Annotated in this window: 231 protein-coding genes, 2 pseudogenes and 2 other annotated features (2 of these 235 only partly in view); of the genes and pseudogenes, 208 read left to right on the top strand and 25 right to left on the bottom strand. The window is 41.1% G+C overall.

Going from position 1 to position 230,686, the window contains the following annotated elements:
* From BS1321_RS05185 to BS1321_RS05170, 4 genes are all read left to right on the top strand, one after another.
* Nucleotides 1–199 carry the 3' portion of an SLC13 family permease gene (locus BS1321_RS05185; protein WP_069981668.1) on the top strand. 1,658 nt of this gene lie to the left of the window's left edge, so the window shows 199 of its 1,857 coding nt (coding positions 1,659–1,857); its start codon lies beyond the left edge, outside the window; it ends in the stop codon at nt 197–199.
* A 199-nt stretch (nt 200–398) separates the two neighbouring features.
* A complete protein-coding gene (locus tag BS1321_RS05180) occupies nt 399–1,604 on the top strand; it encodes an EAL domain-containing protein (RefSeq protein ID WP_063232006.1) in 1,206 nt (401 codons plus the stop codon).
* Nucleotides 1,605–1,678: 74 nt separating this feature from the next.
* Entirely contained in the window at nt 1,679–1,906 is a 228-nt protein-coding gene (locus BS1321_RS05175; protein ID WP_063232005.1) for a hypothetical protein, read from the top strand.
* 183 nt (nt 1,907–2,089) lie between these two features.
* Entirely contained in the window at nt 2,090–2,575 is a 486-nt protein-coding gene (locus BS1321_RS05170; RefSeq protein ID WP_063232004.1) for a DUF3993 domain-containing protein, read from the top strand.
* Nucleotides 2,576–2,667: 92 nt separating this feature from the next.
* On the opposite strand, the gene BS1321_RS05165 is transcribed toward BS1321_RS05170, so the two are convergent.
* Both BS1321_RS05165 and BS1321_RS05160 read right to left on the bottom strand, forming a co-directional pair.
* Entirely contained in the window at nt 2,668–2,901 is a 234-nt protein-coding gene (locus tag BS1321_RS05165; protein WP_063232003.1) for a glutaredoxin family protein, read from the bottom strand.
* Between the two features lie 95 nt (nt 2,902–2,996).
* Entirely contained in the window at nt 2,997–3,956 is a 960-nt protein-coding gene (locus BS1321_RS05160) for an MBL fold metallo-hydrolase (RefSeq protein ID WP_063232002.1), read from the bottom strand.
* A gap of 183 nt (nt 3,957–4,139) precedes the next feature.
* Between BS1321_RS05160 and BS1321_RS05155 the strand changes: the two genes are divergently transcribed.
* The 4 genes from BS1321_RS05155 (at nt 4,140) to BS1321_RS05140 (ending at nt 6,845) form a co-directional block, all read left to right on the top strand.
* On the top strand, nt 4,140–4,379 hold the full coding sequence (locus BS1321_RS05155; protein WP_034314086.1) for a YkuJ family protein: 240 nt from the start codon (nt 4,140–4,142) through the stop codon (nt 4,377–4,379).
* A 119-nt stretch (nt 4,380–4,498) separates the two neighbouring features.
* Complete coding sequence (locus BS1321_RS27785) at nt 4,499–4,645, top strand: hypothetical protein (RefSeq protein ID WP_094246583.1); 147 nt, start codon at nt 4,499–4,501, stop codon at nt 4,643–4,645.
* Between the two features lie 120 nt (nt 4,646–4,765).
* Nucleotides 4,766–5,206 carry a cyclic-di-AMP-binding protein CbpB gene (cbpB, locus tag BS1321_RS05145; protein ID WP_063232001.1) on the top strand — a complete coding sequence of 147 codons (441 nt, stop codon included), beginning with the start codon at nt 4,766–4,768 and terminating at the stop codon, nt 5,204–5,206.
* A gap of 118 nt (nt 5,207–5,324) precedes the next feature.
* The gene (locus BS1321_RS05140) at nt 5,325–6,845 is read left to right on the top strand and encodes an MDR family MFS transporter (protein ID WP_063232000.1); all 1,521 of its coding nucleotides are present in this window, start codon (nt 5,325–5,327) and stop codon (nt 6,843–6,845) included.
* A 37-nt stretch (nt 6,846–6,882) separates the two neighbouring features.
* Here BS1321_RS05140 and BS1321_RS05135 read toward each other — a convergent pair.
* A pseudogene (locus BS1321_RS05135) lies at nt 6,883–7,566 on the bottom strand (sulfite exporter TauE/SafE family protein).
* Between the two features lie 167 nt (nt 7,567–7,733).
* On the opposite strand from BS1321_RS05135, the gene BS1321_RS05130 reads away from it, so the two are divergent.
* The 4 genes from BS1321_RS05130 (at nt 7,734) to BS1321_RS05115 (ending at nt 11,374) form a co-directional block, all read left to right on the top strand.
* Nucleotides 7,734–8,618 carry a transcriptional regulator CcpC gene (locus BS1321_RS05130; RefSeq protein WP_063231999.1) on the top strand — a complete coding sequence of 295 codons (885 nt, stop codon included), beginning with the start codon at nt 7,734–7,736 and terminating at the stop codon, nt 8,616–8,618.
* Between the two features lie 124 nt (nt 8,619–8,742).
* Nucleotides 8,743–9,453: a 2,3,4,5-tetrahydropyridine-2,6-dicarboxylate N-acetyltransferase gene (gene dapD, locus BS1321_RS05125; RefSeq protein ID WP_063231998.1), complete on the top strand. Its 711-nt coding sequence runs from the start codon at nt 8,743–8,745 to the stop codon at nt 9,451–9,453.
* Nucleotides 9,454–9,528: 75 nt separating this feature from the next.
* Nucleotides 9,529–10,653, top strand: coding sequence for an N-acetyldiaminopimelate deacetylase (locus tag BS1321_RS05120; protein ID WP_081112832.1), 1,125 nt, complete (start codon nt 9,529–9,531; stop codon nt 10,651–10,653).
* Nucleotides 10,654–10,714: 61 nt separating this feature from the next.
* On the top strand, nt 10,715–11,374 hold the full coding sequence (locus BS1321_RS05115) for a potassium channel family protein (protein WP_063231996.1): 660 nt from the start codon (nt 10,715–10,717) through the stop codon (nt 11,372–11,374).
* An 80-nt stretch (nt 11,375–11,454) separates the two neighbouring features.
* On the opposite strand, the gene rnjA is transcribed toward BS1321_RS05115, so the two are convergent.
* Nucleotides 11,455–13,125: a ribonuclease J1 gene (rnjA, locus tag BS1321_RS05110; protein ID WP_063231995.1), complete on the bottom strand. Its 1,671-nt coding sequence runs from the start codon at nt 13,123–13,125 to the stop codon at nt 11,455–11,457.
* Between the two features lie 3 nt (nt 13,126–13,128).
* On the bottom strand, nt 13,129–13,338 hold the full coding sequence (locus BS1321_RS05105) for a DNA-dependent RNA polymerase subunit epsilon (RefSeq protein ID WP_063231994.1): 210 nt from the start codon (nt 13,336–13,338) through the stop codon (nt 13,129–13,131).
* Nucleotides 13,339–14,226: 888 nt separating this feature from the next.
* On the opposite strand from BS1321_RS05105, the gene BS1321_RS05100 reads away from it, so the two are divergent.
* A complete protein-coding gene (locus tag BS1321_RS05100) occupies nt 14,227–14,994 on the top strand; it encodes a Cof-type HAD-IIB family hydrolase (RefSeq protein WP_232522769.1) in 768 nt (255 codons plus the stop codon).
* Between the two features lie 47 nt (nt 14,995–15,041).
* Here BS1321_RS05100 and def (BS1321_RS05095) read toward each other — a convergent pair whose 3' ends face one another.
* On the bottom strand, nt 15,042–15,596 hold the full coding sequence (gene def, locus BS1321_RS05095; RefSeq protein ID WP_063231992.1) for a peptide deformylase: 555 nt from the start codon (nt 15,594–15,596) through the stop codon (nt 15,042–15,044).
* A 239-nt stretch (nt 15,597–15,835) separates the two neighbouring features.
* Entirely contained in the window at nt 15,836–15,991 is a 156-nt protein-coding gene (locus BS1321_RS05090; protein ID WP_063231991.1) for a YjcZ family sporulation protein, read from the bottom strand.
* A gap of 212 nt (nt 15,992–16,203) precedes the next feature.
* Here BS1321_RS05090 and BS1321_RS05085 point away from each other — a divergent pair, with 212 nt between their 5' ends.
* From BS1321_RS05085 to BS1321_RS05055, 6 genes are all read left to right on the top strand, one after another.
* Nucleotides 16,204–16,866 carry a YkyA family protein gene (locus BS1321_RS05085; protein ID WP_063231990.1) on the top strand — a complete coding sequence of 221 codons (663 nt, stop codon included), beginning with the start codon at nt 16,204–16,206 and terminating at the stop codon, nt 16,864–16,866.
* Between the two features lie 634 nt (nt 16,867–17,500).
* Nucleotides 17,501–18,625, top strand: a complete 1,125-nt coding sequence (pdhA, locus tag BS1321_RS05080; protein WP_063231989.1) for a pyruvate dehydrogenase (acetyl-transferring) E1 component subunit alpha — start codon at nt 17,501–17,503, stop codon at nt 18,623–18,625.
* A 3-nt stretch (nt 18,626–18,628) separates the two neighbouring features.
* Complete coding sequence (locus BS1321_RS05075; protein WP_061462266.1) at nt 18,629–19,606, top strand: alpha-ketoacid dehydrogenase subunit beta; 978 nt, start codon at nt 18,629–18,631, stop codon at nt 19,604–19,606.
* A gap of 121 nt (nt 19,607–19,727) precedes the next feature.
* The gene (locus BS1321_RS05070; RefSeq protein ID WP_063231988.1) at nt 19,728–21,086 is read left to right on the top strand and encodes a dihydrolipoamide acetyltransferase family protein; all 1,359 of its coding nucleotides are present in this window, start codon (nt 19,728–19,730) and stop codon (nt 21,084–21,086) included.
* Between the two features lie 3 nt (nt 21,087–21,089).
* Nucleotides 21,090–22,502, top strand: coding sequence for a dihydrolipoyl dehydrogenase (gene lpdA, locus BS1321_RS05065; protein ID WP_063231987.1), 1,413 nt, complete (start codon nt 21,090–21,092; stop codon nt 22,500–22,502).
* Nucleotides 22,503–23,070: 568 nt separating this feature from the next.
* Nucleotides 23,071–23,898, top strand: a complete 828-nt coding sequence (locus tag BS1321_RS05055; RefSeq protein ID WP_063231985.1) for a polysaccharide deacetylase family protein — start codon at nt 23,071–23,073, stop codon at nt 23,896–23,898.
* A 25-nt stretch (nt 23,899–23,923) separates the two neighbouring features.
* Here BS1321_RS05055 and BS1321_RS05050 read toward each other — a convergent pair whose 3' ends face one another.
* Nucleotides 23,924–24,358, bottom strand: a complete 435-nt coding sequence (locus BS1321_RS05050) for a DUF1885 family protein (protein ID WP_063231984.1) — start codon at nt 24,356–24,358, stop codon at nt 23,924–23,926.
* Between the two features lie 372 nt (nt 24,359–24,730).
* Between BS1321_RS05050 and BS1321_RS05045 the strand changes: the two genes are divergently transcribed.
* Entirely contained in the window at nt 24,731–24,856 is a 126-nt protein-coding gene (locus BS1321_RS05045) for a GapA-binding peptide SR1P (RefSeq protein ID WP_072272684.1), read from the top strand.
* A 179-nt stretch (nt 24,857–25,035) separates the two neighbouring features.
* Here BS1321_RS05045 and BS1321_RS05040 read toward each other — a convergent pair whose 3' ends face one another.
* Nucleotides 25,036–26,493 carry an aminotransferase class I/II-fold pyridoxal phosphate-dependent enzyme gene (locus BS1321_RS05040; protein ID WP_063231983.1) on the bottom strand — a complete coding sequence of 486 codons (1,458 nt, stop codon included), beginning with the start codon at nt 26,491–26,493 and terminating at the stop codon, nt 25,036–25,038.
* 416 nt (nt 26,494–26,909) lie between these two features.
* On the opposite strand from BS1321_RS05040, the gene BS1321_RS05035 reads away from it, so the two are divergent.
* From BS1321_RS05035 to trpA, 9 genes are all read left to right on the top strand, one after another.
* Nucleotides 26,910–27,869 carry an NAD(P)H-dependent flavin oxidoreductase gene (locus tag BS1321_RS05035; RefSeq protein WP_063231982.1) on the top strand — a complete coding sequence of 320 codons (960 nt, stop codon included), beginning with the start codon at nt 26,910–26,912 and terminating at the stop codon, nt 27,867–27,869.
* Nucleotides 27,870–27,926: 57 nt separating this feature from the next.
* Entirely contained in the window at nt 27,927–28,202 is a 276-nt protein-coding gene (locus tag BS1321_RS05030; protein WP_063231981.1) for a UPF0223 family protein, read from the top strand.
* A 69-nt stretch (nt 28,203–28,271) separates the two neighbouring features.
* Nucleotides 28,272–28,502: a binding site (T-box leader), on the top strand.
* A 35-nt stretch (nt 28,503–28,537) separates the two neighbouring features.
* Nucleotides 28,538–28,775: a binding site (T-box leader), on the top strand.
* A 171-nt stretch (nt 28,776–28,946) separates the two neighbouring features.
* Nucleotides 28,947–30,341, top strand: a complete 1,395-nt coding sequence (gene trpE / locus BS1321_RS05025; RefSeq protein ID WP_063231980.1) for an anthranilate synthase component I — start codon at nt 28,947–28,949, stop codon at nt 30,339–30,341.
* Complete coding sequence (locus tag BS1321_RS27780) at nt 30,338–30,943, top strand: anthranilate synthase component II (protein WP_063231979.1); 606 nt, start codon at nt 30,338–30,340, stop codon at nt 30,941–30,943. The genes trpE and BS1321_RS27780 overlap by 4 nt, the downstream gene beginning before the upstream one ends.
* 27 nt (nt 30,944–30,970) lie before the next feature.
* A complete protein-coding gene (trpD, locus tag BS1321_RS27775) occupies nt 30,971–31,993 on the top strand; it encodes an anthranilate phosphoribosyltransferase (RefSeq protein WP_063231978.1) in 1,023 nt (340 codons plus the stop codon).
* Nucleotides 31,993–32,769: an indole-3-glycerol phosphate synthase TrpC gene (gene trpC, locus BS1321_RS27770; protein ID WP_063231977.1), complete on the top strand. Its 777-nt coding sequence runs from the start codon at nt 31,993–31,995 to the stop codon at nt 32,767–32,769. Before trpD ends, trpC begins: the two co-directional genes overlap by 1 nt.
* A gap of 10 nt (nt 32,770–32,779) precedes the next feature.
* Complete coding sequence (locus tag BS1321_RS27765) at nt 32,780–33,394, top strand: phosphoribosylanthranilate isomerase (RefSeq protein WP_063231976.1); 615 nt, start codon at nt 32,780–32,782, stop codon at nt 33,392–33,394.
* A 4-nt stretch (nt 33,395–33,398) separates the two neighbouring features.
* The gene (trpB, locus tag BS1321_RS05010) at nt 33,399–34,604 is read left to right on the top strand and encodes a tryptophan synthase subunit beta (RefSeq protein ID WP_063231975.1); all 1,206 of its coding nucleotides are present in this window, start codon (nt 33,399–33,401) and stop codon (nt 34,602–34,604) included.
* Nucleotides 34,597–35,376 carry a tryptophan synthase subunit alpha gene (trpA, locus tag BS1321_RS05005; protein ID WP_063231974.1) on the top strand — a complete coding sequence of 260 codons (780 nt, stop codon included), beginning with the start codon at nt 34,597–34,599 and terminating at the stop codon, nt 35,374–35,376. The genes trpB and trpA overlap by 8 nt, the downstream gene beginning before the upstream one ends.
* 89 nt (nt 35,377–35,465) lie before the next feature.
* Here trpA and BS1321_RS05000 read toward each other — a convergent pair whose 3' ends face one another.
* Nucleotides 35,466–36,086, bottom strand: a complete 621-nt coding sequence (locus tag BS1321_RS05000; protein ID WP_063231973.1) for a DUF1054 domain-containing protein — start codon at nt 36,084–36,086, stop codon at nt 35,466–35,468.
* A 194-nt stretch (nt 36,087–36,280) separates the two neighbouring features.
* On the opposite strand from BS1321_RS05000, the gene BS1321_RS04995 reads away from it, so the two are divergent.
* Both BS1321_RS04995 and BS1321_RS04990 read left to right on the top strand, forming a co-directional pair.
* On the top strand, nt 36,281–36,478 hold the full coding sequence (locus BS1321_RS04995; RefSeq protein WP_063231972.1) for a hypothetical protein: 198 nt from the start codon (nt 36,281–36,283) through the stop codon (nt 36,476–36,478).
* Nucleotides 36,479–36,887: 409 nt separating this feature from the next.
* Nucleotides 36,888–37,691 carry an inositol monophosphatase family protein gene (locus BS1321_RS04990; protein WP_063231971.1) on the top strand — a complete coding sequence of 268 codons (804 nt, stop codon included), beginning with the start codon at nt 36,888–36,890 and terminating at the stop codon, nt 37,689–37,691.
* 111 nt (nt 37,692–37,802) lie between these two features.
* Here the strand turns inward: BS1321_RS04990 and BS1321_RS04985 are convergent, their stop codons facing one another.
* Entirely contained in the window at nt 37,803–37,985 is a 183-nt protein-coding gene (locus BS1321_RS04985) for a YlaF family protein (protein ID WP_034314013.1), read from the bottom strand.
* 124 nt (nt 37,986–38,109) lie between these two features.
* On the opposite strand from BS1321_RS04985, the gene typA reads away from it, so the two are divergent.
* Genes typA through BS1321_RS04970 form a run of 3 tightly spaced genes read left to right on the top strand, consistent with a single transcriptional unit; the run spans nt 38,110 to nt 40,577 of the window.
* Nucleotides 38,110–39,957 (top strand): translational GTPase TypA, encoded by a 1,848-nt coding sequence (gene typA, locus BS1321_RS04980; protein WP_063231970.1) that lies wholly within the window; start codon nt 38,110–38,112, stop codon nt 39,955–39,957.
* Between the two features lie 22 nt (nt 39,958–39,979).
* Nucleotides 39,980–40,288, top strand: a complete 309-nt coding sequence (locus BS1321_RS04975) for a YlaH-like family protein (protein ID WP_034314008.1) — start codon at nt 39,980–39,982, stop codon at nt 40,286–40,288.
* Nucleotides 40,289–40,292: 4 nt separating this feature from the next.
* A complete protein-coding gene (locus tag BS1321_RS04970; RefSeq protein WP_063231969.1) occupies nt 40,293–40,577 on the top strand; it encodes a hypothetical protein in 285 nt (94 codons plus the stop codon).
* 35 nt (nt 40,578–40,612) lie between these two features.
* Here the strand turns inward: BS1321_RS04970 and BS1321_RS04965 are convergent, their stop codons facing one another.
* The 3 genes from BS1321_RS04965 to BS1321_RS04955 form a co-directional block, all read right to left on the bottom strand.
* On the bottom strand, nt 40,613–41,044 hold the full coding sequence (locus BS1321_RS04965) for a hypothetical protein (RefSeq protein WP_081112825.1): 432 nt from the start codon (nt 41,042–41,044) through the stop codon (nt 40,613–40,615).
* Nucleotides 41,028–41,228: a YlaI family protein gene (locus BS1321_RS04960; protein WP_081112824.1), complete on the bottom strand. Its 201-nt coding sequence runs from the start codon at nt 41,226–41,228 to the stop codon at nt 41,028–41,030. Before BS1321_RS04960 ends, BS1321_RS04965 begins: the two co-directional genes overlap by 17 nt.
* A 159-nt stretch (nt 41,229–41,387) precedes the next feature.
* Nucleotides 41,388–41,987: a YhcN/YlaJ family sporulation lipoprotein gene (locus tag BS1321_RS04955; RefSeq protein ID WP_081112823.1), complete on the bottom strand. Its 600-nt coding sequence runs from the start codon at nt 41,985–41,987 to the stop codon at nt 41,388–41,390.
* 266 nt (nt 41,988–42,253) lie between these two features.
* On the opposite strand from BS1321_RS04955, the gene BS1321_RS04950 reads away from it, so the two are divergent.
* Nucleotides 42,254–43,585 carry a PhoH family protein gene (locus BS1321_RS04950; protein WP_063231968.1) on the top strand — a complete coding sequence of 444 codons (1,332 nt, stop codon included), beginning with the start codon at nt 42,254–42,256 and terminating at the stop codon, nt 43,583–43,585.
* Nucleotides 43,586–43,649: 64 nt separating this feature from the next.
* On the opposite strand, the gene BS1321_RS04945 is transcribed toward BS1321_RS04950, so the two are convergent.
* Nucleotides 43,650–44,153 (bottom strand): hypothetical protein, encoded by a 504-nt coding sequence (locus tag BS1321_RS04945; protein WP_063231967.1) that lies wholly within the window; start codon nt 44,151–44,153, stop codon nt 43,650–43,652.
* Between the two features lie 221 nt (nt 44,154–44,374).
* Between BS1321_RS04945 and BS1321_RS04940 the strand changes: the two genes are divergently transcribed.
* Nucleotides 44,375–44,656 carry an Fpa/YlaN family protein gene (locus tag BS1321_RS04940; protein ID WP_034313996.1) on the top strand — a complete coding sequence of 94 codons (282 nt, stop codon included), beginning with the start codon at nt 44,375–44,377 and terminating at the stop codon, nt 44,654–44,656.
* A 611-nt stretch (nt 44,657–45,267) separates the two neighbouring features.
* Nucleotides 45,268–48,705: a pyruvate carboxylase gene (gene pyc, locus BS1321_RS04935; protein WP_063231966.1), complete on the top strand. Its 3,438-nt coding sequence runs from the start codon at nt 45,268–45,270 to the stop codon at nt 48,703–48,705.
* A gap of 192 nt (nt 48,706–48,897) precedes the next feature.
* Here pyc and BS1321_RS04930 read toward each other — a convergent pair whose 3' ends face one another.
* Nucleotides 48,898–49,884, bottom strand: coding sequence for a COX15/CtaA family protein (locus BS1321_RS04930; RefSeq protein ID WP_063231965.1), 987 nt, complete (start codon nt 49,882–49,884; stop codon nt 48,898–48,900).
* Between the two features lie 601 nt (nt 49,885–50,485).
* Here BS1321_RS04930 and cyoE point away from each other — a divergent pair.
* The 7 genes from cyoE to BS1321_RS04895 all read left to right on the top strand — a co-directional run bounded on the left by cyoE (nt 50,486) and on the right by BS1321_RS04895 (nt 57,338).
* A complete protein-coding gene (gene cyoE, locus BS1321_RS04925; protein WP_063231964.1) occupies nt 50,486–51,424 on the top strand; it encodes a heme o synthase in 939 nt (312 codons plus the stop codon).
* A gap of 253 nt (nt 51,425–51,677) precedes the next feature.
* A complete protein-coding gene (coxB, locus tag BS1321_RS04920; protein WP_063231963.1) occupies nt 51,678–52,760 on the top strand; it encodes a cytochrome c oxidase subunit II in 1,083 nt (360 codons plus the stop codon).
* A 24-nt stretch (nt 52,761–52,784) separates the two neighbouring features.
* On the top strand, nt 52,785–54,656 hold the full coding sequence (gene ctaD, locus BS1321_RS04915) for a cytochrome c oxidase subunit I (RefSeq protein WP_063231962.1): 1,872 nt from the start codon (nt 52,785–52,787) through the stop codon (nt 54,654–54,656).
* Complete coding sequence (locus BS1321_RS04910; RefSeq protein ID WP_063231961.1) at nt 54,656–55,285, top strand: cytochrome (ubi)quinol oxidase subunit III; 630 nt, start codon at nt 54,656–54,658, stop codon at nt 55,283–55,285. The genes ctaD and BS1321_RS04910 overlap by 1 nt, the downstream gene beginning before the upstream one ends.
* Before the next feature lie 3 nt (nt 55,286–55,288).
* Nucleotides 55,289–55,624 (top strand): cytochrome c oxidase subunit IVB, encoded by a 336-nt coding sequence (ctaF, locus tag BS1321_RS04905; protein WP_048684534.1) that lies wholly within the window; start codon nt 55,289–55,291, stop codon nt 55,622–55,624.
* Between the two features lie 134 nt (nt 55,625–55,758).
* On the top strand, nt 55,759–56,670 hold the full coding sequence (ctaG, locus tag BS1321_RS04900) for a cytochrome c oxidase assembly factor CtaG (protein WP_311631842.1): 912 nt from the start codon (nt 55,759–55,761) through the stop codon (nt 56,668–56,670).
* A gap of 206 nt (nt 56,671–56,876) precedes the next feature.
* Nucleotides 56,877–57,338 (top strand): DUF420 domain-containing protein, encoded by a 462-nt coding sequence (locus tag BS1321_RS04895; protein WP_063231959.1) that lies wholly within the window; start codon nt 56,877–56,879, stop codon nt 57,336–57,338.
* Nucleotides 57,339–57,451: 113 nt separating this feature from the next.
* Here the strand turns inward: BS1321_RS04895 and BS1321_RS04890 are convergent, their stop codons facing one another.
* Nucleotides 57,452–57,814, bottom strand: a complete 363-nt coding sequence (locus tag BS1321_RS04890) for a YugN family protein (RefSeq protein ID WP_063231958.1) — start codon at nt 57,812–57,814, stop codon at nt 57,452–57,454.
* A gap of 345 nt (nt 57,815–58,159) precedes the next feature.
* Between BS1321_RS04890 and BS1321_RS04885 the strand changes: the two genes are divergently transcribed.
* Nucleotides 58,160–59,194, top strand: a complete 1,035-nt coding sequence (locus BS1321_RS04885; protein ID WP_230160898.1) for a CAP domain-containing protein — start codon at nt 58,160–58,162, stop codon at nt 59,192–59,194.
* A 377-nt stretch (nt 59,195–59,571) separates the two neighbouring features.
* On the opposite strand, the gene BS1321_RS27330 is transcribed toward BS1321_RS04885, so the two are convergent.
* Nucleotides 59,572–59,724 (bottom strand): hypothetical protein, encoded by a 153-nt coding sequence (locus tag BS1321_RS27330; protein ID WP_155726440.1) that lies wholly within the window; start codon nt 59,722–59,724, stop codon nt 59,572–59,574.
* Between the two features lie 130 nt (nt 59,725–59,854).
* On the opposite strand from BS1321_RS27330, the gene BS1321_RS04880 reads away from it, so the two are divergent.
* Genes BS1321_RS04880 through BS1321_RS04865 form a run of 4 tightly spaced genes read left to right on the top strand, consistent with a single transcriptional unit; the run spans nt 59,855 to nt 61,537 of the window.
* Nucleotides 59,855–60,286, top strand: a complete 432-nt coding sequence (locus BS1321_RS04880; protein WP_063231957.1) for a YlbD family protein — start codon at nt 59,855–59,857, stop codon at nt 60,284–60,286.
* 12 nt (nt 60,287–60,298) lie between these two features.
* Nucleotides 60,299–60,541: a YlbE-like family protein gene (locus tag BS1321_RS04875; RefSeq protein ID WP_063231956.1), complete on the top strand. Its 243-nt coding sequence runs from the start codon at nt 60,299–60,301 to the stop codon at nt 60,539–60,541.
* A 60-nt stretch (nt 60,542–60,601) separates the two neighbouring features.
* On the top strand, nt 60,602–61,027 hold the full coding sequence (locus BS1321_RS04870) for a hypothetical protein (RefSeq protein ID WP_063231955.1): 426 nt from the start codon (nt 60,602–60,604) through the stop codon (nt 61,025–61,027).
* A 60-nt stretch (nt 61,028–61,087) separates the two neighbouring features.
* The gene (locus BS1321_RS04865; protein WP_063232132.1) at nt 61,088–61,537 is read left to right on the top strand and encodes a YlbF/YmcA family competence regulator; all 450 of its coding nucleotides are present in this window, start codon (nt 61,088–61,090) and stop codon (nt 61,535–61,537) included.
* Nucleotides 61,538–61,742: 205 nt separating this feature from the next.
* Here the strand turns inward: BS1321_RS04865 and BS1321_RS04860 are convergent, their stop codons facing one another.
* Complete coding sequence (locus BS1321_RS04860) at nt 61,743–62,066, bottom strand: hypothetical protein (RefSeq protein ID WP_063231954.1); 324 nt, start codon at nt 62,064–62,066, stop codon at nt 61,743–61,745.
* A 138-nt stretch (nt 62,067–62,204) separates the two neighbouring features.
* On the opposite strand from BS1321_RS04860, the gene BS1321_RS04855 reads away from it, so the two are divergent.
* Entirely contained in the window at nt 62,205–62,480 is a 276-nt protein-coding gene (locus BS1321_RS04855) for a YlbG family protein (RefSeq protein WP_048684554.1), read from the top strand.
* 54 nt (nt 62,481–62,534) lie between these two features.
* On the opposite strand, the gene BS1321_RS04850 is transcribed toward BS1321_RS04855, so the two are convergent.
* The gene (locus BS1321_RS04850; protein ID WP_063231953.1) at nt 62,535–62,924 is read right to left on the bottom strand and encodes a DUF7147 family protein; all 390 of its coding nucleotides are present in this window, start codon (nt 62,922–62,924) and stop codon (nt 62,535–62,537) included.
* A 471-nt stretch (nt 62,925–63,395) separates the two neighbouring features.
* On the opposite strand from BS1321_RS04850, the gene rsmD reads away from it, so the two are divergent.
* Together rsmD and coaD are read left to right on the top strand one after the other, a co-directional pair.
* Nucleotides 63,396–63,971, top strand: a complete 576-nt coding sequence (gene rsmD / locus BS1321_RS04840; RefSeq protein ID WP_063231951.1) for a 16S rRNA (guanine(966)-N(2))-methyltransferase RsmD — start codon at nt 63,396–63,398, stop codon at nt 63,969–63,971.
* A complete protein-coding gene (gene coaD, locus BS1321_RS04835) occupies nt 63,972–64,463 on the top strand; it encodes a pantetheine-phosphate adenylyltransferase (RefSeq protein WP_034313942.1) in 492 nt (163 codons plus the stop codon).
* A gap of 40 nt (nt 64,464–64,503) precedes the next feature.
* Here coaD and ylbJ read toward each other — a convergent pair whose 3' ends face one another.
* A complete protein-coding gene (ylbJ, locus tag BS1321_RS04830) occupies nt 64,504–65,721 on the bottom strand; it encodes a sporulation integral membrane protein YlbJ (RefSeq protein WP_063231950.1) in 1,218 nt (405 codons plus the stop codon).
* A 310-nt stretch (nt 65,722–66,031) separates the two neighbouring features.
* Between ylbJ and BS1321_RS04825 the strand changes: the two genes are divergently transcribed.
* Nucleotides 66,032–66,829: a patatin-like phospholipase family protein gene (locus BS1321_RS04825; protein WP_063231949.1), complete on the top strand. Its 798-nt coding sequence runs from the start codon at nt 66,032–66,034 to the stop codon at nt 66,827–66,829.
* Nucleotides 66,819–67,844 carry a SepM family pheromone-processing serine protease gene (locus BS1321_RS04820; RefSeq protein WP_063231948.1) on the top strand — a complete coding sequence of 342 codons (1,026 nt, stop codon included), beginning with the start codon at nt 66,819–66,821 and terminating at the stop codon, nt 67,842–67,844. The genes BS1321_RS04825 and BS1321_RS04820 overlap by 11 nt, the downstream gene beginning before the upstream one ends.
* A 91-nt stretch (nt 67,845–67,935) precedes the next feature.
* Here BS1321_RS04820 and BS1321_RS04815 read toward each other — a convergent pair whose 3' ends face one another.
* Entirely contained in the window at nt 67,936–69,141 is a 1,206-nt protein-coding gene (locus tag BS1321_RS04815; RefSeq protein WP_063231947.1) for a nucleotidyltransferase, read from the bottom strand.
* 219 nt (nt 69,142–69,360) lie between these two features.
* Between BS1321_RS04815 and BS1321_RS04810 the strand changes: the two genes are divergently transcribed.
* From BS1321_RS04810 to BS1321_RS04795, 4 genes are all read left to right on the top strand, one after another.
* The gene (locus BS1321_RS04810; RefSeq protein ID WP_048684570.1) at nt 69,361–69,882 is read left to right on the top strand and encodes a YceD family protein; all 522 of its coding nucleotides are present in this window, start codon (nt 69,361–69,363) and stop codon (nt 69,880–69,882) included.
* Between the two features lie 65 nt (nt 69,883–69,947).
* Complete coding sequence (gene rpmF / locus BS1321_RS04805) at nt 69,948–70,121, top strand: 50S ribosomal protein L32 (RefSeq protein WP_034313929.1); 174 nt, start codon at nt 69,948–69,950, stop codon at nt 70,119–70,121.
* Nucleotides 70,122–70,270: 149 nt separating this feature from the next.
* Nucleotides 70,271–71,035, top strand: a complete 765-nt coding sequence (locus BS1321_RS04800) for an enoyl-CoA hydratase/isomerase family protein (RefSeq protein ID WP_063231946.1) — start codon at nt 70,271–70,273, stop codon at nt 71,033–71,035.
* Between the two features lie 78 nt (nt 71,036–71,113).
* The gene (locus BS1321_RS04795; RefSeq protein ID WP_063231945.1) at nt 71,114–71,734 is read left to right on the top strand and encodes an RsfA family transcriptional regulator; all 621 of its coding nucleotides are present in this window, start codon (nt 71,114–71,116) and stop codon (nt 71,732–71,734) included.
* A 44-nt stretch (nt 71,735–71,778) separates the two neighbouring features.
* Here BS1321_RS04795 and BS1321_RS04790 read toward each other — a convergent pair whose 3' ends face one another.
* The gene (locus tag BS1321_RS04790; protein WP_063231944.1) at nt 71,779–72,267 is read right to left on the bottom strand and encodes an N-acetyltransferase; all 489 of its coding nucleotides are present in this window, start codon (nt 72,265–72,267) and stop codon (nt 71,779–71,781) included.
* A gap of 464 nt (nt 72,268–72,731) precedes the next feature.
* Here BS1321_RS04790 and BS1321_RS04785 point away from each other — a divergent pair, with 464 nt between their 5' ends.
* The 42 genes from BS1321_RS04785 (at nt 72,732) to pyrE (ending at nt 118,221) form a co-directional block, all read left to right on the top strand.
* Nucleotides 72,732–73,616 (top strand): 2-dehydropantoate 2-reductase, encoded by an 885-nt coding sequence (locus BS1321_RS04785; protein ID WP_063231943.1) that lies wholly within the window; start codon nt 72,732–72,734, stop codon nt 73,614–73,616.
* Between the two features lie 4 nt (nt 73,617–73,620).
* Nucleotides 73,621–74,013: a DUF3397 domain-containing protein gene (locus BS1321_RS04780; protein WP_063231942.1), complete on the top strand. Its 393-nt coding sequence runs from the start codon at nt 73,621–73,623 to the stop codon at nt 74,011–74,013.
* A gap of 109 nt (nt 74,014–74,122) precedes the next feature.
* Complete coding sequence (gene bshC, locus BS1321_RS04775) at nt 74,123–75,751, top strand: bacillithiol biosynthesis cysteine-adding enzyme BshC (protein WP_063231941.1); 1,629 nt, start codon at nt 74,123–74,125, stop codon at nt 75,749–75,751.
* A 342-nt stretch (nt 75,752–76,093) separates the two neighbouring features.
* Nucleotides 76,094–76,525 (top strand): division/cell wall cluster transcriptional repressor MraZ, encoded by a 432-nt coding sequence (gene mraZ / locus BS1321_RS04770; protein WP_034313914.1) that lies wholly within the window; start codon nt 76,094–76,096, stop codon nt 76,523–76,525.
* 52 nt (nt 76,526–76,577) lie between these two features.
* Nucleotides 76,578–77,510, top strand: a complete 933-nt coding sequence (gene rsmH, locus BS1321_RS04765; protein WP_063231940.1) for a 16S rRNA (cytosine(1402)-N(4))-methyltransferase RsmH — start codon at nt 76,578–76,580, stop codon at nt 77,508–77,510.
* A 32-nt stretch (nt 77,511–77,542) separates the two neighbouring features.
* Nucleotides 77,543–77,899, top strand: coding sequence for a cell division protein FtsL (gene ftsL, locus BS1321_RS04760; protein WP_063231939.1), 357 nt, complete (start codon nt 77,543–77,545; stop codon nt 77,897–77,899).
* Between the two features lie 2 nt (nt 77,900–77,901).
* On the top strand, nt 77,902–80,058 hold the full coding sequence (locus BS1321_RS04755; protein ID WP_063231938.1) for a penicillin-binding protein: 2,157 nt from the start codon (nt 77,902–77,904) through the stop codon (nt 80,056–80,058).
* Nucleotides 80,059–80,170: 112 nt separating this feature from the next.
* A complete protein-coding gene (locus tag BS1321_RS04750; RefSeq protein ID WP_063231937.1) occupies nt 80,171–82,093 on the top strand; it encodes a stage V sporulation protein D in 1,923 nt (640 codons plus the stop codon).
* 158 nt (nt 82,094–82,251) lie between these two features.
* The gene (locus tag BS1321_RS04745) at nt 82,252–83,724 is read left to right on the top strand and encodes a UDP-N-acetylmuramoyl-L-alanyl-D-glutamate--2,6-diaminopimelate ligase (RefSeq protein ID WP_063231936.1); all 1,473 of its coding nucleotides are present in this window, start codon (nt 82,252–82,254) and stop codon (nt 83,722–83,724) included.
* 89 nt (nt 83,725–83,813) lie between these two features.
* Entirely contained in the window at nt 83,814–84,791 is a 978-nt protein-coding gene (gene mraY / locus BS1321_RS04740; RefSeq protein WP_034313901.1) for a phospho-N-acetylmuramoyl-pentapeptide-transferase, read from the top strand.
* Complete coding sequence (murD, locus tag BS1321_RS04735; protein WP_063231935.1) at nt 84,792–86,144, top strand: UDP-N-acetylmuramoyl-L-alanine--D-glutamate ligase; 1,353 nt, start codon at nt 84,792–84,794, stop codon at nt 86,142–86,144.
* A gap of 159 nt (nt 86,145–86,303) precedes the next feature.
* A complete protein-coding gene (gene spoVE / locus BS1321_RS04730; protein ID WP_094246579.1) occupies nt 86,304–87,404 on the top strand; it encodes a stage V sporulation protein E in 1,101 nt (366 codons plus the stop codon).
* Between the two features lie 354 nt (nt 87,405–87,758).
* Nucleotides 87,759–88,667 (top strand): UDP-N-acetylmuramate dehydrogenase, encoded by a 909-nt coding sequence (gene murB / locus BS1321_RS04725; RefSeq protein ID WP_063231933.1) that lies wholly within the window; start codon nt 87,759–87,761, stop codon nt 88,665–88,667.
* A 131-nt stretch (nt 88,668–88,798) separates the two neighbouring features.
* Nucleotides 88,799–89,581, top strand: coding sequence for a cell division protein FtsQ/DivIB (locus BS1321_RS04720; protein ID WP_063231932.1), 783 nt, complete (start codon nt 88,799–88,801; stop codon nt 89,579–89,581).
* Nucleotides 89,568–90,260, top strand: coding sequence for a DUF881 domain-containing protein (locus BS1321_RS04715; RefSeq protein ID WP_081112822.1), 693 nt, complete (start codon nt 89,568–89,570; stop codon nt 90,258–90,260). The genes BS1321_RS04720 and BS1321_RS04715 overlap by 14 nt, the downstream gene beginning before the upstream one ends.
* Before the next feature lie 42 nt (nt 90,261–90,302).
* Entirely contained in the window at nt 90,303–91,013 is a 711-nt protein-coding gene (locus tag BS1321_RS04710; RefSeq protein WP_063231930.1) for a DUF881 domain-containing protein, read from the top strand.
* Nucleotides 91,013–91,378 carry a small basic family protein gene (locus BS1321_RS04705; RefSeq protein WP_063231929.1) on the top strand — a complete coding sequence of 122 codons (366 nt, stop codon included), beginning with the start codon at nt 91,013–91,015 and terminating at the stop codon, nt 91,376–91,378. Before BS1321_RS04710 ends, BS1321_RS04705 begins: the two co-directional genes overlap by 1 nt.
* A gap of 263 nt (nt 91,379–91,641) precedes the next feature.
* Nucleotides 91,642–92,940: a cell division protein FtsA gene (gene ftsA / locus BS1321_RS04700; protein ID WP_063231928.1), complete on the top strand. Its 1,299-nt coding sequence runs from the start codon at nt 91,642–91,644 to the stop codon at nt 92,938–92,940.
* A gap of 44 nt (nt 92,941–92,984) precedes the next feature.
* Nucleotides 92,985–94,142, top strand: coding sequence for a cell division protein FtsZ (ftsZ, locus tag BS1321_RS04695; RefSeq protein WP_063231927.1), 1,158 nt, complete (start codon nt 92,985–92,987; stop codon nt 94,140–94,142).
* Nucleotides 94,143–94,604: 462 nt separating this feature from the next.
* Nucleotides 94,605–95,531, top strand: coding sequence for a sigma-E processing peptidase SpoIIGA (gene spoIIGA, locus BS1321_RS04690; protein ID WP_063231926.1), 927 nt, complete (start codon nt 94,605–94,607; stop codon nt 95,529–95,531).
* A 58-nt stretch (nt 95,532–95,589) separates the two neighbouring features.
* Complete coding sequence (gene sigE, locus BS1321_RS04685) at nt 95,590–96,309, top strand: RNA polymerase sporulation sigma factor SigE (protein ID WP_034313874.1); 720 nt, start codon at nt 95,590–95,592, stop codon at nt 96,307–96,309.
* A 150-nt stretch (nt 96,310–96,459) separates the two neighbouring features.
* Nucleotides 96,460–97,239 carry an RNA polymerase sporulation sigma factor SigG gene (gene sigG, locus BS1321_RS04680; protein WP_034313871.1) on the top strand — a complete coding sequence of 260 codons (780 nt, stop codon included), beginning with the start codon at nt 96,460–96,462 and terminating at the stop codon, nt 97,237–97,239.
* Nucleotides 97,240–97,470: 231 nt separating this feature from the next.
* Nucleotides 97,471–97,740 (top strand): YlmC/YmxH family sporulation protein, encoded by a 270-nt coding sequence (locus tag BS1321_RS04675; protein ID WP_063231925.1) that lies wholly within the window; start codon nt 97,471–97,473, stop codon nt 97,738–97,740.
* 55 nt (nt 97,741–97,795) lie between these two features.
* Nucleotides 97,796–98,623 (top strand): peptidoglycan editing factor PgeF, encoded by an 828-nt coding sequence (gene pgeF, locus BS1321_RS04670; protein WP_063231924.1) that lies wholly within the window; start codon nt 97,796–97,798, stop codon nt 98,621–98,623.
* A 2-nt stretch (nt 98,624–98,625) separates the two neighbouring features.
* Entirely contained in the window at nt 98,626–99,297 is a 672-nt protein-coding gene (locus BS1321_RS04665; protein WP_063231923.1) for a YggS family pyridoxal phosphate-dependent enzyme, read from the top strand.
* Nucleotides 99,298–99,318: 21 nt separating this feature from the next.
* Nucleotides 99,319–99,783, top strand: a complete 465-nt coding sequence (locus BS1321_RS04660; RefSeq protein ID WP_063231922.1) for a cell division protein SepF — start codon at nt 99,319–99,321, stop codon at nt 99,781–99,783.
* A gap of 6 nt (nt 99,784–99,789) precedes the next feature.
* Nucleotides 99,790–100,056: a YggT family protein gene (locus BS1321_RS04655; protein ID WP_053345253.1), complete on the top strand. Its 267-nt coding sequence runs from the start codon at nt 99,790–99,792 to the stop codon at nt 100,054–100,056.
* Nucleotides 100,057–100,189: 133 nt separating this feature from the next.
* Nucleotides 100,190–100,963 carry a YlmH family RNA-binding protein gene (locus BS1321_RS04650; protein ID WP_063231921.1) on the top strand — a complete coding sequence of 258 codons (774 nt, stop codon included), beginning with the start codon at nt 100,190–100,192 and terminating at the stop codon, nt 100,961–100,963.
* Nucleotides 100,964–101,048: 85 nt separating this feature from the next.
* The gene (locus BS1321_RS04645) at nt 101,049–101,564 is read left to right on the top strand and encodes a DivIVA domain-containing protein (protein ID WP_034313857.1); all 516 of its coding nucleotides are present in this window, start codon (nt 101,049–101,051) and stop codon (nt 101,562–101,564) included.
* 394 nt (nt 101,565–101,958) lie between these two features.
* Nucleotides 101,959–104,727: an isoleucine--tRNA ligase gene (ileS, locus tag BS1321_RS04640; protein WP_063231920.1), complete on the top strand. Its 2,769-nt coding sequence runs from the start codon at nt 101,959–101,961 to the stop codon at nt 104,725–104,727.
* A 207-nt stretch (nt 104,728–104,934) separates the two neighbouring features.
* Entirely contained in the window at nt 104,935–105,405 is a 471-nt protein-coding gene (gene lspA, locus BS1321_RS04635) for a signal peptidase II (RefSeq protein WP_063231919.1), read from the top strand.
* Entirely contained in the window at nt 105,398–106,315 is a 918-nt protein-coding gene (locus BS1321_RS04630; protein ID WP_063231918.1) for an RluA family pseudouridine synthase, read from the top strand. Before lspA ends, BS1321_RS04630 begins: the two co-directional genes overlap by 8 nt.
* A 196-nt stretch (nt 106,316–106,511) precedes the next feature.
* Entirely contained in the window at nt 106,512–107,054 is a 543-nt protein-coding gene (pyrR, locus tag BS1321_RS04625; protein ID WP_063232131.1) for a bifunctional pyr operon transcriptional regulator/uracil phosphoribosyltransferase PyrR, read from the top strand.
* Between the two features lie 176 nt (nt 107,055–107,230).
* Complete coding sequence (locus BS1321_RS04620; protein ID WP_063231917.1) at nt 107,231–108,520, top strand: solute carrier family 23 protein; 1,290 nt, start codon at nt 107,231–107,233, stop codon at nt 108,518–108,520.
* Nucleotides 108,521–108,717: 197 nt separating this feature from the next.
* A complete protein-coding gene (locus BS1321_RS04615) occupies nt 108,718–109,653 on the top strand; it encodes an aspartate carbamoyltransferase catalytic subunit (protein WP_063232130.1) in 936 nt (311 codons plus the stop codon).
* Nucleotides 109,616–110,902: a dihydroorotase gene (locus BS1321_RS04610; protein ID WP_063231916.1), complete on the top strand. Its 1,287-nt coding sequence runs from the start codon at nt 109,616–109,618 to the stop codon at nt 110,900–110,902. Before BS1321_RS04615 ends, BS1321_RS04610 begins: the two co-directional genes overlap by 38 nt.
* On the top strand, nt 110,899–112,005 hold the full coding sequence (locus tag BS1321_RS04605; RefSeq protein ID WP_063231915.1) for a carbamoyl phosphate synthase small subunit: 1,107 nt from the start codon (nt 110,899–110,901) through the stop codon (nt 112,003–112,005). Before BS1321_RS04610 ends, BS1321_RS04605 begins: the two co-directional genes overlap by 4 nt.
* Nucleotides 111,984–115,190 carry a carbamoyl-phosphate synthase large subunit gene (gene carB / locus BS1321_RS04600; RefSeq protein ID WP_063231914.1) on the top strand — a complete coding sequence of 1,069 codons (3,207 nt, stop codon included), beginning with the start codon at nt 111,984–111,986 and terminating at the stop codon, nt 115,188–115,190. Before BS1321_RS04605 ends, carB begins: the two co-directional genes overlap by 22 nt.
* The gene (locus tag BS1321_RS04595; protein WP_063231913.1) at nt 115,187–115,966 is read left to right on the top strand and encodes a dihydroorotate dehydrogenase electron transfer subunit; all 780 of its coding nucleotides are present in this window, start codon (nt 115,187–115,189) and stop codon (nt 115,964–115,966) included. Before carB ends, BS1321_RS04595 begins: the two co-directional genes overlap by 4 nt.
* On the top strand, nt 115,963–116,904 hold the full coding sequence (locus BS1321_RS04590) for a dihydroorotate dehydrogenase (RefSeq protein ID WP_063231912.1): 942 nt from the start codon (nt 115,963–115,965) through the stop codon (nt 116,902–116,904). The genes BS1321_RS04595 and BS1321_RS04590 overlap by 4 nt, the downstream gene beginning before the upstream one ends.
* Entirely contained in the window at nt 116,876–117,592 is a 717-nt protein-coding gene (gene pyrF / locus BS1321_RS04585) for an orotidine-5'-phosphate decarboxylase (RefSeq protein ID WP_063231911.1), read from the top strand. Before BS1321_RS04590 ends, pyrF begins: the two co-directional genes overlap by 29 nt.
* Nucleotides 117,586–118,221, top strand: a complete 636-nt coding sequence (gene pyrE, locus BS1321_RS04580; RefSeq protein WP_063231910.1) for an orotate phosphoribosyltransferase — start codon at nt 117,586–117,588, stop codon at nt 118,219–118,221. The genes pyrF and pyrE overlap by 7 nt, the downstream gene beginning before the upstream one ends.
* Nucleotides 118,222–118,274: 53 nt before the next feature.
* On the opposite strand, the gene BS1321_RS04575 is transcribed toward pyrE, so the two are convergent.
* Nucleotides 118,275–119,996, bottom strand: coding sequence for an Rqc2 family fibronectin-binding protein (locus BS1321_RS04575; protein ID WP_063231909.1), 1,722 nt, complete (start codon nt 119,994–119,996; stop codon nt 118,275–118,277).
* Between the two features lie 423 nt (nt 119,997–120,419).
* Here BS1321_RS04575 and BS1321_RS04570 point away from each other — a divergent pair, with 423 nt between their 5' ends.
* From BS1321_RS04570 to spoVM, 17 genes are all read left to right on the top strand, one after another.
* Entirely contained in the window at nt 120,420–123,098 is a 2,679-nt protein-coding gene (locus tag BS1321_RS04570; RefSeq protein ID WP_063232129.1) for a calcium-translocating P-type ATPase, SERCA-type, read from the top strand.
* A 155-nt stretch (nt 123,099–123,253) separates the two neighbouring features.
* The gene (locus tag BS1321_RS04565; RefSeq protein WP_063231908.1) at nt 123,254–124,129 is read left to right on the top strand and encodes a YicC/YloC family endoribonuclease; all 876 of its coding nucleotides are present in this window, start codon (nt 123,254–123,256) and stop codon (nt 124,127–124,129) included.
* Nucleotides 124,130–124,182: 53 nt separating this feature from the next.
* Nucleotides 124,183–124,446: an extracellular matrix/biofilm regulator RemA gene (gene remA / locus BS1321_RS04560; protein WP_034313813.1), complete on the top strand. Its 264-nt coding sequence runs from the start codon at nt 124,183–124,185 to the stop codon at nt 124,444–124,446.
* Between the two features lie 10 nt (nt 124,447–124,456).
* Nucleotides 124,457–125,071 (top strand): guanylate kinase, encoded by a 615-nt coding sequence (gmk, locus tag BS1321_RS04555; RefSeq protein WP_034313809.1) that lies wholly within the window; start codon nt 124,457–124,459, stop codon nt 125,069–125,071.
* A gap of 3 nt (nt 125,072–125,074) precedes the next feature.
* Entirely contained in the window at nt 125,075–125,281 is a 207-nt protein-coding gene (gene rpoZ, locus BS1321_RS04550; protein WP_063231907.1) for a DNA-directed RNA polymerase subunit omega, read from the top strand.
* Between the two features lie 263 nt (nt 125,282–125,544).
* Nucleotides 125,545–126,753 carry a bifunctional phosphopantothenoylcysteine decarboxylase/phosphopantothenate--cysteine ligase CoaBC gene (gene coaBC, locus BS1321_RS04540; RefSeq protein ID WP_063231905.1) on the top strand — a complete coding sequence of 403 codons (1,209 nt, stop codon included), beginning with the start codon at nt 125,545–125,547 and terminating at the stop codon, nt 126,751–126,753.
* A 6-nt stretch (nt 126,754–126,759) separates the two neighbouring features.
* Complete coding sequence (gene priA / locus BS1321_RS04535) at nt 126,760–129,171, top strand: primosomal protein N' (protein ID WP_063231904.1); 2,412 nt, start codon at nt 126,760–126,762, stop codon at nt 129,169–129,171.
* 95 nt (nt 129,172–129,266) lie between these two features.
* Entirely contained in the window at nt 129,267–129,752 is a 486-nt protein-coding gene (gene def, locus BS1321_RS04530; RefSeq protein ID WP_063231903.1) for a peptide deformylase, read from the top strand.
* Nucleotides 129,749–130,708, top strand: a complete 960-nt coding sequence (gene fmt / locus BS1321_RS04525; RefSeq protein ID WP_063231902.1) for a methionyl-tRNA formyltransferase — start codon at nt 129,749–129,751, stop codon at nt 130,706–130,708. The genes def (BS1321_RS04530) and fmt overlap by 4 nt, the downstream gene beginning before the upstream one ends.
* Nucleotides 130,695–132,047, top strand: a complete 1,353-nt coding sequence (rsmB, locus tag BS1321_RS04520) for a 16S rRNA (cytosine(967)-C(5))-methyltransferase RsmB (RefSeq protein ID WP_063231901.1) — start codon at nt 130,695–130,697, stop codon at nt 132,045–132,047. Before fmt ends, rsmB begins: the two co-directional genes overlap by 14 nt.
* On the top strand, nt 132,047–133,141 hold the full coding sequence (gene rlmN, locus BS1321_RS04515) for a dual-specificity RNA methyltransferase RlmN (protein ID WP_063231900.1): 1,095 nt from the start codon (nt 132,047–132,049) through the stop codon (nt 133,139–133,141). Before rsmB ends, rlmN begins: the two co-directional genes overlap by 1 nt.
* 4 nt (nt 133,142–133,145) lie before the next feature.
* A complete protein-coding gene (locus BS1321_RS04510) occupies nt 133,146–133,895 on the top strand; it encodes a Stp1/IreP family PP2C-type Ser/Thr phosphatase (RefSeq protein ID WP_063231899.1) in 750 nt (249 codons plus the stop codon).
* Between the two features lie 5 nt (nt 133,896–133,900).
* Nucleotides 133,901–135,934, top strand: coding sequence for a Stk1 family PASTA domain-containing Ser/Thr kinase (pknB, locus tag BS1321_RS04505; RefSeq protein WP_063231898.1), 2,034 nt, complete (start codon nt 133,901–133,903; stop codon nt 135,932–135,934).
* Between the two features lie 23 nt (nt 135,935–135,957).
* Nucleotides 135,958–136,839 carry a ribosome small subunit-dependent GTPase A gene (gene rsgA, locus BS1321_RS04500; RefSeq protein WP_063231897.1) on the top strand — a complete coding sequence of 294 codons (882 nt, stop codon included), beginning with the start codon at nt 135,958–135,960 and terminating at the stop codon, nt 136,837–136,839.
* Nucleotide 136,840: 1 nt separating this feature from the next.
* On the top strand, nt 136,841–137,488 hold the full coding sequence (rpe, locus tag BS1321_RS04495) for a ribulose-phosphate 3-epimerase (protein WP_063231896.1): 648 nt from the start codon (nt 136,841–136,843) through the stop codon (nt 137,486–137,488).
* 81 nt (nt 137,489–137,569) lie between these two features.
* On the top strand, nt 137,570–138,223 hold the full coding sequence (locus BS1321_RS04490; protein ID WP_063231895.1) for a thiamine diphosphokinase: 654 nt from the start codon (nt 137,570–137,572) through the stop codon (nt 138,221–138,223).
* A gap of 121 nt (nt 138,224–138,344) precedes the next feature.
* Complete coding sequence (spoVM, locus tag BS1321_RS04485; RefSeq protein ID WP_034313769.1) at nt 138,345–138,425, top strand: stage V sporulation protein SpoVM; 81 nt, start codon at nt 138,345–138,347, stop codon at nt 138,423–138,425.
* A gap of 190 nt (nt 138,426–138,615) precedes the next feature.
* Here the strand turns inward: spoVM and rpmB are convergent, their stop codons facing one another.
* Complete coding sequence (rpmB, locus tag BS1321_RS04480; protein ID WP_034313767.1) at nt 138,616–138,804, bottom strand: 50S ribosomal protein L28; 189 nt, start codon at nt 138,802–138,804, stop codon at nt 138,616–138,618.
* A 254-nt stretch (nt 138,805–139,058) separates the two neighbouring features.
* On the opposite strand from rpmB, the gene BS1321_RS04475 reads away from it, so the two are divergent.
* The 91 genes and pseudogenes from BS1321_RS04475 to BS1321_RS04025 all read left to right on the top strand — a co-directional run.
* Nucleotides 139,059–139,421 carry an Asp23/Gls24 family envelope stress response protein gene (locus BS1321_RS04475; protein ID WP_048684651.1) on the top strand — a complete coding sequence of 121 codons (363 nt, stop codon included), beginning with the start codon at nt 139,059–139,061 and terminating at the stop codon, nt 139,419–139,421.
* 18 nt (nt 139,422–139,439) lie between these two features.
* Nucleotides 139,440–141,110, top strand: a complete 1,671-nt coding sequence (locus tag BS1321_RS04470; protein ID WP_063231894.1) for a DAK2 domain-containing protein — start codon at nt 139,440–139,442, stop codon at nt 141,108–141,110.
* 209 nt (nt 141,111–141,319) lie between these two features.
* Nucleotides 141,320–141,982, top strand: a complete 663-nt coding sequence (sdaAB, locus tag BS1321_RS04465) for an L-serine ammonia-lyase, iron-sulfur-dependent subunit beta (RefSeq protein WP_063231893.1) — start codon at nt 141,320–141,322, stop codon at nt 141,980–141,982.
* Nucleotides 141,983–142,019: 37 nt separating this feature from the next.
* Complete coding sequence (sdaAA, locus tag BS1321_RS04460) at nt 142,020–142,904, top strand: L-serine ammonia-lyase, iron-sulfur-dependent, subunit alpha (protein ID WP_048684931.1); 885 nt, start codon at nt 142,020–142,022, stop codon at nt 142,902–142,904.
* Entirely contained in the window at nt 142,901–144,952 is a 2,052-nt protein-coding gene (gene recG, locus BS1321_RS04455) for an ATP-dependent DNA helicase RecG (protein WP_063231892.1), read from the top strand. The genes sdaAA and recG overlap by 4 nt, the downstream gene beginning before the upstream one ends.
* 117 nt (nt 144,953–145,069) lie before the next feature.
* Nucleotides 145,070–145,627: a transcription factor FapR gene (fapR, locus tag BS1321_RS04450; RefSeq protein WP_034313744.1), complete on the top strand. Its 558-nt coding sequence runs from the start codon at nt 145,070–145,072 to the stop codon at nt 145,625–145,627.
* 24 nt (nt 145,628–145,651) lie between these two features.
* On the top strand, nt 145,652–146,638 hold the full coding sequence (gene plsX, locus BS1321_RS04445) for a phosphate acyltransferase PlsX (protein WP_063231891.1): 987 nt from the start codon (nt 145,652–145,654) through the stop codon (nt 146,636–146,638).
* Between the two features lie 27 nt (nt 146,639–146,665).
* Nucleotides 146,666–147,613, top strand: coding sequence for an ACP S-malonyltransferase (fabD, locus tag BS1321_RS04440; RefSeq protein ID WP_063231890.1), 948 nt, complete (start codon nt 146,666–146,668; stop codon nt 147,611–147,613).
* On the top strand, nt 147,610–148,353 hold the full coding sequence (gene fabG / locus BS1321_RS04435; RefSeq protein ID WP_063231889.1) for a 3-oxoacyl-[acyl-carrier-protein] reductase: 744 nt from the start codon (nt 147,610–147,612) through the stop codon (nt 148,351–148,353). Before fabD ends, fabG begins: the two co-directional genes overlap by 4 nt.
* A 57-nt stretch (nt 148,354–148,410) precedes the next feature.
* Nucleotides 148,411–148,644: an acyl carrier protein gene (locus BS1321_RS04430; RefSeq protein WP_034313729.1), complete on the top strand. Its 234-nt coding sequence runs from the start codon at nt 148,411–148,413 to the stop codon at nt 148,642–148,644.
* Nucleotides 148,645–148,906: 262 nt separating this feature from the next.
* A complete protein-coding gene (rnc, locus tag BS1321_RS04425; RefSeq protein ID WP_063231888.1) occupies nt 148,907–149,647 on the top strand; it encodes a ribonuclease III in 741 nt (246 codons plus the stop codon).
* Nucleotides 149,648–149,671: 24 nt separating this feature from the next.
* A complete protein-coding gene (smc, locus tag BS1321_RS04420) occupies nt 149,672–153,235 on the top strand; it encodes a chromosome segregation protein SMC (RefSeq protein WP_063231887.1) in 3,564 nt (1,187 codons plus the stop codon).
* A 27-nt stretch (nt 153,236–153,262) separates the two neighbouring features.
* Nucleotides 153,263–154,279, top strand: coding sequence for a signal recognition particle-docking protein FtsY (gene ftsY / locus BS1321_RS04415; RefSeq protein WP_063231886.1), 1,017 nt, complete (start codon nt 153,263–153,265; stop codon nt 154,277–154,279).
* A gap of 255 nt (nt 154,280–154,534) precedes the next feature.
* Nucleotides 154,535–154,867 carry a putative DNA-binding protein gene (locus tag BS1321_RS04410; protein ID WP_061462382.1) on the top strand — a complete coding sequence of 111 codons (333 nt, stop codon included), beginning with the start codon at nt 154,535–154,537 and terminating at the stop codon, nt 154,865–154,867.
* A gap of 11 nt (nt 154,868–154,878) precedes the next feature.
* Nucleotides 154,879–156,219 (top strand): signal recognition particle protein, encoded by a 1,341-nt coding sequence (ffh, locus tag BS1321_RS04405; protein ID WP_063231885.1) that lies wholly within the window; start codon nt 154,879–154,881, stop codon nt 156,217–156,219.
* Between the two features lie 153 nt (nt 156,220–156,372).
* Nucleotides 156,373–156,645 (top strand): 30S ribosomal protein S16, encoded by a 273-nt coding sequence (rpsP, locus tag BS1321_RS04400; RefSeq protein ID WP_034313715.1) that lies wholly within the window; start codon nt 156,373–156,375, stop codon nt 156,643–156,645.
* Nucleotides 156,646–156,658: 13 nt separating this feature from the next.
* Entirely contained in the window at nt 156,659–156,889 is a 231-nt protein-coding gene (locus BS1321_RS04395; protein WP_048684915.1) for a KH domain-containing protein, read from the top strand.
* A gap of 221 nt (nt 156,890–157,110) precedes the next feature.
* Nucleotides 157,111–157,497: a YlqD family protein gene (locus BS1321_RS04390; RefSeq protein WP_034313711.1), complete on the top strand. Its 387-nt coding sequence runs from the start codon at nt 157,111–157,113 to the stop codon at nt 157,495–157,497.
* 10 nt (nt 157,498–157,507) lie between these two features.
* Complete coding sequence (rimM, locus tag BS1321_RS04385; RefSeq protein ID WP_063231884.1) at nt 157,508–158,026, top strand: ribosome maturation factor RimM; 519 nt, start codon at nt 157,508–157,510, stop codon at nt 158,024–158,026.
* Complete coding sequence (trmD, locus tag BS1321_RS04380; RefSeq protein ID WP_063231883.1) at nt 158,026–158,760, top strand: tRNA (guanosine(37)-N1)-methyltransferase TrmD; 735 nt, start codon at nt 158,026–158,028, stop codon at nt 158,758–158,760. The genes rimM and trmD overlap by 1 nt, the downstream gene beginning before the upstream one ends.
* 130 nt (nt 158,761–158,890) lie before the next feature.
* Nucleotides 158,891–159,238, top strand: a complete 348-nt coding sequence (rplS, locus tag BS1321_RS04375; protein WP_034313702.1) for a 50S ribosomal protein L19 — start codon at nt 158,891–158,893, stop codon at nt 159,236–159,238.
* Nucleotides 159,239–159,455: 217 nt separating this feature from the next.
* Nucleotides 159,456–160,016: a signal peptidase I gene (gene lepB / locus BS1321_RS04370; RefSeq protein WP_063231882.1), complete on the top strand. Its 561-nt coding sequence runs from the start codon at nt 159,456–159,458 to the stop codon at nt 160,014–160,016.
* Between the two features lie 17 nt (nt 160,017–160,033).
* The gene (gene ylqF / locus BS1321_RS04365) at nt 160,034–160,906 is read left to right on the top strand and encodes a ribosome biogenesis GTPase YlqF (protein WP_063231881.1); all 873 of its coding nucleotides are present in this window, start codon (nt 160,034–160,036) and stop codon (nt 160,904–160,906) included.
* 155 nt (nt 160,907–161,061) lie between these two features.
* Nucleotides 161,062–161,844 (top strand): ribonuclease HII, encoded by a 783-nt coding sequence (locus BS1321_RS04360; RefSeq protein ID WP_230160187.1) that lies wholly within the window; start codon nt 161,062–161,064, stop codon nt 161,842–161,844.
* A 12-nt stretch (nt 161,845–161,856) separates the two neighbouring features.
* Nucleotides 161,857–163,776 carry a hypothetical protein gene (locus tag BS1321_RS04355; protein WP_063231880.1) on the top strand — a complete coding sequence of 640 codons (1,920 nt, stop codon included), beginning with the start codon at nt 161,857–161,859 and terminating at the stop codon, nt 163,774–163,776.
* Nucleotides 163,773–164,045: an EscU/YscU/HrcU family type III secretion system export apparatus switch protein gene (locus BS1321_RS04350; protein ID WP_063231879.1), complete on the top strand. Its 273-nt coding sequence runs from the start codon at nt 163,773–163,775 to the stop codon at nt 164,043–164,045. The genes BS1321_RS04355 and BS1321_RS04350 overlap by 4 nt, the downstream gene beginning before the upstream one ends.
* A gap of 491 nt (nt 164,046–164,536) precedes the next feature.
* Nucleotides 164,537–165,697 (top strand): ADP-forming succinate--CoA ligase subunit beta, encoded by a 1,161-nt coding sequence (gene sucC / locus BS1321_RS04345; RefSeq protein WP_061462395.1) that lies wholly within the window; start codon nt 164,537–164,539, stop codon nt 165,695–165,697.
* Between the two features lie 18 nt (nt 165,698–165,715).
* A complete protein-coding gene (gene sucD / locus BS1321_RS04340; protein WP_063231878.1) occupies nt 165,716–166,618 on the top strand; it encodes a succinate--CoA ligase subunit alpha in 903 nt (300 codons plus the stop codon).
* Nucleotides 166,619–166,736: 118 nt separating this feature from the next.
* On the top strand, nt 166,737–167,603 hold the full coding sequence (gene dprA / locus BS1321_RS04335; RefSeq protein ID WP_063231877.1) for a DNA-processing protein DprA: 867 nt from the start codon (nt 166,737–166,739) through the stop codon (nt 167,601–167,603).
* A gap of 263 nt (nt 167,604–167,866) precedes the next feature.
* A complete protein-coding gene (gene topA, locus BS1321_RS04330; RefSeq protein ID WP_063231876.1) occupies nt 167,867–169,942 on the top strand; it encodes a type I DNA topoisomerase in 2,076 nt (691 codons plus the stop codon).
* A 427-nt stretch (nt 169,943–170,369) separates the two neighbouring features.
* Nucleotides 170,370–171,677 carry an FADH(2)-oxidizing methylenetetrahydrofolate--tRNA-(uracil(54)-C(5))-methyltransferase TrmFO gene (gene trmFO / locus BS1321_RS04325; RefSeq protein ID WP_063231875.1) on the top strand — a complete coding sequence of 436 codons (1,308 nt, stop codon included), beginning with the start codon at nt 170,370–170,372 and terminating at the stop codon, nt 171,675–171,677.
* A gap of 59 nt (nt 171,678–171,736) precedes the next feature.
* Complete coding sequence (xerC, locus tag BS1321_RS04320) at nt 171,737–172,639, top strand: tyrosine recombinase XerC (RefSeq protein WP_063231874.1); 903 nt, start codon at nt 171,737–171,739, stop codon at nt 172,637–172,639.
* Between the two features lie 20 nt (nt 172,640–172,659).
* Nucleotides 172,660–173,187 carry an HslVU peptidase proteolytic subunit gene (gene hslV, locus BS1321_RS04315; RefSeq protein ID WP_048684874.1) on the top strand — a complete coding sequence of 176 codons (528 nt, stop codon included), beginning with the start codon at nt 172,660–172,662 and terminating at the stop codon, nt 173,185–173,187.
* Nucleotides 173,188–173,199: 12 nt separating this feature from the next.
* Entirely contained in the window at nt 173,200–174,609 is a 1,410-nt protein-coding gene (gene hslU / locus BS1321_RS04310) for an ATP-dependent protease ATPase subunit HslU (protein WP_063231873.1), read from the top strand.
* A 108-nt stretch (nt 174,610–174,717) separates the two neighbouring features.
* Nucleotides 174,718–175,497 carry a GTP-sensing pleiotropic transcriptional regulator CodY gene (gene codY / locus BS1321_RS04305; protein ID WP_057278408.1) on the top strand — a complete coding sequence of 260 codons (780 nt, stop codon included), beginning with the start codon at nt 174,718–174,720 and terminating at the stop codon, nt 175,495–175,497.
* 766 nt (nt 175,498–176,263) lie between these two features.
* On the top strand, nt 176,264–176,659 hold the full coding sequence (flgB, locus tag BS1321_RS04300) for a flagellar basal body rod protein FlgB (protein ID WP_063231872.1): 396 nt from the start codon (nt 176,264–176,266) through the stop codon (nt 176,657–176,659).
* On the top strand, nt 176,659–177,117 hold the full coding sequence (flgC, locus tag BS1321_RS04295) for a flagellar basal body rod protein FlgC (protein ID WP_063231871.1): 459 nt from the start codon (nt 176,659–176,661) through the stop codon (nt 177,115–177,117). The genes flgB and flgC overlap by 1 nt, the downstream gene beginning before the upstream one ends.
* Before the next feature lie 23 nt (nt 177,118–177,140).
* Nucleotides 177,141–177,449 (top strand): flagellar hook-basal body complex protein FliE, encoded by a 309-nt coding sequence (gene fliE, locus BS1321_RS04290; RefSeq protein WP_063231870.1) that lies wholly within the window; start codon nt 177,141–177,143, stop codon nt 177,447–177,449.
* Nucleotides 177,450–177,542: 93 nt separating this feature from the next.
* The gene (fliF, locus tag BS1321_RS04285; RefSeq protein WP_063231869.1) at nt 177,543–179,138 is read left to right on the top strand and encodes a flagellar basal-body MS-ring/collar protein FliF; all 1,596 of its coding nucleotides are present in this window, start codon (nt 177,543–177,545) and stop codon (nt 179,136–179,138) included.
* A 13-nt stretch (nt 179,139–179,151) separates the two neighbouring features.
* Nucleotides 179,152–180,171, top strand: a complete 1,020-nt coding sequence (gene fliG, locus BS1321_RS04280) for a flagellar motor switch protein FliG (RefSeq protein WP_063231868.1) — start codon at nt 179,152–179,154, stop codon at nt 180,169–180,171.
* Nucleotides 180,164–180,934, top strand: a complete 771-nt coding sequence (gene fliH / locus BS1321_RS04275; RefSeq protein WP_063231867.1) for a flagellar assembly protein FliH — start codon at nt 180,164–180,166, stop codon at nt 180,932–180,934. Before fliG ends, fliH begins: the two co-directional genes overlap by 8 nt.
* Nucleotides 180,931–182,250: a flagellar protein export ATPase FliI gene (gene fliI / locus BS1321_RS04270; RefSeq protein ID WP_063231866.1), complete on the top strand. Its 1,320-nt coding sequence runs from the start codon at nt 180,931–180,933 to the stop codon at nt 182,248–182,250. The genes fliH and fliI overlap by 4 nt, the downstream gene beginning before the upstream one ends.
* 2 nt (nt 182,251–182,252) lie before the next feature.
* Nucleotides 182,253–182,699 carry a flagellar export protein FliJ gene (gene fliJ / locus BS1321_RS04265; protein ID WP_063231865.1) on the top strand — a complete coding sequence of 149 codons (447 nt, stop codon included), beginning with the start codon at nt 182,253–182,255 and terminating at the stop codon, nt 182,697–182,699.
* A 4-nt stretch (nt 182,700–182,703) separates the two neighbouring features.
* Nucleotides 182,704–183,321, top strand: coding sequence for a MotE family protein (locus BS1321_RS04260; RefSeq protein ID WP_063231864.1), 618 nt, complete (start codon nt 182,704–182,706; stop codon nt 183,319–183,321).
* A 25-nt stretch (nt 183,322–183,346) separates the two neighbouring features.
* Entirely contained in the window at nt 183,347–184,654 is a 1,308-nt protein-coding gene (locus BS1321_RS04255) for a flagellar hook-length control protein FliK (RefSeq protein ID WP_063231863.1), read from the top strand.
* Nucleotides 184,655–184,662: 8 nt separating this feature from the next.
* Nucleotides 184,663–185,298, top strand: coding sequence for a flagellar hook assembly protein FlgD (flgD, locus tag BS1321_RS04250; RefSeq protein ID WP_063231862.1), 636 nt, complete (start codon nt 184,663–184,665; stop codon nt 185,296–185,298).
* Between the two features lie 11 nt (nt 185,299–185,309).
* On the top strand, nt 185,310–185,696 hold the full coding sequence (locus BS1321_RS04245; protein ID WP_063231861.1) for a TIGR02530 family flagellar biosynthesis protein: 387 nt from the start codon (nt 185,310–185,312) through the stop codon (nt 185,694–185,696).
* 72 nt (nt 185,697–185,768) lie between these two features.
* Entirely contained in the window at nt 185,769–187,034 is a 1,266-nt protein-coding gene (locus BS1321_RS04240; protein WP_063231860.1) for a flagellar hook protein FlgE, read from the top strand.
* A gap of 49 nt (nt 187,035–187,083) precedes the next feature.
* Complete coding sequence (locus BS1321_RS04235; RefSeq protein WP_063232127.1) at nt 187,084–187,299, top strand: flagellar FlbD family protein; 216 nt, start codon at nt 187,084–187,086, stop codon at nt 187,297–187,299.
* Nucleotides 187,296–187,724, top strand: a complete 429-nt coding sequence (gene fliL, locus BS1321_RS04230) for a flagellar basal body-associated protein FliL (RefSeq protein WP_063231859.1) — start codon at nt 187,296–187,298, stop codon at nt 187,722–187,724. The genes BS1321_RS04235 and fliL overlap by 4 nt, the downstream gene beginning before the upstream one ends.
* 51 nt (nt 187,725–187,775) lie before the next feature.
* The gene (gene fliM, locus BS1321_RS04225; protein WP_063231858.1) at nt 187,776–188,774 is read left to right on the top strand and encodes a flagellar motor switch protein FliM; all 999 of its coding nucleotides are present in this window, start codon (nt 187,776–187,778) and stop codon (nt 188,772–188,774) included.
* A complete protein-coding gene (fliY, locus tag BS1321_RS04220) occupies nt 188,764–189,981 on the top strand; it encodes a flagellar motor switch phosphatase FliY (RefSeq protein ID WP_063231857.1) in 1,218 nt (405 codons plus the stop codon). Before fliM ends, fliY begins: the two co-directional genes overlap by 11 nt.
* Before the next feature lie 18 nt (nt 189,982–189,999).
* Nucleotides 190,000–190,362 (top strand): chemotaxis protein CheY, encoded by a 363-nt coding sequence (locus tag BS1321_RS04215; RefSeq protein ID WP_063231856.1) that lies wholly within the window; start codon nt 190,000–190,002, stop codon nt 190,360–190,362.
* Nucleotides 190,363–190,377: 15 nt separating this feature from the next.
* Nucleotides 190,378–191,037 carry a flagellar biosynthetic protein FliO gene (locus tag BS1321_RS04210; RefSeq protein ID WP_063231855.1) on the top strand — a complete coding sequence of 220 codons (660 nt, stop codon included), beginning with the start codon at nt 190,378–190,380 and terminating at the stop codon, nt 191,035–191,037.
* Entirely contained in the window at nt 191,034–191,699 is a 666-nt protein-coding gene (gene fliP, locus BS1321_RS04205; RefSeq protein WP_063231854.1) for a flagellar type III secretion system pore protein FliP, read from the top strand. Before BS1321_RS04210 ends, fliP begins: the two co-directional genes overlap by 4 nt.
* 14 nt (nt 191,700–191,713) lie before the next feature.
* A complete protein-coding gene (fliQ, locus tag BS1321_RS04200) occupies nt 191,714–191,983 on the top strand; it encodes a flagellar biosynthesis protein FliQ (RefSeq protein WP_063231853.1) in 270 nt (89 codons plus the stop codon).
* A 3-nt stretch (nt 191,984–191,986) separates the two neighbouring features.
* Nucleotides 191,987–192,763 carry a flagellar biosynthetic protein FliR gene (gene fliR, locus BS1321_RS04195; protein ID WP_063231852.1) on the top strand — a complete coding sequence of 259 codons (777 nt, stop codon included), beginning with the start codon at nt 191,987–191,989 and terminating at the stop codon, nt 192,761–192,763.
* 1 nt (nt 192,764) lies between these two features.
* Nucleotides 192,765–193,847: a flagellar biosynthesis protein FlhB gene (flhB, locus tag BS1321_RS04190; protein WP_063231851.1), complete on the top strand. Its 1,083-nt coding sequence runs from the start codon at nt 192,765–192,767 to the stop codon at nt 193,845–193,847.
* Between the two features lie 40 nt (nt 193,848–193,887).
* Nucleotides 193,888–195,924 (top strand): flagellar biosynthesis protein FlhA, encoded by a 2,037-nt coding sequence (gene flhA, locus BS1321_RS04185; RefSeq protein WP_063231850.1) that lies wholly within the window; start codon nt 193,888–193,890, stop codon nt 195,922–195,924.
* Complete coding sequence (gene flhF, locus BS1321_RS04180) at nt 195,921–197,078, top strand: flagellar biosynthesis GTPase FlhF (RefSeq protein WP_063231849.1); 1,158 nt, start codon at nt 195,921–195,923, stop codon at nt 197,076–197,078. The genes flhA and flhF overlap by 4 nt, the downstream gene beginning before the upstream one ends.
* Complete coding sequence (locus BS1321_RS04175; protein WP_063231848.1) at nt 197,062–197,928, top strand: MinD/ParA family protein; 867 nt, start codon at nt 197,062–197,064, stop codon at nt 197,926–197,928. The genes flhF and BS1321_RS04175 overlap by 17 nt, the downstream gene beginning before the upstream one ends.
* Nucleotides 197,929–197,938: 10 nt before the next feature.
* Nucleotides 197,939–199,050 (top strand): annotated as a pseudogene (locus BS1321_RS04170) (protein-glutamate methylesterase/protein-glutamine glutaminase).
* Between the two features lie 6 nt (nt 199,051–199,056).
* Nucleotides 199,057–201,099 carry a chemotaxis protein CheA gene (locus BS1321_RS04165; protein WP_063231847.1) on the top strand — a complete coding sequence of 681 codons (2,043 nt, stop codon included), beginning with the start codon at nt 199,057–199,059 and terminating at the stop codon, nt 201,097–201,099.
* 106 nt (nt 201,100–201,205) lie between these two features.
* Nucleotides 201,206–201,661 carry a chemotaxis protein CheW gene (locus BS1321_RS04160; protein WP_063231846.1) on the top strand — a complete coding sequence of 152 codons (456 nt, stop codon included), beginning with the start codon at nt 201,206–201,208 and terminating at the stop codon, nt 201,659–201,661.
* A 4-nt stretch (nt 201,662–201,665) separates the two neighbouring features.
* Nucleotides 201,666–202,292 (top strand): chemotaxis protein CheC, encoded by a 627-nt coding sequence (locus tag BS1321_RS04155; protein WP_063231845.1) that lies wholly within the window; start codon nt 201,666–201,668, stop codon nt 202,290–202,292.
* Nucleotides 202,293–202,336: 44 nt separating this feature from the next.
* The gene (locus tag BS1321_RS04150; protein WP_063232126.1) at nt 202,337–202,792 is read left to right on the top strand and encodes a chemotaxis protein CheD; all 456 of its coding nucleotides are present in this window, start codon (nt 202,337–202,339) and stop codon (nt 202,790–202,792) included.
* 126 nt (nt 202,793–202,918) lie between these two features.
* Nucleotides 202,919–203,683, top strand: a complete 765-nt coding sequence (locus BS1321_RS04145; RefSeq protein ID WP_063231844.1) for a FliA/WhiG family RNA polymerase sigma factor — start codon at nt 202,919–202,921, stop codon at nt 203,681–203,683.
* Nucleotides 203,684–203,941: 258 nt separating this feature from the next.
* Nucleotides 203,942–204,580 carry a hypothetical protein gene (locus BS1321_RS04140; protein ID WP_063231843.1) on the top strand — a complete coding sequence of 213 codons (639 nt, stop codon included), beginning with the start codon at nt 203,942–203,944 and terminating at the stop codon, nt 204,578–204,580.
* A 154-nt stretch (nt 204,581–204,734) separates the two neighbouring features.
* Entirely contained in the window at nt 204,735–205,448 is a 714-nt protein-coding gene (gene rpsB / locus BS1321_RS04135; protein ID WP_053345349.1) for a 30S ribosomal protein S2, read from the top strand.
* A 308-nt stretch (nt 205,449–205,756) separates the two neighbouring features.
* The gene (gene tsf, locus BS1321_RS04130; RefSeq protein WP_063231842.1) at nt 205,757–206,641 is read left to right on the top strand and encodes a translation elongation factor Ts; all 885 of its coding nucleotides are present in this window, start codon (nt 205,757–205,759) and stop codon (nt 206,639–206,641) included.
* 125 nt (nt 206,642–206,766) lie between these two features.
* A complete protein-coding gene (gene pyrH / locus BS1321_RS04125) occupies nt 206,767–207,489 on the top strand; it encodes a UMP kinase (protein WP_057913387.1) in 723 nt (240 codons plus the stop codon).
* A 3-nt stretch (nt 207,490–207,492) separates the two neighbouring features.
* Entirely contained in the window at nt 207,493–208,050 is a 558-nt protein-coding gene (gene frr / locus BS1321_RS04120) for a ribosome recycling factor (protein ID WP_034313637.1), read from the top strand.
* A 399-nt stretch (nt 208,051–208,449) separates the two neighbouring features.
* Nucleotides 208,450–209,223, top strand: coding sequence for an undecaprenyl pyrophosphate synthase (locus BS1321_RS04115; protein ID WP_063231841.1), 774 nt, complete (start codon nt 208,450–208,452; stop codon nt 209,221–209,223).
* A 25-nt stretch (nt 209,224–209,248) separates the two neighbouring features.
* A complete protein-coding gene (locus BS1321_RS04110; RefSeq protein ID WP_063232125.1) occupies nt 209,249–210,046 on the top strand; it encodes a phosphatidate cytidylyltransferase in 798 nt (265 codons plus the stop codon).
* Between the two features lie 43 nt (nt 210,047–210,089).
* Entirely contained in the window at nt 210,090–211,250 is a 1,161-nt protein-coding gene (dxr, locus tag BS1321_RS04105) for a 1-deoxy-D-xylulose-5-phosphate reductoisomerase (RefSeq protein WP_063231840.1), read from the top strand.
* Nucleotides 211,251–211,257: 7 nt separating this feature from the next.
* Complete coding sequence (rseP, locus tag BS1321_RS04100; RefSeq protein ID WP_063231839.1) at nt 211,258–212,526, top strand: RIP metalloprotease RseP; 1,269 nt, start codon at nt 211,258–211,260, stop codon at nt 212,524–212,526.
* 267 nt (nt 212,527–212,793) lie between these two features.
* Nucleotides 212,794–214,494, top strand: coding sequence for a proline--tRNA ligase (locus BS1321_RS04095; RefSeq protein ID WP_063231838.1), 1,701 nt, complete (start codon nt 212,794–212,796; stop codon nt 214,492–214,494).
* 164 nt (nt 214,495–214,658) lie between these two features.
* Nucleotides 214,659–218,981 carry a PolC-type DNA polymerase III gene (locus BS1321_RS04090; protein WP_063231837.1) on the top strand — a complete coding sequence of 1,441 codons (4,323 nt, stop codon included), beginning with the start codon at nt 214,659–214,661 and terminating at the stop codon, nt 218,979–218,981.
* A 193-nt stretch (nt 218,982–219,174) separates the two neighbouring features.
* Nucleotides 219,175–219,648 carry a ribosome maturation factor RimP gene (gene rimP / locus BS1321_RS04085; protein ID WP_063231836.1) on the top strand — a complete coding sequence of 158 codons (474 nt, stop codon included), beginning with the start codon at nt 219,175–219,177 and terminating at the stop codon, nt 219,646–219,648.
* Nucleotides 219,649–219,691: 43 nt separating this feature from the next.
* The gene (gene nusA, locus BS1321_RS04080; RefSeq protein ID WP_063231835.1) at nt 219,692–220,822 is read left to right on the top strand and encodes a transcription termination factor NusA; all 1,131 of its coding nucleotides are present in this window, start codon (nt 219,692–219,694) and stop codon (nt 220,820–220,822) included.
* Nucleotides 220,823–220,838: 16 nt separating this feature from the next.
* Nucleotides 220,839–221,114, top strand: coding sequence for an RNase P modulator RnpM (rnpM, locus tag BS1321_RS04075; RefSeq protein ID WP_061462443.1), 276 nt, complete (start codon nt 220,839–220,841; stop codon nt 221,112–221,114).
* Between the two features lie 4 nt (nt 221,115–221,118).
* On the top strand, nt 221,119–221,424 hold the full coding sequence (locus BS1321_RS04070) for a YlxQ family RNA-binding protein (RefSeq protein WP_061144653.1): 306 nt from the start codon (nt 221,119–221,121) through the stop codon (nt 221,422–221,424).
* Between the two features lie 19 nt (nt 221,425–221,443).
* On the top strand, nt 221,444–223,600 hold the full coding sequence (gene infB / locus BS1321_RS04065; RefSeq protein WP_063231834.1) for a translation initiation factor IF-2: 2,157 nt from the start codon (nt 221,444–221,446) through the stop codon (nt 223,598–223,600).
* A complete protein-coding gene (locus BS1321_RS04060; protein WP_057913375.1) occupies nt 223,597–223,878 on the top strand; it encodes a DUF503 domain-containing protein in 282 nt (93 codons plus the stop codon). The genes infB and BS1321_RS04060 overlap by 4 nt, the downstream gene beginning before the upstream one ends.
* A 17-nt stretch (nt 223,879–223,895) precedes the next feature.
* On the top strand, nt 223,896–224,264 hold the full coding sequence (gene rbfA / locus BS1321_RS04055) for a 30S ribosome-binding factor RbfA (RefSeq protein WP_034313607.1): 369 nt from the start codon (nt 223,896–223,898) through the stop codon (nt 224,262–224,264).
* A gap of 170 nt (nt 224,265–224,434) precedes the next feature.
* Nucleotides 224,435–225,355 (top strand): tRNA pseudouridine(55) synthase TruB, encoded by a 921-nt coding sequence (gene truB / locus BS1321_RS04050; RefSeq protein ID WP_063231833.1) that lies wholly within the window; start codon nt 224,435–224,437, stop codon nt 225,353–225,355.
* Between the two features lie 33 nt (nt 225,356–225,388).
* On the top strand, nt 225,389–226,339 hold the full coding sequence (gene ribF / locus BS1321_RS04045) for a bifunctional riboflavin kinase/FAD synthetase (protein WP_063231832.1): 951 nt from the start codon (nt 225,389–225,391) through the stop codon (nt 226,337–226,339).
* Nucleotides 226,340–226,474: 135 nt separating this feature from the next.
* Complete coding sequence (gene rpsO, locus BS1321_RS04040; RefSeq protein WP_053345367.1) at nt 226,475–226,744, top strand: 30S ribosomal protein S15; 270 nt, start codon at nt 226,475–226,477, stop codon at nt 226,742–226,744.
* A gap of 319 nt (nt 226,745–227,063) precedes the next feature.
* Nucleotides 227,064–229,181, top strand: a complete 2,118-nt coding sequence (gene pnp, locus BS1321_RS04035; RefSeq protein ID WP_063231831.1) for a polyribonucleotide nucleotidyltransferase — start codon at nt 227,064–227,066, stop codon at nt 229,179–229,181.
* A gap of 156 nt (nt 229,182–229,337) precedes the next feature.
* Entirely contained in the window at nt 229,338–230,297 is a 960-nt protein-coding gene (locus BS1321_RS04030) for a polysaccharide deacetylase family protein (RefSeq protein ID WP_063231830.1), read from the top strand.
* A 46-nt stretch (nt 230,298–230,343) separates the two neighbouring features.
* Nucleotides 230,344–230,686, top strand: the 5' portion of a protein-coding gene (locus tag BS1321_RS04025; protein ID WP_063231829.1) for a M16 family metallopeptidase. It continues 884 nt past the right edge of the window; the window shows 343 of its 1,227 coding nt (coding positions 1–343); it begins with the start codon at nt 230,344–230,346; its stop codon lies beyond the right edge, outside the window.

The raw sequence follows: 230,686 nt of genomic DNA, 5'->3' as shown, positions 1-230,686 counted from the left end.
CGATCCTCTTCCTGTGTTTCTATGCCTTGCAGTTGCTGGCAGTTTGGCGTTATCCACTCCAAGGGTTGCCACTACCAATGCGCTTGTCATGACGGCGGGTGATTACAAGCATAAAGATTTTATCATGATTGGGATATCCATACAGATTTTCATTGGCGTTATCATGGTGATCACGATACCATGGTTCTTCCCTTTTTGATAAGACATAAGGCATTGTTCCATTTTTGGACAATGCCTTTTCAATGTGTTTCTTTTCAATTGGATAGGGTGAATGGGAAATTTAATGTTCTGAAAAAAGAGTTATGTAGTAGTAATTAAAATTATTTATTATCAATGACAGAAACTAATGGTATAATTTTGGCATATTGGTGTTTTCGTAATTAGGGGGAAGATGCATCATGGATACAGAAAAGATATTAAAGAACTTAGACAGGGTGACACCATTCTTTCAACCGATTTTCAGTGCAGATCAACATCAGGTAATCGGGTATGAAATTCTAGGGCGCTATGAGGAACAATCTGAATATAAAAGCCTTGGCCCTTTTTTTCACGATTCTGCAGTGCCGGAAGAGTATAGGGTGGAAGTAGATAATTATGTACTTGAAATTGCCTTGGAAAGAATAAAAGACTATGGTGAAGATTTTCTTATCTTTATCAACAGAGATCCTAATCTGCTTATGCTGGATCATGGCGAAGAATTCATGGAGATTTTACATCGTCATTTTCAACCGGAGGAAATGCACCGGATCGTGCTGGAATTATCAGACACGATCAGTCCGGAAAACTTAGATCCTTTGCAGCATGTGCTTGCTTACTTTAAAACATATGGGATTAAGATAGCTTTAGATCATTTAGGACAAGATACGCAATTGGACCGAATCGCACAGATTTCTCCGAATATTTTAAAAGTTAACTTGGACCAGCTTCGCATTTCAGGTGGAGATGCTTATCAGGTCATCCTGTTTTCTCTAAGCATGCTTGCACGAAAAATCGGCGCCAATTTACTATTTGAGAACATTGAGTCCGAATACCAGCTTCGCTTTGCATGGAAGAATGGGGGACGATATTATCAAGGGTATTTTTTGGCGAAACCGGAAGGCGAATTCATTAATAAAGATTTACTTCGTGAAAAATTCCATCAAGAATGTCAGTCTTTCATTTCTTTAGAGACCAAGAAGCTTGAAGCCGTTTATCAAAAGACTTTGCAATTCAACGAGAATATGCAAAACTTCTTAAAACAGCAAAAGCGGGCCAGCTCCCATGAAGAGTTTCTCGGAGTTTTGGCGAAAAAATTGGATTCCATATGTTTTCGGCTTTATATTTGTGATGAAGAGGGGTATCAAAAATCTCCTAATATCCTCCATAAGGACGGGCAATGGTTAGTTCAACCCAGTTATATGAATAAAAATTGGAGCTGGAGACCTTATTTCCTCGAAAATATCGTAAAGATGCGTAACGAGAAAAAAGGAAGACTATCCGATTTATACAGTGATATCGAAACGGGAGAAACCATTCGGACCTTTTCATATCCGCTGAATAATAAGGAATACATTTTCTGTGATCTTTCTTATAGTTATTTATATGAAAATGAAGCACTATTATAAAAAACGATTCATGAATATAATCGCTTTAAATGTGTAACGATAAGCAGAAATGATGCGCTTGGAGGAGACATATTTTGAGCACGTACATCTGGATTCTAATCATAATCGTTACAATCATGGCGTTATATCTACTCTTTTATACTTATTCTGTAGCAAGGGCACAGAAAGTGAAAGCCAGATATGATTCGACTATCGATGATTCAGTTAAAGAACATCCTTATTTAAAGAACCCGATATTCATTTCTCTTTTTGTTGGGACGATTTTGGTTGCTGGTTTTATTTTTTACTATGCTTTTCGATAATTGTGAGAAGGAGATTTCAATTTCATGAAATCTTCTTTTTTATTGTGAATAATGGGCACTGGTATTAAAGGTCTCACATGAGAATGTGATTTTGTAGTTTGGCTTTGATCTTGACGGGTATTGAATGACATAGGCAAAAATCCGAATCATTAGGAGAAATTCTATAACTAGGAGATGATTGTAATGAGTAAATATTTAGTTGCATGTCTTGCCAGTGTCCTTCTATTTTTAAGTGGAGGGTTCACTGCTTCAGCGGAGGGCTTACATAGAGAGGAAGTTCTATCTTTAGTACAAGATGCCATGAAGAATCAAGGTTCGATCAGTGAGGAAGTAAGTACTAAGGAAGCGATTGAAGGAAAGTTGGATAAACATTTCACAGGTGAATTCATCGAGAAGTTTGTCCAAGCGAATGTAGTGAAAGTCGATGGCGGTTATACCGCATTTGGATCAGATTTCGCTCCATATTATATCCCTTTTTTCAGTTACGACAAGAATACGGAAATTGTATATGGGAAAAACGGTGATTTCATTTATGTTCAGGAGGAATTCCAGGACACAGGGGACGGACCTGCATCGATGGAAAAACATGTTGAATCAGTTATTTTGAAAAAGGATAATGACGTTTGGAAGGTAATGGATGTAAAGTATGAAAGTGAAAAAATGAAATAAGGAATTTTAAAGTAAAATCCTTCAAAGTTGAAAAGTATGGAGGCGGAAATGAAAAAGTCCAGAGAAGGTCACAGTCTTCTCTGGACTTTTTGTTATATATTTAGTTCTCTCTTTATTTCGTCCAATTCAAAACCAATAATGGCTTTACCGTCGATGACGACAGTTGGTGTGGAATAGGCGCCATATTTATTAGTTAGTTCTTTACGTGCATGTCCATCTGCTTTAATATTTTTTTCTTTGTATACGACATTATTATCATCAAAGAACATTTTCATGATTTTGCAGGGAGGGCAATCAGGTTGGGTATAGAGCGTAACGTCTTTCATTTCATTCCTCCATGTATGCTTTAAGTAAGGTTTACTTTTTCATTATAGAGAATGCTAAGTCATTTGAATAGGGATAAACCTTAAGGATCCTCGTTCTACCGATCTTTTTCCTGTTTTACCAGATAGTCTATCAATCCCATGGAACAAACGTTCAGGTCCATGGCAATGATATCAAAAACAGGATGATCAGCGGTGATTCCTTTTTCGCCTAAATGAACAGTGACTTCCGTGAAAATATTTTTACTGGTCGCTGCCACTTGTTCCTCAAAGCTAGCATATTCCCTATATGCCGATTTGGCAGTCTTCACAAATTTAGGCAGCCAGTAATGAAGTTGTTTATATACTTCCTTAGGATTTTCCGATACCCCGTAATGGCCAAAATATATACGTTCGACGCCGATGCTTTCATACAATTCCGCTGCAGCAAGCATAGCATCGGGATTAAATTGATTTGGCGATGTGGACGGTAAGTAAAATTCCAAACCTTCTTCATCGAGTTCACGATAATAGATGCCTACGGTGTCACCTGAAAACATCCCTTTTGAAACCGAATCGTAAATGCTTAAATGATGGTTTGCGTGTCCTGGTGTGTCATAAAAGGTCAACTTGGAATTTTCACTTATTTTTAGGGATTCCCTATCATGTTTAGTCAGCATTCTTTCTAATGGAATAGGTAATATCGGATCGAAAAGCTTGTTGAAATCTTCACCATAGACTGCTTTAGCCCCAGCGATCAAACGTGTTGGGTCTTCTAGATGGCGTGCACCTTTTGGGTGGACGATAACTTTGGCATTCGGACAATGCTGTAAAAAAAGTCCAGCTCCACCTGCATGGTCCAAATGAATATGGGTAAGAATGATATATGTAATATCTTCGAGGGCGATTCCCAAATATTCGAGCCCCTTCATTAAATGGGGGATGGAAGGGCTGGCGGAAGTTTCGACTAAGGTGATGTCTTCATCGACAATTACATATGTTCCTGTACGATTTCTTCTATCCAAATCAAAACCATCAATCAATGAAATGCGATAACCAAGCTCACTAATGTTTTGCAACAGAATCTACCCCCAGAAAAATTTTCATGTACAAAATCCATTCCTTATTTTATTCTGTTAATAGTGTCATGTAAAGAATGAAGTTTTAAATTATTCTGAATTTATTTCAGCGTGGCTACTGGATAGAAAAGTATGGTATAGTGAAACCTATCGAAAAGGTTTTATTCAGAAAGGAGAGGGAGTATGTCTCAATTACAGGGCATCCTTACCAGATTGAAAAGTCTTCAAGAGCAAGCGAAGGAATCTGAATCTGCTCAACGTTTTTTTGAAATAGATGGTGTGAAAAAGTGCCAGGTTACATATTTCAGCAAAACTGAAATGTTCGAGCTTGAAGTATACAGTGATAAAGGGAAATCATCAAAATATCAATTCGATAATATTGATATGATTACCATTGAAATCTTTGATCTTCTTCAATCTTAAAAAATCACAAAAAGCCGCCTTCCTTTGGAAGCGGCTTTTTTATTGTGAATGAATTCGGTCAATTTTTACTTGAATGAAGTAGTGATTTTTACGACATCTTAATAATTGGAGGGATGTAAATGAAAAATCCAATGGTAATTTGCCCGGAATGCGGTGAGGAAAGGGAAATGGAAAATGTATTAACGGCACAATCCAACCAAAATGTGATTTATCAATGCCCGGAATGCGGTTTTAAACAGGTTAACATCAAAACTAGTAAGGGCTAAGGGTCTCTTGCGAATCCCGCCGTTTGGGATTTTATTGGTCTAGGAATGAGCCTTTTCTGCTTACATATGTTAAACTATAGAAAGAGCTGTATATAAAAACATATGGTAAGGGGTTTTAAAATGATCGGTACTCATGATGGGGATTTATTGGAATCCAGCGTTAAAGACTTAATGATTTCTTCTGAACGCGTGGCCCACGTGCAGGTAACCAATAACTTAGAACATGCACTATTGGTATTAACAAAGAGCGGTTATACGGCCATTCCTGTGTTAGATCCGATGTATAAACTGCATGGTTTAATTAGCACACCAGTCATTCTTGATTCAATCTTGGGACTGGAACGAATTGAATTTGATAATCTTGAGAATAAAAAAGTTTCCGAAATAATGAATATAGAAATACCTCGCCTGCATATTGAAGATACATTGACCAAGGGTGTGGAATTGTTGATTGACCATCCGTTTGTCTGTGTAGAGAATGACGAACATGTATTTGAAGGTATCTTAACGAGAAGGGCAATCTTGAAAAAAGTATTTAAACAAAATACGCCTGATAAATAAGTAAGGCTTAAAATGAAGTTAACCTCAAGACTCGCCAGTTGGCGAGTTTTCTTGTTTTTTTACATATTTGATCCAGCTAGTAGTAAAGTCTATAAACAGTTGGGTCTATTAGGAGAGGATGCGAAAATTGGGTCAAACAGTGGATGGAGCAAAAGTGCAGAATAAAAAATTAAAACGTCCCTTTATATTGGCTGCCATCATGTTGGCTATGTTTATGAATGCTATTGAAGGAACGATCGTTTCGACGGCAATGCCAGCCATTGTAAGTGATTTAGGTGGTTTTTCACTTTACAGCTGGGTGTTTTCAGGTTATTTGTTAATGAACGCCGTAACGGTCTTGATATATGGAAAGCTATCGGATATTCTCGGGAGAAAACCTGTCTTATTATTTGGAATCGTTGTCTTTTTAATTGGCTCCCTTCTTTGCGGTTTTGCCAATTCTATGACGGAACTCATCATATATCGCTTTGTACAAGGTTTTGGGGCGGGGGCTGTAGCTCCTGTAGCTTCGACGATTGTTGGTGATATCTATAAAAATGAAGAGAGGGCACGCGTTCAAGGGTATCTATCGAGCGTTTGGGGAATTTCAGCGGTCATGGGGCCAGCTTTGGGCGGCTTGCTCGTTGAGTCCCTGACTTGGAAGCTTGTCTTCTGGGTTAATGTTCCTTTGGGCTTGCTATCTTTTATTGGGATTTGGTTTTTCCTTCATGAAAATATCGAAAAGAAAAAACGTGATATCGATTACCTAGGTGCAACGCTATTGACATTATCCATATCCACTCTAATGGTGATACTCGTAGAAGGAGGGGTGAAATGGTCATGGGCTTCAGCTCCGGTCATATCCTTGGCATTAGTGGCCATCATCACCTTTATCTTATTCATCCTTCAGGAAAAGAAAGCAGCCGAACCGATGATGCCATTTGAAATCTGGCAGGAGCGTTCCATTCTGATTGCGAACCTTGTATCCCTGACGACAGGGGTGATGATGATTGGTTTATCAAGTTTCCTGCCCACATTCGTTCAGGGCGTGATGGAGCGCTCGCCTACGGTAGCTGGTTTTACATTGACAGCCATGTCAATTGGCTGGCCGATCGCATCAATGGTCTCAGGCAGGTTATTGATGAAAATAGGATTCAAATCAACCTCCCTCCTTGGAGGGTGTTCATTAATCCTTGGGAGTTTGATCCTAGTATGGATGAAGCCGGAAGCTGGGCCCCTTATTGCAGCCATGGGATCCTTTTTTGTCGGTGTAGGCATGGGTTTGACTTCTACCTCATTCATTGTCGTCATTCAAAAAAACGTCAGCTGGGAACGAAGGGGTATTGCGACAGCTTCCAATATGTTCATGCGTAATTTAGGAAATACTGTAGGTGCTGCATTACTTGGGGGAATCATGAATATGAGACTTCAAGCCTATTTGAACGATCATGCGCCAGCCGGATCGGGAGTGACGATAGATACGGCAAATAAACTGTTGAACAGTGAAGAACGCATGTCTCTTCCTGAAAATGTGGTAAAGGTTTTACAGGAAGGACTTACATTGTCTTTACAGACGATTTATCTCATTGTTCTAGGCTTCGCTGTAATCAGCTTCCTGTTACTTACGAGACTAAGAAAGAATAAGAATAAGAATGCATAAAAAAGGCAGACTCTTTAAATGGAGTTTGCCTTTGTATTTAAGGAAACGCAACTCTGATGACCAATTGAATCAATAATGCGATCGTGACCGCATGTAAAATTAATTTCAACTGTCGAGTGGAGATTTTTTGAGCCACACGCAAGGCCAGTTGTGATCCGATAAGGGACCCGATCGTGTAATAAATGGCAATCCCCCATGCAATGTTACCGGCGATGAAATAGGTAATGAATGCAGCTGTACAGCTAATGAAAGTTTGGAATCTAGTAAAGGCCAGGGATTGAAGGTAGGTGGCACCATTTCTTAAAAAGGTATACATGAGCATGGTTGCCTGTCCCGGTCCGAACATTCCGTCATAGACACTGATTCCGAATAGGGATGGATAAACTTTTTTTTGGAGATGCCAATCCGATTCATCGGAAGGTTTTCGTTTTTTAATGAAATTCATGATCAAAGCGACAGTCAAAAGACAGATGGCTAACAAATTCATTGCCTTTTCAGAGAATGAATTAGCAAGCAGACCACCACATAAGCCACCGAAAAGGGCAAATGGGATTAACTGGAGGGCATCCTTCAATTTAAGCTGTTTTTATTTGAATAAAATATAAAAACTGGAAAAAGAAGAAACCATGTTGGAAAATTTGACTGAACCAATTACCTGGTGGATGGGTAAACCTATCAAAAGAAGGGATGGCATGCCGATAAGACCGCCGCTCCCAGCCAATGTGCCGACAAAGGATGCTGCAAAACTGATGACAAGCAATAAAATGATCGTCAAAGGATATTCACTCCTTTTCTTTTCTCTTGTATTATAAGCCGACTTTGTTGATAATAAAAATTAAATAAATTAAATCATCATGATAAGAATTAATTATCAAGAGGTTGGTGTGTATGTCATTTTCAGAATTTCATTTATTATCCGTGCTTGCTCAGGAAATGAATATGAGAAAAGCAGCTGAGAGGTTGTTCGTTTCCCAGCCGGCTTTATCCCAGCGTTTACAATCAATAGAAAAGGATTGGGGCTCGAAACTGTTTCTGCGTTCACAAAAAGGGCTGTCACTGACACCTGCAGGTGAAGCGGTAATTCGTTTGGCCAATGAGGTTATAGAAAAAGAGGAAAAGGTCAGGGAAAGTATTCAAGCTATGGACCATGAAGTATATGGCACTTTGAAAATAGCCTGTGCCTCGATTGTCGGTCAAAACTGGTTGCCGCAAGTATTGAAAAAGTTCGTCCAAAAATATCCGTATGCCAAAATTTCCTTAATCACTGGCTGGAGCAGTGAGATTTTAAAGTCTTTGTATGAAGGACAAGTACATATTGGCATCATAAGGGGAGCCCCGGATTGGAAAGGGGTAAAACAGCATTTATTTACAGATATGCTTTATTTGGTGGATACTGAAATGAAGGAACTGAATCAAGTGTTCGAAACGGACCGGCCATTCATTCAGTTTAAAAGCGATTCGAATTATTATCAGGAAATTCAGGACTGGTGGCATCGGCAATTTAAAACGACACCAAAAAACACCATAGTCGTGGATCAAATCGAAACATGCAAACAAATGGTGTTTAATGGTATAGGATATGCGATCCTGCCAGCCATCACTTTACATGATAAAGATACGAATGTTTTTAAAATCCCTCTTTTGGATGGGCATAACCACTCAATCGAACGAGATACATGGCTTTGCGGCTATGAATCTGCCTTTCAGTTAAAGCAAGTCCAGGCATTCACGGAAGTGGTAAAAGAGCATATTCGTGACCAAGGAATGTTATAGGTCCGCTGACGAAAATGTCAATAGGGGAGAATAATATATAAGAGTGACATTCAACTTGTCTTGCCGGCAGTTGTCTGGTAAATTTAAAACGAGTAATGATACATATTTAGGAGGTTTATCCGGAATGAATAAAATGGATGCAAACGAAATTATTTCTTTTATCTCAAATAGTAAAAAATCTACACCTGTAAAGGTATATGTCAAAGGCAATTTAGAAGGCATGGATTTTGGTCCAGCTTCTAAAACATTCATAACAGGAAATACAGGTGTTATATTCGGTGAGTGGTCTGAAGTCGAAGAAGCAATCAAGGCAGCAGGAACAAAAATCGAGGATTATGTAGTTGAAAATGATCGCCGTAACTCTGCCATTCCTTTGTTGGACCTAAAAGGCATCAAAGCCCGTATCGAGCCTGGCGCAATAATCCGTGACCAAGTATCCATTGGAGACAACGCAGTCATCATGATGGGTGCATCAATCAATATTGGTTCTGTTATCGGTGAAGGCACAATGATCGACATGAACGCAATACTGGGCGGACGTGCAACAGTGGGTAAAAACTGTCACGTAGGTGCAGGTGCTGTTTTAGCAGGTGTCATCGAGCCGCCTTCCGCACAACCGGTCATTTTAGAAGATGATGTTTTAATCGGAGCCAATGCGGTCGTACTAGAAGGTGTGAAAATCGGTCAAGGCTCAGTTGTGGCGGCTGGTGCAGTTGTAACGAAAGACGTTCCTCCTTACTCTGTGGCTGCTGGTATCCCGGCACGGGTCATTAAACAAATTGACGAAAAAACAAAATCAAAAACAGAAATCATGCAAGAACTTCGTCAACTTTAATTTCTTTAGTGAATATTGCCTGAAGCGTGGATAAATATATCCACGCTTTCTGTATAGGGAGGAAATAATGTGAAAATAAATCCTTTTGCCGAGATTCGGCGTGATTTGCATCAAATACCGGAGATAGGATTCAAAGAATTCAAGACGCAGCAATACCTACTGAATTACATAACGAATCTGGCCCAAGAGCGGATGGAAATAGAAACTTGGCGGACTGGGATATTCGTGAAAGTGAAGGGAATGAACCCGCGAAAAACAATTGGCTACCGGGCCGACATAGACGGTCTGCCGATAAAAGAGGAAACCGGATTGCCGTTCGCTTCCAACCACGAGGAATATATGCATGCCTGCGGTCATGATTTTCATATGAGCATAGGTTTGGGATTATTGACATATTTCACCGAAAATCCGATCGATGATGACTTGCTATTCATTTTCCAGCCTGCAGAAGAGGGTCCTGGCGGAGCTGAACCAATGCTTAAATCGGAAACCATGAAAAAATGGAAGCCGGATATGATTCTTGCTTTACATATTGCTCCAGAGTATCCAGTTGGGACGATTGCCGTTAAAGAAGGGCTTCTATTTGCCAATACATCTGAATTATTCATCGATTTGAGGGGGAAAGGAGGGCATGCAGCCTATCCGCACGAAACAAATGACATGGTAATTGCTGCCTGCGCGCTTGTAGGGCAGCTGCAAACAATCGTTTCCAGGAATGTCAATCCACTTGATTCTGCTGTCATTACAGTAGGGAAGATTACTGGAGGCACCGTTCAAAATATTATTGCGGAGACAGCGCGGTTAGAAGGCACAATACGCACTCTTAACCCCGAATCGATGGTAAAGGTCAAGTCAAGAATAAAAGCGCTTGTGGATGGTATACAAGTGGGATATGAGTGCTTGGCTGAAATCGACTATGGCGCGATGTATCACCAGGTGTATAATGAAGAACGGTTGACCCGGGAATTCATGGAATTTACAGAGAAGTCAACTGCTGTTCATTTGCATCAATGTACTGAAGCGATGACTGGTGAAGATTTTGGTTATATGTTAAAGGAGATTCCAGGATTCATGTTCTGGCTGGGGGTTTCATCGGAATACGGATTGCACCACGCTAAGTTAAGTCCGGATGAAACTGCGATTGAACTCGCGATCAATCACTTAAAGGACTATATAACGTTTAAAGGAAGCGAAGCGTAAAAATGCTTTTCAGGACAGAACATGCTCTAAAGAGAGAACGAATGACGTTGGAGGGCTTATTGTGAAAAAAGAATTTGCGGTGATTGGACTTGGCCGTTTTGGCGGCAGCATAGTCAAGACATTAGCTGAAGAAGGATTAGGGGTTCTGGCTATCGATGCTGACGAAGATCGAGTGAATGAATTTGCCAGGATAGCTTCACATGCCGTAGTAGGGGATACGACGGATGAAAATGTACTGAGAAACATAGGAATTCGTAATTTTGATCACGTCATTGTAGCGATTGGCGAGAATATTCAAGCTAGTATATTGACGACCCTCATGCTTAAGGAATTGGGTGTCGGAAATGTAACTGTTAAAGCGCAAAATGATTATCATGAGAAGGTTCTTCGAAAAATCGGGGCCGACTTTGTCGTGCACCCCGAACGAGATATGGGGAGAAGGATTGCCCATAATATCGTCTCCAATAACATTCTTGATTATTTAGAGCTTTCTGATGAACACTCCATCGTCGAAATTGTTGCAAGCCAAAAGATGAATGGAAACTCGATATTTGACCTTGATATCCGTGCTCACTATGGACTGAATATCGTCGCGATCAAAAGAGGTAACGAAATAAATGTCTCTCCACAGGCGAGCGATTTAATTCATAAAGGTGATATATTGATCGTCATCGGCGCGGATTCGGACATCAATCGCTTTGAAAAGAAAATTGTGGAATAAGCAAGGGCTGCTCAATATCGGGCAGCACGCACTTTTCATCCACAAAAAAGCCCAGCCATCAATGGCTGGGCTTCTATTATTTATTGAACTTCCATGATGATCGGTAAGATCATTGGACGGCGTTTAGTTTTTTCATATAGGAATGGAGATAAAGTGTCTGTAATTTCATTTTTAATTTCAGACCATTGTGTAGTTTTGCGATCCATCACCTTATTTAAATGCTTAGTGATCAAGGATTGAGCATCGCTGATCAGGTCTCCTGATTCTCTCATATAAACAAATCCGCGTGAGATGATGTCAGGACCGGATGCAATTTTGAATTCCTTCATATTGATGCTGACAACGACAACGACAAGACCTTCCTCGGAAAGAATCCGTCGATCACGGAGAACGATATTACCGATATCCCCGATGCCGCTTCCATCGATATAAACCGAACCTGAAGGGATTTTACCGGCGATTTGTGCTGTGTTTTCACTTAAGGAAAGAACTTCACCATTATCCATGATAAAGCAATTTTCTTCCGGAACACCGCAATCGACTGCATGGCGGGCATGTAGTTTTTGCATACGGTATTCACCATGGATTGGCATGAAGAATTTTGGTTTTATCAAACGAAGCATTAGTTTTTGTTCCTGCTGTCCGCCATGTCCTGATGTATGAATGTCATTCAAAGGACCTGAAATGACGTCAGCTCCTGCACGATATAATTGATTGATCGTTCTGGAAACGCTGATTGTGTTACCTGGGATAGGTGAAGATGAAAATACTACAGTATCACCAGGAATGATTTGAATTTGACGGTGAGTGCCATTCGCTATGCGCGAGAGGGCTGCCATTGGTTCACCTTGGCTACCTGTACAAAGGATGGTTACTTTATTCGCAGGCATACGATTCAATTGCTGTACATCAATAAATGTATCTTTAGGCGCTACGATATAACCAAGATCTTGTCCAATTGATATGGCTGAATCCATGCTTCGGCCAAAAACGGCTATTTTACGGCCGTTAGCCACGGCTGCTTCTACAACTTGCTGAAGGCGATGGATGTTCGATGCAAACGTTGCAAAAATAATCCGGCCGTCAACCTTACGGAAAATGTCATGAATGGTATCGCCGACACGGCTTTCGGACATAGTAAAGTTCTGCACTTCACTATTTGTGCTATCCGAGAGTAAGCACAATACACCTTCTTTACCGATTTCAGCCATTTTGGTCAGGTTTGCAGGCTCGCCCACTGGTGTGAAGTCGAATTTGAAATCCCCAGTATGGACAATTTGTCCAGGTGGCGTTTTTACAACGATTCCATAAGAGTCAGGAATACTGTGAGTTGTGCGGAAGAAAGAGACGGACGTTTTCCGGAACTTGATCACTTCATCTTCACTGATTTCAATCATGGTTGTCTGACGTAATAGGCCGTGTTCTTCCAATTTATTACGAAGCAGTCCAAGTGCCAGCTTCCCGCCGTATACAGGGACATTCACTTTTCTAAGTAAATAAGGAATCCCGCCAATATGGTCTTCATGGCCATGGGTAATGAAGACACCTTTAATTTTATCTACATTTTTCTCTAAATAGCTGTAATCTGGAATCACATAGTCAATACCGAGAAGTTCATCTTCAGGAAATTTAATTCCAGCATCAATGATGATGATTTCATCTTGAAACTGAACAGCATATGTGTTCTTACCGATTTCGCCTAAACCGCCCAGGGCGAATACAGCTGTTTGATCGTTTTTTACAAATTTCATAAATTATAGCTCCAATACTTTGTAATCTTCATTTTGTTTTTCATATTCTAAATATGCTCCGGTTACGGGTAGTACGATTTCTACGTTATAAGGTTCTTTTTTCAATTTTAAACGGACGTCACGAACGGATTCACCTTCGATAAACATTGTTTTAGTATTCTCCCTAATTGGAACCTCTGATATGGTTACTTGATAGTATACCTTAAAAACCATTTTAATCTCTCCTCACTTGTTTGCATTGCTTTTTTCATTATATATAAAAACAACAATTTTTTCATGTTTTTCAACATCATGTAAAAATAAACCCAGCTCCGCCATAAAAACGGAAGGGGTTTGATGAATTAAATATACCAATGTCTAAAAGTATATAAAAAAATAGATGGTCGATTCTGGTATCAATCCAATTGTAGCTTCCTCTATCTTATATCCTATCCGTTTTTGCCATGTGTAAAACTTAAATCATGGGATCTTTTTTTCGTAAACGATTTCTTTCTAAATTAATACAGTACCACTGTGTACATCGTTTCATGAAAACACGACGACTCATATTTTTGATTGAAATATGTATTCACCTGACCATATAAAAGCCAAGATAGAAAGAATGCTTAACAAGAACTTTACAACAAGGAAGAAGCCCTCCGCAAGTTTTTGAAGGGCTGTCCGAAAAAAATTCGCATATGGATGACGGCCAAGGCAGGAATGAGTGGCAAATCATGCGATAGATTTTTTTCTTAAAAGATCATTCCACTGTTTAACAAGCTTTTTACGAAGCTTTTTTAACATGGCGATCACGCTCCCTTAGTTATTATTGTATAGGATTATTCAATAATGTAAATACGTCTTTACAGGTACTTGGCCCATTTTTGAAAAAAAAGGCTCATTCAAACAAGCAACCGGGATTTTAGAGGCAGGAAGGATGGGAGAAGTGTAATCTGGAAAGCCTGAGTTGTTTTCTATTAAGAATAGTATATGCTCATTCCTGAATAAAAAACGTAACTTTGAGTTGAATCCGATTGAGTTACTTGACTTATCTTGATGACAATTATTAAATGGGTACATATTAAAAAAGGAAAAAATGAATGAATTGGAAGTGAATCGTTAGTGAAAATCGTATTCTTTGATATTGACGGAACATTGCTTGATCATGACAAAAAGTTACCTGCTTCAACGAAAAAAGCCATTAAGCAACTGCAGGATAGCGGGGTTTTTGTAGCGATTGCCACAGGAAGGGCTCCTTTCATGTTCGAGTCTTTAAGGGAAGAGCTTGGCATCGATACATTCGTAAGTTTCAATGGACAATATGTTGTTTTTGAAGGGAAAGTCGTTTATAAAAACCCTTTGAGCATACCTGAGATAAAACGGCTCCACGAACATGCTGAGAATAATGAAATACCGATCGTCTTCATGAATGAGGAGACAATGAAATCGAGTGTTCCACATCATAGCCGAATTGAAGAAGCATTAAGCAGCCTGAAGTTTCCCCACCCTGAACATGTGGCAGATTTTTATGAGGGCCATGATATATACCAAGCCTTATTATTCTGCTCGGAAGATGAAGAAGGGAACTTTGTTGGGAAATATGATGACTTTCACTTCATTAGATGGCATGCGTATTCGACGGATGTACTTCCATTCGGGGGTTCAAAAGCTGAGGGCATTAAAATATTAATGGAAAAAGTCGGGTTTGCTCTGGAGGATGTTTACGCCTTTGGAGATGGCTTAAATGATATAGAGATGTTAAAAGTAGCGGGATATGGCGTGGCAATGGGGAATGCCGGTCAACTTGTGAAGCAAGAGGCCGACTTTGTAACGAAGGATGTCGATGATGATGGCATACTTTTTGGTTTGAAGGAACTTGAACTGATATAAAAAACAACACCCCCGTCAACCAACAGATGGGGGTGTTGCTTATTACGTTACCTTTCCACCGCAATTGAATTTTCCGGAATGGCATATGGGTCTTCCGGATTGATATGATCATAAAACATGATTCCATTAAGGTGGTCGATTTCATGTTGAAAGCAAATGGCTGCGATGCCTTTTAGGCGGAGTTGAACCGATTTTCCTTCCAGGTCCGTACCCACAACCGTTATTCGAGCATAACGGGGCACATAGCCGGAAACGGGACGATTTACGGAAAGGCAGCCTTCTCCGGATGTCAAGTATGCTTTTTCCACTGAATGGCTTATGAGTTTAGGGTTGAAAAGTGCATAGCTATACAGTTGATCATCTTTTTCTTTCAAATGAACAGCGATCATCCTTTTTGAAACATTCACCTGTGGTGCAGCCAAGCCAATTCCTGCCCTTAACCCGTATAGAGCAGCAATATCGGGCTTCTGGCTGTTTTGGACATATTCCATCAAGCTGGCTAAAAGTTGCTTATCTTCATATGATGCCGGAAGCGGAATCTCTACCGCGACTTGCCTTAAGATTGGATCGTCTTCATTAACAAAATCATCCATGGTAAGCATAATCTTTCACCCCATAAAAATTCTTATAATATGTATAGGTTATTTTAACAAAAAAAATGCTGAAAGTTAATGGATAACCTAATGAAAGAAAAATGGAAGGGATGGAATCAAGTCGATTATTTCCTATCCCAGCCATAATTTTATTTACGTGTTAAGGTCTATTTAAAAAAATAAATCATTTTTTGTGAATCAGGGTAAATAGTTAACATTTTCGGGTATAGGTAATAGTAATTATCTGTTTAGCATAAGCAAGCGCCGACAATGATTAGCAAAATGAACAGGACAATGATTATGGCAAAGCCGCTTCCAAAGCCGCAGCCTCCACCATCTCCATAACCATAGCTGGGTGCAACGGAAACCGGATAACAACATTCCTGGTTGGAACCTCCATACATAATTTCATACCTCCGTTTTTGTATTATTTAAAATGCTGACCACTCTGATTTGAAACGGTCCCTACAGCCTATGCAGTATGGTTTAAAGGGTGTAGGCTAGCGCCCAGTAATGAAAAAAACCTGTTCAGAATATGATTGTAACAAGTGTCTGCGGCTTATAAGGGAATTTAGAGAAATATGAATCTTCGAAGAACTATCAGAAGGAGCTGTCTATGTTGAATCGTTTTGGTCCATATGTTATTTTACTTCTTTCTTTAGTGATCTTGACTGGTTGTTTTAATGGTTCACCAGAAGAAAGAATCCACAAAATCCTAGAAAAAACTGCAGAAAAGGAAAGTGATTTCACCGAGCATCAAGAGCCTCTTAATGATTTGGAGAAAAAAGAAAAAGAAAAATATGAGAAAATCATTAAACTTGGATTGGATGATTATGAACAGATCGTTGAGCTTTCAGATGAAGCAACCAAGAATATCGACCAACGGGAAAAAATAATTGAAAAGGAACAAAGCAGTATGCAATCCTCCAAAGAACAATTCAATCAGATAGATGAACAAATCGGGAAAATAGAGGATGAAAAGATAAAAAAAGAAGCGACTGATATGAAAAAGGTCATGAGGGAGCGCTATAGCACTTACGATAATTTATACGAAGCTTATCAACAAAGTCTGGCATATGATCGTGAATTATATGAACTTTTTAAAAAAGAGGATTTGAAAATGGATGAATTACAAGTGCAAATCAAGAAAATCAATACCTCTTATACAAAAGTTTTGAAAGCGAATGAGGAATTTAATGCATTAACGGAAAAATCAAATCAAAAAAAAGAAAGTTTTTATGATAGTTCCGGCATAGAAATGGCAGATTCAACAAAATAATATAAATAATGATGGGCTGTGATCCTCACTCACAGCCCATATTTTGTTCAATCTAGTACATTTATGGACTAAAATGGTCTTTTTTGTGCAACCAGCTTGAAGTGAAATTTTCATACCTGTACTAAAAAAAAACGATAACTAAAAATCTAACAGCAGACTTATATGAAAGCGTTTGAATATTTTTTTGGAATATTATTTTAAAGGCTCAAATGCCTTTAGTTAAAGCGGTTTTGGAATCGATCTGATATGCCGGGGAATTGAAATGTTATCCTTCGCCATCCTTAAATTGATAAATAAGGAAAATTTAATAGTACAGTTGTAAAGTGAAAACTAATACAGTGGAGAAGTATGAGTATTGGAAATTCTATTAAATCAAAATTATAAGGAACTCCAAGTGATTGACTTGATGTTAATTCATCTTGTAAACTTAATCTATAAAAATTCTTGTATCATTTTCCTTGATTTTTTTTATAGTACAGAATAAGATTGAGACATATTAAGCATATCCACGTTTGAGGGATTGGTCTTAAGGGAAAAATAAAAGAATGAATTGTTGAAGAAACTAAAAAGCAAACTATTTTTGCTTTATAGAATAATAATAGCAAACCTTTTTAATGAAAGGATGAGGTGCCAAATGGCTCAAAAAACTAAACAAGCTAAACAAGCTAAAATTAATGTTCAGGATCAGCTTAAGAAAGTAGAAGAACAATTTGAAACTTTTCAAATTTTAAATGAAGAGGGAGAAGTCGTTAATGAAGCGGCAATGCCTGATTTAAGTGATGAACAATTGCAAGAATTAATGCGTCGTATGGTTTATACACGCATCTTGGATCAACGTTCTATATCGCTGAACCGTCAAGGTAGATTAGGTTTCTATGCACCGACTGCTGGTCAAGAAGCTTCTCAAATCGCTTCCCAGTATGCTTTGGAAAAAGAAGATTTCATTTTGCCTGGTTACCGTGATGTTCCGCAAATCGTTTGGCATGGCCTGCCGCTTTGGCAAGCATTCTTATTCTCCCGGGGACATTTTAAGGGAAATCAAATTCCTGAAGACGTCAATGTAATTTCTCCTCAAATCATTATCGGGGCTCAATATATCCAAGCTGCCGGAGTGGCTCTTGGATTGAAGAAACGCGGGAAAAAAGCTGTAGCGATCACATATACGGGTGACGGTGGAACCTCACAAGGTGACTTCTATGAGGGAATTAACTTTGCAGGTGCATTTAAAGCGCCAGCTATCTTCATCGTGCAAAATAACCGTTTCGCAATCTCGACTCCGGTTGATTTACAATCAGCAGCGAAAACATTAGCCCAAAAGGGTGTGGCTGCAGGTATTCCTGGAATCCAAGTTGATGGTATGGATGCATTGGCCGTATATACAGCAACTAAAGAAGCACGCGAACGTGCAATTAATGGTGAAGGCCCAACATTGATTGAAACATTAACTTACCGTTATGGACCGCATACGATGGCTGGGGATGACCCGACACGTTACCGTACTTCTGATATGGATAACGAATGGGAACTGAAAGATCCATTGGTGCGTTTCCGCAAGTTCTTGGAAAACAAAAAACTTTGGAATGAAGAACTAGAGAACGAAACGATAGAAAAAGCAAAAGAAGATATTAAAGAAGCAATCAAATTGGCAGATGCAGAACCTAAGCAAAAGGTTACAGACCTAATTGAAAACATGTTTGAAGAAATGCCTTATAACTTAAAAGAACAATATGAAATTTATAAAGAGAAGGAGTCGAAGTAAGCCATGGCTCAATTGACGATGATTCAAGCAATTACAGAAGCATTACGTACAGAACTTAAAAATGACGAGAATGTACTCGTTTTTGGGGAAGATGTTGGTCTTAATGGAGGAGTTTTCCGTGCAACGGAAAATCTTCAAAAAGAATTCGGCGAAGATCGTGTATTCGATACACCTCTTGCTGAATCTGGAATCGGTGGATTAGCGGTCGGTCTTTCTTTACAAGGTTTCCGTCCTGTTCCTGAAATTCAATTCTTCGGATTTATATATGAAGTAATGGATTCCGTAAGCGGTCAGCTTGCTCGTATGCGCTACCGTTCAGGCGGACGTTACAGTGCGCCGGTTACAATTCGCTCACCTTTTGGCGGTGGAGTTCATACTCCTGAAATGCATGCTGATAGCTTAGAAGGTTTAATGGCACAGCAACCAGGGTTAAAGGTAGTTATCCCTTCCACTCCTTACGATGCAAAAGGTTTATTGATTTCAGCGATTCGTGATAATGACCCTGTCATTTTCCTTGAGCACATGAAATTGTACCGCTCTTTCCGTCAGGAAGTTCCTGAAGAAGAATATACAATCCCATTAGGAAAAGCAGATGTGAAAAGAGAAGGAACGGATTTATCCATTATTACTTATGGTGCGATGGTACAGGAATCCATTAAGGCAGCTGAGGAATTGGCTAAGGAAGGTCATTCCGTCGAAGTGGTCGACTTACGGACTGTATCTCCATTGGATATTGATACAATCATTGCTTCTGTAGAGAAAACTGGACGCGCTATCGTTGTTCAAGAAGCACAAAAGCAAGCTGGTATTGCAGCGAATGTTGTAGCGGAAATTAACGAACGTGCCATTTTGAGCTTGGATGCACCAGTACTGCGAGTGGCGGCTGCTGATACGGTATTCGCGTTTTCACAAGCTGAAACAGTATGGTTACCTAATTATAAAGACATTATTGAAACGGCGACTAAAGTCTTGAAATTTTAACAATCTTAAGTATTGGGAATGAATGTCCTGCATGGGAAAGTAATTTCGCATTATCGGTAATGCAAGATAAAGGACTTTATTCAAAGCACTAAGTATGATTTAATATAGGAGGTTGAACTCAGTGGCATTCCAATTTAGACTCCCTGATATCGGAGAAGGTATACACGAAGGTGAAATAGTGAAATGGTTTGTAAAACCAGGAGATAAGATTCAAGAAGATGACGTGCTTTGCGAGGTTCAAAACGACAAGGCCGTTGTTGAAATCCCATCACCGGTGGAAGGTACCGTTGAAGAAATCCTTGTTCAAGAAGGAACGGTTGCCGTTGTTGGCGATGTACTTGTAACATTCGATGCTCCAGGTTATGAAAATCTTCAGTTTAAAGGGGATCATGGAGAAGAAGCGAAGGCAGAAGGCGAGAAGGATACGGAGTCCCAGGTTCAAGCAACTGCTGAAGCTGGACAGGAAGTCAAGAAAGAGGCTGCTCCGGTTCAAGAAAATAATGGAGTAACGGGCGCGGGATCACAACCACAGGTTGAGGTGGATCCTTCACGACGTATTATCGCCATGCCTTCTGTTAGAAAATATGCACGCGAACAAGGGGTAAATATTCGTGAGATTTCTGGTTCTGGGGATAACGGCCGCATCATGAAAGAAGACATCGATGCTTTCAAAAACGGCAAAACGGCTCCACAGCAACCAGCAGCTCAAAGTGAAGCTTCACAACAAAATGATACGGAAACAACTGAAAAACAAAAAGTGTCAATTCCAGAAGGGCAATATCCTGAAACTCGCGAGAAAATGAGCGGCATGAGAAAAGCGATCGCCAAAGCAATGGTTAAATCCAAACAGACAGCTCCGCATGTAACATTAATGGATGAAGTCGATGTGACGCTACTGGTTGCTCACCGTAAGAAATTCAAGGAAATTGCTGCAGAAAAAGGAATCAAGCTTACATTCCTACCTTATGTTGTTAAAGCGTTAACAAGTGCATTGCGTGAATTCCCTATGCTTAACACATCATTTGATGATGAGGCTAGTGAGATTATCCATAAACACTATTACAATATCGGAATTGCGGCAGACACAGACAAAGGACTGCTCGTTCCAGTTGTAAAAGATGCAGATCGTAAATCAACTTTTGCTATTTCACAAGAAATTAATGAATTAGCGACGAAAGCTCGTGACGGTAAATTGGCTCCTAATGAAATGAAAGGTGCTTCTTGCTCCATTACGAATATCGGTTCCGCAGGCGGTCAATGGTTCACACCTGTAATCAATCATCCAGAAGTAGCCATTCTAGGGATTGGACGCATTGCCGAAAAAGCAATTGTACGCGACGGGGAAATTATCGCCGCTCCAGTTCTGGCATTATCACTGAGCTTTGATCACCGCATGATTGATGGAGCAACAGCTCAACATGCATTGAATCATATCAAAAAGTTATTGAACGACCCAGAATTATTGTTAATGGAGGCGTAAACAATGGTAGTAGGAGATTTTCCAATCGAAACAGATACTTTAGTGATCGGTTCAGGCCCAGGGGGATATGTTGCCGCAATTCGCGCAGCACAGCTTGGACAGAAAGTAACGGTCGTTGAAAAAGGAACAATCGGCGGAGTTTGTTTGAATGTAGGCTGTATCCCATCGAAAGCGTTAATTTCAGCGGGACACCGTTTCCATGAAGCTCAGCATTCAGAAGACATGGGTATCTTTGCAGAAAAAGTTACTGTTGATTTTTCTAAAGTACAAGCTTGGAAAGGTACTGTTGTAAAAAAATTAACTGGCGGAGTAAGCAGCCTGTTAAAAGGTAATAATGTTGAGGTAGTAACAGGTGAAGCTTATTTCGTTGATGAAAACAGCATCCGTGTTATGAATGAAGACTCAGCCCAAACATATACATTTAAAAACGCAATCATCGCTACTGGTTCATCACCAATCGAGATTCCGTCATTTAAATATACGAAACGTGTACTTAATTCTACTGGTGCTCTTGCTTTGGAAGAAGTTCCAAGTTCGATCGTAGTAATCGGTGGAGGTTACATTGGTACTGAGCTTGGTGGAGCTTTCGCAAGTTTTGGCACTAAAGTAACTATTCTTGAAGGTACGGAAGAAATTCTTTCTGCAGGCTTTGAAAAACAAATGGCAGCACTTGTTAAACGTAACCTTAAAAACAAAGGTGCTGAAATTGTTACAAAAGCAAATGCTAAAGGCGTGGAAGAAACTGAAACCGGCGTAACCGTTACTTATGAAGTAAAAGGTGAAGAGAAAAAAGTCGAAGCTGATTACGTTTTAGTAACTGTGGGACGTCGCCCTAATACTTCGGAAATCGGTCTTGAACAAGTTGGAATCAAAATGACTGACCGCGGTCTAATCGAAACTGATAAACAATGCCGTACAAGCGTGAAAAACATCTATGCTATCGGTGATATCGTTTCTGGACCTCAATTGGCTCATAAAGCTTCTTATGAAGGTAAAATTGCTGCAGAAGCCATTGCAGGACATTCATCTGAAATCGACTATCTTGCTATCCCGGCTGTTGTATTCTCTGAACCGGAACTTGCTTCTGTCGGTTATAATGAAAAAGAAGCGAAGGAAGCTGGAATCGAAGCGCTTGCTTCTAAGTTCCCATTCGCTGCAAATGGACGAGCTCTTTCATTAAACAATACGGACGGATTTGTGAAGCTTATCACTCGCAAAGAAGACGGATTGGTAATAGGAGCACAAATCGCAGGACCAAACGCATCTGATATGATTGCGGAGCTTGGTTTAGCTATCGAAGCAGGAATGACTGCCGAAGATATCGCGATGACAATCCATGCACATCCAACTTTAGGGGAAATTACAATGGAAGCTGCTGAAGTGGCCCTTGGAACTCCTATTCACATCATTAAGTAATGTAATTGATTTTAAAAAAAGCGTACTGCCTAATGCAGTACGCTTTTTTGTATTGGCCAGATGATGACATCCCCATTCAAGTTTTTCTTCTCACTAGTTAAATGAAAAGAACAAAAAGGGCATAAGCTATAAAAAGGACTTCTTACTTTTTTCCTTAAAAGGGTTTGAAAAAGGTAATAGAGGATAAAAAATAAGATGAGCGATGTGCTAAAGGAATATTTTTTGCCAATAAAAGGATTATGGCTGATATATTCATATTAAAATGAGGTGGATCACTTGAAAAATTATCTGGTAATCCTCTTTCAACTAATTGTATGGAGTGGGTATACATTAGTTGAATGGCTGTCTGTTAACGATCGATTCGTTTTCAAAGTATTCATGTTTCTGGTCTTTTCTTATTTAGCCATTTACATTGGTAAAATAATTTTAAAATCCAATAGACGAACCATGCTTGTTACCGTGATAAGCCTTTTATGTTACGGGATTTTGCAACTCCTTTTGGAAACGCTAGTACCCGTTTATTGAATTTTTCGTAAGTCTCAATGACACAAGAAACCACGGAGGAATCATGATTAACAAAGTAGTAGCATTATTTACCTTAGTATCTTTTTTATTGATGGCTTGTAATGATCCGAGTTCCGGTCAAACTGAAAATGAGACTGAAAAAAGCGTGGAAACGACAACAACGGTCCATGATGAAAGCCAGCAAGAGAAAGATTTGAAAAAAGAAACGTCAAAAACAATTGGCGAAGGGAATGTAAAGGCAGAATATCGCGTGGATAAAGAGAATTGGTCATTTAAACCCATTGGGGATGCAAAACCGAAAGTGGTGTTGTTAACATTTGATGATGCACCTGATAAATATTCTCTGGAAATCGCCCGAACCCTGAAGCGACTTGAAGTACCTGCGATATTTTTCGTGAACGGTCACTTTCTTGAAAATGATGAAAATAAAGCGATGCTGAAAGAAATTCATGAAATGGGTTTTTCTATCGGCAATCATACATATTCCCATGTGAATTTAAAAGAGTTGACCGAAAAGGAACAAGAGCGGGAAATCGTTAAATTGAACAATTTGGTTGAGGGTATTATAGGGGTACGCCCTAAGTACTTCAGGGCGCCATTTGGATCGAATACCGAGCATTCAAAAAAAGTCGCTGAGAAAGAAAAAATGTTGGTCATGAATTGGACATACGGATATGACTGGGAAAAAGAGTATCAGGATAAAAAAGCTTTATCGGAGATCATGTTGAACAGCCCTTATTTAGGAAATGGTGCGAACTTGCTGATGCATGACCGGAAATGGACCAGTGAAGCGATAGAGGATATCGTGAAAGGTTTTCAAAAGAAAGGTTATGAGATCCTTGATCCAAAATTAATTGAAACGCCTGCATGAGCCAATTTCGGCATCTGCAGGTTTTTTATTTCCTTGGATAATAATACATCACCCGTTTATTGAAGAGGTGTAGCTGCGCCCGTAATTTCTTTGCAAGGAACTTGCACAATTCATTAGCCTTTCCCTTATCACCGAAAGTTGCAGTTTCAGGGAGGGTGAATTGGATATAGGATTGAATCCGCTCTGATCCATCTTCATCCTTAACGACTTCCTGGTCAACGCCTATCAATATCATGTGGTATCGATCTTCTTTGGATTGGAGGTATATGACCTTATCTTTCATTCTTTCCGGTTCTTTCATTTCATAAGGAAATGCTTTTTTATCATAGTCCCAATCCAGTTGCTTTCCGGTTTTCGCTGTGATCATTTGATAATAGCTCAGCAATTCTTTCACGTCTTCGATGGTTACAGTCCCTTTAGCGGACTCAGGAACAAGTTTGATATAGGCATTTTCAGTCATGTGGATCCCCCTTAGATAGATAGGATATAAGAATATATTAACATTTTATGGATGTATTATATACATATCTATATGTAAATTAAAAGGCGAAATTCCTATTTCACCTTGCTATGCTGAAGCAAGGAGTGTATGTAATATGTAAAAAGAGCTCCAGGGCCCTTTGTTTATAAAAAATTCTCGTGTTTTAATAAAAAGAATCAGTCTAACGAACGATTGGAATCCATTTCTTCCAACATTACATTTTATTAAATGGGAAAAAGTATATATGTTATACTTTTTAGCTTGAAATAATAAATGTGTTATATTATAATTCATATAAAGCGGTTACATTACGTAATTGATGCATACAATATAGAGGAAGGGGTTGTAAAAATGGGAACTATCGTATGTCAAACTTGCAATAGCACGATTGAACATTTTGAAGATGAAAAAGTAAGTGTACTATATACACACAATCACAACTGCCAAAGCTGTGATACAGCTGCCTCTGAAAAATAAATGGAAAAAGGATTTTAAGATTAATAGAATTTAAGGGTGTTTCAGGATTGTAACCTGGAGCACCCTTTTTATAGAAGTTAATGAAGGGAAGTTCTTCGGTTTTTATCGGGAGCTACTTGCTTCATAATAAAATCGGTAAAAAAACCAGAGCAGTACATGCTCTGGTTTGATGGGATCAATCAATTTTTAATGATGCGTAAATATTTTATTTCTGGGTCCTCAGGGCCTTGAACAGGAAGGCCGGCCTCGATATTTTTCCGGATGTAATTGATATTATCTTCAGTAATCAATTCACCTGGTATGAAGATCGGGATTCCCGGCGGGTAAACCATGATGAATTCAGCGCTAATTTTGCCGACAGATTCCTCAATGGGAACCACTTCGGTTTCTGCGTAAAATGCCTCCCTGGGTGATAAAGCCAATGGTGGTGTATCAGGAAGCAGGACTTCAATTTTTTCATGTTCAGCCGCCATTTCCTTAAACTCATCCGATAAGTCTCTAAGGGCAGCAATCAGCAGGTCCGCTTCTGTTTTTGAATCTCCAGGAGTTATCAGGCAAAGAATATTGTACAAGTCAGATAGTTCCACTTCGATATTATGCTTTTCACGAAGCCATTTCTCAACGTCGTATCCGGTAATATTCAATTCCTTAATGGATATGATCAATTTAGTCGGATCATAACTAAAGGCTGCCTCACTCTCGAGAATTTCGCTGCCGACACAGTAAAGATAAGGAATCTCATTAACGGCCTCACGGATATACCCTGCGAGATTGATCGCTTCATCGATCATTTCCCTGCCTACCGTCGCAAGTTGTCTTCTAGCTGTATCCAGGGAAGCCAGAAGGATATAGGAGGTTGAGGTGGTTGTGAGCATGCTCAATATGGCTTGAACACGATTTGCAGAAACTAAACCAGTCTTAACATTTAATATGGAACTTCCAGTTAGTGAACCGCCCAGTTTATGAACACTCGTTGCAGCCATATCTGCTCCAGCTTGCATGGCTGACATCGGCAAGTCTTCATGGAAGTGTATATGGACACCATGTGCTTCATCTACGAGTACTGGGATTTGGTGGGAATGAGCAACTTCCACTATTTTTTGCAAATCAGCCGAAATGCCGAAATAGGTGGGATTGATGACAAGCAATCCTTTTGCATCGCTATGTTCCATTAAAGTTTTTTCAACGGCATCGACTGTGATTCCGTGTGAAATGCCCAAATCTTTGTCTATTTCAGGATTGATGAAAATGGGAACAGCTCCGGAAAATACAATGGCAGACATTACGGATTTATGTACATTCCTTGGGACGATGATTTTGTCCCCAGGTCCGCATACTGTCATGACCATCGTCATGATTGCTCCACTTGTTCCTTGAACGGAAAAGAATGTGTGATCTGCCCCAAAAGCTTCAGCGGCAAGATCCTGAGCGTGTTTAATGATCCCCTTTGGCTGATGGAGATCATCGAGTGGAGCGATATTGATTAAATCTATGGATAATGCATTTTCTCCAATGAAATTACGGAAATCAGCGTCCATTCCTTTTCCTTTTTTATGACCTGGAATATGAAATTGAACGGGATTTTTTTTTGCATGCTGCAATAAGGCAGTGTATAAGGGTGTTTCATTCTGTGACAATTCTTTGTGGCCCCTTTTCAATAAAATAGGTACGAAATATTTGGGAGTATATACTCCCTCTATTTACGATCGTATGTTTCTCCGATTCCATTCGTATGGTTAGTAAGCTTGTGGATAGACATAAAACATATGAATTATAGCATGTCTTATAATAAATGCCTAGAGTGACTTTTTAATGTCCTGCTTAAACAATTTCTATATGTCTTTGTTGTTAAGGGGCTCAATAATATTATCAGCAGATTATAAATGTCTATTTTCCTAGTATTTACTGGATTTACTCAAGAATTCTTCTTTTATTAATATTGTATGTGTGAGTTTAAAAATTGAACGGGTAAACAATATTTGCCATAATGAAGCTAATGATTTGAATTTAGCTAAATAAATAAACTACCAAAATGAAAAGGGAGATGAGGAGTTTGAAGTGGAAAACGCGTGTGACCGATTTGTTAGGGATTCAATACCCAATCGTACAAGGGGGATTGGCTCATTTAGCATATGCAGACCTGGCTGCGGCAGTTTCGAATGCAGGAGGGCTAGGGCAGGTAACGGCCATGTCCTTGGACAACCCAGAGCAACTGATAGATGAAATTAGAAAAACCAAATCATTGACGGATAAACCGTTTGGTGTGAACTTTGCAATTGGTCAGCATGGAAGGCCTTATGAACACATGCTTGAAGCAGCCTTGAAAGAGGATATCGCAGCTGTTTCCGTAACAGGCGGTAACCCTTCTCCATTTCTTGATTACGTCAAAGGCACTCAGGTGAAAAAACTAGTGCTCGTTGCTGCAAGAAGGCAGGCAATGAAGGCTGAAGAGCTTGGAGCAGATGCTGTGATGGTAGTTGGTCAGGAGGGAGGTGGACATTTAGGCCGTGATGATATTGGAACTTCTGTGTTGATTCCTCAAGTTGTGGACTCCGTGAAAATTCCAGTCATCGCCTCGGGTGGTTTTGGCGATGGACGCGGTTTGATGGCAGCATTGGCACTTGGAGCCGAAGGAATCGAGATGGGAACACGATTCATAGCAGTCCAGGAGTGTGTTCATGCACATGAATTATATAAAAATGCCTTGGTTTCCGGAACAGAAAATGATACCGTTGTCATTAAGAGGTCCATTGGTGCACCAGCCAGGGTAATTGCAAACAGCTGGACCGATAAGATCCTTGATATAGAAAAAGAAAACGGCGGATATGAACAATTGAAGGATTACATAAGTGGTAAAGCGAACCAGCGTTATATCCATGACGGTGTTGAAGGTGAAGGCTTTGCCTGGGCTGGACAAGTGATGGGGCTGATTCATGATGTACCATCGACTGCTGAACTATTCAGTCGGATTATCGACCAGGCGGAAGCAATTCGTTCTAAATGGGCAGACTAATGATATATGGTCTGCCGGACAACATGAAAAACTATCTAGAAGGAGCGTGTTTAGGGTATGGATTATCAATATCCAATGGATCTTGATTGGTCTACTGACGAGATCGTAGATGTGATTAAATTCTTTGAAGCGGTAGAAAAGGCTTATGAAAATAAAATACAAAAGGAAGAATTTATGAAGGCTTACCGAAGATTCAAGGAAATAGTCCCCGGTAAAGCGGATGAAAAAAAGTATACGGATGAATTTGAGTCAGTCAGCACCTATTCAGCATATCTTGTTATTAAGAAGGCAAAAGGTATCGATGACGGAGAATGGATAAAAATGAAAAAATAAAAATATAATTTTTAGAAAACTCCATTGACTTACTGAAAAGATTGTTTTAACATAATAATCAAGAAAAAGATAAAGGCAGTGACGAAGAAGAGTACCTTAATGATGTTCTGCAGAGAGCCAGTGGTTGCTGAAAACTGGTGAACGAATTTAAGCGAATGGACTTCCGAGCCCCAAACCGAAACGGATGAACGGAGTAGGCTTTGGCGATTATCTCATCGTTAATGGAGATAGGCATGTTAATGCCGTAAAGTGAGCTAATTTAGCTAATTAAGGTGGTACCACGGGTTCCTCGTCCTTTGGATGAGGGCCCTTTTTGCGTTTTTATGAAAATGATAATTAAATCAATGAATGAGAGTAGTAATCTTTTTAGATGCGTCACAGAGAGCCGGAATAGGTGGAAACCGGTACGATATAAGAAGATGAATGGACTTATGAGTGGTTTCTTGAAATAAGTAGGGAAACTCGGCTGCCACCGTTAAAGGGTAATTGCAAGAATTTTTCATTTCTTGCTTGAGAGGGAAAAATGATGCATTTTTCCAACTTGAGGTGGCACCGCGGTATTCCGTCCTCTGCAGACACATATTTGTGTTTGCAGGGGATTTTTTTTATTGGATTTTCAATATAAATACCTTTTAGAGGAAACATCAAAAAATATCCAGAGGAAATGGAAACTCCGGCATTTGGCCAAAAGGGTTTTCCCTTCGGGGGTTTACAAGACCGTATAAAAATCGGGAGGGAATAGAGATGAATAATTTGGATGAAAAAAAAATACTCCGCTTTAAAATGGACACAATTGAAGGGGATATTCACACACCCATTGCCATATTTCAGAAATTAGATGGTGACCAGAAGTTTTTATTGGAAAGTTCGAATTCGCATCATGACAACGGCCGCTACTCTTATCTAGGTTCAAAACCTTACCTGGAGGTGACATCACTTGCTGACCAAGTATATGTGAAAGACACTGAAACAGGTGACCAAATCGTAAAGAACATCAATATCATAGAGTTTCTAAAAAACGAATTATTAGTTGAAATAGGAGAGGCTCCCATACATCTTCCGCCTTTTAACGGTGGTGCAATCGGATATATGGGCTATGATATCATTCGACTATATGAAAATATAGGTCCGGTGCCTCCTGATTCTCTGCAAATGCCTGATGCTCATTTTCTTTTTTATAAAGAACTGTATATATTCGATCATGTTCTGCAGAAGATCCATCTTTTGACTGCGGAAGAAGATAGTAAAAAAAGTTTATTGGGGATGAAGGAAAAAATCAATCAGGCAAGCAAGCCGTCAAAGGAAATATCGTCGGAATATTTGGAATTCGATTCGAATTTCAGTCAGGATGAATTCGAGAAAATGGTCCTTGAAGTTAAAGCAGCAATAGTAGCGGGTGAAGTGTTCCAAGTTGTTTTATCACAAAGGTTTAAAGCGGACTTCGATGGGGAGCCTTTCGATGCCTACCGTCGTTTGCGATTAGCCAACCCCTCTCCTTATATGTTTTATATAGAATTTGGTGACTATACAATTATTGGGTCGTCTCCAGAAAGTTTGATCAGTGTTTCATCAGGAATGGTTCATGTTAATCCCATTGCCGGTACAAGGCCGAGAGGGAAAACGGATGAAGAAGATAAAGGCTTCGAAAAAAGCCTGCTGATGGATGAAAAGGAACTTGCCGAGCATAAGATGCTTGTTGATTTGGGTAGAAATGATCTTGGCAGGGTTTGCGAAATCGGTTCAATCCACCTTACCGAGGAAATGGAAATTCAAAGATATCAGCATGTTATGCATATTGCTTCGAAGGTTAGCGGAAAGCTTAGGGAAGGGTTCACGAGTTTAGATGCGCTGACGGTCTGCCTCCCTGCTGGAACAGTTTCAGGTGCTCCTAAAATCAGGGCAATGGAGCTGATCAATGAACTGGAAAATTGTAAACGGGGGATGTATTCGGGCTCGATAGGGTTCATAGGTTTTGGAGGGGATCTTGATATGGCTTTAGCCATTCGGACGATGATCATTAAAGATGGCAAGGCCTACGTACAGGCAGGGGCAGGAATTGTATATGATTCAGATCCAAAAACGGAATTTGAAGAGACACAAAATAAAGCACGCGCTTTAATGGAGGTTCACACAAAATGATTTTATTAATTGATAACTATGACTCGTTCACTTACAACCTTTATCAATATTTAGGCGAAGTGGAAAAAGAAATCGTAGTAAAAAGGAATGACGAAATCACTCTTGCGGAAATTGAGGAACTGAATCCAATGGCAATCGTCATTTCCCCGGGACCCGGCAGGCCTGAAGATGCTGGTATCAGTATGGAGATCATTCGTAATTTTTATGAGAAGGTTCCGCTATTAGGCATTTGTTTGGGGCATCAGGCCATCGGGGCAGTTTTTGGTGCGAATGTGGTTGGAGCGAAACAAATCATGCATGGGAAAACATCGGTTATCGAACATGATGGAACAGGTGTATTTGCCAAACAGGACTTACAATTCCCGGTAATGCGTTACCATTCCCTTGTAGTTGAAAGGGCGAGTCTGCCAGATGAATTGACTGTGACGGCAGTGGCACTGGATGATGGGGAGATCATGGCCCTGAAACATCAAGATTTTCCGCTCTACGGTTTACAGTTCCACCCTGAATCAATAGGGACGAAAATCGGCAAGGAATTATTACATCAATTTTATGAGATTGTGGGAACCTTCCAATCAGAGAAGGAACAATCCATCTTATAAAACAAAAAACGACTGGGGGAGTTAGCGGTGAAGGAGTATTTAGCGAAGTTAGCAGAGCGTCAAACATTGACGGAAGAAGAGATGAGCAGAGCAGCCCAATCGTTATTTTCTAAAGATATCACCGAGAGCGAGATGGCAGCATTCATCATTGCTCTAAAATCCAAAGGGGAAACGGCAGGTGAAATAGCAAGCCTTGTCAGAGTCATGAGAGAAGAAGCGAGAAGTGTACAAACAAGCTCTCTTAATGTAATGGATAATTGCGGAACGGGAGGAGATGGGTCGCAAAGCTTCAATATAAGTACAGCTTCGGCCTTCGTACTTGCTGGGGCCGGTGTCAAGGTTGCCAAACATGGAAACCGTAGCATTTCAAGCAAAACGGGCAGTGCGGATGTATTGGAAGAATTAGGTGTTAATTTGTACTTGGAGCCTGACATGTTAAAAGAACTGTTGGAGGAAAATGGGATCACATTCTTATTTGCACCATCGGTCCACCCTAATATTGCACGGATAATGAAAGTGAGAAAAGAACTGAAAATCCCGACGATATTTAATCTCATCGGTCCTCTGACAAATCCAGTCCAACTCGACACGCAATTAATGGGAATTAATCGACGCGATATGCTCGAGCTTTTTGCCGAAGTCCTACATAAATTAGGCAGGAAACGCGCAGTCGTGATAAATGGTGCCGGTTTTATGGATGAAGCGAGCCTACAGGGTGAAAATTCACTCGTGCTATTGGAGCAAGGGGATATTATCCCATTTACGCTGCATCCTGAAGAAGTGGATCTGCCGGTTTACGGAAATGATGCCATCCGCGGCGGTGACGCCAAACAAAATGCCGATATCATGCTAAGGCTTCTCAAAGGGGAAAAAGGGGCCTATCGTGATACAGTTTTATTGAATGCTGGATTGGGATTATACGCACATGGTACGGCAGCAACGATCAAAAAAGGAATCTCCATGGCCAAAGAAAGCCTTGATAGCGGATCGGCTCTTGCAAAGTTAGAAAATCTGATTGCTTATGGCAATAGAAATAAGGTGGTCATGTAATGGAAAATATCTTAACGAAAATCATCGAACAGAAAAAGGTGGAAGTCGCAAAATTAAAAGAAAAGGGCTTAGATGATTCGGTAATGATCAACATAGTCAGACCTTCTTTGGTGGAAAATTTGAAAACGGCGAAATCGATGGCGGTTATCGCGGAAATAAAACGGGCTTCCCCTTCAAAAGGGGACATTAAAATTAATGTAAATCCGATCGAGCAGGCCATTTCATATGAAAGTGGTGGAGCGGCAGCGATATCAGTATTGACGGATGAGGTTTTCTTCAAAGGATCAATTGCAGATTTGAGAAACGTAAGCGAGGCCATACGGATTCCCAGGCTGTGCAAAGATTTTATCATCGATGAAATCCAAATCGATCGTGCCCATCAATCTGGTGCCACTATAATTCTATTGATTGTGGCAGCACTTTCTAAAGAACGCCTTCATGAATTATATAAATATGCAAAAAAGAAAGGGCTTGAAGTATTGACGGAAGTCCATGATGAAGCCGAACTGGAACGGGCTCTCGAGCTGAATGCAGAGCTCATAGGGATTAACAATCGGAATTTAAAGACCTTCAAAGTGGATTTGGCTGTAACGGAACGACTGGCGAAGTTACTTGATCCAAAACTCCATATCATTATCAGTGAAAGTGGAATCAAGACAAAAGAAGACGTGATGCGAGTGAAGGAAGCTGGTGCAAAAGCGATTTTAGTCGGGGAGACACTGATGACAGCATCAAATCTTCCGCACACGATGGCCGAACTGCAAATGAGTATATAAGGAGATTAATATGTTAGTGAAAATCTGTGGGATTAAGACATTGGCAGCCGCTCAGACTGCTGTTGGATCAGGGGCAGACTTCATTGGTTTCATTTTTGCCGAGAGTAGCAGGAAGGTTGAGCCAGAGATAGTAGGAGAATTCGGAGCGCATCTAGCTGGACATGTTAAAAAAGTTGGAGTGTTTGCCAATCAAACTGAACAAGAAGTGATAAAAAGTGCTGAAATTGCAGGATTGGATTATATTCAGCTTCATGGTAACGAGTCTGCCAGCTTCGCCCGCAGAATGCCCCTACCGGTGATCAAGGCCTTTGCCGTCAATTCAGAGGAAGACCTTGAAAACCTTCATGAATACCCAGCAGATTATCTATTAGTTGATCTTCCTAAGAGTTCATCTGGAAAGGGATTGACTTTGGATTGGGAAATGATCCGAAAAGCGGATCTGCCACTGGAGAAGGTAATTCTAGCGGGTGGGCTGACTCCGGAAAATGTCGGAAAAGCGATTAATGCCGTTTCACCATTCGCAGTTGACGTAGCCAGTGGTGTTGAAACAAACGGATTAAAAGATGCGGTAAAAATAAAAGCATTTATTAATGAGGCAAAATATACAGCCGGAAAAGAGGAATGAATAGATGAACACTTATACACAGCCTGATAAAACTGGACATTTTGGAGCATATGGAGGCCGTTTCGTTCCGGAAACTTTAATGGCGGCGATTACGGAGCTTGAAGAAGTATATGAACAATCTAAAAATGATCCTGAATTCCAAAGGCAGCTAAGCTATTACCTGAAACAATATATCGGTCGGGAAACACCTCTTTATTTTGCGGAGAACTTAACCAGACTAGCTGGTGGTGCAGATATTTATCTGAAGCGCGAAGACTTGAATCATACCGGGGCCCACAAAATAAATAATACGATCGGTCAGGCTTTGCTGACTCAGAAAATGGGCAAGAAAAAGGTGATTGCCGAAACGGGTGCAGGACAGCATGGGGTTGCAACGGCGACTGTGTGTGCTTTACTGAAGTTGGAATGCATCATCTTTATGGGTGAAGAAGATATCAGGAGACAGAAATTGAATGTATTCCGGATGGAGCTTTTGGGAGCAAAGGTCATATCTGTTTCACAAGGAAGCGGGACTCTGAAGGATGCAGTCAATGAGGCGTTACGGTATTGGGTGGCGAATGTGGATGACACCCATTATATAATGGGATCCGTTCTTGGTCCGCATCCATTCCCCGTTATTGTACGTGATTTTCAAAGCGTGATAGGGAATGAAACAAAGCGTCAATATTCGGAGGCTGTTAATTCCCTACCGGATGCAGTAGTCGCTTGCATAGGCGGAGGAAGTAATGCAATGGGAATGTTTTATCCCTTCATTGAGGATGAAACGGTAAAATTATACGGAGTGGAAGCGGCAGGGCATGGACTTGAAACACCATTACATGCTTCAAGTTTGACGAAGGGGAAACCTGGGGTGCTCCACGGGGCATTTATGTATGTATTGCAGAACGAAGACGGTCAGATCCAGGAGGCACATTCAATTTCAGCAGGGCTGGATTATCCAGGGGTAGGGCCTGAACATAGTTACTTAAAAGATACAAATCGGGTGAAATATACTTCCGTAACCGATGATGAAGCCTTGGAAGCTCTAGCGATGCTTTCAAGGGAGGAAGGGATCATCCCTGCTTTAGAAAGTTCACATGCCATTTCCTACGGTTTAAAGCTTGCTAAAGAAATGGAGAAAGGAACAGGACTGGTGATTTGCTTGTCAGGCCGTGGTGATAAGGATGTTGAAACGGTCCAATCTTTGATGGGGGGTAGTGAACATGAATAAATTAACAAATGCGCTTGAAGAATGTCAAATAAAGCAGGAGAAAGCATTCGTACCATATATTATGGCAGGCGATGGAGGTCTGGAACGTTTAAAAAGCCAGCTTCTTTTCCTTGAAAAAAGCGGGGCGACCGCTGTTGAACTAGGGATACCATTCTCTGACCCTGTCGCTGATGGACCGGTTATCCAACAAGCTGGCATCCGATCTTTGGAAAATGGCACAACTTTAAAAGATGTCCTGAAAAAAGTAATGGAAATCAAAAATGATGTGACCATCCCAATTATTTTAATGGGCTATACGAATTCAATCCTGGCATATGGACTTAAAGAGTTTACGAATGACTGTCTCCAAGCAGGGATTTCCGGGTGCATCATCCCCGATTTACCGATTGAAGAAGAAGCCATCTTTTCATCAATCAAAACTGCAGGGATCGTTCTTATCCGACTTGTGACACTCACGTCTTCGAAAGAGCGTATCGCTGAGATTACCGCAGGTGCGGAGGGATTTATCTACGCAGTTACAGTCAAAGGCATTACAGGTGCCCGTGACGCCTTTGGGGAAGAACTTGGGGGCTATTTAAAGAAGGTAAAAGAGATAAGTCCGGTTCCCGTTCTTGCTGGGTTCGGCATATCGACGCCAGATCATGTCCGTGATGCAATTCAATACTGCGATGGTGTCATTGTCGGCAGCAAGATCATCGAATGCTTCGAGACAGGTAAGGAAGATCAGATTAGTGACTTGATACTAGCAAGCAAAGGCTTAGTGCAAAAATAAGGAAAGGAGAGCCTCCAAGGCTCTCCTTTTTTCTTAACCAGTTTATTTGAGGCATCCGATATTTCAATCCGAATACGAAGCAAATGTGTTTAATTTAATTGATATAAGGGTAAAAGATGTTCAAACGCATCTTGAATGGTTTGAATGAAATCATCTTCTTTTAACTTAATAGCGTCACCACGGGAAATTTTTATACCGCATAGGATTTCGGCTTTTTTTACAGTTTGCAAACGAGTGAACATTGAATTCAAATCATCTACTCCAAGACCATCATGTGGGATGACATCAGGTTTTGTATGGTCCATTGACCATACATAATGGGAGGGAATGCTATTCACTAATCGGTCTGCCTGCTGCTCCAGATGCTTTCCGATTTCAGTTTTATTAGGGGCTTCATAAATGACGGCATACCAGATGAACATATGCGTTTCCCATAATCCGATTTGGAAATGAGGCATCATTTTATAACCTCTGCTGTTGGCAGCGAAAGCAACCCATGTATCATTAGGAGGGTTCACTGTCCGTCTAGCATGCTTTGCAACATGAGTGTGCATTTCATCGCCGGTCATAACTGACAGTTTTTGGGAAAAGTGCTCTCCAAGGGCTTGTAATTTGGGCTGGATCCGTTCTTTTAAAGCATCCATGCGCGGTTCCAATCCATCAATATTAAAAACATCAAAATCATCTGCTGTAAAACTTGCTATTTTCATTTTCATCTCTCCTACAGTAATATCTGCACATATTGTAGCATAAGTAAAAGTAAAATTTAAAAAATACGATTTGGGTTGGCAATGTAAAATTCCTTATAGGTTAAAGCACAAATTAGTTGCTATTTGAGGTAGGAAGTCATATGATAAAATAAATTCAGAAAATTACGTTAATTGATGAAGGGAGAATGTTAATTATGAAACAAGTCATGAACCAAGCATTAAAAGCTAAAGAAGTTGAAAGACATAGAGCTGCAGTGTTAAGAATGGAAATGGACTATGAATTAGCAACCCTTTTTGAAGCAATCGGTGAAAAGAATGACCAAAAGAGGTCACAATGCAAGCAAAGGCTAGAACGCATCCGCTTGGAATTGTTGAAACTGAAAGCCTTGTAATTGATTGGCTGCAGAGATCTTGAAGGAGAATGAATAAAGGAAATGAATCAATTTCAATACAAGGAATTTTATTATAGATGAACGGACACTTTATTTTATTAAAAAATAATGTGTCCGTTTTTCATTAAATGTCCAATATGTATAAGGTGGTATTTTATTTTGGTTCGGGTCCCTTTAATAAGGAAGGGAAACGTTAAGTCAAATGGTTTGAAAAGTATTTGTGGGGGCTAACTCATGATCGCGAAACCGATTAATGGATGGGTAGTCAAGGAACCTTCTTTCCTCATATGTTTAAAAAAAATGGAAAATTTAAGATGTTAAAAACTTGAAGGCAAGCTGTATTTGCTTTAATCTTTAGAAGAGGATCATTTTAATGTAGTTTCTGATCATAAAGGACGGGGATATTATAATGGCATCGGTCAAGGAAATGGATACATATGCGAAGTTATGGATGAAAGAAGCGGGTACTAGGCTAAGGGCGTCCTTTAAAACCAAATTGAATATTGAAATGAAAACGAATCCGAATGATTTGGTTACTAATATGGATAAGGGGATAGAAAAGTTTTTTTGCGAAAAAATCGGCGAAGTTTTTCCTGAACACCGCATTTTTGGGGAAGAGGGAATGGGCAATGATATTAAAGACCTAAAAGGTACGGTGTGGATCATCGATCCAATTGATGGAACTTTGAATTTCATTCATCAACAGAGGAATTTTGCAATTTCTCTTGGGGTTTATGTGGATGGCATCGGTAAGATTGGCATGGTATATGATGTCTTTAGTGATGAATTATATCATGCGATTAAGGGGCAGGGAGCATTTCTGAATGATCAAAGGCTCTCATCTCTTGAAGAGGCATCAGTAAGCAAAGCGATCATTTCCATTAATGCAAGCTGGGTAACGGAAAACCGTAGGATCGACCCGAGTCTATTGGCACCGCTAGTTCGGGATGCAAGAGGGACACGTTCTTATGGCTCTGCAGCATTGGAGCTTGCTTTCGTGGCAGCTGGAAGGATTGATGCATACATAACCATGAGACTCATGCCTTGGGACTTTGCCGGAGGAGTTTTACTGGTTGAGGAAGTGGGCGGGGAAGTTAGTAATATTAAAGGTGACAAATTGAATTTTTTAGAAGGCGACTCACTTTTTGTATCTAAACCAGGGCTTCACAAAGAAATATTCAATAAATATTTATCAGGAAATTCCAGCCATTAGTATCAAGGCCTAATTGAGGGTATGACAAAAAAGTCTTGTACGGATGGAATCAAATACTCATTTTGAAATATTTAACAAAAAAACTCGCTGTTTGTCAGCGAGTTTTTTATATTATAACTTCCCTGCTTCGCGTAATTTCTTCTTCTGAGTGAAACCGAACCCCATAATTCCGCAAAGTATAACGATTGCAGCTAATATTCCAATTAAGCTTTTTTCAGCAATGAAGATGCCAATGGAGCCAATGCTGGATGTTGCCAATACCGCTAATATTAAGAAATTCCATTTAATATTCATTAATATCACCCCTAATATATCTATTGTACATAATTTCTGTATTTGTTTCTAGTATGTTTGTGATATAATATGTAAGCTAATACTAGTGATACGTTATACACAAACTTTTTTAGGAGTGAATTTTTTGAAATTAAGAGAAAATATTCGTAATATAGCAATCATTGCCCACGTTGACCATGGTAAAACGACGTTAGTGGATCAGTTGCTTAAGCAATCTGGTACTTTCCGTGAAAATGAACATGTGGAAGAACGTGCGATGGATTCTAATGCGATTGAAAAAGAACGCGGAATTACGATTCTTGCGAAAAATACAGCAGTTCAATACCAAGATACAAGAATCAATATTTTGGATACACCTGGTCATGCCGACTTTGGTGGTGAAGTGGAACGGATCATGAAAATGGTTGATGGTGTTCTTCTTGTTGTTGATGCATATGAAGGTTGTATGCCGCAAACTCGTTTCGTGTTGAAAAAAGCATTGGAACAAAAGATCACGCCAATCGTTGTCGTGAACAAAATCGATAAAGATTCTGCACGTCCAGATGAAGTAGTTGATGAAGTAATTGATTTATTCATCGAACTAGGAGCTGAAGAAGAACAGTTAGAATTCCCTGTTGTCTTCACTTCAGGTATTGCTGGTACTGCAAGCTTGGATTCAGATCCTGCTAAACAAGAAAAAGACATGACCCCACTGTTCGAAACAATCGTCGAAACGATCCCTGCACCAATTGATAACTCAGATGAACCGCTTCAATTCCAAGTGGCTTTACTTGACTATAATGATTATGTAGGACGTATCGGTGTTGGCCGTGTATTCCGCGGTAAAATGCATGTAGGTCAACAAGTTTCATTAATGAAACTTGATGGGAAGGTTAAACAATTCCGTGTAACAAAAATCTTTGGTTATATTGGCTTGAAGAAAGTTGAAATCCAAGAAGCTGTTGCCGGTGATTTAATAGCCGTTTCTGGTATGGAAGATATTAACGTAGGGGAAACGGTGTGTCCGACTGAACACCCTGACGCCCTGCCTATCCTACGTATTGACGAGCCAACATTACAAATGACTTTCCTTGTAAATAACAGCCCATTCGCAGGCCGTGAAGGTAAATTCGTTACTGCTCGTAAGATTGAAGAGCGTTTGAAAAACCAATTGCAAACGGATGTCAGCTTAAGAGTCGAAAATACTGATTCTCCGGATGTCTGGGTTGTTTCAGGTCGTGGGGAGCTTCACCTTTCCATCCTGATCGAAAACATGAGACGTGAAGGTTATGAACTGCAAGTTTCTAAACCTGAAGTTATCGTTCGTTTGATTGATGGTGTCCGTTGTGAGCCAGTTGAACGTGTACAAATCGACGTACCTGAGGAGCACACTGGTTCGATCATGGAATCAATGGGAGCCCGTAAAGGTGAATTGTTGGATATGATCAATAGCGGAAGCGGTCAAGTTCGTTTACTGTTCACGATCCCAGCTCGCGGACTTATTGGCTATTCAACTGAGTTCTTAACGATTACACGCGGATATGGTATCATGAACCACTCATTTGACAGCTACCAACCAATGGCACAAGGTCAAGTCGGCGGAAGACGTCAAGGTGTACTTGTATCCATGGAATCAGGAAAAACTACACAATATGGTATTATGCAAGTAGAAGACCGCGGTGTTATTTTCATTGAGCCAGGTACGGATATTTATGAAGGCATGATCGTCGGGGAACATAACCGTGATAGCGATTTGACTGTTAATATCGTTAAAGCGAAACAAATGACAAATATGCGTTCAGCAAATAAAGACCAGACTTCTTCCATGAAAAAACCAAGAATCATGTCTCTTGAAGAAGCTCTAGAATATTTGAACGATGACGAGTACTGTGAAGTAACTCCGGATTCAATCCGTCTTCGTAAAAAAATTCTTGATAAAAACGAGCGTGAAAGAGCAGCTAAAAGAAAAAAAGTTGCTGTTGAAGAAAAATAAATAGCAAGAGGAGGAGAAAAGATTGGATATCCAAGAGCGATTATCATTTTTTGCAGCATTGTACCGAGTGGATGAAAATCCTGAAGCAGGAATGTGGTATTTATATTTGACGGTCTTTGGATTATGCATCCTTGTCTATCAGTTAGGTTTTGCCAAAAAGTTACCTTTGCTAAAAAATGTGGTCATTTATGTGGTAATGGCACTTGGATGTACCCTTCTTTCTTTCTTTGCAGTGTTTCTTCCTATGGGGGAAGCATTAGTCATCGCTTCGCTTGTTCTGGGGATTTATAGAATCCGTCTTCATAATTCGAGAAAAGAAGAACAGGCTTAAGATAATGAAATCATTACAGGATGCTTTATACAATTGGTTGACGATCAAAGTTGTCTGTGATGCAAGGCCTGATGATACAGCTGCACGCGATACAGAAATGTTTTTCATGCAGATGCTGAAAGACGATCATCAGGTGATAATCGATTCAGTTTCAAAAACAGAACCTTTTTATTTCGTCGAGTATCTTTTGGGAGACGAAATGAAAAAGCAACGTTATCCGATTGAATTGATTGATATCATGTTAGACCAAATTCAGTTAGAGCCAGAGAAGTATAAAAATATCGAGTAATGGTAAAAAGAACCGTGCATACGTACGGTTCTTTTTTATATTGCTTTAGGGAGGGAAAGTCCGTAAAAAAGATGTAAGATTGTCCACAAAAAGAAAGCTGTCAAATCAGAAGGAAGGACAACTTCTGTTTTCGACAGCGCCGATAGTGGAAAGTAAAGCATGATGGCGGGAATGATCGTGATAAAAGCAAGTACATATTTGTTCCATTTCCTGAAAATTTTCAAAGGATGAAGAATAAAAACGTAACTAAATGTAATTGCCAGTGAGAATAGGAGGTGGAAAAAGAACAATGATGCCTCACCCCAGGAAACATCTCCAATTACAGGAAGGAAATCCACATTCAATAAAAGCTTATACACTTGTTTACCGGAAAACATTTCGATCCACTTCATAATCACTCCAAGCAGAATTCCATTGATGAGACCAATCAGGGAAACTTTATAAAATATTCTACCATTCATCTTCATTTTTGATCGTCCGGTAAAGACGGAAGTTTCCGGTTGCAATCCGCTCGTTCGTACGCTCTTCTATGCGTTGGCTGCATGTATTGCACATATAGGTATGTATAGGACGGTTGCGAAGTTTCTTTGCTTCTGGGCTATCGTCAGGTATAGATTCAATTTGATCGCATATTACACATTTAACCTTCATATTAGTTGAACCTCACTTCAATTTGAATATGCTTTTAAGTATACCAATATTTTTATGGTAAAACGAGGATAAAGTGAAACTAACATTTGAAGGTTATAGTTACCTGGTTCATGGCGGGGATAGTCAAAAACCCGAAGATTCACTTCGGGTCAGGAAAATTCATTCTTTAAAGTGATTGGATTGATCATTTTGCTCTTTATCGAGTTCTGTTCTTTCCGTTTTATCATCAAGTTTATTTTTTTCCTTATCGATGTTCTTCGATGGCGTTGGGGTTAAAATATCACCAGGAACCTCCGGGATGACTCGACTAGTGATGTCAGCCAGTTCATTTAGTAACCCAGTTACCGGTTTGCCATCTTTAATATCTTTGGCTACCTCCCTGATCCGCTCATTTAAATCTGGGTCAGCGACGATGATGGCATTTGCACCATCAGGATCATGTTTTAAAGCCTCTCCAACTGAGTACTTTATCGTTCCAACTTGTGAACGCTCAATATCTTGGTCAATATCTATTCCGACGATGGCATATTTGCCAAGTACGACTGCGGTGGCATCGTTCACCTCAGGAATGGATTTAGCCAAACCGGTGAGTCTTTTCGCTGTTTGCTGACCCGTGTGTCTGTCTGCTTCCTTAATAGTCGAATTATTGACTTTCGTTAAATTGTTTTTCGCATTATTTTCAGACACTTCATTTTTATTATCCATTGAGCAACCTGTCATCAACAAAACAGCAGCGAGCGACAATAAGATTTTTTGCAATGTAAAACCTCCTTAATGGTCTTCTTTGGTTCCAGCCTGTCCATCACTGACCAAATCTGATGCATATAATATAAAATGCAGTGAAATATGGTGTAATCAATGTCGGGGATTGCAATCTTTGCTGGAAGTTTTCTTTATAGTCTGTAAATGTTCTTCTATCTTTATGCAAAGGAACATATATTTTATCAACAGTCTCGTCCGCTACATAACTGCTGAGTGTAGTAAATGGTAAGGCATATCCTATAGAGCAGGCAGGAGGCGTCATATTGGGGAAAAAAATCTATGTTTTAGATACAAATGTCCTGTTGCAGGATCCGTATTCGATTTATTCATTCGAAGATAATGAAGTTGTCATTCCAGCAGTCGTATTAGAAGAATTGGATTCGAAAAAAAGGTATATGGATGAAATCGGAAGGAATGCCAGGCAAGTATCGAAATTGATCGATAGCTTTCGAGAAAAAGGGAAGCTTCATCAGAGTATTCCGCTTCATAATGGAGGCAGCATAAGGATTGAACTCAACCACCGTTCATTTCATAAGCTTCAGGAAATTTTTGTGGAGAAAACGAATGATAACAGGATATTGGCAGTTGCGAAAAATTTATCTTTGGAAGAAGAGACGAAGGAAGATGGAAAAACGGTCATTTTGGTTAGCAAAGATACTCTCGTCAGGGTTAAAGCGGATGCCATCGGTCTTGAGGCAGAGGACTTTTTAAATGATCGTGTCGTAGAACTGGACCATATATACGCTGGGCACAAAGAAGTATTTGTATCGATTGATAATCTGAATAAGTTTTATGAAAAAAGTTTTCTGGCACTGGAAGAACTGACAAAAGATTTATATTATCCAAATCAATTCCTGTTGATGAAGGACACGCTGGGCAGTTCAGCTTCTGCGATTGGGATAGTGGATGAGAACTGCAGATTCGTTAAGAAATTGATGTATGAAGGGGAACATATTTGGGGAATTAAACCGAGAAATGTCCAGCAGACGATGGCCCTTGATTTGTTGCTTCGTTCGGATATCCAGCTTGTGACGCTCATTGGTAAGGCAGGTACAGGTAAGACTTTATTGGCATTGGCAACAGGGTTGATGCAAACTGAAGATTTGTCACAATATAAGAAACTTCTGGTTGCCAGACCCATTGTTCCGGTTGGTAAAGATATTGGTTATCTGCCAGGGGAAAAAGAAGAAAAATTAAGACCCTGGATGCAGCCTATTTTCGATAATCTCCAATTTTTGTTCAATACGAAAAAACCCGGGGAATTGGATGCCATTTTAGCAGGCATGAGTTCGATTGAAGTGGAAGCCCTCACCTATATCAGGGGAAGGAGCATCCCGGATCAGTTCATCATCATCGATGAAGCGCAGAACTTAACAAAACATGAGGTCAAGACCATCTTGACCAGAGTCGGGGAGCGGAGCAAAATTGTATTAATGGGAGATCCGGAACAAATAGATCATCCTTATTTAGATGAATATAATAATGGGTTGACCTATGTGGTGGAAAAATTCAAGACCGAGCGTATTGCCGGCCATGTTAAATTGATAAAAGGGGAAAGATCTGGATTGGCCCAACTAGCGGCTACGCTTTTATAATACGATCGGCAAGGGGTACCCCTTGCCGATTGCTCTAAAGTTTTTGGTAAGAATGGACTAAGTCTTATTTAACGGTGAAAGACCGTACATTTTTTATCGGATCATTGATGTTGGAAGCGTCTCCGAAATAAATTTCCATAGGGCCGCCCTCGGATATTTTAAGCGGCTTTCCATCCTTGGAAAAGCCCAGGAAAAATTCAAGTGCCGTTTCCAACGGGAATGTAAGCTCCTCATCATCGGTTGTAACGATGACTTCAGTTACCCCATTTTCAGGTTCGGCATTTTTTAAAAAAGGTTCAAAAGGGATGCCGAAAGTCCCTTCCAGCAATCTTTGTTTCTCGAACTTTCGTTCCGTTTTTAATGTGGGTGGCATTGTTGCGCCTTCTTGTATTTCTTTTTGCCAATGTTTGGAGGCGGCAATCGTATATTCTTCTAATTCATTGACTTGAACTCTTTCAGCGTGGAAATATGTATCGATTTCAACTTTACGGTCATCAAAAATCCATACTCCAGGATCTAGAGTAATTGGATATTTCACTTTTCCATTTATAAATACGATGGGTTCCAAATATCTCATTCCTTTCTGTTGCTCTTTAATGATTATAATCAATTATAATTGAAATGTCACATCTTCACGATGGTGAACAATTTCCATGGCTAGGTATATTCATATGCAAGGTGATCGTGATATCTCAATGGCAAATTGTTTGTCAATGTCCTTGCTTTTTCACAAAACTAAAGGTAGAATTTAGAGATAAGATTTAATCGCTCTGAGCGGGGGGATTTAACATGGCATCTGATATGCTTGTCAATCATCGAGAAAAAGCTTATGCTTTATTAAAAGCAGATGCTGACAAGATTCTAAAACTGATAAAAGTTCAAATGGAAAATCTCACTATGCCTCAATGTCCTTTATATGAAGAGGTACTTGATACACAAATGTTCGGCCTATCACGAGAAATTGATTTTGCCGTACGTTTAGGTTTGGTAGAGGAAACCGAGGGTAAATCCCTTTTGGAAACCCTTGAACAGGAATTGTCAGTTTTGCATGAAGCATCATTAAAAAAATAATAGATAAAACATACTAACTCAAACAAATCTCGATGATTGTTTGAGTTTTTTATTTATATACACTATTAATCAATAGTGTTATACTATTAATTAATAGTGACATACTAATTAATCCGTAGAAGTTCGATTTTATTTTTTTGAATTTTCGATGTAATGTTTAGTGGTCATCTTCACATTTCAAATTTCTCAATAAAGCATTAAACATGTGGCATTTTCTGGTCGTATGCCTTTGATTAACAACGTATTGTTAGTGGGAATGGTAGAGCTAATTCCTTGTTTTTATATATGAATATATGTAATTTTTTATTTTTTTATTGTATTCAGTTAATTTTAGTATTATGGTTATATTAATTGAATGTTAAATCAAATTGATAATATATTATTATAGTTAATTTTCATTCGCTAATGGTGTATGGCTCTTTTTAGTGTTTATTGTACGTAAAAAACAACAATATAAAATATATCAAAATAATTACATCAGCGATAAAAAGAGCTTAATCAGATTGATCTCCTTAATTGGGAAATAAAATTATGAATAAAAAGTGTTTGAAATCTTTCACGCTTTTTTTCTATATATTCAATAAAAATACATATTGATTAGGGTGGTAGCAATGGGGAAACGTATAGAAAAAGTACTTGCGGCAAATCGTGGAGAAATAGCGATAAGGATTTTTCGGGCATGTACGGAATTAGACATTCACACAGTTGCAATCTATTCAAAGGAAGATTATGGTTCTTATCACCGGTATAAAGCGGATGAGGCATATTTGGTTGGGGAAGGCAAAAAGCCGATTGATGCATACCTGGATATTGAAGGCATAATTGCGATTGCCAAAATGAGCGGAGTCGATGCGATTCATCCTGGTTATGGTTTCCTTTCAGAAAATATTGAATTTTCGAAACGCTGTGAGGAAGAAGGAATAATCTTCATCGGACCAGAATCAAGACACCTAGATATGTTTGGTGACAAAGTAAAAGCTAGAACACAAGCTGAACTGGCTGACATTCCGGTTATCCCTGGTAGCGATGGACCGGTGACCAGTGTTGAAGAAGTTAAGGAATTTGGTGAACAATACGGTTTTCCAATTATTATAAAAGCCTCTTTAGGCGGTGGCGGACGCGGAATGCGGATTGTCGAAAAAATCGAAGAAGTTGAAGAGGCTTATGATCGCGCAAAATCAGAAGCTAAAGCAGCTTTTGGTAATGATGAAGTCTATGTAGAGAGATTCATACAAAATCCGAAACATATCGAAGTTCAGATTTTGGCTGATACTCATGGGAATATCGTCCATTTATATGAACGTGACTGTTCCGTTCAGAGACGGCATCAAAAAGTTGTGGAAGTGGCACCTTCCGTTTCCCTTTCCGAGGATTTAAGGGAAAGGATTTGTGAGGCAGCCGTCAAGTTGGCAAAAAATATTGATTATGTAAACGCTGGTACGGTCGAGTTCCTTGTAGCCAATGGCGAATTTTACTTTATTGAGGTCAATCCACGGGTACAGGTTGAGCATACCATTACTGAAATGATTACGGGCATTGATATCGTTCAATCTCAAATCATGGTAGCTGAAGGGCATGAACTTCATGGCAAAAAGATCGGGATTCCCGAACAAGCAGGAATTAAAACTCATGGATATGCGATTCAATCAAGGGTGACGACTGAGGACCCATTGAATAATTTCATGCCTGATACCGGCAAAATGATGGTTTACCGTTCCGGTGGGGGATTCGGTGTTCGTCTGGATGCTGGAAATGGCTTTCAAGGTGCGGTCATCACACCATATTATGATTCCCTTCTCGTTAAACTTTCTACTCATGCGCTTTCATTTGAGCAGGCAGCTTCCAAAATGGTTCGTAACCTTAAGGAATTCAGGATTCGTGGTATTAAAACAAATATCCCCTTCCTTGAAAATGTTGTAAAACATGAGAACTTCATAAATGGGGAATATGATACATCATTCATTGATTCAACACCGGAACTATTCCACTTCCCAATAAGAAAAGACCGTGGGACAAAAATGCTTTCATATATCGGAAATGTGACCGTGAATGGATTCCCGGGAGTCGAGAAAAAGAAAAAACCTGTTTTTGATCCAGCTCCAATTCCGAATGTTGGTGGCCTGCCGCTTATCTCGGGTACAAAAAATATACTTGAACAGCAAGGTGCAGAGGGACTGGTCAATTGGATCAAAGAACAGAAAGAGGTATTGATCACCGATACTACTTTCCGTGATGCACATCAATCTTTACTGGCGACGAGAATTAGGTCGAAAGATATCCTGGATATCGCTGAGCCTACAGCAAAACTACTTCCTGATTTATTTTCAATGGAAATGTGGGGCGGGGCAACTTTCGATGTTGCATATCGCTTCTTGAAAGAAGATCCATGGGACAGGCTGTTAAGTTTCAGGAAAAAAGCACCGAATGTCTTATTACAAATGCTTTTAAGGGCTTCAAATGCAGTTGGTTATAAAAATTACCCTGATAATGTCATTCGTGAATTCGTAGAGAAATCAGCGGATGCAGGCATAGATGTTTTCCGTATCTTCGATAGTTTAAACTGGGTTAAAGGGATGGAATTGGCTATTGATGCAGTCCGTCAATCCGGAAAAATTGCGGAAGCGGCCATTTGTTATACCGGGGATTTGAATGATCCATCACGCAGCAAGTATAATATCGACTACTATAAAAATATGGCAGTGGAATTAGAACATGCCGGTGCCCATATTTTAGCGATCAAGGATATGGCTGGCCTTTTGAAACCTGAAGCTGCTTACCGCCTTGTTTCGGAACTGAAGGAAACTACATCCCTTCCGATCCATTTGCATACTCATGATACAAGCGGAAATGGAATTTACATGTATTCGAAAGCGATTGAAGCTGGTGTGGATATCGTTGATACGGCGATTGGTTCTTTAGCTGGACTAACCTCGCAGCCAAGTGTACAAACACTTCATTATGCATTGGAGGGGTCAAGCAGACAGCCTAAATTGGAAGTCGATTCACTAGAGCGTTTAGGAGAATACTGGGGAGAGGTCAGGAAATTCTATCATGACTTCGAAAGCGGCATGAATGCACCTCATACCGAGATTTACAAACACGAGATGCCGGGTGGTCAATATAGTAATCTGCAGCAGCAAGCCAAAGCAGTGGGACTGGGAGACCGCTGGCATGAAGTTAAAGAAATGTACCAGCGCGTCAATGTAATGTTCGGCGATATCGTTAAAGTAACTCCATCATCGAAAGTTGTTGGGGACATGGCTTTATTCATGGTTCAAAATAACCTGTCTGAAGAAGATGTTCTGACAAAAGGCAAATCCATCGATTTCCCTGATTCAGTCATAGAGCTATTCGAAGGCTATCTAGGTCAGCCAGTTGGGGGATTCCCTAAAGAGCTTCAGGACGTTATCCTGAAAGGGAAGAAACCTATAACAGTGAGACCGGGCGAATTATTGGAAGAAGTGGACTTTGCAGCTCTTAAAGAAGAATTATTCAAGGAATTGGGACGGGCAGTCTCTGATTTCGATGTGCTTGCATATGCCCTATATCCAAAAGTATTCTTGGACTACAATAAAACGATTGAGCTGTTTGGAGATGTTTCCAACCTCGATACCGCGACTTTCTTATATGGAATGAGGCTAGGGGAAGAAATCGAAGTTGAAATTGAAAAGGGTAAAACGCTCATCGTAAAATTGGTTTCAATCGGTCAACCATTGGCTGATGGAACACGGGTTGTGTATTTTGAGTTGAATGGTCAATCACGTGAAGTAATCATCAAGGATGAAAACATTAAATCTTCCGTTGTATCAAAAATGAAGGCTGACCCAAAAAATAAAGAACAGCTCGGTGCGACAATGCCAGGTACGGTTATTCGTGTAGTGGTCGAGAAAGGCGATCAGGTCAAGCAGGGTGATCACCTGATCATTACGGAAGCGATGAAAATGGAAACTACCGTGCAAGCACCATTCTCCGGGACCATAAAAGATATTTATGTAAAAGATGGAGAAGCGATCAGTACTGGAGACTTATTGATTGAAATAACTAAGTAATATCGCTGACTGTGACCTTTTGAATGATTTGGGGTATATGGGGTATGCTTAAGATTTCAAGCTGTTCTGTACCCTCTTTTTAGGCAATGTACGGTCATCGAAGCACTCTTTTAGGATAAAATAAAAACCACCATTCCCTGGAATGGTGGTTTTTATTTTATCCTATTATATTATTGATTGAACAATCAGATATTAACGGGCGGGTACCGTCGGTGTTATATCCTGTTCATCCTGTCCTTTGACTGTTTGCGTGGAGTTCCTTTTTTGCTTTGCTAGGGCATTTTTTTTGCTTCTTGATGTCAATAGCATCAAATAGCTCATTACACCAAAAAAGCAGGCAATGAATAATGCGTGTGTCAATGCGATATATAAGTTTTGCCTTGAGAAAATGATAAAGGCTCCGGCGGTAACCTGTAAAAATACAAGAATGAATGCAGCAATCCAACCGCCATATAACACTTTCTGATTTTTGTAATGTTTTGTTGCGATATAAGCCACATATGATACCCAAATGAAAATAGCGCCTGCCATTGCACGGTGACCCATCTGAATCCATTCATAAAGGTTGGAGGGGAGTGCAAGACTGTCATTTACACATAAAGGCCAATCCTTACAGATAAGACTTGATTCTGTATGCCTTACAAGAGCACCCGTATATACGACTACCAGACAAAAAATCAATACGCCAATAATATGGAATTGCATTCGTTTGTCAACTATAAGTTTTTCGGCTTCGAACTTCTTGTCTACTTCAAAAATCAACAGTGTCAGTAAAAAGACGGCAGCAAAGGAAATGAGCGATATGCCAAAATGAAGGGCAAGGACGAAATCGGATTGTGACCAAATGACGGCAGCCGCTCCGATCAACCCTTGTAGTAACAGAAAACCAAAAGAAAGGACGGATAAGAAACGCGCTTCACGGATATGGCCGATTTTTTTCCAAGACAGATACGATAGAATTAAAACCAAGAATCCTCCAGCACCTGAAACGAGTCGATGGGAAAGCTCAATGACCAATTCAATCGTGATTTTGTCCGGGATCAATTGCCCATTGCACAATGGCCAGGACCTGCCGCATCCCATGCCGGAATCCGTCTTCGTGACTAAAGCTCCACCAAGTAAGATGAAAAGCATTACAATCGTTGTTAAAACAGCAAACCATTTAAGAGACGATTTCACTAGTAGTCCCACCTTTTTCTCTGTAGCAAATTAGGGTTGTTCCATAAAATTAATAATAGCATAAGATTTTTCATAATATTTGTCGAACTTCCTCGATATTACACAAAATAGAATGATTTTACAAGTTCAGTTAATATTATAACTATTAATTAAAATGCCTGAAATAGTTGAAAGTTACAAAAGACTTTGATAGAAATAAAGGGAGTGTAAACCTTTAAGTAGGAGCAAAATAGGGATAGAGCCTAGGGGATGATGATAATAGCATACTATTCATGTTCTTGATGAACATCTTACAAGAGCAGTAAATTATTGAGACACAAATTGGTCAAAAAATATCCGAAAAATTTTCACAAAAGCTTCCAAAAATGTGTTTTAATATATTGAAGAAATGATTTTACTAAATTTTACTGTTATTAAGCATGATATTAAGAATGATAGCTCTCGATGGATTCCATTGACAACGGTCATTGGTAAATAATTTACTTTTTGTTTACGCTTCCTTGGTTACAAATATCAAAAAGTATGAAATAATGTTCTATAGCATATGTAAGTATTTTTTTGCATTTGCGTCTGTGCTGAATGATTTAAAGGAGGAAAACAAATGTCAGAAACAAGGGGTTTGTCAGAAGCTGTCATGGAGGACAGTAAAGCCGCCCTTCAATCGGATATACCTGAAACAACAGCTTGGAAGGATTTTCTCGCACTTATAAAAGTGGGGATTGTCAATTCAAATATAATTACAGCTTTTACCGGCGTGTGGTTAGCTCTTCATTTTTCGGGGCTTAGCTTCTTAAGCAATCTAGATGTAGTGTTTTATACACTTGCAGGTTCGGCGCTCATAATGGCGGGATCTTGCAGTTTCAATAATTACTATGACCGTGATATCGATCATTTAATGGAAAGAACGAAAAACCGTCCAACGGTAACTGGGAAAGTACAGCCTTCAAAGGTATTGGTCTTAAGTTTCGGCTTAATTGCTGCAGGGCTGATTTTACTTGCATTGACTAATATGACAACTGCCATACTAGGTGCATTGGGCGTCTTCGCCTATGTTGTTTTATATACCATGGTTTTCAAACGTAGATTTGTCTCGAATACGATTATAGGCAGTATATCCGGAGCGGTGCCTCCACTTATCGGGTGGGCTGCAGTCGACCCGGGCCTTGATAAGATCGCCTGGGTCCTGTTCGCGATCATGTTCTTGTGGCAGCCTCCTCATTTTTATGCACTTGCAATGAGGCGTGTCGAAGAATATCGTGCAGCTGGAGTACCTATGCTTCCGGTCGTAAAAGGGTTCAAGGCCGCAAAAAGATCGATTATGCTATGGATCGTCTGTTTAATGTTCGTTCCTTTCTTTTTAACTCCATTAGGAACTCCGCTAGTTATTCTTGCTGCTTTATTGAGCACAGGTTGGCTTATTTTGGGGATAAAGGGGTATAAAAAGAAAGATGATGTTAAATGGGCAACCTCCATGTTTGTATATTCTTTAAATTATATGACCATTTTATTTGTAGCGATGGTTATTGTTACACTCATCTAGTTTTGGTTAAAATAAGCTGGCAGCCTGTTCTTTTTCAGGCTCCAGCTTACTCATAAATAATGCACTGACCGCCATTCATACATATTAACGGAGCCAACGGGGTCATACATAAGAGCGGTTACATTCGACATCTTAATAATTCCTTAGATTAGGGATTCTTTCTTTTTAGAAATTGACATAGAGAGAATATTCGCAATTGCGCCCATTTTTATTTTTGTGAGAAAATTTTGACGAAAGAGGGGTTTCTGAAGCTATGAAAAAAAGGCTGCACAAATGGCGCCTAATTGCTCTGCTGGGTATTGTAGGACTTGTCCTTTCGGGCTGCGGCGAACCATTTCTATCCGCGCTGAAGCCAGCTGGCGATGTTGCGCAATCTCAGTATGACTTACTGATATTGAGTACACTAATCATGGTACTGGTTATTATTGTTGTGATTATTTTGTTCGTTGTAGTTTTACTGCGCTTCCGTCGGAAGAAAGGCGACGAAACAATACCGAAACAAATTGAAGGAAGTCATAAACTCGAAATTATCTGGACTGTTATTCCTATCCTTCTTTTAATTGTTCTGGCTGTTCCAACTGTCGTCACGACTTTCGACTTAGCCGACACAAAGGCAATGGACAAGAAAGATAAGGATGGAAAAACGAAAGATGCACTTGTCGTGAATGTTAGGGCGAACCTTTATTGGTGGGAGTTTGAATATCCAGACCTTGGCGTTGTAACAAGTCAGGATTTGGTTGTTCCAACAGATCAAAAGGTGTATTTCAATCTAACTGCTTCAGATGTTAAGCATTCATTCTGGGTACCGTCTGCCGGAGGAAAGATGGATACAAATACAGAAGGAGTCAATCAGTTTTACTTAGAATTCGACAGTAAAAAGGCAGAAGATTCGAACAATTTGTTTTACGGGAAATGTGCTGAACTTTGCGGTCCTTCACATGCTTTGATGGATTTTAAGGTCGTACCGAAGTCTAAAAGCGATTTTGAAGCTTGGACTAAAGATATGAAAGCAGCGAAGGAACCTGTAGTTGAAGGTGATCTGGCCAAACAGGGTGAAGATGTCTTTAATCAAAGTTGTATAGGCTGCCATGCGGTGACACCAAATGACAGCAGGCCTGAGGCTGCACGTAAGGCTCCAAACCTGGCTACATTCGGTGAACGTCAAAAAGTAGCTGGCGTATTGGATCATACGGAAGAGAATGTGAAAAAATGGATCAAGGATCCTGAGAAGTATAAACCGGGCAATACGATGACCGGTACTTACGGCGAACTTTCAGATTCAGATATTAATGCACTGGCAGCTTATCTATTAGAGCTTAAGGTGGAAGACAAATAGAACATTGATTAAGGAGGTTAAATCGTGAGTACGTACGCTAATAAAAAAGGATTTGGCGCTACGATTTGGGATTATCTGACGACGGTAGACCATAAGAAAATCGCCATTTTATATCTTATCTCTGGCGGGTTATTCTTTGTAATCGGCGGTTTGGAAGCGATGTTTATCCGTATCCAGCTTGCAATCCCAAATAATGACTTCGTAAGTGCCGGATTTTATAATGAAATATTAACCATGCACGGTACGACAATGATATTTCTGGCGGCCATGCCATTGGTATTTGCTGTTATGAATGCTGTTGTACCATTACAGATAGGGGCACGTGATGTTGCGTTCCCATTTTTGAACTCATTAGGTTTTTGGTTGTTTTTCTTTGGGGGAATCTTTTTAAATCTTTCATGGTTTTTAGGGGGGGCTCCAGATGCAGGCTGGACATCGTATGCATCACTTTCCCTCCACTCCGAAGGCCATGGCATTGATTTTTACGTCCTCGGACTACAAATTTCAGGTTTTGGAACACTAATTGCAGGGATCAATTTCCTTGTTACCATTATTAATATGCGTACGCCTGGTATGACATATATGCGTATGCCGCTGTTTACCTGGTCAACTTTCGTTGTTTCTGCATTGATATTATTCGCTTTTCCTCCGCTTACCGTGGGATTGGTGTTAATGATGTTCGATCGGATGTTTGGCGCGAATTTCTTTGATGTAGCGGCAGGGGGAAATACGATTATTTGGGAGCATTTATTCTGGATATTCGGTCACCCGGAAGTTTATATCCTGATTCTTCCGGCGTTCGGTATTTTTTCCGAAATTTTCGCTACATTCTCCAGAAAAAGATTGTTTGGTTATTCATCGATGGTATTTGCAACCGTTTTAATCGGTTTCTTAGGTTTCATGGTTTGGGCGCATCATATGTTTACCACTGGTCTAGGTCCGATCGCAAATGCAATCTTTGCCGTGGCGACCATGGCTATCGCTGTACCGACGGGTATTAAGATATTCAACTGGATTTTTACGATGTGGGGAGGAAGCGTCAAGTTCACGGTTCCGATGCTTTATGCAGTTGCCTTTATTCCTACATTTACAATGGGTGGCGTGACAGGTATCATGCTCGCATCTGCACCTGCTGATTATCAATACCATGATAGTTATTTCGTTGTTGCTCATTTCCACTATGTAATCGTCGGTGGGGTTGTATTAGGTTTACTGGCTGGAATCAATTTCTATTGGCCGAAGATGTTTGGAACAATGTTAAGTGAAAAATTGGGGCAAATCACATTTTGGACGTTCTTGATTGGTTTCCATTTAACATTCTTCATTCAACATTTCTTAGGTTTGATGGGGATGCCTCGTCGCGTATTTACATTCTTGGACGATCAAGGTTTCAATACAGGTAATATGATTAGTACTGTTGGAGCCTTTTTGATGGCATTTGGTGTCTTGGTTATGGTCATCAATATCATCATTACATCTGTGAAGAATGAAAAAGTCGGCAATGATCCTTGGGGAGATGGCCGTACGCTTGAATGGGCCATTCCATCACCGCCGCCGTTTTATAATTTTAAACAACTGCCGTTAGTCCGCGGATTAGATCCTTACTGGGTTGAAAAAATGGAAGGGAAAAAGGAAATGACTCCTGCAGAACCACTTGGGGATATCCATATGCCTAATTCATCCATTCTTCCTTTAACGATTGCCTCCGGTTTATTTATCGCCGCATTCGGTGCTTTATACCATATGGATGATAAGACATGGACCCTGCCTATAATGATTGTTGGGCTTTTGGTAACGTTTGGTTCAATGTTTATCCGTTCCGTTAAGGACGATCATGGGTACCATATTCATAAAGAAGACCTTATGGACGATAAAGACAAGGGAGGTAAGGCATAATGCAAGCAGATGAAAGATTCACGGATGCTACTTGGCCTGCTTCTCCCGAGAAAGCGACTTTAGAAGGTAAAAATAAGTATTTGGGATTCTGGTTGTTTCTTGGTGGAGAGACGGTATTATTCGCCTCGCTATTTGCAACTTACCTAGCATTGAAGGATAAAGTTCCAAATGGTGATGCTGCCCTAGCTAAAGATTTATTCGAATTACCACTTACTTTTGTAGCAACCATGCTGTTATTGACCAGTTCATTGACTAGTGTGTATGCGATGTACCATATGAAAAATAATCACTTTAAACAAATGCAGGCTTGGCTTGTGATTACGGTTGCCCTTGGTTTTGGTTTTCTTGGACTCGAGATTTATGAATTCAATCACTATGTTCATGAATTCCATCATACATTTACGAGTAGTGCCTTCGGCTCCGCGTTTTATACGTTAGTTGGCTTTCATGGAGGACACGTTGCTTTCGGTCTTGTTTGGATCATATCTCTTATGGTTCGTAATGCAAGAAGGGGCTTGAATTTATATAACGCTCCTAAATTTTTTGTTGCAAGTCTTTATTGGCATTTCATTGACGTAGTCTGGGTGTTTATCTTTACTGTCGTATACTTAATGGGAATGGTGGGATAACTGATGGCGAATGAACAATCAAATTCAGCGAACCCGAATGTCGATTTAAAATATCGCCGTAAGAAAAATGCTGAAGAGATGAAACACCAAGTGATATCATTTACACTTATGATTTTCTTTACATTACTTGCTTTTGCTGCAGTAGGAATTGAGGGTTTTTCACATTGGTTCATTAAACCAGTCATTTTGCTGCTGGCAGTTGTACAAGTGATCTTCCAATTGTATTATTTCATGCACATGAAGCATAAAGGGCATGGCACCATTGCATTGTTCTTATTTTCCGGCCTTGCAGTCGGCTTGATAACAGTCCTTGTGTTCACAACGATTGTTTGGTTATAAACCATAAAGAAAATCGGCTATTGGATGATAGCCGGTTTTCTTTATTTTTCTAGAAAAAGTATCCAGGTTTATCTATATTTGTTACCATGTTTCATTTTAGGTATAATGAAAGTAAGAAAAAGTTTATGAACGAGGTGATTCTTTTGTCTATTGATATTTTCGGATTTCGCGCTTTGTGGAGTCCTTATTATTTTGCCGCCCTCGTACTTATAACCGTTGGCTATTTTTGGATGGTGACAAAAAAAGGGGAGAAGTTTTCGGGCAGTTCATCGCTTTCCGTTAAACAGGCAACTTATTTTTTGATAGCCATGTTCCTTCTATATGTGGTAAAAGGATCGCCACTGGATTTATTGAGTCATATCATGTTCAGTGCCCACATGTTTCAAATGGCACTGCTCTATCTCGTGATTCCGCCTTTATTTATCATAGCGATTCCAGATTGGCTTATGAGAACTTTCATAAATTCAAGGGGAGTGAAGACGTTATTTCAATTTTTCACGAGACCTCTTATCGCCCTTTTACTTTTTAATGTTCTTTTCTCGTTGTACCATATCCCGTTAGTGTTCGACTTTATCAAAACGGGGATGTGGTTTCATGCCGGATACACGGTCCTTTTATTTACGACTGCTGTTTTGATGTGGTTCCCACTTGTCAATCAACTGCCGGAACGTGAAAGTCTATCAGGTGTGAAAAAAGTAGCTTATATTTTCGGCAGTGGCATTCTAATGACCCCTGCTTGCGCTTTAATCATTTTTGCTAATGATCCGATGTATGATACATTTACCAATGCGGAATCTTGGGCCAGTGCCATGGAACTCTGCGTTCCTGCTTCAGCACTGTCGGGCTTAACGCTTAGTGGCCCAGAAATGTTCAATGGACTGCCATTGCTGGAGGATCAACAGCTTGGTGGGGTTCTGATGAAGGTGATTCAAGAAATCGTTTTAGGCTATGTATTAGGTGTCATTTTCTTTGCTTGGTTCAAAAAGGAGAATGGCGGCCAAAATGATATCGATCCGATACCTTCGGATTTTCAGACTGTAGAATAATTGTACGATAAAAGACTTGTCTTGGGGCGGACAAGTCTTTTATCCCATTGCCTGATTTTTAAATTTAAAGCAAATAGCCAGTGATTTGACTTGGCAATTCTATAAAAGTGAGCATTCTGTTAATAATCCTTGATTTTATTGAATTTTATGATTGCCTCTTATAAAATGGTAGTTGATTAATAAATATAGAGAGGACTACAATTCATATGTCTTTACCAATCCTTCCAACGATAAGTACAGCCTTCATTGTTTTAAGTGCCATCACTGTTGCAATAGGCTGGTATCAAATTAAACAACGCAAAATCGAGACCCATAAAAAAACCATGATGGCGGCTGCGGTTTTTGCGGTAATCTTTTTCACTATATATCTTTCTCGGACGGTCTTCATTGGTAGTACGTCATTTGGCGGACCCGATGACATTAAAATTTATTATACGATTTTTTTGATCTTCCATATAACGCTTGCAACGACTGGAGCTGTTTTGGGGATTATCATGCTTACCACTGGGTTTAAAGGTAAATTCGCCATCCATAAAAAAATCGGGCCTGCGACAAGCGTCATTTGGTTTTTCACTGGGATTACTGGAGTAGCTGTTTACATACTGCTTTATGTCATTTATCATGGCGGCGAAACAACATCTTTAATAAAGGCGATCCTAGGATTTTAAAATAATGAAAAAGCCTGGTGCAAAAAAAGCATCAGGCTTTTGTAATGGATACAAAAAAAGAGAGCATCACACATGATACTCTCTCTTTGTACTTCACTTTTCACTAACGGCTTTTACAGGCCGTTGAATTGTGTAAGTTCTTCTTTGATTTGAGCGAGGATTTTTTCACTTTGTTTAACTAGTGAAGCAGGGAAATCCTCTCCTTCGCCATATTCAATTCCGTGTGGATAATAATGTTTTCCTAATAGAGGAACCATTAGTTTGATGACGGCCCTGTGAGCGCCTACATCGCCCTCTGTAGCATAGCCAAGTATTCTCAGGTAAAACGTGCCTTCTTTTAATTCGAACTTACGATCGTAACTGACTCTTTCGTAATCCCATTGTTCTGCACGTATTAAACCATACTGCGGCATTAGGTCATCTAAACGGTTTAAGTCGGCTGTGATGTTTTCGATTCCAAAGCTTTCAAATTTCACGAGTAGTACCTCCTATGTTTACTATTAAGAATTAAAATGACATACCGGGAAAATATTATGTACATGAATATATTAAAAATCTCCAAGTATGTTTATAATATACCATTTTATCCTATATTTTATAATAGTACGAAATGGTGGAAGTTGCAATGAACTCAACCATGGTATTTTAATCATTCGCAAAAGTTCCATTTTTTAAATAAATTTAATGAAGCGGCAGTCTATCGTAAATTAGAAAATTATGATTGAACAGTGATATAATCAGGAAAGAAAGGTTTTTGCATTGGATACATAAATTAGATAGAGAGAGGGAGTGTTCCTCTGCGCAGTTTAGGTAAGGTGTTGGTGTTAATCATTATTTTTTTCGTAATCGGTATTTATCTTAATATCGGCGATGAAGATGAAGGAAACCCTCTTATTGATGGTAACAAAGGTGTTAACCCCAATGGACATATAAATGAAAAAAGCACTTCCTCTGAAAAGGAAGGGGTTACTGAAGTGACAGAAGGTCTGGCAGTAACAATCGGGAAAAATGCAAAAGAGATAGAAAAAGAATACGGTAAGCCAGATCGAATTGATATGTCCGCCTATGGATATGAATGGTGGGTTTATAAAAAGGACTATGATAATTATTTCCAATTAGCCGTTGAAAATGAAAAAGTGGTATCTGCTTATGGAATCGGTGATGAGGTCAATGTCGCTCCTTTTAAAATTGGACAATCGATTGATGCCATCTATTCCAGCTTATATGTGGAACCTACTGTTGATATTGAAGTTGGTCACAGTTCCTATCGTTTTGAATTATCGGAGGAAGATATGAACATGAGGCCGTTGATTGATTTAGGGAATATTAATGTTCAGCTCTATTTGGATAAATTCACCGGGACTGTTTCAAGTATCCGATTTTTGAATGATTCCGCCCTATTGAAGCAAAAGCCGTATGAGTTGACCTATCATGGTGAACTTGTGACAGTTAAGGACCTTTCTGATGAAGACTTGGCGAAAGTGGAAGATGGCAATGAGCAGCAAATATTCGATATTACGAATATAATGCGCAGTAGGTTTGATTTGAAGCCTTTAGAATGGGATGCTCCAACTGCGGAGGTTGCTTACCTTCATAGCAGGGAAATGACAGACGCACCTGAAGGAACCCATGTTTCTGAAACAAAGGGGGATTTGGAAAAGCGTCTCGATGCAGGTCATGTAAAATACAGGGCAGCAGGTGAAAATATAGCGGCTAATTATGTGGACGCAGCTGCAGTCATGGAAGGTTGGCTAAATAGCAAAGGGCATCGGGATGCGATGCTGAACGAGGAATTTACAGGTCTGGGCGTCGGGGTATATAAAAAGTATTACACCCAGAATTTCATAAAGAGATAAAAAAACGGATCCGCATAGGGTCCGTTTTTTTTTGTTCTGGATTATATTTCTAAAATGAAAAAGTTCCTTGACTATATAGCGCATAGTTCCTCATCATCAAGGTGGACCTTCCCCTCGATGATGATCGTTTGCCTATGTATTAATTCGAATGTACACATTAATCGATCGCCAATGGAGGGTTTAAAGTAACGAACTTGGATCTATGTAGTCACGGCAGCATACCCTTTTGGAGCTGTTGAGCTTGCAAGGGTACCCATCCCCAGAATCTATGAAGGTAGCTATCATGCCTCCATGAATAATGTTCAATTCATAATGTACAAGAAGTGTATTAGGCATAGTCATCGTAAGTGTCGTACCCTGTTTGCTTACATCCTTATTTAATTGCAGCAGGCTTGATAAATAAGAGGATTTCCTTTGCTCTCTTTTGGCTTATAACCCTGAAACAATTCCGGTAAAACAGATAACTCTGTTTCATTTGCAGACTCATCCACTTTCTGGAAGAACTTGATTAAATCATTTGCATCCGACATGAAAATCCCTCTTTTTTTCTAATATTATACTACTGGAAATCCAATTGCATTTGAAAATGAATCTTATGCACTTTTTATTAACCTTTAGCATATGGTGCAATAGGCGATGTCTAAGTGTGAGGTGAGAGTAATGGCAAAAAGAAAGCGGCCCTCCGTGGATGGATTTCGGGAGTTTGTAAAGGAGCATCCTCATTTAGTGAATGAAGTGAGAAGCAAACAAGCAACATGGCAGGAACTTTTTGAAGAGTGGTATTTACTCGGAGAAGATCATCCACGCTGGCAGGCTGACGGCAGTGCGGGTGAGTCCGAAGTGAATACAGGATCCCCATCACCGCCGGTTGAAAAGGAAGACCAAAGCAATGAGTTGATCGGTTCGTTAATGAGTGCAGTTAAGAATATGGATATGGGGCAGATTCAACAATATATTACGAATGCAAATCAGGCCATCGGTGCAATCCAAGGAGTGCTATCTGCTTTCCAAGGGAATAAATCAGGTGATACCAGTCCTCCCCCAAAAGAAAAAGAGCAGAGAGCTAACCCTTTTTTATTCACTAAAGATTAAGGAGGGTTTTTCATGCGTCAGAATATATATGAATTCATTCAAACAAACGAAGAAATGCGAAACTACTTGAGGATTCAGCCTGCATGGTACAAAAGGTTAATGCGTAATCCCCATGAAGTGGATGTGTTTGAAACCGAAGCGAAATATTATTTTGAAAAGTCGATTCCACATCGGGTTTCTAAATTTTCGGAAAGCGTTCAGGTTGCCTCAATGATGCTTCATATGTTTCAAGCGATGAATGCTCCAGGTGAATGAAGAAAATAAGAGTAAATTACTCCTTTTGGCGAACAATAAAGGCAAAAGGGGGACGATGGAATGAGAAAGTTGATATTGGCTCTAACAGTGTTGGTGGCAGTGTCGGGTTGTGGAAAGAAAATACCGGAACCTGAAAATTCAGGAGTAGCCATGCAAGGTGTTTCTACACTTAAAGCTGCCACCACTGTAACGAGCATCAGAAATTCAGATGAGGACTTTCGGGTAAAAACTTTTGTAAAAGGCAACTCTGTCTATGTAGAGTGTCACTTGAAAAACTATGGTTTTTCTGAATCAAATCCTGAACAATTGGCAACTGTGTCGGTATTTATTGATAATCAAAAGAAAGTCGATATGAAAACGGCAGCATTTATCTTAAAGGATGTCCCGAATGGCATGCATAAAATTAAGCTGGAGATATTGAATGGTTCGGGTGAAAAAACAGGGCTGCAAAAAGAGATTGAGGTACATATCACTTCCTCGATTTAATCAAACCATTAGCATCTAATAGGGAGAAATGGTAAAATGGTTGTGGAGGTGAGCTTGTTAATGCTTGCTACTATGGAAATCATCGACATTTTACAACAGGCTGACGGATTAGCTGAAATGATCCTTCATTCTGAAATAGGGGAAGAATACCTCCTTAGTTTATATAAATTACAAAGCGACAAAGAGGCCCAACGGAAAATTTCCAAGTTTACTTCGCTAAAGGATCTATTTGAAGATGTTCAAAGGTTCGGTAAATATCATCCGGATTATAAACGCATCAATTTAGAAACCAGGCAAGCTAAACGAGACATGGATATGCATCCTGCCGTTGCTGAGTTTAAGCGGGCGGAGACCGAATTGCAATCCGTTCTTGATGAAATCAGCGGAAGAATTGGCCGAGCGGTTTCTGAACAGGTCAAAACCCCAGCGGGAAATCCATTTTTTGTTTCATCCGGTGGATGTTCAACGGGAAGCTGCGGAACCGGCGGAAGTTGTGGATGCTCTGCTTAAGGTAATGGCCAGATCGGTTAACATTTAGGCCGGTATACAAGAACATGCAGCCATCGAAATTCGACATTACTACGGAGTTCGGTGGCTGTGTCATGTAAGGAACCTTCGTCGAGACTGTGGGGTCAATGAACCGATGTAAGTATAAAGATCCTTCCTTGTACCTTGTTTTTATCATTTATATTCCGTATACGTTACAAAGCAGCGATTAACTGCGATATAAAATACAATCCGGACAAAGGTTGCCGCAGCAAAACATCTTTTGCTGCGGTACATAAAAACGATGCCGGAATACATATAAATGTTTTTCCTGCCGTACGAAAATGGTTTCACAATGAAGCTGCTTGCCACGCATTGAAAGGCTTGCGGCTTTTTTTATTAAATAAGAAAGCTTACTATTATCATTTTGTGCCGGATGATAATGGATATATAAAAATGGTATACCTGTGAATTTTTTTATCGAAGCTTGGGTAATTTCATCATTATCTAATAGATGATCAATAAATTGATGCCAAATTTGGTTTAAATCCATCGTTTGTTCGGCTCCCTTCACAGTGTGTATATTCATAATAGTGAGAGAATTTCGTTTATAATCTTTTTTTCTTGGTTGAAAGTAAAGATTCTGCTATGCTACACTTAGTTAAAACCTTTATAAAAGGGAGTTATTGATATGCTTGGAGCGAGACAGGGAATCATCGTCTATTTACATACATTAAAACAAGCCAAAATGCTTAGGAAATTTGGAAATATCCATTATGTTTCAAAAAAGTTGAAATATGTAGTTCTTTATACGAATATGGATGAAGTCGAACCACTAGTGGAAAAGCTGAATAATTATTCGTTCGTTAAAAAAGTGGACCTTTCTTATAAGCCTTTTTTGAAGGTGGAGTTCGAAAATTCCAAACCGGATAAAGCGAAAGAATATGATTATAAAATGGGAATTTAAAAAAAGCTGACTCATGCGGAGTCAGCTTTTTTCAATTCAGGGCATCAAAAACTTTCAACCTAATGGTGGCAGATATCTATTCATTCGCAAAATGCCGATTAAGTGTTGGTAGTACAACTCGATTTCTGCAAACAGCACCGAAGGTTTCACGTCGATTTCAATAATTGGTCTATCCAGTTCCTCCGCCAAGTTCTCAAAAAGCTCATAGCGTTTGTTTTTGGTGGCATGAGGGTTGGGTATACCTTCACGGCAAATGTAAAGCGGCTGGAATTTCCCAGGATCTGTGGGCTGCATGACGATAACCAATGACGTTACCTTTTTATCATTTATAGTAGTATGCATGGCCAAAAGCCTTGCAACTCGATGTTTCTGATTGCGACCTACTTCCAGCAACTCATATATATCGGAATATCCTTGTCCAATTTCAATAAAACGTTGAATCAATTAAACCTCTCCTAACTAACTTATTATTCATTACTTTATCATTATCGCTCATAAAAGAGAAGGACAACTTTATTGACGAATCATGACAAAGAAAATTAGATATCAGAGGTTTATCAATAAAAAAAGCCCTGCAAAAATATGCAGGGTCCTTCTATGTCTAACTAAGGACCAGAAGGCAAAGGGAGAGGAGAAACCGGAGGAAGAACTTATGGGGAAACGTAAGCCTTCTCCGCGGTTGGCAACAACACCTAAAAAGGAATGTTGTTATTCACATTATTGCCAAAAACCACTTTATTATTCAAAATGTAAAAGATTTATAAAAAGAAAGGATATCTTCTTTCCGTGGTACGAAATGATAAGTTAATTTCCATCTTGGAAATGAAACCAAATGGGTTTAAATATTGGCTAGCTTTTTCTAATATGTTAGGATAGGAAAGTAACAGAAATTTGTCATAAAATGTGGTGAGAATGATGAGGGTCGTTTCCGGAATTTGTAAAGGAAGACCACTTAAGGCTGTACCGGGTACAGGAACCCGTCCGACTACTGATAAAGTCAAGGAATCCATTTTCAACATGATTGGTCCTTATTTCGAGGGAGGTCTGGTCCTCGACTTGTTTGCCGGGAGCGGTGGACTGGGAATTGAAGCGTTAAGCAGAGGCATGGATAAAGCCATATTTGTCGACCGGGATTTTAAAGCAAATCAAACGGTTAAGGCCAATTTGGAACTATGTAAGTTTTCAGACCGTGCAGAAGTCTATAAAAATGATTCAGAGCGTGCACTGAAAGCTTTGGTGAAAAGGGAAATGACTTTTGAATTGATTTTTCTTGATCCGCCTTATAAGAAACAAAAGCTAGTAGAGATTCTTGAAGAAATACATAAATACCGATTGCTGAACGATATGGGATACATTGTTTGTGAGCATGGCCATGATGTAACATTGCCAGAAAAAGTTGGTGACTTTACCGTTAAGAGAAAAGAAGTTTATGGCATCATTGCCGTTACGATTTATCAATGGGGAAACGTACACGAACAGGGGGAACTATGAATGTCCAAAATAGCGATTTGTCCGGGGAGTTTTGATCCAATAACATTTGGTCATCTTGATATCATTCAAAGGGGAGCGAATGTTTTTGATGAGGTATATGTTGTCATCGTGAACAATTCAGCGAAAAATTCACTTTTTACAGTGGAGGAGAGACTGGAATTGATTACTGAGGCGACTGCTCATATGCCGAATGTTAAAGTGGATTTCTATCAAGGATTGACGGTCGACTATGCTGAAAGCGTTTCCGCGAATGCCATTATCAGGGGATTGAGGGCGACTTCCGATTTTGAATATGAAATGCAGGGAACTTCGATGAACAGATTCCTTAACAATAAAATAGAGTCATTCTTTATCATGACGAAAAATCAATATTCTTTCTTGAGTTCAAGTATCGTGAAAGAGGTTGCGAAGTATGGCGGGGATATCTCTGAACTGGTGCCAAGCGTCGTCCAGAAAGCTCTGGCCAAAAAGTACGAGGAGCTAAAAGGATAGAAAAAAGAGCATTGCCAACGCGCAATGCTCTTTTTTTCGGTTACGAAAGGCCTTTGAAAAGCCTTTTGGTATATATGATGATGTATAGGGTCAAAAACACGAGGGTTAGAATGGGGCCGAAATCAAGCATGTTCTGATATAGGGAATTCGCGTGTTCACCGGATCCGCTGACTGGAAATGCGTTTATCGGGTTGCCGCTGTACCTATTGCCTTTATAGAGTGGTTCCCAAAGCAAGACGGTAATAATGGATGCCAGAAGGCCATGTGCTATCCTAGCCAGAAAAAAGGGAGTGAAACGGATGTCTGTTGCGGCTATGATGCTGGCAACTTGCGCTTGAATGCTGAACCCGTTGAAAGCTAAGATGAAACTTGTCATCACGGTTTGCTGAAAGAGCGTCGCATCTTCGACCGTACTGGTTAATTTTGAACCAAGAGTCATTTCAAACATGCCTGATATGAAGGGGAGGCTTAAAGAATCAGGGAAATTAAAAATATGTAAAATCCCTCCGACCCCCGATGCTAGCAATCCGGTAATGTTCATATGAAATAAAAGCTTGTTCACCACCGAAAAGAGAATGATGAACCCCCCGATCATTAATAGGGTTTGAATGGATGAGATTACCGCATCTCCAAGTAAACTGCCAAACGGTCTTGTTTCTTTTAATCTGGTTCGATGCATTTGGCTAAATGCTTGTCTTATGGAGGGGAGCTTGGTCATTACTTTTGTATGGGATTTTTCTTCTTTCCAACGGTAAAAACGCATGATGATGCCTACACAAAAATTTCCTAGGTAGTGGGAAAGTGCAAGGATGATCCCTAAATGAGGATTGTGGAAAAACCCAACGGCAACCGCAACGAACAGGAACAATGGATTAGATGAATTAGTAAAACAAACGAGTCTTTCAGCTTCAATGCGGGTCAATTGTTCTTCCTGACGAAGCCTTACAGTGAACTTCGCACCAGCTGGAAACCCTGATGCAAGTCCCATCGCCCAAACGAAACCGCCCACTCCTGGTACACGGAATAAGGGACGCATAAATGGTTCGAGCATGACGCCAATGAACCTGACAACCCCAAAACTGATTAATAACTCCGAGAAAATCAAGAAAGGTAGAAGCGAAGGGAAAACAATTGTCCACCACATATTCAGTCCGCCTTTGGAAGCTTCAAAGGATTCTTGGGGGAAGATGATCAAGCCAACTGCCATCATCGTGACGGAGGTAGCTAACAGTACTGTTTTAGATTTTGATTTTAGCAAAATTCAGCCTCCTCTTGAAGGTTACTAAATAAGGGCAGTTCGTTTCGTATATAATAATATATGAACTTCCTTTTCTCGAAAAGTAAGCGCATGATGTAATATGGATTGTACCGACATGTATAAATGAGAATGATCTGCACAATGGAATTTTCAATGCAGCCCTTCACTTCATTGGCTACATAGTTTATATCTGCCATGCTTGTTTCACTGTCAATATAAATAATATGCTTCTATAAATCCGTTTAAGACCATAACTTTGAATGAGTGTTATTTCAATATTTTGAACTAGTTATAGGCGGGAGGGTTATCTTTGTCGAAACCAAAAGTCGGGCTTGCACTTGGGTCAGGAGGAGCTAGGGGATTTGCACATATTGGCGTGATAAAGGTATTACAGCAAGAGGGCATTCCGATAGATATGATTGCTGGAAGCAGCATGGGAGCTATGGTTGCTGCCTTTTATGGAGCGGGTTCGGATATAGAGAGGCTGTATAAGTTGTCCCGTGCATTTAAGCGAAAGTATTATTTAGACTTCACCATACCTAAAATGGGCTTCATTTCTGGTAAACGGACAAAGGATTTAATCAGGGTATTTACATATGGTAAGAAATTTGAAGAACTTGATATTCCTGTGGCGGTGGTCGCCACTGATATAAAAACGGGGGAAAAAGTCATTTTTCAGGAAGGTCCCATCGCACCGGCTGTAAGGGCAAGCATCTCCATTCCCGGCATTTTCACTCCCGAAAAAATCGGAAACCGACTGCTTGTTGATGGCGGCGTTGTAGATAGGGTTCCTGTTTCAGTCGTAAAGGATATGGGAGCAGACATCATAATTGGTGTGGATGTAGCCCACGTGAAACAGGATATGGATATAAATTCCATCTATGATGTCATCATGCAAAGCCTCGATATTCTGCAAATGGAGTTGGTTAAAAGCAGGGAGTTTGCTTCAGACGTCATGATACGCCCCAGGGTTGAGAAATACAGCTCGAAATCATTTACAAACGTACAGGAAATAATTAGTATTGGAGAAGAAGCTGCAAGAGGAAAGATAGATCAAATTAAGCAGAGCATTGTTACTTGGAAGGAGTCCTTTGAAGATGAGCCGTAAAATGTATGTACGCACTTTCCTGGTGGTGGCTATACTACTCATAGCATCAGCCCTTTATTCCCTACCTTTTTATGTATCAAAACCAGGAATGGCTAAAGAATTGGAGCCAATCATTGAGGTATCCGGAGGAGATGAAGCAAAAGGAAGTTTTATGTTAACCACTGTAAGAATGGGCCGGGCGAATATATATTCCTACATGATGGCGAAGTGGAGCAAATATCAGGAGCTTTATCCGGAAACCTCCATACGAAGTGAAGATGAAACAGATGAAGAATATAATATCAGGCAGCTGCACTTAATGGATGGTTCTAAAAATAATGCCATTCAGATCGCATATGAAAAAGCAGGGAAAGAAGTCGATTACGAGTACCTGGGTGTATATGTTTTGGACGTGCTAAAAGGAATGCCGGCAGCTAAAGAATTGAAAGCTGGCGATCAAATCATTCAGGTCGATGATGTTAAATTCAAGTCTGCACAGGAATTCATGGACTATATTAACGGAAAAAAGGCTGGAGATGAAGTTAAAATAGTGTATAAGCGGGAAGAGACGGAGAAAACGGCCGTTCTTGCATTGCAGCCTTTTAAAGATGACCCAAATAGGGTCGGAATAGGCATTTCGCTGGATGATAACCGAAAAGTGATCACAAAACCGGCGATTGCCATAGATTCAGAACAAATAGGCGGTCCTTCAGCTGGTTTAATGTTTTCATTGGAGATTTATAATCAATTAACAAAAGGCGATCTTACAAATGGGTATGATATAGCCGGTACAGGAACGATGTCAGATGATGGAACAGTCGGTCCAATTGGCGGGATTCAACAGAAAATAGTTGCAGCCGATAAATCTGGAGCCGAAATATTCTTTGCCCCAAATGAAAACGGAGCAGCAGGTTCGAATTATGAAGATGCACTCATTGCAGCAAAGGATATCGACACGGACATGAAGATCGTGCCGGTGGACAACTTTGAGGATGCAATAGCCTATTTAACGAAGCTAAAAGGAAAAGAAAAATGAAAAAAGCGCAAGCAGTCATCTACTGTTTGCGCTTTTTTTGATGATTAGATTTTTACTCTTAAGGATGGACGGGCTAAGCTTAAACCATTCTTCACTTAAAAATGATGGGAGATTCATATTCCCGTTTCATCAAGGCAGCTTGATACGGTTCGGGCAAGCCCAGTGCAAACACCTGTGCCGCTCGCAAGTCCGTATCGATGTCCTGCTTCTGATAGGACGAAAGTTTAGAGATGAGCGGGAGGGGTAAGCCTTTTTTTACTGTGCGAAGATATTCTTGTCCACGGCCATTCATGCCAAGAAGTCTGATATAGGCTGGTTGGTCATTGTGAATCACCTGTTCCTTTAATGTATGGGTCAATATATGGACACACATCCGTTGTAGACGTGTCCATGTGTACCTCTTTGTCTTCAGTGCTGCCATGAATCCAGAAAAGCTCGAAGATTGTTTGGCCATCTCCTTAATTCTGTGTTCTATGCCTTCCTCAATTTCGTATGTCCCTGCCAATTCGATTAAAGAGGAAGAAAGGATTCGGTATTTCAACATTGGCCAATACATTTCCCAGTTATGCAAGGCATAGTAGTCGGTTAAATATTGCTCAAGACCACTCAATGTCGGTTGAGGAATATAACTGGAAACAGAATTTAATTCCTGGTGCTCATGGATGGCTTTACGTATCCCCGTTGCACTGGCAATAGGGTCTTTAGACAACTTTGTTTCATGATATCCGGCAGCGACCCTTTGAATCGTATAAGGGCGAATGGAGTAGCCGTTTGAAAGGGCAGCACTTACATATTCCTTTCCAAGAATATTATTTGGCTTCGTCAAATCCAATGCCGCATCACCATTGATGATTGATCGATAAGCCTGGGCAGCACTGGCTGGATAACTATTACCGGCATTCATAGCCATTTTAATTGCGGCATCGAATGCTGCGGAATTATCCGAAAGAATTCTGTGGGCGGTAATGAATGGTTCAATTCTGCCATCCTCGCTTCCGAAGCAAAAGGAGTCACAGCCAAGGGACTCCAAAAGAGAAATAGATCCTTTTGCAAATATTTCCGCCTTTTGTGTCGCGAAAGTATAGGGAAGCTCAATGACAAGATCTATGCCTCCATTCAAGGCCATTTCGGCACGTGTCCACTTGCTGACGATAGCGGGCTCGCCACGTTGTAAGAAGGGCCCGCTCATAACAGCCACCACAACATCTGCCCCTGTTTTTTCTCTACTTTCTCTTGCATGTAAAACATGTCCATTATGAAAAGGGTTATATTCGACTACTAAACCGCAAGCTTTCATTCGTTCACCTCAGAGAAAAACTTTGTATTTTATCAACTTAGTGCTAAAATAGTATTTCAAGTAAAATTACTATAAGTAATCGTCGGGATTTTTTGTTTGAAATGATTCTTAAAACTTAGACAATCAGTTAGGATGACTACATTATAGTGTAAAGAAAAAATATTGACAAACTTATAATTGAAAGCTATAATTATTTTTGTTGCCTTGAGGTGATTTCATTTGAAATGGACGATTAGTCAACTTCAAAAAATTCGGGACAAAGATTTACGGTTTGATGAACTGGTGGATGTCTTGGACATTAGAGAAAGAGACCCGCAAATTCGCGATGTTTCTCCGATCAGAGTAGCAGGAAGAGCTGATATCAGCTCGACCGAGATTACTTTTCACTTGCATCTTTCAGGTGAATTAACATTACCTTGCTCCCGTACACTGGTAGACGTTAAATATCCGATTGATATTGATACAAAGGAAACCTTTCTTTTAAAGGCAGATGGCACTGATTTCTACGGAGATGATGTCACTGTTGTGGAAGGTGATGTTGTAGATCTAATACCGGTAATTAAAGAAAATTTATTGCTAGAAATTCCGATGCAGGTTTTTTGTGAGGATGTCGATTCGAACGAAGCTGCTCCTCAATCTGGGAAAGACTGGGCTGTTATTTCTGAAGAGGAAAATGAGCATAAGGTTGATCCGAGATTTGCAAAGCTTGCCGACTTTTTTGACAACAATAAAGAATCTTGATTGGAACGAAAAATCGTTAATCCGATTTTTCCAGCTTTTTTATATTTTTTAAGGAGGTGGGAATAATGGCTGTACCTTTTAGAAGAACGTCGAAAACTGTAAAAAGAAAACGTCGTACGCACTTCAAGCTTCAAGTACCTGGTATGGTAGAATGCCCGAGCTGTGGTGGAATGACTCTTTCACATCACGTTTGTAAAGAATGTGGAACATATAAAGGAAAAGAAGTTGTCGCAAAATAATTTCTTGACCTACTTGAGAGCATTGCTTTCTTGATGCAACACGCTAATCAAAGCGCAGGGATTTTTCTCTGTGCTTTTTTTACAAATATATTTGGCAGAATATTTAGAATCATCTATGTTTTGCCGATGATTTTGGAGAAGGTGTTTACGTGGATCAGGTGATTGATGTAGAAAACGATAAACGCGGTTTCATGAAGCTCCTGTTTAATAGACCGGAGAAAAGGAATGCCGTGAATTATCAATTGATGGACGAACTTGAGTCGATATTGTCAGAAGCTGCATGCGATGATGAAGTTAAGTTGCTGGTCCTAACAGGGGCGGGCTCTGAGGCATTCTGTTCAGGTGGCGATCTTAGGGAATTTCAGGATTTGCATACAGAAGAAGAGGCCTTTGCTATGTTATCGAAAATGGGTGAAATTCTGTATAAACTAGCAGTTTTCCCAAAACCAACAATAGCGCTCATCAATGGAAGTGCTTTCGGCGGTGGATGCGAAATAGCGACAGCTTGTGATTTCAGATTAGCAAAGAGCGGAGTTAAGCTAGGATTTGTACAAGGTACTCTAGGAATAACGACAGGGTGGGGCGGAGCTTCACTTTTACTTGAAAAAATACCAGAGCAAAAAGCGCTAAAGCTATTATTGGATGCAAAAATACATAAAGCTGAGGAAGCAAAGGAATTTGGTTTCGTAGATGAGATAGTCGGAGAAGGTACGGATGGATGGGAAATGTTCGCAGAAGATTTTCTTCGCCATGAGACAGGGGTATTGATGGCCTATAAACGATTGTTGGTCCATAAATGGCAGGGTAGCGGGCTTAAAGGAAGAATGGATGCGGAAATCCGGGAATGTTCTAAACTTTGGGCTAGTGATGAGCATCATGCTGCAGTCGATCGTTTTTTAAATAAGAAAAAATAAATATTACCCGCTCTATATATCTTCTATCTTTCCTAGCATGTGCATATTATGAATTAAAACTTGCTGGGAGGTAGAGAGATGACGATTGCGAGACAAGATGCATGGACTCATGATGAGGATCTGTTGTTGGCTGAAGTGGTACTAAGGCATATACGAGAAGGAAGTACACAATTAAAGGCGTTTGAAGAAGTGGGGAAACAGTTATCGAGGACATCTGCTGCTTGTGGGTTCCGTTGGAATTCATTTGTAAGGAAGCAATATAAATCAGGGATAGAGCTGGCGAAAAAACAAAGGAAAGAACAGGTAGTCAATAATCCTGGAATGGAAAGGGATTCGGTTGCATCGGTGGAAAATGTCACGATTGAAGAAAAAACGCCCGAGCATGAAGATAAAGAATCTATTACCCTTCAGGAAGTTATATTATATTTAAGCAAAATGGATGAATTCTTTCAGCTTGATAATAAGGAAAAAGAACGGATTTCTGAGCGGTCACTATTTCTTGAACGGGAAAATGCCCGATTACTGGAAGAGAATGTTTTGCTTAAAGAAAACCTGAAAGCTGTTGAGGAAGATTATCGTGCGTTAATGCAGATTATGGAGCGCGCAAGAAAGCTTAGTGTACAAGAGGACGAAAAGACGAATCCGAAGGTGAGTTTTCAAATGGATAAGAATGGTAATTTGGAAAGGGTCAATAAATAAAAAATGCGGGTGGGAAAATCCGCCCGCATTTTCTTGATATTTCCTTATTCTTGTGTATCTATTTCTTTATTATCTTGTATGTCAAATGGGCTCCAAATCAGCGGGTTTTCTCCGAGGTCCCTGTCCAAATCATAGGAAACAGCAGAAAAACCCATCTTTTTCCAAAAGTCTTGTGAATGAACTCTTGGGTTAGTTTTGATAGGCATGTTCAGGCTTTTGGCGAATTCGACCAAAGCTCTTCCATAACCTTTTTTCTGATAGTTAGGCAGGACTTCAAGTTTCCAAAGAACAAGGAAGTCCCTAGAATTGTCAAAATACTGGTCGAATTTAGCGCTTCTTTTATAAAGGCTCATGCGGGCTACAAGTTTGTCGCCATAAAAGATTCCGTAAAAAGGTGATTGGCTGTCATTTTCGATGATGTTACCCTCTAAATCATCTAGCATGGACAGTTCCTGTATCCCGTATTCTTTGAATTTTTTGAATTCCTCAAGCGTTTTAAAATTTACAAGTAATCGTTCCACCTTGTATTCCATAAAAAAGCTCCCCCTTAATTCTGATAAACCTCTTCCGATAGTACCCTTTGAAAGTCATCCCACTGATCTTTACCATGTGGAATTCCAGCTTAGGTTAAATCTAGTATGACATCATCGACTTATCCTAGCTGACTAAATGCTTATAGCCTTTTATCCCCCGCCCTTTTCCCTTCAATTTCTTGTGGGTTGAGATTGGAGTTATCTTTTGTTCCTATAAAGTCTTCAAAATGGCTAAGCTTTTCGTATCTAATATACCATTAAATTAACACTTAAAGAAGAAAATATATCTTCAATGGCGTATTAATAAATCTTCCCATTGATATTTATGGCGAGCCTTGTTGATGGCAGTTCCATTTCATTCAATCAGATTGGCTGCGTTTTCCAACGATAGGAAATTTGATGCAGGATAAAAAAGATAATGTGATAAAATAGTAAATATATTTCAAAAAGTAAGGAAGGTTATTATGAGAATTGGAATCGTTGGGGGAGGGGCCATCGGGCTGCTGTTTGCGTCTCATTTAAGTGAAAAACATAGTGTGACTCTCTATACCCATACTGCGGATCAGGCGTCAATCATTAAACGTGATGGAATCCGTCTTATTGCAGATGGTGAAAGCAGGCTTCTGACAGGCATCATTTCTAAGTGCCTGGATGATGGGGTATCGGATGTGGATCTTCTTATATTAGCCGTCAAGCAATATCACCTGCCGCAAATATTGCCTAGGATCAAAGGTATTCTGGTTCCATTACTATTCTTGCAGAATGGCTATGGGCATATTTCTTATTTAAAGCAGCTTCAATCCCCGACCATATATGTGGGGGTAGTGGAGCATGGAGCGTTGAAACATGACGGGAATACCGTGGAGCATACAGGGCTCGGCATTACAAGGATCGCTTCCTTTAAGGGGGAACTTGATCAACTATCGTTAGTGAATGAAGGGATCGATCATTTTCCTTTTTCGAAGAGTGAGGATTTTCACTCGATGCTGATGGATAAGCTAGTCGTTAATGCAGTGATAAATCCATTAACAGCGATACTTGACGTGGAAAATGGCGGTTTAATCACTAACTCCTTTTACTACCAATTGTTTCAAGATCTTTTTGAAGAAATCTCCGGTATTTTGGAAGTTAAAAATAAGGATGAGTCATTTGAACATGTGAAATCCGTTTGTATGGCAACAGCGGAAAATCGATCGTCAATGCTAAAGGATTTAGAAAATGGCCGTAAAACGGAAATTGATGCTATTTTGGGTCATATCCTCTCGGAGGCAAAGAGTAAAGGGAAAAGTGATTGCCTGACTTCTTCTCTATATAAGATGGTTAAAGGAAAAGAGTCTCAGGGGGGATGAGAATGTGCCGTACGTAGTTTCAAGCCTTGCCGCGATATTTATTACCTTGCCTTTCGTGGGGTATATACTTTTTTTTATAAGTGCCAAACAATTCACTGGAAACCATAGGCGCTCCGTTCAATTTGCAATGGATATGAGTACGCTGCTGTTCGTATTATCAGTCCATTATTTGATCATTACCATTTGGGATAAGCAAATTCTTTGGGTGATCATGCTTATCATGATCATCAACGCATTCGTGGTGGTCCTTGTCCATTACAAGGTAAAAGAAGAAATCATTTTCCATAAGGTATTAAAGGGTTTTTGGAGAGTGAACTTCGCCTTCTTTTTCGTAGCTTACCTTCTATTATTTTCCATTGGCATAATTACAAGTATTACGAAGATATTGACTACATAATATAGAACATCGCATCAATTTTCTGCTGCTGGGCAACTTCTTTTGTTTTCTTAAACCGGAATGTTATACTCTAAAAAGAATTGTAGTTGCAGAGAAAGGGAGAACAGAAATGGAGATGAAAGATCTCGAGTTACCATCTTTAAACCGTTTTGCATCGGACTATTTACAAAACCGTCTTGAAACGGAGGATTATTTTCACTATGACTTGTCTAAGCCGGACATTTATCTCAATAAATATAATGAATTGATGAACCGCTCTTTTTCACGTGATGAATTGTCGGATTACATACAACAATACATGTCTCGTCTTTCATTCAGTGAGGCAGTTAAGGGGAATATTGAAAGGTTGCGCAGTGATGATTCCGTGGTTGTGATTGGAGGACAGCAGGCTGGGTTATTATCAGGGCCGCTGTATACCATTCATAAAGTGATTTCGATCATTAAGCTTGCGGAAGAACAAGAAAGAGAACTGGGGCAGCCAGTCATTCCAGTTTTTTGGATAGCTGGAGAAGATCATGATTTGGCTGAAGTCAATCATGTTTATGTTATGAAAAACGGTAAACCCGATAAAAAAACCTATCCTTCCTATCAGCCATATAAAACAATGGTTTCTGATGTGGAGCTAGAAACGGAAAAGGCAGAGAAGTGGCTTGAGGAAATCATTGAAACATATGGAGAAACGGCCTTTACGAATAAACTCCTGATTGATATGAAGGAGACCATTAAGCAATCGAATACTTTCGTCGATTTCTTCGCCATGCTGATTCATGAATGGTTCAAAGAATATGGCCTTTTACTAGTCGATGCCGGAGATCCGGAATTAAGGCGAATTGAAAAGGTATACTTTGAAACGATGGTCAATGAAAGTGGACGGATTGCTGAAGTGGTCGAGGAACAGCAATCATTCATGCATGCGAAAGGGTATGCAAAAATGATTGAAATGGATAAACGGGCAGCTAATTTATTTTATTATGATCCAGAAAAAAAAGATCGATGTTTACTTGAACGTGTAGAAGGCGGTTTCAGCGGAAAAAACGGTGAGGTATCATTTACCAAGCAGGAACTCTTGCAGATAGCCAAAAATCATCCAGAACGATTAAGCAACAATGTCATTACACGCCCGCTCATGCAGGAAATGCTTTTCCCTGTATTGGCTTTCGTTTCTGGGCCAGGGGAAATAGCCTATTGGGCAGAATTAAAAAAGGTATTTGAGTTGTTTTCCATGAAGATGCCGCCAATCATTCCTAGGTTAAACATCACGCTGGTAGAGCGCAGTATCCATAGCGACCTTGAAGAATTGGAACTCAGTTTGGAAACTGTTCTGACTGAAGGAACCGCTAATTCTGTGAAAAGTTACCTTGATTCCGTGAAAGATGAGACGGTTGACACCCTGTTCGGGACGCTGAAATCACAGCTTGAAGAGAACCATGAAAAGCTATTTGCCCACGCTGTCGCTTTAGATAGAGGACTTGAGCCGATGTTGAACAAAAACATTGAATTCATTCAAAAGCAATTGAATTTCATGTATGGCAAAATCGGTGACCGTACAAAGGAACGACATTCGGTCATATTGAAAAAATATGAACGGATAGCAAATTCACTGTACCCTCTTGGATCACCCCAGGAGAGGATTTGGAATGTGTTTTATTACTTGAATCAATACGGGCCAGAGTTCGTACGGGATATGATGAAACTGGAATACCGGTTCAATAATCAGCACAAATTGATTTTCATATAGAAAAACCATCCGTTTTGGGGAAAAGTGGCGGACAAATCACTATGAATAGGGTTGCCGCATACCAATCCTGACGGAGGGATTAAAAAGTGAAAAAAAGACAGGTGCTAAAGCCTGTCTTTTTTCTGTTTCCTGAGCACTTGTCAGGTAGTGCTTCGACAGTAATAGTGGGACTGCGTCCTAGTCTGAGTCCATTCGAGGGAAATGCACGTTTCTTTGAATAATTTGGCTAAATAAACTTAAGTAGAAAAGAAGGGAATTTTTACTTGGAAAGAGAAAGTAAAAACAAGTGGAGAAAGGTGGGGGAATGTGGTACTCTGAGATTAGAATGTGGGGGTAGTGGGTATGTTCATGGGAGAGTACCATCATAACATCGATATAAAGGGCCGTTTGATAGTCCCAGTGAAATTCAGGGAAAATCTTGGGGAGCAATTTGTCCTTACCCGCGGACTCGATCAATGTTTATTTGGTTACCCTATGGAAGAGTGGAAGCTGCTTGAAGAAAAGCTGAAAGCCCTGCCTTTAACAAAAAAAGATGCCCGAGCCTTTACCCGTTTTTTCTTTTCTGCAGCTACAGAATGCGAAATTGATAAACAAGGGCGAATTAATATCCCCACGCCGCTTACTTCATATGGCCAATTGGAAAAAGAATGTGTAATTCTTGGTGTTACCAATCGTATTGAGATTTGGAGCAAATCCCTTTGGGAAAACTATTTTTCAGCTTCGGAGGATTCTTTCGCTGAGATAGCAGAAAATATGATTGGCTTTGATATTTAAGGCTGCCCTCAGAAATAGAGTCACTCAATAACCGATTGGAAGGATGTCTAGCATGTTTCAACATACAACAGTGTTATTAAAAGAGACGGTTGATGGATTGAACATCAAACCTGATGGAATTTATGTGGATTGTACTTTAGGAGGAGCCGGTCACAGCGAATACTTACTTTCACAGCTCTCTGACAAGGGTAGGCTTTATGCTTTTGACCAGGACGAAACGGCGATTAGGAATGCTAAGGAAAAATTGGAAAGCTATGGCGAACGTATTGTTCTTGTTCCTAATAATTTTAAATACTTAAAAGAAGAGTTGAATGCCCGGGGAATCGAGAAAGTGGACGGGATCCTATATGATTTAGGCGTGTCATCCCCACAATTGGATACACCAGAGCGTGGTTTTAGCTATAACCATGATGCACCTTTGGATATGAGGATGGACCAAAGTGCTGCCATTACTGCCTATGATGTCGTGAATACTTGGTCATTCCATGATTTGCTGAGAATTTTCTTTCAATATGGAGAAGAAAAGTTTTCGAAACAAATTGCAAGGAAAATTGAAGCGGCACGTGAAATAAAACCAATTGAAACGACGTTTGAGCTTGTGGAATTAATTAAGGATGGGATACCGGCCCCGGCAAGACGTAAAGGCGGACACCCTGCGAAACGAGTGTTCCAAGCAATAAGAATCGCTGTGAATGACGAACTTGGTGTCTTTGAAGATTCCTTAGAGCAAGCCATATCGCTTTTGGATAAAGAAGGAAGAATATCTGTCATTACGTTCCATTCGCTTGAAGATAGAATTTGTAAAACGGTATTTAAAAAAGCTAGTGCCCTTCCGGACCTTCCGCCTGGACTTCCAGTTATCCCGGATGAATTCAAGCCACCTATGAAAATAATTACGAGAAAACCGATTTTACCTTCAGAAGAAGAATTGGAAGGGAATAATCGTTCCCGGTCGGCTAAGCTAAGAATCGCCGAAAAGCAATAATTACAGAAAAAAAACAGTAAGGGGGAACATGAATGAGTTCCATAGCCAAAAAAATACAAGAACAGCAATATGAAGACCAACAGCAGCAACAGACACAACAAACAGTGGTCATCCGTAAAGCGAAGATATCCATTGGTGAAGTTTTCTTACTATGTGCCCTTGCTATCATGGTTACCTTTATGGGAGTGAAAATAGTCTCTAATCAAGCGGCCATCTATGAAACGAATAAAGAGATCCAACTAGTGGAAACTTCGATTGAGGAACAGGGTAAAGTGAATGATGATTTGAAAGTGCAGGTTGCTGAACTTAGTACATACGAGAGAATTTGGAAAAAAGCTGCAGCGCTAGGGTTCAAGTTAAATGAGAATAATGTGAAGGGTGTGCAGTAATAATGCAGAAACAAAAAAATATGAAGCATGGGGCAGCCGGATTATTCTTCTTATTCGGCCTGCTCTTTTTTGTGTTAGTCTGCCGCTTTTTGTATATTCAGGTGACAGGTACAGCAGGCGGGGAGGTTCTGGCTTCAAAAATCGACAAGAAATATGAAAAAAAACAGATCATAGAAGCAAAAAGGGGAAGCATACTCGATACAAAAGGTGAAGTCATCGCCGAGGATACTTCCTCCTATATCTTAAGGGCTGTACTCAGTGAAAAGGAGCATGAGCATGTCAAGGATCCGGAGATGACCGCGAATAAGCTTGCTAAATATATCGACATGGATGAACAGGACATCTATGAAAGACTTACGAAAAAAGGGGCATACCAGGTGGAGTTTGGCAGTGCCGGCAAGGATTTGACTCAGGTCGTCAAGCAGAAAATAGAAAAATTGGAACTGCCGGGAATTACATTCGGAAGAACCAATAAACGATTTTATCCTAATGGGATTTTCGCTTCCCATCTGATTGGCTATGTAGAAAAGGATGAAGAAACGGGAGAAATGGCTGGTAAGTTCGGCATCGAAAAGTACCTCAATAAAGAATTGCAGGAAACGGATGGGAAGCTGACATATGACAGTGACTCATGGGGCTTCCTCTTACCGGATAAAGAGGAAAAGGTTGTTGCTCCGGATAATGGCAATGATGTCATGCTTACAATCGACAAGAAAATACAAACGTTCCTGGAAGATTCGATGAGCAAAGTGCAGGAAAAATACGATCCCGAGCAAATCATAGCGATTGTCTCCAATCCCAAAACGGGGGAGATTGTGGCGATGGGGCAAAGGCCTACCTTCCATCCGACAACGAAAGTCGGGCTTACGGATACATGGCGTAACCTGGCTATTGAAGAAACCTTCGAACCGGGATCAACCATGAAAACATTCACCCTTGCCGCGGCTGTTGAGGAAGGGGTCTTTAATCCGAATGAAAGTTTTGTTGCTGGAACCTACAAAGCCGGATCGGGGAAAATCGGAGATCATAGCGGAATCGAAAGAGGGAAGAGCATGACCTTTCTTGAAGGGGTTCAACGTTCCTCCAACGTCGCTTTTGCTACTCTTGCAATGGATAAGATAGGAGAGGATACTTTCCGTGAGTATTTGACTAAGTTCGGATTTGATAAAAAAACGGGAATTGACCTGCCGAACGAGATAACCGGTAAAATTCAATACAAGTATAAACTTGAAAAAGTTACTACTTCCTTTGGACAGGGTTCAACCATTACACCGATTCAACAAATCCAAGCTGCATCCGCAATAGCCAACGACGGAAAAATGATGCGGCCGTACGTGATAAAAAGCATTTCCGATCAGGATACCGGAAAAATTTTGAAAACGACAAAGCCGAAAGTGACAGGGCAACCGATTTCGGAAGAAACTGCAAAACAAGTACGTGATTATTTGGAAACGGTAATTTCCGCGAAAAAAGGAACAGGGAAAAAATATGCCATTGATGGATATAAAGTAGCGGGGAAAACCGGTACTGCACAAATTGCGGGTCCGACAGGTAGATATTTAGAAGGGAAAAATAACTATGTATTCTCCTTTTTAGGTATGGCTCCAAAAGATGATCCGCAGTTGGTCATGTATGTGGCGGTCAAGCAGCCGAAGTTAGGTGTTTCTTATGTTGGGGCTGATCCATTGTCAGAGATATTTAATCCTGTCATGCAAAATAGCCTGCAATATCTAAACATCAAACCTTCTGATGTTAAAAAACAAGAAGCAAATAAAATCGTTGACTATACGAATCAAACCGAGAGTTCAGCTGTCAAAGAACTGAAGGAACTTGGTTATGATGTAAGTACGATCGGAAGTGGACGTAAAGTGCTCGATCAATCCCCAAAAGCAGGGAGCATACTCTTACAGGGTGAAAAGATAATCCTGAGGACGGAAGGCGAAATGAAAGTTCCTGACATGAAGGGATGGTCCCTGCGCGATGTTATGAAATTGGCTAAGGTTGCAAAACTGGATCTGAAAACTGAAGGTACCGGATATGTGAGTAAACAGAGTCTTGAGGCCGGGAAAAAGGTTAATGAAGGAGAGACCTTCAATATAAAATTATCCCAGCCTGAAGGAGCTGGTAAAGATATACCGACAAAAGAGAAAACAGAGTGATGATAAAGAGGGGATCCAAATGGATCCCCTCTTTAATTCTTTCGAAGTTTCTAGTCTAGCGTCGAGTAGACAAGCATATATTGAAGCATGTATGAAATGGAGGTGCCTTTTTTTGCGTGTTTCGAATGTTACTGTCCGAAAACGGCTGGCAATCGCATTGGCTATCGGTATCGTTGTTTTTTTTATCATTGATATCCGATTGGGAATTGTACAGTTTTATCTAGGGGATAAGTTGACGGGGCTGGCTAAAGATTCCTGGAGCAGGAATATTCCTTTTGAGGCCAAACGAGGAGAAATTCTGGATCGGAATGGTGTCGAGCTGGCAACGAATATATCTGCGCCAACAGTCTATGTCATCCCAAGACAGATTGAGAATCCTGGGGAGACGGCGGAACAGCTTGCTTCAATATTGGATATGACAAAGGAAAAGGCTTATCAATGGTTAACGAAACAGGCGATGAGCGTCAGAATTCCGGAAGGCAGAAAGATATCTCATGAAAAGGCGAAGGAAATTAAAGCATTAGGGATAAAGGGCGTTTATATCGCTGAAGATTCAAAGCGCCATTACCCATTTGGTGAATACCTTTCGCATGTTCTTGGCTTTACTGGCTCTGACAATCAAGGGTTGATGGGTGTTGAATTGTCTTATGATAAGGAACTAAGTGGGGAAAAAGGATTCGTTAAATTTTACTCGGATGCCAAAGGGAAAAGGCTTGAGAATATGGCCGATGACTATAAGCCCCCTGTTGATGGTGATAACTTGAAGCTTACCATCGATAGCAAAATCCAGACAATTGTGGAGAGGGAGCTCGATAATGCGGAGGCGACATATGACCCCGATGGTTTAATCGCCATTGCAATGGACCCAAATACAGGGGAAATATTGGCAATGTCAAGCAGGCCAACCTTCGACCCGGCTAATTTTCAAAATGTACCTTCAGAAGTGTATAATCGTAATTTACCAGTTTGGAGTATATATGAACCAGGTTCGACTTTTAAGATCATCACGCTTGCTGCGGCGCTTGAAGAAGGGAAGGTCGACTTACAAAAGGAGCATTTTTATGATTCCGGACATGTGGAAGTGTCAGGTTCTACACTGCATTGCTGGAAAAGCGGAGGACATGGGGACCAAACTTTTCTTGAAGTCGTCGAGAACTCATGTAACCCTGGTTTTGTAGAATTAGGGAACCGGCTTGGTAAAGACAAGCTGTTTAAATATATAAATGATTTCGGGTTTGGGCAAAAGACGGGGATTGATTTAACCGGAGAAGGAAAAGGAATCATGTTCAACATGGATCAAGTGGGTCCGGTTGAGCAGGCAACGACCGCGTTTGGACAAGGAGTAGCCGTAACGCCCATTCAGCAGGTGACAGCGGTATCGGCGGCTGTGAATGGCGGAACTTTGTATACACCTTATATCGCGAAGGAGCTGGTGAATCCAAAAAATGGGGAAGTTCTGATGCGAAAGACCCCACAGGCGAAGAAAAAGGTGATTTCAGAGGCAACCTCGAAGAAAGTCCGTGAAGCACTTGAATCCGTTGTCGCCCAAGGTAGCGGTAAAGGAGCATTCGTGGAGTCGTACCGAGTCGGCGGGAAAACGGGTACAGCCCAAAAAGCTGAAAATGGCAGATACCTTGAAAATAATTATATTCTCTCATTCATTGGTGTCGCTCCAGCAGATGATCCGCAAATCGTCGTTTATATAGCTGTGGATAATCCGAAAGGAACGGTACAATTCGGCGGGGTCGTTGCCGCACCGATCGTTGGTAATATCATGGAGGATTCACTTAGGGCCATGGGCGTCAAGCCAAGGAAAAACCAGATTGAGAAGGAAACGGTCTGGACGGATCCAGTCATGGTCGAGGTACCTGACGTTGTGGGTCTCAGCAAAAAAGAGTTGCAAACCCAGCTCATCGACCTTAAGCTGGATATTGCCGGAAATGGGGATAAAGTCATAAATCAAGCCCCGGATCCAGGTGTTAAAGTAAAACAAGGCTCTACAATAAGAATTTATCTTGGCGAAAATACAGAATAAGTATAATATAATATATGAATAGTTAAAGCGGCTGAAGAATCATCAGCCGCTTTGTTTACGGAGTCGGGATAACCCCGTATAATTGAAATTGGTTTCTCGACAAGCCAAGGCTAATCACATATAATGAATCCTCAAATTAAGTTGAGAGGGATGGAAAAATGAAGCTTCACAAATTACTATCTTATTTACACTCCTTATTTACGTATGAAGGAGAAAATCCTGAAATCACCTCCATTGAAAATGATAACCGTAAAGTCATAGACGGAAGTTTATTTGTTTGTATAAAAGGTTATACAGTTGATGGTCATGATTTTGCCCAACTTGCTGTAGAACATGGAGCTGCAGCAGTCATTGCCGAAAGGCCGCTTGACCTCGATGTTCCCGTTATCGTAGTTAGGGATTCGAGCAGGGCGATGGCGGTGCTTGCCGATGCATTCTATGGCCATCCGACTCAAAAGATGCGCTTGATCGGAATTACAGGTACGAATGGAAAGACGACGACCAGTCACTTATTGGAAAAGATTTTCGAGGATCGACAAGAAAAAACAGGCTTGATTGGCACGATGTATACAAAAATTGCCGATACGGTATATGAAACTAAGAATACGACGCCAGATAGCGTTACGCTGCAGAAGGCTTTTCATGAAATGGCCGAAGCATCTGTTACCACGGCCATAATGGAAGTTTCATCGCATGCACTTGAGCTTGGACGCGTCCATGGCTGTGACTATGATATTGCCGTCTTTACGAATCTAACACAGGATCATTTGGATTTTCATAAAACCATGGACAGATACAGGCAGGCAAAATCCTTATTTTTCTCACAGCTCGGCAATGCTTACATAGAAAAGCGTCCTAAATATGCTGTGCTTAATGCTGATGATGAGGCAACAGCTGATTTCATTAAAGCGACTGCTGCTACAGTCGTAACATACGGCATAGACAAAGAAGCAGATATCAGGGCCAAGGATATAAAAATTGATGCAAATGGCACATCGTTCACCTTGACAGCAGGTAAAGAAGAGCGTTACATTCAGCTGAAGCTAATTGGTAAATTCAGTGTTTATAATGTACTCTCTGCCATCTCTGCTGCTTTGTGCGCCGGTAACGATCTAGATGAGACAATTAGATCCATCGAGGAAATAAAAGGTGTTGCAGGCCGTTTTGAGCTCATTACAGCGAATCAGGACTTTCCAGTCATTGTTGACTATGCCCATACTCCGGACAGTTTAGAAAATGTTCTAAAGACTGTTGGTGAGTTTGCTAGAAAGAAAATCTTTGTGATAGTGGGCTGCGGAGGGGACCGAGACAAGACAAAGCGTCCCATCATGGCCGAAATTGCATGCAGCTTGGCGACTGACCCGATCTTCACTTCGGATAATCCACGCAGTGAAGATCCTGCCCAGATTCTGCGGGATATGGAAGCTGGTGTAGCGGGCAAAGAATATACGGTTATTGAAGACCGCAGGCAGGCGATAGCTTACGCTGTTTCCAAGGCGGAAGAGGGCGACGTTATATTAATAGCTGGAAAAGGTCATGAAACCTATCAATTGGTCGGTGACGAAGTGCTTCACTTCGATGACCGTGAAGAAGCGGAAAAGGCGATTCAGAGTCGTTTGGGTTCAGTTTGATCCAACGCTGAAATTGCCCTGCAACAAATAAGAAAAGACATCAAGCAGAATTTTATATTTGAATTGTGTTAGGAATGAGGGAGTAAGGAATGTTGGAACAAGTGATTTTTTATACGATTTTGGTGGCGTTTTTAGTAACCGTTCTTCTTTCGCCGATTTTCATCCCGTTTTTAAGAAGATTGAAATTCGGGCAAAGTATAAGGGAAGAAGGCCCACAATCGCATCTGAAGAAAACGGGAACACCCACAATGGGCGGTTTGGTCATATTATTATCTGTTACCATCGCAACACTAGTCATGACATTGAAATTTTCGGCACCTTCAACCGAAACGTATTTATTATTATTCGTTACTTTAGGATTTGGTTTATTAGGTTTCCTGGATGATTTCATCAAAGTGGTCATGAAGCGAAACCTAGGACTGACTTCCAAGCAAAAACTGCTTGGACAAATTGTGATTTCGGTCATCTTTTACTTCGTCTTTAAGCAGACAGACCGTTTTAATCCTGAATTGACGATTCCAGGCACGGACTTTGCTTTTGATTTTGGCTGGTTTTATCTGTTTATCGTTATTTTCTGGCTGGTAGGTTTTTCGAATGCCGTCAATTTGACGGATGGGCTTGATGGTCTTGTATCAGGAACATCAGCCATTGCCTTTGGGGCTTTTGCCATTTTGGCCTGGAGTCAGTCACAATATGATGTCGCTATTTTTTCGGTGGCGGTTGTCGGTGCAGTACTTGGATTTTTGGTATTCAATGCACATCCAGCAAAGGTTTTCATGGGGGATACGGGTTCCTTGGCCCTTGGAGGAGCGATCGCAACCATCGCCTTGTTAACGAAGCTTGAAATCCTCCTGGTAATCATTGGCGGAGTCTTCGTCATTGAGACGCTCTCGGTCATCCTGCAGGTAGGATCTTTTAAAACGACTGGTAAACGTATTTTTAAAATGAGTCCGCTTCACCACCATTATGAGCTTTCCGGCTGGTCGGAATGGCGCGTCGTCGTGACTTTCTGGACAGTGGGGCTGCTGTGTGCGGTACTCGGAATCTATTTAGAGGTGTGGATATAATTGAAAGAGACTGTAAAGTATTCAGAGAAAAAGATATTAGTATTGGGTTTGGCAAAAAGCGGAGTGATGGCAGCTTCGCTTCTACATAAATTAGGTGCTTTTGTGACGGTTAATGACATGAAGCCATTATCGGAAAATCCTGAGGCTCAGGGACTTCTTGAACAGGGAATCAAAGTCATCTGCGGTAGTCATCCAATCGAGCTTCTTGATGAGGGTTTCGAGCTGATCGTTAAAAACCCGGGAATTCCCTATCGGAACCCTATTGTAAAAGGGGCATTGGAAAAAGGGATTCCTGTTATAACGGAAGTTGAACTTGCCTATCAGATAAGTGAAGCACCTTTTATAGGAATCACTGGTACAAATGGGAAAACGACCACGACAACATTGATATACGAAATGTTGAAGACCGGTGAAAAATCCCCGCTGATTGCCGGTAATATCGGGACAGTGGCTTCAGGTGTTGCTGAAAAAGCAAAACCAGATGACTCGATCGTCATTGAATTATCATCGTTTCAGTTAATGGGAATAGACGAATTTCGTCCTGAAATCTCAATCGTGACAAATTTGTATGATGCACATTTGGATTATCACAGTTCCAAACAGGAATATGTCGAAGCAAAAGCTGCAATTACGAAAAATCAAATAGCCTCAGATTTCATGATTTATAATGCAGATCAAGAACTTGTTTTATCCATGGCGAAAAAGACGAAGGCTGAACTTGTTCCTTTTTCAGCTGAAATGAAACATGAGAATGGAGCCTATGTGGAAGATGGTGCAGTCTGTTTCCGAGGAGAAAAAATCATTGAAGTTTCAGAGATAGCCCTTCCTGGGAAGCATAATTTGGAAAATGTACTCGCGGCCATCTCAGCCGCCAAACTGAAGGGGGTAGCTAACGAAGCCATTCAGACTGTACTGAAAACATTTTATGGTGTGGAGCACCGTCTGCAGTTCGTAGCAACGATCGATAACCGTAAATTTTATAATGATTCGAAAGCGACGAACATTCTTGCAGCATCCAAAGCGCTAACATCTTTCACGGAACCTGTCATCTTATTGGCAGGCGGTTTGGATCGGGGAAATGAATTTGATGAGTTGAAACCGGCGATGAAAAATGTCAAAGCCGTAATAACTTTTGGTGAAACGGCAGAAAAAATTGAACGGGTAGCCAAAGAAATAGGAATAGCGAATATAAAACGTGTCGATAATGTAGAAAAGGCCGTGCCGGCTGCATTTGAATTATCAAATGAAGGCGACTGCATTCTTCTCTCCCCGGCTTGTGCAAGCTGGGATCAATATAAAACTTTTGAGCAAAGAGGAGACATGTTTATGGAGGCCGTGCATAAACTTAAGTAAGAGCTTTCGCAGAGAGAAGTGAACCTGCTTCTACGTTGACACCTTGGAAAAAAGCGATAATGAGCCGTTATCGCTTTTTTTTTGACTAAAGTGCTGACAAGCAATCAGTATTGATGTTTATATTCGTAGGCTCGAAAAACTTCCTAGAGGTGGATGTCCGTGCCATTAAAAAAATCGAATCCTGATCTCATTCTCATAATCGTCACCTTAAGTCTTTTGACTGTTGGATTAATCATGGTTTACAGCGCGAGTGCCATTTGGGCAACATATAAATTTGATGATTCGTTTTATTTTGCTAAAAGGCAGTTGCTGTTTGCCTGCGTTGGTGTCATAGCCATGTTTTTCATCATGAATGTGGATTACTGGACGTGGCGGACATGGGCCAAGATCCTTATCATCATTTGTTTCATTATGTTACTGGCTGTGCTTGTACCAGGTATAGGGATGGCGAGAAATGGTTCGAGGAGCTGGATTGGTGTAGGTGCCTTTTCGGTCCAACCCTCTGAGTTCATGAAGCTGGCGATGATCGCTTTTTTAGCTAAGTTTTTATCAGAACGGCAAAAGCTGATCACCTCCTTTAAAAAGGGGATGCTTCCATCCTTGGGTTTAGTGTTATTGGCATTTGGATTGATCATGTTACAGCCGGACCTTGGAACGGGAACGGTAATGGTTGGAACATGCATCGTTATGATTTTTATTTCCGGGGCAAAGATCAGCCACTTTGTCGGCTTGGGTCTAATCGGGGTAGCAGGTTTTATCGGTCTAATATTGTCAGCGCCCTACCGGATAAAAAGGATTACGTCTTTTCTGGATCCTTGGGAAGACCCTTTGGGCAGTGGATTTCAAATGATTCAATCGTTTTATGCAATCGGGCCTGGGGGATTGTTCGGATTGGGACTTGGGCAAAGCCGTCAAAAGTTTTTCTATTTACCAGAACCGCAGACTGATTTCATTTTTGCCATACTTTCCGAGGAACTTGGCTTCATCGGGGGCTCTCTGGTCATTTTATTATTTGCCCTTATGCTTTGGCGGGGCATTCGGATTGCACTTGGTGCCCCTGATTTATATGGGAGCCTTGTAGCGGTGGGAATCATTGCAATGGTCGCCATTCAAGTGATGATCAATATAGGGGTGGTAACGGGACTGATGCCAGTTACGGGGATCACCTTGCCCCTCTTAAGTTATGGCGGTTCATCCTTGACACTTATGTTGATGGCGATTGGGGTGCTCCTGAACATTAGCCGTTATTCAAGGTTCTGAAATAAGTAAAATATATGGTTTGGCAAAAGGGAAGTCCTGTTAAACGCAGGGCTTCCTTTTTTTACGTTAAAAACCCTTGCAGGAAAACGATTTTGGAGGGTGCCTCGCCGAAAATTAGAAATAATTGAAATGCCGCTTAAATATTACCATGTATGAATGTTGGGGAATCCACAATAAATATTGGCAATACGGCTTTGTTTAGACTATAGTATAAGAGGGTTAGGCCATACTGGGGCTTGCTTCTGTTCATTTTTCTGCTAAAAAGGCGTTGTTAAACTTGTAATATAAGTGACCTCATGGAAGAGGAAATGAAAATAATAACTTGGAATTTTTGGAACAACAAGGAGGTTTATCATGGATAATGTGATAAAGCAATTAACTGAAATGAAAATCGGCAAAGTTCTTGAACAGGAACCGCTTGCGAATCATACAACTATGAAAATTGGAGGGCCGGCTGATTTATTCATCGTGCCGTCATCCGTTGAAAATATAGAAAAAACGATGCAGGTTATCAAAGAACATGGAATGCCATGGAGGGTGATCGGCAGGGGCTCGAACCTACTTGTCAGTGATGGTGGAATTGAAGGTGCCGTGCTTAAATTGGGTAAAGGACTTGATCATCTCGAGATAAATGGAACGGAGATTAAAGCAGGCGCTGGGGTATCACTTGTCAGCCTGTCCGTACAAATCAGTAAAAAAGGGTATGCAGGATTGGAATTTGCCAGTGGGATTCCTGGTTCCGTCGGCGGAGCTGTCTATATGAACGCTGGTGCACACGGTTCCGATATGAGTGAAATCCTCAAGGAGGCACATGTTCTTTTTGAAGATGGAACTCTAGCTTGGCTTTCGAAGGAAGACATGGAGTTTTCTTATCGGACTTCTCTGCTTCAGAAGAAAAGACCTGGTATCGTACTGGAAGCAATTTTTCAATTGACAGAGGGTGATAAAACCGAAATCGTTGAAAGAATGCAGAATAACAAGAATTATCGTAAAGAAACCCAGCCTTATAATCTTCCATGTGCCGGGAGCATATTTAGGAATCCACTTCCACATCATGCTGGTAAATTGGTAGAGAATGCGGGCTTGAAGGGACATTCTATTGGCGGAGCTCAGATTTCACCGATGCATGGGAACTTTATCGTTAACACAGGTAATGGAAGTGCAGCGGATGTTCAAGCCTTGATACAGCATGTGAAGGATACTGTGTATGATAAGTTTGAAATTGAAATGGAAACAGAAGTGGAAATTATCGGAAGAAAATAATAGGATTCATTATATCCAAATATTGTGATATAATGTGTTACCTTTTAAAGTTTGTTAATAACCAAATATTGAGTTTGTCTTGATTCCGCACTGTCAAGAACCATCCATTTTTTCAGGAAGAGGTGAAGGGGATGGAAAAGGGGAAAATCGTTTCCATTGAGGACCGCATCCCGAAATTAAAACAATTAAGAAAAAGCAAAGCAAACAGGCGACTTGTTCTTTTGCTTTCCCTTTTCTTCATTCTGGTTGCTTGTGTGCTATATTTCTTATCCCCGTTGAGCTATGTGAAATCTGTGCAGGTAGAGGGGAATCGTTATATTACTTCCAAACAGATCATTAAATTGAGTAAGGTGAAGATGAATCGAAGCATCTGGAAGGTTGATACAGGTGCAGCCGCAGCCAATATCAAAAAAAATCAAGAAATAAAAAGCGTTAAGGTGACACCGGTATTTCCTAATTCCATTAAAATTACGGTTTCAGAACATAACAGGATGGCGTATCTGTCCAATAATGGGAAGTTTGCACCCATTTTGGAAAACGGGTCCGTTTTAGAGGAGTTAGCAACAGGCGAAATTCCAGTATTTGCCCCTGTTTTAATTGGTTTCAAAGAGGGTAAAGCATTAAAGTTGCTTTTAGAAGAGCTGGACAAGCTTCCTGTCGAGATTCAGAATGCCATTTCAGAAATTCATTACGCTCCAACCAAAACCGATGTCTATCATATCGTCATGTTTATGAACGATGGGTTTGAAGTAAGTGCGACAAGCCGTACTTTATACGAGAAAATGATTCACTATCCATCGATTGTCAGCCAGTTGGATCCAGAGGTAAAGGGAGTCATCGATCTGGAAGTGGGTTCTTATTTTAAAGCATATGAAGACGCTGAACAAAAGGAAGACACTAATGAGGAAAATTAATGGCAAACAGGTGGTTTTACCCCTGGTTTGCGTGGTTCTCGGATTCATGATTGCCTTCTCTTACAATCTGACCAAAGAAGGTGAAGGTGCAGGGAAGGACAAAGCCTGGGATCAGGAATATGAGCTTAGGCAGCAGCTGATCGAACAAGAGAAACAGAACCGGGAACTTCAGAAGGAACTCCTTCAGAAGCAAGAAAATGTATCTCAAATAGAAAAAGACCTAGCTCAGGAAAAGCAGCTTTTTTTCAATTTGGCAAAGGATACGGAAAAATACCGTATGTTTCTCGGAAAAGTGAAAGTGAAAGGCTCAGGCCTTCAAGTGACGCTTGAAGATGGTACAGATATGGATTCAGAAGACAATGTTAATAATTACCTCGTCCATGAACAGCATGTCTTCAAGGTCGTCAATGAACTATACATTTCAGGTGCAGAGGCTGTTGCGATTAACGGTCAAAGGTTAAATCATGATTCATACATAATTTGTAATGGGCCAGTGATTACAATCGATGGCCATCAGCATCCTGCTCCCTTCATCATATCTGCGATTGGGGACCCGGATGTCCTGGGTGCTTCACTAGACTTACCCGGTGGCATCAAGGAACAGCTGGTTAATGAGAATATTATCTTTACAGTGGAAAAGCAAAAGAATATCATTTTTGATCCAATTATTGGAGGGTAATCAGACCGCCGGATTCGATGAAAGATTGGTGAGAAACTGGAAATGAAAAAAAAGCTTTCTTTTAGTTTGGTTACGTTGATTGCTGGCTTCATGCTTGCTATTCAATTCAATTTGGTGAATCAGCCTGTCGTTTCCGATACAAGGGATATGTGGGAGCTGAAAAATGATTTATTGAAAGAACAGCAGACCCAGGCGGATTTAATAGAGGGTATCAGTAAGCTTGAGGGAAAAATAGCATCCTATGAAACAAAGAAAAATGAGAGTAAAGAAGAAGTATTGCGTGACACCCTGACCGAATTAAAGACTGACGCAGGTTTGACTGAAATAAAAGGAAATGGAGTACTCGTATCTATACAGCCTATCAAAGCAGATATCCTTCTTGGTGAGAAGGTCGAGTATATTTCACCTGTATTGATCATTCGGCTCATTAATGAAATGTATAGGTATGGCGCTAACGAAATTTCCATTTCAGGACAAAGGTATATATCGACATCGGTTATTCGTGATATAAATGGGCAGCCGAAAATGGACGGATATCCTCTTGTTCATTACCCGGTCGAAATTCAGGCAATAACGGTTGATCCAAAGAAACTGAAGCAGCGTATTGAAGGTTCCGAACTTATGGATGATTTCTTTATAGATAATTTTGAAGTGCAAATTAAGGTGCATTCCGGTCAGTTGACATTGCCGGCCTACCAAAATGCTGTTAATGTGGAACACATGAAACCCGTTATGGATGGGGGGGAATCGTAATGTGGCTGCCAGTTTTTGGACTCTTGATTGGAATCACCCTCGGTTTTTTGGTTGATTTTGATATTCCCCATGAATATTCAAATTATCTCTCCATCGCCGTGCTTGCTGCTTTTGATACCTTATTTGGGGGCATACGGGCACATCTGCAAAATATTTATGATGAAGTTGTATTTGTAACAGGATTCTTCTTTAATATTGTTTTAGCTGCAGGTTTGGCTTTTCTAGGTGTACATCTTGGTGTAGACTTATATTTAGCCGCAATCTTTGTTTTCGGTGTAAGGCTCTTTCAAAATATCGCCCTGATTAGAAGGATCCTAATTGAAAAATGGTCCATTTCCCGGAAAAAGCAGAAAAAAAATCTATAATTTTAAAGGGAATTAAGTTATAAATGACGAATAGTTTAAGGCAGTATCTAGTTTATTAAGTAGATCAGTCTTGTTGAGAAGCGAACAATAAACACCATAGAGTGAGAAATCTACGAGTTTTGTTCGGGAAATACAAAATGAACCGCTTAATATGAAATTCGCGAGTTGTTGAAATCAGTTCTGTTATTCTATAATGTATAAGTCTTCGATATAAAAATGTTATTCTACTAATACATGTATAAAACTGAAGGAGGTGCCATGGAATGAACAGCAACGAAATATACGTAAGTCTTGACATCGGTACATCCAGTGTAAAAGTTATCATTGGGGAAATGGTCAATGACACATTAAATATAATCGGTGTAGGAAATATTAAATCAGAGGGGCTCAAAAAGGGTTCGATCGTCGGTATAGATGAAACCGTCCAATCCATTCAAAAGGCTATAGAGCAAGCAGAACGGATGATAGGGATGGAGATAAAAAAGGTAATCGTCGGCATAAGTGGAAATCACGTGACGCTTCAGCCGTGTCATGGGGTAGTAGCGGTATCCAGTGACAATAAAGAGATTACCGAGCATGACGTTTTCCGTGTTAGAGAAGCAGCGGAGTTAATAACGATACCATCCGACAGGGAAATCATCGACGTGGTGCCGATTCACTACAAAGTTGATGAACTTGATGAAATCAGTGATCCAAGGGGCATGATAGGTGTCCGGTTGGAAATGAGAGGGATTTTAATCACAGGTCTTCGGACAATTTTACATAATACGCTGCGCTGTGTGGAAAGGGCAGGGTTAGAAATAACCGATATCGCCCTTCAGCCCTTAGCCGCAGGTTCCCTTGTTTTATCCAAGGATGAAAAAGAACTTGGTGTGGCACTTGTCGATATTGGCGGAGGTTCCACGACTCTGGCAATTTTCGAACAAGGCTATTTACAATATACGTCTGTGATACCTATAGGCGGGGAAACACTTACTAAGGACCTTTCCATCGTTCTAAGGACAACGATGGAAGAAGCTGAGAAAATAAAAGTAAAGCATGGACATGCCTTTTATGATGACGCGTCTGAAGATGAAGTATTCCAAATACCGATCATCGGCAGCGATCAGCAGCAGACCTGCAACCAGTTAATGCTTTCGGATATCATTGAAGCGCGGGTGACCGAAATATTCGAGTTGATTCAAGATGATTTGAGGAGACTTGGCTTCCAGGATATACCGGGTGGTTTCGTGTTGACCGGGGGCGTCGTCAAGATGCCGGGAGTCCTGGAGCTAGCTCAATATGTGTTCCAAAACCGAGTAAGGACAGCTGAACCCAATTACATCGGTGTTAGGGAACCCCAATACACGACAGCTGTTGGTTTGATTAAACACGCATGCAAGAAAGAGAGAATGCAAAAAAACACCGCTAATAAAACTCCTGTAGCAGCTGGACAAGCTCAAGAAGATAACGACCAGCGCAGCCAGAAGGTTTCTCAGAAAAACAAAGAGAACACGGCTAAAAAACAAGGTGAAAAAGGTGAATCTAAATTCAAAAAAATCCTGGGTTACTTTTTTGAATAACAATCATTAAGAATCGGGAATTTCGTCAAAATAGGAGGATTGTCATGTTGGAGTTTGATTCTAATCTAGAACAATTAGCAACGATAAAAGTAATAGGTGTTGGCGGCGGCGGAAACAATGCGGTAAACAGAATGATCGAGCATGGTGTACAGGGTGTTGAGTTTATTTCTGTCAATACTGACGCACAAGCTCTTAATCTATCAAAAGCAGAAATCAAAATGCAAATCGGTGGGAAGCTTACACGCGGTTTGGGTGCAGGTGCCAATCCCGAGGTAGGAAAAAAAGCTGCTGAGGAAAGCAAAGAGCAGATTGAAGAAGCGCTTAAAGGTGCCGATATGGTATTCGTAACGGCTGGAATGGGCGGCGGTACAGGAACAGGGGCTGCTCCTGTCATAGCGGGCATTGCTAAAGATCTAGGGGCTCTTACAGTGGGTGTAGTTACACGTCCATTTACTTTCGAAGGCCGAAAACGTGCAACACAGGCACAAGGCGGCATTTCATCCATGAAGGAATCGGTTGACACACTGATCGTCATTCCGAACGACCGCCTCCTTGAAATCGTCGATAAAAGCACGCCAATGCTTGAAGCATTCCGTGAAGCCGATAATGTACTTCGTCAAGGTGTACAAGGGATTTCAGATTTAATTGCTGTTCCAGGTCTTATTAACTTGGACTTTGCCGATGTGAAGACCATCATGTCTAACAAAGGTTCAGCACTTATGGGAATCGGGATTTCCTCAGGGGAAAACCGTGCGGCGGAAGCGGCGAAAAAAGCCATTTCCAGTCCGTTGCTTGAAACATCGATTGATGGTGCCCAAGGCGTACTGATGAATATTACCGGTGGTACGAACCTAAGTCTTTTTGAAGTCCAGGAAGCTGCCGATATCGTGGCTACTGCATCCGATCAAGACGTAAACATGATTTTTGGTTCGGTTATCAATGAAAACCTTAAAGATGAAATCGTCGTTACGGTAATTGCAACAGGCTTTAACGAGGTTGAAGCTTCAATACGGCCTACTGGACGTCCAACACTCGGACAACAGCAGCAATCAAGACCTCAGACACAACAAGCGCCACAGTCAAACGTGAAGCGTGAAGTGAAGAGAGAAGAAGTCAATGAACAGCCTGCACGTAATGCCAATCAAGGTGATGAGGCTTTGGATATTCCAACCTTCCTCCGTAACCGTAATAGACGCCGTTAAAATCAATGTCATATGCCGTTCCCATTTGGGGACGGTTTTTTGTCGTTAATAAGTGAATTCCTTAATAGCATTAGTGGCCAATGACCTTATAATAATGGGGCTTTCTCGAGCTTTATCACTCGGACCGAAGTGCTAAAGGAAATCTGGATAATTGTATCCTTGATCTTGTCTTAATGTCCCTGGGCAGAAGCCCATCTTTTGTTCACTTCCATTCATTAATGTAAAAAGATGAGAGAGCAATAAATTATTAAACTTTTATAACATAAATCGACAGAAGTAAAAGGGAGCAGGATAGTCTCGAAGACAGTATTGAAAATATCAATAGCTGTTTTTCTACAAAAAGGGTAAAAATGACTGAAAAACTCTTAAGTTTTCAGTACAAAAAGTGACACACTTTCTAAGGGCAGGTACGCTATACTTTTTGCTAGTGGAAGGTTAGTTCATAAAAGGAGGGGAGGGTGTTTGACTTTATATTTAGATGTGATCTGGTTGTTGAATTGGTTATTTGACTGCCTCCTTTTATATTGGACCGCAATCATTCTCAAACGAAGGGTAGCTCTTTGGCGGGTATGCATCGGCGGGCTGATTGGTTCCTTCATTATCGTATTGGCATTCACTCCTTTTTATGCAATTGCCGACCGAGTGTACATGAAAATATTAGTATCCCTGGTCATGGTGCTGGCAACCTTTGGGTTTAATAGGTTAAAACTTTTCATGAAATCGGTGGCCACGTTATATTTCGTGACGTTTTTATCGGGAGGGATCCTTCTGGGACTTCACTACCTATTTGAATTCCAAATCGTGTCCAAGGACCCTGGCCAATATGCAGGAATCAATCGTTTTGGCGACCCTGTCAGCTGGATATTCGTAATGATCGGGTTCCCGCTCGCATGGCAATTTTCCAAGCGAACACTTGAAGGGATGGAGATGACCAAGCTTACTCATGAACAAATGGTTTCGGTCTCGGTTAAAATTTCTGACTTTGAAGGAACGTTTCATGGATTGGTGGATAGTGGCAATCAATTATATGACCCGATTACACGTTCCCCAGTAATGATCATCTCTCTTTCAGGCGGGGAAACAGGAATTCCGAACGATATGCTAGAGCTCTTTAAAAACCCTGATAACCTGATTAGTCAGGAAGTGCAGCCCGAATATTCATGGACAGGAAGAATGCGTGTCATCCCTTATAAAGTCGTGGGTCATGAACATCAGCTGTTAACCGCAATCAAACCGGATTACATTAAAATCGTTCAAGGAGAAAAAGAATTTCATGTCAAGCAGGGTCTCGTTTCGTTTACCTTCCAGCAACTCTCTCCCGACAATAGCTATCAATCTATCGTTCACCCGAAAATGTTAACCGGGATATCGGTGCAAAATGCCTCCTGAACAATCGCTTCACTCTTAAATTTGACCCATAATCCGTTTATTAGAAGGGAGAATTATTTTGAAGAAATTCATTCTTCGGCTCACTTATTTTTGGTACAAACTATTGTTCAAGCTCGGATTGAAAACGGACGAAATATTTTATATAGGAGGGAGTGAGGCACTGCCGCCGCCCCTTTCAAAGGAAGAAGAGGCAATACTGATCAATAAATTACCCAATGGCGATGAAGCTGCACGCTCGATCTTGATTGAACGTAATTTAAGGCTGGTGGTTTATATTGCCAGGAAATTTGAAAATACTGGCATCAATATTGAGGATTTAATCAGCATCGGTACGATAGGTTTGATCAAAGCAGTGAATACATTCAATCCTGAGAAGAAAATAAAACTGGCTACATATGCTTCGAGATGCATCGAGAATGAAATATTAATGTATTTACGCAGAAATAACAAAATCCGCTCTGAAGTTTCTTTTGATGAACCTCTGAATATTGATTGGGATGGAAATGAACTTTTGTTATCCGATGTACTTGGAACGGACGATGACATTATCACGAAAGACTTGGAGGCAAACGTTGACCGTAAGCTGCTGACAAAAGCACTTACGCAGTTATCCGAACGTGAAAAACAGATAATGGAACTCCGTTTTGGACTTGCAGGCGGAGAAGAAAAAACCCAAAAGGACGTTGCCGACATGCTGGGGATTTCCCAATCTTACATTTCACGTTTGGAAAAAAGGATTATTAAGAGGCTTCGAAAAGAATTTAATAAAATGGTGTAAAAAAATAATGTGCTTAAATGTCAATCAAATCAATACTTTTGTAGCTATAATGAAAAATAATGAAGATTTTCTGTTCTAGCCATGTGCATATTTTTTCCTCCCGCGGAAATACTGTTTTTTGTACAGCGCTCCTGTGAGGAGGGAATAATTTTGTCTCGTAATAAGGTTGAAATCTGCGGTGTGGATACATCAAAATTACCGGTTTTAAAGAATGAAGAAATGAGAAAACTCTTTAAAGAACTGCAAGATGGCGATATTTCAGCAAGAGAGAAACTGGTAAACGGGAATCTTCGACTCGTTCTTAGCGTCATTCAGCGCTTCAACAATCGGGGAGAGTATGTAGATGATCTATTTCAGGTAGGCTGTATAGGGTTGATGAAGTCGATAGATAACTTTGACCTAGGTCAAAATGTTAAGTTTTCAACGTATGCTGTACCGATGATTATTGGAGAAATCAGAAGATATCTTCGTGACAATAATCCGATTCGGGTATCCCGTTCTTTAAGAGACATAGCTTACAAAGCTCTGCAGGTAAAAGAAAAGCTCATAAGCCAGACCCTTCGTGAGCCAACAGCTGAAGAAATCGCCAAGGTGTTGGAAGTACCTCATGAAGAAATTGTTTTTGCACTAGATGCTATACAAGATCCAGTTTCACTTTTTGAACCGATTTATAATGATGGCGGGGATCCGATTTATGTACTCGACCAACTGAGTGATGAAAAAAATAAAGATAGTACCTGGATTGATGAAATAGCTATAAATGAAGGCATGAGACGGTTGAATGACCGGGAAAAAATGATCCTTCGCAAACGGTTTTTCCAGGGGAAGACGCAAATGGAGGTAGCCGAGGAAATCGGCATTTCACAAGCACAGGTCTCCCGATTGGAAAAAGCGGCAATCAAGCAAATGAATAAAAATATCCAACAGTAGAAGCTGAGCATGAGAGAAAGTTAGCTGAAGCGGGTAGGGCAAAAATGTCGATACCCGCTGACAGCTACTTTTCCATAGCGGCTTTTTTATTTTGTTGAAATTCCCTTCCGGTAGGTAAGTAGTGAATCGAGTGGACGTTTATTTATCGTATTCTTCATCCTTGAGCGCATCATGTCATATACATAGGAATAGGACCTTCATCTATGATGAAATTTTGAGGAGCTGAGTGATGTGACCAGGATTTCCGACTTTCAAATTAAGGATATCGTCAATATAGCGGATGGTAAGAAATTAGGTAATATGTCAGATCTTGAAATCAATACGGCCACGGGGAAAATAGAGGCCATCATCGTTTCAAATGGAACAAGGTTAATGGGTTTTTTTGGAAAGGAACAGGATATTGTGATTCCATGGCGGAAAATAAAAAAAATCGGTGCAGATGTCATTCTTGTTGAACATCAGACGGTATTTCAAGAAGAACTGAAAGATGAACGGTTTTAAAGGTGCATGGCGCAAATTTATGATACACTAGACTAAAAATAAAGAGGTTTATAGCATGAGAGAGCCATTTGTTTTAATAAAAGACCAATATATGCTCATTGACAGCTGGAGACAACAAAATCTCCAGCTCGTAGCGGGCTTCACCACAAAAAATGGGGGAGTCAGTACAGGTGATTTTCAAACATTGAATACGGGTTTTCATGTCGGGGATAAACTTGAAGATGTCCAGGGAAACCGCAGAATTATAGCCGATAAGCTGATGTTTCCGCTAAATGGATGGATAGGCGCCGAGCAGACTCATGAAACGAAAATCCATCAAGTTACCAGCTGCGATGGCGGGAGAGGTGCAACGGATTATGATTCAGCCTTTAAAGCGACTGACGGATTCTATACGAAGGACCAAAACGTTCTATTGACCCTTTGCTATGCAGACTGCGTGCCCTTATACTTTCTTGCTCCGGCACATGGTATGATTGGGGTGGCACATGCTGGCTGGAAGGGTACCGTTAATGGAATTGCACGAAAAATGGTTGAGGCATGGCTGAGTGAGGGTATAAGGGCAAGTGAGATATATGCTGTTATTGGACCGTCTATTTGTTCGAAGTGCTATGTAGTTGATGATTATGTCATGGATTTAGTGCAGAATTTGCTGGTAGATATTGACGAAAAGCCCTATAATTTAATCAGTGAAGGACAATATGAGTTAGACCTTAAGCAACTTAATGCATTGATTCTTCAAAAATCAGGAATTCCAAAAAGTCAGATCGACGTTACATCATACTGTACAAGCTGTGATCATGAATTGTTTTTTTCACATCGCCGTGATAACGGGAAGACAGGTAGGTTGATGAGTTTTATCGGTTGGAAGGAGGATTTAGAGTAACAGTGAAAGTAGTGGACAATTTAAAAAGCATCGAAGAAAAAATAAATATAGCATGTGAAAATAGTGGAAGGGACCGTGAAGCGATAAAGTTGATCGCAGTGACGAAATATGTTTCGGTCGAGAGAGCGAATGAAGCATTGGAAGCGGGAATACTTGATTTGGGTGAAAACCGTGACGAAGGGCTTTTGAATAAATATGAAGTGCTGAAGGACAAGCCCAACTGGCATTATATTGGTTCCATGCAAACACGCAAAGTAAAGAATGTCATCGATAAAATTTCGTATATCCATTCATTGGATCGCATTTCTTTGGCAGAAGAAATTCAAAAACGCGCAAACGAGCCGATAAACTGTTTAGTACAGGTGAATGTTTCTGGTGAAGAATCAAAACATGGTCTGAATCCTGAGGCGACAATGGATTTCATAAAAGGGTTATCCAATTTTGATAAGGTGAATATTGCAGGGTTGATGACAATGGCGCCATTGACCGATGATGAACAGGTTTTGCGGGAATGCTTCCGGAAACTGAAAGGCATCCAGGTTGAAATACAAAATTTAGAGTTGAAGCACGCCCCCTGCACTGAATTGTCCATGGGCATGTCCAATGATTTCATGATTGCCATTGAGGAAGGCGCTACAATGATCAGGATTGGTACAGCACTTGTAGGCGAATAATTTTAAGGAGGTACGCAATAGATGTCGTTCGTATCAAAATTTAAATCTTATTTCGCGCTGGACGATGAGTATGAGTACAAGGATGAAGTGATGGAAGAAGAGGAGGCTGAACCAAAAGTCGTGAAGTCAGCTAAACAGCAGCAGTCCGCTTCTGCAGGGAATAATACCAATCAGAATATCGTAAGTTTGCAAAGCGTACAGAAATCTTCTAAAGTAGTATTATTGGAGCCTCGTGCTTATGCAGAAGCCCAGGAGGTAGCTGACCATTTAAAAAACAGGCGCGCTGTAGTCGTGAACCTTCAACGAATCCAGCATGACCAAGGAAAGCGAATCATCGATTTTCTAAGTGGGACTGTCTATGCAATCAGCGGGGATATCCAAAAAATCGGAACAGATATATTCTTATGTACCCCGGACAACGTCGATGTTTCCGGTAATATTACCGGCTTCGCCGCCGAAGAGGAGTACGAAGAAGCGAGGTGGTAATGGTTAATGGGTTTAGTGCTTCAGGGTTTATATTATTTAATTGAAATTTATTCAATGGCATTAATCGGTTACATATTGATGTCATGGTTCCCCAATGCAAGGGAGACATCGATTGGTCAATTTCTGGAAAAAATTTGCGAACCGTATTTAGAACCGTTCAGAAAGTTCATTCCGCCACTTGGCATGATTGATCTTTCACCTCTTGTGGCCTTGCTGGTACTTAATTTTGCCAGCGGATATGGAATCTATTACTTACAGACATTAATAGGATGATCAACAATTAACCTGACATGCATCTTACTACACAGTCGGAACATTCTCCGCTGTGTAGTTGCAACGCAGAACCGTTTAATCAATTCCTTATGATCGACCATTAATTTGATAACTAAGGAGCATTTATTCAATCATGAGTATTTATCAGCATTTCAGGCCGGAGGAAAAAGATTTTATTGACCAGGCTATGAATTGGATTGATCAGGTTAAAAATTCCTACGCTCCGAAACTATCTGATTTTCTTGATCCGCGTCAGCAGGAAATCCTTACTTCCCTAATAGGGAATGATCCGGAAGCGAAACTGCAATTCAATGGCGGAAGCGATTTCGTAGAGCGAAAACGTGTGCTCATTTACCCTGATTATTACTCTCCTGAACCATCTGATTTCAATATCTCCTTATACGATATCTCCTATCCAAAAAAATTTGTAACGCTTGAACATAGGCAAATACTTGGAACCTTGATGTCACTAGGGGTAAAACGTGAAAAATTTGGTGATATAATAGTGACGGAGGAGCATATTCAATTTATAGCTGCCGAAGAGATGGATTCATATCTCACAGGAAATCTGGAGAAAATAGGTAATGCCTCCGTTTCCATCAAACGGCTTCCAATCGAGAATATCGTCCAAGTTAAGGAAAAATGGGAAGAGCAAGTAACCACCGTCAGTTCACTTAGGCTTGACAGTGTGCTATCGTCCGTCCTGAATATGTCCCGTCAAAAAACTCAGTCCTTGATAACGTCAGGAAAAGTAAAGGTGAATTTCAAGCAAACGGAAAACGTCTCGGAAGAATGCCGTGAAGGTGATACACTTTCCATCAGAGGTTTTGGCAGATGTAAAATAGCTTCAATTGATGGGAAAACCAAGAAGGATAAGTGGAGAATCTCGTTAGGCAGACAAAAATAATACAATAAAAAGCAGGATTTATAAAATTATTGTCGAATATAGAGTTTTAACATACTAGAGTAGAAACCGTTCTGGAGGTGCCGTAATGCCCTTAACCCCGATAGATATACATAACAAGGAATTTAACAAAGTATTTCGAGGGTATGATGAAGATGAAGTAAATGAATTTCTCGACCAGGTCATTAAGGATTATGAACTGATTTTGAGGGAGAAGAAAGAACTTGAAGATAAACTGAACGAGACTTTTGATCGTTTGGGACATTTTACGACAATTGAGGGTACACTTAACAAGTCGATTATTGTCGCTCAAGAAGCAGCCGAAGAATTAAGGCGCAATGCCCAAAAAGAAGCGAAACTGATCATAAAGGAAGCAGAGAAAAATGCTGACAGGATTGTCAATGAGTCACTTGTGAAAGCAAGGAAAATAGCGATGGATATTGAAGATTTGAAAAAGCAATCCAAAGTATTCCGGACGCGTTTCAAAATGCTTGTAGGTGCACAGCTGGATTTGCTGGACAATGACGATTGGGATCATCTTCTGGATTATGAAGTGGATGCAACCGAAATAGAATTAAATGAAAGAGTGGAAGAGGAAATTTAAACGATTCCTTGACTTTGAACACTTTTTTCGCATATAATTTTTTAACAATACTATTCATTATGAAATTAGACGATGACAGGGAAAGTAAATTCTTCACACACTTATTTTTAGCGAACCGGGGATGGTGAAAGCCCGGAATAAGCGAAGATATTGAAGATCACCCTTGAGTTCTGAGTTGAACCTGCTTTTGCAGTAAGTAAATGAAGCGTTTCATTCACGTTACGAATGCTCGAGAGGTTGGATTCACTTTGTGAATCTTTCTAGCCAGGGTGGTACCGCGGGAAGCAAAGCTTTCTCGTCCCTTTTTTAGGGATGAGAGGGCTTTTTATTTTGGCCGGATATCAAGTCATCGGTTCGAATGAATTTTTTTAAAAGACGGATGGAGGATTTTATGATGGAATACAAAGATACCTTATTGATGCCTAAAACTGAATTTCCAATGCGTGGGAATTTGCCGAAACGTGAACCGGAAATCCAAGAAAAATGGAAAGAAATGAACATCTATAAAAAAGTGCAAGAACAAACGGAAGGACGTCCTTTATTCATTTTGCATGATGGACCTCCATATGCCAACGGCGATATCCATATGGGCCATGCAATGAATAAGGTTTTAAAGGATTTCATTGTCCGGTTTAAATCGATGAGCGGTTTTCAAGCACCGTATGTACCTGGCTGGGATACGCATGGGCTTCCAATCGAAACGGCATTGACGAAAAAAGGCGTGAAACGGAAAGAAATGAGCGTTGCCGAATTCAGAAAGCTTTGTGAAGAGTATGCTTATGGTCAGATTAACAATCAACGTGAGCAGTTTAAGAGAATAGGGGTACGTGGTGATTGGGAAAATCCTTATATCACATTAAAGCCTGAATATGAAGCACAGCAAATCAAGGTGTTCGGTGAAATGGCGAAAAAAGGGTACATTTATAAAGGGAAAAAACCTGTTTACTGGTCCCCATCAAGTGAATCAGCGCTAGCCGAAGCTGAAATTGAATATCAAGATAAACGCTCTGCGTCGATCTATGTTGCTTTTGAAGTCACAGATGGCAAAGGTGTAATTGATGAAGGTGTCAAAATCATCATCTGGACGACAACTCCATGGACGATTCCGGCTAATCTTGGTATCTCATTGCATCCGCAATTAAATTATGTAGTAGTGGCTGTCGAAAATGAAAAATTCTTACTTGCTGAGGCACTGCTTGAATCGGTTACGGAAACATTAGGCTGGGGAAACCCGTCAATCCTGAAAACAGTAAAAGGAAGCGAGTTGGACCGTGCTGTTGCCAAACATCCTCTTTATGATCGCGAATCTTTAGTGATGTTAGGTGAGCACGTAACGACTGAAGCTGGAACGGGTTGTGTTCATACTGCGCCTGGCCATGGTGAAGATGACTTTATCATTGGGCAAAAATATGGCTTGGACGTACTTTGTCCTGTAGATGAAAAAGGAGTCATGACGGAAGAGGCAGGGGAATTTGCCGGATTATTTTATGATCAAGCGAATAAACCGATTACCGAAAAATTAACTGAAGCAGGCGCGTTATTGAACTTGACGTTCATTACGCATTCTTACCCACATGACTGGCGGACGAAGAAGCCAACGATCTTCCGTGCAACAGCACAATGGTTCGCGTCAATCAAAGACTTCCGCAGTGAACTTCTGGAAGCGATTGAAGAAACCAAATGGGTACCGGCTTGGGGCGAAACGCGCCTATTCAATATGGTCCGTGACCGCGGGGATTGGTGTATTTCCCGCCAACGCGCTTGGGGAGTGCCAATTCCAGTGTTTTATGCAGAAAATGGCGAGCCGATCATTACGGATGAAACCATCAACCATATTTCAAACCTATTCCGCGAACACGGTTCAAACATCTGGTTTGAGCGTGAAGCGAAAGATCTTCTGCCTGAAGGCTATACACATGAAGGCAGCCCGAATGGTATCTTCACGAAAGAAACGGATATCATGGACGTATGGTTCGATTCCGGTTCTTCTCATCAAGCGGTACTTGAAGAAAGAGACGACTTGCAGCGCCCTGCTGACCTTTATTTAGAAGGGTCCGATCAATACCGCGGCTGGTTTAACTCATCACTTTCAACAAGTGTTGCGGTTACAGGCAAAGCACCATATAAAGGTGTGCTTAGCCACGGGTTCGCATTGGATGGCGAAGGCCGTAAAATGAGTAAGTCGATTGGAAACGTTGTACTGCCATCCAAGGTCATGAACCAACTTGGTGCAGATATCTTACGCCTTTGGGTAGCTTCGGTGGATTACCAATCTGATGTCAGGGTTTCCGATCCTATTTTAAAACAAGTTTCGGAAGTTTACCGTAAAATCCGTAATACATTCCGCTTCCTGTTAGGGAACTTGGATGGATTCAATCCAAAAACCGATAAAGTGGCAGTCCAAGAATTGCCTGAAGTCGATCGATACATGCTAGTTAAATTGAATAAACTGATCAAACAGTCGAAGCTAAGTTATGAAAATTATGAGTTTGCTACAATTTATAATATGGTCAATAATTTCTGTACACAGGATTTAAGTTCGTTCTACCTTGATTATGCAAAAGACATTCTTTATTGTGAAGCACCAAATGGTAAAGAGCGTTTGGCTATTCAAACTGTCCTTTACGAATCATTGGTCAGCTTAACGAAATTGGTGTCACCGATCCTCTCTCATACAGCTGATGAAGTATGGGCGTTCATTCCGGGTGTAACGGAAGAAAGTGTACAGTTGACATTGATGCCTGAAGAAATTTCCATTGATGATGCTGAAGTCATTGAAGAAAAATGGACGGCTTTCATGGATGTCCGTGATAATGTTCTGAAAGCATTAGAAGAAGCCCGTAACCAGAAGGTCATCGGAAAATCACTGAACGCTAAAGTGATGGTATATGTTAATGAAGAAACGAAGAACCTGCTTGATGGCATCAAGGAAAGCTTTGAACAGCTATTCATCGTATCCGAATTCGATATCGCTGGCGATGTGGCAAGTGCCCCAGCAGAAGCGGTTAAACTTGAGGATATAGCGATCCTTGTTACAAAAGCAGAAGGTGAAACGTGTGAACGTTGCTGGAATGTTTCGAAGGAAGTAGGTCAAGTGGAGGAACATCCAACACTTTGCCCGCGTTGCGCTACAGTCGTGAAAGAGCATTACGTGAATCAATAGTTCCCATAAAAAAGCCGGTCCCTTTATGAAGGGCCGGCTTTTTTGTGGGAAAGAAAGCTGAATCCTCAATAGGGAATTTTGCCTTTATTCCATCTTCCCTATATTCTTCAGGTGCAGTTAGCACACTTCTGTTTTTCGGATTAGTCATTATTTCTAGTTTATGCTACAATTCAAAAGTGAAGATTTGATTAGTTTGGGGGAAAAAATGTGTTTTATTATTTGATTGCCCTTTTGGTCATAGCTCTCGATCAGCTGACAAAATGGATGATTGTGAAAAAAATGGAGTACGGAGAAAGCATTGAAATTATTGAAAACCTTCTATATATCACCTCGCATCGTAATCGTGGGGCAGCATGGGGAATTCTACAAGGTCAAATGTGGTTTTTCTACATCATCACCATCGCTGTCATTATTGGACTTGTCTATTATATTCAGAAAATGGCGAAGGAAAGCATTTTGCTTGGAGTTGCACTTGCTCTCATGCTAGGCGGTGCGATTGGTAATTTCATCGATCGTGTTGCTCGTCAGGAAGTAGTGGATTTCGTTCATACCTATATTTTCAGCTACAGTTTCCCGGTATTTAATGTTGCTGATGCTGCGCTTTCAATTGGTGTCGGACTGCTCGTGATTCATATGTTTTTAGAAGAAAAAAACGCTAAGGAGAAAGATAATGGATAAAAGGTTATACAGCATCGATGAAACACTAAAAGGAGTTAGGATTGATAAGGCTCTTTCCACTTTGAATGAGGAATGGTCACGTACTCAGGTCCAGCAATGGATTAAGGATGATCATGTTTTGGTAAATGGCACGGCGATAAAGACGAATTACAAAGCTATTCCTGGCGATACAATCGAAGTGACGATTCCTGAACTTGAGGAATTGGATGCGGTAGCAGAGGAAATGGATTTGGATATATATTATGAAGATGCAGATGTACTCGTGGTTAATAAACCGAGTGGTATGGTCGTCCATCCGGCACCGGGACATGTATCTGGCACGCTTGTAAATGGATTGATGGCTCACTGCAAGGATCTTTCTGGAATCAATGGTGTCATGCGGCCTGGAATCGTCCATCGGATCGACAAAGATACTTCAGGTCTATTGATGGTTGCCAAAAATGATATGGCACATGAAAAACTGGTACAGCAGCTTGTTGACAAAACGGTTACCCGTAAGTATCAAGCTGTAGTTCATGGTGTGATCCCTCATGACTTCGGAACGATCGATGCACCGATCGGCCGCGATAAAAAAGATCGCCAAAGCATGACTGTCACAGATTCGAATTCCAAAAATGCTGTCACGCATTTCCGTGTCATCGAACGCTTCAAAGCTTTCACTTTGGTGGAATGCCAGCTTGAAACAGGAAGGACACATCAAATCCGTGTTCACATGAAATACATTGGCTTCCCACTAGCGGGAGATCCGAAATATGGTCCGAAAAAGACCCTGAAATTAGATGGACAAGCGTTGCACGCCGGTCTTCTAGGTTTCATTCATCCACGTACAAATGAGTATATGGAATTCGAAGCTCCGATTCCGGAAGAGTTTGAAAATCTAATTAATCAATTGCGTAGAAGTAAGGATTGACAAATTCGTTTTTCTGATATATTATAATAACAACTTAATAAGAACCTTTAACACAGTTCAGAGAGACTGAGAAGGAAACGGATACGCAAAGTGGGATAATTCTGCCCATGGCGATAAAATCCTCATGCCTTCTTGGCATGAGGATTTTTTGTTGAAATTGACCTATCAGAAAAATGGAATCGGGGTGGCCGACGTGTTGAATGAGAAAGCCATAGTACTTGATGAGCAGGCCATTAGCAGAGCCTTGACGAGAATTGCCCATGAAATCATTGAGAAAAATAAGGGTATTGAAGATTGCGTCTTAATCGGGATACGTACACGCGGGATTTTCCTCGCTGACCGACTTGCAAAGCGCATCAATCAAATAGAAGGCAAAGAAATAGAACTGGGTGAACTGGATATTACACTTTATCGCGATGACCTTTCGAAAAAGACCAATGATGGGGACCCTATCGTAAAAGGCTCAGACATTCCGGTCAATATCACTGACAAGAAAGTGATTTTAGTGGATGATGTTCTTTTCACAGGCAGAACCGTTAGAGCGGCAATGGATGCTCTGGTGGATTTGGGAAGACCTTCGCAGATCCAGCTCGCCGTATTAGTAGATAGGGGACATAGGGAATTGCCGATTCGCGCGGATTTCGTCGGCAAAAACGTTCCGACTTCCCAATCTGAAAAAATTACAGTTACTTTAACAGAAGTTGATGAAGTAGATCAAGTTACTATATTAGAAAACTAAACAACATGAAAATTTCATATTACCCTTTTAAAGACAGTCCAGAGAGGCTGGCAAAGGGGAGTCAATCGGGAGAGCTGTGCCTATGCATAGGCATTCGCCTTCTGAGAAACCCTCTTTGTATACCGCAAAGAGGGTTTTTGCAGTTTTGATGGAATTTTCATGAGGGGGATACGGAAATGGAAGAAACAAAAAGGGATATAGTACTGGATGTCGAGGACGTGCCAAAGGCTGGCCAGTGGATTACGTTAAGCATCCAGCATTTGTTTGCTATGTTCGGTGCAACGGTGCTGGTGCCATTCTTGGTAGGATTAAGCCCGGCGGTAGCACTGGTTTCAAGCGGATTGGGCACACTTTCATACTTATTGATAACCAAAGGTCAGATCCCAGCTTATCTCGGTTCATCTTTCGCTTTCATTACTCCAATCATCGCGGCAAAAGCCTTAGGAGGCCCGGAAGCGGCCATGATCGGCTGTTTTGCAGCAGGGTTCATATATGGAATAGTAGCTTTGATTATCCAAAAAGTCGGATTGCGCTGGTTAATGAATATACTTCCCCCGGTTGTGGTGGGTCCGGTGATTATCGTAATCGGATTAAGCCTTGCCGGAACGGCCGTGGACATGGCAATGTATGATCCACAAGATAAATACAGCGTCACATATATAGTTATTGCACTGATCACTTTAGCGGTAACCATCATCTGCAACGTGTTCTTTAAGGGATTCATTAACTTGATCCCCATATTAATGGGAATCATAGTGGGCTACGGCTGTTCGGCTGTTGCAGGAATAATAGATTATGAACCGATCAAGTCAGCACAATGGTGGGAAATGCCTGAATTCATGTTTCCATATGTAACCTATACACCGTCCTTCTCATGGGAGGTCATTGCCATCATGGTACCGGTCGCCATCGTAACTTTATCAGAACATATCGGACACCAGATGGTACTGAGCAAAGTAGTCGGCAGAAACTTTTTGGAAAAGCCAGGTTTGCATCGCTCGATTTTAGGAGATGGAGCAGGAATCATGATTGGTTCCTTCATCGGTGGGCCGCCGCTGACTTCATATGGTGAAAATATTGGGGTCCTGACTATGACAAAGGCCTACAGTGTGTATATCATTGGTGGGGCAGCATTCACTGCAATCATCTTTGGTTTTAACGGCAAGATTTCAGCAGTCATCAGCTCGATACCTACAGCTGTGATGGGCGGCATTTCCATCTTGCTCTTCGGTATCATCGCATCAAGTGGATTGAGGATGCTGATTGATAATAAGGTCGATTTTGACAAGAAAAGAAACCTGATGATAGCTTCAGTCATCCTGGTGTTAGGAATCGGAGGAGCGTTCGTACAACTATCGGAAACGGTATCGCTTTCCGGAATGGCACTTTCAGCCATCGTCGGAATCCTTCTTAACTTGATTCTTCCGGACCGGGAAAAAATATCCGGAGATATATTTGAAAAATAAGATACTGCATCAAAACAATAAATCACCTTTTAAAAGAAGTCCAGAGAGGCTTAAAAGGGTGTTGCTGTAAAGATGAATGAGAACGGGATAAAGTGTAAACCATTCCGTGTCCTCACAATCTTTATGACCTACACCCTGTCCTTAATGGCGGGGTATTTTTTATGCCCCGCATCACAAATGTGAAAGGAGCAGGATCTATGAAAAAATTATTGACCATGAATGAATTGACTTTAACTGAAATTGAAAGAATTTTACATGAGGCAGAGTGTTTTGCCAACGGATCTAGCTGGAATCCAAAGCAGCAGACCACAGTTGCCAATCTCTTCTTTGAACCAAGTACACGTACAAAAACAAGCTTTGAAATGGCTGAAAGAAAATTGGGACTTGAGGTCATTCCTTTTGATGCAGGTACATCATCCGTGTTAAAAGGCGAAACCTTGTATGACACTGTTAAAACGTTAGAAGCAATAGGTGTAAATGCCTTGATCATCCGTCATGAACAGGATAATTATTTTGACGAATTGAATGAGAAGATCGGGATTCCAATAATCAATGCAGGGGATGGCTGCGGAAATCATCCAACCCAATCATTACTGGACTTATTGACGATAAAACAAGAGTTTAAAAGTTTCAAAGGTCTGAAGATTGCGATAATCGGTGATGTGAGGCATAGTCGGGTTGCGAAATCGAATGCAGAAGCATTAACTCGTTTAGGAGCGAATGTCGTATTTTCGGGTCCGCCTGAATGGTTTGACAGAACAAACAGTTTAGGAAGGTATGAAGACATCGATCATGCGGTAGCTACATCGGATGTGGTCATGCTGCTCAGAATACAGCATGAAAGGCATATTGAAAAATACGATCAGGCAAATGGAGATTATCTGAAAAGTTTCGGCCTGACCAAACAACGTGAAAAAAATATGAAACCGGATGCGATCATCATGCATCCTGCACCAATAAACCGCGGTGTTGAAATTGACAGTGATTTAGTCGAATGCAGCCGCTCAAGAATTTTTAAACAAATGGAAAATGGCGTGTTCATTAGAATGGCTGTATTAAAAAATGTGCTTGAACAATCCGAAGGGGGAAACACTAATGAAAACAGTAATCAAAAATGGAGTATTGCTAGATAATCAAAACTCATTCAAAAAAGCGGACATTGAAATAGAAGGCAAGGTCATCACAAAAATTGGCGAGAACTTGGCAACGGAAAACTGTAAAGTAGTTGACGCTGAAGGGTTACTTATTACATCAGGTTTTGTTGACCTGCATGTCCATTTACGCGAACCGGGCGGTGAACATAAAGAAACAATCGCAAGTGGAACGCTTGCAGCGGCAAGAGGCGGTTTCACTACGGTAGCGGCGATGCCTAATACAAGGCCAGTTCCTGATACAGTGGAGAACCTTGAAGCGCTTAACAGGAAAATTGAAGAAACGGCTCATGTCAGGGTACTTCCATATGCATCCATAACGATAAGGGAAGCAGGCAAGGAGTTGACCGACTTTACTTCGTTAAAACAAACGGGTGCTTTCGCCTTTACTGACGATGGCGTAGGCATTCAAGAAGCCGGGATGATGCTGGAAGCGATGAAACGGGCAGCCGCTCAAGATATGGCCATTGTTGCCCATTGTGAAGACAATAGCTTAATCAATAAAGGCTCCGTCCATGAAGGAAGATTCTCAAAAGAACAGGGGATCAATGGAATTCCGTCCGTATGTGAAGCTGTGCATATTGCCCGGGATATCCTCCTTGCGGAAGCGGCGGACTGCCATTATCACGTTTGCCATATATCCACGAAGGAATCGGTAAGGACGGTAAGGGATGCCAAACGCGCTGGTATCCGCGTCACAGCCGAAGTTACTCCGCATCACTTATTATTGTGTGAAGATGATATACCGGGACTTGATCCGAATTATAAAATGAACCCGCCATTAAGGGGCCGTGAAGATCGGGATGCGTTGATAGAAGGACTGCTTGACGGAACCATCGATTTTATAGCAACAGACCATGCCCCGCATACGGCAGAGGAAAAAGCGCAGGGAATGCAGCTGGCTCCTTTCGGAATAGTAGGTTTGGAAACGGCCTTCCCGCTGCTTTACACCGAATTGGTTAAAAAGGGCATCATAACATTAAAGCAATTGATTGATTTCATGACAATCAAACCATCTGAAAGTTTCTCCCTTCCTTATGGAGAGCTAAAGGAAGGTACTGTTGCGGATATCGTGCTCATCGATTTGGAAACGGAAAAAGAAATTAATTCTGAAGAGTTTGCTTCAAAAGGAAAAAATACACCTTTTAATGAAAAGAAATGTTATGGCTGGCCAGTCATGACGATTGCGGAAGGAAAAATAGCTTGGGAAAAAGGACGTGTTCAAGAATGAAAAGACAGCTAATTTTAGAAGACGGGACAGTATTCCTTGGGGAAGCATTCGGAGGGGACGTAGAAAAAATAGGTGAAGTCGTTTTTAACACAGGAATGACGGGGTACCAGGAGATTCTATCCGATCCATCCTATTGCGGTCAAATCGTTACACTTACGTATCCATTAATCGGGAACTACGGGATAAACCGGGATGACTTTGAATCCATCAATCCAGCGATATCAGGATTCGTCGTTAAGGAAACAGCAGAACTTCCTTCCAACTGGCGAAACCAATTATCACTTGATGAATATCTGAAAATGAAGAACATACCTGGAATAAGCGGAATCGATACGAGAAAGCTGACAAGAATCATCAGGAAATCAGGTGCACTTAAAGGGGCGCTCTGCAATATCAATAAAGATGCAAAAGAAGTGGTTTCCCAGTTGAAAGCAACGGTGATTCCTTCTAATCAAGTGAAACAGGTTTCAACAAAAGCACCTTATTCCAGCCCGGGCAGAGGCCCGCGGGTAGTTCTTGTAGACTATGGCATGAAGCATGGGATTTTACGTGAGTTGACGAAACGCGGCTGTGATGTCGTGGTTGTGCCTTATAACGTCACGGCCGAAGAAGTGATGCAATATCATCCGGATGGCGTGATGCTTTCGAACGGTCCTGGAGATCCGAAAAGTGTTCATGAGACGCTTGAAATGATCCGTACAATCCAAACGCAAGTGCCGTTATTCGGAATCTGTTTAGGACATCAATTATTTGCACTTGCAAACGGGGCGGATACGGAAAAATTAAAATTCGGCCATCGGGGTTCTAATCATCCGGTTAAGGACCTTCGTACCGGAAAGGTATCCATCACATCTCAAAATCATGGATATACAGTTGAAGAGCTTTCAATTGAAAGTACAGATCTTATTGTGACACATACAGCATTGAATGATGATACGATTGAAGGTCTGCGCCATAAAAAGTATCCGGCTTTCACCGTACAATATCACCCGGAAGCATCACCGGGGCCGGAAGATGCCAACTACTTATTCAATGAATTCTTACAAATGATTGAAGCTGCAACCAACAAGGGGGAAAAAACATGCCAAAACGCACTGATATAAAAAGCATCCTAGTAATTGGTTCCGGTCCGATCGTCATCGGACAGGCCGCCGAGTTCGATTATGCAGGAACCCAAGCGTGTATAGCCTTAAAAGAAGAGGGTTATCGAGTGATCCTGATTAACTCTAACCCTGCTACAATCATGACAGACAGTGAAATGGCTGACGCGGTTTATATCGAACCAATCACATTGGAATTTGTCAGCAAAATCATTCGTAAAGAGCGCCCGGATGCACTGTTACCTACCTTGGGCGGACAGACTGGCTTGAACATGGCAGTCGAACTTGCCGAAGCAGGAATCCTGGAAGAATGCAATGTGCAGATTCTTGGGACCAAACTTTCAGCTATCCAACAAGCGGAAGACCGTGACCTTTTCCGTACGCTAATGAACGATCTAGGGGAACCAGTACCTGACAGCGACATTATTCATAACTTGGAAGAGGCATATACATTCGTTGAACGAGTCGGCTATCCTGTCATTGTTCGTCCAGCCTTCACGCTTGGTGGAACAGGCGGTGGGATTTGTGATAACGAAGAGCAGCTGATCGAGATTGTTGAGGGTGGCCTGAAAAGCAGCCCGGTTCACCAATGTTTGCTTGAGAAGAGCATTGCCGGTTTCAAAGAAGTGGAATATGAAGTGATGCGTGATTCCAATGATAATGCAATAGTCGTTTGTAATATGGAAAACTTCGATCCTGTCGGTGTCCATACAGGCGATTCAATAGTTGCCGCACCAAGCCAAACATTAAGTGACAGAGAGTATCAAATGCTTAGAAATACCTCTTTGAAGATTATCCGTGCCTTGAAAATTGAAGGTGGATGTAATGTTCAGCTTGCGCTAGATCCAAACAGCTATCAATATTATGTCATTGAAGTGAACCCAAGGGTCAGCCGTTCGTCGGCACTTGCTTCAAAAGCAACAGGATATCCAATTGCAAAACTTGCAGCAAAGATAGCCGTTGGTTTGACGCTTGATGAAATGATGAACCCTGTCACTGGCAAAACCTATGCCAGCTTTGAACCGGCACTGGACTATGTCGTTACGAAAATTCCGCGCTGGCCTTTTGATAAGTTCGAAAGCGCCAACCGTAGGCTCGGGACCCAAATGAAAGCGACCGGGGAAGTTATGGCAATCGGCCGTACATTCGAGGAATCAATCTTAAAAGCTGTCCGTTCCCTTGAAGCGGGTATATACCATCTTGAATTGAATGACGAGTTTGAGGATGAAAAAATAGAGAAACGGATCCGAAAAGCTGGAGATGAACGGTTATTCTATATCGGCGAAGCATTAAGAAGAGGGAAGACGATCGAAACCATTCACGAATGGAGCGAGATCGATTTATTCTTCTTGCATAAGTTGAAAAAGATAATCGACTTTGAAAAGGAACTTCAAGAACATTCCTTTGATAGTGAAGTATTGCAAAAGGCTAAAGAACTAGGGTTTTCTGACAAAACGATTGCAGAAATCTGGGAAGTTCCCGAAATTGACGTCTATGAGTACCGGAAAAAGCAAGGGATCATCCCTGTTTACAAAATGGTCGATACATGTGCTGCCGAGTTCGAATCGGAAACACCGTATTTTTATGGAACTTACGAAGATGAAAATGAATCCATCGTTACTGACAAGAAAAGTGTCATTGTTCTGGGGTCTGGCCCAATTCGGATAGGGCAAGGAGTAGAGTTTGATTATGCGACCGTACATTCGGTATGGGCAATTAAAGAAGCGGGATATGAAGCGATCATCATTAACAACAATCCCGAAACAGTTTCAACGGACTTCAGTATCTCCGACAAACTTTATTTCGAACCATTGACTCTTGAAGATGTCATGCATGTCATCGATTTGGAAAAACCAGAAGGGGTCATCGTCCAGTTTGGCGGACAGACAGCGATCAACCTTGCAGATGGTCTTGTTGAAAGAGGAGTGAAGATCCTTGGTACTTCACTTGAAGACCTGGATAGGGCGGAAAATCGTAATAAATTCGAAAAGGCACTTAAGGATTTAGGCATTCCGCAGCCAAAAGGTAAAACCGCAACATCGGTTGATGAAGCGATCGTCATTGCCGAAGACATTGGTTACCCGGTATTAGTAAGGCCATCGTACGTACTCGGAGGAAGAGCGATGGAAATCGTCTATAAACAAGAGGAATTGCTGCATTACATGAAAAATGCCGTGAAAATAAATCCAGATCATCCTGTCTTGATAGACCGCTACTTGACGGGTAAGGAAGTCGAAGTCGATGGCATTTCCGATGGCGAAACGGTCGTTATCCCAGGGATCATGGAGCATATCGAACGTGCCGGCGTCCATTCCGGTGATTCGATTGCAGTCTATCCGCCTCAAAATTTAACGGAAAAACAAAAAGAAGTAATCATCGACTATACGACCCGATTGGCAAAAGGCTTGAATATAATTGGTCTCTTGAACATTCAATATGTCATCAGCAATGAAGAAGTGTATGTCATTGAAGTAAATCCACGTTCTAGCCGAACCGTTCCATTCTTAAGTAAAATTACGAATGTGCCGATGGCTAACTTAGCAACGAAGGTCATCTTGGGCCACTCGCTTGAAAGCCAAGGTTACCAATCAGGATTAGTGCCAGAACAATCTGGGGTCTATGTGAAAGTGCCGGTCTTCTCTTTTGCGAAATTAAGAGGTGTGGACATTTCGCTTGGACCTGAAATGAAATCGACTGGTGAAGTAATGGGGAAAGATAGCACACTTGAAAAGGCTTTATATAAAGGCCTGGTCGCTTCCGGCTTCAAAATTGAAGGGCATGGTTCGGTCTTATTGACGATATCGGATAAAGATAAGCAAGAGGCGCTGCTTTTAGCAAGACGTTTCCATAATATCGGTTTCAAGCTGATAGCCACCAGCGGAACTGCTGCCCTATTGGAGCAATCCGGCATCCCGACTGCAATTGTCGGTAAAATTGGCGAAGAAGGTACAAACCTACTGGATGTTATCCGAAACGGGGATGCACAATTTGTCATTAACACTTTGACCAAAGGAAAGCAGCCGGAACGCGATGGTTTTAGAATCCGACGTGAATCGGTTGAAAATGGAGTGACATGCCTAACATCACTCGATACGGCAGAAGCCATTTTAAGAGTGATAGAATCCATGACCTTCTCGGCAGAAGCGATGGGAAAAACGGAAATAAGTCGTGAGGTGAGCTATATATGATCAAGAAGGAAAGAATGAAGGTGTTAACTCATAAAGAACTGGCCCCATCCATCTTTGAACTTACTCTGCAAGGTGAATTGGTTTCAGAGATGAAGCAACCAGGCCAGTTTGTCCAAGTCAAGACAACAGATGGTACTGAGCCATTGTTAAGACGCCCGATTTCAATTTCTTCTTATAATGGCAGTGAAAAACAGTTCACGATGATTTATCGGGCTGAAGGTAAAGGAACAACGTTGTTATCACAGCGTAAACAAGCAGAAGCGGTCGATATCCTTGGACCCCTTGGCAACGGATTTCCCGTTCATGAAGCGAAGAAGGGCGAAACAGCGTTATTGGTTGGTGGTGGGATTGGTGTCCCGCCCCTGTATCAATTATCACAGATGTTGGTTGCGAATGGTGTCAGGGTAATCCATGTATTGGGCTTCCAGACCAAGTCAGCCATCTTTTATGAAAAAGAGTTTAGTGAATTAGGTGATACCCATATTGCCACAGTGGATGGTTCATATGGGACAAAAGGATTTGTTACGACTGTGATTGACAACCTGGAGCAGGAGTTTGCAACGATCTTTTCATGCGGCCCTACACCAATGTTAAAAGCATTGGAAGCGGGCTATCGTGAGAAAAAACTTTTCTTGTCCCTCGAGGAAAGGATGGGTTGCGGCATCGGTGCATGCTTTGCCTGCGTATGTCATACAGGGGATGATCCAACTGGTTTCAGTTATAAAAAGGTATGCAGTGATGGACCCGTATTCCGGGCAGGAGAGGTGCTATTATGAACAGGCTTTCAGTTGAGTTACCAGGATTACACTTGAAAAACCCGGTCATGCCAGCATCTGGATGCTTTGGTTTCGGCCGTGAATACAGTCAATTTTTCGACTTGGATGTTCTTGGAGCGATCATGATCAAAGCGACCACTCCTGAACCGAGGTTCGGTAACCCGACTCCGCGTGTAGCGGAGACCTCTTCGGGAATGCTGAACGCCATCGGGCTGCAGAATCCAGGTTTAGAAAAGGTCATCAGTGAAGAACTGGCCTGGCTAGGTGGGTATGATGTCCCAATCATCGCCAACGTTGCGGGTTCACAAATAGCTGACTATGTAAAGGTAGCCAGTGACATAAGTAAGGTCGGGAATGTAAAAGCACTCGAATTGAATATCTCTTGTCCGAATGTAAAAGAAGGAGGCATAGCTTTCGGGACGGTACCGGAAGTTGCCAAAGAGGTAACCAAGGCGGTCAAGGAAGTATCTTCGGTTCCTGTATATGTAAAGCTTTCACCGAATGTCAGTAACATTGTGGAAATGGCCAAAGCTGTAGAAGAAGGCGGAGCCGACGGGTTGACAATGATAAACACATTAGTCGGCATGCGATTGGATTTAAAAACTGGCAGGCCGATCCTTTCGAACAGAACGGGTGGATTATCTGGTCCTGCAATAAAACCTGTTGCGCTCCGGATGATTTATGAGGTTAGCCAGCAAGTGTCTATTCCAATAATCGGAATGGGCGGCATCGCTACAGCGGAAGACGTCATTGAATTTTTCTATGCGGGTGCCAGTGCTGTTGCGGTGGGAACCGCCAACTTCGTGGATCCCTTTGTATGCCCGACCATCATCGAAGAATTACCGAAATTGTTGGATGAGCTGGGATTTGACCATATTTCAGAATGTATCGGAAGGAGCTGGAAGCAAAATGAAACAGTCGCTAATTATCGCTCTTGATTTCCCTGACCTCATTCAAACAGAAGAATTCCTAAAACAGTTCCAATCGGAAAAACTGGCTGTAAAAGTGGGGATGGAATTATTTTATCAGAATGGACCATCAATAATTTCTTTCGTAAAAGAGCAAGGGCACGATGTGTTTTTGGACTTGAAGCTTCATGATATTCCGAATACGGTCAAAATGGCCATGACAGGATTGGCAACTTTAGGTGCTGACATGGTCAATGTACATGCTGCTGGTGGACAAAAGATGATGGAAGCAGCCATGGAAGGTCTGGATAAGGGAACGTCCGCTGGGAAAAAACGTCCATTATGCATAGGGGTTACCCAACTGACGAGCACGTCACAAGAACAAATGAATGTTGAGCAAAACATTGCCGGATCTCTGGAGGATTCGGTCCTCCATTATGCAAAACTTACTAGACAGGCAGGATTGGATGGCGTCGTCTGTTCCACCCATGAAGTAAAGAAGATACATGAACGCATCGGTCATGAATTCTTAACGGTCACACCTGGAATCCGAAGTGCAGGTGGACAGACGCATGATCAAAAGAGAATTGCCACGCCTGAACAGGCGAGGGATTTTGGAGCGGATGCCATCGTTGTAGGGAGAGCCATAACGGGGGCGGCAGATCCATTAAGGGCGTATTTGGATATGAAAGCAGCTTGGGAGGGAATATCATGTTAAATAATAAGATAGCTGAACATCTATTGGAAATAAAAGCAGTGTACCTACAGCCGAATGACCCCTTTACTTGGGCATCTGGAATTCAATCACCAATTTATTGTGACAACCGCTTAACCCTTTCATACCCAGAGGTTCGCAATGAAATAGCGGAAGGATTGAAAGGATTGATTGAAGAGCATTTCCCTGAGGTTGAACTGGTTGCAGGCACAGCAACTGCCGGCATTCCGCATGCAGCTTGGGTGAGTGAAAAATTAAATGCACCGATGTGCTATGTTCGATCCAAAGCCAAGGAGCACGGAAAGGGCAATCAAATCGAAGGCCGCGCAGTTCCAGGACAAAAAGTGGTGGTTGTGGAAGACTTGATATCAACCGGCGGAAGTGTGATTACTGCTGTTAACGCGCTGAAACAAGCTGGTTGTGATGTTCTAGGAGTCGTTTCGATCTTTACTTACGAATTGGAAAAGGGAAAAGAAAAGTTCGATGCTGAGGGCATTATTAACCATTCGTTGAGTGACTACTCAACTTTGATAAAAGTCGCTAATGAAAAAGGGTACATCACAGCAGAAGAATTGGAAAAGCTAAAAAAATGGCGGGAAAATCCGGCTGATACTGCTTGGATTTCAGCATGAAAATAGAGGTGGCCCAATCATGTAGGATTGGGTCACCTCTATTTTTTTACCATTTAATCCTTTACCGCTTCCTTTAAGCGTATGACGGTATCGGCATCCGGTGTAATATATACGGTCTGCTGCTGGTCGTAGATCACGAACCCGGGCTTAGAACCATTCGGTTTCTTAACATGGCGAACTTGTGTGAAGTCAACAGGGACTGAGCTCGATTGCTTTGCTTTACTGAAGAAAGCTGCTAATACGGCTGCCTCTTTTATCGTTTTTTCACTTGGCGCTTCATTTCGAATCACAACATGTGAGCCAGGTATATCTTTGGTATGAAGCCATATTTCATCACGGCGTGCAAACTTATTCGTAAGATAATCATTTTGTTTATTATTCTTCCCGACAAAAATGAGATCTCCATCTGTAGCATAATAAGTTTCAAGCTGCGGTTTTGCATTTGCAGGCTTTTTCATGCCTTTTTTCTTTTTTTGCCTAATGTATCCTTCTTCCTGTAGTTCTTCGCGAATCTCCTCTATATCTCTAGGTGACGCTGATTGGAGCTGCTGATGCAAGGCTTCAAAGTAGGCCAATTCCAATTTTGTTTTTTCGATTTGTTCTTGGACGACTCCGACTGCATTTTTGGACTTTTGATATCTGGAGAAGTACTTTTGTGCATTATCTGATGGATTTTTTAATGGGTCAAGCGGGATGGTGACCATACTTTGTTCTTCATCATAATAATTGACAACTTCTATTTCCTTCATGCCTTTTTTCATTTGATATAGATTAGCTGTAAGCAGCTCACCGAACAACTGATACTGTTCTCCGCGTTCTGTATCTTTTAATGTACGTTCGAGCTTCCCGATTTTTTTTGAGTTCTTTTCGATTTCATTAGTAATGAAACGTTCTACATCCTGGCTCTTTTGCTTAACCCGATCTCTTTCTGCCTTTCCGAAGTAATAGCGGTCGAGCATCTCGCTCAATGAAGAAAACGTACGTTGATTTCCAGTCAGATGCTCTAGTGCAAGCATATAAAAAACTTCTTTATTTCCATCTTGTTTGATCGTCGCAGCATAGTTCTGTTCCGATATTTCTTGGATAATCCTTAAAAAAGCTGATGGAAGGGTCGTGCTGTTGGCAAGTCCAGCCCGGTAGACGGCTTCCTTTGCAACTAATGGTGAAACTCCTGAAAAATGGGCAACAAGCTGCCGATCCAGCTTTCCTGCATTGAAGTCAATATTTTTCCTGATATCATCCTCGGTAGCCTCGAAGGGATTATTCTTTTCTTGTGCGGGCGGAGCCTTATATTCCTGACCGGGCAATATCGCCCGATAACTGTTAACGGCATGTGAAACGTGCTTAATGCTGTCCAAAATCATATTACGTTCTTTATCGACTAAAACAATGTTGCTGTGACGCCCCATGATTTCGATGATTAACTGCTTTTGAGAGACATCACCGAGCTCATTGCGGCCCTTCACTTCAAAAATGATCATCCTATCAAGTTCATATTGATAAATATCTTCTATCGTATAGCCTTCGAGGTGCTTCCTAAGAAGCATACAGAACATGGGTGCTTCTTTGGGGTTTTCGTAACTTTCCTCGGTCAATTGCACCCTTGAATAACTTGGGTGTGCTGATAATAAGAGCTTATGGTTCTTACCTCCAGCACGAACAACCAGTATTACTTCATTTTTATAAGGTTGATGGACCTTATTGATTCGTCCACCTTTTAATAAAGAAGCGATTTCTTCCGTCATCGCTTTCGTAAATAATCCATCAAATGACATTCTATTTTTACTTCCTTTACATAAGATTTTCTAAGATACTCATTTTGCTAGGCGTTATTAATTCATCAGGGCTGCCCATTTTAGCTGTATCACAAATTTTTAGCGAACTGGGTTTAAAGCTGGAGTTGCAGTTCAGGTATATTGAATGGCTGCTTTTTTTAGGTTCCTGAGATTAATTGCAAATTTTGTCCATTCATCATGATTAGCGGTCGTTCATTCATTATATTATCCGGATCGTTCTTCTTTCCGCAATTCTGTTTAATTATAGCATTATTTTGGACGAGTCTGAATAATCATGGAAGAAGAGCAGGTTGTTTTATGTATCGGTAAGCAGGCAGGTGTTGGATGAGTAAAGCAAAGAGCGCCTGTTGATATGTATACAGGAGCCTATTTCATTCTATTCAAAGGGATGTGTGATACTTGATGGAGTTCAAGGAAATGAATAATCAAGAAATGGAGAAAGCGCTTCAAACAAACGTTACACACGGTTTGGACGATGATGAAGTAAAGGACAGGCTGCGTAAGCATGGCTTTAACGAATTGAAGGAAGGAGAAAAACAGTCTGCCATTCTTTTATTTTTCGCCCAATTCAAAGATTTCATGGTTATAGTTTTACTTGCCGCGACGTTAGTCTCCGGGATATTGGGTGAATATATCGATGCGATTGCCATCATGGCGATTGTTTTTTTGAATGGATTACTTGGTTTTTTTCAAGAACGGAAAGCTGAAAAATCCCTGGATGCGCTAAAGGAAATGGCAGCGCCGCAAGTTAACGTTCTTCGGGATGGCCAATGGCTGAAAATCCCTTCGAGAGAAGTCGCTGTAGGGGATATCCTGAAGTTCTCGAGCGGTGACCGAATTGGTGCCGATTTACGGATCATCGACCATTCAAGCCTTGAAATAGAAGAGTCTGCACTTACCGGCGAGTCACTTCCTGCTGTTAAATGTTCTGATCCGTTGATGAATGAGGTCGAAGGTATCGGTGATCAGGAAAATATGGCTTTTATGGGAACGATGGTAACAAGAGGAAATGGAGTCGGGATCGTAACCGCTACAGGAATGAATACGGCAATGGGCAAGATTGCGGACCTCCTACAGACTGCAGAAACAAAAGAAACACCGCTTCAACGGCGGTTGGAGCAGCTAGGCAAAATTTTGATCGTCACGGCTTTAATATTAACTGTAATCGTGGTCCTTACTGGCGTCATTCAAGGGCATGACCTCTATACGATGTTTTTGGCCGGAGTATCCTTGGCTGTTGCAGCGATTCCCGAAGGCTTGCCAGCCATTGTGACCGTAGCCTTGTCTTTAGGCGTTCAGCGAATGATCAAACAAAAAGCGATTGTCCGCAAGCTTCCTGCCGTAGAAACGCTTGGCTGCGCAACGGTGATTTGCTCAGATAAGACAGGTACACTGACACAAAACAAAATGACGGTGACGAAGGTTTGGAGTGGAGGGAAAACTTGGGATGTCGGCGGTACTGGTTATAATCCTGTCGGAGAGTTTTCTTTAGAGGGAGTTTCAGTTGCACCGAAAAACCATAATGCCTTGCTTCAAATTATTACATTCGGCATGCTCTGTAACAAAGCAGAGTTAAAGGAGAATGGTAAACAATATATTTTAGACGGTGATCCGACAGAAGGGGCGATGTTGGTCGCAGCAATGAAAGCGGGATTGACGAGGGAACACTTGTCTAAGAGGTTTACGATAGTCAAGGAGTTTCCATTTGACTCGAACCGCAAAATGATGAGTGTCATAGTGAAGGATGATAAAGATAATCATTTCGTCATCGTAAAAGGGGCCCCTGACGTATTGATCGCCCAGTCCGACACGATTCTTTGGGAAGGAAGGTCGGAAATATTAAATCGGGAGAGTAAGGAAAGGGTGCAACAGGACATGAATGGTCTTGCATCGCAGGCACTTCGAATGATTGCTGTTGGTTATAAACCCCTTTCAAAAGGAACGATTTTGCTTCATGAAGCTGAAGCCGAGCGCAATTTGACCTTCATGGGACTGCAGGGCATGATCGATCCCCCACGTCCGGAAGTGAAGCAGGCAGTTAAGGAATGCCGGGATGCCGGGATCAAAACTGTCATGATTACTGGCGACCATGTAATAACCGCAAAGGCAATAGCTAAAGAACTTGGTATTTTAAAAGGAAAAGACCGTGTACTTGAAGGTCGGCAATTGGCGGACATGGAAGTCGGGGAACTTGAGGAAGTTGTAGAAAGTGTTTCGGTATTTGCCCGCGTTTCCCCGGAACATAAGTTAAAAATCGTAAAAGCCTTGCAAAATAAAGGACATGTCGTTGCAATGACAGGGGATGGTGTCAATGATGCTCCTGCGATAAAATCAGCGGATATTGGTATATCAATGGGCATCACGGGGACTGATGTCGCTAAGGAAGCTTCATCCTTGATATTGGTTGACGATAATTTTGCCACGATTAAATCAGCCATCAAAGAAGGCAGGAATATTTATGAAAACATCAGGAAGTTCATCCGTTACCTGCTTGCTTCCAATGTTGGGGAGATTTTGGTCATGTTTTTTGCGATGCTATGTGCCTTGCCATTACCTTTGATACCAATCCAGATCTTATTCGTGAACCTTGTAACCGACGGACTGCCTGCGATGGCGTTAGGCCTGGATGCCGCAGAAGAAGATGTAATGAAAAGGAATCCAAGAAATGCTAATGAAGGTGTTTTTGGAAGAGGGCTTGGCTGGAAGATCATCTCACGCGGTTTTCTGATCGGGATTTCTACATTGATCGCATTTTATGTAGTATATCGTGCAAATCCGGATAACCTTGCTTATGCACAAACGATTGCGTTCGCTACCTTGGTCCTGGCTCAGCTAATACATGTATTCGATTGCAGAAGCGAACATTCGATTTTCTCGAGAAATCCATTCGGAAACCTTTATCTAGTGGGGGCGGTATTGTCCTCCCTATTATTGATGGTAGCCGTCATGTATGTGCAGCCTTTACAAACAATCTTTCATACGGTACCGATTTCGGGAAGGGATTGGCTATTAGTAATAGGAATGGCATCCATTCCAACTTTTTTACTGGCTGGAACCTTTTTAGCAAGAAAAGCACAATGATATATGATATAATCTTTAAGGTGGTAGAGTCTTGCTCTATTGCCTTTTTATTTTTGTAGTATTTTATTTCTGAGCTAACGTTTTCGTGTTGTAGCTAATATATAATGAATGTTAAAGGCCAAATTACTACATTATGTTTGATAGGATGTGGAACCATGGTTACCAGTATGACGGGCTATGGAAGAGATGAAGCGGAAAACGAACAGGTCAAGGTTTTTGCCGAAATTAAGACCGTGAACCATCGTTTTTGTGAATATACGATTCGAATGCCGCGCCAGCTTTTGGTTTTGGAAGAAAAGGTAAAGAAGAAGGCGAATCAATACATAAGAAGGGGACGGGTGGAAATCTTCATTACAGTGGAAGGTGAGAGCCTGGTTTCCAAAAAGGTGAAGATCGATTGGGATCTTGCTGATCAGTATGTGGGTTTGATGGATGAAGTCAAGGGAAAATACAATCTGGAAAGTTCCATTACCTTACAGGATATGCTGCAACTTGAATCGATTTTCATGACGGAAGAAGTACCTGCGGTTCCTGCCGATTTGGAATCCCTGTTATTGAAGGCTGTCACGGGGGCATTGGGAAATCTGAAAAAAATGCGGAATCTGGAAGGTCAGGAACTGGCCTTGGACATGAAACGCCAGCTTAATAAGTTTGGTGAGATTGTTGCAGGGGTCAAAATGCTTGCACCTTCAGTCGTCGAAAAATATAAAGCCCGGCTGGAAATCAAACTGGCCGAGTTGACTGAAGGATTGATTGAAGATAGTCGCATTGTGACAGAATCGGCCATTTTTGCTGACAAATGTGATATAAATGAAGAACTGACCAGACTCGATAGCCATGTACAGCAATTTTCAAGGACGCTTACCCATAGTGAACCAATTGGAAGAAAACTTGACTTCCTTGTCCAGGAAATGAATAGGGAAGTCAATACGATTGGATCAAAGGCAAATGATTCGGCCATTACCAAAGAAGTGGTGGAAATGAAAAGTCTGCTTGAAAAATTAAAGGAACAGGTTCAAAATATCGAGTAGTCGGTTTATGATGAACCTAACAAGGTGACAATAGATATGAATGGGGGACAAAAATGTCAATCAAGCTCATTAATATTGGTTTTGGGAATATCGTTTCCGCAAACAGGATCGTATCCATCGTGAGCCCTGAATCGGCTCCGATTAAAAGGATCATTCAAGACGCCCGAGACCGCGGATCCTTAATAGATGCTACATATGGTAGAAGAACTAGGGCCGTTATAATTACAGACAGCGACCATGTTATCTTATCTGCCGTTCAACCGGAAACGGTTGCCGCACGGCTTCAAGATAGAGATGACAGCGTAGAAGAGGGGTAACTGAAACAATATGAGAGAAAAAGGTTTATTAATCGTTTTGTCCGGTCCATCCGGTGTTGGTAAAGGAACTGTAAGGAAGGCAATTTTTTCTCAGCCAGGAACGGCATTCGAATATTCAATTTCAATGACGACACGGCTGCCTCGCCATGGTGAAGTGGACGGAGTGGACTATTTCTTCAAAAAACGCGAGGAATTCGAAGCACTGATCGAAGAAGGCAAATTGCTGGAATATGCTGAGTTCGTCGGTAATTATTATGGAACACCCGTGGATTATGTCCGTGAAACAATCGATTCCGGAAAAGATGTATTTCTGGAAATAGAAGTTCAAGGTGCTAAACAGGTCCGGGAGAAATTCCCTGAAGGACTTTTCATTTTCCTTGCTCCTCCGAGTTTAACCGAACTCGAAAGCCGTATCGTTACTCGCGGAACCGAGACGGAGGAAGCGATAAAAGGACGGATGAAAGTGGCCAAGGAAGAAATAGAACTTATGGATCTGTATGATTATGTTGTTGAAAATGATCATGTGGATGCCGCATGTGCTAGAATTAATGCAATTGTAATTGCCGAGCATTGCCGTCGGGAAAGAGTTGCTGTTTTATATAAAAAAATGTTGGAGGCGGAATAAATAATGTTATATCCATCAATTGATTCTCTATTACTTAAAATCGATTCAAAATACTCACTTGTATCAGTGGCAGCTAAACGTGCCAGGGAAATGCAAATTAAAGAAAATTGCCTCATAACTAAACCGGTTTCCCATAAGTCAGTAGGTCGTGCCCTTGAAGAAATTCATTCCGGTAAATTGACTTACGATAATTCTTACGAGGAAAACTAAAAGAACACATAGCTTGACCTATCGGGCCTGACACCCTAAAGCAAACAGGAGCGTTACATTTGGAAAGTGCTTCCTTCCTGCGGCCAAGGTGTCAGGCCTGTTTGTTTTGGTTTTTAAAAAAAGTACCGGAAGTCATTGATGAAAGCAGGCAAAGATATGGAATGTTTGGGGAATCCATAGGTTATTGCGCATTTCAAATGAAATTTCTTCGGTTTTCCGTCATAATTAGAAGAAAATAGAATGTATAGTTAGGGGAAATTTGCATGCTTATCGATAAAAAAGTACTTCTTTGTGTCACCGGCGGGATTGCTGTATATAAGGCTGCTGCCCTGACAAGTAAATTAACTCAGGAAGGTGCACATGTTAAAGTGATCATGAGTGAATCGGCACGTAAATTCGTGACGCCGCTCACCTTTCAAGCCCTTTCGAGAAATGATGTATACACAGATACTTTTGATGAGAAGGATTCTTCAGTCATTGCCCATATCGACTTGGCTGATTGGGCTGATATCATCCTGTTGGCTCCAGCTACAGCGAATGTCATTGGCAAGGTAGCCAATGGAATCGCGGATGATATGATCACGACCACACTACTGGCAACGGAAGCACCTGTTTGGGTTGCTCCGGCAATGAACGTGCACATGTACGCCCACCCAGCGGTTCAGAAAAATATGGAGACACTACGGTCGTTTGGATATCAATTCATTGAACCGGGTGAAGGGTATTTGGCCTGCGGTTATGTAGGGAAGGGACGATTGGAGGAACCAGAAACTATCGTAGAACATCTTAATCGATATTTCGGTGAACGCAAATCAGAGCAACAGCCTCTAAAAGGAAAGAAATATTTGATAACGGCAGGACCGACTCGTGAAGCAATCGATCCGGTGCGTTTCGTAACGAATCATTCCAGCGGCAAAATGGGCTATGCCCTAGCTGAGCAGGCAATTGAAATGGGCGCTGAGGTAACATTGATTACTGGCCCAGTGAACTTGACGCCACATTCCAAGGCTAGAGTAATACAAGTGGAATCAGCAGCAGATATGTATGATGCGGTATTCGATCAGTTCGATTCCAGTGACGTCGTAATCATGACGGCTGCAGTGGCTGACTATAAACCGAAGATTTATCATGCTCAAAAGATGAAAAAGCAGCCAGGGGAAAATGTGATTGAATTTGAACGGACAAAGGATATCCTTAAAGAACTCGGTGAAAATAAAACTCATCAGATCTTGGTAGGCTTTGCGGCTGAAACGAACAACGTTGAAGAATACGCAAGAGGAAAATTAGTCAAAAAGAATGCAGATATGATCGTTGCCAATAATGTTACAGTCGCAGGGGCAGGATTTGGAACGGATACGAACATCGTGACCATTTACGATAAAGATGGAAGTGCGACAGAACTTCCAAAAATGAGTAAAGCGGATATAGCTAAAAGCATCCTGGCAGAAGTATCTCGCACGCAAAAGGAATGATGTCTTATGGATATAGCATCTGTCATTGTGGATGTACCTGCTAAACAAACGGATCGAGAATTCGACTATCGCATACCTGAAAAGTGGAAACAAGTCATCAAGCCCGGAATGCGAGTAATCGTCCCTTTTGGTCCAAGAATGGTGCAGGGATTCGTCACAGGCTTAAAAGCTAAAAGCGACTTTGCGAAATTACGCTATATAAAAGAACCAATGGATTTGGAGCCGATCCTTAATGATGAATTGCTTCAGTTGGGTGACTGGTTGACCAAAGAGGCGATGTGTTTTAAAATTTCAGCGCTACAGGCCATGCTTCCGGCAGCGATGAAAGCAAAGTATGAAAAAGTGATCAAAGTCGTTGAAGCTAAAAAGGATCAGCTCCCTCCCTTCATTCAAAACCTTTTCGGAAAAAATGATTCAATATCTTGGAAAGACGTGATTGAAGGGGAGAACGCTTCCCTCTTCCAAAAGGAAATGCAAAATGGCAATCTTGAGCTCGTATATAATGTGAAAAACCGACTTAATAAGAAGACGGTCCGTGTCATTAAATCTGTGCTTTCCCCTAAGGAACTGAAAGAAATGGCATCGGCCATGTCCAGCCATGCAAAAAAACAACAGGAACTCCTTCATTATTTTATTGAACATCAAGAACCAATTCCGTTAAAAGAATTGCTTGAATTGATAAACACATCAAGCGGTACCGTCAAATCCCTAGTGTCAAAAGGTGCCTTGGCGGAAATGGACCAAGAAATATACCGTGATCCATATGAAAACCGTGTGTTCGAAAAATCCACTCCCTTTACACTAACAGCTGAACAAGCAGCTGCCTTGAAGCCCATCCACGAGAAAATTCATCATGATGAACATGATGTCTTCCTTTTATATGGTGTAACCGGCAGCGGGAAAACGGAAGTGTATCTACAGGCAATTGCCTCTGTCATCGAAAAAGGGAAGGAAGCCATCATGCTTGTACCTGAAATCTCTTTAACGCCACAGACGGTGAAAAGGTTTAAGGAACGATTTGGGGAGCAGGTAGCTGTCATGCATAGTGGTTTATCCGTAGGTGAAAAATATGATGAATGGCGAAAAATTCATCGTAAAGAAGTAAAAGTGGTGGTTGGCGCGCGTTCAGCCGTGTTTGCTCCTTTTGAAAACCTGGGACTGGTCATCATTGATGAAGAGCATGAATCCAGTTATAAGCAAGAAGAAACGCCAAGGTACCACGCCAGGGACGTCGCCATTGAAAGAGCAAAATCATATAGGTGTCCGGTTATTCTTGGCAGCGCCACACCTACACTTGAATCTTTTGCGCGAGCCAAGAAAAACGTCTATAAATTATTGACCCTTAGCCAGAGGATGAATAAAAATGTGTTGCCAGCAGTGGATATTGTAGATATGAGGGAAGAACTAAGAACGGGAAATCGTTCCATGTTTTCGGAGCTGCTCTTTACCAAGCTGAAAGACCGGCTTGAGAAGGGGGAGCAAACAGTTCTGATGCTAAATAAAAGGGGGCATTCTTCCTTTGTGATGTGCCGAAGCTGCGGATTGGTCATCAACTGCCCTAATTGTGACATTTCACTTACATATCATCGCTTTAATGATATAATGAAATGCCATTATTGCGGTTTTGAAGAAGGGATGCCTTCCGTTTGCCCTGAATGTGAAAGTGAACATATAAGGTTCTTCGGTACAGGAACTCAAAAGGTTGAAGAAGAGCTTGCAAAAATCCTCCCTGAAGCACGGGTAATACGAATGGATGTTGACACGACGAGTAAGAAGGGTTCACATGAGCGGTTGCTGAATGCCTTTGGTGAAGGGAAGGCCGATATATTGTTAGGCACCCAAATGATAGCCAAGGGCCTTGATTTTCCTAATATCACCCTTGTTGGAGTCCTTTCAGCTGATACGATGCTACATCTGCCTGATTTCCGTTCTTCGGAAAAAACATTCCAGCTGCTGACACAAGTCAGCGGAAGGGCGGGACGTCATCAGCTTCCGGGAGAAGTGGTCATCCAAACCTATACGCCTGAGCACTACAGCATCGAGCTTTCTGCGTTACAGGATTATGATGCTTTTTATGAACGGGAGATGCATCTAAGGAGGCAAAGTCATTACCCTCCCTATTATTATGTTGTCCTTATAACCGTTTCACATGAAGACTTAATGAAGACGGTGAGTGTTACTGAGAAAATTACCAATTATTTAGGCTCACGATTGAATCGGGATTCTATCGTACTAGGTCCGGTTGCTTCGCCCATTAGTCGAATCAACAATAGATATCGCTATCAATGTCTGATAAAATACAAACGAGAGCCGGACCTGAATCAGCATTTACGAACACTTTTGGAGCATTACCAAAAAGAAACCGCTCAGAATCATCTGCAGATTTCAATAGATTTAAATCCACAGATCATGATGTAATTGTTTAAGAGATGGATGATTACCGCGAGCTGTTACAGCTTGCGTTTTTATATAATGAAGTGTTGTTTTTCATATCTAGGAGGGTACCTTTAATTTTGGCTATTTTACCGATTGTCTTGTTTCCTGAAAAAATTTTACAACAAAAATGCGATAAAGTAACAAGTTTTGATAAAAAGTTGGCAAAGCTGTTAAATAACATGTATGAAACGATGGTGGAGGCGGATGGCGTTGGACTTGCAGCACCTCAGGTTGGCGTGAAAAAGCAAGTGGCCGTCGTTGAAATAGAGGAAGGATCAGGTGCAATCGAACTGATTAATCCGGAAGTGGTGGAAATGGATGGCGAACAGACAGGTGTTGAAGGATGCTTGAGCTTCCCGAGTTTATATGGTGAAGTATCGCGTCCATACCGTGTCAAGGTCCGGGCACAAGACCGAAAAGGATCTTTTTTCGAGATAGAAGCGGAAGATTTCCTCGCAAGGGCCCTTCAGCACGAAATCGATCATCTGCAAGGAGTTTTATTTACAAGTAAGGTTTCCCGGTATATTTCGGAAGAAGAGTTAGAAAGGTTTGGAGAAGAATGACAAAAATTATTTTTATGGGTACACCGGACTTTTCAGTGCCGGTATTGAAAAGAATCATTGATGAAGGGTATGATGTGATCGCTGTTGTCACACAGCCCGATCGTCCAGTAGGCCGCAAAAAGGTGCTAACGCCGCCGCCAGTTAAGGTAGAAGCCGAAAAGCAGGGGATTCCCGTTTATCAGCCCGAAAGAATCCGTGAAAAAGAAGAACTTGAAAAGATCATTGCATTGAATGCTGACTTAGTGGTGACGGCGGCTTTCGGACAAATCCTACCGAATGAATTGTTGGATGCCCCTAAGTACGGTTGTATTAATGTACACGCCTCCCTGCTTCCTGAACTGCGTGGAGGGGCGCCCATTCATTATTCCATTTTACAGGGGAAAGAAAAGACTGGGATAACCATCATGTATATGGCGGAAAAATTGGATGCCGGTGATATATTGACTCAGGCGGAAGTTACTATAGAGGAAGAAGACAATGTCGGTACACTGCATGATAAATTAAGTAAGATAGGGTCGGATTTACTTGCAGAGACACTTCCGAAACTTATAAATGAGGAGTTACAGGCGATCAAGCAAGATGAGGCTAAAGCGTCTTTTGCACCTAACATCAAACGGTCGCAGGAAAAAATCGACTGGTCGAAATCAGGGGAAGACATCTATAACCATGTACGCGGCCTGAATCCTTGGCCTGTTGCTTATACAACCTTAGACGGTTCCATTTTGAAAATTTGGCAAGTAAAGAAACTAGAAGACGGCAAACAGGCCTTGCCGGGCACGGTCCTTGATGTACAAAATGATGGTTTCATCGTTTCGACAGGCAACGAGACGGCAATACTAGTGACAGAACTGCAGCCTTCAGGAAAGAAAAAAATGCCGGCGAAAGATTACTTGCGCGGAGCCGGGTCGTTCATTAAAGCAGGCATGAAGTTAGGAGAACAGAATGAAGCAAACTAAAAAGGGAGTACGTGAAATCGCTCTCGATATTTTGGAATCTGTAGAGAAAAACCAATCCTACAGTAACCTATTATTGAACAACTTGATTAAAAAGCACCAGTTATCCGTCGTGGACAGCGGTTTGCTTACAGAAATAAGCTACGGTACCATACAGCGGAAGATGACTTTGGATTATTATTTGAGCCCGTATATTAAACAACCTAAAAAAACGCAAAGCTGGGTCATCAACTTACTCAGACTTTCCGTTTATCAAATGGTCTATTTAGATAAAGTGCCTGATCATGCAATCATATTCGAGGCTGTCGAAATTTCCAAAAAGCGCGGACACAAGGGTACATCTTCGATGGTAAATGGTGTGCTTCGTAATATTCAAAGAAATGGTGTTCCTTCTTTAGATGATATTAAAGATGATATGGAACGGCTTTCCATAGAAGTGAGTCATCCAATTTGGTTGGTCAAGCGTTGGGTGGAGCAATTTGGTTATGAAAAAACCAAGGAAATGTGTGAAATAAACTTAACCGCACCATTACAGACAGGACGGGTTAATTTAAAGAAGATTTCACGCTCTGAACTAATCAGCATATTAACTGAAGAAGGATATGATGTTGAAGCAAGTGAAGTCGTTCCCGAAGCAATCGTCAGTTATAAAGGGAATCTTGCTCATTCAGAAAGCTATAAATTGGGGTATTTATCGATTCAGGACGAGAGTTCAATGCTTGTTGCACATGCATTGGGTGCGAATGAAAATGATGCTGTACTTGATTGCTGTGCTGCACCTGGAGGGAAAACGACACATATCGCAGAAGGTTTGACCACTGGACAAGTATATGCGCTCGACCTTCATGAGCATAAGGTCAAGCTCATAAAAGAGCAGGCGGAGCGCCTGAAACTCAGAAACAACATTAAGACAATGGCCCTTGATAGCAGAAAAGTGCAAGAACACTTTAATAAGGAAGGGTTTGACAGGGTCCTGATCGATGCACCATGTTCCGGGTTGGGAGTCATGCGCCGGAAGCCTGATGTAAAGTACACTAAAACAAAAGATGATATAATGAAACTCTCAAGTATACAAAAACAATTATTGGAATCAGCTGCCCCGCTTGTTAAGCAAGGCGGGAGGTTAGTATATAGTACCTGTACGGTGGATAAAGAAGAAAATGAAAAAGTCGCTGCAGCATTTTTGGAAAGCCATCCGGATTTTGAAAGCGATGCAACCTTGTCCACAAGAATGCCTGAAAGCGTTCAGCCATTTATCGAGGGTCATACGCTGCAAGTTTTTCCGCAATATTTTAGCAGTGACGGATTCTTTATTGCGAGTTTTAGAAAGAAGGTGCTGTAATGGCAGAAATCACTAAATCATCAAGAGTAAGAAAAGACACGACACCAGAAAAACCATCGATCTACTCATTAGAGCTTCACCAAATTAAAGAATGGCTTATTCAAAATGGAGAGAAGGCATTCCGGGCCGATCAAGTATATGACTGGCTTTATAAAAAGCGTGTCTCCAGTTTTGAAGATATGTCCAACCTTTCGAAAACATTACGGGATAAGCTGGAATCACAATTCACCTTCACAACATTGAAAACGTTGATTCAGCAAACGTCAAATGACGGGACCATAAAGTTTTTATTTGAACTCCATGATGGGTATTCGATTGAAACGGTGTTGATGCGCCATGAATACGGAAACTCCATTTGCGTGACAACGCAGGTAGGCTGCAGAATTGGCTGTACATTCTGTGCGTCGACACTTGGCGGTTTAAAGCGGAATCTTGAATCAGGGGAAATTGTTGCCCAGGTCGTTAAAGTTCAGCAAGCACTTGACGAATCGGAAGAACGTGTTAGTTCTGTCGTTATCATGGGAATCGGTGAACCGTTTGATAACTATGACAATATGATGTCATTCCTGAAGAATATAAACCATGAAAAGGGCTTGAACATCGGGGCTCGTCATATTACCGTTTCCACAAGTGGAATCATACCTAAAATCTATAAGTTTGCCGAAGAAAGCATGCAAATAAACTTTGCTGTTTCCCTTCATGCACCGAACACGGAATTGAGAAGTAAATTGATGCCGATCAATAAGGCCTACAAACTTCCTGACTTGATTGAAGCCATCAAATACTATACAGAAAAAACAGGTCGCCGTGTAAGTTTTGAATATGGTCTATTCGGTGGCGAAAATGATACAGTGGAGCACGCAGAAGAATTAGCAAATTTAATAACCGGGATAAAATGCCATGTCAACTTAATACCGGTTAACTATGTACCTGAACGCAACTATGTACGTACACCTCGGGACCAAATTTTTGAGTTTGAAAAAACATTGAAGAAGCGCGGCATTAATGTAACGATCCGAAGGGAACAAGGCAGTGATATTGACGCAGCCTGCGGCCAGCTTCGGGCCAAGGAGCGCAAAGAAGAGACGAGGTGACCCTATGAGGGCAATATTTAAGACAGACCGTGGAAAAGTCCGCCAGCATAATGAAGATAATGGCGGGATCTTTAAGAACTCGGAAGGCGTTCGCCTTGCCATCGTTGCAGATGGCATGGGCGGCCACCGTGCCGGGGATGTAGCCAGTGCAATGACGATAGACCTTCTGAAAAAGGGCTGGGAAGTATCCGCCGGTATCGAAACGGCAAATGATGCCGAGGGTTGGCTGAAGCAGCAAATCTTCTTGGTCAATCAGTTGCTTTTTGAACATGCAGAAGCGAATACGGAATGTAAAGGCATGGGGACCACCATTGTTGCAGCCATTTGCACCGACAAGTTTGCTACCATTGCCAACATCGGGGACAGCCGATGTTATTTGTATAATGAGAGCGGTTTTAAGCAGGTCACGGAAGATCATTCACTTGTTAACGAATTGGTCCGTTCCGGGCAGATTTCGAAGGAAGATGCAGAAAACCATCCACGGAAAAATGTTTTATTACGAGCCTTGGGGACAGAAATGCAAGTGGAAATGGACATTTTGACGGTCATCTTCGAAGAAAATGATTTACTATTGCTTTGTTCGGATGGTTTGACGAATAAAGTAAGTGAACAGGAACTGGAAGAAACGATAACCAATGGACGGCCACTTGAAGAGATGGCGAATTCATTAATAGATAAGGCCAATCACTACGGTGGGGAAGATAATATCACACTTGTGCTTGTTCAATTTACTGAAGAAAGTGAAAGCAGGTGAATTGAATGTTGATTGGTAGAAGAATCAACGGCCGCTATAAACTGATCGAGATGGTCGGCGGCGGCGGTATGGCGAATGTTTATCTTGCAAGGGATATGATCTTAGATAGGGATGTTGCATTGAAAATCCTTCGCATGGATTTTAATAATGACGAAGAGTTCATCAAGCGCTTCAATCGGGAAGCCCAATCGGCAACCAGTTTGGCCCATCCGAATATCGTAAGTATTTATGATGTTGGTGAAGAAGATTCCATCTATTATATTGTAATGGAATACGTGGACGGTTTCACACTTAAGCAATACATACAAAAATATTATCCAATTCCAATTGATGAAGCCTTGGATATCATGAAACAAATCACGGCAGCGATTTCCCATGCCCATCATAATGGGATCATCCATCGTGACATCAAGCCACAGAACATTTTGATTGATAAAGAAGGAACCGTCAAGATTACGGACTTTGGAATTGCATTGGCCCTAAGTGCAACAAACATAACGCAGACCAACGCAGTCTTGGGCTCGGTTCATTATTTATCTCCTGAACAGGCCAGAGGCGGTATGGCCAATAAGAAATCGGACATTTATTCACTTGGCATCGTCATGTTTGAATTGTTGACGGGGAGATTGCCTTTTTCTGGTGAATCAGCCGTTTCGATAGCTCTTAAACATTTACAATCGGAAACTCCTTCGCCAAAACGCTGGAACTCTGAAATACCTCAGAGTGTGGAAAATATTATCTTGAAAGCGACAGCCAAAGATTCATATTACCGCTATGAGAGCGTGGACTCAATGGAAGATGATATGCGGACGTCGCTTAATCCGGAGCGTTCAAATGAACTGCCTTTTGCGATTCCCGAAGATCATGATGCAACAAAAGCCATCCCCGTCATAACGGATGATCAGCTTTCAAGCATCGATGAGACAATCATTAGGGGTCCTGAAAAAAATACATTAGTCTATGCGGACGAAGAAGAAAGTGAATCAGAAGCAGAGAGTAAATCGAAAAAGAAACAGAAAAAACAAAAGAAACAGAAGAAACAAAAAAATAAGTCGGAACACAAAGGTAAAAAACGAAAGAACATGCCTGCTATCTTGGTGACCACCTTTTTAGTTCTCGCCCTGCTTGCTGTTTTATCTGTCACTGTTGTACCTCCCCTCCTTGTTTCGAAGGAAGTGACGATCCCTGACCTTAAAGGGAAAGAATTGGATGATGCCATTACTGATCTGCTTGAATTGAAATTGGAAATTGGAGAAACGATCAAGATTGAAGATGAAGAGGTTGAAGCTGGTCTTGTAATCAAAACCAATCCTAAGGAAGGTAAGACGGTCAAGGAAGGCGCAGAAATCGATATTTATGAAAGCATTGGTAAAGAGACGATTTCATTGTCTAGCTATGAAGGCCGAGACTACTCGGATGTTAAATCCCTGCTTGAAAAAATGGGATTCAAAAACATAAGCGTGACTGAAAAATATGATGACAGTGCTGCCGGCACGATCATAGAACAATCGCCTTCGGGTGCCACTGGAGTCGTACCATCCGAAACGGAGCTTGAGTTAACGGTCAGTAAAGGGGAAGATCTGCTTAGCTTGAAGAACTTAACGGGGTTCAATGAAACTGGCCTTAATGATTATTCAAGTGAGAGTGGAATAAAGGTTGAGGTCGAAGAAAAAGTCTATGATGATTCCGTAGCAGAGGGGCTTGTCATTTCCCAGTCACCGGAACCTGCCACGAAGGTGGAAAAGGGCAGTACTGTGAAAGTAGTCCTTTCAAAAGGGAAAGAAGAGATTCCTCCTAAGAGTGTAACGGAGGAAGTCAAAATCGAGTATGATCCGGTTGAACCAGGCAAAGCGCAAAAAATACAAATTTTCATTGAGGATATCAATAATAGCATGACGGAGCCCAAAGAAACATTCTTTATCGTGGAAAATGCCAAGAGAACGATCGAATTAATGGTTTCCCCGGATAAGAAAGCAGGATATAAAGTCATGCGGGACAATCAGGTCATCATCGACCAAGCCGTCTCTTATCCAGAATAAATCTAATAATTAGGAGTGTGGTTATGCCCGAAGGAAAAATTATCAAAGCATTAAGTGGATTTTATTATGTCCTTGATGGTGAAGAGGTATATCAATGCCGCGGACGGGGAGTGTTCAGGAAGAATAAGGTAACGCCACTTGTGGGTGATTATGTGGTTTTTGAAGCGGAAAATAAAACGGACGGAACCGTGACCGAAATAAAACCGCGAAAGAATGAATTGATACGTCCGCAAATCTCAAATGTAGACCAGGCAATCCTTGTCTTTTCGGCAGTGGAACCTGATTTCAGTCCAGCCTTGCTTGATCGATTTCTCGTACTGATCGAAGATAACGAAATCGAACCCATTATCGTCGTGACGAAACTGGACTTGGTTACTGCTGAAAACCAAAAGAAATTGTCTCAGTATATCAAGGACTATCAGAAACTTGGCTATACTGTACTGGAGACATCTTCAGTTACCGCAGGAGGAATTGAAGAACTGGTGCCGTATTTAGAAGGAAAAACCAGTGTATTTGCAGGTCAGTCCGGCGTTGGGAAATCGTCTTTGCTGAATGCAATCAATCCTGAATTGGCTTTAAAGACGGATGATATTTCTTCACACCTCGGACGTGGGAAGCATACCACCCGTCACGTTGAATTGATTCATATTGGCTCTGGACTTGTCGCGGATACTCCAGGATTCAGTTCACTCGAATTCATGGAAATGGAAGCTGAACGGTTATCCTATTGCTTCCCGGAAATGCATAAGCATGGGGAAGACTGTAAATTCCGGGCCTGCCTTCATGATAAAGAACCGAAGTGTGCAGTGAAGGAAGCGGTTGATACCGGGGAAATTCCCCGTTATCGATATGAGCATTATATGCAATTCTTAGAAGAAATCAGAGATAGAAAGCCGAGGTATTAAAATGGTTAAAATCGCACCATCCATTTTATCAGCTAACTTTGCAAAATTGGGAGAAGAAATTCTTGATGTGGAAAGGGGCGGAGCGGATTTAATCCATGTAGATGTCATGGATGGGCATTTCGTGCCGAATATTACGATAGGCTCACTAATTGTCGAGGCTATCCGACCGGTGACAAAGCTTCCGCTTGATGTTCATTTAATGATCGAACAACCCGATCGTTATATCGAAGATTTTGCGAAAGCGGGAGCCGATTATATAACTGTACATGTAGAGGCATGCACTCATTTGCATCGGACGATCCAATTGATTAAATCTTTTGGTGTAAAGGCAGGCGTGGTGCTTAATCCAGCCACTCCAGCTTCCTTGATCCAACCTATAATCGAAGATATTGACATGGTATTGTTGATGACGGTTAATCCGGGGTTTGGCGGGCAAAAGTTCATTAAATCCGTACTGCCCAAAATTGCCGAAGTGAAGGCGATGGCAGGAATGTATAATCAGAATTTGGAAATAGAGATTGATGGCGGAGTAAATGAAGAAACGGCTAAACTATGTATTGAACAAGGGGCGACAGTCCTAGTGGCCGGCTCGGCAATATATAATCAAGAAGATCGACACGCAGCGATTCAAAAGATCAGGGGAAAGTGATATAAGCCGACACTATCATATTCGTATGATGGTGATCGGCTTTTTTTATCAATTGAATATATATAGAAAAGGATGATTTAGATGATTATTAGTATAATGGCTGGAGGTCCTGAATATCTATGGCCGGATCTGACATGGTATAAGGAGAAGACTGATCTTTGGGTCGGGGTTGATAGGGGAGTATTGTCCTTGCTTGAAAAAGGTATCGAACCTAAGTGCGGTTTTGGGGATTTTGATTCAGTTTCGGAAGGTGAATACAAGAAGATTGAGCAAAGGCTGGAACAAATCAATCTATATTCTTCGGAAAAGGATGAAACGGATTTAGAAATCGCATTTAAATGGGCATTAGGGCAAAAGCCAAATGAAATTCACATTCTGGGCGCTACAGGGGGAAGAATGGACCATTTTCTTGGGAATATCCAGCTGCTCCAAAAAGAAAGTGTCCTCCCTTATCATGGCGATATAGATATATACATAGTTGATCAGCAAAATATATTCACAGTAAAGACAGCGGGTTCATATGAGGTCACTGCTTTGAGTGATAAGAAATACTTGTCATTGCTCCCTGTAACGGCGGAAGTCACCGGCATTACTCTTTCGGGTTTCAAATACCCACTAAATGATGCAAGCTTGGAAATAGGTTCGACGCTTTGCATTAGCAATGAACTAATTTCCGAATCTGGGAATGTTTCATTTGAGAAAGGCATATTAATGGTGATAAGAAGCAGTGATTAAAATTCATGCTTAGAGCAGATTCGGATATAATTACGATCATCCTATATCCGCTTAAAAGCTTATGTTGTAATAGAAAAATTCCACTTCATCTTATTTGTGGGATGCAAAGAGGAGGGGCATGATGAAATTTTATACGATTAAATTGCCAAAAGTTCTGGGCAGTTTGGTAAGGGCTATGCTCGGAGCGTTTAAAAAAGGCTGATACTTATCTCCATGACACCTCTCGAATATAGGGAGGTGTTATTTTTCGGGAAAATGAAGCGGCGGCCTTCCATTAATGGGTGAAGGCTTCCTTTCTTGATGCAGGTTAGACCTGATCAACGAATTATAACCATCCCCATTAAATACCGGCCATTACAAGTAAAAAGGCATCCTAAGAGGATGCCGTAACATTATACGCGTTCTACTTTGCCCGATTTAAGAGCTCTTGCAGAAACGTATACACGTTTAGGTTTACCGTCAACTAAAATACGTACTTTTTGAAGGTTAGCGCCCCATGTACGCTTGCTAGCGTTCATTGCGTGAGAGCGGCTGTTACCAGAACGAGTTCTTCTTCCAGTGATTACACATTTACGTGCCATGTTAAATTCCCTCCTAACTACAACAAGCTTAAGTTTTTCGCAGTCGTCTTAAGTCTTTGTAAAATACTTTAATAATTTATCATACCTACCGTTAGAATGCAATACTTCAGTTAATTACTTTCAAGAAAAAAACCTTGACATACATACTTCAAAATTGAAATTATATATAGTACCGTAAGACATTTACTTTTAAAACCATAGACATTATAGTAAAATGTCTTTAGTTGATTTGATTTTTTGGGAGGGAAAAGAAAATGTCTATCGAATTACAAACGAAGTATGGACAAATTGATATCTCTAATGATGTTATCGCTACAGTAGCAGGCGGTGCAGCCGTGGATTGCTACGGAATTATAGGAATGGCTTCCAAAAAACAATTTAAAGACGGCATTGCCGAAATTTTAAGAAAAGAAAACTTTACTAAGGGTGTAATTGTCCGTCAAGAAGAGGAAGAAGTTCATATCGATATGTATATTATCGTAAGTTATGGAACGAAAATCTCGGAAGTTGCACATAATGTGCAATCAAAGGTAAAGTACACTCTGGACAAAACTGTAGGATTAGCTGTTGATTCCGTTAACATTTTTGTACAGGGAGTTCGTGTGACGAACCCTTAAGTATAGGAGGAAAGTTTTGTGTCAATTACAAGTTTAAACGGAAAGCGCTTTGCAGAAATGATCATTCAAGGTGCCAACCATTTAGCGGCTAATGCCCAAATGGTTGATGCGTTGAATGTTTTCCCTGTTCCAGATGGAGATACAGGAACAAATATGAATTTATCGATGACTTCGGGAGCGAAGGAAGTGCAAAATAACGTCCAGGAACACATCGGGAAAGTGGGTACGTCCCTTTCAAGAGGACTGCTGATGGGCGCACGCGGCAATTCAGGAGTTATCCTTTCGCAACTGTTCCGCGGTTTTGCTAAAGCGATTGAACATAAATCGGAAATCAATAGTGAAGAATTTGCCCAAGCTTTTGAAGCAGGGGTTCAGACAGCTTATAAAGCTGTTATGAAACCTGTTGAAGGAACCATTTTAACGGTTGCAAAAGATGCAGCCAAGCAAGCGGTTTCATCAGCAGCAAAGCACATAGACCTTATTCAGGTAATGGAAGAAATCGTTACGGAGGCCAATGCTTCATTAAAACGTACACCGGATCTTCTTCCAGTCTTAAAAGAAGTGGGAGTCGTTGATAGCGGCGGGCAAGGGTTGGTGTTTGTTTATGAAGGTTTCCTTGCTGAGCTGAAAGGCGAAGCCCTTCCAGTCCGATCTGCAAATGGCCCAAGCATGGATGACATGATCAGTGCCGAACATCACATGAATGTACAAGGGCATATGAACACGGAAGATATCGTGTATGGCTACTGCACGGAATTCATGGTCCGATTGGAAAGTGAAAAACTTGCCAATAAATCATTTGATGAAGAAAAATTCAGAAATGATTTAAGTGAATACGGAGATTCTTTATTAGTCATCTCAGATGATGAAGTTGTCAAAGTACATATTCACTCTGAACAGCCTGGCACGTGCCTGAATTATGGACAGCAATATGGTAGTTTAATAAAAATGAAAATCGACAATATGCGTGAACAGCATACTGCGATTGTAGGTGAGACGAATACACCGCTTCAAACTAAACCGTCCACCAAAGAGAAGTATGCTGTAGTGTCAGTGGCGATGGGTGCTGGCATCAGCGAATTATTCAAAAGCATCGGCGCTAAGTCCGTAATCGAAGGCGGACAAACGATGAATCCTAGCACGGAAGATATCGTTAAAGCTGTCGAAGAGGCATATGCAGATCATGTAATCATCTTGCCTAACAATAAAAATATCATCATGGCGGCCAATCAGGCTGCAGATGTACTTGGGGATCATGTGACTGTTATCCCAACGAAAACAGTACCACAAGGAATGGCTGCATTGTTGGCTTTCAACCCTTCCCTTGATGCTGAAGAGAATAAAAAAGCGATGAACGAAGCCCTTTCACATGTGAAAACGGGCCAGATTACTTATGCTGTCCGGGATACCAACATTGATGGTCTTGTAATCGAGACCGGGGACTTCATGGGAATTGCTGAAGGAACCATCAAAGTGAAGGATAAAGATATGACTCAAGCGGCAAAAGATCTTCTCTCCGATATGATTGACGAAGATTCAGAAATCCTTACCATTTTATATGGTGAAGATGCCACTGCTGAAGATGTCGAAAGTCTTGTTGCGTTTTGTAATGAGAATTTCGAAGACGTTGAAGTTGAAGTCCATAATGGGAAACAACCTTTATATTCTTTTATTTTTTCAATTGAATAAGAAGTGAGCCATGAACATAAGGGAGACTTATTCGTCACAATGTTAGGAGTGTCCTGAAAAAAAATAAAAGGCAATAAACTGCATATGTCATTAGGCTATGCAGTTTTATTTTTATGAAAAAGAAGGATTACGGACAGCGTAATTGTAATTACAATATATCAGGCTTTATTATTAAACTAACTCCCAGTGTATAGAAGGAGGAGCAAATCATGAAATTTAGAAGTGTATTCGATATAATTGGTCCTGTTATGATCGGCCCCTCTAGTTCCCATACAGCAGGAGCTGCAAGGATCGGTAGGGTTGCCAGGAATCTATTCGACCGGGAACCAAAATGGGCCCATATTTCTTTTTACGGATCGTTTGCCAAAACCTATAAAGGCCATGGAACGGATGTAGCCATTGTAGGAGGCTTACTTGATTTTGATACATTTGATGAGAGAATTAAAGAATCGCTGGAAATAGCCCGCAAAAAGAAAATGAAAATTACTTTTCGAGAAGAAGAAGCCGTACCGGAACATCCCAATACAGCAAAAATAACAGTTGGTGATGATGATGGTGAACTGGAACTTGTCGGAATATCGATTGGCGGGGGAAAGATCGAAATCGTCGAACTGAACGGGTTTAAATTGAGGCTCTCCGGGCACAACCCTGCCATACTCGTCGTTCATGATGATCGATTTGGAGCCATTGCCAATGTTTCTAACATATTTGCCAAGCATCAAATCAATATTGGCCAGATGGAAGTCTCCCGAAAAGAGAAAGGGAAGATGGCCTTGATGACGATTGAAGTGGACCATAACTTGGAGGATCACGTCATCGCTGAAATTACAGCACTCCCGAACATCACTCAAGTAGCAAGGATTGTGGATTGATAGGGCAATCGTTTCCACTTAGGAAGGAGAAGAAATCATGTTTCGAAATGTAGCGGAATTAGTAGAATTAGCTGAATCAAAGCAGAAAAAAATTTCAACGCTGATGATAGAGCAGGAAATGGAAGTAACGGGAAAAAGCCGTGAAGAAATCATCCGCCAGATGGGAGTCAACCTGGATGTAATGGAACAGGCAGTTGAAAAAGGACTTCAAGGTGTACGGTCCGTTTCCGGGCTGACGGGAGGGGATGCAGTCCTTCTTCAGAATTACATTAAATCAGGAAATTCCTTATCCGGTGAACTGCTTTTGGATGCGGTAAGCAAAGCCGTGGCAACAAACGAAGTGAACGCAGCCATGGGAACGATTTGTGCGACACCAACTGCCGGATCTGCTGGTGTTGTGCCTGGAACCCTTTTTGCTTTGCAAAATAAATTAAAACCGAATCGGGAACAGAAAATTGAGTTCCTATTTACAGCAGGGGCGTTTGGTTTTGTAGTAGCGAATAATGCTTCGATCTCTGGAGCCGCAGGGGGCTGTCAGGCGGAGGTCGGTTCTGCTTCGGGTATGGCAGCGGCAGCCATCGTTGAAATGGCAGGAGGGACACCGGCACAAAGTGCAGAAGCGATGGCAATCACATTAAAGAACATGCTTGGTCTTGTGTGTGACCCAGTTGCTGGGCTTGTGGAAGTACCTTGTGTGAAGCGTAATGCCATGGGTGCAGCCAACGCTATGGTTGCCGCAGATATGGCGTTAGCGGGGATCACAAGCCGCATACCGTGTGATGAAGTGATTGATGCGATGTACAAAATCGGGCAAACGATGCCATCGGCTCTTAGGGAAACTGCACAAGGAGGTTTAGCGGCTACACCGACTGGGCGGGAGTTGGAAGCGAAAATCTTTGGCTTACCGCTGAATAAGAAGTGAACTCGACTTTACAGGAACCCATAACAGCAGTAAAAGGCATTGGGGCTGAAACGGCAGCAGCATTGGGCGAAATGGAGATCCATACCGTCGCGGATCTCCTTGAGCACCTCCCATATCGCTATGAAGATTACCGATTGAGGGATTTAGAAACGGTCGAGCATGATGAGCGGGTTACAGTAGAAGGCAAGGTTCATACGGTGCCGACGTTAGGGTACTTCGGTAAGAAAAAATCCAGGCTTACGTTTAAAGTGTTGACTGGAAGATATTTAATAAATGTCATTTTTTTTAACCAGCCATATCTGAAGCCCAAGCTTGCGATAGGCGAAACCGTAACAATAACAGGAAAGTGGGATCGTCATCGCCAAACCATTACAGGCTCGGAATGCCACGTTGGTGATCGTAGCCGGGAGAAAGAATTCGAACCGGTGTACTCAGTGAAGGGCAGCATTACAGTCAAAGGGCTCCGCCGCTTTATCTCCAAGGCATTTTCTGAATATGGGACAATGATAGAAGAAAATCTGCCCCCGCAATTACTGGCGGTATACAAACTGATGCCGCGTAACGATGCTCTTCGTACCATGCATTTCCCTCAATCGGCCAATGACGTAAAAAAGGCTCGACGCCGTTTTGTGTATGAAGAATTCTTATTGTTTCAACTTAAAATGCAGGCACTTCGTAAAGTGCAGCGGGAGCAGTCAAAAGGAATTGGCCAGGAGTTTGACATGGAGCAGCTGGAAGCTTTTGTTGGAACTCTCCCTTTTCCTTTGACGAACGCTCAGAATAGGGTCGTCGAGGAAATAATGACTGACATGAAATCTCCCTACAGGATGAATCGTCTACTTCAAGGGGATGTCGGGTCTGGAAAAACGGTGGTTGCCGCCATATGCCTGAAGGCAACGATTACAGCAGGTTTCCAAGGTGCACTTATGGTCCCGACGGAAATCTTGGCTGAGCAGCATACACAATCCTTGAAGGCGATGTTGGAACCGAGTGGAGTAAAGGTCGCATTGTTGACAAGTTCGGTAAAAGGCAAAAAGCGCAAGGAACTATTGCAAATGCTCGAATCCGGGGAGCTAGATCTTTTGATAGGAACTCATGCGTTGATACAGGATGAAGTGAATTTTCGGAACCTAGGTCTTGTCATAACGGATGAACAACATCGTTTCGGAGTGGAGCAGCGCCGAATCCTTCGTGAAAAAGGTACAAATCCAGATGTACTTTTCATGACGGCTACACCGATTCCGCGAACGCTCGCTATTACAGTGTTTGGGGAAATGGACGTCTCAACGATCGATGAAATGCCTGCCGGGCGTAAAGCGATAGAAACCTATTGGGCGAAACACCAAATGCTTGATCGGATCTTAACCTTTGTCGAAAAGGAACTAAAAAAAGGGAGACAGGCTTACGTCATCTGTCCATTGATTGAGGAGTCGGAGAAACTCGATTCTTTACAGAATGTTCTTGATGTTCATGCAATGCTGACACAATACTTTGCGAACAGGTACAAAGTGGGACTTATGCATGGACGGCTTCCCGCGGATGAAAAAGACGAAGTGATGCAGCAGTTTAGTGCCAATGAAGCACAAATCCTTGTTTCCACGACGGTTGTCGAGGTTGGGGTGAATGTTCCAAATGCAACGGTAATGGTCATTTATGATGCGGAGCGCTTTGGGCTTTCACAGTTGCATCAGTTACGCGGAAGGGTAGGACGGGGGAGTGATCAGTCCTTTTGCATCCTGCTGGCTGATCCGAAAACGGAAGTCGGCAAAGAACGGATGAAAATCATGACCGAGACAAACGATGGTTTTGCCCTTTCTGAAAAAGATTTGGAACTTCGTGGCCCCGGGGACTTCTTCGGTAAAAAACAAAGCGGCCTTCCCGAGTTCAAGGTAGCCGACATGGTCCATGATTACAGGACCCTGGAAGTGGCAAGGACGGATGCTGCAAAATTGATTGCCTCCCAAAGCTTTTGGCATTCCCCGGAGTATGCACCGCTGCGGAACTATTTAGAGGGAACGGGCGTATTTACGGGAGAAAAACTGGACTGAACTGAAAAAAACCTATAGCAGATTGTGAGATTTTACGCAATATCTTGCAATCTGTTTTTAAAATATATATACTACTATTAGTACCTAGTCATAATACTACGGATGGTGACCTTCAAAATGCGAAGAAATAAGAAGGAACGCCAGCAATTATTAATCGAAACGATTAAACAGAATCCTTTTGTAACGGATGAGGAGCTGGCTGAAAAATATTCGGTGAGCGTCCAGACCATTAGGCTTGACCGTCTTGAATTATCGATACCGGAACTGCGTGAACGTATTAAAAGCGTGGCCGAGAAAAAATTCAGTGACGAAATCAGGGCATTGCCTTTGGATGAAATCATCGGGGAAGTAATTGATCTTAATTTAGATGACAATGCAATTTCGATTTTGGATATAAATAAAGAGCATGTCTTTAAGCGGAATGGAATTGCAAGGGGACATCACCTTTTTGCCCAAGCAAATTCATTGGCTGTAGCAGTCATAAATGATGAATTGGCATTAACTGCGAAAGCATCCATTTTATTTACTCGTTCTGTAAAGGAAAATGAAAGAGTGGTAGCTAAAGCGAGGGTCAAAAACGTGGACCACACCAATGATCGTTCCGTGGTGGAGGTTAGAAGCTACGTGGGTAATGAACTGGTTTTTAAAGGCGAGTTCGAAATGTATCGCTCTTAACTTGCTAGTAAAGGATGAAATAAAATGAAGATAACGATAGATGCAATGGGTGGCGATAATGCTCCCAAGGCACAGGTTTTGGGTGCGATGAAAGCTGTCGAGACTTTTTCCGATGTGGAAATCACCTTGATAGGCAATGAATCTGAGATTAACCAATACTTAGCGAAACATGGCCGAATAAGGGTTATACATACTGATGAAAAAATATTAAGTACCGATGAACCTGTTCGTGCGGTTCGCCGCAAGAAAAGCGCCTCGATGGTATTGGCTGCACAGCAAGTGGCTGATGGAGAAGCCGATGCATGCATTTCTTCAGGCAATACCGGGGCGCTAATGGCTGCAGGCCTGTTTGTGGTCGGAAGGATAGAAGGCATTGAACGTCCGGCATTGGCTCCCACCCTTCCGACAATCGATGGTAAAGGTTTTGTATTACTGGATGTAGGCGCGAACTCCGATGCGAAACCGGAGCATCTCCTTCAATTCGCTATAATGGGGTCTGTTTATGCCCAAAAAGTGCGGGGAATCGAAAAGCCCCGTGTCGGATTGCTTAATATCGGAACAGAAGAAAAAAAAGGGAATGAACTGACTAAGCATGCCTTTACATTACTGCAGCAATCATCGGAGATATCCTTTATAGGTAACGTAGAGGCAAGGGACCTCCTAAGCGGGCCGGCAGATGTTGTCGTAACGGACGGCTTCACGGGAAATATGGTGTTAAAGACGCTTGAAGGTACTGCTATGAGCGTATTCAAAATGGTGAAAACGGCCTTGATGAGCAATCTTAAGAGTAAGTTGGCTGCAGCAATGGTAAAGCCTGAATTAAAAGGCATAAAAAATAAAATGGATTACTCGGAGTATGGCGGTGCTGGCCTATTCGGTTTGAAGGCCCCTGTCATTAAGGCTCATGGTTCATCAGATGCGAATGCGGTCTATAATGCTATACGCCAGACTCGCGATATGGTTGGAAATGACGTCATATCAACAATTGCGGAGACGATAGAAAAACAATAATAAATCATAGAGGCAGGGGAGTAACAGATGGGTAAAATTGCTTTTGTCTTTCCAGGACAAGGATCACAATCAATAGGAATGGGGCATGGCTTATTTCAGGAAAACGAGCGTGCTCAGCAAATTTTTCGAACAGCTGATGAAAAACTTGATTTTCCACTTTCCGAATTGATCTTTAATGGCACACAAAAAGAATTAACGGTGACTTATAATGCACAGCCTGCTTTATTGACCACGAGTTATGCTTTTGTCAAGGAGTTGGAAGAAGCGGGGATCAAACCCGATTATACAGCCGGGCACAGTTTAGGTGAATATACGGCATTAGTGGCATCTGGTGCAATTTCTTTTGAAGATGCCGTATATACAGTGCGTAAGCGTGGTGAATTCATGGAAGCTGCGGTACCGAATGGACAAGGCTCAATGGCTGCGATATTGGGAATGGACCGGGAAGCTCTATCTGATGTCACTTCTGAAATTACTGCCACAGGGGAATCCGTTCAATTGGCCAATATTAATTGTCCAGGGCAAATCGTCATTTCAGGCACCTCGGAAGGGGTTAAACTTGCTAGTGCAAAAGCCAAGGAAAATGGGGCTAAACGGGCTCTTCCTCTTGAAGTGAGTGGACCGTTCCATTCGGAATTGATGAAGCCGGCAGCAGAAAAGTTACAGGGTGTCCTCGATGAAGTAAGCTTCAAACAGGCAGAAATTCCTGTCATTTCAAACGTAACGGCTAAGCCCATTACAGCACCTGCTGAAATAAAAGAAAAATTAATCGAACAGCTGTATTCACCGGTCCTTTGGGAGGACAGTGTGAAAAATCTACTTGAATTAGGCGTGGATACGTTCATCGAGGTGGGTCCGGGGAAAGTATTGGGCGGATTGATAAAGAAAATTGATCGTTCCGTTCAAATTCACTCGGTATCCGATATAGATACTCTAATTAAAACAATTGAAACTTTGAAGGGGGTACAAGCATGATCCTCGAAGGTAAAAAAGCACTTGTAACGGGAGCTTCACGAGGTATTGGCAGGGAAGTCGCATTAGAACTTGCCCGTCAGGGAGCAGACGTTGCCATCAACTATTCTGGCAGTGAAGCTAAAGCTAATGAAGTGGTTGATGAAATCAAGGCATTGGGCCGTAAAGCATTCGCCATCCAATGCGATGTTGCAAATAGTGAATCGGTGACAAGCATGATTAAAGAGGTCGTCGAACAGTTTGGCAGAGTGGATATCCTGGTTAATAATGCAGGTATCACACGTGATAACCTATTGATGCGTATGAAAGAAGATGAATGGGATTCTGTGATCAATACGAATCTTAAAGGCGTGTTCCTATGCACCAAAGCGGTTACAAGGCAAATGATGAAGCAGCGTAGCGGCAGGATCATCAATATGGCATCGATCGTCGGCGTCAGCGGAAATGCAGGGCAGGCTAATTATGTAGCGGCTAAAGCTGGTGTGATCGGCCTGACTAAAACCACGGCAAAGGAACTTGCTTCACGAGGGATTACGGTCAATGCGATTGCCCCAGGTTTCATCTCAACGGATATGACTGGTGAATTGCCTGAAGACGTCCAAAAAGCCATGCTGGACCAAATTCCGCTTGCACGGTTCGGTGACCCTAAAGATATTGCTGCAGTGGCGTCTTTCCTCGCTTCTGAGGCCAGCAAATATATGACTGGGCAAACTCTTCATGTAGATGGCGGCATGGTCATGTAAGTTTTCTTTGATTTTTTTCGAAATTAATTTATAATGTCTTGAGGGGAGGTGAACACATTGGCAGATGTATTAGAAAGAGTAACTAAAATCGTTGTAGATCGTTTGAACGTAGAAGAATCAGAGGTAAAACTTGAAGCTTCTTTCAAAGAAGATCTTGGTGCCGATTCCCTGGATGTAGTTGAACTAGTCATGGAATTCGAAGACGAGTTTGATATGGAAATTTCGGACGATGACGCTGAAAAAATCGCCACAGTAGGTGATGCTGTGAATTACATACAAAGCACTATGTAATGAATGTCATTTGACTAAAAGCTCCGTTTTTTAACGGGGCTTTCTCTTATTGCTTAAAGAAGTTTGATGCAGCGGCAGATAAGGGAATGAGCATGTATGGGTAAGCTCCGCCTGCATGGCAGTGGCCTTTTGCCATTAGTTTTCTTTAAGCGGATAATAATGTATGATGGTACATAGGAAAGCTTGACAGGAATTCCTGCCAGGTTTCTTTTTATATATAGGAAAAATATGCTTTTTGAACCGTTGTGGAGGGTTTTGTGTGATGCGTAGGAACGGAAATAATCGTAAACCATCAATGAAGGATAATAAATTTAAACAGTTGCAAGAAAATCTTGGTTTTCATTTTAAAGATGAAAATTTATTGAAACAAGCTTTTACACATTCATCTTATGTGAATGAGCATCGCCGTAAGCCTTATGAAGATAATGAAAGGCTTGAATTCTTGGGGGACGCTGTACTTGAACTGACCATCTCTAAATACTTATATCAAAAATATCCGATGATGAGCGAAGGTGAACTTACCAAACTAAGGGCAGCCATTGTGTGTGAGCCTTCACTTGTTGCTTTTGCCAATAGCCTTTCTTACGGGGAATATGTATTACTCGGAAAAGGGGAAGAAATGACAGGTGGAAGAGAACGACCTGCCATGCTTGCGGATGTATTCGAAGCCTACATTGGTGCTTTGTACCTTGATCAAGGATTAGAGCCAGTTGTGCAGTTTTTGACGAATGTCGTGTTTCCGAAGATAGACGAGGGTGCTTTTTCTCATGTGATGGATTATAAGAGCCAGCTTCAGGAGCTGATCCAGCGGGATGCCATCGGTGTCCTGCAATATAAGATCTTGCAGGAAAAAGGACCAGCTCATAATCGGGAGTTTGTTTCGACCGTCTCCCTGAATGGGGAAGAGCTGGGCTCTGGAATAGGAAAGTCCAAAAAAGAAGCGGAGCAGCATGCTGCTGAGCATGCATTGATCGTTTTAAAAGAAAAAAAATCAACAAGATAGTTGAACAGTAGAGGGGGAAAGGTCATGTTCCTCAAACGTTTGGACGTTGTAGGATTTAAATCTTTCGCAGAGAAAATTTCGATTGATTTTGTACCTGGTGTCACGGCAGTGGTTGGACCAAACGGAAGCGGTAAAAGTAATGTGACCGATGCAGTCCGATGGGTACTTGGAGAGCAGTCTGCGAAATCACTGCGTGGAGCAAAAATGGAAGATATCATCTTTTCGGGAAGTGACACGAGGAAAGCGTTGAATTTTGCGGAAGTATCATTGACCCTTGATAACGAGACCAATTCCCTGCCGATTGACTTTCATGAAGTCAGTGTGACAAGACGTGTATATCGATCGGGAGAAAGTGAATTTTTCATTAATAATCAAGGTTGCCGTCTGAAAGACATCATAGACCTTTTCATGGATTCTGGTCTTGGGCGAGAAGCATTTTCAATCATCAGCCAAGGGAAAGTGGAAGAAATCCTAAGCAGTAAGGCTGAAGAGAGACGAGTGATCTTTGAAGAAGCAGCCGGTGTCCTGAAGTATAAAACAAGAAAACGAAAAGCGGAATCGAAGCTGACGGAAACACAGGATAACTTAAACCGTGTCCATGATATCCTCCATGAATTGGAGGGGCAGGTGGAGCCGTTAAAAATTCAGTCTTCCCTCGCCAAGGAATTTTTGGCGAAGAAAGAAGAGCTTGAGCAAATAGAAGTGGCTTTAACCGTTTTTGAAATAGAAGAACTTTATGGTAAATGGGAAAAACTGTCGCGTGAACTTGAAAAACATAATGAAATGGAACAGCAAATGGCAGGACAGCTTCATGACAGGGAAGCGCATCTCAAAAACCTAAGGGGTAGTCTTGCGACGCTTGAAACATCGATCAATGGACTTCAGGAAATTCTCCTGAACGCCAGCGAAGAACTTGAAAAGCTTGAAGGCCGTAAAGAAGTTTTAAAAGAACGGAAAAAAAATGCTGCCCAAAACAAGTCACAGCTAGAAAAAGCGATAGTGGAAGGTGAGGCTGCTGTCGAGCGTTTGTCTTTGCAAAAGGAAAGAGAAACGGAAATCCTGAATGCACTGAACTTGGAAGTGAAAGGGATTCAAGAAACATTACATGAAAAACAAAAAAGCCTAGGCTTATTCAATAGTGATATCGAAGCGATGATCGAAGCGAAAAAGAGTGACTATATTGAGTGGTTGAACAAGCAGGCATCGGCTAAAAACGAAAAACAATACCTGCTCCAGCAGCTAACACAGCAGGAACATAAAAATGCTAAACTTGATATGGAAAATGAAAAGTTCTTAACCGAAAGAATGGATATCACTGCTAAAAAAATGGAATATTCACAGCTGATGGACAATATGACAAAGCAGCTTGAAGAGCATGTCACTTATTTCCGAAATCAGCAGAATAAATTGAATGCGGCAAAAGATACGTATCAAAAACAAGAAACCACCCTTTATAAGGCCTATCAATTCCTTCAACAGGCAAAATCACGTAAGGAACTGCTTGAAGAAATGGAAGATGATTATGCAGGCTTTTTTCAGGGTGTAAAAGAGGTTTTGAAAGCGAAAGAAACCCTTCGAGGCATTGAAGGGGCAGTTGCGGAATTGATAAAGGTACCAAAGGAATATGAAACGGCCATCGAAACGGCTCTGGGCGGAGCGATGCAGCATGTTGTCGTGGAACGCGAAGAGCATGCACGGGAAGCCATTTCCTTCTTGAAGAAAAATAGGTATGGGCGTGCGACGTTCTTGCCTTTATCAGTCATAAAGGCAAGAGAGATATCAGCTAACCAATTATCGATGCTGAAGAGTCATTCAGCTTTTGTGGGGACGGGTTCCTCATTGATCCAATATGATGATAGGCATGCAGCGATTGCTGAAAACCTATTAGGAACCGTGATGATCACCACAGATTTAAAAGGTGCAAATGACCTGGCGAAAATGATGCAGCACCGTTTCCGCTTCGTAACACTTGAAGGAGATATCGTCAATCCAGGTGGTTCAATGACTGGTGGAGCCTTAAAGCAAAAAACGACCTCCCTGCTTTCAAGGAAAACGGAATTGGAAGAGCTCCATCAAAAACTTACTGCCATGGAAGCTAAAACGAATCAGTTGGAAAAGCAAGTCAAACAGCTCAAAGTGGATGTGGGTGTTCAAGAGCAAACGCTTGAACAAACCAGAAAAACAGGAGAGAGACTTCGATTACAAGAACAAACCCTTAAGGGAGAACTCCGTGAAGTTGAGCTGCAGGAAAGAAATGTGAATGAGCGGCTGCATCTTTATGATTTGGATAAAAATTCATATTTAGAAGAACAACAGCAAAAAACGGCAAGACTTGAAGAGCTGGAAGAACTTTTGGAATCATGTAAAACGGAAATTGAAGGGCTGGACCGGTTGATTTCCGAAATGACCGAACAAAAGCAATCTCAACAATCCTCAAAAGAGAGCCTTGCTGAAGAAACGAATGAACTGAGGGTAATGCTGGCCTCTAAGCGTGGGCAGCTACAAAACCAAAAAGAGAAGATGGAACGCATTGAATCGGATCTTTCAAAGGAAACAAGCAGGCTTGCCGAAAACAAAGATGATTTAGGGCTTCTGACCAATGAAATGACAGACAGTTCAAGCGGGGAAGAGTCCTTGGAAGATATGGCTCAACAGAAATTGCTCGATAAAAATGGAGCAATTGAAGGAATCACCATAAAAAAACAGGAAAAAAACGAGCTTCTAACGGAAGTTGAAACGCTTGAACTGTCCTTGAAAGAAGAAAATCGACTTTATAGAGGCATTGTCGAAGTGATAAAGGATGAAGAAGTGAAATTAACTCGTCTGGATGTCGAACTGGAAAATCGCCTCGACCACTTGAGAGAAGAATATACCCTTTCCTTTGAAGGTGCTAAAGAACAGTATCCATTGATGATGCCTGCAGAAGAGGCTCAAAAAAGGGTGAAGCTCATCAAGCTTGCAATTGAGGAACTGGGGACGGTGAATCTAGGTGCAATTGATGAATACGCACGTGTAGCTGAACGCTATGAATTCCTTCTTAGTCAAAAGGAAGACCTTCAACAGGCGAAAGATACATTATTCCAAGTCATCGATGAAATGGATGATGAAATGAAGCGGCGCTTTGCGGATACCTTCTATTCTATCCGTGAAGAATTCGAACAAGTCTTCAAAGCTTTATTTGGCGGAGGCAGAGCGGAGCTGAAACTGACAAATCCGGATGATTTACTAAATACAGGGGTAGATATTATTGCACAGCCTCCTGGTAAAAAACTGCAAAATTTGAGCCTCTTATCCGGGGGAGAACGAGCATTGACAGCCATAGCCCTTTTATTCTCCATTCTAAAAGTGCGTCCGGTGCCTTTCTGTATCCTTGATGAAGTCGAGGCAGCACTTGATGAGGCGAATGTCGTCCGGTTCAGTCAATTTTTAAGGAAGTTCAGCAGGGAAACGCAGTTCATCGTGATTACTCACCGCAAAGGCACGATGGAAGAGGCGGATGTCCTATATGGCATTACGATGCAGGAGTCAGGCGTCTCAAAACTTGTTTCAGTCCGGATGGAAGAATCAGAAAACTTTATTGAAGTTTAAAATTCATGAATTAGAGGAAGTGGGACAATGAGTTTTTTCAAAAAGCTAAAAGAGAAATTTACGACCCAGGAAGAAAAAGAAAAATCAGTTGAAGCTGAAGTATCCATAGGGGAAAAATTTAAGCAAGGTTTGACAAAGACGAGAAATTCCTTTACTGGAAGGGTTAATGAACTTGTTGCCCGTTACCGGAAAGTGGATGAGGACTTTTTTGAAGAACTTGAAGAAATCCTGATACAGGCTGATGTAGGCTTTGACACTGTGATGGAACTAATTGATCAATTAAAAATGGAAGTCAAGCTTCGCAATATCTCTGATACGAGGGAAGTGCAGTCCGTTATTTCCGAAAAGCTTGTTGAAATCTACCAAGGGGATGATGAAGAGACTTCAAGCTTGAATATACAAGAAGAAGGTTTGACGGTCATTTTGTTTGTAGGGGTTAATGGGGTAGGTAAAACGACGACTATTGGTAAACTTGCCCATAAATTCAAAACGGAAGGTAAATCTGTCGTATTGGCTGCCGGGGATACCTTCCGTGCCGGTGCGATTGAGCAGCTTGAGGTTTGGGGGGAGCGTGTAGGTGTCAGTGTAATCAAACAGGGTGAAGGCTCTGACCCTGCAGCGGTCATGTTCGATGCCATTCAGGCCGCCAAGGCACGAAAAGCTGATATCCTGATCTGTGACACTGCCGGTCGCTTACAGAATAAAGTGAATTTAATGAAGGAATTGGAAAAGGTTAAACGTGTAATTGAACGTGAAGTACCAGGTGCACCACACGAGGTGTTGCTTGCCCTTGATGCTACAACTGGACAAAATGCCCTTATTCAGGCCAAGACATTCAAGGAAGCGACCAATGTTTCCGGTATTGTTTTAACAAAGCTTGATGGCACCGCAAAAGGTGGAATTGTTTTGGCAATTCGCAATGAATTGGCCATTCCCGTTAAATTTGTCGGGCTAGGTGAAAAAATGGACGATCTACAGGAATTCGATGCTGAGAAATATGTTTATGGCCTTTTTGCTGATATCATCGATAAAGAAGAGGTTTAAGAAAAATTGTAAGCCGGAAGAGATTATTCTCTTCCGGTTTTTTTGTCCTTGCTTTAATGAGCCCCATGCTTAATACAGGATTCACAGTGGCTATTTGGAGGAACAATTACAAAAAGGTCTAAAAAAAGCGAAAAAAAGAAAAAAATAATGCTTAGCAAACAAGTGGTAAGGGGTTTAACTTGACATCAAATAAACAAGGCTTTACAATATAAACTTGTAAAGGGTTTTCACTTAACAGCAGGGAGGCTTGCTAAGATGCTTGAAAAGACAACGCGGATTAATTATTTGTATGACTTTTACCAATCGTTGTTAACAGAGAAGCAGCAGAGCTACATGTCCCTCTACTATCTGGATGATTACTCTCTTGGCGAGATTGCCGATGAATACGAAGTCAGTAGGCAGGCAGTCTATGATAATATAAAAAGAACAGAAGCGATGCTTGAGGAATACGAAGCAAAGCTATTGTTATTTCAAAAATTTCAAGAGCGTAACCAGTGGATTGCGAATATGAAGGGACTCATAGAAAAGGATTCCTTTTCAAAAGAGAAGCTGCTAGACGCAATCACAACGCTTGAGAAGTTGGATTAGGAGGCGGCAATATGGCATTTGAAGGATTGGCCGACCGACTGCAGAGCACGATGCAAAAGATCCGTGGAAAAGGGAAGGTCAACGAAGCGGACGTAAAAGAAATGATGCGTGAAGTTCGATTGGCCCTGCTTGAAGCGGATGTTAACTTTAAAGTCGTGAAGGATTTTGTAAAACGTGTCAGTGAACGTTCGGTAGGTCAGGAAGTGCTGAAAAGCTTAACCCCCGGTCAACAGGTAATTAAAGTAGTTAAGGAAGAATTGACGGAGCTGATGGGCGGCGAACAGAGCAAGATTGCCGTTGCCTCGAAACCACCGACTGTCATTATGATGGTAGGGCTTCAGGGTGCTGGTAAAACGACGACCACCGGAAAGCTTGCCAATCTTCTTAGAAAAAAATACAACCGCAAGCCATTGCTCGTTGCGGCTGATATTTACCGTCCGGCGGCGATTAAGCAGCTTGAAACACTTGGCAAACAATTAAGCATGCCTGTTTTCTCCCTTGGGGACCAGGTCAGTCCTGTTGAAATTGCCAAACAGGCAATTGAAAAAGCTAAGGAAGAACATCATGATTATGTGTTGATTGATACCGCAGGCCGCCTTCATGTTGATGAAAACTTGATGGGCGAACTGAAGGATATCAAAGAGTTGACAAAACCTGATGAAATCTTTCTGGTTGTCGATGCGATGACAGGTCAGGATGCTGTCAATGTAGCCCAAAGCTTCAATGAACAGCTAGGCCTGACAGGAGTCGTATTAACGAAACTTGATGGGGATACACGTGGTGGTGCGGCACTTTCAATTCGTTCAGTCACCAACACGCCGATTAAATTCGTCGGTATGGGTGAAAAATTGGATGCACTTGAAGCGTTCCATCCAGAACGGATGGCGTCAAGGATCCTCGGCATGGGTGATGTATTGACCCTTATCGAAAAAGCACAGGCCAATGTAGATGAAGAAAAAGCGAAAGAATTAGAGAAAAAGATGCGTACAGCCACTTTTACCTTTGATGATTTCCTTGAGCAGCTTGGTCAGGTGCGGAATATGGGACCGCTTGATGATATTCTGAAAATGATTCCCGGTGCGAATAAAATGAAAGGGATGGACAACCTTCAGATCGATGAGAAACAGATCGGTCATGTTGAAGCTATCATCCGTTCAATGACAACGCATGAAAAGGAACATCCAGAAACCATGAATGCATCCCGCAAGAAACGGATTGCCAAAGGAAGCGGCAGATCGATTCAAGAAGTGAACCGTTTACTGAAGCAATTCGAAGAAATGAAAAAGATGATGAAACAGGTTACGAACATGCAAAAAGGAAAGAAAAAGGGATTCAAATTCCCGTTCATGTAAGGTTTATTTTAGGTCAAAACTGAGGAGAAATACGGGTCGAAGCCATGTATTTCAACACTTTTTTCACCTGTTAAGAAAAAAACCTTTACAAACATGCAAGACATTTGATATTATACTATCTTGTGTGAAACTATTCGGAGGTGCTTATTTAAAATGGCAGTAAAAATTCGCTTAAAACGTATGGGAGCTAAAAAATCTCCTTTCTATCGTATTGTAGTTGCAGATTCTCGTTCACCACGTGACGGACGTTACATTGAAGTGGTAGGAACTTATAACCCGGTGACTCAACCAGCTAAAGTTGAAATCAACGAAGAGCTTGCTCTTAAATGGTTACAAGATGGAGCTAAACCATCTGATACAGTTCGTAACTTATTCTCTACACAAGGCATCATGGAAAAATTCCATGTTGCAAAAAACAGCAAGTAATCGACGGTAGTTGATGAAAGCACTGATTGAAACAATTGTTTCAGCACTTGTGGATTATCCGGAAGAAGTCATCGTGACCTCCAAGGAAGAATCCGACCGGATTGTTTATATCCTCTCCGTTCATAAAGAGGACATGGGCAAGGTAATCGGTAAACAAGGGCGTGTTGCTAAGGCGATTCGGACTGTGGTATATGCAGCAGGATCTTCACAGCAGAAGAAAATCTATTTGGAGATTTCCGAATAAGGAGGGTTAATAGCCCTCCTTTTTTTGTACTTCAAGAAAGTGAAATTCCGACTTAGATCCTAATTGAATGGACCCGGACTTTAAACTTTACGCCTTTTTAAGACGCATCTTTTACCGATTTACGTTATACTTAAGAGAATGACCCCCATTTCAAAAAGATTACCCCATCATACATATTTTTTGAAGGAAATAAGAAATCATAGATAATAGGAGGTGCTGGAATGAAAATTCTCCAAAATGTAATCGTTAACCAAGTATTAACGGAATCCAGCAAGAATCAGCTCCTCGAGAAATACAAGTCAAAACGCCTTCAGCTTCAAAAAGAGAGTGAACAGCTTCGCTTTGAACTGAAAAAACTTGAAAAAACAAGAACTCTCCAACCTGCTAGTCTCCGTGCTCATTTCGAAAAAGAAATAAACCAGAGGCAAGAAAAAATTAAACTGCTTGAATTTCAAATGGAGCAGTTGGAGATCCTTCCGGCAGGTAGTGAATTGAAGGAACGGGAAGTTCAAAGTATCATTGATGTGGAAATTGGGGCAGATTGGGACGAAATTATGGCAACGAAGACCATTGTCATTAAAGATGGAATCGTCTCGGAAATTCGTTAGAGGTGAAAGAATGGAAAAATGGTTTAATGTAGGTAAAATTGTCAACACACATGGTCTTTTAGGAGAAGTCCGTGTTATTTCTTCAACAGACTTCCCAGAAAAACGATACAAAGTGGGAAATACTCTGTATTTGTTTAGGGACACGGAGAAAAAACCTTTGCCGCTTATCATCAGGTCGCATCGCACCCATAAAAACTTTAACCTATTGACGTTCGAGAACTATTATAACGTCGGACAGGTCGAGGCTTTTAGAAACGGGGTCCTGAAAGTCAAGGAAGCACAGCTTGGTAAATTGGACGAAGGTGAGTTCTACTTTCATGAAATCATCGGATGTTCGGTATTTACTGATGAAGGCATGGAAGTTGGGGAAATCATTGAGGTTCTTACGCCTGGTGCCAATGATGTTTGGGTCATTAAGAAAGCTGGCAGTAAGGACATCCTGATCCCGTATATTGAACAAATTGTAAAAGAAGTGGATATTTCTGCTAAAAAGGTCATCATTACACCGATGGAAGGACTTTTAGACTGATGAAAATCGATGTGCTTTCGCTTTTTCCAGAAATGTTCGAAGGGGTATTGGGTTCGTCAATCTTAAAAAAGGCTGCGGAAAAGCAGGCTGTCAGCTATAAGGTGACCAATTTTCGAGATTATGCAGATAATAAGCATTCGACGGTAGACGATTATCCGTATGGCGGCGGTGCCGGAATGGTATTGAAGGCACAACCGATCTTTGATGCTGTGGAGGCTCTTAAAGGGCAAGGTGAGCTAACCCCAAGGGTAGTCCTGCTTTGTCCCCAGGGAGAGCGTTACACGCAGAAAAAAGCCGAAGAGTTTGCTGAAGAGGAACATCTCATTTTCATTTGCGGGCATTATGAAGGGTATGATGAGCGCATCCGGGAGCATGTCGTAACTGATGAAATATCGATTGGTGACTTTGTGCTTACAGGCGGGGAATTGGGCGCAATGGTCATTATTGACAGCGTTGTGCGCTTGCTGCCTGGCGTTCTGGGAAATGTTGACTCCCCGATTCTTGATTCCTATTCTTCTGGTTTGTTAGAGCATCCCCATTATACTAGACCTGCAGATTTCCGTGGGATGAAAGTTCCCGATCCGCTAATATCCGGGAATCATAAAAAAATCGATGAATGGCGGATGAAGGAATCTCTGCGCAGAACTTGGATTCGACGTCCGGATTTGCTCGATAGTTATGAACTATCGGAAGTTGAAAAAAAATTATTGTCCGAGATTAAAAAAGAAGACTGATGTCTATTGCATCGACGTCTATAGTATGATAGGATATACCTTGTGACTTGGGCAAAATGCTCAGTCTTATAACGATGTTCCGCTGCAAACAATAAGTATTTGCAAGAGCGTCCAGGAGGAGTTGAAATCGATGCAAAATCTTATTAACGAAATCACAAAAGAACAACTTCGCTCAGATCTTCCATCATTCAGACCTGGTGACACAGTACGTGTACACGTAAAGGTTATTGAAGGAACTCGCGAACGTATCCAGTTGTTTGAAGGCGTTGTAATCAAACGTCGTGGCGGCGGAGTTAGTGAAACTTTCACAGTACGTAAGATCTCTTACGGCGTTGGAGTAGAACGTGCTTTCCCTGTTCACACACCAAAAATTGCGAAACTAGAAGTTATCCGTCACGGTAAAGTACGTCGTGCGAAACTTTATTACCTACGCGAACTTCGTGGTAAAAAAGCACGTATTAAAGAAATTCGTCGTTAATTCCTCGAATATCTTCAAGCGGGTTTACCATGATCCACATAAGGTGAATAACCAAACAGTATCATGCAAAAAAAGGGAGCTTGTTTATCAGGCTCCCTTTTTGCACTTTAAGAAACGATGAATACACATACGGTAAAAACTATATAGAATCCTGCTCGCTATAGCGTCCGCAACATGTTAAAATAATTGTTGATATGTTTCAAAAAGGGTGGTAAGGATGGCGAAAAAGAAAAATGAATTGTGGGAATGGACAAAGGCGGTCATAATCGCGGTTATAGCGGCGACACTGATCCGTTATTTCCTCCTGGCTCCTATTGTTGTGGACGGTAATTCCATGATGCCGACATTAAAGGATACGGACCGCATGATCGTTAATAAAATATCCTATTCGATTGGTGAACCGAAAAGATTCGACATTATCGTTTTCGAAGCTCCAGAAGGCAAAGATTACATAAAGCGGGTCATCGGATTGCCAGGGGAAAAAGTGGAATATAGAGATGATACTCTTTACGTGAATGGAAAAGCTTATGATGAGCCATACTTGGATGAATATAAAGAACAATTGATTGATGGCGGTGCTTTGACGGAACCTTTTACATTAAGTGATGTCATAGAACAAGGAACGGTGCCTGAAGACCACCTATTTGTCCTAGGGGATAATCGCCGTTTTAGTAAGGATAGCCGCCATATTGGTGTAGGTGTCGTTCCTTACGATAAAGTGTTAGGAAAAACTAAATTAGTTTATTGGCCGATTGAAGACTTTCGATTGGCGGAATAGTAGGAAGGTGGATTCCATTGACAATACAGTGGTTCCCTGGCCATATGGCCAAAGCAAGACGGGAAGTAACAGAGAAATTAAAACTGATCGACATCATCTTTGAACTTGTGGATGCCCGGATTCCGGCATCTTCACGAAATCCGATGATCGATGAAATCATTCAGCATAAACCGAGGGTTATACTTTTGAATAAAGCTGATATGGCCGATCCGGTAAAAACGAATATGTGGCTTGAACATTATAAATCGCAGGGGAAAACGGCGATTGCCATTAATTCACAGGCAGGAAACGGTTTAAACCAGATTACAGCTGCTTCCAAAAAACTTTTAAAAGAGAAGTATGAACGTATGGAATCAAGAGGAATAAAGCCGAGAGCGATCCGTGCCATGATAGTAGGTATTCCGAATGTGGGGAAATCGACATTAATCAATCGACTTGCCAAAAAGAACATTGCCAAAACAGGTAATACACCTGGCGTCACGAAAGCGCAGCAATGGATAAAAGTTGGTAAGGAATTGGAATTGCTTGACACACCGGGGATTCTCTGGCCGAAATTCGAGGATCAAGAAGTAGGTTTGAAGCTTGCATTGACAGGTGCGATCAAGGATACGATTTTAAATTTGCACGAAGTCTCATTATACGGCCTTCGCTTTTTGGAAAAAGAATATCCGGATAGATTGAAATCCCGTTATAACCTGGATGTAATTCCGCAGGAAACGCTCGAATTGTTCGATGCGGTCGGAAAGTTCAGGGGCTGTTTAGCATCTGGGGGCTTCATCGATTATGACAAAACCGCAGAGTTGGTCGTACGTGAAATCCGTTCAGAAAAGATGGGCCCGCTTACGTTCGAGGCCCCTTTGGATTATGAAGAGGATGATACCCCCGAATAAGATTAACATTGATCTGATTGTTGTAATACGGAGCTGGAGTTGGATGTCGAAAAGGCTTTTTCTTTTTGATGTCTCTTTTCCGCTCCGTATTTTTGTTTGAACTGTAGAATGGCAGCAAGACTGCCGATAATTAATATGATGGGTGATAAAAGATGATAACTGCAATGAGCATTAAGGAAATCTCCTTAAAGTTAAAGACAATAAGAGAGCCCGGAGATTTATTTTTACAAGAATGCCGGGAGGACGGACGAAAGGGAGTAAACGACTTAGTAAGCAAATGGCAAAGAGCTTATGAAAAAGAACAACAGGTAAGGGAAGCTTTCACGGAAATGACGGAATTTGAAAGGCAATTGCGAAAACAGGGGTTTTCCATTCTGGCTGGTATCGATGAAGTGGGAAGAGGACCGCTGGCAGGACCAGTTGTGACGAGTGCAGTCATCTTGCCTGAATCTTTTTATTTACCAGGGCTTAATGATTCTAAAAAGATTCCAGAGTCAAAAAGGGAACTGTTTTATGAAATAATTTTTAAGGAAGCACTATCCATAGGTGTAGGTGTTGTACATAGCGAGGTAATTGATGAAATCAATATTTATCAAGCTACGAAAAAGGCAATGGTGGCCGCATTGACTGATCTGTCAGAACTTCCTGATCATTTGTTGATCGATGCCATGGAACTGGATGTGCCGATTCCGCAGCTTTCACTCATAAAGGGAGACGCAAGAAGCATTAGCATCTCTGCGGCCTCCATAATTGCGAAAGTGACCCGTGATAGGATGATGAAGGAATATGGTGAAAAATATCCGGAATATGGTTTTGAAAAGCACATGGGTTACGGGACAAGCCAACATTTAGAAGCGCTCGACACGCACGGGCTTACACCTTGGCATAGAAGAAGTTTTGCACCAGTTAAGGAAATCGCTGCACGAATGAAGGACTAAGGGGGATGAGTGGTGCAATCCATAACAAGCGGTCAACCCGTATCTTCACCTATTGAAATAAAAGGAACTGCGAGTTTGAAAAACGGGCAAATCCTTTTCGGGAAGGTGAATAAGGTTTTTCCTAACCAAACGGCCGAGATACAGATTGGCCATCAAAAAATGATTGCCACTCTCGATATCCCGCTTCGGACAGGAGAAAAGTATTGGTTTCAAGTGCAACACCCAATTGAGGGGAAGGTCGTGTTAAAAGCTTTAGATTCCCCCGATTTGAACATTTCCGGCTTAAAGGGAACAGCTGCACAATTGATCGCTCATCTCGGCATAACGCCCGAACCGGCCGCAACGAAGCTTGCCGAATATCTCCTGACAAATAGCCTGCCGATAACCAAGGAAACTTTTCAGTCCGCTTTGCAATGGTTAAAAACTGCTGATGCTGCAGAAGTAGGTCTACCTGTAATAAAAACAATGTTCATTCAGCAACTGCCTTTTGTAAAAGATGTATTTGATGCATTATTTACACAGTCCAAAGGTGAGCCTTTCCACAAACTCCTCAGTGGCTTCAAGCAGCAGCTGCAGGATGGTGGGCCAGGAACGAGGACGGCAGTCAAACTTATGGAGGTATTGGACTCTTTACGTGTTGCTAAACAGAACCAGCTTCAACAAATCGGTTTGCAAAAACTAGTGACCACTTGGCTGAATTCCGATTCAACGCCAGAAATGAAATCCGGTGCATTTTCCCTGCTTCAAAAGACGGGTTTCGTTCCAAAGGAAATTACGGAATCTGTCTTTCTGGAAATTCTAATAGATGGAGCTGAGGCTAGGTCCGGTATTCCTAAGAATTCATCGATTGATAAATTGCACCAAGGATTGCAGCTGCTTTCCGAGGCAAAAAGGGGAGCATTTGCAAAAGTTGAAGAGATCGAAATTGCTATTAATCTCATATTGAATAGTCATGAACATGAGGAGACAAAACTGCCAATTGATGTCCACTCGATTCAGAGAAAAAACATTTCTGCAGAAAAACTTTCCCCTCTTGCCTTTCATTTACTTCAGAGTGCTTTTTTCGAAGCGGCAGCTAAAAAGGCAGTAGGCGGAAATATAGAAGTGAATGACCTTATAGGCTACTTGAATAAGAACACAGAGCGAGTAGCTGAGTCGAAGGGTAAGGCGGGTGAATTACTGTTTCAGTCGCTTAATAAGCTTCCTGAGGCCCAATACGCTAGAATTAATGAGAAGCTAGTCCTTTCACATGTATTGGATACTGAGTTTCAAACATTCGATTTCACAAATGGACCTTCTGTTGCACACCAACTGAAAGAAATGACCAAAATCCTTGGTCTTCAGCTGGAACATGCACTCATTAATCTTTCTGGAGATAATATGGCGGGTTTCCCGAAGGATTTAGAGACACTTAAACCGTTGCTGCTTAAATTGCTGAATGAGCAAATTCCAGCATCTATCAAGGAGATGGCAGAACAAATCCTAAATCGGATTACTGCGCAACAGATCCTTTCACAGGAAAACGGGCCGATTCAGAATTTACTCCTTACACTTCCACTCAATCTGGGATCTACTCAAACGGATCTAACGATACAATGGAGCGGAAGGAAAACAAAAGATGGCAAAATAGATCCGGATTACTGCCGAGTCCTATTTTATTTAGAATTGGAACGTATTAAAGAGACGGTCATCGACATGCAGGTTCAAAACCGAATCATAAAAGTGACGGTCATCAATGGGCATGGTGCGATCCTTGAAGAGGCAGCCGGTCAATATCTTGACAACCTGAGAGTGAATCTGGGAAAAATGGATTACAGATTATCAGGGGTTTCATTTGTAAATCCAGTGAATGAAAAAGACAGGGACCTAAGAGTGAAACTGATTCCCTTTTCAGAAGCCGGTTCATATAGTGGAGTGGATATACGAATATGATAAATGATAAACGAAAAGAAGCCATTGCCTTAAAGTATGATCAAAAGACATCAAAAGCGCCCGTCTTATTGGCGAAGTGGAAAGGTAAAACGGCTGAAAATATTCTGGAAAAGGCCATGAAACTGGATATACCGGTTCAAAGGGACGAATCGCTTGCTGCACTTTTAGGTCAATTGGATATAAATCAAACGATTCCGGAAGAATTGTATGGAGCTGTTGCAGAGGTATTTGCATTCATTTATAAAGTTGACAAGGACATGAATCGGTAGGAGCCTAATTATCCATGTGATTTTATCAAATGGATTTCTGTTGGTTTATGTAGAATATTAGGGAAATCACTGACGAATTTTCATTATATTAAAAAAATACTAAACTATTTGCAAAAGGACAAGGCTGTGGCTTTGTCCTTTTGCTTTTCCTTTGAATCAAGACAAGGATAACCGTAATTTTTCACAAAAAGATCTCTGGGTTAATATGATGAAAAGGCTTTCATGGAAGTGTTTTTAATAGATTTATAACTGTAATTACTTTTTTTTATAATAGAATTTTAGAACCAAAATAAATGATTTAAATAAGAAAAAAACACAATGGCGAAGACGGTTTTTACCATTGTACACAAGGGTATGGAAGTATATTATAATAATATTTTTAAAATTTTGTGAAAGAATATTATGCACGAAGGAGAATTTTGTTGTAATATGGTAGAGAAAACACGCATTAAATTTCAAAGTTGTTTTTTAGTAGATAAGGAGGATGGGAAATGAATATCCATGAGTATCAGGGGAAAGAGATATTGCGACAATACGGGGTATCCGTTCCAAATGGCCGGGTTGCCTTTACTGTTGATGAAGCAGTGGAAGCAGCGAAGGAGTTAGGTACGGAAGTTGTTGTCGTCAAAGCTCAAATTCATGCGGGCGGCCGCGGGAAAGCCGGCGGAGTCAAGGTAGCGAAGAATCTTGATGAAGCACGTACATATGCAGAAGAGATTCTTGGTAAGACGCTGGTGACCCATCAAACAGGACCTGCAGGCAAGGAAGTTAAGCGTTTACTTATTGAAGAAGGCTGCGACATTACGAAGGAATATTATATCGGGCTGGTCCTTGACCGTGCTACGAACAGTGTAGTATTGATGGCTTCTGAAGAAGGCGGAACGGAAATTGAGGAAGTGGCTGAAAAGACACCAGAGAAAATTTTCAAAGAAGTAATCGATCCGGTTGTCGGCCTGACTGGCTTCCAGGCACGTAGGATTGCATTCAATATCAATATTCCGGCTTCACTTATAAACAAAGCTTCCAAACTGATGGTTAACTTATATACTGCTTTCGTTGAAAAAGATTGCTCAATCGCAGAAATCAACCCATTAGTGGTTACGGGCGATGGCAATGTAATGGCACTTGATGCTAAATTGAATTTCGATGATAATGCGATTTACCGCCATAAAGACATCGCGGAGTACCGTGATCTGGATGAAGAGGATGCGAAAGAGATTGAAGCATCAAAACATGGCCTTAGTTACATATCGCTTGACGGAAATATCGGATGCATGGTTAATGGTGCCGGACTTGCTATGGCAACGATGGACATCATTAAACATTATATGGGAGATCCGGCTAACTTCCTTGACGTTGGTGGCGGTGCTACTGAGGAAAAAGTAAAAGAGGCTTTCAAAATCATCCTATCCGATCAAAATGTTAAAGGCATCTTCGTTAATATCTTCGGAGGAATCATGAAATGTGACATCATCGCGACAGGCGTAGTGGCTGCTGCTAAAGAGCTTGGCCTGGATGTCCCTCTTGTTGTTCGTCTTGAAGGAACGAATGTGGACCTTGGCAAAAAGATTCTAAAAGAGTCAGGTTTAAATATTACGGCTGCTGAATCAATGGCAGATGGGGCACAAAAAATAGTATCACTTGTAGGATAATAGGCAGGGGGGAACATAATGAGCGTTTATATTAATAAAGATACGAAAGTGATCGTTCAGGGAATCACTGGTGCAACAGCATTATTTCATACAAAACAAATGTTGGAATACGGCACGAAAATCGTTGGAGGAGTCACTCCGGGTAAAGGTGGAACAGAAGCGGAAGGGGTACCTGTATTCAATACAGTTTCCGAAGCTGTCACTGAAACCGGAGCGACTGCATCTGTTATCTATGTACCGGCTCCATTTGCTGCCGATGCAATTCTAGAAGCGGTTGACGCAGAACTTGATCTTGTCATTTGTATCACGGAACATATTCCTGTCCTGGATATGGTCAAGGTGAAGCGGTACATGGAAGGCAAAAAAACTCGCTTGATCGGACCGAACTGCCCAGGTGTCATTACTCCTGAAGAGTGTAAGATTGGTATCATGCCAGGGTATATCCACAAAAAAGGCCATGTAGGTGTAGTTTCCCGTTCTGGAACTTTAACGTATGAGGCCGTTCACCAATTATCACAAGCTGGAATTGGGCAATCTTCGGCTGTCGGTATCGGTGGGGATCCCGTAAACGGAACGGATTTCATTGATGTTTTGAAAGCGTTCAATGACGATCCGGAAACACATGCGGTGATCATGATCGGGGAAATCGGCGGAACGGCAGAAGAAGAAGCAGCAATCTGGGTGAAGGAAAATATGACTAAGCCAGTTGTTGGTTTCATTGGTGGCCGTACAGCACCTGCCGGTAAACGCATGGGACATGCTGGTGCCATTATCTCAGGAGGAAAAGGGACTGCTGACGAGAAAATCCGCGTTATGAACGAATGTGGAATTAAAGTTGCCGAAACTCCGTCCGTAATGGGTGAAACGTTGATATCCGTCTTGAAAGAAAAAGAAATTTACGAACCTTGTAAAACACATTGATTTAAGCTGGGCCGACCTTTATTTGGGTCGGTCTTTATTTCCCTCCAATTTCCTCGGGAGAGACCAATACATCACTATCAACCTACCTTTAAAAATATCCGATTAGGAGCGTTTCCAATTGAATACAAAAGAAAGATTAATCCATCTCCATCATTGCCGCGGAGCAGGATGGAAAACAATCCAAACAATCATGTCCAAAGACCCGTCATTATCTTCCCTATTCACGACGAATTACGTTGAATGGGCAAAAATACTCCCTATCCCTTCAAATAAGCTTTCCCTCTTTTACAAAGATTTACATTCACTCAATACCATCGATAAACTTAAAAAATACGAAGATACCCAAATCCATTGTTTGACGATATTCGATGATGAATATCCTTTTTTGATGAAGCAAATATTCGATCCTCCGTGGGTTCTTTATTTAAGAGGTGATAAGAAGCTTTTAACAAGGAAGAATACGCTAGGTGTTGTTGGAACACGTAAGCCAACCTCGTATGGTCTGGAGGCTTTAAAAACGATTCTATTACCGCTTGTAAAGAAAAAGTTCGTAATCATAAGCGGAGTGGCGGCTGGAATCGATGCAGAATCACATAAGATCGCATTAAAGGAAGGCGGAGATACGATTGGGGTTTTAGGTGGGGGGCTTCTGCAAATATATCCGAAATCCAATGTTACCCTTGCTGAGGAAATCATCAATAAAGGCCTGCTTATATCTGAGACGCCACCGGAAATGAGGGCGGAACCTTGGATGTTTCCGCTTAGGAATCGAATCATCAGTGGATTATCACAGGGAGTATTCGTGGTCGAGGCAAAAGAAAGAAGCGGTTCCCTTATTACGGCACAAGCTGCTTTGGAACACGGCAGGGAGGTATTTGCGCTTCCTGGTAATGTTACGAGCCCTGAATCACAGGGGACCAATCAATTGATTCAGGATGGTGCCAAACTTGTTTTAAGTTCCAGACAGATCGAAGAAGAGTTTTGAACAATATAATATAGAAGATAGACGGAGAATCAAACGGGAAATTAGAAAAAAAGCGCTTTTTTAGAAGGATGGGTTGAATTATTAGACAAAAGGGTTGAAAATATTGTAAAACTGTTATAAGTTTTGCAAATGGCACCTCTTGTCAAAAACCCATAAATAAATGAATCAGCATGCTTTGAAAAGTAAAGAGGTGTTGACAAATGATTTTTGAATGATTAATAATAGTGAAGATTTATATTACCTCTTTGAGGAGGATTTATTGGATGTCAGAATACTTAGTGATTGTGGAATCGCCCGCAAAGGCGAAAACAATAGAACGTTACTTGGGAAAAAAATATAAAGTAAAGGCTTCCATGGGGCATGTACGCGATTTGCCTAAAAGTCAAATGGGTGTCGATGTTGAACATGAATATGAACCTAAATATATAACTATCCGCGGCAAAGGCCCGGTTTTAAAAGAATTGAAAACCGCTGCAAAAAAAGCGAAAAAAATCTATCTCGCGGCTGACCCCGACAGGGAAGGGGAAGCCATTGCCTGGCATTTGGCTCACAGTCTTGATGTTGACGTTAACTCAGATTGCCGCGTGGTATTCAACGAGATCACGAAAGAGGCCATCAAAGAATCATTTAAATCGCCGAGGCCAATAAATATGAAATTGGTTGATGCCCAGCAGGCAAGAAGGGTCTTGGATCGTTTGGTCGGATACAATATAAGCCCGCTTTTGTGGAAAAAGGTGAAAAAAGGCTTAAGCGCGGGACGGGTCCAATCGGTTGCTGTGCGGATGATCATTGACCGGGAGAAGGAGATCAAAGATTTTATCCCGGAAGAGTATTGGACAATCAAGGCTGATTTTGTAAAAGGAAAAGAACAGTTTGAAGGTTCCTTCTTCAGCCTTGGCGGCGAGAAGAAGGAATTAAATACCGAAGAGGACGTCAAAAAAGTGCTCGCTTCTTTAAATGGCGGCGAATTTACGATAGGAACTGTGGCTAAAAAGGAAAGAAGGCGCAATCCAGCTGCACCTTTTACAACTTCTTCCCTGCAACAAGAAGCGGCACGTAAATTGAATTTCCGTGCAAAGAAAACCATGATGCTTGCTCAGCAGCTTTATGAAGGAATCGAGCTTGGCAAGGAAGGTACAGTCGGGTTAATCACTTATATGAGAACCGATTCGACACGGATTTCCGATGTTGCGAAAGAGGAAGTTCATACCTTCATTCAAAATAATTATGGTAAAGATTATGTTCAGGTTGAACAACGCAAGGAGAAAAAACAAACCAATGCCCAGGATGCCCATGAAGCAGTCAGGCCAACCAGCACATTACGTGAACCGGGTGTAGTCAAGGAGTTCTTATCCAGAGATCAATTCCGTCTTTATAAATTGATTTGGGAACGATTCGTTTCTAGTCAAATGTCTTCGGCGGTCATGGATACGATGAGCATCGACCTGCATAACGAGGATGTCATCTTCAGGGCAAATGGTTCAAAAATTAAGTTTCCAGGTTTCATGAAGGTATATGTTGAAGGGTCCGATGACTCGGTGGAAGAAAAGGAAAATGCACTTCCGGATGTGAAAAAAGGAGATCAATTCTTTTCAAAAGATATCGAGCCGAAGCAGCATTTTACACAGCCTCCGCCCCGATATACTGAAGCCCGTCTTGTCAAAACCCTAGAGGAACTGGGAATAGGCCGTCCTTCTACATATGCTCCTACCTTGGATACGATTCAAAAACGGGGCTATGTTACCTTGGATAATAAACGGTTCATCCCGACAGAGCTTGGTGAAATCGTTCTTGAATTGATACGCGAATTCTTCCCGGATATTCTTGATGCAGAGTTCACTGCCAAGATGGAACAGGAATTCGACAGCGTCGAGGAAGGCAGTATCGAATGGATAAAGGTCATAGATGAATTTTATAAAGAATTTGCAGTTCATTTGGCTAAAGCCGAAGTCGAGATGGAGAAAATTGAAATCAAAGATGAACCTGCAGGTGAAGATTGCGTGGAATGCGGACATGGGATGGTCTTTAAGATGGGACGTTATGGAAAGTTCATGGCATGCAGTAATTTCCCGGATTGCCGTAACACAAAACCAATTGTTAAAGAAATCGGTGTCAAATGTCCAAAATGTAAAGAAGGAAACATCATTGAAAGGAAAAGTAAAAAACGCCGCATATTTTACGGGTGTGATACCTACCCTGGATGTGACTTCATATCTTGGGATAAACCGCTGCCGCGTAGTTGTCCAAAATGTGAAGGTACACTTGTTGAGAAAAAACTCAAAAAAGGCGTCCAGGTCCAGTGCATGGATTGTGATTTCAAAGAAATGCCCCAAGCATAGAAAAGAACGTGAAATCGTTTGCTTTCCCTGTGAACAATCGAAAAACCCAACATATAAATTGACTCGGCATCTGCCGAGTTTCTTTATGTTCAGGAAAGTATGATATCATGATACTATATGGATTTACTTCCAAGAAGAAAATGGATAAAGCTTGAAACTTTTTTATTTAGGCCATGTGATGTAAAATTCAGTGGACAAGTACATTCTTTTAAAGATATAATTCCTAATTGCGTCCTTTACCCTTTTTAGAAAAGATGGAATGCAGGAAGAATGCCGGCTTTGTGGCATATGCTTTAAAATTATCGTTAGCAGGAATGAGTATTTCGGTTATAAATACATAGATATCGTTAAAAATGAAACTTTTATGAAAGCAGTTTTAATGATAAATGATCCTGTCTTATCATATCTATACATGGAGGTTCGAAAAATGAAAGAAACAAAAGTAAGTGTAATCGGTGCTGGGCTTGCTGGAAGTGAAGCGGCGTGGCAGTTAGCTAAAAGAGGAATTAAAGTCGATCTATATGAAATGCGTCCTGTAAAACAAACGCCAGCCCATCATACCGATAAATTCGCTGAACTTGTTTGTTCCAATTCACTTCGGGCAAATACTTTAACAAATGCAGTTGGTGTATTAAAAGAAGAAATGCGTATACTGGATTCGGTCATCATGTCCGCAGCAGATGCTTGTGCTGTACCGGCTGGGGGTGCTTTAGCTGTTGATCGTCATGAATTTGCCGGTCTTGTTACGGAAAGGGTCAAAAATCATCCAAATGTGACGGTCATTAATGAAGAAGTGACGGAAATTCCGGAAGGTCCTACCGTCATTGCAACCGGTCCGCTTACAAGTCAGTCACTATCTGACAGCTTAAAGCAAATCATGGATGAAGAATACTTGTACTTCTATGATGCTGCCGCACCAATTCTTGAAAAAGACAGCATCAACATGGATAAAGTATATTTGAAATCCCGTTATGATAAAGGGGAAGCAGCTTATTTGAACTGTCCGATGACGGAAGAAGAGTTTGACCGCTTTTATGAAGCTTTGATTGCTGCTGAGACAGTCCCACTTAAAGAATTCGAAAAAGAAATCTTTTTTGAAGGCTGCATGCCGATTGAAGTGATGGCATCACGTGGGAAGAAAACGATGTTATTTGGTCCATTGAAGCCTGTTGGCTTAGAAGATCCAAAAACGGGAAAACGTCCTTTTGCTGTAGTTCAATTGCGACAAGATGATGCGGCAGGAACACTCTACAATATTGTTGGTTTTCAGACACATTTGAAATGGGGGCCGCAAAAAGAAGTATTGCAGCTCATACCTGGTTTGGAAAATGCCGAAATTGTCCGTTATGGAGTTATGCATCGAAACACGTTCATAAACTCACCTAATGTTTTGAAGCCTACGTACCAATTCAAGAATCGGGATGATTTATTCTTTGCCGGTCAGATGACTGGAGTCGAAGGGTATGTAGAATCGGCTGCATCAGGACTGGTTGCAGGTATCAATGCTGCAAGAATCGTCCAAGGATTGGAGCCTATCATTTTCCCTGCGGAGACGACGATGGGCAGCATGGCAAGGTACATAACGTCGACGAATGGAAAGAGCTTCCAGCCGATGAATGCCAACTTTGGGTTGCTTCCAGACCTTGAAGTGAGAATCAAATCCAAAAAAGAGCGGAACGAAACGCATGCTAAACGCGCTTTGGACACAATTCAGAACTTTGTGAAAAATTTGTAAAATATTTGCCTGCTGTTTTAAAGTATGATACTATTTATTAGCCTTTGCGAGGTGTTTCCATGATTAATCAAAAAAAGGCATTATCATCCTTCATTGAATATTTACAAATTGAAAAAAATAGTTCACATTACACCATTGAAAATTATAAACGTGATATTCACGAATTTTTTCTGTTCCTTAATGAACAGGGCATTGAGAATATCACGTCCGTTGAATATTTTGATGTCCGGTTGTATTTAACGAATTTATATGAGAAAAAACTTTCTAAGCGCACTGTAGCAAGAAAAACTTCTTGCTTGCGGAGCCTTTATAAATTTTTACTACGTGAAGGTGATGTGAAGGATAATCCTTTTTCTCTTGCTTCTTTACCTAAAAAGGATCAAAGACTGCCACGTTTTCTTTATGAGAAGGAAATGAATCAGTTGTTTTCTTCTTTAAAGAAAGATTCACCGATAGGAATAAGAAACAGTGCCTTACTGGAATTATTGTATGCTACAGGCATTCGCGTAAGTGAATGTTGTGAGATTAAATTGCAGGATATCGATCTTTCCTTAGGTACGGTACTGGTCCATGGAAAAGGAAAAAAAGATCGCTACGTTCCGGTTGGTAGATATGCACAGGAAGCGATAGATTTATACATACGTACAGCCAGGATGGAATTGACTTCGTCTGACGCCAAGGCGCATGTTTATTTATTTGTTAATTTTCGTGGAGACCCTCTGACACCTAGGGGAGTTCGCTATATATTGAATGAATTGATTAAAAAGTCAGCCGCAGATGGAAGTCTTCATCCCCATATGTTAAGGCATTCGTTTGCTACACACCTATTGAATAATGGGGCGGACATTCGCACGGTTCAGGAATTGCTTGGTCATTCTAAAATTTCATCAACGCAAGTGTATACGCATGTTACAAAAGACCAATTAAAAAAAGTCTACAATGCATCACATCCGCGGCCTTAAATGTTGAAAGGGGACACTTTATGACAACGATATTTGCAGTGCATCATAAAGGTGAATGTGCCATGTCCGGTGATGGGCAGGTTACTTTAGGAAATTCAGTAGTGATGAAGCATACAGCGAGGAAAGTAAGAAAAATCTTTAATGGTAATGTCCTTGCAGGTTTTGCAGGTTCCGTTGCAGATGCATTCACTTTATTTGAGATGTTCGAAGCTAAACTTGAAGAGTACAATGGCAATCTTCAGCGTGCTGCCGTCGAAATGGCAAAGCAATGGAGAAGTGACAATGTATTGAGAAAGCTGGAAGCCATGCTAGTCGTAATGGATAAGAACCATTTACTGCTCGTTTCTGGTACCGGGGAAGTAATTGAACCGGATGATGGTATTCTCGCCATAGGGTCGGGAGGGAATTATGCACTGGCTGCCGGCAGGGCATTAATGCGATTTTCCAGTGACCATTTATCGGCAAAGGAAATCGCCCAATCATCTTTACAAATTGCAGCGGAAATTTGTGTATTTACGAATACGAATATAATCGTGGAAGAGTTGTAAGGAGGAGCGCATATGTCAAAAAAAGCTAATTTAACACCGAGGCAAATCGTAGAAAAACTGGATCAGTATATCGTAGGGCAGCGTGAGGCAAAACGGGCAGTGGCAGTGGCTCTTCGGAATCGCTACCGACGTTCCCTTCTCTCGGATCAACTTCGTGATGAAGTCGTTCCGAAGAATATATTAATGATTGGACCGACAGGCGTTGGGAAAACAGAAATTGCTCGGAGAATGGCTAAATTGGTAGGTGCTCCTTTTGTAAAAGTTGAAGCAACGAAATTTACGGAAGTCGGGTATGTCGGCCGGGATGTAGAGTCCATGGTTCGTGATTTGGTTGAGACTTCCGTCCGCCTCGTGAAGGAAGAAAAGATGGTCAGCGTAAAGGAACGGGCAGAAGAAAATGCAAATCGCCGTTTAATAGAGCTATTAGTGCCATCAACTAAAAAACAGAGTAATTTCAAGAATCCACTTGAAGTCTTTTTTGGTGGCAATAACAATCAAGACGAACAGGATTCGGAAGAAAATTCCGAAGATTTAAGTTTGCAGGAAAAAAGAAAAATCGTCGCTGAAAAGCTGGCTAATGGTGAGTTAGAAAGTGAAATGATAACGGTCGAAGTGGAAGAACAGGCTGCTTCGATGTTTGATATGCTCCAAGGTTCGGGAATGGAACAAATGGGGATGAACATGCAGGATGCTTTAGGAAGCTTGATGCCGAAAAAAAGCAAGAAGCGCAAATTGAAAGTAAGTGAAGCGAGAATCGTTTTAACAAATGAAGAAGCGGCAAAATTGATTGATATGGATGAAGTCACTTCCGATGCAGTATACGGGGCTGAGCAAAATGGGATTATCTTCATAGATGAAATCGACAAAATTGCCAGTAAGCAATCTGGAAGTTCATCAGCGGATGTATCAAGAGAGGGTGTCCAAAGGGATATCCTGCCAATTGTTGAAGGTTCGACAGTAGTGACTAAATATGGTTCAGTTAAAACGGATCATGTCCTATTCATTGCTGCAGGGGCCTTTCATATGGCTAAGCCATCCGACCTTATCCCTGAATTACAAGGTAGATTCCCAATTCGTGTAGAATTGAACAAACTGACTGTAGACGACTTTGTACGGATTCTTCATGAACCGGATAATGCCTTGTTAAAACAATATGTTGCTTTATTAGAAACTGAAGGTATAGAAATTGAATTTTCTGACGATGCTGTTCGTAAGATAGCTGAAGTGGCCTTCGAAGTAAATCAAAACACAGACAATATTGGTGCAAGAAGACTTCATACCATTTTGGAACGGTTGCTTGAAGACTTATCTTTTGAAGCTCCGGAAATAACGATGGAGAAGATTACAATTACGCCCCAATATGTCGAAGGTAAGCTTGGTTCTATCGCCCGGAATAAAGATTTAAGCCAGTTTATCCTTTAATTAAGAAACAATTTTGGCAATGATTTGCCTATGCAATGAACATAAAATTACGGAAATACAACTTCATAGTTATTGTGAACCATGGTATTTTTAGGAGGAACAAATCAAATGAACTTATTAGCAAAAACAAGAAAAATCAATGCAATGCTCCAAAAAGCAGCAGGTAAAGCAGTTAACTTCAAGGAAATGGCTGAAAGTTTAAGTGAAGTTATCGAAGCGAATGTATTCGTCGTGAGCCGCCGCGGGAAATTACTTGGCATAGCGGTAAGTCAGCAAATTGAAAACGAACGTATGTACAAAATGTTGGAAGATAAACAATTCCCTGAAGAGTACACAAAAAACCTTTTCAATATTCCTGAAACCTCTTCGAATCTTGATATCGAAAGCGAATATACTGCTTTCCCGGTCGAAAACAAAGAGCTTTTCGCAACTGGATTAACAACGATCGTACCAATTATGGGTGGGGGAGAACGTTTAGGAACATTGGTTCTTGCCCGATTACAAGAAAAATTTCACGATGATGATTTAATTTTGGCTGAATATGGTGCGACTGTAGTCGGTATGGAAATCCTACGTGAAAAATCAGAAGAGATAGAAGAAGAAGCTCGTAGTAAAGCTGTCGTTCAAATGGCAATTTCCTCGTTATCTTACAGCGAATTGGAAGCAATTGAGCACATCTTTGAGGAGCTTAAAGGTAATGAAGGTCTGCTTGTAGCTTCCAAAATTGCAGACCGTGTTGGTATTACCCGTTCCGTTATCGTAAATGCACTAAGGAAACTGGAAAGTGCAGGAGTCATTGAATCACGCTCTCTTGGAATGAAAGGTACTTATATCAAAGTATTGAACGATAAATTCCTTCTTGAATTAGAGAAGCTTAAAAATAATTAACTTATAGAAAGGCAGTCCTTGAAAAAGGGCTGCCTTTTTTTTGTGATATTTAGATGTGTTGCTGTCTGGGACTAACAGGTAAATGCGGGTAAATGACAGGGGGAGAAAGGAAAAAGAGGTAATTAGTATAGATAATCTTATATCTGAAATGTGAATATAGGCGTGTTTTCTATAAGAAGTAATAATAATAGTTAAATTTTTCTTTAAAAGGGTAATTATATTGTTATAACTGTTGAAATGATGAAAATGATTGTTGTTGTAATTTTGATTTTAGAAAGTCTATGGATAACGGATTTCAGTCATTAGAGAATTTTGTCGAATGGATCAGAACTTTGAAAAAAACGTTTTTTTTCAAAAAAATAAAAAATGCATAAATTCTTTTTTTTCTTATAAACCCTTTATTTTAAAAGGGTGAAATCAACTAAAATTAAATGATTACTTGAAAGTAAATGTGGGAATTAGTTCTAAAGTATCAGGTATATAGATTTGTTTTTCGATATGATATATAAGAAAATAGAAGTGAAATTTGGTTAATATGTAGAAAATCATATTAAAATGTCATATAACGTAATGTTAATCCTGTAATCATACTAAGAAAAACGACAAAAATGAGCAGTTTGTGACAATTTTCGACGATAATAGGTCTAAAGTCTATGTATTGTTTATAGACATTGTTATAATGTTTCTTTAAAATTAAAGCGTAAATGCACTGGGTTATTTTATTGATAAAGTCATTATCTGTTAATTATAGAAAGAGGTGATCGATGTGGAATTATTTTCAAATACTTTTCAATCATTAGAAAATGCCCTTAATTATTCTAATGCAAAACAAAAAGTCATTTCACAGAACATAGCCAATTCGGAAACGCCTAATTATAAAGCTAAAGACGTCGACAAAACACAATCCTTTAAGGCAGAGCTTAAATCTTCTCTGGAGTCATATCGTACCGATGAACGACATTTTACCTTCAAATCAGAGGGGAGTCATGCTTCTCACATCCTGACACAGAAAAATGTCCGATATAACAATAATGGAAATAGCGTGGATGTTGATAAGGAAATGACGGATCTAGCTGCCAATCAGATTTATTATAATGCAGTAACCGACAGGCTTTCAGGAAAGTTTCAATCATTGCAGAATGTAATTAGGGGAGGTAAGTGATGGGAATCTTCCAAAGTATAAACATGACCGGATCTAGCCTGACAAGTCAAAGGGTAAGGATGGATGTTATCTCTGCCAATATGGCTAATGCCGATACGACCAGGGCGGAATATGACGCCGAATCGAAAACATGGAAGCCATACACAAGAAAATCGGTTGTGTTGCAAAGTAAGGAAAACGGTTTTTCGAGTTTCTTAAACGCAGCATCCGGAAAAACGAGCGAGGTAGGGAATGGAGTGAAGGTTACTGGAATAGTAAAAGATAAAACGCCTTTTGAACTGGACTATAATCCCGAACATCCTGATGCCAATGAAGAAGGTTATGTTGAAATGCCAAATGTCGACCCGCTTCGGGAAATGGTTGATTTAATGAGTGTCACACGTTCATACGAAGCAAATGTGACAGTTTTAAATGCATCAAAGGGAATGATGATGAAAGCTTTGGAAATCGGAAAATAAAAGTTTGAAAGGAGATAGTTGATATGGAGGGGATTTCTCTTTCAGCAGTTAACAATGCAAGTAATGTACTGAAAAAAGATCAAAACCATACTAATACATCATACGAAGCACAGCAGAATTTTGCGTCGGTATTAAAAGAATCAATGAATAAAGTTAACGAAACACAAGTGGCATCTGACGATCTTACAACTAGATTGGTTAATGGAGAGGATGTTGAGCTTCATTCGGTGATGATAGCTTCACAAAAAGCCAGCGTTACCATGCAGGCCACATTAGAGGTTCGGAATAAGGTTGTGGAAGCCTACCAGGAAATGATGAGAATGAGTATATAGCATTCATTTTTTAACCTCATTATATAGAGAAAAATGACCAGGGGGAAAAGAAATCCCCCAATCATAAATTCATAGACTGACCGGGGGATTTAAATGAATGAAGTACTAGTGAATTTTAAAAACAAAATAACTGGTTATTGGACGAGCCGCAGTAAAAAACAAAAATTCATGATGTTTGGTTCAGCAGCATTAATTATCATCATCATTACGGCAGTTTCAATTTTAACCACGCGTACGACGCTGGTGCCCTTATATTCCAACTTAACTCCATCGGAAACGGGAAGCATTAAAGAAAATTTAGACAGTCAAGGGATTATGAATGAAGTTTCTGAAAATGGAACGACCATAAAAGTTCCTGAAGAAAGACTGGATTCACTAAAAGTGGAACTGGCAGCTGAAGGAATTCCGGAATCAGGCAGTATCGACTATTCCTTTTTTAGTCAAAGTGCTGGTATCGGAATGACTGAAAATGAATTCAATGTCATTAAACTGGACTCGATGCAAACGGAATTGGCCAGTTTAATAAAAAAGATTGATGGTGTAGAAGATGCTAGTGTAATGATCACTCTTCCTGATAAAGGAGTTTTTGTCAGTGATTCAGCTGGGGAAGCGTCCGCGTCCATTGTATTGAATACGAAACCCGGTTATAAATTTGAAGAAAGTCAAATCAATTCCCTTTATCATCTGGTCTCAAAAAGTGTTCCGAATCTCCCTACAGATAATATCGTCATCATGAACCAAGAGTTTGAGTACTTCGATCTTGAAAATGAAAATTCCTCTTTCGCGTCCGCATTTGCTTCCCAAAACGAAATTAAAAAAGAAATAGAACGCGATATTCAAAGACAGGTACAAAATATGCTTGGAACGATAATGGGGAGAGACAAAGTGGTTGTTTCTGTCACGACAGACATTGATTTCACTCAAGAACACCGGGAAGAGAATTTAGTTGAACCGGTCGATGAAGAAAATATGGCTGGAATTGAGATTTCTGCGCAAAGAATCAATGAATCGTATAGTGGGGACGCAGCAGGTCCAGGAGGCGTTCCGCAAAGTGAGGATTCCTCAGATTCATTGGGATCCAGTTACGTTGAAGGCACAAACGGCTCCGGTGATTATGAAAAAGTCGATGAAACGATAAATAGTGAAGTGAACCGAATCAAGAAAGAAATAGTCGGAAGCCCATATAAAGTTAAAGATTTAGGTATTCAGCTCATGGTCGAACCGCCCACTGCAAACGATCCGAATTCTTTATCTCAGCAGAGTGTGGATGATATTACACAAATCCTTGGTACGATAATACGCACGACAATCGAGAAAAAAGCTGAAGGGGAAGAACTGACGGACGAGGAGCTTAATAATAAAATTGCGATTTCCGTTCAGCCGTTCAACGGAAAAATGACGTTGCAAAAAGATGAAACGAATCCTTCGTTACCAATATGGGCATACATCGTCGGTGGAGTGCTTTTACTAGTCATTATCATTCTCTTAATCTTATTCCTCCGATCCCGAAAGCAAGCTGATATGGAAGAGGAGTACGTGGTTGAAGAGGAAGAAGTCGTATTCGATGTTCCGGATTTGAAAGAAAAGGAAACGGAAGCATCTTTAAAAAGAAAACAACTGGAGAAACTTGCAAAAGAAAAGCCGGATGAATTTGCAAAATTATTAAGAAGCTGGATAGCAGAAGACTAGGAGGCTTTAGAAAGTGACAGAAAGAAAAAAAAAGGCCGGATTGACTGGCAAACAGAAAGCTGCCATCCTCCTTATTTCCTTAGGCCCGGATGTTTCTGCATCCGTATATAAGCATCTTTCTGAAGAGGAAATTGAGAGATTGACCCTTGAAATTTCGGGAGTGAGGAAAGTGGACTCCCATGATAAAGCAGAAATTCTGGAAGAATTCCATAATATTGCTTTAGCACAGGATTACATCTCGCAGGGCGGGATAGGATATGCGAAGCAAGTACTTGAAAAGGCATTAGGTACTGATCAGGCAACCGCCATCATTAACCGTTTAACATCATCCTTACAGGTTCGTCCATTCGACTTTGCACGAAAGGCAGATCCTGGACAGATCTTGAATTTCATCCAGAACGAGCATCCGCAGACCATTGCATTAATCTTGTCATATCTTGATCCCGCGCAGGCCGGACAAATATTATCTGAACTTCCGCAAGAGGTGCAGGCCGATATTGCAAGAAGGATTGCTTTAATGGATAGCACTTCTCCGGAAATCATCAATGAAGTGGAGCAAATACTCGAAAGGAAACTTTCTGCGACAGTAACCCAAGATTATACACAGACCGGTGGAGTGGAAGCCGTTGTAGATGTGTTGAATGGTGTTGACCGCTCAACGGAAAGAACGATCTTGGATGCACTTGAAATCCAAGATCCGGAGCTTGCTGAGGAAATCAAGAAACGAATGTTTGTTTTTGAAGATATCGTGACCCTTGATAGCAGAGCGATTCAGCGCGTAGTCAGGGAATCTGATAACGAAGACCTTAAACTTTCTCTTAAAGTGGCTAGTGATGAAGTGAAGGAAATCGTTTTCCGAAACATGTCAAAACGTATGGTTGAAACGTTCCAAGAAGAAATGGAATATATGGGGCCTGTACGTTTGCGTGATGTAGAAGAAGCACAATCAAGAATTGTTGCCGTCATTCGACATCTGGAAGAAACTGGAGATATCGTTATTGCCCGCGGCGGAGGGGATGATATCATTGTCTAGGATTATCAAATCCCAGCAGGCTCACCAGGAGAAAAGCAAAAAGATTGCGATAAAAGTTCGCCCTTTTGACTTACTTCAAAATGATGATGCAGATGAACGGAAAAACCATCATTATTTTCAATCTGATGAATTTCTCAATGATGCAAAACAAGAAGTGGAAACGTTATTGCTCGATGCTAAACAAAAAGCCCAAGCGATTGCTGCGGAAATCCAGCAAGACCGAGAACAATGGGAGAATCAAGAAAAAGCAATGTTTATCGAACAAGCTCAAAAAGAAGGGTATCAGCAGGGAGTCGAAGATGGTATCCAAAAGGGTTATAACGAGATTGCAGCGGAAATAGCTTTCGCAAAAGAAGTGGTAGAGTCCTCTAAAAAAGATTATCGGCACCATATCGAATCATCTGAAACCGTTATTTTGAATCTTGCCCTGAAGGTGGCAGAGAAAATTATCGGGCAACAGCTTGAAAAAGATGAAGAATCTTTTTTATCCATAGTCAAAAGAGCCATCAAAGAAGTGAGGGATTACCGTGAAGTGCAATTGCATATCCATCCAATCCAATATCAAAGGATTCTTTCTCATAAAGATGAGTTGATGCTCCTCTTTCCGAAAGATACTAAGTTGTATATCTTTCCGGATGATGAGCTTGAAGAAAGCAACTGTATCATCGAATCCGAAAACGGAAGGATGGATGCCAGTGTCGACAGTCAGCTGCAGGAAATAAAAGTGAAACTAACTGAATTGCTGGAAGGGGAGCAAAGATGAACACTAGAGACCTATTGCCCTTAGTTGATGAAGTTCATCCATTCAAACATTATGGACGGGTCAAACGTGTAGTGGGGTTAATGATAGAATCTCAAGGCCCTGAAAGCTCTGTAGGTGATGTTTGTTATATCTATACAGGTATACAAAAAAAGAAAAATCGAATCTTAGCTGAAGTTGTTGGTTTCCGAGATGAAATGGTTATTTTAATGCCATTTACAGCAGTTAGTGATATTGCACCGGGTTGTATCGTGGAAGGAAGCGGACGGAGCCTTGAGATAAAGGTGGGAAGTGGGCTTATTGGCAAAGTAGTCAATCCATTGGGACATCCCATTGATGACTCACTGCTTCCAAAAGGGCTCGCGACAATTTCTGTGGATCAAGATCCTCCAAATCCGATGAAACGACCTCCCATTAATGAACCGATAGATGTAGGAGTGCGGGTGATTGATAGTTTATTAACAGTTGGAAAAGGACAACGTGTTGGTATCTTTGCAGGGAGCGGTGTCGGTAAAAGCACGTTGCTTGGGATGGTAGCGAGGAATACGAAGGCTGACTTAAACGTAATAGGTCTTATTGGAGAACGTGGCCGTGAAGTTCGTGAAATCATTGAGAAAGATCTTGGACCAGAAGGGCTGGCACGATCAATCGTTGTAGTGGCGACATCTGATCAGCCAGCGTTGATGAGGATAAAGGGTGCTTTGACGGCAACCGCCATCGCAGAATATTTTCGTGATAAGGGATTGAATGTGATGCTGATGATGGATTCGGTCACGAGGGTTGCGATGGCCCAGAGGGAAATTGGGCTTGCTATAGGGGAACCGCCGACAACCAAAGGGTATACACCATCCGTTTTTGCCATCCTGCCAAGGTTACTCGAAAGAACGGGAACAAATCAGCGGGGTACCATTACAGCGTTTTATACCGTTCTTGTCGACGGTGATGATATGAATGAACCGATTGCTGATGCTGTCAGGGGAATTTTGGATGGTCACTTCATACTAGACCGTAACTTGGCCAATAAAGGACAGTTTCCAGCGCTCAATGTATTAAAGAGCATTAGTCGTGTCATGAATAATATTGTTGGTGACAAGCATAAAAACGCCGCAGAAAAATTGCGGGCAAGTTTATCAACCTATATGGAGTCGGAAGATTTGATTAATATAGGAGCTTATAAGAAGGGTTCTTCCGAACAAATTGATAACTCGATTACACGCTATCCTGAAATCATTTCATTTTTGAAGCAAGGAACCCATGAAAAAGCTTCCAAAGATAATAGTATCAACGCCCTTGTCGAATTGATGGAGAAAGGTGATTAATAATGATTTATCAATATAAATTCGAGAAGATCCTGACCATCAAAGAAAAAGAAAAAACCGATGCACTAGCTAAACATAATTCTGCTTTAAAAAAATTTGAAGAAGTGGCAGAAAAGTTATATAAGCTTTTAAAGAAAAAAGAAGAGTTGCTTGAGTTTCAACAGGAAAAGCTGCGAAATGGATTATCCGTTCAGGAAATTCGTCATCATCAGTTATTTATGGACAACTTGGAAAAACTCTTAAGCCACTGTCAACAGGAAGTCATTGAAGCGCGATACAAGATGAATATTCAACGGGATATATTAATGGAAAGAAATATTGAGGTTAAAAAGTACGAAAAAATGAAAGAAAATGATTTTCTTAAATTCCTCGATGTCATTAAGGAAGCTGAGAACAAACAAATGGATGAAATATCTATCCGGCAATTCTTAAGCAAAGGCGTAAGGTGATGGAATGCGAAAAAAAAGTGAATCTAATGGATTGGAAGAATTGGTAGAAAGCAAGATAAGTAAGTTTCAATGGTTTCTTGTCATCTTCATTCCATTAATCTTTGCGGTAACTGTAGCGTTGATCGTTTTTACAGTTGCAGGGGTAAATGTAGTGGAAAAGGCAAAGGAAATGTCTGCGAAAATACCCTTCATTGAATCGGATCAAAAGGATGAAGAGAAAGGTAAACCAGCCAAGAATGATGAGAAAGTTTCCATGAAGCTCGAAAAATTGGAAACCGAGATTGAAAACAAGGAAAAAGAGATAGACAAGCTTGAGAGCATCATTGATACACGTGACAAGGCCATTGAAAAGGCAGAAGCGGAAAAACAGCAGCTTCAAACAGAAATGAACCAACTTAAGGATAGTCAGAATAATAGTAAACAAGCGTTCAAAGATATAATCCGTACTTACGAAACCATGGCTCCCAAGAAGGCTGCACCTATAATTACAGAAATGAATGATGAAGATGCAGTGGAGATTCTCTCGAGTATGAAAGCAGCCACTTTAGCTAAGGTTTTGGAGCAAATGACAACGGCTGATGCTGCAAGGTTAACGAAGAAACTAACGGAACAAAGTTCTTAAGTGGAAAGAGTGAGGAGGTGAATAAATGAATTCAGCCATTAATTGTTTACTTCCTTTGGCATCATTAAGTCTAAACGTACCAATTAAGCCAAATCAGCAAACTAATTCAGGGTTTGGTTCAGTCCTTCAATCCGCCATAGGGGCAGAACCACACATTCCATCGAATATAGCTGGCATCACTGAAGGAAGAATGTCTGTAATAGAGGATTTGCTTGGTTTTTTGAAACTTGAAAGATTAAGTGATACTGGGGAACAGAGTGTTTCCGAAGCCCCTTCAGTAAACCAACAAGACAACAACCTTATTTTACAGGTCCTAAAAAATGTAGCCGGAAATGCTGAGGGTGCCCTTGCTGATTTTTTTGCGAGCATCGAGGAACTGGATTTAGAACAAGATGTGGATGACCTCAGCCTGAATCTACAGAGTTTGTTATCAGCCAATGTCATGGAACTGTATACCATCCTGAAAAAAGTTACTGTATTGAGCGAAGAAGAATGGCATGAGCTCCCATTAACTAGTGTTGTTAATCTTTTGAAATTTGCGAAAATTCAAGATCTTCTATCGGAGAATAAGGATATGTCACAAGATGAAGCGGCCATCCAGAAACAAATGAAACAACTGCTTGAAGGGTTAACGGGGAAACTGGAGAAATGGCTGTCCAATCAGTCAAAATCAAAATCAGAACCTGATCAATCCAACACTTTGGAGAAAGGGCAAACTAAAACAATAGAAATATTGAAAAGCACATTCTCACAATTATCTGGGAGTGACAAGGTAAATAAAGACGGGACATTCAGCAGCGGAGTGACTTTGCAAAGCCCGGATAGCAGTAAACATCAAGGGTCTGGTATGCCTTTTCTCATGACAAAGCTGGAGCAATTCGTTTTGGCAGCTCCCAAAGGTGAGCAAACTGTCAGTCAAGAAGAGTTTGTTAAACAATTTGAAAATATTTTGAGTAAGGCGAATTTTAGCGGAACTAACGGTGTAAATAAACTGTTGATCAGATTGAATCCTGAACATTTAGGGTCTCTTAGAATCGAGTTGATTCAAAAGGATGGTATGCTGTCAGCCAAGATTATGGCTACTACTGCTCAGGCCAAAGATATGCTGGAGAATCAGGTTCATGGCTTAAAACAAGCCTTTAGCGGTCAAAACATTCAAATTGAAAGAATTGAAATTTCACAGGCCTTCAATGCTTTTAACTCCGAGAAATTCAGCCATAAAGATGCGGATGAACATAATGAACAACAGGAGAGTAAGGAAGAAAGCAATGATGAGACGGAAAGCGAGTTTACGGGATCCCTTGCTGATGCTCTGTTAAATCTGGAAGTGTAGGTGAAAAAATGACGACCATCGATACGTCACTATTATTATCAAAATCTCAAACTGAAAACAGAAAAACCGGGGATGCATTGGGAAAAGATGATTTCTTGAAATTGTTGCTTACCCAGCTTCAAAACCAAGATCCGTCAAGTCCGATGGACAATACGGAAATCATCGCCCAAATGGCCACTTTTTCTTCTCTGGAACAGATGATGAATATGGGAGCCCAAATGGAAGAAATAATCGGGATCAATCAACAAAATAGTTTAATGAACTATAACTCTTTTGTCGGAAAGGAAGTCACTTGGCACAAACTGGATGAAGATGATGATGACCTTGAGATAGAAGAAGGGACAGGCATCGTTAAGTCGATCCAATATAAGGGTGATGGTGTTTATTTTCTTTTAGAAGATGGCACGAAGCTTGAACCAGCAAATATTTCAGCAATGAAACAAACAAGTTCCACGTCGAACAGCTTGACGGCGGCAAGTGAATTAATAGGCAAGCGCGTTTCCTGGATGGACGAAAAAAATGGAGAGTCGTCCGCTGTCGTAATCTCGGTATCCATGAGTATTGGCAAGCTGCAAATTGAAGTGGATGATGAAAACAACACCAAGCTATCATCAGAGCAATTGATAAAAATCGCTGAAGCTTAAGGGGCGGGAATATGAATAAACTTGGTTTTCAAGCAAATTCCGCTCAGCTGATGTCACAAACAAAATTACCCTTGAGGCAAAGGCAGATGATCCAACAAGGCTTTCAACAGCATTTTCAAACTGCTGTCCCCATAAATGAAAAATTGACCATTAGTAAACATGCTCAATTGCGGATGAGTCAAAGGAATATAGAAATAGCACCACAAACCTGGGAGAAAATAGCTGATAAAACCAATGAAGCCAAAAAGATGGGTGTAACCGAATCTCTTATCATTACAGATAATGCGGCACTCATAGTAAGCACGAAAAACAACAAGGTCATCACGGTCATGGACAGGGATGAAGCAATATCACAAATTTTCACGAACATCAATGGAACCATAATTTTAGATAAATAGGCTGAACCTGAAACAGTAAGCCTAGACTGTGAAATGACGGAAGCAGTCGTTATATGAAAGGGGAGCTTTTACATGCTTCGTTCAATGTATTCGGGAATAAGCGGATTAAAAAACTTACAAACAAAATTGGATGTTATCGGTAATAACGTCGCCAATGTCAATACATATGGTTTCAAAAAAAGCCGTGTGACATTCAGCGATGCGATGAACCAAACGGTATCTGGTGCAAGTGCAGCAACAGCCAATAAAGGCGGAACCAATTCTAAACAAATTGGATTGGGCTCCACGATTGCTACAATCGATACGATCCATACACAGTCAAGCCTGCAAACCACCGGCCGCGATCTTGATTTAGGAATATCTGGTGATGGCTATTTCGTCGTCAAACAAGGCGATTCTCTTTCATATACACGTGCAGGAAACTTTTATTTGGATGATAATGGTACGCTTGTTAACGCGAATGGTTTGAAAGTACAGGCTTACAAGGTTGATGAAAACGGGAAACGATCAAAAACGATTGGCGAAGTTGCTGTTAACGTCAATGCGATTTTACCTGCCATTACCACTACTAAAATATCAGTAAGTGGAAATCTAGCTGCTGACGCAATTGATGGTACCGTATTTAGCCAGCAAATGAAAGTCGTAGATGAAAAGGGGAAAGAACAAACGGCAACTATTTATTTCCAAAAAACAGGTGGTGATAAATGGGAGCTTTTTGATGAAGAACCTGCTCCTTTGGAGGATACATCAACTACTGAACCAAAACCGTTCACTTCGGTGAGTTTCGATGCTAATGGTCAGATAGTGGCAGGTGATAAAACCCAGGCAGGTAAAACCATTAACATTTCAGGCGGCAAAGAGGATGACTCGGATACAGCGGTCGATGAAAGCGTTCAAAAAGTTAATTTGGATTTTGATTTCTCAAACCTTACTCAAGTTAAAGGTTCCACCACTGCTCTTGTCAATCCGAATGGTAATAAAGAAGGTAAACTGGAAAGCTTTAATATTGGTTCATCAGGGGAAATAAATGGCGTTTATTCCAACGGTCTGATCACAACCTTAGGTCAACTGGCCGTCGCCAAGTTTTCCAATGCATCAGGCTTGACGAAAACGGGTGGTAATACTTTTCAGGAATCAATCAATTCAGGTACTGCCAACATCAATATCGCAGGTGAAGGGCGAGGTGTGATTGCATCAGGTTCTTTGGAAATGTCCAATGTGGATTTATCCGAAGAATTTACTGAAATGATCGTTGCGCAACGTGGTTTCCAGTCGAATTCAAGGATCATCACGACGTCGGATGAAATTTTACAAGAATTGGTTAACTTAAAACGATAGGATAAGGGAGGGAGGAGCCGGGTGCTTTTTGCTCTGGCTCCTAAATATCATTATCAAAGTCACAAGGCTCAATGGAAAATGCTTTCATATCAATGCATTGTACATAGACACAGTTGAGTCATTGCCAGATACGACCATTACTTTTACAAATGGTAAGAAAATCGTTGTGCTAGAGAAGGAAGAGGAACTGGTTGAAGCTATTATACAATTTTATCGTACCGTTAATATTCTCGGTTTTCGTAAGGATGTGGAGGAAAGTTCATGAAAAAAAATCTAATGACTATTATGTCGATTATACTCGTGGCTATAACGCTTGTAGGTGTCATAGCGGTCGTGGTTGTGACAAAGTTATCTGATCCCACATCTGCCGAAGATAAACCTAGCATTGACGAAATTGTCAAATCATCAGTTGAGATTCCTGAAATTACTACGAATCTTGCGGGCAATGATTATATCAAAATCTCATTTATGGTTCAAACAGAAAATAAAAAAGCAAAAGAAGAGTTGGAAAAAAGAAATTTTCAAGTGAAAAATATTATCATTACCGAACTGTCCGAAATGAAAGCGGAAGAGTTAACCGGTAAAAAAGGCAAGGAAAAGCTTCAAGAAGCGTTAAAGACTAGAATGAATGAATTAATGGAAGAAGGAAAAGTTGAAAAGGTTTATATAACCTCCTCGATTCTGCAATAAGAACATCCTTGCTCATTAAATAAGAAGGGGAAGCTTTGGAGGTGAGTGTTAATGTCCGGGGAAATATTATCGCAAAATGAAATCGATGCTTTGTTATCGGCCATTTCCACAGGTGAAATGGATGCAGATGATTTTAAAAAAGTAGAAGTAGAAAAAAGAGTGAAAGTATACGACTTTAAAAGGGCGCTTCGGTTTTCAAAGGATCAAATCCGCAGTTTGACTAGGATACACGAGAACTTTGCAAGACTGCTGACCACATACTTCTCTGCTCAGCTTAGAACATATGTCCAAATATCCGTTGCTTCGGCAGATCAAATACCATACGAAGAGTTTATCCGATCGATTCCGAAAATGACCATCATGAATGTTTTTGAGGTGCCACCCTTGGATGGCCGAATCATTCTTGAGGTCAACCCGAATATCGCTTATTCCATGATGGATCGCGTTTTGGGCGGGCGGGGCATAAGCGTGAATAAGGTAGATAGTTTAACGGAAATAGAAACGAAAATCATGTCGAATTTATTCGAGAAGGCTTTTGAAAATTTACAGGAGGCTTGGGGAACGATTGTTGAAATCGAACCGGTGATGACAGAGTTCGAGGTGAATCCACAATTTTTACAACTGGTTTCGCCCAACGATACTGTTGTGGTCATTTCCTTGAATACACATATCGGCGAAACAAGCGGGATGATTAATGTTTGTATTCCTCACGTCGTATTGGAACCGATCATACCAAAATTATCTGCTCATTATTGGATGGAAAATTCCCAAAAGGAAAAAATCCCAGAGGAAATCATGATTTTGGAAAAGCGGATCCGAAACGCAGATCTTCCCATTATTTCTGAACTTGGTTCTACGGACATCACCATCCAGGATTTTTTGCTGCTTGATGTTGGCGATGTCATCGATTTAAATAAGGCAATCGATGAACCTTTGACGATTACAATTGGAGGGATCCCAAAATACAGCGGGCAGCCAGGAAAAGTGGGGAAAAAACATGCTATCCAGATTCTTGATATTTTGAAAGGGGGAGACGAAGATGGTAAGTGATGGAATGCTTTCGCAAGACGAGATAGATGCCCTTTTAAAAGGTACAAGTGATATAGAAGATGAGGTGATCCCTCTCTCGATTGACGATTATTTATCAATGATGGAACTCGATGCCCTCGGTGAAATTGGTAATATCTCCTTCGGGAGTTCGGCCACTGCCCTATCCACTTTGTTGAATCAGAAAGTGGAAATCACCACCCCGACGGTTACCTTAATTGAACGGGGACAGATCGCGGAAGAATTCCCGCATCCGTATGTAGCGATTCAAGTGCAATATACAGAAGGTTTTTCAGGTATAAATATGCTGGTCATCAAGCAGAGCGATGCTGCTATCATTGCAGATTTGATGCTTGGAGGAGATGGGGAGAATCCTTCTGATCTGCTTGGAGAAATTCAATTGAGTGCTGTCCAGGAAGCCATGAACCAAATGATGGGTTCCGCTGCTACATCCATGTCGACCATTTTTAGTAAAAAAGTGGATATTTCTCCACCTAGCATAGATTTACTTAACTTTCTAAATGGTGTAGGTGAAAATGCGATACCGGACGAGGATTTATTTGCAAAAATCTCGTTCCGTCTCCGTGTCGGTAACTTAATTGATTCCAGTATTATGCAATTGTTACCATTAGAGTTTGCTAAAGGGTTAGTTTCTGAATTATTAAATGGGACGAGTGAAAGCGAACCTACCGATATGAAAACGGAAAAAGGACTTAGTGATCCAGTAACAAACATTCCAACTCAGCAGCCGGCACCTTTCCAGGACACCCGGTCTGATCGATCGGCAAATGAAACTTATGGACAAAACGGTCACCAGACACAACCTACGAACCAAATACCGAATGTACCACAACATTTTGGAGTTTCATCCGTTCCAACAGGACAGCCGGTAAATGTTCAGCATGCCAGTTTCACTAGTTTTCAGCCTTATCAGCTTCAGGAGTCTGAAACGAAAAATCTCAGCATGCTGATGGATATCCCTTTGCAAGTAACTGTGGAGCTTGGAAGAACGAAACGCTGCGTCAAGGATATTTTGGAGCTTTCCTCCGGATCAATCATCGAATTGGATAAATTAGCAGGAGAGCCAGTGGATATCCTGGTAAACAGCCGCTTGATAGCAAAAGGCGAAGTAGTAGTGATTGATGAAAACTTTGGGGTCCGTGTTACGGATATCATGAGCCAAAGCGACAGATTAAATAAAATCAGATAAATTTGGGGGACGAATATAATGGCGAATAGAATTTTAATTGTGGACGATGCAGCATTTATGAGAATGATGATAAAGGATATCCTTTCTAAAAACGGTTTTGAAATTGTCGGCGAAGCAGCAGATGGCGCGCAAGCGGTGGAAAAATATAAAGAAACGCATCCGGATCTTGTAACGATGGATATTACCATGCCTGAAATGGATGGAATTACAGCTTTAAAAGAAATAAAAAAGGTGAATCCTCAAGCTAAGGTCATTATGTGTTCAGCGATGGGGCAGCAAGCCATGGTCATTGATGCGATCCAGGCTGGTGCAAAAGACTTTATCGTGAAGCCATTCCAGGCAGACAGGGTATTGGAAGCCATAAATAAAGCATTAAGTTAAGAGGGTGTCTTCATATTGTTTTTAATTAAAAAATGGCTTCAGGTCTCACTGATGATAGCAGTATTCTTCTCTGGGGCCATACAGGTCCATGCGGAAGATCTTGAAAAAACAGTGAAGGATGTTTATAAACAGCCAGATGATTTAAAGGTGGATAATGATGAATCAAAAGACTCGAAATCTACCAAACAGGCTTCGAATCCTGACAAAGTGGGGATAACTGTTTGGGAGTTTCTGAGGATGATATTTGCTACTATTTTTGTAGTGGCCCTTCTATATATCCTATTAAAATTCATCAATAAAAAAAGTAAATCGTATCAAAAGGCAAATTCAGTGGAGAATTTAGGCGGTACGAGCCTTGGTGCAAATCGTTCTGTGCAGCTTGTTAAAGTCGGCGGGCGAATATTGGTGATCGGGGTTGGCGAAAATATTCAGCTCTTGAAAGAAATAGATGATCCCAAGGAATATGAACAGCTTTTGAAAGATCACAACGATAAGATCGATCAAATGATCCAGCCTGGGGGACTTGCAATGAAGTTGAAAAATAAGTGGTTGAAGAAAAGCGGATCCGAAACCGCTAGTTTCTCTGCAGAGTTCAAAAATCAACTTGATCAAATGTCTGATAGCAGGAAAAAGCTGTTAAAGGAGCTTGGTAGGAAAGGAAGAGACAAGGAATGAATGAGTTCATGGAGTTTTTTAATAACAGTGATCCTACTAATGTCTCTACTTCTGTCAAACTTGTTCTTCTAATGACTGTCTTATCGCTGGCTCCAAGCATATTGATCTTGATGACCTGTTTTACAAGAATTATCATTGTCCTGAGCTTTGTGAGAACGTCGCTAGCTACCCAGCAGATGCCGCCGAATCAGGTGTTGGTCGGCCTGGCACTTTTCATGACATTCTTCATAATGGCACCGACTTTTCAGGAAGTGAATGAAAAGGCATTAACCCCGTTATTTAATGAAGAGATAGATTTAGAAGAGGCATATGTACAGGCCTCGATACCATTTAAGGAATTCATGAGTGCCCATACAAGGCAAAAGGATCTGGCCTTATTCTTGGAGTATGCCAAGGTGGATAAGCCGGAAACGATACAGGACATTCCCTTGACTGCCTTTGTACCAGCCTTTGCCATCAGTGAAATCAAAACAGCTTTTCAAATAGGTTTTATGATTTTCATTCCATTTTTGGTTATTGATATGGTCGTTGCAAGTGTCCTGATGTCAATGGGAATGATGATGTTGCCGCCAGTCATGATTTCCCTGCCATTTAAAATCCTCCTTTTCATTCTTGTTGACGGATGGTATTTAGTAGTGAAGTCTTTATTACAGAGTTTTTAAGCAGGTGAGAAAAAATGAGTGCAGAGTTTGTTATTGATATTGCAGAAAAAGGAATTTATATGGTATTGATTATCGCTGGCCCATTGATGGTAATCGCTCTTATTATAGGACTATTAGTAAGCATCTTTCAGGCGACTACACAGATTCAGGAACAAACCTTGGCATTTGTTCCGAAAATCGTCGCAGTCTTATTGGGACTCATTTTATTGGCTCCATGGATGCTGAGCCACCTATTATCATATGCAAATGAAATATTCGGTAATCTGAATCGATTTGTAGGGTAGGGCATGGAGGAATTATTTCCGCACTTTCCCGCCTTTTTATTAATTGTGGTCCGGGTAACTACGTTTTTCGTGGCCATGCCGATTTTTTCGTACCGTTCAATACCGGTACAACATCGGGTAGGGCTTGGGATCTTCCTTGCCTGGATCATGTACTACACCATCGATGCTCCGGTTCTGGAATTGGATGTCACATTTTATTTATTGATCATGAAGGAAGCGCTGGTTGGGCTTTTCATCGGTTTTGCATCTTATATGATTTTATCGGCCGTTCAAATCGCTGGCGGATTGATTGATTTTCAAATGGGTTTTTCAATTGCGAATGTCATCGATCCCCAAACGGGGGCACAAAGCCCGTTGATGGGACAATACCTTTATACAATTGCTTTATTATTCCTATTGAGTACTAACGGACATCATTTGCTTTTGGATGGGATTTTTTATAGTTATCAGTTCATCCCGATAGACCAATTATTTGTACCATTCGGAGATCATACACTGATAGAATATTTGGCCAGAGCTTTCAGCAAAGCTTTCATGATTGCTTTTCAAATGTCCATACCTGTAGTGGGAAGTATTTTTTTAGTGGATGTCACGCTAGGGATCCTTGCCAGGACAGTCCCTCAATTAAATGTGTTCGTTGTCGGGATTCCAGTGAAAATCATTGCCGGCTTAGCAGTTATCATACTGGTAATGGGGATGATGATGACGGTCGTAACCCAACTCTTCAATTTCTTGCTATTGACTATGCGTCAACTAATGCAGTTGATTGGAGGCGTTTGATATGGAGAGTTATCAGCTGGATTTACAGTTTTTCGCTGGTGAGAAGACCGAAAAGGCGACTCCAAAAAAACGTCAGGATTCGAAGAAAAAAGGTCTGGTGGCAAAGAGTCAGGATGTTAATACCTCTGTGAATTTAATTGCAGTGTTTTCAGTGCTATTGCTTATGGGACCGTACATGTATAATCATTTGCTCGGTCTCATGAAAGAATACCTGCAACATTTTACCTTGACTGGATTCAGCGAGGAGTATATGCAAATTATCATGATTGAGGTTTTAAAGGAGATGGGTCTTATCCTAGGACCCGTTTTAGCAGCAACGATAGTGGCTGGGATATTGGCCAATGTCATGCAAATCGGTTTTTTGTTTTCGACTGAATCCATTCAGTTCAAACTTGATAAATTGGATCCCATTAAAGGATTCAAACGTATTTTTTCAATAAGGGCCATTGTTGAATTATTGAAATCCATTCTTAAAATATCATTTGTTGGTTTTGTTGCCTTATATGTACTATGGCAGCGCATGGACGAGATTATGATTTTATCACAGATTTCTGTGGAAGAAGCGATGGCAACATTGGCGGATATTACGATTAAAGTAGGATTTTATGCTGCCGTGGCTTTATTGTTCATTGCTCTATTAGACTATTTGTACCAAAAATATGACTTTGAAAAAAACATCCGGATGTCCAAACAGGATATTAAGGATGAGTATAAAAATTCCGAAGGGGACCCGCTCATCAAATCCAAGATAAAGCAAAAGCAAAGGCAGATGGCCGCTCAAAGAATGATGCAGGAAATTCCCAATGCGGATGTCGTTATCACTAACCCGACGCATTTTGCTATTGCTTTAAAATATGATGAAGAAAAAGCTAAGGCTCCGTATGTAGTGGCAAAGGGTGTTGATTTTGTTGCTCAGAAAATTAAATTCATTGCTAAAGAAAACGATGTGATCATGGTGGAAAATCGGCCCTTGGCCAGATCTTTATATGATCAAGCTGAATTAGGCCAGGCGATACCTGAAGAGTTCTTTAAGGCGGTCGCTGAAATACTGGCCTTTGTATATAAAACCAAAGGTAGACTGTAAAGAAGTAATAGGGTAACCCGCTAGTTAGGAGAGAAAAAACATGCGAGCAAGGGATTTAGTTGTTATATCGAGCGTCATCATGATCGTTGCCATGTTGGTCATTCCATTGCCAACATGGTTGTTAAGTATTTTACTCCTTTTAAATATCTCTCTTGCGTTGCTGGTTCTATTGACTACGATGAATATGAAAGAACCTCTCGAATTTTCAATCTTTCCTTCCTTGCTCCTTTTACTGACATTGTTCAGGCTGGGGTTGAATGTTTCGACGACTCGTGCCATTTTGACCTATGGTGATGCTGGAGGAGTAGTAGAAACCTTTGGGTCGTTTGTAGTCGGCGGTAACGTGCTTGTAGGATTAGTTGTATTCATCATTTTGGTCATCATCAATTTCATCGTCATCACGAAAGGTTCCGAACGGGTCTCGGAGGTAGCGGCAAGGTTTACGCTGGATGCGATGCCAGGGAAACAAATGGCCATAGATGCAGATTTAAATGCTGGGATGATCTCCGAAAACGAAGCACGTGCCAGAAGGGAAAAAATTAGTAACGAAGCAGACTTTTATGGATCCATGGATGGAGCGAGTAAGTTTGTTAAAGGGGACGCCATAGCGGGCATCATCATTGTCATCATTAACTTGATTTTCGGTATGATCATTGGCGTCATGCAATTAGACATGAGCTTTGGAGAATCAGCCGTCCATTTTTCCATGTTATCGGTTGGTGACGGTATCGTGAGTCAGGTTCCTGCTTTATTGATTTCTACAGCTACGGGAATAGTCGTAACCCGGGCAGCCTCGAATGGAAACCTCGGAGCGGACATTGTTGAACAGTTATTTCAATTTCCCAAAATGCTTTACCTAACAGCAGCAACCATTTTTCTTTTAGGGTTATTCACACCCATTTCCGACTTATTCACCATTCCGATTGCTGCTTTATTAGTTGTTGGAGGGTATACAATTTCAAGGATACCAAAGCAGGACGAACGTGAATTACAAGAAATGGAAGAAGTGCTAGAAACCGATGAAATGAAAAGTCCAGAAAGCGTCGTTAACCTTTTAAGTGTCGACCCGATCGAATTTGAGTTTGGGTATGGATTGATTCCGCTTGCGGATGCCAATCAAGGGGGAGACCTGCTGGACCGGGTCGTCATGATCCGCAGGCAGCTTGCAATTGAATTGGGGCTCGTGATCCCTGTCGTCAGAATACGTGATAACATTCAGTTGAATCCCAATGAGTATCGTCTGAAGATTAAAGGAAGTGTCATGGCAAAGGGGGAATTGCTCCTTAATCATTTCTTGGCCATGAGTCCAGGGATGGAGGATGATTCAATAGAAGGAATTGATACGATAGAACCATCTTTCGGTTTACCGGCCAAGTGGATCACGGATGATATGAAAGAACAAGCCGAGATGTTGGGTTATACAGTTGTAGACCCGCCAAGTGTTGTATCCACTCACTTGACGGAAGTCATAAAGGCCAATGCGCAGGAATTATTGGGCAGGCAGGAAACGAAACAATTGATTGATCATCTCAACGAATCGGCACCTATACTAGTAGGGGAAGTCACTCCGAATCCCTTGTCTATAGGAGATGTACAAAAGGTATTGGCAAAATTATTAAAGGAAAAAGTTTCAATAAGGAACTTACCGATTATTTTCGAAACACTTGCTGATTATGGCAAGTTATCGACTGACACAGATTTGCTAACTGAATATGTAAGGCAGAATTTAGCCAGACAAATAACGAATTCTTTTATTTCGGATGAAAATAGAATTAAAGTCATAACATTATCGGGAAAAGTGGAAAAGACCATCGCGGATGGTGTACAGCAAACCGAACATGGTAATTTTTTATCATTGGATCCAACTATATCGCAATCCATATTGGAGGCTATTGCAGCCAAATTGGGAGAGCTGACCCTAATGGATCACCAACCGATCTTACTCTGCTCTCCAGCAGTAAGGATGTATGCCCGGCAATTAACTGAACGTTATTTTCCTAATGTACCGATTCTTTCATACAATGAACTTGAATCGAATGTAGAAGTACAAAGTGTAGGGGTGGTGATTTTTGATTGAAGGTAAAGAAATATTTGGCACCATCAATGAACGAGGCAATGAAGCGAATAAGGGAAGAACTAGGCAGTGATGCGGTAATCTTAAGCTCAAAGGCAGTATATACTGGTGGTTTCTTAGGATTGTTCAAAAAGAGGAATATTGAAGTCATTGCAGCCATAGACCCCGTGTCCCACCCGATCCAAACCGTAACCAAACAAAAGTCCAAGAAGTTGCCATCAAAGCTGGAAATGGCAAGTCATGCCCCTGAATCTAATGACGGCAGTAGGGAAAGTGCTGACTTATTAAAAGAAATCGAAGGTTTGAAAGATATGCTAAAGAGTTTGCAAATCTATTCACCTGATAGAAAATTTCCGGGGAAACTGCAGAAAATCCACGTATACCTAACCGAGCAGGAAGTGGATATATCACTTAGGTCCCAAATCATGGATGAACTACTTGAAAAATGGTTCGTTTTTAAACAACAATCCACTGATGAAGAGGTTCAAGTTTGGTTGGAAGAAGCCATGTTCGCTATTTTGGAAAAGGTTGAAAACGGAAAATCCGGGCTGCGAAAAAAGTATATTAATATTGTTGGCCCAACAGGTGTGGGAAAGACAACGACCCTGGCAAAAGTAGCTGCGGAAACCATGTTAAAGCATGATAAAAAGGTGGCTTTCATTACGACGGATACTTACAGGATTGCTGCAATAGATCAACTTAAGACATATGCCAAGATTTTAAACGTTCCAATTGAAGTCGCTTATAATTTGGAAGACTTCAAAAGGGCGGCTGAACGTTTCTCACATTATGATTTTGTTTTTATTGATACGGCCGGAAGGAATTTCCGCAACCCGCAATATGTTAAGGATCTTAATGAAATCATTCATTTTACAGATGAGATGGAAACCTATTTAGTGTTGTCATTGACTTCTAAACAAAAGGATATGGAAGATATTTATCGACAGTTTGCTACCATACCGATTAAACAGGTCATTTTTACAAAAGCGGACGAAACTTCCACTTTCGGGCCGATATTCAATTTTATACACACTCATAAATTAGGAGCCGCCTATATAACAGATGGACAGAATGTACCGGACGATATTGAAATAGCTACATCATCAAAGCTATTGGAAACGGTTTTTTGGGCTAAAAAATATGAAAGATCAAGCTGAGAATTTACGAAGTAGATTGGAAGCCCTCCAAAATCAATCAATGGCCAAAACGATTGCCGTTTTAAGCGGTAAAGGTGGAGTGGGAAAATCAAACTTTTCTTTGAATTTTTCCATTGCCTTATCCCAAAGAGGCAAAAAAGTACTGTTGTTCGACATGGATATCGGTATGGGGAATATTGATATTTTGATCGGGGAGCACTCGCCCTGCAGTATTATTGATTTTTTTGAAAAAGATTGTAGTTTGAAGGATATCATCATGGCAGGACCGGGAAATATTTCAATCATTACAGGTGGAACAGAGGTGACGAATCTCTTTTCACTTGATGAAGATAAGTATTCCCGTTTTAATGAAGAATTCAGTTTGTTGTTGGAGAATTACGATTATATCTTATTTGATATGGGTGCAGGCATCACTCAGGATTCCATGAAATTCATGTTATGTGTGGATGAATTAGTCGTTATCACGACGCCTGAACCTACTTCTATCATGGATGTATATTCCGCAATGAAATATATTCATTCAGTAAATAAAGAGATTCCATTGTTCCTAGTTTGCAATCGTGTTTTCACGAGTAAGGACGGCAAAGAAACGATTAAGCGGCTCCAAAATGCACTAGTGAAATTTTTGGGTATGGAAGCTGTAGCCCTAGGGTACTTGCCAGATGATAGAAGCGTACCCAAATCTGTTACAAAACAAATGCCCTTTCTCCTTTTCGATTCTGAAGCCGATATATCCAAAGCCATTATGGACATTGCTTCGAGATATGCAAATCATTCATTTGGTGAAGAATTGACTTTGCAAAAAAGCCATTTCCTCCAAAATATGAAGAGATATTTTTTGGGAAAGTAGGTCTCCTAATATGGGTAAAGTAAAAGTGCTGATAGTGGACGATTCTGCGTTTATGAGAAAGTTGATTTCAGAGTTTTTAGAGAAGATAGCAGGGTAGAAGTCATCCGGACTGCCAGAAATGGAAGAGATGCCATAGACAAAATAAAGGCTTTAAAACCCGATGTCGTGACTTTGGATGTGGAAATGCCGATTATGGACGGATTGGAAGCATTAAACCGGATCATGAATGAATGTCCAACCGCTGTAGTCATGTTATCAAGCACATCGAAAAAAGGAACGGAAAATACATTTGCCGCCATGAACAGTGGAGCCTTTGACTTTGTGGCTAAACCTTCGGGTGCCATTTCATTGGATTTACATAAAATAAAGAAAGAACTCCATGAAAAAGTTATGGCTGCCAGCAGGGCAAATGTTCACAAACTAGAAAAAAATGCGATAAATATTGAAAGAAGTGCATCCGTTTGGAAAGAATATAGTGAAATAGATTCAATATAATCGTTAAAAAACGAAAAAAATAAAGAAAAATGGTCCTATGGGCACAAAAAAATAATAGTCGTCGGTACATCAACAGGAGGCCCGAGTGCTCTGCAGACCGTCTTGACAGGACTCCCGGAAGAAATTGATGCTCCCATACTCATTGTTCAGCATATGCCCCCCAGTTTCACAAAATCCTTGGCAACACGCCTGAATTCATTATGCAAGATTAAAGTGAAGGAAGCTGAAGAGGGAGAACTGATTCAAAAAGGTGTCGCCTACATCGCACCTGGAGGTTTTCACTTGAAAGTGAGGAAAGTCGGAATGAGTTGGGCAATCCTTTTGGATCAATCCGAATTGCGTAATGGACATCGCCCGTCGGTTGATGTGCTATTTGAATCGGTAAGTGAAATGAATGATTCTGCAAAAATAGCCGTCATCATGACCGGGATGGGGATGGACGGGTCAATGGGGCTTACCAAGCTTAAACAAAATGGGCCATTAAAAGCGATAGCCGAATCACAGGAGACATCAATCGTTTTTGGTATGCCTAAGGCGGCAATCAATACCAAGTTAATAGATAGCATAGAGGATGTAGAAAAAATAGCTAAAGCGATAATAAGCTATTGTTATCACGTGGAGGTGTGAGATTGTATGGATATGAATCAGTATTTAGAGGTATTTATTGAAGAAAGTAAAGAACATCTTCAAACGTGCAGCGAACAGTTGCTGGTACTCGAAAAGAACCCGGAAGACCTCTCGATCGTAAACGAAATCTTTCGTTCCGCCCATACCTTAAAAGGGATGTCGGCAACTATGGGGTATGAGGATCTAGCCAATTTAACTCATAAAATGGAGAATGTGTTGGATGAGATCCGAAACAGTCAAATCGCCCTTTCGCCTGAATTGTTTGACGTGATATTTTTAGCGGTTGATGATTTAGAGGCGATGGTCATGTCCATTGCTGAAGGTGGAGATGGAAAAAGAAATGTGAAGGGAGTTGTCCATCAGCTGGAAATGATTGAAAAAGGGGAGTCGCCCATTTCTTCCACCATTGCAGAGATTGCAGCAGCTTCTGCCGTCCTTGAAAAGGAGGAAATGACTGCGGGAGAGTACGATGAATTTGAGTGGACAGTACTTCAGCAGTCCAAAGATCAAGGCTTCAACAGCTACGAAATTTCGATAGGGTTGCGTGAAGACTGTCTTTTAAAAGCTGCCCGGGTGTTTATGGTTTTCGAGGTGCTTGAAAAGTCAGGTGAAGTAATCAAGTCACACCCACCCGTCGAACTTTTGGAAGAAGAGCAATTCGATCAGCAATTTACGGTCACGATGGTAACAACAGAATCGGTTGAAGAGATAACGAAAAAAATCATGAAGGTTTCAGAAGTGGATCAAGTTGTTGTAAATGCCCTTGATCTTGAAGGCTTGCGGCATGCACCCAATTCTAAAGAGGATAAAGTTGCTGAAATTCCGGAACAAGAGACAAATAATGCCTTGATTCCAACTGATAATGATGATAGGAAAAAACAGGCACCCGTTAAGACGCCATCAAGCAAGACCATTCGGGTGAACATTGAGCGGCTTGATATATTAATGAACTTATTCGAGGAACTAGTAATCGATAGAGGCAGACTTGACCAAATTTCTAGTGATTTGGATAATCAAGAATTGCATGAAACAGTAGAAAGAATGTCCCGTATAACAAGTGATTTACAAACAATCGTATTGAATATGCGGATGGTGCCCGTGGAAACTGTATTCAATCGTTTTCCTAAAATGGTTCGTCAATTGGCAAGGGATTTAAACAAGAAAGTCAATTTGGAAATCAACGGTGCCGAAACGGAACTTGATCGTACAGTCATTGATGAAATCGGTGATCCTCTCGTCCATTTATTAAGAAACGCCATGGATCATGGAATTGAAACACCTGAAGTACGTCTGGAGAAAGGAAAGAATGAAGAAGGTAAAATCCTGTTAAAAGCATATCACAGCGGCAATCATGTTTTCATTGAAATCGAGGATGACGGTGCAGGCATTAATAAAGATCGAGTCTTGAACAAGGCGCTATCCAATGGGATATTAACTAAGGAAACTGCCGCCACCCTAACGGATAAGCAAATCTATGAACTGATATTCGCTTCTGGTTTCTCAACAGCGGAAACCATTTCAGATGTATCAGGACGCGGTGTAGGGCTGGATGTGGTTAAAAATACTATTGAGTCCCTCGGTGGATCTGTCACGATCGATTCCAAAGAGAATGAAGGATCCATCTTCCTTATTCAGCTTCCGCTTACATTGTCCATTATTTCTGTCATGCTGGTTGCAATCCAAAACGAAAAATATGCCATACCGCTTTCCTCCATTATAGAAACAGCAATCATAAAAAAAGCAGATATCATGAATGCCCATAATCAACAAGTTATTGACTTCAGGGGGAGGGTTCTACCGCTTCTGTTCTTGAAAGATATATTTGAAGTGCCTATCAGTCAGGAAGAAGAAGAGTCCCTCTCTGTAGTCATTGTAAGAAAAGGCGATAAATTAGCAGGATTAGTCGTTGATTCATTTATCGGGCAGCTGGAAATCGTTCTGAAATCACTAGGTAATTATTTAACTAGTGCATTTGCAGTATCGGGGGCAACGATACTTGGTGATGGTCAAGTTGCTTTAATCATAGATTGCAACACATTGATTCATTGAATGATAGATAAATGGGGTAGGGTAATGGGACGTTGGTTCGAACGTGTCGATTCAGAATTCGTCAAGACTTCACAATCATCATGAGTTTTTTAATGGAGGGGAATAGATGTCGGAGGATATGAAAGTAATCGTATTTCAAATTAAGGATAAAGAATATGCAATTCCAGTGGATAAGGTCAGTGGTATCGAAAAGCTTCTGCATATTACCAGAGTTCCAAAGGCTGTAAAATTTGTTAAGGGAGTCATAAATTTAAGGGGTGTAATCACTCCAATTATTGATTTACGGGTTCGTTTTGGTTTCGAAGAGGTGGAATACGATGAATCAACAAGGATTATCATCGTCATTTTGGATGATATGGAAGTTGGGTTAATAGTGGACTCTGCCAATGATGTTTTGGATATTCCAGTGGAAAGTATCGAACCTCAGCCTGAAGTTGTGGGACATTTGGCTTCAGAATACATTAGCGGAGTGGCTAAAATTGAAAAGCGACTGCTCGTCCTAATTAATTTGGAGAAGGCTTTAAGTCTAGAAATGACTGAAAATATGTTAAGAGAAGGATAATCATATGTCGTTCATCGAGAAAATCAACCCTCTTCAACTCGATATTTTGAAGGAAATCGGTAATATAGGTGCAGGGAACGCAGCAACTGCGCTTTCTACCATCCTTAATAGGAAAATTGATATGAATGTTCCTAATGTCCGAATCGTTTCCTTTGATGAAATGATGGAAATGGCTGGCGGGGCCGATCACGTCGTTGCCAGCGTTTTCCTTAGAATTGAAGGTGATGCTTCAGGGAGTATGTTTTTTATCCTTTCGCTACCTGTAGCTGAATACTTGATTCGTAAGATGATTGGTGATGAGTCCTTTTTGATAAATTCCGTACCCTATACTGAATTGGCACTCTCTTGCCTTCAGGAATTAGGGAATATTTTATCGGGATCCTATCTCTCTTCCCTTTCTGATTTCACCCGATTGAATATCTATCCATCCGTTCCATCCTTGAGCATCGATATGGTAGGGGCAACGATCAGTTATGGATTATTGGAATTATCTCAAGTAAGTGACGCAGCCATAGTCATTGATATTGTACTTGAAAAAGACCAGCTTTTTGCTGACTCCATTAATGGTCATTTCTTTCTATTACCTGATCCCGAATTTTTTGATATCATTTTTTCCGCTTTAGGAGTGTGACTGAATTGTTAAAGGTACAGGTTGTTAAGGTTGGAATAGCGGATATGAATATAATAAAACCTTCTTATACGATTCGTACTACCGGGTTGGGGTCGTGTGTTGGTGTTGTGATTTATGATAAAAAAAAAGAAATTGCAGGTTTGGCACATATCATGCTGCCTGACTCTTCACTCGCTAAATCGGGACAGATAAACGTTGCCAAATTTGCAGATACGGCGATAAAGGAATTAGTGCAGATTTTAGTAAAAGAAGGCGCAAGAATGCAATTCCTAAAAGCGAAGTTGGCTGGCGGAGCGCAAATGTTTCAATTTGCCTCCGGAGGGGATTTAATGAGAATAGGACCCCGGAATGTGGAAGCTGTCCGGAAAGAGTTATCTGACTTGCGCATTAGAGTCGTTGCCGAAGATGTTGGCGGGAATAGCGGAAGAACAATTGAATTCAATTTAAATAATTGTTTGCTAAATATACGGACCGTTACAAAAGGGACTAAAAACATATAGGATCGGATTTGGCTTTTGAAAAGCCAAAAATATGACAGATACACTTGCAACCGTAATATTATTACATTTATGGCTTTAGGGGCCGTTTTGATTACAAATCGTATAACAATGTTAGGAGGAGGTCCAATGTCTCATCTGACCATCGAAGAAGAGCAGTTATGTTGGAAAAATTGGGTGGACTGCAGAGATCCGCTAGCCGGGGACATTTTGGTAAAGAAATACATACCACTCGTATCATATCATGTTCAACGTATTTCAGTAAGTCTTCCTAAAAATGTGAGCCGGGATGATATAAGGAGTTTAGGGATGATGGGGTTATTCGATGCCCTGGAACGTTTTGATACGAAGCGTGACCTGAAGTTTGACACATATGCTTCATTTAGAGTTCGTGGTGCTATTTTAGATGGATTAAGAAAAGAGGATTGGCTTCCACGGAGTGCAAGAGATAAAGCCAAGAAAATTGAATCTGCAATAGAAAAGCTGGAGCAGCAATACATGAGGAACCTTTTGCCAAATGAGATTGCCGCTGAATTGAATATCCCGGAAGATGAAGTATATGCTGCATTAAATGAGAATTTCTTTGCCAATGTACTATCAATGGATGAAAATCCCCAAGAGGACGATAAAGAAAGCGCGAATTTTCATATTAAAGATGAAAAGGCGGATTTACCTGAGGAATATGTGTTAAGGGAAGAACTGTATGTGGAATTAGCCAAAGTCATAGAAACCCTTAATGAAAAAGAACAGTTGGTTTTACAGCTTTTTTATAAAGAAGAACTAACATTAACCGAAATCGGACAAGTGATGAGCCTATCTACGTCCCGTATATCCCAAATTCACTCGAAAGCGATATATAAATTAAGAAACACGATGCAAGATCAAAAGATTTAATCATGATATTTTGATTGAAGAGGAGGGCTATGGAGTCTGGGAAGCATAAAGATTGAACGAAGAAAGCCACTATATGTCAACTTGAAAGAATTCTTACGGGTACCCGCCTCAATATATGTTTTGAAATCACAGGATGTTCGAACTGTACTTTGTCAAGAAAAGCGTAGAGAAAGTAATCAAGAATAAAACAACAGTGAAAAAAATCCCAATCCGTATAAAGGTAACAGGATTGACTATTCCGGTTAATTAGGAGGCAACATGTCAGCATTTTTTATATTTCTGTTGTTTGTATTAAACATATTCACCATTTTTGCCATCATCGTTTTATATCTTCGTCAAAATCGTTTAAGTAAGTTGGAAAAAGACCAAAAAGCCATCATTGGAGAAATGGAACAACTTTTGTCTGGTTATTTAATGGAGATGAAAGAGGACAACGAGACATTGGTAAAGGCATTCACCAATTCGGTGGCAATGAATCCCGAGCATGGACAAAAAGGACAAGAACATGGCTCAATCAAAGAAACAAAGGAAGATAAAGAAGAAAAACATGAACAAAACATGCTGCTAGAGTATAAAGAGGGAAGCCATTCCGCCGCTAAAAAGCAGGCGATTAACGCCTATAAAATAATGCCTGAAGAAAATGAGGCCAATGCATTACCCGTAAAAGTCGAGGACAAATTGGAGCTTTCATCGGCTGCCACTTCCCCTCAAAACGAGAGGAAGCCGGCTGACATGGAATTTTCGGACATGCTGCAGGCTTCGTTAAATGAACGGTCATTAAATGAAAAAGTGGATATATTAGCGGATCAAGGACATTCAGTAGAGGAAATCGCCAAAAAGTTAGGTTCCGGTCAAACGGAGATAGAGCTATTACTAAAGTTTCGCAAGAATAGATAAAGATATCTCTTGATTGTGCAGAGCCATTATGATATATTATGAAATGGTGTTAATACACACGCCCCGTGATTCTTGCAGATGGTGCTGTTACGACAGTTTCTGTATGAAAATGATCGGTGCGGAGGAAAAACAAAACCATTTAGGAGGAACTAAAATGTCAGTCATTTCTATGAAACAATTGCTTGAAGCTGGTGTGCATTTCGGACACCAAACACGTCGCTGGAACCCGAAAATGAAGAAATATATCTTCACTGAGCGTAACGGCATCTACATCATCGACCTTCAAAAAACAGTTAAAAAGGTTGAAGAAGCTTATAACTTCGTGAAAGAACTAGCTGCTAACGGTGGTACTGTTCTTTTCGTTGGAACTAAAAAACAAGCTCAAGAATCTGTTAAAGAAGAAGCTATCCGTTCTGGTATGTACTATGTAAACCAACGTTGGTTAGGTGGAACTTTAACAAACTTTGAAACAATCCAAAAACGTATCACTCGTCTTAAAGATATCGAAAAAATGGAAGAAAACGGAACTTTCGAAGTACTTCCTAAAAAAGAAGTTATCCAACTTAAAAAAGAATGGGATCGCTTAGAGAAATTCTTAGGCGGTATTAAAGATATGAAGACTCTTCCAGATGCGATCTTCGTTATCGACCCTCGTAAAGAGCGTATTGCTGTTGCGGAAGCACACAAATTACACATTCCACTTGTTGGTATCGTTGATACAAACTGTGACCCGGATGAAATCGATGTAGTTATTCCTGCGAATGACGATGCAATCCGTGCTGTTAAATTATTAACAGGTAAAATGGCAGATGCTATCTTAGAAGCTAAACAAGGCGAAGAAACAGCAACTGAAACAACTACTGCTTAATAAGTAAAAAAGGTTGCTTATTCAGTAAGAAAAAGGTGATAAGAGGATAATGCCTTTTATCCCTTTTTTTTGCACTAAATAAACATACATAAAATCACTGTACGTAATGTCTTTTTAAAAAGGTATGGTCGATTTTTAAGGGATGAAAATCATCAGCTAGTTTAGTTCCGTCAAATTGACTGAAAAAGTGGATGTTTTTTCTGAAATATTGCCAAGGGTCGTTATTTTCTTTGATGATAACAAGTATTTTTTGGCAATAATGGGTAAAGATTGAATAAACTGCATTTAATTTGAGGAGGATATATATTATGGCAATCACTGCACAATTAGTTAAAGAATTGCGTGAAAAAACTGGTGCCGGTATGATGGACTGTAAAAAGGCACTTGTACAAACAGAAGGCGATATGGAAAAGGCAATCGATTTCCTACGTGAAAAAGGAATTGCAAAAGCTGCTAATAAAGGCGACCGTATTGCTGCTGAAGGTTTAACTTCAATCGTTGTAGAAGGAAACCAAGCGGTTATTCTAGAAGTGAACTCAGAAACTGATTTCGTTGCTAAAAACGAAGGCTTCCAAAATCTTGTTAAAGAATTAGCTGCATTCCTTCTTGCTAACAAACCTGAAAGCGTTGAAGCAGCTCTTGAGCAAACAATGGAAAATGGAGCAAAAGTAGCAGATCATATCAATGCTGCTGTTGCTAAAATCGGGGAAAAATTAACTCTTCGTCGTTTCCAAGTCGTTTCTAAAACAGATAACGACGCATTTGGTGCATACCTTCACATGGGTGGACGTATCAGCGTACTATCAGTTCTTGAAGGTACAACTGACGAAGAGGCAGCTAAAAGCGTTTCAATGCATATCGCTGCAATTAACCCTAAATATATCTCTCGCGATCAAGTAGATGCTAGTGAATTAGAACGCGAACGCGAAGTTCTTACGCAGCAAGCGCTTAATGAAGGAAAACCTGAAAAAATCGTTGCGAAAATGGTTGAAGGACGTATCAATAAATTCTACGAAGAAATCTGTGTTAACGAACAAGCTTTCGTTAAGAACCCTGATCAAAAAGTGGGACAATTCGTTGAATCAAAAGGCGGAAAAATCCAATCATTCGTTCGTTATGAAGTAGGGGAAGGTCTTGAAAAACGTCAAGAAAACTTTGCTGAAGAAGTAATGAACCAAGTTAAAAAAGACTAATTGTCAGATAATTAATAATGGGGAACACTCTTGTGTTCCCTATTTTTTGAAATATCATGAATTTTTGGTAGTATTGCAAGAAAGCATGATGAACGAATGAAAAGATTACATAGTTGGAGGTTCTCATGAGTAACGCTAAATATAAACGTGTCGTTCTAAAACTAAGTGGCGAAGCATTAGCCGGTGAAGAAGGATTTGGAATTAACCCTGCAGTAATTAAATCTATTGCTGAACAAGTCAAGGAAGTGGCTGAGCTTGATGTTGAAGTGGCTGTTGTTGTCGGCGGCGGAAACATTTGGCGCGGGAAAATAGGCAGTGAAATGGGCATGGATCGTGCTAATGCCGATTATATGGGTATGCTGGCTACAGTCATGAACTCATTGGCATTACAAGACAGCCTTGATCAGCTTGGAATTGAAACGCGCGTGCAAACTTCCATTGAAATGAGACAAGTCGCAGAACCATACATTAGACGCCGTGCAATCAGGCATCTAGAGAAAAAGAGAGTGGTGATTTTTGCAGCTGGTACAGGTAATCCATACTTCTCAACGGATACCACTGCCGCCCTGCGTGCTGCTGAAATTGAAGCTGATGTCATCTTGATGGCGAAGAATAATGTGGATGGCGTTTACAATGCAGATCCGGTTAAGGACAAAAATGCAGTGAAGTATGATGAACTTTCCTATCTTGATGTGATTAAAGAAGGGTTAGAAGTAATGGATTCAACTGCGTCCTCACTATGCATGGACAATGATATTCCATTGATCGTCTTCTCGATCATGGAAAAAGGTAATATTAAACGGGCCGTTTTAGGCGAAACGCTTGGAACTATTGTAAGGGGGAAATAAAAGATGCCGAAACAAGTTATTTCGAATGCGAAAACGAAAATGGAAAAAGCCATTGGAGCGTACACACGTGAATTAGCAAGCATCCGTGCCGGAAGGGCAAACGCCTCATTGCTAGATAGAATCTCGATTGATTATTATGGTTCGCCGACACCAGTTAATCAGGTGGCTGGTATTTCTGTCCCGGAAGCTAGACTATTAGTAATTCAACCATATGATAAAACGGTATTGGGTGAAATCGAAAAGGCGATTTTGAAATCAGACTTAGGCTTAAATCCTTCTAATGATGGATCGATCATCAGGATAGCCATCCCGGCGTTAACTGAAGAGCGCAGAAAAGAGCTTGTGAAAGTTGTGAAAAAAGAAGCGGAAGAAGCGAAAATAGCTGTCCGTAATGTGCGTCGCGATGCTAATGATGATTTGAAAAAGCTTGAAAAAAGTGGTGAAATCACTGAAGATGATTTACGTGGTTATGCTGATGACATCCAAAAGATGACAGATGGAAATATCACGAAAATCGATGAAATTACAAAAGATAAAGAAAAAGAAATTTTGGAAGTATAATTTCCATTGAAGAATTGATTAAATAAAGAGGGCCGAATCCATACTGGGTCATGTCTTGGTTCTAACATATAGGTGTGCTTAAAGGAGAAAACTGTTATAATAAGGTTTCTCCGATAATGATTACTCCTTGAGTTAGTATGTTGCATGCAAACGTTGGAGGTGGTCCTTTTTTTGCATTTTTCATGGTAATCATAACCGGTTTTAGAAAAAAAGAAGTAATGATTTCTCCCTTTCTAGCTTCTAATGAAGAAATAATTTTCATAATAATAATATGAGAACCAGTTTTTTTTTGATATTATAATATAGATTCTTTTTAAGCGGCAGAAAGCTTGATATACATAGTGCACGAAAACTTTGCCTTTGTAGAGAGATAAGTACAACCTGATGGGGGACTAACATATGTATTCACTTTGGAAGCGTTTCGTTAAAAAAGATGCTTCTTCCGATGTAACAAATAGGATTCAGCATATTAAACAGTTTGATGTTCCTCAGCATATCGCCATCATTATGGATGGGAACGGCCGTTGGGCCAAAAAGCGTGCATTGCCACGTGTGGCGGGTCATCATGAAGGAATGAAAACCGTTCGTAGAATTACTAAAGTTGCCAATAAATTAGGGGTCAAAACTTTGACAGTCTATGCGTTTTCCACTGAAAATTGGAAACGTCCGAAAAGTGAAGTCGACTTTTTGATGAAGCTTCCCCAGGAATTTCTTGGGACATTTTTACCCGAGCTCATTTCCGAAAATGTAAGAGTTGAAACGATTGGGGACTTGTCACTCATTCCGTCACATACTCAAAATGCCGTTAAACGGGCGATGGAAGACACGAAAGACAATGATGGGATGATTCTGAATTTTGCCCTGAACTATGGAAGCCGCGGGGAGATTGTATCTGCAGTGAATAGCATCGTTCAAGATGCTAAGAATGGTATAATAAAGGAAAATGTAACTGAGGAAATGCTATCCAGTTACCTGATGACCAAACATTTGTTGGATCCTGATTTACTGATCCGTACAAGCGGTGAAATCCGATTAAGTAATTTCATGCTTTGGCAGGCGGCTTATACTGAGCTGTGGTTTACTGAGGTGCTATGGCCGGATTTTAGTGAAGAGCATTTATTGCAGGCAGTTGAGGAGTATCAAAAGCGTTCACGAAGATTCGGTGGCGTTTAATGTAGAAGGCGAGGAAAATGGAATAATGAAACAACGAATAATTACGGCGGTCGTAGTTGCCGCTATCTTCATTCCACTAGTCATTTTAGGGGGCACTCCCTTTTTACTGACGGTTTATCTGTTAGGGTCAATTGGTTTGTATGAACTGATGAAAATGAAAAAGTTACGTTTACTATCTTTTGAAGCATTTCTTTCTCACATTTTATTGTGGGTGCTTTTATTGCCTAATGAGCATACCGCTTTTTTAGCACAAATAAATTACGATAAAGTTCAAGTCTTCTTAATCGGGGTTTTGCTGCTGTTGCTTTATACAGTCATTTCAAAAAACCGTTTTACTTTTGATGACGCAGGCTTTCTAGTGATTTCAATCCTATACTTGGGGATAGGGTTCTACTACCTATTTGAAACACGTGACTCTTTGGGGTTGGGGCTGATTTATATCCTGCTTACCCTATTTACGATCTGGGCAACCGATTCCGGAGCTTACTTCATAGGTAAATCATTTGGTAAAAGAAAGCTATGGCCAGAAATAAGTCCAAACAAGACGGTGGAAGGATTTATTGGCGGGTTAATTTCCGCGATGGTAGTAGGTGTTCTATTTTACGCCTTCTCCAGCCTTGACTACACGTTATTACAATTATTATTGATTTCATTAATCATTGGGGTATTCGGCCAGTTGGGTGATCTCGTCCAATCGGCGTATAAACGTCATTATGGCGTTAAGGATTCAGGGAAGCTTCTCCCGGGACATGGTGGAATTTTGGACAGGCTTGATAGCGTGATATTCATTTTACCGATTTTGCATTTATTGCATGTTTTATAATATAAATATAGGCAAGCGTTATATGAATTAGGAGATGAACAATTTGAAAAATATCAGCCTTTTGGGCGCGACAGGATCGATTGGTCAACAAACAGCGGATGTAGTTAGGTCCCATCCAGATCAATTCAAGATCGTGGCGCTTTCTGCTGGAAAGAATATAGAATTGGTCAGGACTTATATACAAGAGTTTGAACCGAAACTGGTTTCAGTCCAGACGGAAGAAGATTATCATGTTTTGAAAAGTGAATTCTCCAGCAGCAAAGATATCGAGTTTATGTATGGGGATGAGGGATTGACTGCTGTTGCTGTTTACGGTCAGGCGACGATATTGGTCAATGCAGTCATCGGAAGCGTGGGTCTTTATCCGACACTACAAGCAATAAAGGCTAAAAAAGATATTGCTATCGCCAACAAGGAGACTTTGGTGACGGCAGGTCATTTGGTCATAAGTGAAGCAAAAAAAGCGGGGGTCAGATTGCTGCCAGTTGACAGTGAGCATTCCGCTATTTTTCAGGCCTTGCAAGGTGAAAAGGAAAAAAATATAGAACGTCTTGTCATTACTGCTTCAGGAGGCAGTTTTCGAGATCGGACCAGGGAAGAATTGAAGGATGTAACGGTGGAAGAGGCTCTGAACCATCCGAACTGGTCAATGGGAGCTAAAATCACGATCGATTCAGCATCAATGATGAATAAAGGATTGGAAGTAATTGAGGCCCACTGGCTATTCGATCTTCCCTACGATAAAATTGATGTATTGCTACATAAGGAGAGTATCATCCATTCCATGGTTGAGTTTCATGACTCCAGCGTGATAGCGCAACTGGGGACACCGGATATGCGGGTGCCGATACAATATGCACTTACTTATCCAGACCGTATTCCGCTAGCAGGTCGTAAAAGACTTAACCTTGCTGAAGCAGGCAAACTGCATTTTAGCGATATGGATTTCACCAGATATCCTTGTTTGCAATTCGCCTATAAAGCGGGTAAAATGGGCGGAACGATGACTACTGTGTTGAATGCCGCCAATGAAGCCGCAGTCTCTGCATTCTTATCTGGAAAGGTAACCTTCCTTGAAATTGAAACGTTGATTGAAAAGGCGCTGAATCAGCATTCCGTCATAGCCCTTCCAGATTTAGAAACGATTCAGGAAGTGGATCATATGACAAGGCAGTATATAGAATCTTTAGTGAGAGATAGGTGACCGGAACATGCAGACTTTAGAAACGATTATAGCGTTCATCATCATTTTTGGCGCTCTTGTATTTTTCCATGAGCTTGGGCACTTAGTGTTTGCAAAGCGTGCAGGAATTTTATGCCGTGAGTTCGCAATCGGTTTCGGGCCAAAAGTATTCACATATAAAAAGAAGGAAACCGTTTATACCATTCGATTGCTTCCTCTTGGCGGGTATGTGCGCATGGCTGGTGAAGACGCAGAGAATATAGAATTGAAGCCCGGCTATCGAGTGGGATTAATGTTTGATAATGAAGAGAATGTTACAAAAATCATTTTGAATAATAAAGATAAATATCCTGATATTCGTCTTGTGGAAGTTGAAGTGATCGACCTTGATCATAAACTGATCCTTACTGGTTATGAAGAGGGCGAGGAAGATACACTAAAAACGTTTGCCATTCATAAAGAAGCGGTGATCGTTGAAAATGGTGTGGAAAACCAGATTGCTCCTTTTGACCGGCAATTTGCCTCAAAGTCGCTTGGGCATCGTTTCCTAACGATTGTAGCTGGACCGGCAATGAATTTTGTATTGGCTTTTGTCATTTTTGTGTTGATAGGTCTGTTTCAAGGAGTCGTGGTGGATGAAGCGAAACTTGGAGAGTTGACTCCAGATGGTTCGGCAGTAAATGCCGGTTTAAAATCGGGGGATGTCATTCAATCCATAGAAGGGACGGAAGTCTCCACTTGGGGCGATGTTCAGGAAAGCATTCAAAAGAACCCTGGGCAAGAGATCGAGTTTGTCGTTGACAGGGACGGGAAAACTTTAGAAGTTCCGGTTGTTCCACAAGAAGTGGAGAGGGAAGGGAAGAAAATCGGGATTATCGGTGTTTACCCTCCTGTTGAAAAAGCACCGATTAAAGCTATACAATATGGTTTTACAGAAACGTATTTTTGGACAAAACAAATCTTCATCATCCTTGGTGACCTCGTAACCGGTGGATTTACGATTGACAGTTTATCTGGTCCTGTAGGAATATATAAATCAACTGAGGAAGTAGCGAAACAAGGTTTATTCACGTTAATGAAATGGGCAGGGCTGCTCAGCATTAACCTGGGAATCATGAACCTTCTTCCGTTACCGGCATTGGATGGAGGAAGACTGTTATTCTTTGTGGTCGAATTCTTAAGAGGGAAACCAATTGACCGTCAAAAAGAAGGAATGGTCCACTTCATCGGCTTTGCTTTGCTGATGTTATTGATGATTGTCGTTACATGGAATGACATCCAGCGATTCTTCCTGTAAGACATGTTTGGATAATGCAAAACAGGCCAGCAGATTTATCTGTTGGTCGTTTTCTTATCTGAAGGGATTTCCTAGTTTTTTAACCGTTTTGGGGAAATTGTTTGTTTTCTAGGGAAATCGTAAGTATAATCGAGAATGAGTATATTAAATTAGCTTTTCTGAATAACGCGGAAAGTCTTTTTTGTATGAAATGACCGTATTAATGTTGCGGTATGAATTTTACCGTAGCTGCAAGTAATTTAAAGGAAATATTGAAGAGGTGCAGATATGAAACAAAGTATGACGTTGATCCCTACATTGAGGGAAGTGCCTGCAGATGCTGAAATCAAAAGTCATCAGCTGCTATTACGTGCAGGATTTATGAGACAAAACTCCAGCGGGGTTTATAGTTTTATGCCGCTTGGAAAAAAGGTGCTTCAAAAGGTTGAGGCGATCGTTCGGGAAGAGATGGAAAATGCTGGCGCAGTAGAACTGTTGATGCCGGCTTTACAACAGGCTGAATTCTGGCAGGAATCTGGACGCTGGTATACCTATGGTCCAGAGTTGATGCGGCTTAAGGATCGCAACAACCGTGAATTTGCGCTTGGTGCCACACATGAGGAAGTGATAACCAGCTTAGTTCGCGATGAGGTGAAATCCTATAAGCGTCTTCCATTAACAGTTTACCAAATCCAAACCAAATTCCGTGATGAAAAAAGACCGCGTTTCGGATTGTTGCGCGGACGTGAGTTCATCATGAAGGATGCTTATTCTTTCCATGCTAATCAAGAAAGCCTGGATGCTGTTTATAAAAATTTATATGCGGCATATTCGAATATATTTAGCCGTTGTGGGTTGAACTTCCGTGCCGTCATTGCCGATTCGGGTGCAATGGGTGGTAAGGATACACATGAATTCATGGTACTATCTGAAATAGGGGAAGATACCATCGCATATTCGGATACTTCCGATTATGCAGCTAATATTGAAATGGCACCGGTGAGTGTGAAATATGAAAAAAGCTCCGAAGAACAAATTGCACTTGAAAAAGTTCATACACCAGGTCAAAAATCGATTGAAGAAGTTGCTTCATTCTTGAATACTGATGCAGAGAAACTAATAAAATCGTTATTGTTTAAAGTGGATGAAAAGTATGTGCTTGTTTTGGTACGAGGAGATCATGAAGTAAATGATATCAAGCTGAAGAATTTCTATAACGCTTCAATTGTTGATTTGGTCGAACCAAATGAGACGAAAGAAGTCTTAGGATGCACAATTGGATCTCTTGGACCAATTAATGTCACTTCTGAAGTGGAAGTGATTGCGGATGCTGCCGTCGAAGCGATGGTAAATGGAATTTGTGGTGCAAATGAGGAAGACCACCATTATGTGAACGTAAATCCCGCTCGTGATTTTAACGTGGCCAATTATATAGATCTTCGTTTCATCCAAGAGGGTGACCAATCACCAGACGGAAACGGAAAAATTAAATTTGCCAAAGGGATTGAGGTAGGCCACGTATTCAAACTAGGAACTAAATATTCCGAAGCTATGAATGCGACATTCTTAGATGAGAATGGACGGTCGCAGCCTATGATCATGGGCTGTTATGGCATTGGTGTTTCCCGTACACTTGCAGCTGTCGCGGAACAATTCAACGATGAAAAAGGATTGGTCTGGCCAGCGAATTTAGCGCCATACCAAGTCCATTTGATTCCAATCAATATGAAGGATGAGGCTCAGGCTGCCCTGGCAGAAGATTTATATAATGATTTAAAGGCACAAGGCATGGAAGTTCTTATGGATGATCGTCAAGAGCGTGCGGGCGTAAAATTCGCAGACTCTGACTTGATTGGCCTTCCTGTCAGGGTGACTGTAGGTAAAAAGGCATCCGACGGAATCGTCGAAGTGAAAATCCGTAAAACGGGTGAGGTTCTTGAAATTGAAAGAGCTGAACTAACTCAAAAGCTTCACGAAATACTGGGATAATATAAAATAGGGGAATTAGGCATCATTCAATTGGATGATGCCTTTCCTTTTCATGGATTTGGATACTAGTGAAACATTCATGATATGTTATAATAGCCTCTGATATCAAAACGAAAATGATAGTGAATAATATCTAAAGAGATAGTAGATAGGGGAGAGAGGAAATGGATCAAAATCCAAATAGCGGTAGAGAGAGATTTCAACTCTTGCTCCAGCAAATGGACTTGACTGAGGATGCCTTTGTGAATTATTTCATAGGTGCCGAAATTGATAAACTCTCAATCGAGAGGGAGTCCAAAACATGGCATTTTGCCTTTAATATACCTGCATTAATTCCTTGCAGTGTTCATACAAGACTTGCTACTCATCTAGCAAGTACGTTTTCCCATATTGCAAAGGTTACATTCAACTTGAATGTGGCCAATCCGCAAGTGACCGAACAATTGGTGAAGGAGTATTGGAAAAATTGCATTGGCGAGCTTGAAGGCATGTCTCCAGCACTGTTATCACTTCTGAATGAACAAGTGCCAACGGTGAATGGATATAAGCTTATCGTAAGCGCCCGTAATGATACGGAGGCTGGTCAGTTGAAACGAAAATACTCCGGCATCATTTCGAATATCTACCAAACATTCGGTTTTCCTCCGCTGACACTTGAAGCGGAAGTGAAGGAAACGGTTTCGAATCCTGATTACCAGAAGTTCTTAGAAGAGAAACAAAAGGAAGACGCAGAAAAGGGACTTGCTGCCCTAGTGGAAATGCAGAAAAAAGAATCGGAAAAAGGCGGCGACGATGGCGTCTACGAAGGACCGGTTAAAATTGGCTATACGATTAAAGAAGATGCGGATTTCCGCAGAATCGAACAGATTATCGATGAAGAGCGCAGGATTGCTATCGAAGGCTTCGTATTTGATGCAGAAGTGCGTGAGTTACGCAGCGGACGAAGCCTGTTGACTTTTAAAGTCACCGATTATACGAGCTCGATATTGGTCAAAATGTTTTCGCGTGATAAAGAAGATGCTGCCATACTTGCCCGAGTGAAAAAAGGGATGTGGGTACGTGCCCAAGGCAGCATCCAAAATGATACATTTGTACGTGACCTTGTAATGATCGCAAATGATATAAATGAAATTTCTAAACAAGGACGGCAGGATAAGGCTCCAGAAGGGGAAAAGCGTGTCGAACTGCATATGCATACCCCAATGAGCCAGATGGATGCAGTGACACCTACTTCTGCGCTTGTTGCCCAGGCTGCAAAGTGGGGACATAAGGCTGTGGCCATTACAGATCATGCGGGAGCACAATCATTCCCTGAAGCTTATAGTGCCGGGAAAAAGAATGGTATCAAAATCCTTTATGGCGTAGAAGTGAATCTTGTAAATGATGGTGTACCAATTGTTTATAATGAGGCGCATATCGCTTTGGCAGATGCCACCTATGTTGTGTTTGACGTAGAGACGACAGGCCTGTCAGCTGTTTATGATACGATCATTGAATTTGCTGCAGTGAAAATTCGTGGCGGTGACATCATTGATCGATTCGAGTCATTTGCGAATCCGCATCACCCACTATCCAATACGACGATAGAATTGACTGGAATAACTGATGATCTTGTTGAAAATGCTCCAGAAGTCTCGGAAGTACTAGAAAAGTTCAAGGACTGGGCGGGCGATGCGATTCTGGTTGCCCACAACGCAGCCTTTGATATGGGCTTTTTGAATATAGGTTATAAAAACATGGGTTATCCTAAAGCTTCCAATCCAGTTCTTGATACATTGGAACTTGCCCGTTTCTTATATCCGGAGTTTAAAAATCACCGGTTAAATACATTATGTAAAAAGTTCGATATTGATTTGACCCAGCATCATAGGGCCATTTATGACGCCGAAGCTACAGGTTACCTTATGCTGAAGATGCTGAAGGATGCAATGGAAAAGGAGATTACCCATCATGATCAACTTAATGACAATATGGGTAAAGGAAATGCTTATCAGCGTTCCCGTCCTTCCCATTGTACGTTGATCGCGCAAACACAGGCTGGCTTAAAAAACCTTTTCAAATTAATTTCAATCACACACATCGATTATTTCTATCGTGTGCCCCGATTACCGCGCTCACAACTTAAAAAGTATCGTGAAGGAATCTTGGTCGGATCGGGATGCGATAAAGGGGAAGTTTTTGAAGGGATGATGCAGAAGGGTTTTGAGGAAGTCGTCGATATTGCCGAATTTTACGATTATCTTGAAATCCATCCGAAGGAAGTGTATCAGCATTTGATTGAGCTTGAATATGTACGAGATGATAAATCGTTAGAAACGATCATCTCCAATATCGTCAAGCTTGGTGAAAAATTGGATAAGCCAGTCGTAGCCACGGGAAATGTGCATTATTTGGATCCAAATGATAAAATTTACCGTAAAATCCTTGTGAATTCACAAGGTGGCGCAAATCCGCTGAATCGTCATAAGCTTCCTGACGTGCATTTTCGGACAACAGATGAAATGCTACGGGAATTCTCCTTCCTTGGTTCTGAGAAAGCCAAAGAGGTCGTGGTAACTAACACGAATAAAATCGCTGATATGATTGAAGAAATCAAGCCAATTAAGGATGAGTTATACACGCCTAAAATTGAAGGTGCAGAAGAAGAGATGCGTGAAATGAGTTATGGCATGGCAAGGAAGATTTATGGAGAGAACCTGCCGGAAATCGTGGAAGCCCGTCTTGAGAAAGAATTGAAAAGCATCATTGGCCACGGTTTTGCCGTTATTTATTTAATTTCACACAAACTTGTTAAAAAATCATTGAATGATGGTTATCTAGTTGGCTCAAGGGGATCGGTTGGGTCATCTTTCGTTGCCACCATGACTGAAATTACAGAGGTGAATCCGCTTCCGCCGCATTATGTATGTCCGGAGTGCAAGAAATCCGAATTCTTCAATGACGGTTCTGTAGGTTCCGGGTTTGACCTGCCCGATAAAGACTGTCCCGATTGTGGCATTGCTTATACAAAAGACGGGCATGATATCCCGTTTGAAACATTCCTTGGATTTAAAGGGGATAAGGTTCCCGATATCGACTTGAACTTCTCAGGTGAATATCAGCCGAAGGCCCATAACTATACGAAGGTCTTATTCGGTGAAGAGTATGTATATCGTGCCGGAACGATTGGTACGGTCGCGGAAAAAACGGCTTATGGATATGTAAAAGGGTATTCCTCTGATAATAACATCCATATGCGTGGAGCCGAGACTGATCGCCTTGTTGCCGGTTGTACTGGTGTGAAACGGACGACAGGACAGCATCCGGGTGGAATCATCGTTGTTCCGGATTATATGGATATCTATGATTTCACACCTATTCAGTTCCCTGCGGATGACAGGAATTCTGAGTGGAAAACAACTCACTTTGATTTCCATTCCATTCACGATAATATTTTGAAACTTGATATACTTGGACACGATGATCCGACTGTTATCCGGATGCTTCAAGATTTAAGTGGCATCGATCCAAAGACCGTTCCTACCGATGATCCAGAAGTAATGAAAATATTCAGCAGTACTGAATCTTTAGGAGTTACCGAAGAACAGATCATGTGTAAAACGGGTACGCTTGGCATCCCGGAATTTGGTACTCGTTTTGTCCGTCAGATGCTTGAAGATACGAAACCAACGACATTTTCCGAGCTTGTTCAGATCTCAGGGCTTTCCCACGGTACGGATGTATGGCTGAGCAATGCACAGGAACTGATCCACAACCGGATATGTACACTAAGTGAGGTTATAGGTTGCCGCGATGATATTATGGTCTATCTGATTTATCAAGGTCTCGATCCTTCCCTAGCGTTTAAAATTATGGAATCTGTACGTAAAGGGAAAGGGCTCTCGGAGGAATTCGAAGAGGAAATGAGGAAAAATGAGGTACCGGAATGGTATATCGATTCATGTAAGAAGATTAAATACATGTTCCCGAAAGCCCATGCTGCAGCTTACGTCTTGATGGCTGTCCGGATTGCCTATTTTAAAGTGCATCTGCCTTTATTGTATTATGCTGCCTATTTCACAGTACGTGCCGATGATTTTGAAATCGACGCGATGACTCGGGGATCGCAAGCAATCAAATCAAAAATGGAAGAAATTATGGTAAAGGGATTGGATGCATCCACAAAGGAAAAGAATACATTGACGGTTCTTGAACTAGCTTTGGAAATGTGTGAACGCGGATTTTCATTCGCTAAAGTGGACTTGTACAAATCCAGTGCAGATCAATTCTTAATTGAAGGGAACACTTTGATACCCCCTTTCAATTCGATACCTGGTCTCGGAACGAATGCGGCGATCAATATCGTCAACGCGCGGAAAAATGGTGAATTCCTCTCAAAAGAAGATCTTCAACAACGGGGGAAGGTTTCGAAGACCATCCTTGAATATCTTGATAAACAAGGCTGTCTGGAGTCATTGCCTGAACAAAATCAGTTATCTTTATTTTAAAGAGGAAACTGATTTCAAAAAGGAAGAAACAGACAAGGTATTTGCATAAAAATCTTGATTATGGTATATTTTTATTGGAAATACTAAGAGGAACCAATGGCAAGAGTGGGGAAACCCACTCTTTCGTGTTGTATTGACCATTTAATTTTGAATCCGAAACCAAGCGCATACAACGCACGTATGGAGGAAACAAATGAGTAAAAAGGTAACGGAAGTCGTAGAGGAATTAGCATTACCAATTCTTGAAGAATTGCAGCTTGAATTAGTCGAAGTGGAGTATGTGAAGGAAGGTAAAAGCTGGTTCCTTCGAGTGTACATTGATAAAGAAACAGGCGTAGATATTGATGATTGCGGAAATGTGAGTGAAAAACTCAGTGAAAAGCTTGATGAGGTTGATCCGATTCCACAAAATTATTTTCTCGAAGTTTCATCACCCGGAGCTGAAAGGCCTCTGAAAAAAGAGAAGGATTTCCTTAATGCTATCGGTAAAAATGTTTACATAAAAACATACGAGCCCATTTTAGATGAAAAAGAATTCGAAGGAATCTTAACCAGTTTCGATGGTGAAGAAGTGACACTCGAAGTCAGAATCAAGACAAGAAAGAAAACGATCGTCATACCATTCGAAAAGGTAGCCAAAGCAAGATTGGCGATTACCTTCTCATAAGTCAAGCAAATCATTAATTTAAATATCCGTAAGGGGGATCACCATGGGCAATGAGTTATTGGATGCTCTCTATATTTTAGAACACGAAAAAGGAATTTCCAGGGAGGTTTTGATCGACGCGATTGAATCTGCCCTTATATCGGCATATCGCCGTAACTTTAACCAAGCACAAAATGTACGTATCGACTTGAATCTTGGTAAAGGAACTATGCGTGTATTTGCCAGAAAAGACGTTGTTGACGAAGTGTTCGATTCGCGTCTGGAAATTTCTGTTGAAGAAGCAAGAGCAATTGATCCCAACTATCAGTTAGAGGATATTGTCGAAATGGAAGTAACACCTAAGGATTTCGGCCGTATTGCTGCACAAACAGCAAAACAAGTCGTTACTCAAAGGGTGCGTGAAGCGGAACGAGGCATCATTTATGCCGAATTCATCGATCGTGAAGAGGATATCATGACTGGCATCGTTCAACGCCAGGATTCCCGATTCATTTATGTCAGCCTAGGTAAAATCGAAGCTTTGCTCCCGGTGAATGAGCAAATGCCGAATGAACAGTATAAACCTCATGATCGCATTAAAGTTTTCATCACTAAAGTTGAAAAGACTTCCAAGGGCCCGCAAATTTTTGTATCCCGTTCACATCCTGGCCTTTTAAAACGTTTATTCGAAATCGAAGTGCCTGAAATTTTTGATGGAACAGTAGAAATTAAGTCAGTTGCCCGCGAAGCAGGCGACCGTTCAAAAATCTCCGTGCATTCCGATAACGAAGAAGTCGATCCTGTCGGTTCCTGTGTAGGTCAAAAAGGTCAGCGCGTTCAAGCCATCGTCAACGAATTGAAAGGTGAAAAGATCGATATCGTTAAATGGTCGGAGAATCCGGTCATTTTCGTTGCGAATGCTTTAAGCCCTTCAAAAGTACTTGAAGTTATTGTTAAAGAAGAGGAAAAGGCGACGACTGTAATCGTTCCGGATTATCAACTTTCCCTGGCAATTGGTAAGCGTGGACAAAATGCCCGTTTAGCTGCCAAGCTTACAGGCTGGAAAATTGATATCAAGAGTGAAACGGAAGCCCGCGAAGCTGGTATTTATCCTGTGGAAGAACAGGAATTCCTTTTGAGCAGAGATAGTTATGTTACTGAAGAGGAAACAGATTTCGAAGAGGATAACGAGTAATTCGAGGTGAAAAAAGATGAATAGCCGAAAAAAAATCCCGATGCGTAAATGTGTGGCTACAGGCGAAATGAAGCCGAAGAAAGAACTCATACGCATCGTTCGATCTAAAGAAGGGGAAGTCAGCCTTGATCCGACCGGAAAGAAATCGGGAAGGGGAGCTTATTTGACTCTTGATCGGGATGTTATCGAGCTGGCCAAAAAGAAAAATGTGCTGGCTAATCACCTTAGTACCCAAATCGATTCTTCCCTTTATGAACAATTGCTTGAATTAGTGAATAAGGAGAAAAACTAACATCATGACCCAACAACAACAATGGATGTCTCTATTAGGTTTGGCCAATCGAGCACGCAAGCTAATTTCGGGTGAAGAATTAGTGGTTAAAGAGATTAGAAGCGGTAATGCCAAAGTTGTTATTTTATCCGCGGACGCTTCAAAAAACACTGAAAAAAAAATATCTGATAAGTGCGCATTTTATCAGGTTCCTTTAAAAAGAGTCGAAAGCAGGTCAATGCTCGGCCATGCGATAGGTAAGGATGCTAGAGTTGCCGTCGCAGTTCTGGATGAAGGTTTTGCACAAAAACTCCGAACGCTGCTCGATTAAATTTTACGGGGGTGAACGTATGACAAAATTGCGTGTATATGAATATGCAAAACAGAAGAACGTTTCAAGCAAGGATGTAATAAATAAACTTAAAGAAATGAATATAGAGGTAACAAACCATATGACAGCATTAGACGATTCAACTGTAAATAAATTAAACGATTCAATCAAACCTAAAAACGAAGATAAAAGCCCAGCTGCTGAACCAAAAGCTAACGCTACGGTCGCAAAGTACGAAGCTGAAGCGGATGAAAAGAGCACAGTCAATAAAGAAAAACTGAAGAAGAAACCACCAGTTAAACCTGTAGGGACGAAAAAACCAACAGGTCAGTTCAACAAGGGTCGCAATAACAAGAATAAAAATAATAAACAAAGACAACAAGCGCCTCAGGCACCTGTTACAAAACGTAAAGAAAGAGAACTTCCAGAGAAAATTACGTTTTATGAGTCTTTGACGGTTATGGAACTTGGAAAAAAACTTCACCGTGAACCTTCTGAAATCATTAAAAAGCTCTTTATGCTTGGTGTTATGGCTACAATCAACCAAACTTTGGATAAAGATGCAATAGAATTGATTTGTACGGAATACGGTGTAGTCGCCGAAGAAGAGATTCGTGTCGACCTAACAGACCTTGAATCACTTGTCACTGAGGACGCTTCTGAAGATTTGATTGAACGTCCAGCTGTCGTGACGATCATGGGGCACGTTGACCATGGTAAAACGACATTGCTTGATTCTATACGCCATACAAAAGTTACTGAAGGCGAAGCGGGCGGAATCACTCAGCATATCGGTGCTTATCAAGTTAAAGTTAACGATAAGAAAATAACATTCCTGGATACACCAGGCCATGCTGCGTTTACAACAATGCGTGCCCGCGGTGCACAAGTTACCGATATCACCATTCTTGTCGTTGCTGCGGATGATGGCGTTATGCCTCAAACGATTGAAGCGATCAACCATGCTAAAGCGGCAGAAGTTCCAATTATCGTTGCTGTCAATAAGATGGATAAAGAAGCTGCCAATCCGGACCGTGTCATGCAAGAATTGACAGAACATGGTTTAGTTTCTGAAGCATGGGGCGGAGACACAATTTTCGTACCAATTTCAGCTAAAAACGGTGAGGGTATCGATAGCTTGCTTGAAATGATTCTTCTTGTAAGTGAAGTGGAGGAGTATAAAGCGAATCCAACTCGTAAAGCAAATGGAACGGTTATCGAAGCGCGTTTGGATAAAGGGCGCGGATCGGTTGCCACTTTGCTTGTTCAAAACGGAACGTTGAAAATCGGTGATCCGATTGTTATCGGTAATACATTCGGACGTGTTCGTGCTATGGTTAACGATCTTGGACGCCGTGTTAAGGATGCAGGTCCTTCAACGCCGGTTGAAATCACTGGATTGAACGAAGTGCCACAGGCCGGCGATCGTTTCATCGTCTTTGAAGATGAGAAAACGGCCCGTCAAGTTGGGGAAGTGCGTGCACAGAGACAACTTGCTTCACAACGTAATGAAAAATCCCGTGTAACCCTAGATACATTGTTCGAGCAAATGAAAGAAGGGGAAATTAAAGAATTAAACATCATTTTAAAAGCTGATGTTCAAGGTTCTGCGGAAGCAGTAGCCGCTTCCCTGAATAAAATAGAAGTGGAAGGCGCTAAAGTGAAAATCATACACATTGGCGTCGGTGCCATTACAGAGTCTGACATCATCCTTGCTACAGCTTCGAATGCAATCGTCATCGGATTTAACGTCCGTCCTGACGTGAATGCGAAGCGTGCAGCTGAATCAGAAAATGTTGATGTCCGCCTTCACCGCATCATCTATAAAGCAATCGAAGAGATCGAGTCGGCTATGAAAGGGATGCTTGACCCTGAATTCGAAGAAAAAATTATCGGTCAGGCTGAAGTTCGTACGACTTTCAAAGTATCCAAGGTAGGTACGATTGCCGGTTCTTACGTTACAGAAGGAAAAATTACACGTGATAGCGGAATTCGCTTAATTCGTGAAGGTGTCGTCATTTACGAAGGTGAAATTGATGCATTGAAACGTTTTAAAGATGATGTAAAAGAAGTGGCAACGAACTATGAGTGCGGTATTACGATTAAAAATTACAACGACCTTAAAGAAGGCGATGTAATTGAAGCGTATGTAATGGAAGAGATCGAACGTAAATGATCGTTGGCTCTGTCCAATGTGAATGCATCATCCATGACACCCATTCTTTGAAAGAAAAAAGGGCCGTGCTTCAGCGTGTCATGACACGGCTTAAGCAGAAGTTCAATATTTCTGTAGCAGAGACCGATTTTCAGGATTTATGGCAGCGGACAAAGATTACTATCGTAACCGTAACATCATCAAGGAAGGCTACTGAACGGGAACTTCAAAATGCCCTTAAATTTCTAGATTCTTTTCCGGAACTAGAGCGAACAATAACAGATATAGACTGGCTTTAGGCTATCGAGGTGATATTATGAGCCTTCGTTCAAATCGTGTTGGCGAACAAATGAAAAAAGAGCTGAGTGAAATTATCGGCCGAAAAATTAAAGATCCAAGAATCGGATTTGTTACAGTGACGGATGTCGCGGTTACAGGCGATTTACAACAGGCAACAGTTTATATTTCCGTTTTGGGTGACCAGGAACAAAGGGAGAAAACCCTTCAAGGTCTAGCTAAGGCGAAAGGATTCATGCGTTCAGAAATTGGGCAGCGAATCCGCCTGCGCAAAACACCTGAGCTGTTTTTTGAATTTGATGAATCGGTTGATTATGGTAATCGTATCGAGTCGTTGATTTCCCAAATCAATTCAGAGGATAAACCGGCTGAAAAAGACGAGGAATAAGCAAGCAGTAAAAGGAGGCCGACTCAATAAGTGCTTTGCACTTCTTGAAGTCGGTCTCTTTTTTTTTGAAAACTGAATATGTAAAATAGTGAAAAACACCTTTCGGAATTGGAATTCATTTTGCTTTATGATAGTAGTTTAAGGTGTTTTATAAATGATGAGGTGAAAGCGTGAACGGTATTCTTCCATTATGGAAACCCAAGGGGTTGACATCCCATGATTGTGTTTTTAAATTAAGAAAGATTTTAAAGACAAAAAAGGTTGGGCACACAGGTACTTTAGATCCTGATGTAACAGGGGTTTTACCTATTTGCATTGGCAGGGCAACTAAGATAGCCGAATATTTGACAGAAGCCGGTAAAGCGTACGAAGGGGAAGTGACCCTTGGTTTTTCAACGACAACTGAAGACGCAAGCGGTGAAAAAGTGGAAGAGAAAAAGGTTGATCAAGTGATTCAGCGTAAACGGATTCTGGAAGTGCTGGAATCATTGACTGGAAAAATCGAACAGACGCCGCCGATGTTTTCAGCGGTAAAGGTAAACGGGAAGAAGTTATATGAATATGCCCGTGCAGGGGTGGAAGTGGAGAGGCCGACTAGGGAGGTCACCATCTATGAAATTACCCTTCTCGATGATCGTTCTGAATTTATAGGGGAAACCATTACTTTTCGTTTTCGCGTCAAATGCAGCAAAGGAACGTATATTCGGACGCTTGCAGTCATGATGGGTGAAGAACTGGGATATCCTGCCCATATGTCTGATTTGACTCGTATTGAATCAGCAGGTTTTAAGCAGGAGGACTGTTTCACATTTTCTGAAGTGGAAGAGTTCATGGAAAGTGGACAATCGGATGAATTTCTGTTGCCTTTGGAGCGGGGATTATTTCATTTGCCCAAATTTCAGATTAGTGATAAAGTAGCAAAGAAAGTACTTAACGGTGCGGTATTGGAACAAACAAAGGATGTTGTTGTTGAAAAAGGGAAGCCTTTTGTGATGGTCGACCCAACAGATAAGGCCATTGCCATTTATCAAGTACATCCGACAAAAGAGGGATTAATTAAACCTGTAAAAGTATTGGCACAAGAATTATAGACCGTTTTACCGCCGGAAAGAGGAGATTGAAAGGTGAAAGTGATCGCAATAGAGCATCCTCATCAATTTAATTCGGATGATTTTCCCGAGCTTGTAATGGCGCTTGGATTTTTTGATGGTATACATAAAGGTCATCAGATTGTTATTCAAACAGCCAAGCAAAAAGCCGTTGAAATGAATCTTAAGTCAGCAGTCATGACATTTGACCCGCATCCTTCTGCAGTACTGGGTAGGAAAACGGAAAATATCCGCTATATCACTCCACTTGAAGATAAGGTGGATATCATAGAGTCGATGGAGATAGATTATTTATTCATTGTCCATTTCAGCAAGGAATTCGCTTCGGTACTGCCAGAACGGTTCGTTGACGAGTACATTGCCGGGCTGAATGTCCGTCACGTAGTTGCAGGCTTTGATTATTCATACGGTCGCTATGGTCAAGGATCGATGAAAGATTTGCCTGTTTACGCACAGGGCAGATTTTCGCAGACAGTCGTTGCAAAACAGACACTTGAAGATGAAAAGGTTAGCTCGACGAGAATCAGGGAAACTCTCGGTAATGGTAACTTTTCCGACTTTTATCATTTGGCTGGCCGACGCTATTTAACGAAAGGTCATGTCATTCACGGTGAAAAACGGGGCAGGAAGTTGGGATTCCCCACCGCTAATATTGAAGTAAGTGACGATTATATCTTCCCTGCTGCAGGTGTATATGCCGTCAGGATCAAAATAAGCGGTAAATGGTATAATGGGGTTTGCAATGTCGGTTACAAACCTACGTTCCACGAAGAAAAACCCAAATATCCCACTGTAGAGGTTCATGCCTTGGAGTTCTCGGGAGATATATATGGCAGCCAGGTTTCGGTTGAATGGCATACAAGACTTCGGAGTGAGCAGAAATTTTCCGGACTTGAAGCATTGGTCGCTCAAATCGAAACGGATAAGCAAAATGCAATCGCCTATTTTGCAAAGCTTGAGGCATAAAAGACAAGACTTGCAATTTTAATGAAAAACATGTATTCTATTGTATGTATGAAAATAACCATTGCTTGGCTAGTCGAGACTCCGACGCTGGCTCGGTAATAGGTGATTTTACAGAATTTTAGGAGGAATAATAACATGGCAATTACACAAGTACGCAAAAACGAACTTATCGCTGAGTTCAGAACTCACGATACTGACACTGGGTCTCCAGAAGTTCAAATCGCAGTATTAACAGAAGAAATCAACAACTTGAACGGTCACTTACGCACACACAAAAAAGACCACCATTCACGTCGCGGTCTTCTTAAAATGGTAGGTAAACGTCGTAATCTTTTAACTTACCTACGTAACAAAGACGTTACTCGTTACCGTACACTAATTAACAAATTAGGTCTACGTAGATAATTTTTTCAGGAAGGCGGGAAATTTCCCGCTTTTTTGATGTTAATCAAATGATTTGGACGTATTCTACATAAGGCTGAGCCTTCGTCCTTGGGACTCGGCAGGAGCCGGGTCCTTTTCCATTTATAAATGATCAGGATATACATAATCAAATGAATGAAATTTTTATTCATTTTACTGTTAATGCTTGTTTTTTTCGTGCATAATAGGAATAGTTTGGTTTTAACTTGAGTTCAGTTACTTTCACATATAAATGATTTAATCCAATACAGGTTTAGGTAAACTAAGCCTCTAAGTGAAGATTCAGAGAGGGGTTTAATAAATGGGACAGGAAAAACATACGTATTCATTTGACTGGGCCGGCCGTAATGTAACGGTAGAGATAGGGCAATTGGCCAAACAAGCAAACGGGGCAGTTTTAGTCCGTTACGGAGAAACTGCCGTATTAAGTACAGCAACAGCTTCGAAGGAACCAAGAAATGTCGACTTCTTCCCTTTGACAGTCAACTACGAAGAAAGACTCTATGCAGTCGGTAAAATTCCGGGAGGCTTCATCAAACGTGAAGGCCGGCCGAGTGAAAGGGCCATTCTTGCAAGCCGTTTAATCGATCGACCAATCCGTCCGCTTTTCGCTGATGGCTTCAGGAACGATGTTCAGATCATAAGCATGGTCATGAGTGTCGATCAAGATTGTTCTACGGAAATGGCAGCTATGCTAGGTTCTTCCCTTGCACTTTCAGTTTCCGATATACCGTTCGAAGGTCCAATTGCTGGAGTTGTAGTGGGGAGAATCAATAATGAATTCATCATTAACCCTACTGTTGACCAACTAGCTCAAAGTGACATCAATCTGACGGTTGCCGGCACTAAAGATGCGATCAACATGGTTGAAGCAGGAGCCAATGAAGTACCAGAGGAAACCATGCTTGAAGCAATCATGTTTGGACATGATGAAATCAAGAAGATCATTGCATTCCAAGAGAAAATTGTTGCTGAAATCGGTAAGGAAAAAATGCAGGTCACTTTATATCAAGTGGATGCTGAACTGGAAGCAGAAGTGAAAGGCCTATGTGGAGCTGACTTGAACAAAGCTGTACAAGTTCAGGAAAAACATGCTCGTGAAGACGCGATCAAAGAAGTAAAAGATCGTGTGTTGGTTCATTATGAAGAAGAAACTGATGAAGAAAAATTAAAGCAAATCAAAGAAATCCTGAATAAATTGGTCAAGTCCGAAGTCCGCCGTTTAATCACGGAAGAAAAAGTGCGTCCGGATGGCCGTAATCCAGACGAAATCAGACCATTATCATCAGAAGTTACCATTCTGCCCCGTACACATGGTTCCGGTTTGTTCACGCGCGGACAAACCCAAGCGCTATCCATCTGTACATTAGGTGCACTTGGTGATGTGCAGATTCTGGATGGACTTGGAACCGAAGAGTCAAAACGTTTTATGCACCACTATAATTTCCCGCATTTCAGTGTTGGTGAAACTGGCCCTATCCGTGGGGCAGGACGTCGTGAAATTGGTCATGGTGCACTTGGTGAAAGAGCTTTGGAGCCTGTCATTCCAAACGATAAAGACTTCCCATATACAATCAGACTTGTTTCTGAAGTGCTTGAATCAAACGGTTCAACATCACAAGCAAGTATCTGTGCAAGCACTTTGGCAATGATGGATGCCGGTGTTCCATTGAAAGCCCCAGTTGCGGGTATTGCAATGGGTCTTGTCAAAACAGGTGAGCACTATACAATCTTAACGGATATTCAAGGTATGGAAGATCATCTGGGAGACATGGACTTTAAAGTCGCAGGGACTTCAAAAGGTGTTACTGCCCTACAAATGGATATTAAGATTGAGGGTCTTTCAAGAGAGATTCTTGAAGAAGCTTTACTTCAAGCAAAACATGGCAGGATGCATATTTTGGAATCAATGATGTCAACAATCAATCAACCGCGTGAGCAGTTATCCAAATATGCTCCAAAAATCGTTACAATGTCCATAAATCCGGATAAGATTCGTGATGTCATTGGACCGAGCGGAAAACATATCAACAAAATCATTGAAGAAACTGGCGTGAAAATCGACATCGAACAAGATGGAACGGTATTCATATCTTCTACTGATGAACCAATGATTCAAAAAGCGAAGAAAATCATTGAGGATATCGTACGTGAAGTCGTAGTGGGCGAACTATACTTAGGTAAAGTTAAACGTATCGAAAAGTTCGGTGCCTTCGTTGAAATCTTCAATGGTAAAGACGGTTTGGTACATATTTCTGAACTGGCTGAAGAAAGAGTTGGAAAAGTGGAAGATGTCGTTTCACTTGGCGATGAATTATTGGTCAAAGTTACTGAGATTGATAAGCAAGGAAGGGTAAACCTTTCTCGTAAAGCGGTCCTGAAAGAGCAAAAAGAGGCAGCTAACCCTTCTCAATCGTAATAAAAATGAAAATCCGGCATGCGATTCCTTGTGAATCTGCATGCTTTTTTTGCATGAAAGTATAGGAATAACCATAGTGTGAATGGCATTAAAAGGATGTCATGTTCTACCTTGTCCGTTTTCTTCATACATTTTGGTATGAAGGGGGCGTAAAAAATGAATAATAAATGGAAGCAGATAGTTGCGATAAGTGCCATTGCAGGTATATCATGGTTATTAGTGCAAAATCCATATACACAAATTTATTTGACCCAATTAACCGATGATTCAGTTGCTTCAATGAAGCAAGAGGACGAGCTTCTTTTACAAATAAAAGAATCAACAAAAAAATATGAGATTGCACCACAGGATGCACGAATAGATTCTGTTTGGAAAACCGTTCCTGCATATAATGGCCTGAAGGTAAATATTGATGATTCGTATAAAGCCATGAAGAAGGAGGGCGTGTTCGATAAGGATAAGCTGGTATTTCAGCAGGTACCTGCAAAGATACATATGGAGGATCTGGATCCGGCTCCGATTTACCGGGCCCATCCCGAAAAGCCAGTGGTTTCATTTTTAATCAATGTGGCCTGGGGGAATGAATACTTACAAGATATGTTGGCCGTGTTAAAAAAGAATAATGTCAAGGCCACTTTTTTCCTTGAAGGGAATTGGACCAAGAAAAATCCTGATTTGGCTAAGATGATTAAGGGTGGCGGGCATGAAATTGGAAATCATTCTTATTCACATCCCGATATGAAAAACATATCCGCACAAGCTACACGTGAGGAAATTCGAAAAACGAACGAAGTCATTGAAGCGGTGACAGGTTTGAAAATGAAATGGTTCGCACCACCAAGTGGAAGCTACCGGGATGAAACGGTGAAAATCGCGGATTCTTTGGGTATGGAGACAGCCATGTGGAGTGTGGATACGATCGACTGGCAAAAGCCAAGCCCTGAAGTCCTTCAACAAAGAGTGCTTTCTAAGGTACACCCAGGAGCATTTATATTGATGCATCCGACGGAATCCACTGCAAAATCATTGGAAACGTTAATAATTGAAATAAAAAAGAAAGACTTAGATGTAGTTACCGTTTCGGAAGCAGTAGATGAAGAGCGATCGAATCCATAATGTATTGGTAACGATAGCAGCATAGAATGATTGGGAGGAATGTTAGTTGATTAAGAAATACACGTGTCAAAATGGAGTTAGAATTGTATTGGAAAATATTCCAACTGTACGCTCAGCAGCAATTGGAGTATGGATCAAAACAGGTTCAAGAAATGAAACACCAGAATTGAATGGGGTTTCACATTTCCTGGAGCATATGTTCTTCAAAGGAACAACTACGAGAAATGCGCGTGAAATTGCCGAGTCGTTCGATAGTATTGGGGGACAGGTGAATGCATTCACTTCAAAAGAATATACATGCTATTATGCTAAAGTAATGGATAACCATGCAAGCTATGCTCTTGAAATCCTAGCTGATATGTTCTTCAACTCAACATTTGATGGGGAAG

Source organism: Peribacillus simplex NBRC 15720 = DSM 1321, assembly GCF_002243645.1.
Lineage (GTDB): Bacteria > Bacillota > Bacilli > Bacillales > DSM-1321 > Peribacillus > Peribacillus simplex.
Note: the sequence above shows the minus strand (reverse complement) of the source record. Positions and strands in the feature narration are given on the sequence as shown.

What these genes read in the sequence shown, in the direction of transcription:
- BS1321_RS05180 (WP_063232006.1), top strand. Translation starts at nt 399, where the DNA reads ATGGATACAGAAAAGATATTAAAGAACTTAGACAGGGTGACACCATTC.
- BS1321_RS05170 (WP_063232004.1), top strand. Translation starts at nt 2,090, where the DNA reads ATGAGTAAATATTTAGTTGCATGTCTTGCCAGTGTCCTTCTATTTTTA.
- BS1321_RS05165 (WP_063232003.1), bottom strand. Translation starts at nt 2,901, where the DNA reads ATGAAAGACGTTACGCTCTATACCCAACCTGATTGCCCTCCCTGCAAA.
- BS1321_RS05155 (WP_034314086.1), top strand. Translation starts at nt 4,140, where the DNA reads ATGTCTCAATTACAGGGCATCCTTACCAGATTGAAAAGTCTTCAAGAG.
- BS1321_RS27785 (WP_094246583.1), top strand. Translation starts at nt 4,499, where the DNA reads ATGAAAAATCCAATGGTAATTTGCCCGGAATGCGGTGAGGAAAGGGAA.
- cbpB (WP_063232001.1), top strand. Translation starts at nt 4,766, where the DNA reads ATGATCGGTACTCATGATGGGGATTTATTGGAATCCAGCGTTAAAGAC.
- BS1321_RS05140 (WP_063232000.1), top strand. Translation starts at nt 5,325, where the DNA reads ATGCGAAAATTGGGTCAAACAGTGGATGGAGCAAAAGTGCAGAATAAA.
- BS1321_RS05130 (WP_063231999.1), top strand. Translation starts at nt 7,734, where the DNA reads ATGTCATTTTCAGAATTTCATTTATTATCCGTGCTTGCTCAGGAAATG.
- dapD (WP_063231998.1), top strand. Translation starts at nt 8,743, where the DNA reads ATGAATAAAATGGATGCAAACGAAATTATTTCTTTTATCTCAAATAGT.
- rnjA (WP_063231995.1), bottom strand. Translation starts at nt 13,125, where the DNA reads ATGAAATTTGTAAAAAACGATCAAACAGCTGTATTCGCCCTGGGCGGT.
- BS1321_RS05105 (WP_063231994.1), bottom strand. Translation starts at nt 13,338, where the DNA reads ATGGTTTTTAAGGTATACTATCAAGTAACCATATCAGAGGTTCCAATT.
- def (WP_063231992.1), bottom strand. Translation starts at nt 15,596, where the DNA reads ATGCTTACCATGGATGATTTTGTTAATGAAGACGATCCAATCTTAAGG.
- BS1321_RS05090 (WP_063231991.1), bottom strand. Translation starts at nt 15,991, where the DNA reads ATGTATGGAGGTTCCAACCAGGAATGTTGTTATCCGGTTTCCGTTGCA.
- BS1321_RS05085 (WP_063231990.1), top strand. Translation starts at nt 16,204, where the DNA reads ATGTTGAATCGTTTTGGTCCATATGTTATTTTACTTCTTTCTTTAGTG.
- pdhA (WP_063231989.1), top strand. Translation starts at nt 17,501, where the DNA reads ATGGCTCAAAAAACTAAACAAGCTAAACAAGCTAAAATTAATGTTCAG.
- BS1321_RS05075 (WP_061462266.1), top strand. Translation starts at nt 18,629, where the DNA reads ATGGCTCAATTGACGATGATTCAAGCAATTACAGAAGCATTACGTACA.
- lpdA (WP_063231987.1), top strand. Translation starts at nt 21,090, where the DNA reads ATGGTAGTAGGAGATTTTCCAATCGAAACAGATACTTTAGTGATCGGT.
- BS1321_RS05055 (WP_063231985.1), top strand. Translation starts at nt 23,071, where the DNA reads ATGATTAACAAAGTAGTAGCATTATTTACCTTAGTATCTTTTTTATTG.
- BS1321_RS05050 (WP_063231984.1), bottom strand. Translation starts at nt 24,358, where the DNA reads ATGACTGAAAATGCCTATATCAAACTTGTTCCTGAGTCCGCTAAAGGG.
- BS1321_RS05045 (WP_072272684.1), top strand. Translation starts at nt 24,731, where the DNA reads ATGGGAACTATCGTATGTCAAACTTGCAATAGCACGATTGAACATTTT.
- BS1321_RS05030 (WP_063231981.1), top strand. Translation starts at nt 27,927, where the DNA reads ATGGATTATCAATATCCAATGGATCTTGATTGGTCTACTGACGAGATC.
- trpE (WP_063231980.1), top strand. Translation starts at nt 28,947, where the DNA reads ATGAATAATTTGGATGAAAAAAAAATACTCCGCTTTAAAATGGACACA.
- BS1321_RS27780 (WP_063231979.1), top strand. Translation starts at nt 30,338, where the DNA reads ATGATTTTATTAATTGATAACTATGACTCGTTCACTTACAACCTTTAT.
- trpC (WP_063231977.1), top strand. Translation starts at nt 31,993, where the DNA reads ATGGAAAATATCTTAACGAAAATCATCGAACAGAAAAAGGTGGAAGTC.
- BS1321_RS27765 (WP_063231976.1), top strand. Translation starts at nt 32,780, where the DNA reads ATGTTAGTGAAAATCTGTGGGATTAAGACATTGGCAGCCGCTCAGACT.
- trpB (WP_063231975.1), top strand. Translation starts at nt 33,399, where the DNA reads ATGAACACTTATACACAGCCTGATAAAACTGGACATTTTGGAGCATAT.
- trpA (WP_063231974.1), top strand. Translation starts at nt 34,597, where the DNA reads ATGAATAAATTAACAAATGCGCTTGAAGAATGTCAAATAAAGCAGGAG.
- BS1321_RS05000 (WP_063231973.1), bottom strand. Translation starts at nt 36,086, where the DNA reads ATGAAAATAGCAAGTTTTACAGCAGATGATTTTGATGTTTTTAATATT.
- BS1321_RS04995 (WP_063231972.1), top strand. Translation starts at nt 36,281, where the DNA reads ATGAAACAAGTCATGAACCAAGCATTAAAAGCTAAAGAAGTTGAAAGA.
- BS1321_RS04990 (WP_063231971.1), top strand. Translation starts at nt 36,888, where the DNA reads ATGGCATCGGTCAAGGAAATGGATACATATGCGAAGTTATGGATGAAA.
- BS1321_RS04985 (WP_034314013.1), bottom strand. Translation starts at nt 37,985, where the DNA reads ATGAATATTAAATGGAATTTCTTAATATTAGCGGTATTGGCAACATCC.
- BS1321_RS04970 (WP_063231969.1), top strand. Translation starts at nt 40,293, where the DNA reads ATGAAATCATTACAGGATGCTTTATACAATTGGTTGACGATCAAAGTT.
- BS1321_RS04965 (WP_081112825.1), bottom strand. Translation starts at nt 41,044, where the DNA reads ATGAAGATGAATGGTAGAATATTTTATAAAGTTTCCCTGATTGGTCTC.
- BS1321_RS04960 (WP_081112824.1), bottom strand. Translation starts at nt 41,228, where the DNA reads ATGAAGGTTAAATGTGTAATATGCGATCAAATTGAATCTATACCTGAC.
- BS1321_RS04940 (WP_034313996.1), top strand. Translation starts at nt 44,375, where the DNA reads ATGGCATCTGATATGCTTGTCAATCATCGAGAAAAAGCTTATGCTTTA.
- pyc (WP_063231966.1), top strand. Translation starts at nt 45,268, where the DNA reads ATGGGGAAACGTATAGAAAAAGTACTTGCGGCAAATCGTGGAGAAATA.
- cyoE (WP_063231964.1), top strand. Translation starts at nt 50,486, where the DNA reads ATGTCAGAAACAAGGGGTTTGTCAGAAGCTGTCATGGAGGACAGTAAA.
- coxB (WP_063231963.1), top strand. Translation starts at nt 51,678, where the DNA reads ATGAAAAAAAGGCTGCACAAATGGCGCCTAATTGCTCTGCTGGGTATT.
- BS1321_RS04910 (WP_063231961.1), top strand. Translation starts at nt 54,656, where the DNA reads ATGCAAGCAGATGAAAGATTCACGGATGCTACTTGGCCTGCTTCTCCC.
- ctaF (WP_048684534.1), top strand. Translation starts at nt 55,289, where the DNA reads ATGGCGAATGAACAATCAAATTCAGCGAACCCGAATGTCGATTTAAAA.
- BS1321_RS04895 (WP_063231959.1), top strand. Translation starts at nt 56,877, where the DNA reads ATGTCTTTACCAATCCTTCCAACGATAAGTACAGCCTTCATTGTTTTA.
- BS1321_RS27330 (WP_155726440.1), bottom strand. Translation starts at nt 59,724, where the DNA reads ATGTCGGATGCAAATGATTTAATCAAGTTCTTCCAGAAAGTGGATGAG.
- BS1321_RS04880 (WP_063231957.1), top strand. Translation starts at nt 59,855, where the DNA reads ATGGCAAAAAGAAAGCGGCCCTCCGTGGATGGATTTCGGGAGTTTGTA.
- BS1321_RS04875 (WP_063231956.1), top strand. Translation starts at nt 60,299, where the DNA reads ATGCGTCAGAATATATATGAATTCATTCAAACAAACGAAGAAATGCGA.
- BS1321_RS04870 (WP_063231955.1), top strand. Translation starts at nt 60,602, where the DNA reads ATGAGAAAGTTGATATTGGCTCTAACAGTGTTGGTGGCAGTGTCGGGT.
- BS1321_RS04865 (WP_063232132.1), top strand. Translation starts at nt 61,088, where the DNA reads ATGCTTGCTACTATGGAAATCATCGACATTTTACAACAGGCTGACGGA.
- BS1321_RS04860 (WP_063231954.1), bottom strand. Translation starts at nt 62,066, where the DNA reads ATGGATTTAAACCAAATTTGGCATCAATTTATTGATCATCTATTAGAT.
- BS1321_RS04855 (WP_048684554.1), top strand. Translation starts at nt 62,205, where the DNA reads ATGCTTGGAGCGAGACAGGGAATCATCGTCTATTTACATACATTAAAA.
- rsmD (WP_063231951.1), top strand. Translation starts at nt 63,396, where the DNA reads ATGAGGGTCGTTTCCGGAATTTGTAAAGGAAGACCACTTAAGGCTGTA.
- coaD (WP_034313942.1), top strand. Translation starts at nt 63,972, where the DNA reads ATGTCCAAAATAGCGATTTGTCCGGGGAGTTTTGATCCAATAACATTT.
- BS1321_RS04820 (WP_063231948.1), top strand. Translation starts at nt 66,819, where the DNA reads ATGAGCCGTAAAATGTATGTACGCACTTTCCTGGTGGTGGCTATACTA.
- BS1321_RS04815 (WP_063231947.1), bottom strand. Translation starts at nt 69,141, where the DNA reads ATGAAAGCTTGCGGTTTAGTAGTCGAATATAACCCTTTTCATAATGGA.
- rpmF (WP_034313929.1), top strand. Translation starts at nt 69,948, where the DNA reads ATGGCTGTACCTTTTAGAAGAACGTCGAAAACTGTAAAAAGAAAACGT.
- BS1321_RS04795 (WP_063231945.1), top strand. Translation starts at nt 71,114, where the DNA reads ATGACGATTGCGAGACAAGATGCATGGACTCATGATGAGGATCTGTTG.
- BS1321_RS04790 (WP_063231944.1), bottom strand. Translation starts at nt 72,267, where the DNA reads ATGGAATACAAGGTGGAACGATTACTTGTAAATTTTAAAACGCTTGAG.
- BS1321_RS04785 (WP_063231943.1), top strand. Translation starts at nt 72,732, where the DNA reads ATGAGAATTGGAATCGTTGGGGGAGGGGCCATCGGGCTGCTGTTTGCG.
- bshC (WP_063231941.1), top strand. Translation starts at nt 74,123, where the DNA reads ATGGAGATGAAAGATCTCGAGTTACCATCTTTAAACCGTTTTGCATCG.
- mraZ (WP_034313914.1), top strand. Translation starts at nt 76,094, where the DNA reads ATGTTCATGGGAGAGTACCATCATAACATCGATATAAAGGGCCGTTTG.
- rsmH (WP_063231940.1), top strand. Translation starts at nt 76,578, where the DNA reads ATGTTTCAACATACAACAGTGTTATTAAAAGAGACGGTTGATGGATTG.
- ftsL (WP_063231939.1), top strand. Translation starts at nt 77,543, where the DNA reads ATGAGTTCCATAGCCAAAAAAATACAAGAACAGCAATATGAAGACCAA.
- BS1321_RS04755 (WP_063231938.1), top strand. Translation starts at nt 77,902, where the DNA reads ATGCAGAAACAAAAAAATATGAAGCATGGGGCAGCCGGATTATTCTTC.
- BS1321_RS04745 (WP_063231936.1), top strand. Translation starts at nt 82,252, where the DNA reads ATGAAGCTTCACAAATTACTATCTTATTTACACTCCTTATTTACGTAT.
- mraY (WP_034313901.1), top strand. Translation starts at nt 83,814, where the DNA reads ATGTTGGAACAAGTGATTTTTTATACGATTTTGGTGGCGTTTTTAGTA.
- murB (WP_063231933.1), top strand. Translation starts at nt 87,759, where the DNA reads ATGGATAATGTGATAAAGCAATTAACTGAAATGAAAATCGGCAAAGTT.
- BS1321_RS04720 (WP_063231932.1), top strand. Translation starts at nt 88,799, where the DNA reads ATGGAAAAGGGGAAAATCGTTTCCATTGAGGACCGCATCCCGAAATTA.
- BS1321_RS04715 (WP_081112822.1), top strand. Translation starts at nt 89,568, where the DNA reads ATGAGGAAAATTAATGGCAAACAGGTGGTTTTACCCCTGGTTTGCGTG.
- BS1321_RS04710 (WP_063231930.1), top strand. Translation starts at nt 90,303, where the DNA reads ATGAAAAAAAAGCTTTCTTTTAGTTTGGTTACGTTGATTGCTGGCTTC.
- BS1321_RS04705 (WP_063231929.1), top strand. Translation starts at nt 91,013, where the DNA reads ATGTGGCTGCCAGTTTTTGGACTCTTGATTGGAATCACCCTCGGTTTT.
- ftsA (WP_063231928.1), top strand. Translation starts at nt 91,642, where the DNA reads ATGAACAGCAACGAAATATACGTAAGTCTTGACATCGGTACATCCAGT.
- ftsZ (WP_063231927.1), top strand. Translation starts at nt 92,985, where the DNA reads ATGTTGGAGTTTGATTCTAATCTAGAACAATTAGCAACGATAAAAGTA.
- pgeF (WP_063231924.1), top strand. Translation starts at nt 97,796, where the DNA reads ATGAGAGAGCCATTTGTTTTAATAAAAGACCAATATATGCTCATTGAC.
- BS1321_RS04660 (WP_063231922.1), top strand. Translation starts at nt 99,319, where the DNA reads ATGTCGTTCGTATCAAAATTTAAATCTTATTTCGCGCTGGACGATGAG.
- BS1321_RS04655 (WP_053345253.1), top strand. Translation starts at nt 99,790, where the DNA reads ATGGGTTTAGTGCTTCAGGGTTTATATTATTTAATTGAAATTTATTCA.
- BS1321_RS04650 (WP_063231921.1), top strand. Translation starts at nt 100,190, where the DNA reads ATGAGTATTTATCAGCATTTCAGGCCGGAGGAAAAAGATTTTATTGAC.
- BS1321_RS04645 (WP_034313857.1), top strand. Translation starts at nt 101,049, where the DNA reads ATGCCCTTAACCCCGATAGATATACATAACAAGGAATTTAACAAAGTA.
- ileS (WP_063231920.1), top strand. Translation starts at nt 101,959, where the DNA reads ATGGAATACAAAGATACCTTATTGATGCCTAAAACTGAATTTCCAATG.
- BS1321_RS04630 (WP_063231918.1), top strand. Translation starts at nt 105,398, where the DNA reads ATGGATAAAAGGTTATACAGCATCGATGAAACACTAAAAGGAGTTAGG.
- BS1321_RS04620 (WP_063231917.1), top strand. Translation starts at nt 107,231, where the DNA reads ATGGAAGAAACAAAAAGGGATATAGTACTGGATGTCGAGGACGTGCCA.
- BS1321_RS04615 (WP_063232130.1), top strand. Translation starts at nt 108,718, where the DNA reads ATGAAAAAATTATTGACCATGAATGAATTGACTTTAACTGAAATTGAA.
- BS1321_RS04610 (WP_063231916.1), top strand. Translation starts at nt 109,616, where the DNA reads ATGAAAACAGTAATCAAAAATGGAGTATTGCTAGATAATCAAAACTCA.
- BS1321_RS04605 (WP_063231915.1), top strand. Translation starts at nt 110,899, where the DNA reads ATGAAAAGACAGCTAATTTTAGAAGACGGGACAGTATTCCTTGGGGAA.
- carB (WP_063231914.1), top strand. Translation starts at nt 111,984, where the DNA reads ATGCCAAAACGCACTGATATAAAAAGCATCCTAGTAATTGGTTCCGGT.
- BS1321_RS04595 (WP_063231913.1), top strand. Translation starts at nt 115,187, where the DNA reads ATGATCAAGAAGGAAAGAATGAAGGTGTTAACTCATAAAGAACTGGCC.
- BS1321_RS04590 (WP_063231912.1), top strand. Translation starts at nt 115,963, where the DNA reads ATGAACAGGCTTTCAGTTGAGTTACCAGGATTACACTTGAAAAACCCG.
- pyrF (WP_063231911.1), top strand. Translation starts at nt 116,876, where the DNA reads ATGAAACAGTCGCTAATTATCGCTCTTGATTTCCCTGACCTCATTCAA.
- pyrE (WP_063231910.1), top strand. Translation starts at nt 117,586, where the DNA reads ATGTTAAATAATAAGATAGCTGAACATCTATTGGAAATAAAAGCAGTG.
- BS1321_RS04575 (WP_063231909.1), bottom strand. Translation starts at nt 119,996, where the DNA reads ATGTCATTTGATGGATTATTTACGAAAGCGATGACGGAAGAAATCGCT.
- BS1321_RS04570 (WP_063232129.1), top strand. Translation starts at nt 120,420, where the DNA reads ATGGAGTTCAAGGAAATGAATAATCAAGAAATGGAGAAAGCGCTTCAA.
- BS1321_RS04565 (WP_063231908.1), top strand. Translation starts at nt 123,254, where the DNA reads ATGGTTACCAGTATGACGGGCTATGGAAGAGATGAAGCGGAAAACGAA.
- remA (WP_034313813.1), top strand. Translation starts at nt 124,183, where the DNA reads ATGTCAATCAAGCTCATTAATATTGGTTTTGGGAATATCGTTTCCGCA.
- gmk (WP_034313809.1), top strand. Translation starts at nt 124,457, where the DNA reads ATGAGAGAAAAAGGTTTATTAATCGTTTTGTCCGGTCCATCCGGTGTT.
- rpoZ (WP_063231907.1), top strand. Translation starts at nt 125,075, where the DNA reads ATGTTATATCCATCAATTGATTCTCTATTACTTAAAATCGATTCAAAA.
- coaBC (WP_063231905.1), top strand. Translation starts at nt 125,545, where the DNA reads ATGCTTATCGATAAAAAAGTACTTCTTTGTGTCACCGGCGGGATTGCT.
- priA (WP_063231904.1), top strand. Translation starts at nt 126,760, where the DNA reads ATGGATATAGCATCTGTCATTGTGGATGTACCTGCTAAACAAACGGAT.
- fmt (WP_063231902.1), top strand. Translation starts at nt 129,749, where the DNA reads ATGACAAAAATTATTTTTATGGGTACACCGGACTTTTCAGTGCCGGTA.
- rsmB (WP_063231901.1), top strand. Translation starts at nt 130,695, where the DNA reads ATGAAGCAAACTAAAAAGGGAGTACGTGAAATCGCTCTCGATATTTTG.
- rlmN (WP_063231900.1), top strand. Translation starts at nt 132,047, where the DNA reads ATGGCAGAAATCACTAAATCATCAAGAGTAAGAAAAGACACGACACCA.
- BS1321_RS04510 (WP_063231899.1), top strand. Translation starts at nt 133,146, where the DNA reads ATGAGGGCAATATTTAAGACAGACCGTGGAAAAGTCCGCCAGCATAAT.
- pknB (WP_063231898.1), top strand. Translation starts at nt 133,901, where the DNA reads ATGTTGATTGGTAGAAGAATCAACGGCCGCTATAAACTGATCGAGATG.
- rsgA (WP_063231897.1), top strand. Translation starts at nt 135,958, where the DNA reads ATGCCCGAAGGAAAAATTATCAAAGCATTAAGTGGATTTTATTATGTC.
- rpe (WP_063231896.1), top strand. Translation starts at nt 136,841, where the DNA reads ATGGTTAAAATCGCACCATCCATTTTATCAGCTAACTTTGCAAAATTG.
- BS1321_RS04490 (WP_063231895.1), top strand. Translation starts at nt 137,570, where the DNA reads ATGATTATTAGTATAATGGCTGGAGGTCCTGAATATCTATGGCCGGAT.
- spoVM (WP_034313769.1), top strand. Translation starts at nt 138,345, where the DNA reads ATGAAATTTTATACGATTAAATTGCCAAAAGTTCTGGGCAGTTTGGTA.
- rpmB (WP_034313767.1), bottom strand. Translation starts at nt 138,804, where the DNA reads ATGGCACGTAAATGTGTAATCACTGGAAGAAGAACTCGTTCTGGTAAC.
- BS1321_RS04475 (WP_048684651.1), top strand. Translation starts at nt 139,059, where the DNA reads ATGTCTATCGAATTACAAACGAAGTATGGACAAATTGATATCTCTAAT.
- sdaAB (WP_063231893.1), top strand. Translation starts at nt 141,320, where the DNA reads ATGAAATTTAGAAGTGTATTCGATATAATTGGTCCTGTTATGATCGGC.
- sdaAA (WP_048684931.1), top strand. Translation starts at nt 142,020, where the DNA reads ATGTTTCGAAATGTAGCGGAATTAGTAGAATTAGCTGAATCAAAGCAG.
- fapR (WP_034313744.1), top strand. Translation starts at nt 145,070, where the DNA reads ATGCGAAGAAATAAGAAGGAACGCCAGCAATTATTAATCGAAACGATT.
- plsX (WP_063231891.1), top strand. Translation starts at nt 145,652, where the DNA reads ATGAAGATAACGATAGATGCAATGGGTGGCGATAATGCTCCCAAGGCA.
- fabD (WP_063231890.1), top strand. Translation starts at nt 146,666, where the DNA reads ATGGGTAAAATTGCTTTTGTCTTTCCAGGACAAGGATCACAATCAATA.
- fabG (WP_063231889.1), top strand. Translation starts at nt 147,610, where the DNA reads ATGATCCTCGAAGGTAAAAAAGCACTTGTAACGGGAGCTTCACGAGGT.
- rnc (WP_063231888.1), top strand. Translation starts at nt 148,907, where the DNA reads ATGCGTAGGAACGGAAATAATCGTAAACCATCAATGAAGGATAATAAA.
- smc (WP_063231887.1), top strand. Translation starts at nt 149,672, where the DNA reads ATGTTCCTCAAACGTTTGGACGTTGTAGGATTTAAATCTTTCGCAGAG.
- ftsY (WP_063231886.1), top strand. Translation starts at nt 153,263, where the DNA reads ATGAGTTTTTTCAAAAAGCTAAAAGAGAAATTTACGACCCAGGAAGAA.
- BS1321_RS04410 (WP_061462382.1), top strand. Translation starts at nt 154,535, where the DNA reads ATGCTTGAAAAGACAACGCGGATTAATTATTTGTATGACTTTTACCAA.
- ffh (WP_063231885.1), top strand. Translation starts at nt 154,879, where the DNA reads ATGGCATTTGAAGGATTGGCCGACCGACTGCAGAGCACGATGCAAAAG.
- rpsP (WP_034313715.1), top strand. Translation starts at nt 156,373, where the DNA reads ATGGCAGTAAAAATTCGCTTAAAACGTATGGGAGCTAAAAAATCTCCT.
- BS1321_RS04395 (WP_048684915.1), top strand. Translation starts at nt 156,659, where the DNA reads ATGAAAGCACTGATTGAAACAATTGTTTCAGCACTTGTGGATTATCCG.
- BS1321_RS04390 (WP_034313711.1), top strand. Translation starts at nt 157,111, where the DNA reads ATGAAAATTCTCCAAAATGTAATCGTTAACCAAGTATTAACGGAATCC.
- rimM (WP_063231884.1), top strand. Translation starts at nt 157,508, where the DNA reads ATGGAAAAATGGTTTAATGTAGGTAAAATTGTCAACACACATGGTCTT.
- trmD (WP_063231883.1), top strand. Translation starts at nt 158,026, where the DNA reads ATGAAAATCGATGTGCTTTCGCTTTTTCCAGAAATGTTCGAAGGGGTA.
- rplS (WP_034313702.1), top strand. Translation starts at nt 158,891, where the DNA reads ATGCAAAATCTTATTAACGAAATCACAAAAGAACAACTTCGCTCAGAT.
- lepB (WP_063231882.1), top strand. Translation starts at nt 159,456, where the DNA reads ATGGCGAAAAAGAAAAATGAATTGTGGGAATGGACAAAGGCGGTCATA.
- BS1321_RS04350 (WP_063231879.1), top strand. Translation starts at nt 163,773, where the DNA reads ATGATAAATGATAAACGAAAAGAAGCCATTGCCTTAAAGTATGATCAA.
- sucC (WP_061462395.1), top strand. Translation starts at nt 164,537, where the DNA reads ATGAATATCCATGAGTATCAGGGGAAAGAGATATTGCGACAATACGGG.
- sucD (WP_063231878.1), top strand. Translation starts at nt 165,716, where the DNA reads ATGAGCGTTTATATTAATAAAGATACGAAAGTGATCGTTCAGGGAATC.
- topA (WP_063231876.1), top strand. Translation starts at nt 167,867, where the DNA reads ATGTCAGAATACTTAGTGATTGTGGAATCGCCCGCAAAGGCGAAAACA.
- trmFO (WP_063231875.1), top strand. Translation starts at nt 170,370, where the DNA reads ATGAAAGAAACAAAAGTAAGTGTAATCGGTGCTGGGCTTGCTGGAAGT.
- xerC (WP_063231874.1), top strand. Translation starts at nt 171,737, where the DNA reads ATGATTAATCAAAAAAAGGCATTATCATCCTTCATTGAATATTTACAA.
- hslV (WP_048684874.1), top strand. Translation starts at nt 172,660, where the DNA reads ATGACAACGATATTTGCAGTGCATCATAAAGGTGAATGTGCCATGTCC.
- hslU (WP_063231873.1), top strand. Translation starts at nt 173,200, where the DNA reads ATGTCAAAAAAAGCTAATTTAACACCGAGGCAAATCGTAGAAAAACTG.
- codY (WP_057278408.1), top strand. Translation starts at nt 174,718, where the DNA reads ATGAACTTATTAGCAAAAACAAGAAAAATCAATGCAATGCTCCAAAAA.
- flgC (WP_063231871.1), top strand. Translation starts at nt 176,659, where the DNA reads ATGGGAATCTTCCAAAGTATAAACATGACCGGATCTAGCCTGACAAGT.
- fliE (WP_063231870.1), top strand. Translation starts at nt 177,141, where the DNA reads ATGGAGGGGATTTCTCTTTCAGCAGTTAACAATGCAAGTAATGTACTG.
- fliF (WP_063231869.1), top strand. Translation starts at nt 177,543, where the DNA reads ATGAATGAAGTACTAGTGAATTTTAAAAACAAAATAACTGGTTATTGG.
- fliI (WP_063231866.1), top strand. Translation starts at nt 180,931, where the DNA reads ATGAACACTAGAGACCTATTGCCCTTAGTTGATGAAGTTCATCCATTC.
- fliJ (WP_063231865.1), top strand. Translation starts at nt 182,253, where the DNA reads ATGATTTATCAATATAAATTCGAGAAGATCCTGACCATCAAAGAAAAA.
- BS1321_RS04260 (WP_063231864.1), top strand. Translation starts at nt 182,704, where the DNA reads ATGCGAAAAAAAAGTGAATCTAATGGATTGGAAGAATTGGTAGAAAGC.
- BS1321_RS04255 (WP_063231863.1), top strand. Translation starts at nt 183,347, where the DNA reads ATGAATTCAGCCATTAATTGTTTACTTCCTTTGGCATCATTAAGTCTA.
- flgD (WP_063231862.1), top strand. Translation starts at nt 184,663, where the DNA reads ATGACGACCATCGATACGTCACTATTATTATCAAAATCTCAAACTGAA.
- BS1321_RS04245 (WP_063231861.1), top strand. Translation starts at nt 185,310, where the DNA reads ATGAATAAACTTGGTTTTCAAGCAAATTCCGCTCAGCTGATGTCACAA.
- BS1321_RS04240 (WP_063231860.1), top strand. Translation starts at nt 185,769, where the DNA reads ATGCTTCGTTCAATGTATTCGGGAATAAGCGGATTAAAAAACTTACAA.
- fliL (WP_063231859.1), top strand. Translation starts at nt 187,296, where the DNA reads ATGAAAAAAAATCTAATGACTATTATGTCGATTATACTCGTGGCTATA.
- fliM (WP_063231858.1), top strand. Translation starts at nt 187,776, where the DNA reads ATGTCCGGGGAAATATTATCGCAAAATGAAATCGATGCTTTGTTATCG.
- fliY (WP_063231857.1), top strand. Translation starts at nt 188,764, where the DNA reads ATGGTAAGTGATGGAATGCTTTCGCAAGACGAGATAGATGCCCTTTTA.
- BS1321_RS04215 (WP_063231856.1), top strand. Translation starts at nt 190,000, where the DNA reads ATGGCGAATAGAATTTTAATTGTGGACGATGCAGCATTTATGAGAATG.
- fliP (WP_063231854.1), top strand. Translation starts at nt 191,034, where the DNA reads ATGAATGAGTTCATGGAGTTTTTTAATAACAGTGATCCTACTAATGTC.
- fliQ (WP_063231853.1), top strand. Translation starts at nt 191,714, where the DNA reads ATGAGTGCAGAGTTTGTTATTGATATTGCAGAAAAAGGAATTTATATG.
- fliR (WP_063231852.1), top strand. Translation starts at nt 191,987, where the DNA reads ATGGAGGAATTATTTCCGCACTTTCCCGCCTTTTTATTAATTGTGGTC.
- flhB (WP_063231851.1), top strand. Translation starts at nt 192,765, where the DNA reads ATGGAGAGTTATCAGCTGGATTTACAGTTTTTCGCTGGTGAGAAGACC.
- flhA (WP_063231850.1), top strand. Translation starts at nt 193,888, where the DNA reads ATGCGAGCAAGGGATTTAGTTGTTATATCGAGCGTCATCATGATCGTT.
- BS1321_RS04175 (WP_063231848.1), top strand. Translation starts at nt 197,062, where the DNA reads ATGAAAGATCAAGCTGAGAATTTACGAAGTAGATTGGAAGCCCTCCAA.
- BS1321_RS04165 (WP_063231847.1), top strand. Translation starts at nt 199,057, where the DNA reads ATGGATATGAATCAGTATTTAGAGGTATTTATTGAAGAAAGTAAAGAA.
- BS1321_RS04160 (WP_063231846.1), top strand. Translation starts at nt 201,206, where the DNA reads ATGTCGGAGGATATGAAAGTAATCGTATTTCAAATTAAGGATAAAGAA.
- BS1321_RS04155 (WP_063231845.1), top strand. Translation starts at nt 201,666, where the DNA reads ATGTCGTTCATCGAGAAAATCAACCCTCTTCAACTCGATATTTTGAAG.
- BS1321_RS04150 (WP_063232126.1), top strand. Translation starts at nt 202,337, where the DNA reads ATGAATATAATAAAACCTTCTTATACGATTCGTACTACCGGGTTGGGG.
- BS1321_RS04145 (WP_063231844.1), top strand. Translation starts at nt 202,919, where the DNA reads ATGTCTCATCTGACCATCGAAGAAGAGCAGTTATGTTGGAAAAATTGG.
- BS1321_RS04140 (WP_063231843.1), top strand. Translation starts at nt 203,942, where the DNA reads ATGTCAGCATTTTTTATATTTCTGTTGTTTGTATTAAACATATTCACC.
- rpsB (WP_053345349.1), top strand. Translation starts at nt 204,735, where the DNA reads ATGTCAGTCATTTCTATGAAACAATTGCTTGAAGCTGGTGTGCATTTC.
- tsf (WP_063231842.1), top strand. Translation starts at nt 205,757, where the DNA reads ATGGCAATCACTGCACAATTAGTTAAAGAATTGCGTGAAAAAACTGGT.
- pyrH (WP_057913387.1), top strand. Translation starts at nt 206,767, where the DNA reads ATGAGTAACGCTAAATATAAACGTGTCGTTCTAAAACTAAGTGGCGAA.
- frr (WP_034313637.1), top strand. Translation starts at nt 207,493, where the DNA reads ATGCCGAAACAAGTTATTTCGAATGCGAAAACGAAAATGGAAAAAGCC.
- BS1321_RS04115 (WP_063231841.1), top strand. Translation starts at nt 208,450, where the DNA reads ATGTATTCACTTTGGAAGCGTTTCGTTAAAAAAGATGCTTCTTCCGAT.
- BS1321_RS04110 (WP_063232125.1), top strand. Translation starts at nt 209,249, where the DNA reads ATGAAACAACGAATAATTACGGCGGTCGTAGTTGCCGCTATCTTCATT.
- rseP (WP_063231839.1), top strand. Translation starts at nt 211,258, where the DNA reads ATGCAGACTTTAGAAACGATTATAGCGTTCATCATCATTTTTGGCGCT.
- BS1321_RS04095 (WP_063231838.1), top strand. Translation starts at nt 212,794, where the DNA reads ATGAAACAAAGTATGACGTTGATCCCTACATTGAGGGAAGTGCCTGCA.
- BS1321_RS04090 (WP_063231837.1), top strand. Translation starts at nt 214,659, where the DNA reads ATGGATCAAAATCCAAATAGCGGTAGAGAGAGATTTCAACTCTTGCTC.
- rimP (WP_063231836.1), top strand. Translation starts at nt 219,175, where the DNA reads ATGAGTAAAAAGGTAACGGAAGTCGTAGAGGAATTAGCATTACCAATT.
- nusA (WP_063231835.1), top strand. Translation starts at nt 219,692, where the DNA reads ATGGGCAATGAGTTATTGGATGCTCTCTATATTTTAGAACACGAAAAA.
- rnpM (WP_061462443.1), top strand. Translation starts at nt 220,839, where the DNA reads ATGAATAGCCGAAAAAAAATCCCGATGCGTAAATGTGTGGCTACAGGC.
- BS1321_RS04070 (WP_061144653.1), top strand. Translation starts at nt 221,119, where the DNA reads ATGACCCAACAACAACAATGGATGTCTCTATTAGGTTTGGCCAATCGA.
- infB (WP_063231834.1), top strand. Translation starts at nt 221,444, where the DNA reads ATGACAAAATTGCGTGTATATGAATATGCAAAACAGAAGAACGTTTCA.
- BS1321_RS04060 (WP_057913375.1), top strand. Translation starts at nt 223,597, where the DNA reads ATGATCGTTGGCTCTGTCCAATGTGAATGCATCATCCATGACACCCAT.
- rbfA (WP_034313607.1), top strand. Translation starts at nt 223,896, where the DNA reads ATGAGCCTTCGTTCAAATCGTGTTGGCGAACAAATGAAAAAAGAGCTG.
- rpsO (WP_053345367.1), top strand. Translation starts at nt 226,475, where the DNA reads ATGGCAATTACACAAGTACGCAAAAACGAACTTATCGCTGAGTTCAGA.
- pnp (WP_063231831.1), top strand. Translation starts at nt 227,064, where the DNA reads ATGGGACAGGAAAAACATACGTATTCATTTGACTGGGCCGGCCGTAAT.
- BS1321_RS04030 (WP_063231830.1), top strand. Translation starts at nt 229,338, where the DNA reads ATGAATAATAAATGGAAGCAGATAGTTGCGATAAGTGCCATTGCAGGT.